General features: G+C 42.9%; 212 protein-coding genes, 15 tRNA genes, 2 rRNA genes, 2 pseudogenes and 3 riboswitches (1 of these 234 cut by a window edge). Of the genes and pseudogenes, 166 read left to right on the top strand and 65 right to left on the bottom strand.

The window, feature by feature from the left end; genetic code table 11:
• The 17 genes from DYI25_RS00005 to DYI25_RS00085 all read left to right on the top strand — a co-directional run.
• A 23S ribosomal RNA gene (locus tag DYI25_RS00005) occupies window positions 1–125 on the top strand; the annotation flags it as partial.
• Between the two features lie 146 nt (window positions 126–271).
• Window positions 272–387, top strand: a 5S ribosomal RNA gene (rrf, locus tag DYI25_RS00010).
• A 65-nt stretch (window positions 388–452) separates the two neighbouring features.
• Window positions 453–527 (top strand) — tRNA-Asn (locus DYI25_RS00015).
• A 4-nt stretch (window positions 528–531) separates the two neighbouring features.
• Window positions 532–623 (top strand) — tRNA-Ser (locus tag DYI25_RS00020).
• 16 nt (window positions 624–639) lie between these two features.
• A tRNA-Glu gene (locus DYI25_RS00025) sits at window positions 640–714 on the top strand.
• 61 nt (window positions 715–775) lie between these two features.
• Window positions 776–851 (top strand) — tRNA-Val (locus DYI25_RS00030).
• A gap of 154 nt (window positions 852–1,005) precedes the next feature.
• Window positions 1,006–1,079, top strand: a tRNA-Met gene (locus tag DYI25_RS00035).
• Between the two features lie 42 nt (window positions 1,080–1,121).
• A tRNA-Asp gene (locus tag DYI25_RS00040) sits at window positions 1,122–1,197 on the top strand.
• Between the two features lie 6 nt (window positions 1,198–1,203).
• A tRNA-Phe gene (locus tag DYI25_RS00045) sits at window positions 1,204–1,279 on the top strand.
• 69 nt (window positions 1,280–1,348) lie between these two features.
• Window positions 1,349–1,433, top strand: a tRNA-Tyr gene (locus tag DYI25_RS00050).
• Window positions 1,434–1,441: 8 nt separating this feature from the next.
• Window positions 1,442–1,515 (top strand) — tRNA-Trp (locus DYI25_RS00055).
• An 11-nt stretch (window positions 1,516–1,526) separates the two neighbouring features.
• Window positions 1,527–1,602: transfer RNA gene (locus DYI25_RS00060), tRNA-His, on the top strand.
• Window positions 1,603–1,641: 39 nt separating this feature from the next.
• Window positions 1,642–1,716: transfer RNA gene (locus tag DYI25_RS00065), tRNA-Gln, on the top strand.
• A 5-nt stretch (window positions 1,717–1,721) separates the two neighbouring features.
• Window positions 1,722–1,796, top strand: a tRNA-Gly gene (locus tag DYI25_RS00070).
• A 9-nt stretch (window positions 1,797–1,805) separates the two neighbouring features.
• Window positions 1,806–1,880, top strand: a tRNA-Cys gene (locus tag DYI25_RS00075).
• 41 nt (window positions 1,881–1,921) lie between these two features.
• Window positions 1,922–2,006, top strand: a tRNA-Leu gene (locus DYI25_RS00080).
• Between the two features lie 52 nt (window positions 2,007–2,058).
• A tRNA-Gly gene (locus DYI25_RS00085) sits at window positions 2,059–2,132 on the top strand.
• Between the two features lie 133 nt (window positions 2,133–2,265).
• Here DYI25_RS00085 and DYI25_RS00090 read toward each other — a convergent pair.
• The gene (locus DYI25_RS00090; protein WP_213365413.1) at window positions 2,266–2,934 is read right to left on the bottom strand and encodes a B3/B4 domain-containing protein; all 669 of its coding nucleotides are present in this window, start codon (window positions 2,932–2,934) and stop codon (window positions 2,266–2,268) included.
• Window positions 2,935–3,042: 108 nt separating this feature from the next.
• On the opposite strand from DYI25_RS00090, the gene queG reads away from it, so the two are divergent.
• From queG to yhbH, 7 genes are all read left to right on the top strand, one after another.
• Window positions 3,043–4,200, top strand: a complete 1,158-nt coding sequence (gene queG, locus DYI25_RS00095; RefSeq protein ID WP_213365416.1) for a tRNA epoxyqueuosine(34) reductase QueG — start codon at window positions 3,043–3,045, stop codon at window positions 4,198–4,200.
• An 89-nt stretch (window positions 4,201–4,289) separates the two neighbouring features.
• Window positions 4,290–5,183 (top strand): amidase domain-containing protein, encoded by an 894-nt coding sequence (locus DYI25_RS00100; RefSeq protein ID WP_213365419.1) that lies wholly within the window; start codon window positions 4,290–4,292, stop codon window positions 5,181–5,183.
• Window positions 5,184–5,273: 90 nt separating this feature from the next.
• Window positions 5,274–5,753 carry a tRNA (uridine(34)/cytosine(34)/5-carboxymethylaminomethyluridine(34)-2'-O)-methyltransferase TrmL gene (gene trmL / locus DYI25_RS00105; protein ID WP_213365422.1) on the top strand — a complete coding sequence of 160 codons (480 nt, stop codon included), beginning with the start codon at window positions 5,274–5,276 and terminating at the stop codon, window positions 5,751–5,753.
• Window positions 5,754–5,889: 136 nt separating this feature from the next.
• Window positions 5,890–6,639 carry an oxygen-insensitive NADPH nitroreductase gene (gene nfsA / locus DYI25_RS00110; protein WP_213365426.1) on the top strand — a complete coding sequence of 250 codons (750 nt, stop codon included), beginning with the start codon at window positions 5,890–5,892 and terminating at the stop codon, window positions 6,637–6,639.
• 337 nt (window positions 6,640–6,976) lie between these two features.
• On the top strand, window positions 6,977–8,872 hold the full coding sequence (locus DYI25_RS00115; RefSeq protein WP_213365429.1) for a PrkA family serine protein kinase: 1,896 nt from the start codon (window positions 6,977–6,979) through the stop codon (window positions 8,870–8,872).
• A gap of 86 nt (window positions 8,873–8,958) precedes the next feature.
• Window positions 8,959–9,141, top strand: coding sequence for a hypothetical protein (locus DYI25_RS00120; protein ID WP_213365433.1), 183 nt, complete (start codon window positions 8,959–8,961; stop codon window positions 9,139–9,141).
• A gap of 482 nt (window positions 9,142–9,623) precedes the next feature.
• Window positions 9,624–10,796, top strand: coding sequence for a sporulation protein YhbH (yhbH, locus tag DYI25_RS00125; RefSeq protein WP_213365436.1), 1,173 nt, complete (start codon window positions 9,624–9,626; stop codon window positions 10,794–10,796).
• Between the two features lie 66 nt (window positions 10,797–10,862).
• On the opposite strand, the gene DYI25_RS00130 is transcribed toward yhbH, so the two are convergent.
• Window positions 10,863–11,534 carry a C39 family peptidase gene (locus DYI25_RS00130; RefSeq protein ID WP_425374505.1) on the bottom strand — a complete coding sequence of 224 codons (672 nt, stop codon included), beginning with the start codon at window positions 11,532–11,534 and terminating at the stop codon, window positions 10,863–10,865.
• A 651-nt stretch (window positions 11,535–12,185) separates the two neighbouring features.
• Here DYI25_RS00130 and DYI25_RS00135 point away from each other — a divergent pair.
• From DYI25_RS00135 to DYI25_RS00150, 4 genes are all read left to right on the top strand, one after another.
• Complete coding sequence (locus DYI25_RS00135) at window positions 12,186–13,703, top strand: glycine betaine uptake BCCT transporter (protein ID WP_213365442.1); 1,518 nt, start codon at window positions 12,186–12,188, stop codon at window positions 13,701–13,703.
• A 306-nt stretch (window positions 13,704–14,009) separates the two neighbouring features.
• A complete protein-coding gene (locus DYI25_RS00140; RefSeq protein WP_213365445.1) occupies window positions 14,010–14,948 on the top strand; it encodes a sugar-binding transcriptional regulator in 939 nt (312 codons plus the stop codon).
• A 280-nt stretch (window positions 14,949–15,228) separates the two neighbouring features.
• Complete coding sequence (locus tag DYI25_RS00145) at window positions 15,229–16,443, top strand: NupC/NupG family nucleoside CNT transporter (protein WP_213365448.1); 1,215 nt, start codon at window positions 15,229–15,231, stop codon at window positions 16,441–16,443.
• Window positions 16,444–16,721: 278 nt separating this feature from the next.
• Complete coding sequence (locus tag DYI25_RS00150) at window positions 16,722–17,477, top strand: NRDE family protein (protein WP_213365451.1); 756 nt, start codon at window positions 16,722–16,724, stop codon at window positions 17,475–17,477.
• A gap of 41 nt (window positions 17,478–17,518) precedes the next feature.
• On the opposite strand, the gene DYI25_RS00155 is transcribed toward DYI25_RS00150, so the two are convergent.
• Both DYI25_RS00155 and DYI25_RS00160 read right to left on the bottom strand, forming a co-directional pair.
• Window positions 17,519–18,484 (bottom strand): NAD(P)H-dependent flavin oxidoreductase, encoded by a 966-nt coding sequence (locus tag DYI25_RS00155; protein ID WP_213365454.1) that lies wholly within the window; start codon window positions 18,482–18,484, stop codon window positions 17,519–17,521.
• Window positions 18,485–18,646: 162 nt separating this feature from the next.
• Window positions 18,647–19,477: an aldo/keto reductase gene (locus DYI25_RS00160; RefSeq protein WP_213365457.1), complete on the bottom strand. Its 831-nt coding sequence runs from the start codon at window positions 19,475–19,477 to the stop codon at window positions 18,647–18,649.
• A 729-nt stretch (window positions 19,478–20,206) separates the two neighbouring features.
• On the opposite strand from DYI25_RS00160, the gene DYI25_RS00165 reads away from it, so the two are divergent.
• A complete protein-coding gene (locus DYI25_RS00165) occupies window positions 20,207–20,434 on the top strand; it encodes a thioredoxin family protein (protein ID WP_213365460.1) in 228 nt (75 codons plus the stop codon).
• A gap of 6 nt (window positions 20,435–20,440) precedes the next feature.
• On the opposite strand, the gene DYI25_RS00170 is transcribed toward DYI25_RS00165, so the two are convergent.
• Window positions 20,441–20,917, bottom strand: coding sequence for a hypothetical protein (locus DYI25_RS00170; RefSeq protein ID WP_213365463.1), 477 nt, complete (start codon window positions 20,915–20,917; stop codon window positions 20,441–20,443).
• A gap of 14 nt (window positions 20,918–20,931) precedes the next feature.
• Window positions 20,932–21,117 carry a hypothetical protein gene (locus DYI25_RS00175; RefSeq protein ID WP_213365465.1) on the bottom strand — a complete coding sequence of 62 codons (186 nt, stop codon included), beginning with the start codon at window positions 21,115–21,117 and terminating at the stop codon, window positions 20,932–20,934.
• A gap of 203 nt (window positions 21,118–21,320) precedes the next feature.
• On the opposite strand from DYI25_RS00175, the gene DYI25_RS00180 reads away from it, so the two are divergent.
• Both DYI25_RS00180 and DYI25_RS00185 read left to right on the top strand, forming a co-directional pair.
• Window positions 21,321–22,166 (top strand): DegV family protein, encoded by an 846-nt coding sequence (locus DYI25_RS00180; RefSeq protein WP_213365468.1) that lies wholly within the window; start codon window positions 21,321–21,323, stop codon window positions 22,164–22,166.
• A 109-nt stretch (window positions 22,167–22,275) separates the two neighbouring features.
• Complete coding sequence (locus tag DYI25_RS00185) at window positions 22,276–23,184, top strand: Gfo/Idh/MocA family protein (protein ID WP_213365471.1); 909 nt, start codon at window positions 22,276–22,278, stop codon at window positions 23,182–23,184.
• Between the two features lie 43 nt (window positions 23,185–23,227).
• Here DYI25_RS00185 and DYI25_RS00190 read toward each other — a convergent pair whose 3' ends face one another.
• Window positions 23,228–24,520 carry an NCS2 family permease gene (locus DYI25_RS00190; protein WP_213365474.1) on the bottom strand — a complete coding sequence of 431 codons (1,293 nt, stop codon included), beginning with the start codon at window positions 24,518–24,520 and terminating at the stop codon, window positions 23,228–23,230.
• A 102-nt stretch (window positions 24,521–24,622) separates the two neighbouring features.
• A riboswitch (purine riboswitch) is annotated at window positions 24,623–24,724 on the bottom strand.
• Window positions 24,725–25,084: 360 nt separating this feature from the next.
• Here DYI25_RS00190 and DYI25_RS00195 point away from each other — a divergent pair.
• The 7 genes from DYI25_RS00195 to DYI25_RS00225 all read left to right on the top strand — a co-directional run bounded on the left by DYI25_RS00195 (window position 25,085) and on the right by DYI25_RS00225 (window position 29,779).
• The gene (locus DYI25_RS00195; protein ID WP_213365477.1) at window positions 25,085–25,807 is read left to right on the top strand and encodes a CBS domain-containing protein; all 723 of its coding nucleotides are present in this window, start codon (window positions 25,085–25,087) and stop codon (window positions 25,805–25,807) included.
• 176 nt (window positions 25,808–25,983) lie between these two features.
• A complete protein-coding gene (locus DYI25_RS00200; protein ID WP_213365480.1) occupies window positions 25,984–26,304 on the top strand; it encodes a hypothetical protein in 321 nt (106 codons plus the stop codon).
• Window positions 26,305–26,475: 171 nt separating this feature from the next.
• Window positions 26,476–27,153, top strand: coding sequence for a hypothetical protein (locus tag DYI25_RS00205; RefSeq protein WP_213365483.1), 678 nt, complete (start codon window positions 26,476–26,478; stop codon window positions 27,151–27,153).
• A 14-nt stretch (window positions 27,154–27,167) separates the two neighbouring features.
• Complete coding sequence (locus DYI25_RS00210; protein WP_031307999.1) at window positions 27,168–27,398, top strand: 4Fe-4S binding protein; 231 nt, start codon at window positions 27,168–27,170, stop codon at window positions 27,396–27,398.
• A gap of 16 nt (window positions 27,399–27,414) precedes the next feature.
• On the top strand, window positions 27,415–28,479 hold the full coding sequence (locus tag DYI25_RS00215) for a 3-methyl-2-oxobutanoate dehydrogenase subunit VorB (RefSeq protein ID WP_213365487.1): 1,065 nt from the start codon (window positions 27,415–27,417) through the stop codon (window positions 28,477–28,479).
• Window positions 28,476–29,234 (top strand): thiamine pyrophosphate-dependent enzyme, encoded by a 759-nt coding sequence (locus DYI25_RS00220; protein WP_249745195.1) that lies wholly within the window; start codon window positions 28,476–28,478, stop codon window positions 29,232–29,234. Before DYI25_RS00215 ends, DYI25_RS00220 begins: the two co-directional genes overlap by 4 nt.
• On the top strand, window positions 29,234–29,779 hold the full coding sequence (locus DYI25_RS00225) for a 2-oxoacid:acceptor oxidoreductase family protein (RefSeq protein ID WP_249745316.1): 546 nt from the start codon (window positions 29,234–29,236) through the stop codon (window positions 29,777–29,779). The genes DYI25_RS00220 and DYI25_RS00225 overlap by 1 nt, the downstream gene beginning before the upstream one ends.
• 156 nt (window positions 29,780–29,935) lie before the next feature.
• On the opposite strand, the gene DYI25_RS00230 is transcribed toward DYI25_RS00225, so the two are convergent.
• A complete protein-coding gene (locus tag DYI25_RS00230; protein ID WP_213365493.1) occupies window positions 29,936–30,460 on the bottom strand; it encodes a D-glycero-alpha-D-manno-heptose-1,7-bisphosphate 7-phosphatase in 525 nt (174 codons plus the stop codon).
• Window positions 30,457–31,119 carry a DNA-3-methyladenine glycosylase gene (locus tag DYI25_RS00235; RefSeq protein ID WP_213365496.1) on the bottom strand — a complete coding sequence of 221 codons (663 nt, stop codon included), beginning with the start codon at window positions 31,117–31,119 and terminating at the stop codon, window positions 30,457–30,459. The genes DYI25_RS00230 and DYI25_RS00235 overlap by 4 nt, the downstream gene beginning before the upstream one ends.
• A gap of 166 nt (window positions 31,120–31,285) precedes the next feature.
• Between DYI25_RS00235 and ytvI the strand changes: the two genes are divergently transcribed.
• Together ytvI and DYI25_RS00245 are read left to right on the top strand one after the other, a co-directional pair.
• Entirely contained in the window at window positions 31,286–32,317 is a 1,032-nt protein-coding gene (gene ytvI, locus DYI25_RS00240) for a sporulation integral membrane protein YtvI (RefSeq protein ID WP_213365498.1), read from the top strand.
• A gap of 81 nt (window positions 32,318–32,398) precedes the next feature.
• Window positions 32,399–32,578, top strand: a complete 180-nt coding sequence (locus tag DYI25_RS00245) for an H-type small acid-soluble spore protein (RefSeq protein WP_213365500.1) — start codon at window positions 32,399–32,401, stop codon at window positions 32,576–32,578.
• 14 nt (window positions 32,579–32,592) lie between these two features.
• On the opposite strand, the gene DYI25_RS00250 is transcribed toward DYI25_RS00245, so the two are convergent.
• Window positions 32,593–33,867 (bottom strand): ATP-binding protein, encoded by a 1,275-nt coding sequence (locus DYI25_RS00250; RefSeq protein WP_213365503.1) that lies wholly within the window; start codon window positions 33,865–33,867, stop codon window positions 32,593–32,595.
• A gap of 351 nt (window positions 33,868–34,218) precedes the next feature.
• On the opposite strand from DYI25_RS00250, the gene DYI25_RS00255 reads away from it, so the two are divergent.
• The 8 genes and pseudogenes from DYI25_RS00255 to DYI25_RS00290 all read left to right on the top strand — a co-directional run bounded on the left by DYI25_RS00255 (window position 34,219) and on the right by DYI25_RS00290 (window position 46,482).
• Window positions 34,219–35,835: a diguanylate cyclase gene (locus DYI25_RS00255; protein ID WP_342032459.1), complete on the top strand. Its 1,617-nt coding sequence runs from the start codon at window positions 34,219–34,221 to the stop codon at window positions 35,833–35,835.
• On the top strand, window positions 35,836–36,882 hold the full coding sequence (locus DYI25_RS00260) for a HEAT repeat domain-containing protein (RefSeq protein ID WP_213365506.1): 1,047 nt from the start codon (window positions 35,836–35,838) through the stop codon (window positions 36,880–36,882).
• The gene (locus tag DYI25_RS00265) at window positions 36,879–38,282 is read left to right on the top strand and encodes a glycosyltransferase family 2 protein (RefSeq protein ID WP_213365509.1); all 1,404 of its coding nucleotides are present in this window, start codon (window positions 36,879–36,881) and stop codon (window positions 38,280–38,282) included. The genes DYI25_RS00260 and DYI25_RS00265 overlap by 4 nt, the downstream gene beginning before the upstream one ends.
• Window positions 38,279–41,533: a hypothetical protein gene (locus DYI25_RS00270; protein ID WP_213365512.1), complete on the top strand. Its 3,255-nt coding sequence runs from the start codon at window positions 38,279–38,281 to the stop codon at window positions 41,531–41,533. Before DYI25_RS00265 ends, DYI25_RS00270 begins: the two co-directional genes overlap by 4 nt.
• The gene (locus DYI25_RS00275; protein WP_213365515.1) at window positions 41,530–41,916 is read left to right on the top strand and encodes a response regulator transcription factor; all 387 of its coding nucleotides are present in this window, start codon (window positions 41,530–41,532) and stop codon (window positions 41,914–41,916) included. Before DYI25_RS00270 ends, DYI25_RS00275 begins: the two co-directional genes overlap by 4 nt.
• Window positions 41,888–44,344, top strand: coding sequence for an ATP-binding protein (locus DYI25_RS00280; RefSeq protein ID WP_213365518.1), 2,457 nt, complete (start codon window positions 41,888–41,890; stop codon window positions 44,342–44,344). The genes DYI25_RS00275 and DYI25_RS00280 overlap by 29 nt, the downstream gene beginning before the upstream one ends.
• A 323-nt stretch (window positions 44,345–44,667) precedes the next feature.
• Window positions 44,668–44,886, top strand: a pseudogene (locus tag DYI25_RS22780) (glutaredoxin family protein); the annotation flags it as partial.
• A gap of 243 nt (window positions 44,887–45,129) precedes the next feature.
• Window positions 45,130–46,482 (top strand): L-cystine transporter, encoded by a 1,353-nt coding sequence (locus DYI25_RS00290; protein ID WP_249745319.1) that lies wholly within the window; start codon window positions 45,130–45,132, stop codon window positions 46,480–46,482.
• 374 nt (window positions 46,483–46,856) lie between these two features.
• Here DYI25_RS00290 and DYI25_RS00295 read toward each other — a convergent pair whose 3' ends face one another.
• From DYI25_RS00295 to DYI25_RS00305, 3 genes are all read right to left on the bottom strand, one after another.
• Window positions 46,857–47,435, bottom strand: a complete 579-nt coding sequence (locus DYI25_RS00295) for a YitT family protein (protein ID WP_213365524.1) — start codon at window positions 47,433–47,435, stop codon at window positions 46,857–46,859.
• Between the two features lie 101 nt (window positions 47,436–47,536).
• Complete coding sequence (locus tag DYI25_RS00300; protein ID WP_213365527.1) at window positions 47,537–48,838, bottom strand: NCS2 family permease; 1,302 nt, start codon at window positions 48,836–48,838, stop codon at window positions 47,537–47,539.
• 162 nt (window positions 48,839–49,000) lie between these two features.
• Complete coding sequence (locus DYI25_RS00305) at window positions 49,001–50,824, bottom strand: dihydroorotate dehydrogenase (protein WP_213365530.1); 1,824 nt, start codon at window positions 50,822–50,824, stop codon at window positions 49,001–49,003.
• A gap of 148 nt (window positions 50,825–50,972) precedes the next feature.
• On the opposite strand from DYI25_RS00305, the gene DYI25_RS00310 reads away from it, so the two are divergent.
• The 4 genes from DYI25_RS00310 to DYI25_RS00325 all read left to right on the top strand — a co-directional run bounded on the left by DYI25_RS00310 (window position 50,973) and on the right by DYI25_RS00325 (window position 53,492).
• On the top strand, window positions 50,973–51,155 hold the full coding sequence (locus DYI25_RS00310) for an H-type small acid-soluble spore protein (protein WP_213365533.1): 183 nt from the start codon (window positions 50,973–50,975) through the stop codon (window positions 51,153–51,155).
• Between the two features lie 168 nt (window positions 51,156–51,323).
• Window positions 51,324–51,707, top strand: a complete 384-nt coding sequence (locus DYI25_RS00315; RefSeq protein ID WP_213365536.1) for a DUF302 domain-containing protein — start codon at window positions 51,324–51,326, stop codon at window positions 51,705–51,707.
• 252 nt (window positions 51,708–51,959) lie between these two features.
• On the top strand, window positions 51,960–52,787 hold the full coding sequence (locus DYI25_RS00320) for an aldo/keto reductase (RefSeq protein ID WP_213365539.1): 828 nt from the start codon (window positions 51,960–51,962) through the stop codon (window positions 52,785–52,787).
• 450 nt (window positions 52,788–53,237) lie between these two features.
• Complete coding sequence (locus DYI25_RS00325) at window positions 53,238–53,492, top strand: GlsB/YeaQ/YmgE family stress response membrane protein (protein ID WP_213365543.1); 255 nt, start codon at window positions 53,238–53,240, stop codon at window positions 53,490–53,492.
• A gap of 60 nt (window positions 53,493–53,552) precedes the next feature.
• Here DYI25_RS00325 and DYI25_RS00330 read toward each other — a convergent pair whose 3' ends face one another.
• Window positions 53,553–54,473 (bottom strand): RluA family pseudouridine synthase, encoded by a 921-nt coding sequence (locus DYI25_RS00330; protein WP_213365547.1) that lies wholly within the window; start codon window positions 54,471–54,473, stop codon window positions 53,553–53,555.
• A gap of 206 nt (window positions 54,474–54,679) precedes the next feature.
• Between DYI25_RS00330 and DYI25_RS00335 the strand changes: the two genes are divergently transcribed.
• A complete protein-coding gene (locus DYI25_RS00335) occupies window positions 54,680–55,078 on the top strand; it encodes a YhcU family protein (RefSeq protein ID WP_213365550.1) in 399 nt (132 codons plus the stop codon).
• An 89-nt stretch (window positions 55,079–55,167) separates the two neighbouring features.
• Here the strand turns inward: DYI25_RS00335 and DYI25_RS00340 are convergent, their stop codons facing one another.
• Window positions 55,168–55,638 (bottom strand): thioredoxin family protein, encoded by a 471-nt coding sequence (locus DYI25_RS00340; RefSeq protein ID WP_213365552.1) that lies wholly within the window; start codon window positions 55,636–55,638, stop codon window positions 55,168–55,170.
• Between the two features lies 1 nt (window position 55,639).
• Window positions 55,640–56,077: a disulfide oxidoreductase gene (locus DYI25_RS00345; protein WP_213365555.1), complete on the bottom strand. Its 438-nt coding sequence runs from the start codon at window positions 56,075–56,077 to the stop codon at window positions 55,640–55,642.
• Window positions 56,078–56,356: 279 nt separating this feature from the next.
• Between DYI25_RS00345 and DYI25_RS00350 the strand changes: the two genes are divergently transcribed.
• From DYI25_RS00350 to DYI25_RS00370, 5 genes are all read left to right on the top strand, one after another.
• The gene (locus DYI25_RS00350; protein ID WP_213365559.1) at window positions 56,357–57,895 is read left to right on the top strand and encodes a bifunctional GNAT family N-acetyltransferase/carbon-nitrogen hydrolase family protein; all 1,539 of its coding nucleotides are present in this window, start codon (window positions 56,357–56,359) and stop codon (window positions 57,893–57,895) included.
• Window positions 57,896–58,284: 389 nt separating this feature from the next.
• Window positions 58,285–60,030, top strand: a complete 1,746-nt coding sequence (locus DYI25_RS00355) for a phospho-sugar mutase (protein WP_213365562.1) — start codon at window positions 58,285–58,287, stop codon at window positions 60,028–60,030.
• Window positions 60,031–60,065: 35 nt separating this feature from the next.
• A complete protein-coding gene (locus DYI25_RS00360; protein ID WP_213365566.1) occupies window positions 60,066–60,788 on the top strand; it encodes an SDR family oxidoreductase in 723 nt (240 codons plus the stop codon).
• Between the two features lie 174 nt (window positions 60,789–60,962).
• Window positions 60,963–62,081 (top strand): GAF domain-containing sensor histidine kinase, encoded by a 1,119-nt coding sequence (locus DYI25_RS00365; RefSeq protein ID WP_213365569.1) that lies wholly within the window; start codon window positions 60,963–60,965, stop codon window positions 62,079–62,081.
• Between the two features lie 20 nt (window positions 62,082–62,101).
• A complete protein-coding gene (locus DYI25_RS00370) occupies window positions 62,102–62,761 on the top strand; it encodes a response regulator (protein ID WP_213365572.1) in 660 nt (219 codons plus the stop codon).
• A 129-nt stretch (window positions 62,762–62,890) separates the two neighbouring features.
• On the opposite strand, the gene DYI25_RS00375 is transcribed toward DYI25_RS00370, so the two are convergent.
• Window positions 62,891–63,145: a YhdB family protein gene (locus tag DYI25_RS00375; RefSeq protein ID WP_213365575.1), complete on the bottom strand. Its 255-nt coding sequence runs from the start codon at window positions 63,143–63,145 to the stop codon at window positions 62,891–62,893.
• Between the two features lie 181 nt (window positions 63,146–63,326).
• Here DYI25_RS00375 and DYI25_RS00380 point away from each other — a divergent pair, with 181 nt between their 5' ends.
• The 3 genes from DYI25_RS00380 (at window position 63,327) to DYI25_RS00390 (ending at window position 66,231) form a co-directional block, all read left to right on the top strand.
• Entirely contained in the window at window positions 63,327–63,650 is a 324-nt protein-coding gene (locus DYI25_RS00380; protein WP_213365578.1) for a DUF3889 domain-containing protein, read from the top strand.
• 68 nt (window positions 63,651–63,718) lie between these two features.
• Window positions 63,719–65,131: a SpoVR family protein gene (locus DYI25_RS00385; protein WP_213365581.1), complete on the top strand. Its 1,413-nt coding sequence runs from the start codon at window positions 63,719–63,721 to the stop codon at window positions 65,129–65,131.
• A gap of 164 nt (window positions 65,132–65,295) precedes the next feature.
• Window positions 65,296–66,231 carry a cation diffusion facilitator family transporter gene (locus DYI25_RS00390; protein WP_213365584.1) on the top strand — a complete coding sequence of 312 codons (936 nt, stop codon included), beginning with the start codon at window positions 65,296–65,298 and terminating at the stop codon, window positions 66,229–66,231.
• Window positions 66,232–66,307: 76 nt separating this feature from the next.
• Here DYI25_RS00390 and DYI25_RS00395 read toward each other — a convergent pair whose 3' ends face one another.
• Window positions 66,308–66,598 carry an ArsR/SmtB family transcription factor gene (locus tag DYI25_RS00395; protein WP_213369302.1) on the bottom strand — a complete coding sequence of 97 codons (291 nt, stop codon included), beginning with the start codon at window positions 66,596–66,598 and terminating at the stop codon, window positions 66,308–66,310.
• 252 nt (window positions 66,599–66,850) lie between these two features.
• Here DYI25_RS00395 and DYI25_RS00400 point away from each other — a divergent pair, with 252 nt between their 5' ends.
• Window positions 66,851–67,219, top strand: coding sequence for a YidH family protein (locus DYI25_RS00400; protein ID WP_213365587.1), 369 nt, complete (start codon window positions 66,851–66,853; stop codon window positions 67,217–67,219).
• A 131-nt stretch (window positions 67,220–67,350) separates the two neighbouring features.
• Here DYI25_RS00400 and DYI25_RS00405 read toward each other — a convergent pair whose 3' ends face one another.
• Entirely contained in the window at window positions 67,351–67,992 is a 642-nt protein-coding gene (locus DYI25_RS00405) for a DUF3939 domain-containing protein (RefSeq protein WP_213365590.1), read from the bottom strand.
• Between the two features lie 442 nt (window positions 67,993–68,434).
• Here DYI25_RS00405 and DYI25_RS00410 point away from each other — a divergent pair, with 442 nt between their 5' ends.
• The 4 genes from DYI25_RS00410 to DYI25_RS00425 all read left to right on the top strand — a co-directional run bounded on the left by DYI25_RS00410 (window position 68,435) and on the right by DYI25_RS00425 (window position 72,391).
• Window positions 68,435–70,792: an EAL domain-containing protein gene (locus DYI25_RS00410; RefSeq protein WP_213365593.1), complete on the top strand. Its 2,358-nt coding sequence runs from the start codon at window positions 68,435–68,437 to the stop codon at window positions 70,790–70,792.
• A 45-nt stretch (window positions 70,793–70,837) separates the two neighbouring features.
• Window positions 70,838–70,934: riboswitch (guanidine-I (ykkC/yxkD leader) on the top strand.
• Window positions 70,935–70,979: 45 nt separating this feature from the next.
• Window positions 70,980–71,303 (top strand): quaternary ammonium compound efflux SMR transporter SugE, encoded by a 324-nt coding sequence (sugE, locus tag DYI25_RS00415; RefSeq protein WP_213365596.1) that lies wholly within the window; start codon window positions 70,980–70,982, stop codon window positions 71,301–71,303.
• Between the two features lie 118 nt (window positions 71,304–71,421).
• Window positions 71,422–71,769 carry a PadR family transcriptional regulator gene (locus DYI25_RS00420; RefSeq protein ID WP_213365599.1) on the top strand — a complete coding sequence of 116 codons (348 nt, stop codon included), beginning with the start codon at window positions 71,422–71,424 and terminating at the stop codon, window positions 71,767–71,769.
• On the top strand, window positions 71,750–72,391 hold the full coding sequence (locus tag DYI25_RS00425; protein ID WP_213365601.1) for a DUF1700 domain-containing protein: 642 nt from the start codon (window positions 71,750–71,752) through the stop codon (window positions 72,389–72,391). The genes DYI25_RS00420 and DYI25_RS00425 overlap by 20 nt, the downstream gene beginning before the upstream one ends.
• Window positions 72,392–72,618: 227 nt before the next feature.
• Here DYI25_RS00425 and DYI25_RS00430 read toward each other — a convergent pair whose 3' ends face one another.
• Window positions 72,619–72,756 (bottom strand): hypothetical protein, encoded by a 138-nt coding sequence (locus DYI25_RS00430; protein ID WP_213365603.1) that lies wholly within the window; start codon window positions 72,754–72,756, stop codon window positions 72,619–72,621.
• On the opposite strand from DYI25_RS00430, the gene DYI25_RS00435 reads away from it, so the two are divergent.
• From DYI25_RS00435 to DYI25_RS00450, 4 genes are all read left to right on the top strand, one after another.
• Window positions 72,722–73,954: a DUF4173 domain-containing protein gene (locus tag DYI25_RS00435; RefSeq protein ID WP_342032501.1), complete on the top strand. Its 1,233-nt coding sequence runs from the start codon at window positions 72,722–72,724 to the stop codon at window positions 73,952–73,954. The two genes, DYI25_RS00430 and DYI25_RS00435, sit on opposite strands and share 35 nt — an antisense overlap.
• A gap of 117 nt (window positions 73,955–74,071) precedes the next feature.
• Window positions 74,072–74,425 carry a hypothetical protein gene (locus DYI25_RS00440; protein WP_213365608.1) on the top strand — a complete coding sequence of 118 codons (354 nt, stop codon included), beginning with the start codon at window positions 74,072–74,074 and terminating at the stop codon, window positions 74,423–74,425.
• Window positions 74,426–74,694: 269 nt separating this feature from the next.
• Window positions 74,695–76,491: a TIGR04190 family B12-binding domain/radical SAM domain protein gene (locus tag DYI25_RS00445; RefSeq protein ID WP_213365611.1), complete on the top strand. Its 1,797-nt coding sequence runs from the start codon at window positions 74,695–74,697 to the stop codon at window positions 76,489–76,491.
• A 171-nt stretch (window positions 76,492–76,662) separates the two neighbouring features.
• Complete coding sequence (locus DYI25_RS00450; protein ID WP_213365614.1) at window positions 76,663–77,619, top strand: cation diffusion facilitator family transporter; 957 nt, start codon at window positions 76,663–76,665, stop codon at window positions 77,617–77,619.
• Between the two features lie 299 nt (window positions 77,620–77,918).
• Here DYI25_RS00450 and DYI25_RS00455 read toward each other — a convergent pair whose 3' ends face one another.
• Window positions 77,919–79,268: a hemolysin family protein gene (locus tag DYI25_RS00455; protein WP_213365618.1), complete on the bottom strand. Its 1,350-nt coding sequence runs from the start codon at window positions 79,266–79,268 to the stop codon at window positions 77,919–77,921.
• A gap of 499 nt (window positions 79,269–79,767) precedes the next feature.
• On the opposite strand from DYI25_RS00455, the gene DYI25_RS00460 reads away from it, so the two are divergent.
• Entirely contained in the window at window positions 79,768–80,835 is a 1,068-nt protein-coding gene (locus DYI25_RS00460) for an ATP-binding protein (protein ID WP_213365621.1), read from the top strand.
• An 18-nt stretch (window positions 80,836–80,853) separates the two neighbouring features.
• On the opposite strand, the gene DYI25_RS00465 is transcribed toward DYI25_RS00460, so the two are convergent.
• Window positions 80,854–81,414, bottom strand: a complete 561-nt coding sequence (locus tag DYI25_RS00465; RefSeq protein WP_213365624.1) for a GNAT family N-acetyltransferase — start codon at window positions 81,412–81,414, stop codon at window positions 80,854–80,856.
• 122 nt (window positions 81,415–81,536) lie between these two features.
• Here DYI25_RS00465 and DYI25_RS00470 point away from each other — a divergent pair, with 122 nt between their 5' ends.
• On the top strand, window positions 81,537–82,811 hold the full coding sequence (locus DYI25_RS00470; protein ID WP_213365627.1) for a dicarboxylate/amino acid:cation symporter: 1,275 nt from the start codon (window positions 81,537–81,539) through the stop codon (window positions 82,809–82,811).
• 75 nt (window positions 82,812–82,886) lie between these two features.
• On the opposite strand, the gene DYI25_RS00475 is transcribed toward DYI25_RS00470, so the two are convergent.
• Window positions 82,887–84,017, bottom strand: coding sequence for a histidine kinase N-terminal domain-containing protein (locus tag DYI25_RS00475; protein ID WP_213365630.1), 1,131 nt, complete (start codon window positions 84,015–84,017; stop codon window positions 82,887–82,889).
• Between the two features lie 258 nt (window positions 84,018–84,275).
• A riboswitch (TPP riboswitch) is annotated at window positions 84,276–84,382 on the top strand.
• 107 nt (window positions 84,383–84,489) lie between these two features.
• On the opposite strand from DYI25_RS00475, the gene thiT reads away from it, so the two are divergent.
• From thiT to DYI25_RS00500, 5 genes are all read left to right on the top strand, one after another.
• Complete coding sequence (thiT, locus tag DYI25_RS00480; protein WP_213365634.1) at window positions 84,490–85,086, top strand: energy-coupled thiamine transporter ThiT; 597 nt, start codon at window positions 84,490–84,492, stop codon at window positions 85,084–85,086.
• 279 nt (window positions 85,087–85,365) lie between these two features.
• The gene (locus DYI25_RS00485; protein WP_213365637.1) at window positions 85,366–85,590 is read left to right on the top strand and encodes a FeoA family protein; all 225 of its coding nucleotides are present in this window, start codon (window positions 85,366–85,368) and stop codon (window positions 85,588–85,590) included.
• Complete coding sequence (gene feoB, locus DYI25_RS00490) at window positions 85,590–87,599, top strand: ferrous iron transport protein B (protein ID WP_213369304.1); 2,010 nt, start codon at window positions 85,590–85,592, stop codon at window positions 87,597–87,599. The genes DYI25_RS00485 and feoB overlap by 1 nt, the downstream gene beginning before the upstream one ends.
• A gap of 21 nt (window positions 87,600–87,620) precedes the next feature.
• Window positions 87,621–87,782, top strand: coding sequence for a FeoB-associated Cys-rich membrane protein (locus tag DYI25_RS00495; protein WP_213365640.1), 162 nt, complete (start codon window positions 87,621–87,623; stop codon window positions 87,780–87,782).
• A gap of 415 nt (window positions 87,783–88,197) precedes the next feature.
• A complete protein-coding gene (locus DYI25_RS00500) occupies window positions 88,198–88,662 on the top strand; it encodes a helix-turn-helix transcriptional regulator (protein WP_213365643.1) in 465 nt (154 codons plus the stop codon).
• A gap of 170 nt (window positions 88,663–88,832) precedes the next feature.
• Here DYI25_RS00500 and DYI25_RS00505 read toward each other — a convergent pair whose 3' ends face one another.
• Entirely contained in the window at window positions 88,833–89,351 is a 519-nt protein-coding gene (locus DYI25_RS00505; RefSeq protein ID WP_213365646.1) for a universal stress protein, read from the bottom strand.
• A gap of 156 nt (window positions 89,352–89,507) precedes the next feature.
• Here DYI25_RS00505 and DYI25_RS00510 point away from each other — a divergent pair, with 156 nt between their 5' ends.
• Both DYI25_RS00510 and DYI25_RS00515 read left to right on the top strand, forming a co-directional pair.
• Window positions 89,508–89,693, top strand: a complete 186-nt coding sequence (locus DYI25_RS00510) for a hypothetical protein (protein WP_213365649.1) — start codon at window positions 89,508–89,510, stop codon at window positions 89,691–89,693.
• A gap of 512 nt (window positions 89,694–90,205) precedes the next feature.
• Window positions 90,206–92,548 (top strand): transglycosylase domain-containing protein, encoded by a 2,343-nt coding sequence (locus tag DYI25_RS00515; RefSeq protein WP_213365652.1) that lies wholly within the window; start codon window positions 90,206–90,208, stop codon window positions 92,546–92,548.
• A 797-nt stretch (window positions 92,549–93,345) separates the two neighbouring features.
• On the opposite strand, the gene DYI25_RS00520 is transcribed toward DYI25_RS00515, so the two are convergent.
• Window positions 93,346–93,669, bottom strand: a complete 324-nt coding sequence (locus tag DYI25_RS00520) for an HPr family phosphocarrier protein (RefSeq protein WP_213365655.1) — start codon at window positions 93,667–93,669, stop codon at window positions 93,346–93,348.
• 261 nt (window positions 93,670–93,930) lie between these two features.
• On the opposite strand from DYI25_RS00520, the gene DYI25_RS00525 reads away from it, so the two are divergent.
• The 7 genes from DYI25_RS00525 to fumC all read left to right on the top strand — a co-directional run bounded on the left by DYI25_RS00525 (window position 93,931) and on the right by fumC (window position 102,472).
• Complete coding sequence (locus DYI25_RS00525; RefSeq protein WP_213365658.1) at window positions 93,931–95,211, top strand: MFS transporter; 1,281 nt, start codon at window positions 93,931–93,933, stop codon at window positions 95,209–95,211.
• Between the two features lie 170 nt (window positions 95,212–95,381).
• Complete coding sequence (sigY, locus tag DYI25_RS00530) at window positions 95,382–95,933, top strand: RNA polymerase sigma factor SigY (protein WP_213369305.1); 552 nt, start codon at window positions 95,382–95,384, stop codon at window positions 95,931–95,933.
• Window positions 95,899–96,246, top strand: coding sequence for a YxlC family protein (locus DYI25_RS00535; RefSeq protein ID WP_213365661.1), 348 nt, complete (start codon window positions 95,899–95,901; stop codon window positions 96,244–96,246). The genes sigY and DYI25_RS00535 overlap by 35 nt, the downstream gene beginning before the upstream one ends.
• Complete coding sequence (locus DYI25_RS00540; RefSeq protein WP_213365664.1) at window positions 96,243–96,449, top strand: sigma-Y antisigma factor component; 207 nt, start codon at window positions 96,243–96,245, stop codon at window positions 96,447–96,449. The genes DYI25_RS00535 and DYI25_RS00540 overlap by 4 nt, the downstream gene beginning before the upstream one ends.
• A 429-nt stretch (window positions 96,450–96,878) precedes the next feature.
• Window positions 96,879–98,636, top strand: coding sequence for an ABC transporter ATP-binding protein (locus DYI25_RS00545; protein ID WP_213365667.1), 1,758 nt, complete (start codon window positions 96,879–96,881; stop codon window positions 98,634–98,636).
• Window positions 98,633–100,636 carry an ABC transporter ATP-binding protein gene (locus DYI25_RS00550; protein ID WP_213365670.1) on the top strand — a complete coding sequence of 668 codons (2,004 nt, stop codon included), beginning with the start codon at window positions 98,633–98,635 and terminating at the stop codon, window positions 100,634–100,636. Before DYI25_RS00545 ends, DYI25_RS00550 begins: the two co-directional genes overlap by 4 nt.
• A 456-nt stretch (window positions 100,637–101,092) precedes the next feature.
• Window positions 101,093–102,472 carry a class II fumarate hydratase gene (gene fumC, locus DYI25_RS00555; protein ID WP_213365673.1) on the top strand — a complete coding sequence of 460 codons (1,380 nt, stop codon included), beginning with the start codon at window positions 101,093–101,095 and terminating at the stop codon, window positions 102,470–102,472.
• Between the two features lie 161 nt (window positions 102,473–102,633).
• On the opposite strand, the gene DYI25_RS00560 is transcribed toward fumC, so the two are convergent.
• Window positions 102,634–102,837 carry an alpha/beta-type small acid-soluble spore protein gene (locus tag DYI25_RS00560; protein WP_213365676.1) on the bottom strand — a complete coding sequence of 68 codons (204 nt, stop codon included), beginning with the start codon at window positions 102,835–102,837 and terminating at the stop codon, window positions 102,634–102,636.
• A gap of 356 nt (window positions 102,838–103,193) precedes the next feature.
• On the opposite strand from DYI25_RS00560, the gene DYI25_RS00565 reads away from it, so the two are divergent.
• Window positions 103,194–103,436 carry a hypothetical protein gene (locus tag DYI25_RS00565; protein ID WP_213369306.1) on the top strand — a complete coding sequence of 81 codons (243 nt, stop codon included), beginning with the start codon at window positions 103,194–103,196 and terminating at the stop codon, window positions 103,434–103,436.
• A gap of 164 nt (window positions 103,437–103,600) precedes the next feature.
• Here DYI25_RS00565 and DYI25_RS00570 read toward each other — a convergent pair whose 3' ends face one another.
• Window positions 103,601–104,701, bottom strand: coding sequence for an ABC transporter ATP-binding protein (locus DYI25_RS00570; protein ID WP_213365679.1), 1,101 nt, complete (start codon window positions 104,699–104,701; stop codon window positions 103,601–103,603).
• 137 nt (window positions 104,702–104,838) lie between these two features.
• Entirely contained in the window at window positions 104,839–105,738 is a 900-nt protein-coding gene (locus DYI25_RS00575; protein WP_213365682.1) for a PucR family transcriptional regulator, read from the bottom strand.
• A gap of 168 nt (window positions 105,739–105,906) precedes the next feature.
• Between DYI25_RS00575 and DYI25_RS00580 the strand changes: the two genes are divergently transcribed.
• A complete protein-coding gene (locus DYI25_RS00580) occupies window positions 105,907–106,167 on the top strand; it encodes a metal-sensitive transcriptional regulator (protein ID WP_213365685.1) in 261 nt (86 codons plus the stop codon).
• A 46-nt stretch (window positions 106,168–106,213) separates the two neighbouring features.
• On the opposite strand, the gene DYI25_RS00585 is transcribed toward DYI25_RS00580, so the two are convergent.
• From DYI25_RS00585 to DYI25_RS00610, 6 genes are all read right to left on the bottom strand, one after another.
• A complete protein-coding gene (locus tag DYI25_RS00585; protein ID WP_213365688.1) occupies window positions 106,214–106,399 on the bottom strand; it encodes a hypothetical protein in 186 nt (61 codons plus the stop codon).
• A gap of 59 nt (window positions 106,400–106,458) precedes the next feature.
• Entirely contained in the window at window positions 106,459–106,671 is a 213-nt protein-coding gene (locus DYI25_RS00590) for a YheE family protein (RefSeq protein ID WP_213365691.1), read from the bottom strand.
• 202 nt (window positions 106,672–106,873) lie between these two features.
• The gene (locus DYI25_RS00595; RefSeq protein WP_213365693.1) at window positions 106,874–108,058 is read right to left on the bottom strand and encodes a YheC/YheD family protein; all 1,185 of its coding nucleotides are present in this window, start codon (window positions 108,056–108,058) and stop codon (window positions 106,874–106,876) included.
• On the bottom strand, window positions 108,055–109,422 hold the full coding sequence (locus DYI25_RS00600) for a YheC/YheD family protein (protein ID WP_213365695.1): 1,368 nt from the start codon (window positions 109,420–109,422) through the stop codon (window positions 108,055–108,057). Before DYI25_RS00600 ends, DYI25_RS00595 begins: the two co-directional genes overlap by 4 nt.
• A complete protein-coding gene (locus DYI25_RS00605) occupies window positions 109,419–110,504 on the bottom strand; it encodes a YheC/YheD family protein (protein WP_213365698.1) in 1,086 nt (361 codons plus the stop codon). The genes DYI25_RS00600 and DYI25_RS00605 overlap by 4 nt, the downstream gene beginning before the upstream one ends.
• A 20-nt stretch (window positions 110,505–110,524) precedes the next feature.
• Entirely contained in the window at window positions 110,525–111,628 is a 1,104-nt protein-coding gene (locus tag DYI25_RS00610; protein ID WP_213365701.1) for a YheC/YheD family protein, read from the bottom strand.
• A 205-nt stretch (window positions 111,629–111,833) separates the two neighbouring features.
• Here DYI25_RS00610 and DYI25_RS00615 point away from each other — a divergent pair, with 205 nt between their 5' ends.
• The 4 genes from DYI25_RS00615 to DYI25_RS00630 all read left to right on the top strand — a co-directional run bounded on the left by DYI25_RS00615 (window position 111,834) and on the right by DYI25_RS00630 (window position 116,151).
• Window positions 111,834–112,193 carry a YlbF family regulator gene (locus tag DYI25_RS00615; RefSeq protein WP_213365704.1) on the top strand — a complete coding sequence of 120 codons (360 nt, stop codon included), beginning with the start codon at window positions 111,834–111,836 and terminating at the stop codon, window positions 112,191–112,193.
• A 221-nt stretch (window positions 112,194–112,414) separates the two neighbouring features.
• Window positions 112,415–113,287 (top strand): Cof-type HAD-IIB family hydrolase, encoded by an 873-nt coding sequence (locus tag DYI25_RS00620; RefSeq protein ID WP_213365707.1) that lies wholly within the window; start codon window positions 112,415–112,417, stop codon window positions 113,285–113,287.
• A 201-nt stretch (window positions 113,288–113,488) separates the two neighbouring features.
• Window positions 113,489–114,997 carry a coproporphyrinogen III oxidase gene (locus tag DYI25_RS00625; RefSeq protein ID WP_213365710.1) on the top strand — a complete coding sequence of 503 codons (1,509 nt, stop codon included), beginning with the start codon at window positions 113,489–113,491 and terminating at the stop codon, window positions 114,995–114,997.
• 362 nt (window positions 114,998–115,359) lie between these two features.
• Window positions 115,360–116,151 (top strand): enoyl-CoA hydratase, encoded by a 792-nt coding sequence (locus DYI25_RS00630; protein WP_213369307.1) that lies wholly within the window; start codon window positions 115,360–115,362, stop codon window positions 116,149–116,151.
• 40 nt (window positions 116,152–116,191) lie between these two features.
• Here DYI25_RS00630 and DYI25_RS00635 read toward each other — a convergent pair whose 3' ends face one another.
• Complete coding sequence (locus tag DYI25_RS00635; RefSeq protein ID WP_213365713.1) at window positions 116,192–116,377, bottom strand: YhzD family protein; 186 nt, start codon at window positions 116,375–116,377, stop codon at window positions 116,192–116,194.
• A gap of 197 nt (window positions 116,378–116,574) precedes the next feature.
• Window positions 116,575–116,772: a hypothetical protein gene (locus DYI25_RS00640; RefSeq protein ID WP_213365716.1), complete on the bottom strand. Its 198-nt coding sequence runs from the start codon at window positions 116,770–116,772 to the stop codon at window positions 116,575–116,577.
• Window positions 116,773–117,066: 294 nt separating this feature from the next.
• Between DYI25_RS00640 and DYI25_RS00645 the strand changes: the two genes are divergently transcribed.
• The 7 genes from DYI25_RS00645 (at window position 117,067) to DYI25_RS00675 (ending at window position 125,842) form a co-directional block, all read left to right on the top strand.
• Complete coding sequence (locus DYI25_RS00645; RefSeq protein WP_213365718.1) at window positions 117,067–117,966, top strand: ABC transporter ATP-binding protein; 900 nt, start codon at window positions 117,067–117,069, stop codon at window positions 117,964–117,966.
• The gene (locus DYI25_RS00650; protein WP_213365722.1) at window positions 117,959–119,212 is read left to right on the top strand and encodes an ABC transporter permease; all 1,254 of its coding nucleotides are present in this window, start codon (window positions 117,959–117,961) and stop codon (window positions 119,210–119,212) included. The genes DYI25_RS00645 and DYI25_RS00650 overlap by 8 nt, the downstream gene beginning before the upstream one ends.
• Window positions 119,213–119,371: 159 nt before the next feature.
• The gene (locus DYI25_RS00655; RefSeq protein WP_213369308.1) at window positions 119,372–120,067 is read left to right on the top strand and encodes a peptidase E; all 696 of its coding nucleotides are present in this window, start codon (window positions 119,372–119,374) and stop codon (window positions 120,065–120,067) included.
• A 189-nt stretch (window positions 120,068–120,256) separates the two neighbouring features.
• Complete coding sequence (locus DYI25_RS00660) at window positions 120,257–121,480, top strand: metallophosphoesterase family protein (protein WP_213365725.1); 1,224 nt, start codon at window positions 120,257–120,259, stop codon at window positions 121,478–121,480.
• A gap of 17 nt (window positions 121,481–121,497) precedes the next feature.
• Window positions 121,498–124,494: an ATP-binding protein gene (locus DYI25_RS00665; RefSeq protein WP_213365728.1), complete on the top strand. Its 2,997-nt coding sequence runs from the start codon at window positions 121,498–121,500 to the stop codon at window positions 124,492–124,494.
• A 75-nt stretch (window positions 124,495–124,569) separates the two neighbouring features.
• On the top strand, window positions 124,570–125,514 hold the full coding sequence (gene yhaM / locus DYI25_RS00670) for a 3'-5' exoribonuclease YhaM (RefSeq protein WP_213365731.1): 945 nt from the start codon (window positions 124,570–124,572) through the stop codon (window positions 125,512–125,514).
• Window positions 125,515–125,659: 145 nt separating this feature from the next.
• Window positions 125,660–125,842: a sporulation YhaL family protein gene (locus tag DYI25_RS00675; protein ID WP_213365734.1), complete on the top strand. Its 183-nt coding sequence runs from the start codon at window positions 125,660–125,662 to the stop codon at window positions 125,840–125,842.
• Between the two features lie 44 nt (window positions 125,843–125,886).
• Here the strand turns inward: DYI25_RS00675 and DYI25_RS00680 are convergent, their stop codons facing one another.
• Window positions 125,887–126,762, bottom strand: coding sequence for a peptidylprolyl isomerase (locus DYI25_RS00680; protein ID WP_213365737.1), 876 nt, complete (start codon window positions 126,760–126,762; stop codon window positions 125,887–125,889).
• Between the two features lie 192 nt (window positions 126,763–126,954).
• On the opposite strand from DYI25_RS00680, the gene DYI25_RS00685 reads away from it, so the two are divergent.
• From DYI25_RS00685 to DYI25_RS00695, 3 genes are all read left to right on the top strand, one after another.
• Window positions 126,955–127,035: a YjcZ family sporulation protein gene (locus DYI25_RS00685; RefSeq protein WP_023615406.1), complete on the top strand. Its 81-nt coding sequence runs from the start codon at window positions 126,955–126,957 to the stop codon at window positions 127,033–127,035.
• A gap of 93 nt (window positions 127,036–127,128) precedes the next feature.
• Window positions 127,129–127,212 carry a YjcZ family sporulation protein gene (locus DYI25_RS00690; RefSeq protein WP_064503397.1) on the top strand — a complete coding sequence of 28 codons (84 nt, stop codon included), beginning with the start codon at window positions 127,129–127,131 and terminating at the stop codon, window positions 127,210–127,212.
• A 93-nt stretch (window positions 127,213–127,305) separates the two neighbouring features.
• Window positions 127,306–127,398 carry a YjcZ family sporulation protein gene (locus DYI25_RS00695; protein WP_213365740.1) on the top strand — a complete coding sequence of 31 codons (93 nt, stop codon included), beginning with the start codon at window positions 127,306–127,308 and terminating at the stop codon, window positions 127,396–127,398.
• A 257-nt stretch (window positions 127,399–127,655) separates the two neighbouring features.
• On the opposite strand, the gene DYI25_RS00700 is transcribed toward DYI25_RS00695, so the two are convergent.
• The 4 genes from DYI25_RS00700 to DYI25_RS00715 all read right to left on the bottom strand — a co-directional run bounded on the left by DYI25_RS00700 (window position 127,656) and on the right by DYI25_RS00715 (window position 129,707).
• Window positions 127,656–127,808 carry a hypothetical protein gene (locus DYI25_RS00700; protein WP_213365743.1) on the bottom strand — a complete coding sequence of 51 codons (153 nt, stop codon included), beginning with the start codon at window positions 127,806–127,808 and terminating at the stop codon, window positions 127,656–127,658.
• A 171-nt stretch (window positions 127,809–127,979) separates the two neighbouring features.
• Window positions 127,980–128,168, bottom strand: a complete 189-nt coding sequence (locus tag DYI25_RS00705; protein WP_214705013.1) for a hypothetical protein — start codon at window positions 128,166–128,168, stop codon at window positions 127,980–127,982.
• A gap of 351 nt (window positions 128,169–128,519) precedes the next feature.
• Window positions 128,520–129,095, bottom strand: coding sequence for an HTH-type transcriptional regulator Hpr (locus DYI25_RS00710; RefSeq protein ID WP_213365746.1), 576 nt, complete (start codon window positions 129,093–129,095; stop codon window positions 128,520–128,522).
• 240 nt (window positions 129,096–129,335) lie between these two features.
• Window positions 129,336–129,707: a YtxH domain-containing protein gene (locus tag DYI25_RS00715; protein ID WP_213365749.1), complete on the bottom strand. Its 372-nt coding sequence runs from the start codon at window positions 129,705–129,707 to the stop codon at window positions 129,336–129,338.
• A 174-nt stretch (window positions 129,708–129,881) separates the two neighbouring features.
• On the opposite strand from DYI25_RS00715, the gene DYI25_RS00720 reads away from it, so the two are divergent.
• On the top strand, window positions 129,882–130,073 hold the full coding sequence (locus DYI25_RS00720) for a hypothetical protein (RefSeq protein WP_213365752.1): 192 nt from the start codon (window positions 129,882–129,884) through the stop codon (window positions 130,071–130,073).
• A 44-nt stretch (window positions 130,074–130,117) separates the two neighbouring features.
• On the opposite strand, the gene DYI25_RS00725 is transcribed toward DYI25_RS00720, so the two are convergent.
• The 3 genes from DYI25_RS00725 to DYI25_RS00735 all read right to left on the bottom strand — a co-directional run bounded on the left by DYI25_RS00725 (window position 130,118) and on the right by DYI25_RS00735 (window position 132,879).
• The gene (locus DYI25_RS00725; RefSeq protein WP_213365754.1) at window positions 130,118–130,636 is read right to left on the bottom strand and encodes a tryptophan transporter; all 519 of its coding nucleotides are present in this window, start codon (window positions 130,634–130,636) and stop codon (window positions 130,118–130,120) included.
• A 124-nt stretch (window positions 130,637–130,760) separates the two neighbouring features.
• Window positions 130,761–131,843 (bottom strand): 3-phosphoserine/phosphohydroxythreonine transaminase, encoded by a 1,083-nt coding sequence (gene serC, locus DYI25_RS00730; protein WP_213365757.1) that lies wholly within the window; start codon window positions 131,841–131,843, stop codon window positions 130,761–130,763.
• A 616-nt stretch (window positions 131,844–132,459) separates the two neighbouring features.
• Window positions 132,460–132,879, bottom strand: a complete 420-nt coding sequence (locus DYI25_RS00735; protein WP_213365760.1) for an HIT family protein — start codon at window positions 132,877–132,879, stop codon at window positions 132,460–132,462.
• 617 nt (window positions 132,880–133,496) lie between these two features.
• Between DYI25_RS00735 and DYI25_RS00740 the strand changes: the two genes are divergently transcribed.
• The 3 genes from DYI25_RS00740 to DYI25_RS00750 all read left to right on the top strand — a co-directional run bounded on the left by DYI25_RS00740 (window position 133,497) and on the right by DYI25_RS00750 (window position 136,265).
• The gene (locus tag DYI25_RS00740; RefSeq protein ID WP_213365763.1) at window positions 133,497–134,237 is read left to right on the top strand and encodes an ABC transporter ATP-binding protein; all 741 of its coding nucleotides are present in this window, start codon (window positions 133,497–133,499) and stop codon (window positions 134,235–134,237) included.
• The gene (locus DYI25_RS00745; RefSeq protein ID WP_213365766.1) at window positions 134,230–135,441 is read left to right on the top strand and encodes an ABC transporter permease; all 1,212 of its coding nucleotides are present in this window, start codon (window positions 134,230–134,232) and stop codon (window positions 135,439–135,441) included. Before DYI25_RS00740 ends, DYI25_RS00745 begins: the two co-directional genes overlap by 8 nt.
• 101 nt (window positions 135,442–135,542) lie before the next feature.
• Window positions 135,543–136,265: an EcsC family protein gene (locus DYI25_RS00750; RefSeq protein WP_213365768.1), complete on the top strand. Its 723-nt coding sequence runs from the start codon at window positions 135,543–135,545 to the stop codon at window positions 136,263–136,265.
• A 65-nt stretch (window positions 136,266–136,330) separates the two neighbouring features.
• On the opposite strand, the gene DYI25_RS00755 is transcribed toward DYI25_RS00750, so the two are convergent.
• Window positions 136,331–137,539 (bottom strand): M20 family metallopeptidase, encoded by a 1,209-nt coding sequence (locus tag DYI25_RS00755; RefSeq protein WP_274609479.1) that lies wholly within the window; start codon window positions 137,537–137,539, stop codon window positions 136,331–136,333.
• A 154-nt stretch (window positions 137,540–137,693) separates the two neighbouring features.
• Window positions 137,694–139,085 (bottom strand): hypothetical protein, encoded by a 1,392-nt coding sequence (locus DYI25_RS00760; protein ID WP_213365774.1) that lies wholly within the window; start codon window positions 139,083–139,085, stop codon window positions 137,694–137,696.
• A 319-nt stretch (window positions 139,086–139,404) separates the two neighbouring features.
• Here DYI25_RS00760 and liaF point away from each other — a divergent pair, with 319 nt between their 5' ends.
• From liaF to DYI25_RS00775, 3 genes are read left to right on the top strand one after another with little or no spacing between them, the layout of a single operon-like run.
• Window positions 139,405–140,154 carry a cell wall-active antibiotics response protein LiaF gene (gene liaF, locus DYI25_RS00765; protein ID WP_249745197.1) on the top strand — a complete coding sequence of 250 codons (750 nt, stop codon included), beginning with the start codon at window positions 139,405–139,407 and terminating at the stop codon, window positions 140,152–140,154.
• Window positions 140,155–140,169: 15 nt separating this feature from the next.
• Window positions 140,170–141,204: a sensor histidine kinase gene (locus DYI25_RS00770; RefSeq protein WP_249745198.1), complete on the top strand. Its 1,035-nt coding sequence runs from the start codon at window positions 140,170–140,172 to the stop codon at window positions 141,202–141,204.
• Window positions 141,204–141,845 carry a response regulator gene (locus tag DYI25_RS00775; protein WP_213365783.1) on the top strand — a complete coding sequence of 214 codons (642 nt, stop codon included), beginning with the start codon at window positions 141,204–141,206 and terminating at the stop codon, window positions 141,843–141,845. Before DYI25_RS00770 ends, DYI25_RS00775 begins: the two co-directional genes overlap by 1 nt.
• 32 nt (window positions 141,846–141,877) lie before the next feature.
• Here DYI25_RS00775 and DYI25_RS00780 read toward each other — a convergent pair whose 3' ends face one another.
• A complete protein-coding gene (locus DYI25_RS00780; protein WP_213365786.1) occupies window positions 141,878–142,384 on the bottom strand; it encodes an antibiotic biosynthesis monooxygenase family protein in 507 nt (168 codons plus the stop codon).
• A gap of 308 nt (window positions 142,385–142,692) precedes the next feature.
• Here DYI25_RS00780 and hemE point away from each other — a divergent pair, with 308 nt between their 5' ends.
• The 5 genes from hemE to DYI25_RS00805 all read left to right on the top strand — a co-directional run bounded on the left by hemE (window position 142,693) and on the right by DYI25_RS00805 (window position 149,341).
• On the top strand, window positions 142,693–143,739 hold the full coding sequence (hemE, locus tag DYI25_RS00785) for a uroporphyrinogen decarboxylase (RefSeq protein WP_213365789.1): 1,047 nt from the start codon (window positions 142,693–142,695) through the stop codon (window positions 143,737–143,739).
• 90 nt (window positions 143,740–143,829) lie between these two features.
• Entirely contained in the window at window positions 143,830–144,768 is a 939-nt protein-coding gene (gene hemH / locus DYI25_RS00790) for a ferrochelatase (RefSeq protein WP_213365792.1), read from the top strand.
• Window positions 144,769–144,942: 174 nt separating this feature from the next.
• Entirely contained in the window at window positions 144,943–146,370 is a 1,428-nt protein-coding gene (hemY, locus tag DYI25_RS00795) for a protoporphyrinogen oxidase (RefSeq protein ID WP_213365795.1), read from the top strand.
• Between the two features lie 118 nt (window positions 146,371–146,488).
• Window positions 146,489–147,061: a TetR/AcrR family transcriptional regulator gene (locus DYI25_RS00800; protein ID WP_213365798.1), complete on the top strand. Its 573-nt coding sequence runs from the start codon at window positions 146,489–146,491 to the stop codon at window positions 147,059–147,061.
• A gap of 75 nt (window positions 147,062–147,136) precedes the next feature.
• Window positions 147,137–149,341 carry a YhgE/Pip domain-containing protein gene (locus tag DYI25_RS00805; RefSeq protein ID WP_213365801.1) on the top strand — a complete coding sequence of 735 codons (2,205 nt, stop codon included), beginning with the start codon at window positions 147,137–147,139 and terminating at the stop codon, window positions 149,339–149,341.
• A 110-nt stretch (window positions 149,342–149,451) separates the two neighbouring features.
• Here the strand turns inward: DYI25_RS00805 and yhfH are convergent, their stop codons facing one another.
• Window positions 149,452–149,586, bottom strand: a complete 135-nt coding sequence (gene yhfH / locus DYI25_RS00810) for a protein YhfH (protein ID WP_213365805.1) — start codon at window positions 149,584–149,586, stop codon at window positions 149,452–149,454.
• 172 nt (window positions 149,587–149,758) lie between these two features.
• Between yhfH and DYI25_RS00815 the strand changes: the two genes are divergently transcribed.
• From DYI25_RS00815 to DYI25_RS00860, 10 genes and pseudogenes are all read left to right on the top strand, one after another.
• Window positions 149,759–150,493 (top strand): MBL fold metallo-hydrolase, encoded by a 735-nt coding sequence (locus DYI25_RS00815; RefSeq protein WP_213365808.1) that lies wholly within the window; start codon window positions 149,759–149,761, stop codon window positions 150,491–150,493.
• Window positions 150,494–150,507: 14 nt separating this feature from the next.
• Window positions 150,508–151,496: pseudogene (locus DYI25_RS00820) on the top strand (lipoate--protein ligase).
• A 170-nt stretch (window positions 151,497–151,666) separates the two neighbouring features.
• A complete protein-coding gene (locus tag DYI25_RS00825; RefSeq protein ID WP_213365811.1) occupies window positions 151,667–153,223 on the top strand; it encodes a fatty acid--CoA ligase family protein in 1,557 nt (518 codons plus the stop codon).
• 101 nt (window positions 153,224–153,324) lie between these two features.
• The gene (locus tag DYI25_RS00830; protein WP_213365814.1) at window positions 153,325–154,101 is read left to right on the top strand and encodes an enoyl-CoA hydratase-related protein; all 777 of its coding nucleotides are present in this window, start codon (window positions 153,325–153,327) and stop codon (window positions 154,099–154,101) included.
• A 404-nt stretch (window positions 154,102–154,505) separates the two neighbouring features.
• Complete coding sequence (locus DYI25_RS00835; protein ID WP_342032460.1) at window positions 154,506–155,234, top strand: AzlC family ABC transporter permease; 729 nt, start codon at window positions 154,506–154,508, stop codon at window positions 155,232–155,234.
• On the top strand, window positions 155,227–155,532 hold the full coding sequence (locus DYI25_RS00840) for an AzlD domain-containing protein (RefSeq protein WP_213365817.1): 306 nt from the start codon (window positions 155,227–155,229) through the stop codon (window positions 155,530–155,532). The genes DYI25_RS00835 and DYI25_RS00840 overlap by 8 nt, the downstream gene beginning before the upstream one ends.
• 177 nt (window positions 155,533–155,709) lie before the next feature.
• Complete coding sequence (locus DYI25_RS00845) at window positions 155,710–156,498, top strand: ABC transporter ATP-binding protein (RefSeq protein ID WP_213365820.1); 789 nt, start codon at window positions 155,710–155,712, stop codon at window positions 156,496–156,498.
• Window positions 156,482–157,237, top strand: coding sequence for an ABC transporter permease (locus DYI25_RS00850; protein ID WP_213365823.1), 756 nt, complete (start codon window positions 156,482–156,484; stop codon window positions 157,235–157,237). The genes DYI25_RS00845 and DYI25_RS00850 overlap by 17 nt, the downstream gene beginning before the upstream one ends.
• Before the next feature lie 24 nt (window positions 157,238–157,261).
• A complete protein-coding gene (locus DYI25_RS00855; RefSeq protein WP_213365825.1) occupies window positions 157,262–158,260 on the top strand; it encodes an aliphatic sulfonate ABC transporter substrate-binding protein in 999 nt (332 codons plus the stop codon).
• A 592-nt stretch (window positions 158,261–158,852) separates the two neighbouring features.
• The gene (locus tag DYI25_RS00860; RefSeq protein WP_213365828.1) at window positions 158,853–160,139 is read left to right on the top strand and encodes a M48 family metallopeptidase; all 1,287 of its coding nucleotides are present in this window, start codon (window positions 158,853–158,855) and stop codon (window positions 160,137–160,139) included.
• A gap of 130 nt (window positions 160,140–160,269) precedes the next feature.
• On the opposite strand, the gene DYI25_RS00865 is transcribed toward DYI25_RS00860, so the two are convergent.
• Window positions 160,270–160,506, bottom strand: a complete 237-nt coding sequence (locus DYI25_RS00865; RefSeq protein WP_213365831.1) for an IDEAL domain-containing protein — start codon at window positions 160,504–160,506, stop codon at window positions 160,270–160,272.
• Between the two features lie 190 nt (window positions 160,507–160,696).
• Between DYI25_RS00865 and DYI25_RS00870 the strand changes: the two genes are divergently transcribed.
• Window positions 160,697–161,275 carry a competence protein ComK gene (locus DYI25_RS00870; RefSeq protein WP_213365834.1) on the top strand — a complete coding sequence of 193 codons (579 nt, stop codon included), beginning with the start codon at window positions 160,697–160,699 and terminating at the stop codon, window positions 161,273–161,275.
• Between the two features lie 237 nt (window positions 161,276–161,512).
• Here DYI25_RS00870 and DYI25_RS00875 read toward each other — a convergent pair whose 3' ends face one another.
• The gene (locus tag DYI25_RS00875) at window positions 161,513–161,944 is read right to left on the bottom strand and encodes a hypothetical protein (protein ID WP_213365837.1); all 432 of its coding nucleotides are present in this window, start codon (window positions 161,942–161,944) and stop codon (window positions 161,513–161,515) included.
• A 256-nt stretch (window positions 161,945–162,200) separates the two neighbouring features.
• On the opposite strand from DYI25_RS00875, the gene DYI25_RS00880 reads away from it, so the two are divergent.
• The 6 genes from DYI25_RS00880 to DYI25_RS00905 all read left to right on the top strand — a co-directional run bounded on the left by DYI25_RS00880 (window position 162,201) and on the right by DYI25_RS00905 (window position 170,518).
• On the top strand, window positions 162,201–164,183 hold the full coding sequence (locus tag DYI25_RS00880; protein ID WP_213365840.1) for a S9 family peptidase: 1,983 nt from the start codon (window positions 162,201–162,203) through the stop codon (window positions 164,181–164,183).
• Between the two features lie 278 nt (window positions 164,184–164,461).
• Complete coding sequence (locus DYI25_RS00885; protein ID WP_213365842.1) at window positions 164,462–165,400, top strand: LCP family protein; 939 nt, start codon at window positions 164,462–164,464, stop codon at window positions 165,398–165,400.
• A gap of 137 nt (window positions 165,401–165,537) precedes the next feature.
• The gene (locus tag DYI25_RS00890) at window positions 165,538–166,152 is read left to right on the top strand and encodes a TVP38/TMEM64 family protein (RefSeq protein WP_213365844.1); all 615 of its coding nucleotides are present in this window, start codon (window positions 165,538–165,540) and stop codon (window positions 166,150–166,152) included.
• A gap of 35 nt (window positions 166,153–166,187) precedes the next feature.
• Window positions 166,188–166,742: a signal peptidase I gene (gene lepB / locus DYI25_RS00895; RefSeq protein WP_213365847.1), complete on the top strand. Its 555-nt coding sequence runs from the start codon at window positions 166,188–166,190 to the stop codon at window positions 166,740–166,742.
• Window positions 166,743–166,847: 105 nt separating this feature from the next.
• On the top strand, window positions 166,848–170,084 hold the full coding sequence (locus tag DYI25_RS00900; protein ID WP_213365849.1) for a BTAD domain-containing putative transcriptional regulator: 3,237 nt from the start codon (window positions 166,848–166,850) through the stop codon (window positions 170,082–170,084).
• Between the two features lie 32 nt (window positions 170,085–170,116).
• Window positions 170,117–170,518, top strand: a complete 402-nt coding sequence (locus tag DYI25_RS00905) for a VOC family protein (RefSeq protein WP_213365851.1) — start codon at window positions 170,117–170,119, stop codon at window positions 170,516–170,518.
• Window positions 170,519–170,548: 30 nt separating this feature from the next.
• Here DYI25_RS00905 and DYI25_RS00910 read toward each other — a convergent pair whose 3' ends face one another.
• Both DYI25_RS00910 and DYI25_RS00915 read right to left on the bottom strand, forming a co-directional pair.
• On the bottom strand, window positions 170,549–170,866 hold the full coding sequence (locus DYI25_RS00910) for a hypothetical protein (protein WP_213365854.1): 318 nt from the start codon (window positions 170,864–170,866) through the stop codon (window positions 170,549–170,551).
• A 97-nt stretch (window positions 170,867–170,963) separates the two neighbouring features.
• On the bottom strand, window positions 170,964–171,221 hold the full coding sequence (locus DYI25_RS00915; protein ID WP_213365857.1) for a DUF3949 domain-containing protein: 258 nt from the start codon (window positions 171,219–171,221) through the stop codon (window positions 170,964–170,966).
• A gap of 194 nt (window positions 171,222–171,415) precedes the next feature.
• Between DYI25_RS00915 and DYI25_RS00920 the strand changes: the two genes are divergently transcribed.
• The 11 genes from DYI25_RS00920 (at window position 171,416) to DYI25_RS00970 (ending at window position 181,774) form a co-directional block, all read left to right on the top strand.
• Window positions 171,416–172,660, top strand: coding sequence for a substrate-binding domain-containing protein (locus DYI25_RS00920; protein ID WP_213365861.1), 1,245 nt, complete (start codon window positions 171,416–171,418; stop codon window positions 172,658–172,660).
• A 98-nt stretch (window positions 172,661–172,758) separates the two neighbouring features.
• Window positions 172,759–173,532: an ABC transporter ATP-binding protein gene (locus DYI25_RS00925; RefSeq protein WP_213365864.1), complete on the top strand. Its 774-nt coding sequence runs from the start codon at window positions 172,759–172,761 to the stop codon at window positions 173,530–173,532.
• Window positions 173,510–174,217 (top strand): ABC transporter ATP-binding protein, encoded by a 708-nt coding sequence (locus DYI25_RS00930; protein WP_213365867.1) that lies wholly within the window; start codon window positions 173,510–173,512, stop codon window positions 174,215–174,217. The genes DYI25_RS00925 and DYI25_RS00930 overlap by 23 nt, the downstream gene beginning before the upstream one ends.
• 17 nt (window positions 174,218–174,234) lie before the next feature.
• Window positions 174,235–175,095 carry a branched-chain amino acid ABC transporter permease gene (locus DYI25_RS00935; RefSeq protein ID WP_213365870.1) on the top strand — a complete coding sequence of 287 codons (861 nt, stop codon included), beginning with the start codon at window positions 174,235–174,237 and terminating at the stop codon, window positions 175,093–175,095.
• A 16-nt stretch (window positions 175,096–175,111) separates the two neighbouring features.
• Window positions 175,112–176,113 (top strand): branched-chain amino acid ABC transporter permease, encoded by a 1,002-nt coding sequence (locus DYI25_RS00940; RefSeq protein ID WP_213369310.1) that lies wholly within the window; start codon window positions 175,112–175,114, stop codon window positions 176,111–176,113.
• Window positions 176,113–176,292 carry a hypothetical protein gene (locus DYI25_RS00945; protein ID WP_213365873.1) on the top strand — a complete coding sequence of 60 codons (180 nt, stop codon included), beginning with the start codon at window positions 176,113–176,115 and terminating at the stop codon, window positions 176,290–176,292. Before DYI25_RS00940 ends, DYI25_RS00945 begins: the two co-directional genes overlap by 1 nt.
• Window positions 176,293–176,387: 95 nt before the next feature.
• Window positions 176,388–177,404 (top strand): 3-oxoacyl-ACP synthase, encoded by a 1,017-nt coding sequence (locus DYI25_RS00950; protein WP_213365876.1) that lies wholly within the window; start codon window positions 176,388–176,390, stop codon window positions 177,402–177,404.
• Window positions 177,404–178,306, top strand: a complete 903-nt coding sequence (locus DYI25_RS00955) for an alpha/beta fold hydrolase (RefSeq protein ID WP_213365879.1) — start codon at window positions 177,404–177,406, stop codon at window positions 178,304–178,306. Before DYI25_RS00950 ends, DYI25_RS00955 begins: the two co-directional genes overlap by 1 nt.
• Before the next feature lie 12 nt (window positions 178,307–178,318).
• On the top strand, window positions 178,319–179,059 hold the full coding sequence (gene fabG, locus DYI25_RS00960; protein ID WP_213365882.1) for a 3-oxoacyl-ACP reductase FabG: 741 nt from the start codon (window positions 178,319–178,321) through the stop codon (window positions 179,057–179,059).
• Between the two features lie 656 nt (window positions 179,060–179,715).
• Window positions 179,716–180,045, top strand: coding sequence for a hydrolase (locus tag DYI25_RS00965; RefSeq protein WP_213365885.1), 330 nt, complete (start codon window positions 179,716–179,718; stop codon window positions 180,043–180,045).
• Between the two features lie 208 nt (window positions 180,046–180,253).
• A complete protein-coding gene (locus DYI25_RS00970) occupies window positions 180,254–181,774 on the top strand; it encodes a class I adenylate-forming enzyme family protein (RefSeq protein ID WP_213365888.1) in 1,521 nt (506 codons plus the stop codon).
• 110 nt (window positions 181,775–181,884) lie between these two features.
• Here DYI25_RS00970 and DYI25_RS00975 read toward each other — a convergent pair whose 3' ends face one another.
• Complete coding sequence (locus DYI25_RS00975) at window positions 181,885–183,042, bottom strand: MFS transporter (protein ID WP_213365890.1); 1,158 nt, start codon at window positions 183,040–183,042, stop codon at window positions 181,885–181,887.
• A gap of 277 nt (window positions 183,043–183,319) precedes the next feature.
• Here DYI25_RS00975 and addB point away from each other — a divergent pair, with 277 nt between their 5' ends.
• From addB to DYI25_RS00990, 3 genes are all read left to right on the top strand, one after another.
• Window positions 183,320–186,895, top strand: coding sequence for a helicase-exonuclease AddAB subunit AddB (addB, locus tag DYI25_RS00980; protein ID WP_213365893.1), 3,576 nt, complete (start codon window positions 183,320–183,322; stop codon window positions 186,893–186,895).
• On the top strand, window positions 186,888–190,679 hold the full coding sequence (gene addA, locus DYI25_RS00985) for a helicase-exonuclease AddAB subunit AddA (RefSeq protein WP_213365897.1): 3,792 nt from the start codon (window positions 186,888–186,890) through the stop codon (window positions 190,677–190,679). The genes addB and addA overlap by 8 nt, the downstream gene beginning before the upstream one ends.
• 402 nt (window positions 190,680–191,081) lie before the next feature.
• Window positions 191,082–191,390 (top strand): HNH endonuclease, encoded by a 309-nt coding sequence (locus DYI25_RS00990; protein ID WP_213365900.1) that lies wholly within the window; start codon window positions 191,082–191,084, stop codon window positions 191,388–191,390.
• On the opposite strand, the gene DYI25_RS00995 is transcribed toward DYI25_RS00990, so the two are convergent.
• The 6 genes from DYI25_RS00995 to DYI25_RS01020 all read right to left on the bottom strand — a co-directional run bounded on the left by DYI25_RS00995 (window position 191,387) and on the right by DYI25_RS01020 (window position 193,433).
• Entirely contained in the window at window positions 191,387–191,605 is a 219-nt protein-coding gene (locus DYI25_RS00995) for a spore germination protein (RefSeq protein WP_213365903.1), read from the bottom strand. The genes DYI25_RS00990 and DYI25_RS00995 overlap by 4 nt on opposite strands.
• Before the next feature lie 102 nt (window positions 191,606–191,707).
• A complete protein-coding gene (locus DYI25_RS01000) occupies window positions 191,708–192,103 on the bottom strand; it encodes a spore germination protein GerPE (RefSeq protein ID WP_213369312.1) in 396 nt (131 codons plus the stop codon).
• Between the two features lie 5 nt (window positions 192,104–192,108).
• A complete protein-coding gene (locus DYI25_RS01005) occupies window positions 192,109–192,291 on the bottom strand; it encodes a spore germination protein GerPB (protein ID WP_213365906.1) in 183 nt (60 codons plus the stop codon).
• Window positions 192,288–192,905, bottom strand: coding sequence for a spore germination protein GerPC (gene gerPC, locus DYI25_RS01010; RefSeq protein ID WP_213365909.1), 618 nt, complete (start codon window positions 192,903–192,905; stop codon window positions 192,288–192,290). The genes DYI25_RS01005 and gerPC overlap by 4 nt, the downstream gene beginning before the upstream one ends.
• A 37-nt stretch (window positions 192,906–192,942) precedes the next feature.
• Window positions 192,943–193,197, bottom strand: coding sequence for a spore germination protein GerPB (locus DYI25_RS01015; protein ID WP_213365912.1), 255 nt, complete (start codon window positions 193,195–193,197; stop codon window positions 192,943–192,945).
• 14 nt (window positions 193,198–193,211) lie between these two features.
• Complete coding sequence (locus tag DYI25_RS01020) at window positions 193,212–193,433, bottom strand: spore germination protein (protein WP_213365915.1); 222 nt, start codon at window positions 193,431–193,433, stop codon at window positions 193,212–193,214.
• A 217-nt stretch (window positions 193,434–193,650) separates the two neighbouring features.
• Here DYI25_RS01020 and DYI25_RS01025 point away from each other — a divergent pair, with 217 nt between their 5' ends.
• The 7 genes from DYI25_RS01025 (at window position 193,651) to DYI25_RS01055 (ending at window position 203,446) form a co-directional block, all read left to right on the top strand.
• Window positions 193,651–195,243, top strand: a complete 1,593-nt coding sequence (locus tag DYI25_RS01025) for a long-chain-fatty-acid--CoA ligase (RefSeq protein WP_213365918.1) — start codon at window positions 193,651–193,653, stop codon at window positions 195,241–195,243.
• 124 nt (window positions 195,244–195,367) lie between these two features.
• Window positions 195,368–196,552, top strand: a complete 1,185-nt coding sequence (locus tag DYI25_RS01030) for a DUF418 domain-containing protein (RefSeq protein WP_213365921.1) — start codon at window positions 195,368–195,370, stop codon at window positions 196,550–196,552.
• The gene (locus tag DYI25_RS01035) at window positions 196,552–197,076 is read left to right on the top strand and encodes a DNA topology modulation protein (RefSeq protein WP_213365924.1); all 525 of its coding nucleotides are present in this window, start codon (window positions 196,552–196,554) and stop codon (window positions 197,074–197,076) included. The genes DYI25_RS01030 and DYI25_RS01035 overlap by 1 nt, the downstream gene beginning before the upstream one ends.
• Before the next feature lies 1 nt (window position 197,077).
• Window positions 197,078–197,989 carry a fumarylacetoacetate hydrolase family protein gene (locus tag DYI25_RS01040; RefSeq protein ID WP_213365928.1) on the top strand — a complete coding sequence of 304 codons (912 nt, stop codon included), beginning with the start codon at window positions 197,078–197,080 and terminating at the stop codon, window positions 197,987–197,989.
• A 190-nt stretch (window positions 197,990–198,179) separates the two neighbouring features.
• Window positions 198,180–200,804: a YhgE/Pip domain-containing protein gene (locus DYI25_RS01045; protein ID WP_213365930.1), complete on the top strand. Its 2,625-nt coding sequence runs from the start codon at window positions 198,180–198,182 to the stop codon at window positions 200,802–200,804.
• 129 nt (window positions 200,805–200,933) lie between these two features.
• Window positions 200,934–201,287, top strand: a complete 354-nt coding sequence (locus tag DYI25_RS01050; protein WP_213365935.1) for a YisL family protein — start codon at window positions 200,934–200,936, stop codon at window positions 201,285–201,287.
• Between the two features lie 128 nt (window positions 201,288–201,415).
• Complete coding sequence (locus tag DYI25_RS01055; RefSeq protein WP_213365938.1) at window positions 201,416–203,446, top strand: sensor domain-containing protein; 2,031 nt, start codon at window positions 201,416–201,418, stop codon at window positions 203,444–203,446.
• Window positions 203,447–203,524: 78 nt separating this feature from the next.
• Here the strand turns inward: DYI25_RS01055 and DYI25_RS01060 are convergent, their stop codons facing one another.
• Window positions 203,525–204,085, bottom strand: coding sequence for a DUF2777 domain-containing protein (locus DYI25_RS01060; protein ID WP_213365941.1), 561 nt, complete (start codon window positions 204,083–204,085; stop codon window positions 203,525–203,527).
• A 191-nt stretch (window positions 204,086–204,276) separates the two neighbouring features.
• Here DYI25_RS01060 and asnB point away from each other — a divergent pair, with 191 nt between their 5' ends.
• The 8 genes from asnB to DYI25_RS01100 all read left to right on the top strand — a co-directional run bounded on the left by asnB (window position 204,277) and on the right by DYI25_RS01100 (window position 215,750).
• A complete protein-coding gene (gene asnB / locus DYI25_RS01065; protein ID WP_213365944.1) occupies window positions 204,277–206,124 on the top strand; it encodes an asparagine synthase (glutamine-hydrolyzing) in 1,848 nt (615 codons plus the stop codon).
• Between the two features lie 487 nt (window positions 206,125–206,611).
• Window positions 206,612–207,718 carry an NAD(P)H-dependent flavin oxidoreductase gene (locus DYI25_RS01070; protein WP_213365947.1) on the top strand — a complete coding sequence of 369 codons (1,107 nt, stop codon included), beginning with the start codon at window positions 206,612–206,614 and terminating at the stop codon, window positions 207,716–207,718.
• 208 nt (window positions 207,719–207,926) lie between these two features.
• Complete coding sequence (locus DYI25_RS01075) at window positions 207,927–209,468, top strand: ATP-binding protein (protein WP_213365950.1); 1,542 nt, start codon at window positions 207,927–207,929, stop codon at window positions 209,466–209,468.
• Window positions 209,446–210,105 carry a response regulator gene (locus DYI25_RS01080; protein ID WP_213365953.1) on the top strand — a complete coding sequence of 220 codons (660 nt, stop codon included), beginning with the start codon at window positions 209,446–209,448 and terminating at the stop codon, window positions 210,103–210,105. The genes DYI25_RS01075 and DYI25_RS01080 overlap by 23 nt, the downstream gene beginning before the upstream one ends.
• 260 nt (window positions 210,106–210,365) lie before the next feature.
• The gene (locus DYI25_RS01085) at window positions 210,366–211,328 is read left to right on the top strand and encodes a DctP family TRAP transporter solute-binding subunit (RefSeq protein ID WP_342032461.1); all 963 of its coding nucleotides are present in this window, start codon (window positions 210,366–210,368) and stop codon (window positions 211,326–211,328) included.
• A 91-nt stretch (window positions 211,329–211,419) separates the two neighbouring features.
• Window positions 211,420–212,460: a TAXI family TRAP transporter solute-binding subunit gene (locus tag DYI25_RS01090; protein ID WP_213365956.1), complete on the top strand. Its 1,041-nt coding sequence runs from the start codon at window positions 211,420–211,422 to the stop codon at window positions 212,458–212,460.
• Window positions 212,461–212,518: 58 nt separating this feature from the next.
• Window positions 212,519–214,489: a TRAP transporter permease gene (locus tag DYI25_RS01095; protein WP_213365959.1), complete on the top strand. Its 1,971-nt coding sequence runs from the start codon at window positions 212,519–212,521 to the stop codon at window positions 214,487–214,489.
• A gap of 202 nt (window positions 214,490–214,691) precedes the next feature.
• On the top strand, window positions 214,692–215,750 hold the full coding sequence (locus DYI25_RS01100; protein WP_213365962.1) for a tartrate dehydrogenase: 1,059 nt from the start codon (window positions 214,692–214,694) through the stop codon (window positions 215,748–215,750).
• A gap of 137 nt (window positions 215,751–215,887) precedes the next feature.
• Here the strand turns inward: DYI25_RS01100 and DYI25_RS01105 are convergent, their stop codons facing one another.
• Window positions 215,888–217,249, bottom strand: a complete 1,362-nt coding sequence (locus DYI25_RS01105) for an MATE family efflux transporter (protein ID WP_213365965.1) — start codon at window positions 217,247–217,249, stop codon at window positions 215,888–215,890.
• Between the two features lie 383 nt (window positions 217,250–217,632).
• Entirely contained in the window at window positions 217,633–219,393 is a 1,761-nt protein-coding gene (locus DYI25_RS01110) for an alpha-glycosidase (RefSeq protein ID WP_213365968.1), read from the bottom strand.
• 388 nt (window positions 219,394–219,781) lie between these two features.
• On the opposite strand from DYI25_RS01110, the gene DYI25_RS01115 reads away from it, so the two are divergent.
• From DYI25_RS01115 to DYI25_RS01135, 5 genes are all read left to right on the top strand, one after another.
• On the top strand, window positions 219,782–221,059 hold the full coding sequence (locus DYI25_RS01115; protein WP_213365972.1) for a sugar ABC transporter substrate-binding protein: 1,278 nt from the start codon (window positions 219,782–219,784) through the stop codon (window positions 221,057–221,059).
• Between the two features lie 463 nt (window positions 221,060–221,522).
• Window positions 221,523–222,806: a carbohydrate ABC transporter permease gene (locus tag DYI25_RS01120; protein WP_213365976.1), complete on the top strand. Its 1,284-nt coding sequence runs from the start codon at window positions 221,523–221,525 to the stop codon at window positions 222,804–222,806.
• A 1-nt stretch (window position 222,807) separates the two neighbouring features.
• Window positions 222,808–223,650 (top strand): sugar ABC transporter permease, encoded by an 843-nt coding sequence (locus DYI25_RS01125; protein WP_213365979.1) that lies wholly within the window; start codon window positions 222,808–222,810, stop codon window positions 223,648–223,650.
• A 71-nt stretch (window positions 223,651–223,721) separates the two neighbouring features.
• On the top strand, window positions 223,722–225,254 hold the full coding sequence (locus tag DYI25_RS01130) for an alpha-amylase family glycosyl hydrolase (RefSeq protein WP_213365982.1): 1,533 nt from the start codon (window positions 223,722–223,724) through the stop codon (window positions 225,252–225,254).
• Window positions 225,255–225,381: 127 nt separating this feature from the next.
• On the top strand, window positions 225,382–226,425 hold the full coding sequence (locus DYI25_RS01135; RefSeq protein WP_213365986.1) for a LacI family DNA-binding transcriptional regulator: 1,044 nt from the start codon (window positions 225,382–225,384) through the stop codon (window positions 226,423–226,425).
• Window positions 226,426–226,460: 35 nt separating this feature from the next.
• On the opposite strand, the gene DYI25_RS01140 is transcribed toward DYI25_RS01135, so the two are convergent.
• From DYI25_RS01140 to DYI25_RS01150, 3 genes are all read right to left on the bottom strand, one after another.
• Window positions 226,461–227,327, bottom strand: coding sequence for an SDR family oxidoreductase (locus DYI25_RS01140; RefSeq protein ID WP_213365988.1), 867 nt, complete (start codon window positions 227,325–227,327; stop codon window positions 226,461–226,463).
• 271 nt (window positions 227,328–227,598) lie between these two features.
• Window positions 227,599–229,251, bottom strand: coding sequence for a CoA-disulfide reductase (locus tag DYI25_RS01145; protein ID WP_213365992.1), 1,653 nt, complete (start codon window positions 229,249–229,251; stop codon window positions 227,599–227,601).
• A 292-nt stretch (window positions 229,252–229,543) separates the two neighbouring features.
• Complete coding sequence (locus tag DYI25_RS01150) at window positions 229,544–230,035, bottom strand: YajQ family cyclic di-GMP-binding protein (protein ID WP_213365995.1); 492 nt, start codon at window positions 230,033–230,035, stop codon at window positions 229,544–229,546.
• A 168-nt stretch (window positions 230,036–230,203) separates the two neighbouring features.
• Here DYI25_RS01150 and DYI25_RS01155 point away from each other — a divergent pair, with 168 nt between their 5' ends.
• Window positions 230,204–230,686, top strand: the 5' portion of a protein-coding gene (locus DYI25_RS01155; RefSeq protein ID WP_213365999.1) for a CvfB family protein. The gene runs 381 nt beyond the window's last position; only the first 483 of its 864 coding nucleotides appear in the window; its start codon is at window positions 230,204–230,206; its stop codon lies off the right edge, out of view.

Consider the following 230,686-nt stretch of genomic DNA (forward strand, 5'->3'; position numbering starts at 1 on the left):
AAGATGAGATTTCCCATAGCGCAAGCTAGTAAGAACCCTGAAAGATGATCAGGTTGATAGGTCAGAGGTGGAAGCGCGGTGACGTGTGGAGCTGACTGATACTAATCGTTCGAGGACTTAACCAAATAGATTACTCGTTTCTCTTTTTCTTCTTACAACATTATCTAGTTTTGAGGGAATAAAGCTTTTTACGATAGTAAAAAACTTTTTAAAATTCCTCTTGCAAAATGCATAAAAGACAGTATAATAGATATTGTCTTTGAAAAAAATGTCTGGTGGCGATGGCGAGAAGGTCACACCCGTTCCCATACCGAACACGGAAGTTAAGCTTCTCAGCGCCGATGGTAGTTGGGGGTTTCCCCCTGTGAGAGTAGGACGCCGCCGGGCAGGATGCATTTCCATCCAGTTCAAAGATACGGATCGTGTATCCAAGTCGGAGAAATCATTATTATTCCGCAGTAGCTCAGTGGTAGAGCACTCGGCTGTTAACCGAGCGGTCGTAGGTTCGAATCCTACCTGCGGAGCCAATTTGGAGAGCTGTCCGAGAGGTCGAAGGAGCACGATTGGAAATCGTGTAGACGGTCAACGCTGTCTCAAGGGTTCGAATCCCTTGCTCTCCGCCATAGAAACTTTATATTTGGCCCCTTGGTCAAGCGGTTAAGACACCGCCCTTTCACGGCGGTAACACGGGTTCGAATCCCGTAGGGGTCACCAAGATTTTTTCGCGCTAGCGAAAATAATCATCCTTAACATCATCGCACTAGCGATTACAAATGGAGGATTAGCTCAGCTGGGAGAGCATCTGCCTTACAAGCAGAGGGTCGGCGGTTCGATCCCGTCATCCTCCACCATAAATATTATTGTCGCGGGGTGGAGCAACGAGCGTTACTTCACTGTATGAACTGCGAGTTGTACCGATTGAGCGGCAGCTTGAATAAGCTTTCTGAGATCGGGACAGCAATTGCTCTCTAGGAGCATATACAAAACAATATTATTTATTACCGTCGCGGGGTGGAGCAGTCCGGTAGCTCGTCGGGCTCATAACCCGAAGGTCGCAGGTTCAAATCCTGCCCCCGCAATAAATGTAAGTTATTTTCAAGTAATACACTTGAAAATACTTCGGTCCCGTGGTGTAGCGGTTAACATGCCTGCCTGTCACGCAGGAGATCGCCGGTTCGATCCCGGTCGGGACCGCCATTTTGTGGCTCAGTAGCTCAGTCGGTAGAGCAAAGGACTGAAAATCCTTGTGTCGGCGGTTCGATTCCGTCCTGAGCCACCATTTTTAACTGCCTGGTTATTCAGGAAATATATAAAATGGCTTTTTTAACACTGGAAAAAATGTTATAGTGGAGGGGTAGCGAAGTGGCTAAACGCGGCGGACTGTAAATCCGCTCCCTCAGGGTTCGGCGGTTCGAATCCGTCCCCCTCCACCACTTAATATAGGGGTATAGTTTAAAGGTAGAACGAAGGTCTCCAAAACCTTTGGTGTGGGTTCGATTCCTACTACCCCTGCCAATTTTATAATGGCGATTGTGGCGAAGTGGTTAACGCACCTGATTGTGGTTCAGGCATTCGTGGGTTCGATTCCCATCAGTCGCCCCATTATAATCACATTTTCAATACTAATGGAATACAATATATTGGGCTATAGCCAAGCGGTAAGGCAACGGACTTTGACTCCGTCATGCGTTGGTTCGAATCCAGCTAGCCCAGCCATTTTTGCGGAAGTAGTTCAGTGGTAGAATACAACCTTGCCAAGGTTGGGGTCGCGGGTTCGAATCCCGTCTTCCGCTCCAAAAATATATGGCGGCATAGCCAAGTGGTAAGGCAAAGGTCTGCAAAACCTTTATTCACCGGTTCAAATCCGGTTGCCGCCTCCACTAAAACATTAGTGGTAGCAGAAAGCAAGACATCTAAATATGCCGGTGTGGCGGAATTGGCAGACGCGCACGACTCAAAATCGTGTTCCTTCTGGAGTGTCGGTTCGACCCCGACCACCGGTACCACTTTTATTATAAACAGGATTTCCTGTTTTCTTTATTTCATAAAGATATGTATGCGGGTGTAGTTTAGTGGTAAAACCTCAGCCTTCCAAGCTGATGATGAGGGTTCGATTCCCTTCACCCGCTCCATACATACGTGACTAACGCAGTATATCGTTTCCAGAAAACGATATGCTGCGTTTTTTAATTTGTTTGGATTGTAGACAGATTAGTTAGACGATATGAAGCCAGTGTTTTCGTTAAGTAAAAGAAAAAGGATGCATCAGCATCCCAAGATTCTATATGTGCCAGATCCACCATGGATTTGGGTAAACATGTTCATTAGTGATTCGGTCATTTTTTGCATGCTTTCAAGGGAGGATGAAGGTCTTAAATAGACTATCTGCAGGGCGTTGGTAGTTTCTTCTGTCACGGCAGTTCTTTCTGAATCTACAAATGGGCTGCCGAATGGTCCTTGTTCATCTGCAGAGATAATTAGGTTGGCGAGGTTATTGGTTCTTCCATTTAAACCTGTGTACTCTTCGCTCTCTTCTCCTAATTTAATTGTTACATTGCCTATTAGCTTGTCACTGTCGTAAACTCCTATTGGAATCTGATATTCAAGCGAGAAGAAATTATTCAAATCTATCGCACTATGTATGGATTGAAGGTAATTCTGCTTTCCGATTCTGCGGTAGAGGGCTTCGGCCGAGTGTCTATAACGGTTAGGGTCCTTCCCTGTTGTTTTGAAAATTCCTCGCCACTCTTTGATGCCTTCAAGCTCGGTTACGTTTTTTTCCAGAAGGTCGAAGTAGATTGATTCCTGGAAAAGCTGCAGTCTTCCTTTTAACATTTGCGGAGACTTACCTACCTGTATGTCCTTATACTCGATAACCCCGACTTTGAATCCGGGAATTAGACCACATAACCCACTGGAAACTTGAATTTCCATTGATTCCACCTCCAAATCTGCTTTAAAATAGTTTATCATAAAAGTAATTTGCTTTTAAATTTATTGGTTTCAATATATAGATATCAAAATAGAAAGGAGGAAACCGCAATGGATATAACTAGTCTTAAAAAGGATATTATTGAATACAGCAAAACGATCGGAATCGATAAAATTGGTTTTGCCGCACCTACGACCTTTGAGGAGATGAAGCTCAGGTTGTATAGACAGCAGGAACTTCAATATCAATCAGGGTTCGAGGAAAAGGATATTGAGAAGAGAACGGAGCCTGCCTTGATTTTTGACCGTCCAAAGTCGATCATCTCGATTGCGCTCGCTTATCCTTCTAAAATGAAAACCCATGTTGTAAGCAAGAAGGGGGAACGGCGTGGAATCTTCTGCCGTGCATCATGGGGGACCGATTACCACGTGGTCCTTAGGGACAGGCTTAAAAAACTGGAGGAATACATTGCTTCGAAGGTCCCTGAAGCCAGGTTCAAGTCGATGGTCGATACGGGCGAGCTAGTAGACCGGGCAGTTGCCGAACGGGCAGGGATAGGCTGGAGCGGAAAAAACTGTTCGATTATCACACCTGAGTTTGGATCATACGTCTATTTGGGTGAAATGATTACGACTATCCCATTTGAGCCTGATACACCTATGGAGGATCGCTGTGGGAGCTGCAATAAGTGTGTGGATGTTTGTCCGACTGGTGCGCTTATTCAGGGCGGACAGCTTGATGCACAAAAATGTATTGCCTTCGTGACTCAGACTAAGGGTTTTTTGGCGGATGAATTCAGGGAGAAGCTTGGAAACCGTTTATATGGATGTGATACTTGCCAGACTGTATGTCCTGAGAATAAAGGGAAGGATTTTCATTTCCATGAAGAAATGGAGCCAGACCCTGAAATTGCAAAGCCCCTTCTGAAACCTTTACTGACCATGAGTAACCGTGATTTTAAAGAAAAATACGGACATATATCCGGGTCGTGGAGGGGAAAGAAGCCTATTCAGCGCAATGCAATCATTGCCCTTGCGCATTATAAGGATGATACAGCAATACATGAGTTGATCAAGGTGTTGAAGGATGACCCAAGACCTGTTCTCAGAGGAACAGCAGCATGGGCGCTTGGCAAAATTGGAGGACCTGATGCGTTGGACGCATTGAAACGTGCTTCTGCTGTTGAGAAGGATGAGGAAGTACTGAATGAGATCGATAAAGGAATGGAGTTTTTCAAGGACAACCCAGAGTCAAATATAACTGTGTAAGTAGGATGGATTTCGTTAAATCCATTCTTTTTTTATGCGTGAAATCATGGAACGCTTCATAAATATGAATGGTGAAGGGAGAGATGAACATGCGTGAACAACTGCAGGAACTGCTGGAACAGCGTGTCCTTCAATGTGTATCTATGCCGCGAAATCAACTGCACGAGTGTCCCAGTATAGAGCTGAAAAAGCAGAGTTTTGCCAGTAGATCTGCTGAAATTGTAAAAGCAAAGGCAAATGGCAGGATTGAGGAGAAGTTTGAAGATAAGGAGAATGCCTCAGTTTTATATGAGGTTCATTTTCAGTATTTGATTAAACAACGGGATTTATTTTACATGGAAGAGGAAGTAGAGAAGAGACAAGCGGAATTTTACAAGGGCGTCCTTGTTAAGGATGAAAAGCTGAAAGAGATCAAGGCGTCACAGGGCAGGGAGGAAAAGTTGCCTGCTATTGTACAGCAGGAGGCGGAGCAGGAGAGAAAGGGGTTTAGATATGACAGGCTCAAGGCCGTCCAGTATGCGGAAAGATGGTGGAATGACTACAACCCTGCCTATAAGAAGTTCGAGGTAGACTGTACCAACTACATCTCACAATGCCTCCATGTAGGAGGAGGGCCGATGCGAGGGTATCCGAACCGAAGCAATGGCTGGTGGATGCAGAATGATAATTGGAGCTTCAGCTGGTCGGTCGCCAATGCGATGCGTTGGTACATCCCAGGATCTAAGTTTGGGTTGAGGGGAAGAGAAGTAAATAGTGCTGAAAAGCTGAAGCTTGGAGATGTCATCTGCTATGATTTTCAGGGGGATGGCCGCTTCGACCATACCACAATTGTTACGGGACACGACGGGGATGGCATGCCGCTCGTCAATGCCCATACGTATAACAGCAGGATGCGGTATTGGGCTTATGAGGATTCGACCGCCTATACCCAGAATATTAAATACAAGTTCTTTACGATTACTGATGATTACGACGATCAGTGATGACGTTCCGACATTTGTACGGCGTCATTTCTTTTGTTGTGCAGGAGTGTAATGGTATAATAGCTGTAGTTTTTATTAGAGGTGAAAGTCATGGCATTGCATGTTGTATTATACCAGCCGCTCATTCCAGCAAACACTGGCAATATTGCGCGCACATGTGCTGGTACCGATACCGAGCTTCATTTAATCAGGCCGTTAGGATTTTCAACGGATGACAAGATGTTGAAGAGGGCGGGTTTGGATTACTGGGATCATGTGAAGATTCATTATTACGATTCTCTCGAGGACTTTTATACACAGAACGAAGGCGGAGAATTCTTTTATGTGACCAAATTTGGTAAAAAGGCGCATTCCGATTTTGATTATAGTGCAACCGAACAGGATTTTTTCTTTATTTTTGGCAGAGAAACAACAGGACTTCCTAAAGAAGTAATCGAAGCGAATATGGAAACATGCCTGAGGTTGCCTATGAATGAGAATATCCGTTCATTAAACCTGTCTAATACAGCTGCTATATTGATTTATGAGGCGCTGAGACAGCAGGACTATCGCGATTTGCGTAAATACTAGGAGGCCATTTCAGGTCTCCTTTTTGGCATGAACTTGCCTGATGGGACTTAGGAATACGAATGGGGCTATGGAGCCAATGAGAATTAAAGTGTGACTTTGTCAGGCTATGCATAATCCAGAAGGAGTTGTTAATAAAATGAACCAGGTGATTGAGACTCTATTACAACATCGTTCTATTAGGCGTTTTAAGGAGCAACGGCTGGACAGGGAGCAAATTGAAGCGATTGTGAAGAGCGCACAGGCAGCTTCTACTTTTAGCTTCATACAGGCGTATTCGATTATTGGTGTTACGGACCAGAAAAAGAAGGACAAGCTGGCTGAATTGGCTGGTAATCAGGCGTATGTAGCAGCAAATGGACACTTTTTTGTATTTTGTGCAGATCTTCATCGCCTTATGGTAGTTGGTGAAATGGAAAATGCAGATCTGAGTGAGTCGATTGAAAGCACTGAAAAATTCATGGTTGCGCTGATCGATGCAGCTTTAGCCGCCCAGAATGCAGCAATTGCTGCTGAATCATTGGGACTTGGTATTTGCTATATCGGTGGGATCCGCAATGATCTTGAGGCAGTGAAGGATGTATTGAAGACACCTGAACATGTTATTCCTCTGTTTGGCATGGCAGTGGGCTATCCTGACCAGGAAACGGACCTGAAGCCACGCCTCCCGATGGCAAATATTTATATGGAAAACGAATATCAAAAGGATCGGAGCTTGTTTGAAAAACAGATGCATGATTATAATGAAACGACTTCTGAATATTATCGCGTCAGAACGGGCGGAAAACGAGAGGATACATGGACTGGCCAAATGGTAAAAATGGTCGGAGGTAAATCGCGGATGTATATGAAGGAGTTTGTGGAAAAGCAAAATTTGAATAAAAAATAATGTTGAGAAAGTAAAAAAGCTGCCAATCGGCAGCTTTTTATTTTTTCGTGATCCCCGGCTTATCATCGTAACCTGCAGTGAAGATTGCAGATAAGAATGCAATAGTTACACCTATAATTAGAATTAATTTCATGTATGTAAGCCTCCCTTTTATTCGTCTTTGTCCATATAGAAATTATTATATCCTATTATGTCCTAACTGTGAAGGAGAGTGACATTTTTTGCTGTTATAAATAAAAAGGACAATCATGACAGCAGAACGTTTACGCATGTTCAAATTGTTTGCTGCATAGAATTTATTAATCGTCTCTTGATAACGCTAGATGGGGAGGTCCATATGGATATTTTAAAAAAGATTGAGATGTATCGCCAGGATGAAGAGAAGCTTAAGTGGGAAGGGACGTTCAGGGAGTATCTTGAAATTGTGAAGGAACAGCCATGGGTTGCTCAATCGGCACATTCGCGTGTATATAATATGGTCAAAGACGCAGGGATTGAAAACGAAAAAGGCAAGAAGCGCTATTCCTTCTTTAATTCCCAATTATTCGGCCTTGAGGAAGCATTGGAGAGGCTAGTCGAGGAGTATTTCCATCCGGCAGCGAAAAGGCTGGATGTCAGGAAACGGATCCTTCTGTTGATGGGACCTGTAAGTGGGGGTAAATCGACTCTCGTCACGATGCTGAAAAGAGGGCTGGAGGCATATTCCCATACAGACAGGGGAGCAATTTATGCGATTAAGGGCTGCCCAATGCACGAAGACCCGCTGCACATGATTCCACATCATTTACGCAAGGATTTTTATGATGAGTATGGCATTCGGATTGAAGGCAATCTGTCGCCGCTTAATATGATGAGACTTGAGCAGGAATATGGCGGCAGGATTGAGGATGTTATAGTAGAGCGGATTTTCTTCTCTGAGGATAAGCGGACGGGTATCGGAACATTCAGTCCATCCGATCCAAAATCCCAGGATATTGCGGATTTGACAGGTAGCATTGACTTCTCTACTATCGCGGAATATGGATCTGAATCCGATCCGCGTGCATACCGATTTGATGGCGAGTTGAACAAAGCGAACCGGGGAATGATGGAGTTCCAGGAAATGCTGAAATGCGATGAGAAATTCCTCTGGCATTTGCTGAGCCTGACACAGGAAGGCAATTTTAAAGCGGGAAGATTTGCATTGATCAGCGCTGATGAATTGATTGTTGCCCATACAAATGAAACGGAATATCGTTCTTTCATCTCCAATAAAAAGAACGAAGCCTTGCATTCACGTATTATCGTGATGCCGATTCCATATAACTTAAAGGTGTCCGAAGAAGAGAAAATCTATGACAAGATGATCAGGGAAAGCGACGTAAATGATGTTCATATCGCTCCGCATACTCTGAGGGTGGCTGCGATGTTCACGATTCTAACGCGCCTGAAAGATCCGAAAAAAGGCGATATTGATCTGATCAAGAAAATGAGGCTTTACGATGGAGAGAGTGTCGAAGGATATAACAGAGCTGATGTAGAGGAACTGAAGAAGGAGCATCAGGATGAAGGCATGAGCGGAATTGACCCGCGTTATGTCATCAACCGGATTTCTTCGACAATCATCAGGAAGGAAGTTAAAACGATTAATGCTTTAGATGTGCTGAGATCACTTAAGGAAGGTCTTGACCAGCACCCATCCATTACGGCCGAGACAAGAGAGCGTTACCTGAACTATATTTCTATTGCGCGTAAGGAATACGATGATATCGCAAAAAAAGAAGTTCAAAAGGCATTCGTGTATTCATACGAAGAATCAGCTAAAACTCTCATGGACAATTACCTTGATAATGTTGAGGCATATTGCAATAAGGCGAAGATGCGTGATCAGCTGACTGGTGAGGAAATCAATCCGGATGAGAAGCTGATGCGCTCCATCGAGGAGCAGATTGGCATTTCTGAAAATGCGAAGAAAGCCTTCCGCGAAGAGATATTAATCAGAATTTCTGCGTATGCGCGTAAAGGCAAGAGGTTTGATTACAATTCACATGACCGACTGCGAGAAGCGATCCAGAAGAAGCTATTCGCTGACTTGAAGGATATCGTCAAGATCACGACTTCAACAAAGACTCCTGATGAGACACAATTGAAGAAAATCAATAATGTTGTCGCAAGACTAATCGATGAGCATGGTTATAACTCTACCTCAGCCAATGAATTGTTGAGGTATGTCGGAAGTCTGTTAAATAGATAAAACGAGGGGACCTGCATGCAGATTGCAGGTCCTATTAGTTTATAAAATATTGATAGCGGGAATAGTACAGGCAAGAGGTGATTAGAATGGCTAAAAAAGAGTTGCCAAAAGACTATGTTCCTAAAAATAGTTCCATGGCTCGCAACGAAGAAGAAATTGAAAATCTTGGGAAGCAAATGGAGAACCGACGCACAGGCGAAGTCTTGAAAGAAGATTATGATAAAGTTCCGGATCCTATTCAATTTGATAAAGCCAATGAAAAGAAATAACCTTTGCTGATCATGCAGAGGTTATTTTTTTGAGGACATAACGAGACCTCGGTAATTCGGGCTGCTTCACTGGCTTGCAAGCTTTATGAGGCCCTATCCGGTTCAACTTCGGACAGGTTCAGCGGGCAAAGAGGAAAAGCTGCCTATCCGAGAAATTAAATTTGCTGATAGCAGAATAAGGTTATTGCAAGTTATCAGTGTCTGCTGCTGGGAACAGGCAATAGGGCTGCCTGTATAAAAGAACTTCCACCTGTACTTCAGCTATGAAGGACAATAATGCCCAGAAGGATTTGAAGATAAAATGGGCTTGTCCATCCATAGGAGAAATGGTTAATTGTCAAAATTATTTGTAAATTATTTTGTCTTCCTGCATAAGATAGAGTAATTACAATTCCCATAAGGTAAAGTCCATCGGGATATTGTATGAATGTATACTGTATTGTGTTACTGTCAAAATTAAAATTTCAAAGGAGGGGTTGAAAATGACCGATGAAAGCAATCACCAGTTTGTGATTTCCCAGGAAGATTGGTCCCTCCACCGCAAAGGACATGATGACCAACAGCGCCATCAGGAAAAGGTGCAGGAAGCAATAAAGAGCAATCTGCCTGATTTGATCACCGAAGAAAATATTATCATGTCCAACGGCAGGGATGTCGTAAAGATTCCGATAAGGTCACTGGATGAGTACAAAATCCGTTATAACTATGATAAGAATAAGCACGTCGGCCAGGGGAATGGCGACAGTAAAGTCGGCGATGTCGTTGCCCGTGATGGTTCCGGTCAGCAGCAAGGTCCAGGTAAAGGGCAAGGCGCAGGAGACCAGGCTGGTGAAGACTATTACGAAGCAGAAGTATCGATGATGGAAATTGAAGAAGCACTATTTAAAGAGTTGGAGCTTCCGAATCTCAAGAAGAAGGAAGATCAGGAGCATCTGGTTGAAAATATTGAATTCAACGATATCAGGAAGACTGGATTGATGGGGAATATTGATAAGAAAAGGACAATGATGTCGGCGTATAAACGGAATGCAATGACCGGGAAACCATCATTCCACCCTATTTACAAAGAAGACCTTAAATTCAAGACATGGAATGAAGTCGTGAAGCCGGACTCAAAAGCTGTAGTGCTTGCGATGATGGATACGAGCGGAAGTATGGGGCTTTGGGAAAAATACATGGCGAGGAGCTTTTTCTTCTGGATGACCCGTTTTCTACGCTCCAAATATGAAACAGTCGAAATCGAATTTATCGCCCACCATACAGAAGCAAAAGTTGTTTCCGAGGAAGACTTCTTCTCAAAAGGGGAAAGCGGAGGTACAATATGTTCATCCGCCTATCGAAAAGCATTAGAACTTATTGATGCAAAATACAACCCAAGCAAGTTCAACATCTACCCATTCCACTTTTCCGATGGTGATAACCTAACCTCCGACAATGCCCGCTGTGTGAAATTAGTAGAAGAACTGATGAAGGTCTCCAATATGTTTGGTTATGGAGAAGTCAACCAGTACAACCGCCACTCGACCCTAATGTCCGCGTATAAAAACATGAAAGACGATAACTTCCGTTACTATATCCTCAAGCAGAAGGCTGACGTATTCCACGCGATGAAGAGCTTTTTCAAAAAAGAAGAAGAAAATAAATTGTATGCTTAATCAAAAATCGGCAGGATAAAGCTCCTGCCGATTTTCTATATAAAAAACTCCTATATTAATAATCTATTATTTTTCAATTCCGATCGCCTGGCTGCCCATCTGTACCCAGGCTTTTTCGAATGGGGTCCGTGGGACGGCTTTATAACCATCACTGGCAAGAGGGTCGTTTATGTAAATGAATTCCTCATCATAGCCGACAATTAAAACACTGTGTTCTTTGTAAGTAATCTTCACATTTCCTGTATTGGTCTTCCAAACAGTAAACTCCGATTCGGGAAGCGGCGCGAAAGTAGAGTTGGTGATGATCCAAACTGGAGAGCCGTTGTCGATCAGTTCATATAAAGCATCGATTGATTGTGCGGTAATGTCCTTGATTTTCCCGGGCAGATAAGTCTCTGCAAGCTTTGCTACAGGACCGTGGTAAACGCCATATCCTGACTTGTTGAAGGTATAGATATCGCCAACGAAGCCATTATATGGATTGCCGTGAACATAATTTGTGTCGCGGAACGAAATTTTATGTATCTGCTTAGCTAAGGTCATCTTATCGGCTGTGATTCCTTCATACTGCAAAAGCATCGTTAGGCTGGTTACTTCACACCCGCGTTGTAATTCGGGAAGCTGACTGATGTGCGGGACAGCCTCAATCATTTTTTTCTCTTCAGTATTGATGAAATCCTCAAGAACTTTTTTATCAACAATATTTTTTGTTACTGAATGAGCATCTGTTCGGGTAATTTTTGGTGCAACTGCCGCTTGTGTCTGAGCAGTTGGATTTTCAATTGATCCTAAATTCTCCGCCCCAAGGTAGGTGACCAAGAAAATGGCTCCAATTGCTAATGTTCTAATAAACAGTTTTTTATCCAAAATATCTTCTCCTAACATTTCTCATTCAATTTGGTTACCTCTTACAATTTTAACCAAATTCCGACAAGGATACAATAGACTAATAGAATGATATTGGAAATCTGTTGGAAAAAATGTTGGTTTATCGTACATCTAAAAGTAAAAAAATTCGAGTTCCATGCATCCCAGTCAGAAGTCATCTTGAAAAGCCCTGATACGTATTGGCAGGGTGCTGAATATTCAGGTTTGAACAGCAACAGTCAATGCGAAAAAAACCTTTATCGAAGAAAATACATAAAAATTTAGTACAGGAAGCCAGGGAGTATTGAACTCCGACGTCCATAAAATTTGGTTTTTGGGCAAGGATATGGGGAAATGCAGTAGTTGAGACTGAAAGTGAAGCCCCCATAAAAAAGAATTTTGGACAATCATTTTTATGACTTTAATCGGTAATACTATCTCTGCTATGAGTACAATCTTTTTAAAAAAACATGAATTTGTGGTAGGGTATTATAGTGCAACATTAATGAAGGGAGTTTTTTGATGAAAAAGGATTCATCTGTTTTTTTCATATCGACAGGGATTTTGCTTTTAATGGTCCTGTTCGGTGTGTTTGTTCCAGATAAACTTGAATCAGTTACAGCTAATATACAGGCTTTCATCACTGATTCTTTGGGATGGTATTATTTAATCCTCGTTTCTGTGATTGTTATTGTTTGTCTATATTTCCTGATCAGCCCACTGGGTAAAATCAGGCTTGGCAGGCAGGATGACCGTCCGGAATTTTCTACCCTGACCTGGTATGCGATGCTTTTCAGTGCAGGTATGGGGATTGGACTGGTTTTCTGGGGCACTGCTGAACCAATCAGCCACTATATGGTATCGACACCGACTGGAGTAGAGCCGGGATCTGACGAGGCGATCCGCGATTCAATGAGGTTCACATTTTTCCATTGGGGAATCCATGCATGGGCCATCTATGGAATCGTGGCACTAGTTCTTGCTTATTTCAATTTCCGCCATGGAAAGCCAGGGTTGATCAGTTCTACGCTTGAACCAATATTAGGGGACCGCACCAATGGGGTAGCTGGAAAAGTAGTGGATGTAATTTCCGTCGTAGCGACTGTAATCGGTGTGGCAACAACTTTAGGATTTGGAGCTGTACAAATTAACGGAGGGCTATCTTACCTGTTTGGAATACCTACGGGTTTCACTGCTCAATTGTTGATTGTGCTAATCGTTACTGTATTATTCATGATTTCAGCATGGTCTGGACTAGGAAAAGGAATCAAGATTTTGAGCAATGTCAACATGGTTCTTGCTGCGATATTGCTGTTGGCCGTACTAGTTCTAGGACCTACGCAATTTATCCTGAATCTATTTACGAACACAATAGGAACCTACCTGCAAAACCTGCCTGCAATGAGCTTCCGTATAGCTCCGTTGAATGAAGGTGTCCGTTCATGGATTAACGGCTGGACCATTTTCTATTGGGCATGGTGGATTGCATGGGCACCATTTGTAGGGATTTTTATAGCTCGAGTTTCTAAAGGCCGTACCATAAGGGAATTTGTATTCGGTGTTCTTCTCGTCCCTTCCCTGATTGGCTTCCTATGGTTTTCTGCATTCGGCGGGTCAGCGATCATGCTGGAGCATGAAGGAATTGCGAATATTTCCGAGCTGGCTACAGAAGAATCACTGTTTGGAGTATTCGCCAATTATCCAATGAGTTCATTATTGTCCATCCTGGCCATGATTCTCATTGGAACATTCTTTATTACTTCAGCTGATTCAGGGACATTCGTTTTAGGCATGATGACGACGAATGGTTCACTGACACCAGGAAACAGGATCAAATTCACCTGGGGAATCATGCTCGCGGCCATTTCATTGGTGCTGCTGTATTCCGGCGGGTTACAAGCTTTGCAAAACACAATGATTGTTGCTGCGCTGCCGTTCTCCATCATCATGGCTCTAATGGCCTTCAGTTTAATCAAAGCATTAAGCAAGGAGGCAAGAGAGCTAGGAATTGGTAAAATTCCGAAGCGTAAACAACCATAACAGAGAGCAAGGGTATCTTCTCAATTGAGGAAGATACCCTTTTTTTGGGGCAGTTTGCAGAAGCTTATCTTCCAAGACTCTGATACATTTTCCATTTTTGATAACGTACCTGAAAAACCAAAAGAGAGGAAAAAAGCAAATTCGTTTAACTTTTCAATGATTTAATTGTTCGCTAATAGTTAAACATATGTAAAGATATGGTGAAAATTGAACATTTTGTTCTTTTTTAAAATGTAAATGTTTTCATGCGGTTTTTTTGTTAAAATGAATGTATTGTATTTAAGTCATTTCCAAGGGTGATCAGGGATGGAGAAAGAAAAATTATTGAAGATAATCGAGGCAGCTAAGCTGTATTATTTACTTGATTATAACCAGAATGATATTGCCAAAGAGTTGGGAGTATCGAGGCCTACAGTATCAAGGTTCCTGCAGATTGCAAAGCAGGAGGGTATCGTCGATATCAAAATCATGGACCCTACAGAGGATGTAGAGAATTTGTCAGCACAACTTGAACAAAAGTTTGGGTTGAAAAAGGCAATCGTCACCCATATTCCACAATATGAAGACAGTGTAATCAAAACATATCTCGGGGAGAAGGCTGCTGCTTTTTTGAATGAAGTGGTTGACCATGATGATATTATTGGTGTCACTTGGGGAACGACGCTTTATCATGTAGCTCTGGAACTGAAGCAGAAACCGTGCAAGAATGTTAAGGTCGTCCAGTTGAAGGGTGGGGTCAGCCACTCTGAAACGAATACGTACGCAAATGAAATCCTGTATTTATTCGGCAAGGCCTTCAACAGCGCACCCCATCATCTTCCTCTCCCGGCGATTGTTGATCATGTTGTGGTAAAACAAGCGATGGAAGCGGACAGGCATATTAAAAAAATCCTTGAAATGGGGAAGCAGTCAAACATTGCAGTCTATACCATCGGGCCAATAAAATCAGAATCGTTATTGTTCCAGCTGGGATATTTTACAGAAGAGGATCTGCAAGTCATTTATTCAAAAGCGGTCGGCGATATCTGTTCACGCTTCTTTGATAAAGACGGGAAGGTTTGTAACGAAAATCTTAATGCGAGAACATTAGGTATTGAGCTTGAAGAGTTAAAGAAGAAAAAGTATTCCATTTTAGTAGCAGGCGGAGCTCATAAAATTGATGGTATTTATGGTGCATTAAAGGGGAAGTATACAAATGTGCTCGTAACTGACCAGTTCACTGCAAAATTCTTGTTGGATAAGTAAGCCTTTTGAAGGTTTTTAAGTTGTCAATTATGAGGAGAAGGAACAAATACCCGATAGGTTTTTACGACCCTGCGGGTATTTTTGTCGAAATGGTGAAATAGGGATAAATTTCATTTTACATTTGTTCAAAAACTTATTTACAAAAGTTCTTAACTTCTGATATATTTGCTATAGAAAGTTTGAGGTAAACAAATGTAAACGTTTTATTGAAATTTTTTTCATATTATTTGTAAACGTTAACAACTTTTCATCAAATATCACAACAAGAGGTGGGTCAATAATGAATATCTTATGGGGTTTAATAGGGATTGCTGTCGTGTTGGGAATTGCTTTTATTTTCTCGAATAACAAAAAATCAATCAATTTAAGGACAATCTTAGGTGGGTTGGCAATCCAATTCATTTTTGCATTCTTAGTATTGAAATGGGAAACAGGTAAGCTCTTACTGAAACAGCTTTCACTTGGGGTCAACGAAATCGTCAACTATACCGACGCTGGTGTGCAATTCCTGTTCGGCGGATTGTTCCAGGCAGAAAATATTGGCTTTGTATTCGCTTTCCAAGTACTAACAGTTGTTATTTTCTTCTCTTCTTTAATTTCTGTGCTTTACTACCTGGGAATTATGCAGGTAGTTATCAAGATCCTGGGCGGCGCGCTTTCTAAATTGCTGGGCACAAGCAAGGCTGAATCACTTTCAGCAGCAGCTAACATTTTCGTAGGCCAGACAGAAGCACCGCTTGTTGTTAAGCCTTATATCGCGAAAATGACTCAGTCAGAATTATTTGCAATCATGGTTGGAGGACTGGCTTCTGTTGCAGGTTCCGTATTGATTGGGTACTCATTATTAGGTGTTCCGTTAGAATACTTGCTTGCAGCAAGCTTCATGGCTGCTCCGGCAGGTTTGATAATGGCTAAAATCATGATTCCCGAAACAGAAAAATCTGAGTCGTCTGATGAACTGAAGATGGAAAAAGACACGGATTCAGTCAACGTAATCGATGCTGCAGCTAAGGGTGCCAGCACAGGTCTTCAGTTGGCATTGAATATCGGTGCCATGTTGCTTGCCTTCATTGCATTGATTGCTTTGATCAATGGGCTGCTTGGATTCGTTGGTGGATTCTTCGGAGCTGGAAACATAACTCTTGAAACAATCCTTGGCTTTGTATTCGCGCCACTCGCTTTCGCTATCGGCGTACCTTGGGATGAAGCTGTAAAAGCTGGCGGATTCATTGGTCAAAAATTAATCTTGAATGAATTTGTAGCTTACTCTTCATTTGCACCGCAAATTGAACAATTATCTGCAAAAACTGTTGCAATCATCAGCTTTGCGCTTTGTGGATTCGCAAACGTATCCTCAATGGGTATCTTGCTTGGCGGACTTGGAAGCCTTGCGCCAAACCGTCGCGGGGACATCGCTAGAATGGGTGTAAGAGCTGTTGTCGCAGGTATGCTTGCATCACTTTTAAGTGCAGCAATGGCAGGTATGCTTTTATAAAAGGCTGTTTTCGTAAAGAGTATTGTTAAAATCCTAAAGCCGATTTTAACGTAATATAACGCCATTTTGTAGTTCGGTATTAAGTTTGCATGCTCTTTTCTCGTAACAAGAGTCTGCTTTGAGAAGAAAAATAGTTCAATCACTCCTATTTTGTAGTCAATAGCAACAAAGTTTGAGAAAAAAGCCTTATAAAAAGATGAAAAGAGAGGGACTTAGTCCTTCTCTTTTTTGCGTTAAGTTATAATAGAGGAAAAATGGAATGAAAGCCGTGATGAAAAATGTGTTTGATTTTATTTGCCTACAAAGCGCATCCGAAGTATAAGTTGATTGTCGCTGCAAATAGGGATGAGGCATATGCCCGCGAAACTGCGCCAGCGAATTTTTGGGAAGAAGCACCAGAGCTGCTCGCCGGCCGTGATCTTGAAAAAATGGGAACCTGGATGGGGGTGACAACTTCAGGCAAGTTTGCCGCCCTGACCAATTATCGAGACCCAAGTGAACAGACCATTGAAAAAAGAACCCGCGGGGAGCTTGTAGCAGATTTTCTGAAAGGGACAGTCAATCCCCAGGCCTATTTAATGGAGATGGCCAATCGCAGTCAGGAATATCCTGGTTATAATCTTTTAGCAGGGAATTTGGAGGAGCTATATTATTTTTCCAACCGTGGAGGACCCATGCAAAAAATTGAGCCTGGCATCTATGGTGTCAGCAACCACCTGCTTAATACGGCCTGGCCAAAAGTAGAACGAGGGAAAGAGGGCCTTGCCAGCATCATTTCTGAAGACCATTCAGATTTGGTTGACCGATTATTTGCCCATTTGGAAAATGCCGATCCCGCTCCGGACCATCTGCTGCCATCGACAGGAGTCTCTCTGGAGTGGGAACGTTTACTGTCACCGATGTTCATCAAAAGTGAGGGATACGGGACAAGAAGCTCGACCGTCATTTTAATGAATGACAGAGAAATCTATTTCAATGAACGGGTTCATATAAAAGAGAAGCGTTCAAACCAGGAATTTTCAATTACTATGTAAAGAAATACAGACAACCACAGAAGCGGTTGTCTGTATTTCAATTAAGCAAAGCTTTGAGCGGCTGCTTTAAATTCTGTTCTTAAATTTTCCATGATTGTTCGGACAGGGAGGATTTCTTTAATTTCACTTACCCTTGATCCAGCGAATACCAGGCCATTCTCTACATCGCCAGCAACGGAGGTAAGCAGAGAGTCTAGTGTACAAAATTGATAGGAGCAATTTTTCAGGCAATCACGACATTTTTTGATCCTTAGTTTATCTGAGGTGGTGATTAGCTTGGTAAAGTGATTGGCAATGGCCCGACCATGCAGACCCACTGTGGTTTTCACCAGCAATATGTCTTTTTCAGTGGCGGACACGTATTTCTCCTTGAAGCTTTGAGGAGCGTCACATTCATCGCTGGCCACAAACCTTGTGCCCATTTGAACGCCGGAAGCTCCAAGAGAAAAAGCTTTCGCGATATCAGCACCAGTCATGATTCCTCCGGCAGCGATTACCGGGATGGACACAGACTCAACAATATCAGGAAGGATATCAAAAAGAGGCTTGTCAGTACCAAGATGACCTCCTGCCTCAAATCCTTCAACTACCACAGCAGCAGCTCCCAGGCGTTCCGAGATTTTAGCTAACTTGGCAGAGGAGACAATTGATATAACCGGGATACCAGCTTGCTTTCCCCATGAATACATATCTCTTGATATCCCTGCTCCTGATATGATGAAATCAACTTTTTCATCTAGTGCGGCCTTCATTTTTTCAGCAAAATCATTCATCGCGAACAATACGTTTACACCAATGTACCCGGTACCCTGTGTAAGCTTCCTGGCTTTCCTGATATGTAGTCGCATTTCTTCAACCGTAATCCCCGTTCCGGAAATGATGCCAATTCCACCTGCGTTTGCAACCGCTGATGCCAATCCGCTGAGCGAGATTCCTACCCCCATTCCGCCTTGCATTATTGGGACTCTTGGAACCATATGGCCAATTTTAAGCTGTGGGAAATCCATGCTAAAAACCCCTTTCTAAATTTATTCCTTTGCAGTTTATCATGCATGGTTATAAAAAGATGTGATTTTTAGCACCTGATACTATATTTAGGTATAAATGTATGGTGTTAGTTTTTGTGCAGAAAAAGACGCAGAAAATAATTCTGCGCCTTCCATTTCTTATTAAAAATCGAAATTATCCGGATCCGGTCCTACACGCTCGTTCTTATTCAAACTGTTCAGGCGGTCCATATCGTCGGCAGAAAGCTCGAAATCGAAGATATTTGCATTTTCAATAATGCGATGTTCCTTGATCGATTTCGGAATCGTTACCACTTCGTTTTGTAAATCCCAGCGCAGGATCACTTGTGCAGGTGATTTCTTATGCTTTTCGGCGATTTCGGCGATTGTTGGTTCTGATAAAAGCTCACCCTGCTTCAATGGAGACCAGGCTTCCATTTGGATGCCCTCGGCTTTGCAGAATTCAAGCAGCTCAGTCTGCGCAAGATGCGGATGGTATTCAACCTGGTTGACCATTGGCTTTATTTCAGCATCAGCCATCAAATCTTTAAGATGATGAACATGGAAGTTACTCACGCCAATTGCGCGGACTTGTCCATCCTTATAAAGCTTTTCGAGTGCCTTCCAGGTTTCTTTATATTTGCCTGCAACCGGCCAGTGAATCAGGTAAAGGTCCAGATAATTAAGGCCAAGCTTTTCCATGCTCGTCTCGAATGCCTGGAGTGTTGATTCATAACCTTGGTCAGAATTCCAGACCTTCGTCGTGATAAACAACTCTTCACGAGGAACACCAGCTTCCTTAATCGCCTGTCCTACGCCTTCCTCATTCCTATAAACCGCTGCGGTGTCGATACTCTTGTAGCCATTTCTAAGCGCTGCTTTAACAGATTCTACAACTTCGGATCCTTCCTGGACCTTGAACACACCAAGGCCAAACCATGGCATCTTGACACCATTATGTAATGTTGTTGTATCTTGGAGATTTTGTGGCATATCATCCGCCTCCTTATCAATTCAATTGCTATTTTATTTTCTCATATTTTTTGAATGCTAAAAAGTAATTGGACTTCCTTGGTGGAATAGCTTTTTAAAAGATAGCTCTGTTAGAATCTTGACAGCTTTGGCCCATTGGCCTGAAAAGCTGTCAGAAAACCGGTGGAGTCATGACAGGTTTGGTCCATGCACCTGAAAAGCTGTCAAAATAACGAAGGAATCATGACAGCTTTGGTCCATTCTCCAGAAAAGCTGTCTAAATAATGATGGAATCATGACAGCTTTGACTCATTATTTTGAAAAGCTGTCTAAATAATGATGTAATCTTGACAGCTTTGACTCATTATTTTGAAAAGCTGTCTAAATAATGATGTAATCTTGACAGCTTTGGCTCATTCTCCAGAAAAGCTGTCAGAATAACGAAGGAATCATGACAGGTTTAGCTCATTCTCCAGAAAAGCTGTCAGAATAATGATGGAATCTTGACAGCTTTGGCCCATGGACCAGAAAAGCTGTCAGAATGACAACTTCGCCCCCTATAGCTCCAAACCTGTCTAAATGAGAAAGCGGTAAGCAGATATTCCAGCTCTGTCGGTAACACCAATCTGTTATAGGTAAAAAATAAAAAGCTATCAGAAAAAGGTCTTTTATTTTCAAAAAGAGGGTAAATTCAAGGTATAAAGCCTTATTAAATCAATCTGTGATTACAAGTGAAAGGAGAATGAACATATGATCATTAAAGTATTGGGTCCTGGTTGCGATAAGTGCCAAAGTCTTGAAAAGAGTATAAATGCTGCTGTAAAGGAAGCGGGTGTTGCAGCGATCGTTGAAAAGGTGGAAGATCGAAATGAAATCGAAAAGTATAAAGTGAAGAGTACACCAGCTTTGGTGATTGATGAAAAAGTTGTTTCTGCAGGAAGGCAGTTGTCGGTACAGGAAGTGAAGAGTTTATTTTAAAACAGATTAGGTCGACTCATCTTGTGGCCTGATCTGAATTCTTTCAAGAAAAGCTTTAGTTGCCCATAATGAAATTAGTAATATTAGTTCAAAGCCGTTAGTAACTGCATCACTCTCCAATGGGATCGGCAGAGCGCTTCCTATACCCATCAAAATGACACCTATGGCCATCCATTTCCATTTCAGCTTTTTCCAGAGGATAACCCCTGCAAGCAGTAATGCAACGGTAACCCCGATAATCATAATTGGAGGACCGTGTGAACCTGCAGATTCATAGCTTAATACTCCATATTTCTCCGAGTGCTCAAGCTTAATTCCGAGGGTATTTTGTATAAGCTCTGCAATTGCCATGGCCAGAGTAAAGATCACCGCTAAGTTAAGTCCTGTGCGTACATTCACCCAGCGGATTCCTGTCTCTCTGATAGCTGCCCAAGAAAATATTATCAACAATGGAGTAAAAAATGCGTGGAACCAGTAGCGCATTTCATTCAATCCTTCTAAAAGCTGCCTTTCCCAATTATGCTCCCCATCGAAAGCACGAGGTTGTCATACACTAAGCCGAATGTTACAAGCAAAAGAATATTCATCAAAGAAAAAAATCCATTTTTGATGGACAATTTTAATCCCCATAGGAATAAAAACAAGTAGGTGAGGGAATATAATGCATAGATATATTGGTCCATAAGACGCTTTCCTCCAGTCAGATTTGTTACCATTGTTCCCTTTATACGGAATGAGAAACATGTGTCTATGTTATTAACTTTTTCATTGTTTTTAACAAATAAATCGTATTCTTGAAAATTACTAATAGTCTTATAAGGCTTCTTCATATATCATGGGAAATGTAAGCATATTCATCGATATTTTTGACAGAACAGGAGAAATCATGACTACATTAAATGAGATTGCATGGGTAACCGACAGTACATCTGGACTTTCAGAAGAATTCATAAAAAATAACCATATATACGTTGTGCCTTTAAGTATTATTTTTGGTGAGGAATCATATTTGGAAGGTGTAGATATCACTGCCGAGGATTTCTATCCAAAGTTGGCAGCATCAAAGGTCCTTCCTAAAACATCGCAGCCTGCTATCGGGGAGTTTGTGGAACTATACCAGAAGCTTAAGGAGCAGTATAAGCATGCGATCGCGATCCACGCTTCGAGCGCTTTGACAGGAACTTATCAATCCTCCGTGGCAGCTTCAGGCATGGTAGATTTCAAAGTCGATGTTATTGACTCTAAAATTGGTTCCTACCCGTTAGGGCGCATGGTTGAAAAAGGTGTTGAACTTCAAAAGGCAGGAAAGTCGTATTCTGAAATTGTTTCCTATTTAAGAACGCTGCCTGACAAGGCCAATTTATATATGGCACCAGGCAGCCTAGAGCAGCTGCATAAAGGTGGCCGTTTATCTACCACTCAGGTGATTATCGGCAGCTTGATTAAATTAAAGCTGATTGTCAGGTTCGATGATGGCAAGGTAGTCCTTTTTGATAAAATCAGGACGGAAAAAAAGGTCAAGGAACGCCTGTTTCAAATTTTAGAGGAAGCTTCAGGCAATATTAAGGAAGCTAGTGTCATTCATGGAAATGTTGGTCAATTGGCAGAGGAATGGCGCGAGGAATTGCAACAAAAGTATCCGGATATCACTTTTATTACGACTATTTTCAGTCCTGTTCCTGGTACTCATACAGGGCAGGGAACAATCGGACTTGCCTGGATTAATGAATAGTCCGGAATAATAAAAATCATGAAATCAGCCTGTTCAGGGCTGATTTCTTTTTATTGTCCTCATTCCTGTGTACACTTTAAATAACTAAAATTGCAGGGGGGAAATCGACATGTTGAAGATCGGAGTCATTGGCTTAGGGGATATTGCGCAAAAAGCCTATTTGCCTGTATTTGCAGAAAAGAGTGATGTTGAGTTTCACCTATTTACGCGTGATATTGCCAAGTTAAAAAATCTTGCGGCTAAGTATAGGTTTTCCCATATCCATCTAAGTCTGGATGAGCTCATTGAAAGCGGTGTTAAGGGAGCTTTTGTACATAGTGCAACCGAATCACATCATGAAATTGTAAAACAACTGCTGCTTGCTGGTATTCATGTGTATGTCGACAAGCCCATTGCCTATGAATATGAAAAAGCGAGAGAATTGAAAGAGCTAGCTGAGGAAAAAGGCTTGATATTAATGACCGGTTTTAACCGCAGATATGCTCCAGCATATAAACAGCTGACTGAGTTGAAAGAACCTAATATGGTCATCATGCAGAAAAACAGGAAGGCATTGCCCGGAGAAATACGTCATTTCATTCTCGATGATTTCATCCATGTTGTCGATACGCTAAGATTTTTGTTTCCATACCAAATCAAGCAAGTCAATGTGACCGGAAAGAAGAGTGGTGCGTTTTTGCATCATGTGGTAATCCAGCTGCAGGCAGAAGAGGGGACCGCAATCGGAATCATGAACCGTGACAGCGGCGTTGTCGAGGAAAAGGTAGAAGTATTTCAATCAAATCAAAAAAGAACGGCAGTGAATGTTTCAGACCTGTTCGTACAGGAGAATCGGGCTGAAACGAGACATGGAGGAAGTGACTGGGAGCCAACTCTTCACAAGCGTGGGTTCGAGCAAATAATTTTTGATTTCATCCAGGCGGTCGGCAGCAATACATCACCTTTAATAACGGCGAATGATTCACTGAAAACGCATGAGATATGTGAAAAAATCGTCCTCAAATTAGAGGGAATTTAAGAAAAGATAAGCCCCGTCCTCTACATAGAGGACGGGGCTTATTTTATACATAAATAAAATAACCAACAAACAAGAAGCCAAGAACATACATAATGGGGTGAACTTCTCTGCGCTTGCCCATGCCAAGCATCATCAATGGATAAAGAATGAAGCCAAGGGCGATCCCTGTTGCGACACTGAAGGTGAGGGGCATCATGATGATTGTTACAAATGCCGGGATAATCACGGCAAGGTTGTTCCAGTTTATTTTACTGATTTCAGTGGCCATCAATGCACCAACAATAATGAGTGCTGGAGCGGTAACTTCCGGTGTGACAACTGATAGGATCGGAGAGAAGAGCATTGCCACGCTGAAGCAAGCCGCGATGATCACCGAAGTGAATCCGGTACGCCCGCCGACCGCGATGCCAGCTGATGATTCAACGAACGACGCTGTTGTGGAGGTGCCAAGTACAGCTCCAGCAACAGCCGACCCTGCGTCCGCAAGAAGTGCTCGCCCTGCATTCGGAATCTTATTGTCCTTCATCAGGCCAGCCTGGCTGGCTACCGCAATCAATGCGCCAGCAGTATCAAAGAAAGCAACAAACAAGAACGTGAAAATAACAGCAAGAACATCTGGAGTGAAGATATCTCCCAGATGGTTGAAAACGACACCGAATGTAGGTGATATGTCTGGAACAGATCCGACGATTGCTGTTGGTTTTTCGATCAAGCCTGTGAAAATGCCAACGATTGTTGCAATCACCATTCCATAAAAAATGCCGCCGCTGATTCCGCGCACCATCATGATCACACTGACGATGAAGCCGAACAAGGCAAGCAGGACAGGTCCTGATGTCAGGTTGCCGATTGAGACAAAGGTCGCTTCGCTGCCAATGATGATTCCCGCATTCTTCAAGCCGATGAAAGCGACGAAGAAGCCAATCCCCGCAGCAATTGCATGCTTAAGATCCTGGGGGATGACATTGATGATTTTTTCGCGGATCTTCAAAAGACTTAGGATGACGAACAAGACACCCGCGATGAACACACCAGTTAGCGCGACTTCCCATTTAACTCCCATGCCGATGCTGACGGTGAAAGTGAAAAATGAATTCAAGCCCATGCTTGGAGCGATTCCAATCGGGAAGTTTGCCAGCAGGCCGATCAGCAGTGAGCCAATAATCGCGGAAAGAGCTGTAGCTGTAAAAACAGCTCCTTTATCCATGCCTGCCTGGCTAAGGATTAACGGATTGACGACAAGAATGTAAGCCATCGACAAGAACGTCGTGATTCCGGCGAGTGTTTCCTGTTTATAATTTGTATTTCGTTCTGCAAACTGAAAAAAGTTTTTCATTTGTGCTGTCCTCCTGGTTGAGTTTGATAGTGATAATAAAAAAACTCCGGCAGTTCATGCTGCCGGAGTACCACAAAGGACAAATAAATGCCAAAAAGAATAGCAAATATCAAAGTCCCTTGTAGTCACGCCTTTTACGGTAGCATGGTAGAAACGTCCGAGCCATATTCTCGAACATATACAAGGAAAAGATTATAGATTTAAATAATACTAGAGATAGTATCAGCAATTTACATAGAGGTCAATTGCAATTCTTAAAGTTTATCTATTTGTTTTTTTCTGATTATTGGGGGAGCTGGAATTTGGTTGGTATATTTGTTTGGAGATTCCAAGTCGCGGAATTATGGTGTGAAATCGCGGAATACACCTGCTTTTTTGCGGAATTCAGGATGGAAGGATGGTGGTTTTCCAGATCATCAAGCCAAAATAGCGATTTTTTTGATACTATTAAGAAAATGCATCCCAATGAAAGCAATAATAGGAAAAATTCGTTAGACAAGAGGAACAAAAGTCAGAAAATATATTAAATGTTGAAAAACAATGATATAGCGAGGAGACATTCAATTGGCTGTTATTCAAAATGAAAAAAATTCTGAGAGATTTGAAGTGGCGTTCAACCAGATTCATCAGTGGCTTCAGAGAACTGCAAGGAATGAGACGACTGATAGATATTCAGAACTGCTGCGGATCAATTATCCGAGGCATTCGATCATCCGCAAATATTATCATGACTTGAAGATGTATGGGCGCCTGCGGAACTCGCTTGTGCATGACAAAATCGCGCTTGATTTTTACATAGCTGAACCGCATGAAAAAGTGGTGGAGAAGATTGAAATGATTGCAAGCCAGGTATCTGATCCGAAGAATGCGCTGGATATTGCGACAAGGCCGGTTTTCTATTTCAAGGAAGATACAAGCTTGGTCGAGGTCTTGAAAATCATCCAGAAAAGAGCCTATTCCCAGTTTCCTGTCTATGATGAAAATGGATACAGGTGGTTGTTGACTTCAAATTGTATTGCCCAGTGGCTCTCGAGTAATTTGCTAGAGGGAGGCAGGACGATCGACGATGTAAAAATCAGTGATCTGGAGTATCTTCATTCAAAGAGATTTGTAGAGTTTGCACCGAAGAACTCGGATATATTCTCAGTAGAGGATACTTTTGAAAAATACCATCTTGAAAACAGGAAGCTGGAAGCAGTCTTAATTACTGAAAATGGTAAAGCCTCAGAGCGTCCGATCGGAATTATCACTCCCTGGGATCTGGTTGAAATCGACGCGCTCGATTAAAGGATTTTCCTTATTGGTTAAATCCCTGTGCGGGTATTGGGAATCCCTTTGTTAAGGAGTTTTTGACAACTTTTTGACCGGAATATGTGAATAATAAATGAACTAAATGGCAAAACCCCCCTGTTTGGATTTTAACTTACTATAATGATAGTGTAATCCAAATGGAGGTGCCAATAATGAACGTAACAACGATTATTGAATTGGAAAACCGTGAAGTTGAGAAGATGGCTGGCGCAAAATTAGTATTTATACAGGAACAGATTGATGCAAATATCGTGGAGACGTGCGTTGATTGTTTTAAATATGAAGGTTCAGAAGATTGCCTGGACACAGATGACGCAATGCAAAAAGTTTTTAATGCCCTGAAAGCAGACGGACTTATCCCTGAAGCAGTAGAAGACTTTTCATATGAAATGCCTTCTTGCGAGAGGTTGAGAAAAGATGTTTATGAAGAACAGGACATGCCACAAAAAGTGGTTCTGAGCTTCGCTATGTAAGTCTTGAAAAGGAGTTCTTTCTTGGAACTCCTTTTTTACGTTGGTCAACCCCTAATCTTTTTTAAACAGTTTTACTAAAAACGTGACTTTTATCAAAGAGAAGCCTGCTAGAAATATATATAATGAAGTTGAGATAAAATGAAAACGCTTTCAACGAGGAGGTGGGAACCGGTGAAAGAAGGTGCGGACATCACCATCATTACCGGCCATTTTGGCAGCGGTAAAACAGAGATATCAATCAATCTAGCTCTGGAGGCAAGGAAAACGAATGCCAGGACAGCAATTGCCGACCTGGACATTGTTAATCCATATTATCGTGCGAGGGACGCCAGGGATATTTTTGAGCAAAATGGAATTGAACTTATTGCACCTGCTGAAAGGCTTGCAGCCGCTGATTTGCCGATTGTTCCTGGCGATATGAGCAGGGTAATCTACGACAATGCATATAAGCTGATTGTCGATGCTGGGGGAGACAAGGATGGTACGACGGCACTGGGGCAATTTTACAACGATTGGAAAGATATGAAGCCTGAGGTGCTGTTCATTTTGAATGCAAACCGTCCATATGTCAGTACTCTGGCGGGTGCGGTTGAGACATTGCAGAAAATCGAAATTGCCTCCAGGCTGAAGATCACAGGAATCATCAATAACGCCAATGTAGGATCTGAAACGACACTTCAAGATGTGGAAAAGGGATTGATATTAAGTAAGGAGCTCTCAGAAGAATTGGGGATTCCTTTGTTGAACACGATGGTACCGGAGCATTTATCAGCTGTAAGTGCCGGAATGGCAGCGGAGTCCCAAGTAAAAGTGATTTCGAGGTATTTAAAATTGCCATGGGAAATGTAAAGGAGGCAAAAGCGGTGGAGCAGAGAGTTGTTTTTAACGAGGAGACTTGTAAATCATGCAAGCTGTGCGTGAATGCTTGTCCGACAAATGTGATTTATCTTGCTGATTACTTGAATGAAAAAGGCTACCGGCCGGCGGTTGTGACAGACCAGGAAAATTGCATCAGCTGCGGCAAGTGCGCGCAAATGTGTCCAGATTCAGTTATCACTGTCTATAGGCCAGAAAAGGTAAGGAAATCTGTTTAGCAAAGGAGAATTGACAATGGGGAAAGTACTTATGAAGGGTAACGAGGTTATCGCGGAAGCTGCTGTCCATGCGGGCTGCAAGTATTTTTTCGGCTACCCGATCACGCCGCAGAGTGAGCTCGTTGCCTATATGGCCAGAAGGCTGCCCGAGGTTGGCGGGTTATTTTTACAGGCGGAAAGTGAAGTAGCAGCAATTAATATGGTGTATGGCGCGGCTGGAACCGGTGTGCGTGTTATGACATCATCATCGAGTCCAGGATTCAGCTTGAAGCAGGAAGGAATCTCATACCTGGTTGGGGCAGAACTGCCAGCCTTAATCGTGAATGTCGTTCGTGGAGGTCCTGGACTCGGAAATATCCAGCCGGCGCAATCGGACTATTTCCAGGTGACAAAAGGGGGAGGACATGGTGATTACCATACGCCTGTCCTTGCTCCATCGACGCTTCAGGAAATCATTGACCTGACAGAAGCGGCATTTGATATCGCTGATCAATACCGGACTCCGGTCATTTTACTTGGAGACGGCATGTTAGGACAGATGATGGAACCGGTTGAGTTCAAGGAATTGAGCGAAAGGGAGCCTGTACAAAAGGAATGGGCTACCACCGGAACAAGGGGCGATGGCAAACCAAGAATTATTTCCTCACTCGAATTGAATGCCGATGCACTTGAAAAGAAAAATGAACTTCTACAGAAAAAATTCGCTATGATTAAGCAAAATGAAGTAAGATACGAAACGTTTGAAATTGAAGATGCCGATTATATCGTAACTGCATACGGAACAGCAGCAAGGATTGCCATGAATGCAATTAATAAAGCGCGGAAAGACGGCCTGAAAATCGGGATGATTCGGCCGATTACGCTCTGGCCATTCCCCGAGCAGCCATTCATTGAAACCCGTGACAGGGTGAAGGGTTATCTATCTGTCGAAATGAGCGCGGGGCAGATGGTTGAGGACGTCAGACTGGCCGTCGAAGGCCGGGCCCCAGTTTCATTTTTTGGCCGTACCGGCGGGGTCGTCCCTACGCAGGAAGAAATTTACGATCAAATTGTCAAACTGGCAGGAGGTGTCGAGGTATGACAATGAAAACAGTGTTTGAGAAAACATCTGGATTGACTGAAAATCAGACGCACTATTGTCCCGGCTGTACGCACGGGATCATTCACAGGATGGTAGGCGAAGTGCTTGAGGAAATGGGAATCCTTGAGGATACAGTTGGAGTCGCTTCCGTCGGCTGCTCTGTGCTGTCTTATGAATATTTCAATTGTGATATGACCCAGGCAGCACATGGCAGGGCCCCGGCTGTCGCCACAGGCATCAAGCGTGTCCTGCCTGACCGATTTGTTTTTACCTACCAGGGAGATGGCGACCTTGCTTCAATAGGGATCGCCGAGGCAGTCCACGCTGCTGCTAGAGGAGAAAATATTACCGTTATTTTTGTGAATAATGCGATCTATGGAATGACTGGAGGACAAATGGCCCCGACTACATTGATTGGCCAGAAAACGGCGACGACTCCATTCGGTAGGAATGCGAGCATCCAGGGACTGCCTATCCGCGTGAGTGAGATGCTGTCAACTTTGGATGGAACAGCCTATATCGAACGAGTTTCGACACATGATGTACCAAACATCATCAAAGCGAAGAAAGCGATTCGCAAAGCATTTGAAACACAGAAGCAGGGACTTGGTTTCTCGATGGTCGAGGTTCTGTCCAGCTGCCCGACGAACTGGGGTCTTGACCCAAATGAATCACTGGATTGGATCAAGGACAATATGGTGCCTGCCTATCCTCTTGGCGTGTATAAGGAAGTACCAAAGGGGGCTGATAGGTGATGGAGGAAATCTTGATAGCGGGGTTTGGTGGCCAGGGAGTCATGTCGATGGGCCAGTTGATTGCCTATGCTGGGATGAATGAAGGGAAGTTTGTATCATGGCTGCCATCCTACGGACCAGAGCAGCGCGGCGGTACCGCAAACTGTGCAGTCGTCGTCAGTGAAGAACAGGTGGGTTCACCTCTTGTTTCAAGGCCGACGACAGCGATTGTCCTTAATAACCCGTCATATGAAAAATTTGAACCGATGGTGAGGGCAGGGGGGCTACTGATTGTCAATGCCTCATTAATCTCGAAGGCATCAGAAAGAACAGATATAAAAATTCTAAATATCAAGGCTACCGACCAGGCGAACGAGCTTGGCAACCCGAAAGTCGCAAATATGGTCCTCCTTGGTGCCTTCCTGGAGGAAACGGGAATTCTATCCGATGAGTCTATATTGGAAGCATTGAAAAAAGTACTTTCCCAGGAAAAACACTCTTTATTAGAAGTCAATCGCCGAGCACTTGAACTTGGGCGGTCACTGTCTGAAACTACGGTGCTTTAGGAGATTTTGCGCCCGAAAAAAGGGAGCCAGCCACCAAATGGGGTACAAATTTAAATCACTCTAAGAAACGCTGCCAGCGGCATCAAGGCAGCGTTTTTATTGTTTGATTTAAGGCTTTGGCTACAGCTTTTTGGCATTAGTTCCTTTGCGAACTCCTTATTCCAAGAGCTCAAGAATTAACGGAACGGCTGCCTGGAGTGAGGGAGCCTTCTGATCGGCACTTGTTTCTTCGGTCCCTATGAAGACGGTCTTGCAGCCAGCTTTTTTGCCGGCTTCTATATCGCGCTCATGATCTCCAACCATGACACTGCCTGTCAAATCGATATCGTGTCTTTCTGCAAGGTCAAGAAGCATTCCGGCATTTGGTTTGCGGCATTCGCAGCCTGCCTTCGGTTTATGCGGGCAGTAGGCAACTTCTTTAATATGGCCGCCATGTTCCCTGATCATCTTTACCATGTGGTCATGAATTTCATGCAGACGCTTTTCTTTCAGGAATCCAAGTCCGACTCCTCCCTGATTGGTGACAACAAAAATTTCATAGCCAGCCTTGCTCAATTCTGCGACTGCTTCAGCGGCTCCCTTCAGGAGATAAAGTTCTTCAGGCCGGTTAACGAATTTTACACGTTCGGATAAAACTTCATTGAGGACTCCATCCCTGTCCAAAAATATTGCTTTCTTCATTTTGTTCCTCCGTTTTTAACATCATCTTTTACAGCTATTATCTTTTCGGCATTCTGATGTCGTGATACATAGCGATTGCCGGTAATCCAAAAACGCCACGGATAATCTTTTGCCTCTCCGGAATTATCGATGCCTATTCTCTTGCCTGAGGAAATACTCTCTGGCACAAGCCCTTTTGTGATGTAAAGTGGCTTCTCTGTTAAGGGATGCCCGTAATCAGTTATATTTATGCCCATTGCTTTCGTTAGCTTTCCAGGTCCATTGGTGAGATTGACTGATTCCGGCATGCCTCTGCGCTTCACCATTAAATCGATTCCTTGAAGAGGTTCGATGGCCCTGATCAAGACAGCCTCTGGATTGTCTATCTCTCCGCTGACAACATTGAAGAGTGTATGGGTGTGCATAACATAAGTATAGGCCAAACCAGCTTCATGGAACATGATCTCAGTTCTTTTCGTCCTGCGGTTGTTATAACTGTGCGCCGCTTTATCCATAGGACCGATATAGGCTTCTGTCTCCACGATTATTCCTGCAGCTGTTCCTTCTTCAGATTCTTTCACCAAAGTGCATCCCAGCAGCGAAACGGCCAATTCAAGAGTGGGCTGCTGATAGAATTTCTTGTCTAATGCCTGGAGAATGCCCCAATCTTCCGCCACCATAAAACCTCCTAAAACCTGTTTATAACCTTTATACCCGCAGCTAAAAGAGTCATCCATCATTTTGCCCGAAATGCCTAGCGAAAAAAATAGCGGATAGACCAAAGATGGTATATAGTATTTTTAAAGCTCTGACAGTTTTAATTTCCATAAGGGGAGTAACAAATATATGTGGAAAAAATGGGTATGGATTGCAGTGGTTGCTGCAGTTATTTTTTTCCTTGTTCCTTATAGCCTTCCACTCATTTTTGCTATGTTAACAGCAGTCATGCTTGAAGGAATGGTTCAATGGATTATAAAAAAATTTTCATTTAAGCGGCTTCAGGCTGTGATTGGTGTATTTATCAGCTATGTACTCCTGCTTGGTGTGATTGGGTATAACCTCGTTTCGATAATCGCCCATCAAGCGGTTTCATTATCTGAGCGAACTCCTACATTCGTAAGGGATATATACAGGACAGCAATTCTCCCTTTGATGGGCAAATGGGAATTTTATTCAAAAAACTTCCCGGGAGAAGTCATTGACCAGATTGAGGCGACGATCGAAAAGAATATCAATACACTTGATTCGTTCCTGCAGCAATTCATTGCAGGTATAATCAATCTGCTTACGGCAATCCCAGGGTTCATGATTGAATTTCTCGTTTATCTTATTGCGTTATTCTTGTTCAGTCTTGAACTACCTAATCTTAAAAAGAAGCTGGAATCCCATTTGAAGGAGCAAACGCGCCAGAAGGTGTTCCTGGTTGGAAGCCAGCTGAACAAGGCAGGAATAGGCTTTTTAAAAGCGCAGGTTATCCTGAGCTTAGTCACCTTTATCATGGCCATGGCAGGCTTGAGCATTCTTGGGGTTAAATATACCGGACTGCTGTCATTATTGATTGTCATTGTCGATATCCTGCCGATTCTCGGAACCGGATCGGTACTGGTGCCATGGGCCGTGATTGCGATTCTGCAGGATAATCATTTTCTGGGAATTGGACTAATTATTTTGTTCCTGGTAATCACTGTTGTCCGCAGGGTGATCGAGCCAAAGATTTATTCATCAAACCTTGGCATCTCGCCGCTTGCCTCTTTGATCAGCATGTATATTGGACTCAAACTTCTCGGGCTTGCAGGTATTTTTATCGGTCCGATTTTCGTGATCATCTATGACACTTTAAGAAAGGCAAATGTAATTCGGTTGAATTTTAAGATTTAACTATTTAGACCGTTTTTTCTTGGATAGCAGAACATAATTAAGCATAAATTATGTTTGTTACCAAGAAGGAGGAAGTCAGGAATGAATATAGGCCGCGCAAAAGAAATTGTTGAGTCAGCAGATATGATTAATGTAACTTATGATGGGACGCCAATCATCATCCAGCATGTTGACGAGAAGACCAAAATGGCAAGAATTTATTCAAAATCAGAACCGGATGTCGAAAGAGACGTACCAATCTTGAATTTAATAGAGGAATAGAAAAACGGGAGAATTTACGTCTCCCGTTTTTCTATATCATTAAGCGGTAATGTGATCTTGAATTGAGTGCCTTCGTTAAGTTTGCTTTTAACTTCTACCGTACCACCCATATCGTGGATGATCTTATTAACGACCATCATACCAAGCCCGGTGCCTTTTTCAGCCTTGGTTGAAAAGTACGGCTCACCAAGTTTGGCTAGTTGCTGGGCAGACATGCCGCATCCTGTATCTTTGATAGTGATTGATGCATAATTATTTGCCATCTCCCGGCAGCTGATTATAAGATCCCCGCCATTTGGCATGGCCTCGATTCCATTTTTAATGATATTGAGAATGCATTGATGGAATTTGGAAGACTCTCCAATCACATTTAGGCCTGTCATCAAGTCTTTTTTGATTTTCACTGAAAAATGATTCGCGTAAGGAAGGACTAATTCCAGTGCTTTTTCGATTTCATTCTGCACACAGATTGTCGATGTCGTTTCCGATTGAGGCTTCGCAAAAGTCAAGTAATCTTTTATAATCGTTTCAGCCCGGTCGAGTTCATAAATTGCAGTATTCAAATAATAAAGCCTTTTTTCTTCCTCGATGGAAGGGTCTTTGAGCATTTGTAAAAATCCGCGCGTAACAGTTAGTGGATTGCGGACCTCATGGCTTACGCTTGCAGCTAGATGAGAAACCACTTCAATTTTATCTGATTTGATTACAGCATTATGTAGAAAATAATTTTGCCTTATGATTTCAAGATAATAAGTAACAATAAAGATTCCTACTGAGACGGTCAGTGCATAAATAAATATGAATGAGAGTTCCGAAGGTTCATTGAAAATCGCTGCCTTCATAAGAAAAATTAATACAGTATAGGAAATGGCGATACCAACAACAGTAAAAAGCTTTCTGGCCAGAGTGAAAAAGTTGAATTTAATGGATATGTATGAAATAAAACCAGTGATGGTAAGCATATTGAAAAAGTTCACCCACACGCCGCTTCCGCCAAACGGTATTCTGGCAATGACCACGAAGAGGAACAAACTGATGCTTACAGAAGGTCCGCCATAAATTCCTCCAACCACAACAGGGATCAAGCGGAGGTCAAAAATGAAATTTTCATTTCCAGTCACAGTAAAAGACATACAGAACAGGATTTGGATTGCGGATAAAGTAATAATTAACGGTTTTTTGTACTTTCGATATATTTTCGTATATCGGTTGACAATAAAGTATTGAAACGCAAAAGTTGTAATCAAGATGAAGATCAGATTCAATACAAGAACTGTTAAAAGGTCCATAGTCTAAATCTCCAGTCATAGTGGGGTTTCCTGCCCCTTAGAAAAAGGTAGGTTTATTAAATTAAACTAATCGCATATTTTACTATAACTTTAACATATGATTGTTCACTATTTGTGATTTTTTTACCTGAAATCTGAGTGATTTTTCATATATCAATGGGAAAATCAGGAATAAGGCGATGGATAGAATTTTCTACCAGCCTTTACTTCAATGATATATAATCAAAATAAAACAGACACGCTCTGGATGTTGACGGCCAATAACAAGGCTGTTTTTTTAGGCTGAAATCACTTAAGATCAGCCTGAATTCCAGTAACAGCGAAGCCTTGATTAATAATGGGGTGCAGAAAGTGGCATTGGAAAAATATCAACATTTATTATTCGAAAAAATAAAACAGCAAATATCCTCGTGGTTTGACGATCGGCCAGACGAGTTAGTTGACCATGCAGAGGTTTATCAATTCTTGCATTCAATAAAGGGCACTTCCGGAACTATACATCTTGGAGGGCTGCTGTTTGTTTCCTCCAAGCTTCTTGATCGGCTGGAAGCCAATGAAGGACTGAAATGGCAGAAGGATGACTTGAGGGAGTTTTTGTTCGAACTCATAAGTCTCAGCTATGAGTATGAACACTTCAAGGAATCCGACTATAAAAAAAATGAGCCTTGCTGCGGAGATGTGCCTTTAATCCAAATTATCGATGATGATGTGACCATGCTTATTCTTCTAAAGGAAGCTCTAGAGGATAAGGGGTGGATGGTCATGACAAACACAGAACCGGATAAAGCAGTATCACTATACTATGATCTTCAGCCTGATTGTTTGGTGATTGATGTAGATTTACCGTCAAAAAATGGCTTTCAATTATTGGAAAGTATTCAGCTGCATAACCATAAGCAATTCATCCCAAAGGTGGTCATAAGCTCCCAAATCGATCGAATTACGCGAATGAATGCTTATGAAATGGGGGCGGATGATTTCATTGAAAAGCCAATTGACATGGAAGAATTCTTAGTCAGGATTAACCGCCAGTTGCAGAGAAAGCAAATTTTTGACCAATCAGTCCTCATTGACGAATTGACTCAGGTATATAACAGGAGGTTCCTGTCCGACCAGATGGAGCGTTATCTGAAAGACTTCGAACGAACAGGCACTTCTTTTTCAGTTGGCATTCTTGATCTCGATTATTTTAAGAAAATCAATGATACGTATGGGCATCTTACAGGTGACAAAGTGCTTGAAGCCTTTGCCTTATTTTTGAAGGAACAGACCAGGAGCACTGATATTGTCTTCCGGTATGGCGGCGAAGAGTTTGTTGTCCTGTTTCCAAGAACCAATGATCAAGAAGCTGCAGAAGTGGCAAAGCGGATTCTCGAGGGGTTTTCGAAGGTCGAATTCAAAGAACAAGGACAATCCTTCCATGTCAGTTTTTCGGCAGGGATTTATATGGCCAACAATTCAACAGAGGGGAGCCTGGATATCTTAAAAAAGGCGGACCAGGCTTTATATGAGGCTAAAGAAAAAGGCAGGGCATGTGTGGAGAGTGCCAATGAAGCGATGCTGCCGGCGAATAAAATCCTCAATGTATCCGTCATTGATGATGATGCCATCATCAGAACCCTTCTCGTCCGGGTATTGCAAAATATTGATACGGACAAAGTGTTGTTAAATATTGAATCATATGAAAACGGCGAGAAATTCTTTGAGGCCGCTCGTCTTGAGGAGGAGGGAAAGCACTTCCTCATCCTTGATGGCGTCATGCCTGTCATGGACGGCATTGAGGTGCTTGGCAAAGTGAAAAGTGCTGAGAATGCAAGCCAAGTCAATGTACTGATGCTTACCGGAAGGAAGACAGAATACGATATTGCACGAGCCCTCAAGCTGGGAGCAGATGACTATGTAACAAAACCGTTCAGCATTACCGAGCTGCAGGCAAGGATTCAAAGGCTAATCCAAAGGATGTTTTAAATGGTGGAAAATGAACTTCAGTTTCTTGTTACACTTTTCTCGTTTTTAACAGGAATGCTTTTAATCATGCTTATCTATTTAATCATGAGAAAAGCAGCAGAAAACAGGCTGCGAAAAAGAGTGGAAGACTATAAACGCTCAATGAATGATAAACTCCTCCATTCGATTCTCACGGGTGACTTCCTTCGTTCATTGCAAGCCGACACGAAAGCAAAGAAGCTGGCAATAGAGCAGATGTTGAGCAATTATGCGGAAATACTTGAAGGTGATGAAGAGAAGAACAATCTGAAAAGCCTTGCGGAAGTGCTATTGAGTGACCATTACCGCAGCGGACTGCAAAGCAGTAACTGGAGCACAAGGATGAATGCACTTTTCTTTATCGAGGCATTCAGGATCGAAGATATTAAAGAAGATGTCATTGCCATGATGAAACGGAGACGGATAACAAAAGATGAAAAAATCAGGGCAATGACCATATTAGCTCAACTTCAGTCAAAGGAGATTTTTCAGTTAGTGACTGAAGAATATAAGGACCTTTCTCACCTAGAGTACAGGAATATCCTTTCTAGGCTTAACGAACGGGGATTTGATCAGTTTTTGCTTGGATACAACTCTTGTCAGGCTGAGCTTAAGTTCGCAATCCTTGATTTAGTTGGCTTAAAAAAAGACCTGAATTACCTTCAATTCGCCGAAACCGTTTTTTCTACAAGTCGCGGTGAGGAAAGAATCCGGTCTTTAAAAGCCCTCGTTTCCATTGGGTTCGTGCGAGACCTGGAAAATTATCTCCCCTTATTAAAATCGTTGAATTGGGAAGAGCGTATGCTGGCTGCAAGATTGGCAGGAACAATGAGGGTGGAGCATGCACTCCCTGATCTTGTTCAGCTTCTTCAAGACCCTTCATGGTGGGTTCGGTCCCAGGCAGGGCAGTCAATCATGACATTTCCAACCGGAAAGGAAATCCTTCAGGAAGTAATGGTTGAAAGCACAGATGCTTTTGCGAGAGATATGGCATGGGAATGGATTAATAAAGGAGTCTATCAAACATGAGTCTTCAGAACATCAGCATTTATTTTGCCTTGTTCATTATGATGTACATGATCATCGTTATATCCTTTTATTCGGTTGTCATGCTGATTTCGGTGATCCAGTTAAGAAAAGAATACAAGCTTGACCGAGAGAAATCTTTCAGTGACTATACGGAAGATATTTTTACAAAACCTGTATCAATCATCGTTCCTGCGTTCAATGAGGAGGCAGGGATTGTTCACAGCATCCGCTCGCTGCTTAGCATCAATTATCCTGTATTCGAGATTGTTGTTGTGAATGATGGGTCCTCGGACTGTACAATGGAAAGACTGATTGAACATTATGATATGAAAGAAATCAAAAAGGTCATTCGAAGACAGGTAGATTCTAAGCCTATTAAAAAAGTTTTTCAATCAAGGATGCTTCCTTCGCTTTTTTTGATTGATAAAGAGAATGGCGGAAAGGCTGATGCGCTAAATGCCGGGCTGAATTTTTCTCATTACCCATATGTCTGTTCCCTTGACGGCGACTCAGTTCTGGAAAGGGATGCATTTTTAAAGGTGATGAAACCGATCATTGATTCAAATGAGGAAGTAATTGCCTCCGGAGGCAGCATCAGGATTGCCAATGGTTGTGATATCAGAAATGGGGAAGTCCTGAAAATCGGGTTATCCAGCAATCCTCTGGTCATCATGCAGGTTATCGAATATCTGAGGGCCTTTTTAATGGGAAGAATCGGTCTTAGCCGGCATAATTTACTGTTGATCATTTCTGGTGCATTTGGCGTATTCTCAAAACAATGGGTCGTTAAGGCAGGTGGATACAGGACAGATACAGTCGGAGAAGATATGGAGCTGGTCGTCCGAATTCATAGACTGCTGAAGGAAACCGGAACGAAAAAAAGAATTGTCTATGTACCTGATCCAGTTTGCTGGACAGAGGTGCCCGAAACTATGAAGTATCTGAAAAGGCAAAGACGCCGCTGGCACAGAGGCCTGTTCGAAAGTCTTTGGAGTCATCGGAAGCTAACGCTGAATCCAAGGTATGGACCTATTGGTTTTATTTCCTTTCCTTATTTTTGGCTCGTCGAATTTTTTGGGCCGATTGTCGAATTGTCAGGATATATTTTTGTTTTCATTTCGTTGTTTGCAGGGGGAATCTATCTCGAGTTTGCAATTTTAATATTCTTACTATCTTGCCTCTATGGCTCTCTTTTTTCTGCTTTCGCCATACTGTTGGAGGAATGGAGTCTGCGAAAATATCCCAAAATATCTGCTTTGCTCAAGCTGTTCTTCTATTCGTTGACAGAAACACTTTGGTATCGACCGCTCACTGTCTTTTGGCGCTGCCAGGGGATCTGGCAAATGATCAAAGGTGAGAATGGCTGGGGAGAAATGAAACGAAAAGGTGTATCCCAATGAAATCATATATTGAGAATAAACCACAGCTGTTTGTCCTGCTGTTTGTCTTCGCGGTGTTGGCTATCCTTTCGAGTCCTTTTTGGCTATGGCAAATGAAGCCAGAGAAAGAACTTGATATCCTGATTGTCGACAAAACCGTTCCAGATAAAAGCTACCGGGAGCACAAGGGACTAACCTGGGTCTTAAATAATGAGAAATATAAGAAGACTGACGGAGGAAATTATTCTGCTGTAGATGATTATGTCGGCTTCCGTCATAAAGAGAATGATTCATTTATTGGAGAAAGGCTGCCAAGTCAGATTGACGATTTTCAGGTGATTTATCTAGCCGACCTGTATGGAGTGTATGAAGAAGAGTTCACTGGAAAAAATGAAGCCGGCAGGAAGTCGAAGCAATTATACGGCGGGCTTCAGCCAGAAGACGTAGACATACTGGAAAAAGAATTGTTCCAGGGGAATAAGACCTTGATTTCAGAATTCAATACATTTGGAAGTCCTACTGATGAAGCAGTCAGGAAGCGGATGACTAATCTGCTGAATATTAGATGGAGCGGATGGACAGGACGGTATTTTACAAAATTGGAAGGAAGCGAGGTACCAAGCTGGATCATCGGGCAATACGAAGCTCAGATGGGCGACTGGGATTTTAAAGGCAGGGGCTTTGTTTTCGTCAATGAAGAAGATTATATCGTTGTTCTAGGAAAAAATGACCTCGAAGGCGACGGAATTGATTTCAATCTTACAGACCAAGGCAATATGGCTTTCTCTTCTGAGCTCGATTCAAGCTACACGTATTGGTTTGATATCGTTGAGCCGCTGGATGAGGAGGAGGTTCTGGCCAGATACACGCTTCCGGTCAAGAAGGAATCCTTGGACAAAATGAAGGGTTACGGAATTCCTGTTCAATTTCCTGCGGTCATCCGCCATCAAAACAGACAATATACCTCCTACTATTTTGCCGGTGACTATGCAGATGAAGCAGAGGTACCCGGAATATATCAAACTTCCGGTTTATCAGAATGGAAAAAGGCGATTGGCGGCAGGAAATCTTTCTATTGGTCAACGTATGTTCCGATGGTCAAAGAAATCCTGGCAAAAGGGCTGCATGAACCTAAAGAAAATCCAAAACCAGAGGTTGTTTCCAATGGCAATGTTTACTTTAACAGTAATACCAGCAAAGATGCGATCCTAATCCAAAAGGATGGAAAATGGGAGAGTCTCCTGATTAAAGGTGTGAATATAGGGATGGGTAAGCCAGGGGCTTTTCCTGGGGAAGCTGCCATTACTAAAGAGGAATACTATCGCTGGTTCCAGATGATTGGCGGCATGAATGCCAATGCCATAAGGGTCTACACCCTCCATCCTCCAGAATTTTATGAAGCATTTTATGAATATAATAAGGCCGCAGACGAACCGTTGTATTTGTTCCATGGTGCCTGGGTGAACGAAGAATCAATTGTGGAGTCCCAAAATGCATTTTCGGTAAAAGTGATGGATGATTTTAAGCGGGAACTTAAGCAAATGGTTGATATTGTACATGGTAATGCAGAGTTGCCTCCAATAAAAGGCCATGCGTCAGGAATATACAACTATGATATTTCTCCTTATGTTCTAGGGTTCGTCATTGGGATAGAATGGGATCCCGCGGCTGTCTTGAATACGAATATTGCAAATAAGGGAATCGATCAGTTCTCCGGTACTTATTTTATGACCGAGGACGCTGAACCTTTTGAGATTTGGCTTGCAACAATGATGGAGTACACTGCTGCTTATGAAACGGCTAAGTACCAATGGCAGCATAGCATCAGTTTCACGAACTGGGTTACGACGGATTTACTGGAACACCCAAGTGAACCGCTTGAGACCGAGGATATGGTATCCGTGAATCCGAACCATATTAAAAAGAATAAAGAATTCCATGCCGGGATGTTTGCTTCTTATCACGTCTATCCGTACTATCCCGACTTCTTGAATTATGATCTGAGATACCAGCAATACAAGGACAAGAAAGGAAACACCAATCACTATGCAGGCTATTTGCATGATTTAATCGATGCTCATGAAATGCCAGTCCTAATTGCTGAATTCGGTGTCCCTTCCTCAAGAGGGCTGACACATCGTAATAAATCGGGCATGAACCAGGGCTTTTTGACGGAGGAACAACAAGGGGAGATGAACAGTAGTATGTTCAATGCCATTGTTGAAGAAGGCTCTGCTGGAGGAATCGTGTTCGCCTGGCAGGATGAATGGTTCAAGCGGACGTGGAACACGATGGATTATGATAATCCTCATCGCCGTCCTTTTTGGGCAAATCGACAGACGAATGAACAAAATTTTGGGCTATTGAGCTTTGAGCCAGGCAATAAAAGTACGGCAATTGTAGTGGACGGCAGAAAGGAAGACTGGATGAAGAAGGGCATCAAGCCGTTGATGACTTCAGAAACCGGAACCATCAAGCGTGTATTTACAGCTGCTGATGAAACTTATCTTTATTATCGTCTGGATTTTGCAAAACCGCTAGATTGGGAGAAACAGGGAAGCTACCTTTTTATCGATACAGTCCCTGGCCAGGGGCAGCAAAGATTCAAGGTTAATAGTGATGTTGAAGTGAATGCTGATTTTGGAGTAGATTTCATGGTCAAGCTTGAAGGACCAGACAAATCCAGAATCCTTGTTGACAGCCATTACGATGCGTTTTACTTCCAATATGGAAAAACGTTGAAAATGATTCCTGAGGAAAGCTATGCCCAGAGTAATAATAACGGAATCTTCCACACGATCCGCCTTGCACTCAATAAGGAAATGACCCTTCCAGCAGATGGACGGAAAATTCCGTTCCAATCCTATGAAACAGGAATATTAAAATATGGCACGGCTAACCCCGCTGATGAAAATTTTGATTCATTAACCGATATAAGTATAAGTACAGATAAAAAAACAGCAGAAATCCGCATACCGTGGCAGCTGTTGAATGTGAAAGACCCAAGCAACAAGGAAATCATGGGAAACCTTTATGAAAAAGGGCTTTCAGGGAGTAAACAAATAGAAGGGATTCGCTTTGTTGCTGCTGTGTTAAACGAAAGTGGAATTGATTCTATCCTGCCAGACAATCAATCTGACAAGCTGGAAAGAACAATTCTTTATGAATGGCAGGACTGGGAAAAGCCGAAGTATTATGAACGTCTAAAAAAGTCATATAGCCTAATGAAGGATACTTTTAAAAACGCAGGAAACAAGGGGGACAGTCAGTGAAAAGGATTTTGCTTGCAGAGGATGAAGAAATTTTAAGGATGCTCATCGTTGATACTCTTGAAGATGAAAACTATCAGGTAGATGAAGCAGCAGACGGGCAGGAGGCTTTGAGTTTCCTGAATGATGAAAAGTATGATTTGGTCGTGATCGACTATATGATGCCTTCATATTCTGGGCTGGAAGTCATCGAGAAGGTACGTCAGGGTGGAAAGAATATAGATGTTCCGATTTTGATGCTTTCTGCCAAAAGCCAGTTATTAGAACAAGAAAAAGCTATAGGGGCCGGGGCAGACTTCTTCATTGCCAAGCCTTTCAGCCCTTTAGAACTACTGGGAAAAGTGAGAGACATACTAAGTGAAAAAAATACAATTCAAAAAAAATAGCATTGTCCGTCGTTTCATTTACCTGATGAGCGTCTTTATCACCGCATTCTTGATTCTTGCAGCAATCCTGCTGTATTCCTTTTCCAACTTGAATCAAACCTATACAAACAAAAACAGGGAGCTTGAAAAGAAAGAACGGCTTGCAGAGGAAATTGGCGTAACCTTCAATGAAACAGTTTCGAATATTCGCGGATATATAGCATATGGAAATAATGAGTTGAAAGAAGCTGCCCTTTCCGGGGAACCGAAGATAAGGGATATGGCCAGTGAATTCAGAGAGATCGCGACGGACTCAAAGGACCAAGATTTCATTAACCAGGTTGATATATTTGCAGACTATTATTTTGTTTCCATTCTGCCAAAAGCTCTTGAGGATTATGAAAATAATGATGTCGAATCGGTCATTACGACAGCCAATACAGGAGCTACGAGCAGGATAAACTTTTTTAAACAGGAAATGAAGGGCTACCTCCAGGAAATCAATATTCAAATAGATGAAAACCTGGAGGAGCTGGCAAAGATCCAGGCGTATGTTCAAATTGGCTTTGTTTCTTTTGTCCTCATCTTCTTAATTGTACTTCTGCGGATTATCAGGCTGATGTTCAGTGAAATCGCCAAACCACTTGCAGGGTTTGCTGCTGCAGCGAATGAAATCGCCAACGGCAGGGAAGCGGTAATTGAAGTCAATGCAGACCGTAATGATGAACTCGGAGTTTTATCCGTTGCTTTCAATAGAATGATCGAGAGCATCCAGGATAATGAGCAAAACTTGCTGGCACAAAATGAAGAGCTGGTCGCCCAGCAGGATGAGCTTCAGGCTCAGCAGCTGGAGCTGGAGGAGGCTCTTGAAATTGTAAAAGACAATGAGCAGAAGCTTAACAGCCGGAATGAGCTGATAAACAAAATCGCCAATTCACTCGATAAGCAGGAAGTGCTTGAGAGTGCCGTCATGAATATGTGCCCGATTATAAACGCTGAAAAAGGCATTATTGCCTTCATCCATGATGATTCCTATGCTTCGTTTGGAATCTCACCAGATGGAGTCAAACAGTTTAGGGACAATCTGTTATTCAGTGGAATAGTCGAGCGCCTGCAAGTAGAAAGAAAGCCATTTGTCACGAAGCGGGAGGCTTCCAAGGAGGAAAAAGGCTTCCATATAACGAAACTGTTTTCGCACGATTTATACCTCCCAATCTTTTTATCTGGGAAAAAGCTGGTTGCCGTCATGGCGTTCAGCCGTTCTGACGCTCCTTTTGATTTTCGGATGATGGAAGAATACGAGGCACTGGCTAAAAACGTGGGAATCGCATTAGATAAAATCAACCTCTACCATAAGTCAGAAGAAGCCAGAAGGCTTAACCAGGATATCCTTGACACCATCCAGGAAGGAGTCCAACTCGTCAATACGAACGGTGAAATCCTTCAGGTGAACAAGAAGTTTTGCGAGTTGTTCGGCTGCTCGGATAAGCTCCAGGAAATAAGTGGAGGTTCATGGGATGAGTGGACGAGCCTGCTAAGCAGGTCGATTGCCGATCCCCAGTATTTTATCGAGTTTCTGAAGACAGAATTGTCCAGTCTTGAAAAAATCTCCCCAAAAGAGAGCCATTTTATTTATAAAAATAATGGCGGGCAGGTTTTTAAGGTTTATTGTGAAGGATTGTTCCATGAGAATATAAAGTTGGGTACCATTTTTGTCCATCGCAACATAACGAAAGAGTTTGAGGTGGACAGGATTAAATCCGAATTTGTCAGCACAGTCAGCCATGAGCTGAGGACGCCGCTAGCAAGCATTCTAGGCTTTACAGAATTGATCCTGACGAGAGAATTGAAGCCTGACCGCCAGAAAAAGTATTTATCCACGATCTACAATGAGGCTGGACGGCTAACTGCCTTAATCAATGACTTCCTTGATATCCAGCGGATGGAATCAGGAAACCAAGGTTATGAGAGACAGCAATTAGAATTACTTCCAATCATCCAGAAGGTAGTCGAGCTTCAGAAAATCCACTCAGATAAACATGATTTAATTCTTGAAGTGATTGGAGGAAGCGACAATGTGTTAGGGGACCCGGAGAAATTGGAACAGGCCCTTACCAACCTTGTCCATAACGCGATAAAATACTCACCAGAAGGCGGAGAAGTCAGGATTACCCTTTTCGAAAAAGACAGCTTTGTGACCATTCAAATACAGGATGAAGGTCTAGGCATTCCTCCTGAAGCGATTGATAAAGTGTTCGAAAAGTTTTATCGAGTCGATAACTCGGATCGAAGGTCGATAGGCGGCACGGGACTGGGCCTTGCGATTGTCAAAGAAATCGTCCATGTCCATGATGGCAGCATAAATGTAGACTCGGAATATGGAAAAGGCAGCACTTTTACCATATCGTTGCCGGTACTACCTGCACTATCTGCAGTAACCAGCAAATAGAAGAAAGGCGGCTAATGAAGCCGCCTTTTATTTTGCGTAAAGGGGAGTGTAAGAACGTCGTGCTAAAGAAATGATTGCAAATCCTAATAGAAGAGCTCAAATAACTTTTCGTAAATCATGCTGTACCGATTCAAACTTAGGCAGCAAGAGTGGGATATGAGAATCGGAGCTCGTTTGCTAATTTCTGTTGCAAGCGGATTATTGGATGGCCCTCATGGCTTGGCGATATACTATTTTTACAAAAGTACTTCAAAGGAGGCACTGGAATGGCAAAAACCTCATTAACACTTTTCACGCGACCAATGTGAACAGACTGCCAGGATGCGAAGGAGTTTCTCTCGCAGAAAAATGTACCATATGAAGAAATCAATGTTCAGGGTGAGCCTGAAAAGGATAAAAAGCTCAAAGAATTAACAGGTACTGTCATTGTCCCTGCGTTTATTTTTACAAGTACAAAGCTCTTGTTCATGAAAGATAAAAAAGTACTGATTGGATTTGAAAATAACAGAAGTGAAATTGAAAAGCTTGTTGGAAGCTTATAATCTAAATACTAAATAACAAAAAGCCATCCAAAGTGATGGCTTTTTGTCATTTTATTAATTTTTTAAGTGACATGGAACCATATTGTTGTTCATAAATTATTATATATTAATCTTGAATGGGGGAGGGGAACGGGTTTAATTCCGAGTTGACTTATAAGAATACATGAATTATATTATTTGAGAATGATAAATTAGGAGGGAAATTCAGTGACCACTGGACTTGTTATTTTAAATATTGCAGTTATGCTAGGCATCATTGCCGTTCTTTTTTACATGCAAAAGAAGCATGTATCATTTTCTAAACGAGTATTCATTGCACTGGGAATTGGAATTGTTTTCGGTTTTGCATTGCAATTCATTTATGGAGCGGGATCTGAGGTCATCACGAAAAGTGCTGACTGGTTCTCGATTGTGGGAAGCGGTTATGTAAAGTTCCTGCAAATGATCGTTATGCCGCTAGTATTTATATCCATTCTGGCTGCTTTCACGAAGCTTAAGCTGACCAATAACATCGGTAAAATCAGTACATTGATTCTCGGCCTGCTGGTAGGCACAACTGCTGTTGCCGCCGCGGTTGGAATTGCTACTGCTGTTGGTTTTGACCTTGAAGCAGTTCAGATCACACAGGGGGAAGCGGAACAAGCACGTGCTGCAAAGCTTGAGGAAACCTATGGTGGAATCGAAGGGCGTACGATGCCGCAGCAAATTCTTGATCTATTGCCTGCTAACCCATTCCTTGACTTCACGGGTGCACGCCCAACGTCTACAATTTCTGTCGTTATTTTCGCAGCATTCTTAGGAATCGCTTTTCTTGGAGTCAGAAGAAAGTCTCCTGATCAGGCAGAGCTTTTTGCCAAGATTGTTGATGCTTTCTATGCAGTCATCATGAGGGTGGTCACGCTGATCCTGCGTCTGACTCCATATGGTGTTCTTGCCATCATGACAAAGACTGTTGCCTTAAGTGATTTCGACGCAATCTTGAAACTAGGTAAATTCGTAGCTGCTTCATATGTTGCTCTTGCAATCATGTTCATCATCCACTTGTTATTATTGACGATTGCTGGCTTGAATCCAGTCACATATATTAAAAAAGCATTTCCTGTTCTCGCGTTTGCTTTCACTTCAAGAACGAGTGCTGGGGCCTTGCCTTTAAATATTAAAACGCAGCGCTCGCTTGGAGTACCGGAAGGAATTGCGAATTTTGCCGGTTCCTTCGGATTATCTATCGGACAAAACGGCTGCGCTGGCATTTATCCAGCGATGCTTGCCGTCATGATTGCGCCGACAGTAGGTGTTGACCCATTAACACCATCATTCATCGCAACATTGATAGCAATTGTAGCCATCAGTTCCTTCGGCGTAGCCGGAGTCGGAGGCGGGGCAACGTTTGCAGCGTTACTTGTGCTCTCTGCATTGAACATGCCAGTTGCCCTTGCCGGCTTGCTGATCTCAATCGAACCTCTGATTGATATGGGACGCACTGCAGTCAATGTCAGCGGTGCGATGACATCCGGCATCCTGACAAGCAGAATCACAAAAGAAATCGATTCATCAGTCTATACAGATATGAATCAAAAAATTGAAGCCGAAGCTTAATTAGAAAAGCGTAAGCGCCTTGGTCAGCCCCGAAATCGAAAAGTATAGCCGACTGCTCAGAAACGCAGAAACTGGAGACCCGACAAAGAAGCGCTTTTTGCTTCTGCCGGCGGAGTTGGAGTTTCGGAGTTTCTAGGAGGCGAAACTAGACAAATCGAAATGCGGAAGCGTCTCGAGGAGTTAGGAGCCGCAGCTAGACATGCGGCTCGAGAGGCTAGGCGCTGAAGCTAGACACTAATTTTAGTGCAAAAGTTTATTCTTAATAAAGTAATATCAAAAGCCAGCCAAAGGATATTTTGGCTGGCTTTTCTAATGCATTGGATCTGTCCAGGATATGAGGAGCAGTGACAGATGGTTCGGCTCCTTAATAAACATTAGATTATAGTACTATCTCTTTTAATCACACACAAAGATGTCATCAAACCTACACATGTTATTGTCAGCAGAGAGTACATGAATTTTTCCATTCCGATCACTTTTAACCCTGACAAAACCACAAGGCCATCTATCATGAAAATCAAGAGTCCAACATTCAAAGATGAAAATTTATGGATCAACTGGGCTAACAGGTCAGTTCCGCCAGTGCTTGTTTCATAGCGCAGCATCAAGCCGATTCCGCAGCCGACTAATAGGCCGCCTATGATCGCACTTGGCAAAATGCCTATGTGCAGCCCTTGTTCCACTGGAGCGAACAAGTCGATGAACAGGCTTGATATCAACAATCCGTGCAGACTATGAAAAAAGTATTTTCGCTCCAGTATCCAGGCCAGTAAGTATAATGGAATACTTAGAAAAATCATGGTCAAGCCAGTCGGCCAGCCATAGAAATAGTGCATGATTAAACCGATACCGATCATTCCGCCGTCGAGTAGATGGTGAGGCACAAGAAAGCCATTGACTCCAACCCCCAGTAACATACTTCCAACAAACACCGCGAGAATCTTACCTGTCATCCGATATCACCAGCCTTGTCCTTCTCCCATTATTTCTATGTAAAAAGACAAGTGTTAGAACAATCTATAAAAAAAGAACCCGCTGTAAGGCGGGTTCCGGTTTAGTGTGGCAAGAAAGCAAGCTGGTAAAAGAACAGCACTGCAAAAACGTAAAGCAGCGGGTGAACATCACGCCATTGTCCTTTCACTACTTTCAGTAAAGGATAGGAAATGAATCCAAGCGCGATGCCGGTTGCGATGCTTGATGTAAGCGGCATGCTCAAGATGATCAGGAAAGCAGGGAATGCTTCGTCAAGCTCGTCCCAGCTGATTTGTGAAATACTGCCCATCATCAAGCTTCCGACAATGATCAGTGCCGGAGCAGTAATTGCTGACAATCCGGAAACTGCACTGACAAGCGGTCCGAAGAATGCAGCGAGGATGAAAAGCCCAGCCACTGTAAGGGAAGTGAGGCCTGTACGTCCTCCTGCTGCAACACCTGATGATGATTCAATATATGCCGTCGTCGGACTTGTTCCGAACATAGCACCAGCGGCAGTTGCGATCGAGTCCGACAGCAATGCTTCTCTTGCACGCGGCATTGAATTTCCTTTCATCAAGCCTGCCTGGTGGGCTACACCGATCATTGTTCCAGTAGTATCAAAGATTGTCACCAGGATAAAAGAAAAGACAACTGCGTATAAGCTGTTTTGTACAACATCCATCAATGCTGTCCATGGATTCAGGACAATCATGCCTTCAGGAAGTGATGGCATAGACATGAAACCTTCTTTGAAGTCCAATTGGCCAGTGAAGAAGGCGATCAATGCAGTGACAACCATTCCCAGGAACAATGCTCCATTCACTTTAAGCACCATTAAGACAAGCGTGACCGCAAGACCAATCAATGCCAGCACTGCAGATGGGGAATGCAGATCCCCAAGGCCTACCAAGTTCGATGGGTGGTCGGTGATGATTCCTGTAAGACGCAAACCGATGAAAGCAATAAAAAGTCCAATACCTGCGGTGATTCCGTGCTTTAAGTTGGCTGGAATAGCTTCAATCAACTTTTCACGGAATGGAGTCAGTGACAGGATGACAAATATTAAACCCGCGATGAAAACCGCAGCGAATGCTGTCTCATATGAAATGTTCTGGTTGTTGCCAACAACAGAGTAGGCAAAGTAAGCGTTCAGCCCCATACCAGGAGCGATCGCGATTGGATAATTAGCAAATAAGGCCATCCACAGCGTACCGATTACAGCAGCGATGATTGTCGCTGTAAAAACTTGCTCAAAGGGAACGCCGGCATCAGCCAGGATGATAGGATTGACGACAACGATATAGACCATTGTGAAAAAGGTCGTTAAACCGGCAATCATTTCTGTTTTTACATTCGTGTTGTTCTCTTTTAATTTAAACATGAGTTCCTCCAAAAATACGAACGATTTTAAACACAATAAATATATTATTCGTTTTTAGCTTATATTACAAGTGCGGATTTAAAAAAAAAAGGATTTTTTTAATTAGTATCACACTAATAAAGCATTTTAAGCAATTAAAAAAGGACTCAAGTGAGTCCTGAATCATATTCTAGATTTGAAGTAATCTTTCGTAAGCCATAACCCGCCAATATATAGCGCCAATGCAAAATAGGCAGGCAGCAGGTGGATAAAATCAATGTAACCTATATAAAGGTGCGTGAAAATTCCTGCTGTAAAAGCGGGAATTCCTCCAATCAGGAAGGTTCTCCATACCCAGACAGACCCTTCATGGAATCCCCATAGCGACAGAGTTAGTACAAGTAAGCCAACACTGAAGAGTGCGCTGCCAAAGCCTGCGCGGTCATGTGCGATGACTGGGATCAGTTTTTCGTTCAGTTCATTCAATTGGTCTGGTGTCATGCAAATATATTTCAGGTCGGTATCAACAAAGACATATGTCGCCCCAATTGTCGATATTACGAACCCGCCTGCCACAAAGGAGAAACCAAGGATGACAAACAATAACTGGCCATATATGGCTCTCTTCCAGGATGAATGGTTTGTACGGTTTTTTGACGAAGGTGATTGATTTGCTGAGCGTGTTTTTATGTAGCCCATGAGGTAAAAAGGCAGCAAAATGAGCCAGAACAAACCGTGCAGCCAGTCGAAATAACCGAATCCAAGAAAAAGCATGATCCCCAGGAATCCAGTAATCGCCCCGATATTGAAAGCTCTTTTTGCCCAGTGGATTCCATAGCGGATGCCATGGCGCGCAAGCTGCATATAGATGAAGCCCCCGGAAATCATCGTCCCGGCGAGTGTCATCCTGTCATGTGACATGAATTTATAAAGATTGGGATTATAGGCCATCAATTCAAGCCGGGTAATTTGCAAGAATGCTTCATCATAGAAGAGGATGACCTTCGTGAAACTAAAGAATAAGACCAAGGCTCCTCCAAGCAGTATGAAAAGTCCGAACAGCCAATACCAGATCCAGCCAGGAAGCTCTTTCCTCTCGTATCCTAGTTCGTCAAGAAGCGCTTCATTAATTCTTTTTGGCAAACCTGGTCCTGATGCGACATAGCCCCCTGATAAAAAGACTAGTTCCGCACCTGCCTCAAAAAGGGCGAGCGCATCGGCGGGTTCAGCAACGCCTCCAGAGGTAACGACCGGTAAATTAATTTCATTTTTTATCATGTGAACAGCATGGACTATTCTATCTGTTTGTCGGAGCGGGAGGATTTGTTTGCCGTCCGTTAAAATAAATTCTTCTTTAATCATGATTCCGTCTACAAGTCGACTTGCTGATTGAAGCTTCAAGAGATTGTCAGCAACAGACGAATGCCTAATAGCTAAAAGAACAGGCTTGTTTTCAAGAACCTTTTTTATATGTATGAGATCATTAATGCTCTGGATTAAATCTAATTCGATTATGAAGGCATCGCCAACATCTTTTAAATGCTCCGCAATGATTAGCGGTTCCTCAAGTCGGATCATGACTGGCACTGTCTGTGATTTTGTTAGTTTGTTTTTCGTGGCGGAATGTCCAATTGTCTCGGCATATTCAGGCAGGATCAAGGCATCTTTTGTTTTTGAAAGACATGCTGCTGTTTCAGGCTCTCTCGGAAATTTGGTGATGGGACCAACTTCAATGGCACCAAAGCCAAGATTCGGGAAGGCGTGGATTCCCGATAATTTCGGGTCAATCTTCCCGCTTAAGCCAACCGGGCTTTTGAAAAGAATCCCAAACAGATTGCGTGACAATTTTTCCGAGGGTGACATATGTCCAAGAAACTCGATGAAGGGCCTGCCCCCTGGAAGCTGTGAAAGGATGGACATTCCACGGTGGATAAATTCACGTCCTGCATTTCCGGGCAGAATGGACAGCCATGGTTTAAATAAAGGGTGATATGACCAATCAGGCATAATGACCTCCTGAATTTATGGTTTTACTTTTATTTTAACGTAATCTTACCAATTACGTGGCAATCGGGCATATATAATTTTCAGGAGCGAATAAAAAGAAATGCTTCTAGCTAAAATAGGGGAGAAAATTGATTGCGGAGGTAAGAATATGGATTTGAATCGAGTAAAACAAATATTGTCATCGTCTGCAGAAATAGATGTTACTTATAATGGTGCATCCGTGTGGATTGATCATTTGAATGAGGATGGACGCACTGCGACTGTTCATCTGCGCGGACCGCTGGAAGAAAGGACAACTGTGGAGATTACCGAGCTGCAGGAAAGGTCTTAAGCAGCGACTAAAATAAGGTGGAGGAACCTCCTTATACGAACACACTTACCGCCGTAATGCAAAATAGTGTACGGCGGTTTTTTCCTATGGCACAATATTTATAATACCTATAGTGGTTTATCTGCCATGAATGAGAGGTATTTTTTAAAATCGAAAGGAGAGATGAACATGTTCCATCATACTATTGAAGTGGACAAGTCAATGAATGAAGCAGTATCTGCACTTGAAGCAAGCTTGAAAAATGAAAAATTTGGTGTACTTTGGTCTCTGAATATGAAGGAAACATTAGCTGGTAAAGGTGTGGAACTTGACGGTGACTATATCATCCTGGAAGTGTGCAACCCGCATGAAGCGAAAAGAGTACTTGAAAAGAATCCTATTGTAAGCTATTTTCTCCCTTGTAAAATTGTAGTATATAAAGATAATGGTATAACCAAGGTTGGCCTTCCGAAGCCAGCGGAACTGATTAAATTTGTTGAAAATGATGATTTACAAGCAATCGCCGCAGATATTGAAAAAAGGCTGATTGGTGCAATTGACGATATTAAATAATTTTAAACCACAAGTCCGGGATTCTGTCCCGGGCTTTTTTACGTTCGAAAAATAAAGATAAGCCCATTTTTAAAAAAAGTATTGTCCGGCTGTTTAGGACAAATTTTTGCCGGGAACTTATAGATTAATCAACACGGAAAATTTCGGCCGATGAGCCGTTTATATAGATTTTGCGGCTGTCGGTCTGGCAGCCGTTTTGATTTGTATTTGGCTTCCCTGAGAGCTAAAATGGATAAAAAAGGAGGGGGATTTATGGCGAGCATATTCGATACGATTAACTTACATAATGGAGTGAAAATGCCAGCTTTTGGTCTCGGTGTCTATAAAGTCGAGGCAGGTGAACAAATCGAAGAAACGATCCTAACTGCGCTTGATATTGGTTACCGGCTAATAGATACAGCTTCTTTTTACCAGAATGAAGAAGGTGTTGGTCAGGCCATCCGAAACAGCGAGATACCAAGGGAAGAATTATTTATCACAACGAAGGTCTGGAATTCGGAGCAGGGCTATGACAATACGTTGAAGGCCTTCGACGATAGCATGGAGAAATTAGGGCTGGACTATCTGGATCTCTATCTTGTCCACTGGCCAGTAAAAGGCAAATATTTAGAAACATGGCGTGCTCTTGAAGAGTTGTATCGCAAAGGAAGGGTGAGGGCGATTGGTGTCAGCAATTTTAAAATACATCATTTGAAAGACCTTCTGGCCCATGCCAGTGAAAAGCCGGTTATCAATCAGATAGAGCTTCATCCGTTGTTGTCCCAGGTTGAACTGCGTGAATTCTGTCAGCAAAATGATATTAAAGTAGAAGCATGGTCACCATTGTCCAGAGGGAGATTCTTTGATGAACCTGTGCTCGGTAAGATTGCGGAACAGTACGGAAAGACCCCTGCCCAGATCATTTTAAGGTGGCACCTGCAAAATCAAATTATCCCGATTCCTAAATCTGTCACACCTTCAAGGTTAAAAGAAAATGCCGATATTTTCGATTTCCAGCTGAGTCAAAAAGAGCTGGAAAAGATAAATGGACTTAACAAGGACCAACGATTTGGAGGAGATCCTGATCATATTGATTTTTGAAGCAGTTAAAACAGCATCCAATTATGGAGTTTTTAAAATGAAATTTTTTCACAATGATGGACTGAATTCCAATCAGTCCGTTTTTTATTTAAAGAAATGGATACATTAAAAGAAAGAGGAAACTGCGTGCTGACAATTGTTAGGGCTTAATTAAATCCAGGAAGGTTTTAAAATAATCTATGGGTGGTAATGTAGTTGTACAAGCAGAAAACAACAAGATTCAACTTCTTAGAATACTGCTTGTTAGACTGCAGAACCCCTTGGTTTAACACCATGGAATTTGAGGTAATATAAGGTTAGAGCAAGCTGTTTAGCTCCCGGGAAGCAATGAAAATCAGCATAGCTAATTTTACATCACTGCAGTTTGAACTCTTTAAAAGGGTGTAAAACCCCTTAGCACTATTACTACTTGTAAAATACATCTACATTTTAAGGAGGAAAAACATTATGATGAGTTTTCTTTGGGCATTAATTATTGGTGGTATTATTGGGTGGTTAGCAGGATTGATTATGGGCAGAGATATTCCTGGTGGCATCATCGGTAACATCATTGCTGGTTTCGTAGGTGCTTGGATTGGACAGGCAATCTTAGGAAACTGGGGACCTGTCGTTGCTGACTTTGCAATTATCCCGGCATTGATCGGTGCGATTGCATTAGTATTCATCGTCAGTCTTGTAATGAAGAGCATGAGTAAAGCTGACTAATAAGAAAAATCCTTCCGACTTCGGAAGGATTTTTTTGTGGGAAAATTTAAAGGCGTATCCTTAAATCTCATACGGATCAATATTAATAAATATCGGTGAATGGTCGATAAAAGGTGCGTGGCAGATAATTTTTTCCTGTGTAAACGGATGGGTGAATTCCATTTTTACCGCATGCAGTGCTTGTCTGTGAAATGCATCGCTTCCGCCGTAAAGGCTGTCCCCAGCGAGTGGATGGCCTATAGTGCTGAAATGCACCCGAATTTGATGAGTCCTGCCGGTATCCAGTATACATTGGACAAGGGTCAGGTTTTCCTTTTTCGTTTGATCCAATACTTTAAAATGGGTGATGGCCTGTTGGCCTGTCTCCGAAACTCTTCTTCTTGTTGGATGATGCCGGTCGCGGCCTATTGGTTTATTGATTGTTCCTTTTTTCTGTCTGATGACTCCGTCAGCCAACGCCAAATAGGTTCTTTTAATGGCACGTTCCTCAAGCATTTTATCGAGGATAGCTGTTATTAGCGGGTATTTGGCAAATAGCACAGCACCTGTTGTGTCCCGGTCAAGCCTGTGTATATGACGTGGGCGGGTAATCTCTCCATTTGACTGCATATGGAAAGCGGCCGCATTCGCCAGAGTGCCACCCTGGCCGCTCTCATTTGGGTGGGTGTCCATTCCTGCCGGTTTATTGAATACAATCAGATGGTCATCCTCATAGATGACATCAACATTCAAGTATTCAGGGCTGACAGTTACCTCTTCTTCAGCAAAAAGCTTCATGCTTAAGCGATTATTTTTTTTGAGTGGGTGTGTCCAATCGGGAATTTGTCCGTTAATCAGGACGTTCTTTTCCATCCTTAAGTGATGGACCAATTTTTTCGGGGCTTTCCAAAAATCCTTGAAAAGAGTTTCAAGAGTGTGTCTTTCCCATTCAACGGGAATGACCAGTTCAAACCATTCGGCTTTTTTGTTAGTTTGAATCATATTTGTCTCCTGACTTGTTTGTTTATTTTTATTGTTGCTTAACGAAAACAGCCTTCTAAACAACTCGTTTACAATAGAGAGGAATCTGTCAACTTTTACCGCATGCATGGGCATAATTACCACCCAGTTAAATGGAATGGATATGTTATTCTAGGTATATATATTACGAATAGATTACAAAAGGGTATAAAAAGGTGGGTCGAACATTGAAAATTGTTTTTGCGTCTACACCCGGACAAGAAGAGAAAGTAATAGAACTGGCAAGGTATTTTTACACAGATATTTTTCCATTGTACTTTTCGGATGAAGACATTCATGAATTTGAAAGGCTTGAAGTATTACATACAAGACCAGAACAGTTCGAGAGATTCAGTACACTCGGAGATGCCTTTAAGGTGATCACAAGCATGCAGACATTGATCTCTATTTTGGAGTCTGGCCATATTCCTGGAAAATATCAGTCGATGTTCCGCAAAAATGTGCAGACATTGACAGACTACGGAATTTGTTTCCCATTTAATTACAGTCAATTTTCTGACTCCAAGCATGTTCATCTAGATTATATCAGTACTTATACGAAAGCCGCCAATAGACTGTTACTATAAGTACTGCACTGTTGTCGGACAGTCGCCAATTGGAAACATTCAATATCTAACCTAAATGAAAACGCCTGCGATTCGCAGGCGTTTTGACGTTATTCTAAAGTGTTTTCATTGAACCAATTTTCAAAAGTCGCTTCTTCCTGGTAGCCAACGATCCTGTTGATTTCTTTTCCATCTTTGTATTGTACAATTGTTGGAGTCGATTCGATACCAAAATCATTCCATCCTTGTTCAAACTCCAGAAGGTTGTATTGTACGAGATCAACACCCATATCCTCTGCTAGAGGGGCAACGACTGGAGTGGTCCGGACGCAGTGAGGGCATGTAGGACTGTGGAAATAAACAGTAACATCCTCACCGTTTTCAATTTTTTCCTTTAGATTTTCAGGCAAGATGATATTTTTATAGTTCGGATCATCCAGCTGTTTGACGGTTTCTGGGTGAAGTGTATCTTTCCCATATGGATTTCCCTCTGCCTTTTCCTCATTTTGCGCTTTATTTACCAAAAATAATGCTGCGAATAATCCAATGATAATTAATAAAAAAATAATAACCTTTTTCAACTTATGCTTCCTCCTTAGATTTCTTCCAGATTATCAGGCTTAATGAAAAAATAATGATAAATGCAGTTAAAGCCAGGAATGGGATTGAAATGAAACCAAGCCAGTTGATATATTGGCCTGTACAAGGCACTCTCCCGCAAGTATCAGCATTGTCAGCCATGAAAGGCACCTTTTGCAATGAATAATGGTACAGTGAAATCAATCCGCCGACAGCTGCCATAATCATCGTATAAAAGGAAATCTTATAATCTTTTTTGACCACAGCTATACCCAGTATCAAGGCAAAAGGATACATCAGGATTCGCTGATACCAACACAGCAGACAAGGCTCATACTGCCGGATTTCTGAGAAATACAAACTGCCAAACATGGCGATGATCGATGTAGCCCAAGCCGCAAATAAAAACGACTCCCTCGGATCTTTTTTCGTCTCTTTCAAGCTAATCTCCCCTAAGCTATGTAATCTCTATTTAAACATTCTTTATAAAAGAAATATCTCTCATTACATCTTAAGGAATGTAATAAAATAATTCAATTAACATTATGTGAAATAATTTTTCCCAATATAAAGGGAGAAGCTAAATAAAGAGTTATAACCGATCCATTTAGGGTATAGGAATATGATGATGATTTTTAGTTTTATTCTTTTTTTACATAAGAAGTAACAGTAAAGGCCTTATACAAAGCGAATTTATTTATTGAAAGGATGCAGGATAATATGAGTGAATTGGATTTGTCCAAATTTGAAAAACGAATGATCATCCGCAACACGAAGCAAGAGGATATTGAAGAAATCATTAAAATGCAGAACAGCTGCTTTCCTGGGATGCAGCCATGGAAGCTTGATCAGCTGGAAAGCCATCTTGAAATCTTTCCTGAAGGCCAATTTGTCGCTGAATATGATGGGAAGGTAGTTGGCTCCTGCTCAAGTCTGATTATAAACTTTGATGAATACGATGATCGCCACAGCTGGGATGATGTCACAGATGAAGGCTATATTACGAACCATAATCCAGATGGCTATAATTTATATGGAATTGAAGTCATGACCCATCCGGAGTTCAGAAGGATGAAGGTCGGATACCGTTTGTATGAAGCAAGAAAGGATCTGGCAAGGCAGATGAACCTGAAAAGTATCATCATCGGCGGCAGGATCCCAAATTATCATCTCCATGCAGAAGAAATGTCACCTCGTGAATATGTACGCCAGGTCGCATCGCATAAAATCTATGACCCGGTACTCTCATTCCAGTTGAGAAATGACTTCACGCTGATGAGGATCAATCCTAACTATTTGCCGGATGACCTCCAGTCCAATAAATACGCGACATTGATGGAATGGAATAATGTTGACTACCAGCCAAAGTCGAAGAGGTTCTATAAAACCAGCAACCCAGTCCGAATTTGCGTTGTCCAGTATATGATGAGAAAAATCAAGTCCTTTGAAGATTTGGCACACCAGGTTGAATACTTTACGGATGTTGCTGCGGATGCTGGCTCAGATTTTGCGGTATTCCCGGAGATCTTTACGACACAGCTTATGTCATTCATGGATGAAAAATCACCTTCGCTCGCTGTCCGAAAAGTGACTGAATACACAGAGCAATATATTGAACTTTTCACGGATTTAGCAGTCCGGTACAATGTCAACATCATCGGCGGCTCGCATTTGGTAAAAGAAGATGATGATGAGATTTATAATATTTCTTACCTTTTCCGTCGGGACGGCACAATCGACAAACAATACAAGCTTCATATTACGCCAAATGAACGAAGATGGTGGGGCATCAGCCGCGGGGATGAATTGAAGGTATTCGATACAGATTGCGGCAAAATCGCAATACAGATCTGTTATGATATTGAATTCCCTGAGCTTGCGCGGATTGCCACTGATATGGGAGCAAAAATCATCTTCACGCCGTTTTGTACCGAGGATCGCCAGGGGTATCTGCGGGTCCGTTACTGCGCTCAGGCGAGAGCCGTCGAGAACCAGGTCTACACCGTCATTTCGGGTACGGTCGGAAACCTGCCGCAAACAGAAAACATGGATATCCAATATGCCCAGTCTGGAATTTTCGCGCCATCTGATTTCGAATTTGCCAGGGACGGCATTGTCGGAGAAACGAATCCGAATATTGAAATGGTCATGATTGGCGATGTGGACCTTGAAATCCTGCGCCGCCAGCGCCAGGACGGCACAGTCCGCCAACTGAAAGACCGCAGACACGATATTTACCGCATTCAGTATAAGAAGTAGAACAAGTTACAGCACCTGGGGAAAAGAGCTGAATTCCCCAGGTGTTTTTCAGTGTTATTTGAATTGGCTGAGACCGTAACTCGATAATCATTTTGACTTCCAATATGAAACCTTGAAATCCCATCAACCGGAAAAAGAGGTCACCACTAAGGGTGATTAGTGCCCTAAATTGCCAGAAACAAGAAAAAGAGGTCACCAATAAGGCGTATTGGAGCTCTGAAATTTTAGGAGCTGGAAAAAGAGGTCACCAATGAGGTGGTGTAAATCCCAAATATCACTGAAATGATACGAAAACAATTTAACAAGTTAGCACAAAAATTATCAAACATGCTCAATCTTGTTTTATAATTAGCTGTAAGATTCAAATCTTATTTACGGGAGGTCATTTGATGGATTGGAAAAAGAAAGCCGAGAAATGGCTTGGTTTTACGGGATTGGACCCGGAGCTTAAAACTGAGCTTGACTCATTTAAAGAAGACGAGAAGCATTTAGAGGAAGTTTTTTATAAAAACTTGGAATTCGGGACTGGTGGCATGCGCGGAGAGATTGGCGCTGGAACCAACCGGATGAACTTATACACTGTTCGCAAGGCATCTGCCGGACTGGCAGCATACATAGAAGAACAAGGGAATGAAGCGAAGCAGCGTGGTGTGGCGATTGCTTATGATTCCCGCCATAAATCACCTGAATTTGCTATGGAAGCCGCAAAGACATTGGCAACACGCGGCATCCAGACATATGTTTTTGAAGAATTGCGCCCTACTCCGGAGCTGTCATTCGCGGTACGGCATCTGCATGCTTATTCAGGAATCGTCATTACCGCCAGCCATAACCCGCCTGAATATAATGGCTATAAAGTATATGGTCCTGATGGCGGCCAACTGCCTCCAGATAGTGCTGATGAAGTAATCGCGAAGGTAAACGAAATTGAAAATGAATTATCAATTGAGGTAATGGACGAGCATGAGTTAAAGGAAAAAGGTTTGATCAAGATGATTGGATCTGAAGTAGACCGTGCTTATCTCGAGAAACTGATGACGATTTCCGAAAATCCAACCCTGGCAGATGAAGCCGATGTAAAAGTGGTATTCACACCATTGCATGGCACTGCCAATATGCCTGTCCGGAATATCCTGACCAACCTTAAATATCAAAATGTAACGGTAGTAAAGGAACAGGAGCTCCCTGATCCTGAGTTTTCGACTGTAAAAAGCCCGAATCCAGAAGAGCATGCAGCATTTGAGCTGGCCATCCGTGAGGGAAAGAAAATCGATGCAGATGTGTTAATCGCCACAGACCCGGATGCTGACCGTCTTGGTATTGCTGTAAAAGATCCGGCTGGGGAGTACGTTGTCCTGACTGGAAACCAGACTGGGGCACTGCTGCTGCATTATATCCTGACGCAAAAGAAAGAGAAAGAAACTCTCCCAGCGAACGGAGCCGTATTCAAAACAATCGTGACATCCGAACTTGGCCGTAAAATTGCTTCGTCTTTTGGAATCGAAACAATCGATGTCCTTACTGGTTTCAAGTTCATAGCTGAAAAAATTAAACAATACGAAGACTCAGGAGAATATAAATTCCTGTTTGGGTATGAAGAAAGCTATGGATATTTAATTGGCGACTTTGCCAGGGATAAAGATGCAGTCCAGGCTGCGATGCTTGCTGTCGAGGTTTGCGCATATTACAAAAAGAATGCCATGTCTTTGTACGAAGCGCTTCTAAGTGTATTTGAAAAATATGGTTACTACCAGGAAGGGCTTCGTTCCCTCACGTTAAAAGGAAAAGAAGGCGCAGAATTAATCCAGAAAACACTGGGAGTCTTCCGCCAGGCGCCGCTTAAGCAGCTCGGTGAATTGAAAGTCACGGCAGTGGAAGATTATTTAACAGGTGTAAGAGTGAATGAAAACAACGAGGAAGAAAAAATCCAGCTTCCTTCTTCTAACGTTATTAAATACTATCTTGAGGATGGCACTTGGGTGTGCCTTCGCCCTTCTGGAACTGAGCCAAAAATCAAGTTTTATTTTGGTGTGAACGACAAGAGCCTGTCAGAAAGTAAGCAGAAACTCCAAAAAATCGAACAGGATTTCATGGAGGTAGTTGAAAAGAAGATGGAAGCAGCAAAGAACCTCTAAGACAACTAAGATTTAGCTGAAAGGAAGTATTCACATTGTTAAAAGAACAAGTCGCAATCGTTACAGGCGCATCAAGAGGAATTGGCAAGGAAATCGCCGTGAAATTGGCTGAGCAGGGAATGAAGCTGGCGGTTGCAGGAAGTTCAGAAGAAATCAACAAGACAGCAGAAGAATTGAAACAAAAAGGTTTCTCGGACGTTATTGCAATCCAGACTGATGTCAGTGATGAGCAGCAGGTAAAAAATCTTGTAGAAAAAACAGTGGAAACATTCGGCCAGGTTGACGTACTCGTCAATAATGCGGGGATCGGCTTTTTCAAACTGGCAGAGGAAGTAACGGTTGAAGAATGGAAAAAGCTATTTGAAGTGAATGTCCAGGGTGTATTCCTTGGAGCGAAAGCCGTACTGCCACATATGAAGGAGCGTAAATCAGGAACTATCATCACGATATCTTCGGATGTTGGCAGATACACGATTCCAAACGGAAGTGCCTATACAGCTTCAAAGTATGCTGTCCAAGGATTTAGTGGGGCACTTGCACAGGAAGTTAGGGAATATGGAATCCGTGTTGGCACCATCAATCCAGGCATGGTTGATACATATTTCGCTGACTCGGAGCAAGGTCTTCCTGAGAAGCATGACTGGCTGAAGGTGGAGGATATTGCGAACGCAGTTGTCTATATGGCTTCTGCACCGAAGCATATGCTAATTGATGAAATCGTCATCCATCCGCTTGTACAAAATTATCCGATTGCATAATGACAAAATTCGAAGAGGAATTTCCTCTTCGAATTTTTTTGTTTGAAAAAAATGTAGTTGCAATAAATCGTTCTAAAGGGGGAACTACGACTTTTGGCTGAGAGAGAATTCAGACTTTTTTCAAAAGCGGAATCTTCCGATTAAAGATATAATATATGAAAATGGGGGGATTTGATGGCTGGGGATAAAGCGAATTCAGATGTCGGAATTTTAAAGGAAATCGCTGAACTATTGAACGAGGGCACAGAGATTAATCGTGTTCTGGCAGAGGTATTGAGAAGGCTGCTGCATATAACAGGACTTGAGACAGGCTGGATCTTTCTGATTGATGCGCAAGGAGAATACCAGCTGGCTGCAAAGGCTGAATTGCCTCCTGCACTATCCTTGGACAATTTTGCCCCGATGTGCGAGGGTGGCTGCTGGTGTGTCGACCGCTATAATGATGGAAGGTTGAATAAAGCGACGAATATCTTCGAATGTAAAAGGCTTGAGGATGCAATAAACAATAACAGTGGTGAAACGAATGGATTGACCCATCATGCCACTGTTCCTTTACGAGCTGGAGATGAAAAGTTCGGTGTCATGAATGTAGGCTCACCACATAAAACTCACTTTAACAAAGATGAACTTGCCTTGCTTGAGGCAATTGCGTTCCAGATTGGAACGGCAATAAAAAGGATAAGGCTTGCCCAACAGGAACAGGAACTCGCGTTAGCAGCTGAGCGGAACCGCCTGGCCAGGGATCTTCATGATTCAGTGAACCAGCTTCTTTTTTCGCTGAGTTTGACGGCAAGAGCTGGTACAGAAATGGCGGATCATCCAGAATTAAAAGAAACTTTTTCATATATTCAGGACCTGGCGCAGGAAGCTCAGGGGGAGATGAGGGCGCTGATCTGGCAATTGCGCCCACGCGGTCTCGAAAACGGCATCATTTGTGCGCTTGCTGGTTATGCGGAGTTGCTGGATTTACCACTGGAAACGAAAGTAACTGGCGTTTCAAGCCTTCCAGGAAATGTGGAAGAAGCGCTCTGGAGAATTGGCCAGGAAGCACTGGCCAATTGCAAAAAACATTCCCGGGCTGAAAAAGTACTTTTAACACTTGATACGTCCGGTGGAGTGGTACAAATGAAAATCCGGGATGATGGCGCAGGTTTTAATTTTAATCCGGAACAGGAACTTCCATCACTAGGTTTGAAAAGCATGCAAACACGGGCTTCCTCGCTTGGTGGCAAGCTTGATATCCACAGTAAACATGGCAAAGGGACAATGATTATTGTGAGGATTCCGATATGATTAAAGGGGAGGAACGGGGGATGACAATTAGAATCCTTATTGCGGATGACCACCATGTCGTAAGAAGAGGATTGGTTTTTTTCCTTAGGACACAGGAACAAATTGAAGTCATCGGGGAAGCTGGGAATGGGAAAGAAGCTGTAGAGCTTGCCCGGACACTGAATCCAGACATTATCTTAATGGATTTAATCATGCCGGTTATGAACGGGATTGAAGCGACGAAAATCATCAAGGCAGAGAACCCTGATATTAAAATAATGATGCTGACCAGCTTTTCAGACAGTGAGCATGTGATCCCAGCCATCGAAGCAGGTGCATCAGGCTACCAGCTCAAAGATATACAGCCAGATGCACTGGTGAAATCAATCATCAGAATCATTGAAGGTGAAAATCAGCTGCATCCAAAGGCAACATCGCTTGTTTTAAAGCATCTTTCCAGCCATAGACGCCATGAGAGAAAACCGCTAGATGAGCTTACAAGGCGTGAGCTGGAGGTTCTGAAAGAAATCGCCAGCGGCAAAAGCAATAAAGAAATTGCAGCATCATTGTACATTACGGAAAAAACGGTCAAAACGCATGTTTCCAATGTACTTGCAAAATTGGAATTGGCAGACCGGACTCAGGCGGCGCTATTTGCTGTCCGAAATCGCCTGGTTGACCAGGAACCGCCATCTGCATAACTGGATTCGAAATATGGTATTTCATGCGGAAGAAAAACCAATAATTAACAATGAAAATCAGAATAAAAAATAACAAACACGGCACCTTAATATAGGTGGCCGTGTTATTTTTTTGGTGGAATTCTCTTGTTAAATCGAGCCGGTTACAGCGGTTTCCAGGTAGTCATCGCCGGCGGCTTCATTTGCGTGGTCGATATATCTTAGCAGGGAATACAGACGCTTTTCAATGACAGTATAATCTTTTTCAAAGTTGTAAGCGTGGAGAAAATGTTCAATCTTCTTGGCCAGGAACTGGTCCTCTGTCCTAACCATAAGGATGAGCAAGTTATCCCATTGGGATCGGTGCGTGTAATATAAAGCACGATCGTAATCCGTTTTAGTCATATCCAATCCTCCTTATGAGGAGTTGATAATATTATATGGAGTTCCCGCCGGAACTTCCTCAGAAAATGTTGGACGACCTTGTTTACTGGGCTTTTCAAGTTTTACCTGTATAATTGGGCATTCAAATGAACTTGAAATGGCTGCATATTGAAGAAATAAAATAGCTAAAAAGGAGCGTAAAATGAAAAAGTATTTTGTCGCTATGGTGGTATTGTTGATTTTGTTACTTGGAATCCTAAAGGTAGATATCAGTGCGCAAAGGCCTGATTACGAAAAGTATGGACGAATCGCTACTGCTGTGATTAAAGAGGACTTTCCTGGCGAAGCCATCCAGGATTATAAGTATATGGGCCGGAAACAAATAGACGATCGCCAGGTACTCGATTCATTTCAGTACAAAATCAGTGTTAATGGAAAACCGGTTATTATGACAGTGCAAATCACACACGATTTGAAAAATAACAGGCTGCTGAGCCTTACAGTTACCGAACAACCAGAGCAGTAAAGTTTCTAACCTGTTCATCTTTCTCCCTTTTTTCTCATACATTGTTGTAAGAGATGAAAGGGGGAGAGATGGTGTCGGAAGATCAGAAGTCACTAGAATATGCCATTTCTGAAATTACCGAAATCGCTAAGGGTTTCGGGCTGGACTTTTATCCGATGAGGTATGAAATATGTCCTGCAGAAATCATCTATACATTTGGTGCCTATGGAATGCCAACAAGATTTTCCCATTGGAGCTTTGGGAAGCAATTTCATAAAATGAAGCTCCACTATGATTTAGGCCTCTCGAAAATCTATGAACTGGTCATCAATTCTAATCCGTGTTATGCCTTCTTGTTAGATTCCAATTCACTGATACAGAACAAATTAATTGTTGCCCATGTCCTTGCTCACTGTGATTTCTTTAAGAATAATATCCGTTTCCAGAATACGAAGCGTGATATGGTTGAAAGCATGGCAGCAACGGCGGAGAGAATTCGTAAATATGAAATCCAGCATGGAAAACAAAAGGTTGAATCATTCCTTGATGCAGTATTGGCTATTGAAGAACATATCGACCCGTCGCTGATGAGACCGAAGCTCGCTTGGTCAATGGAAGATGAGACTGAGGACGATGAGCCAATGTCTGCAGCGACGCCATATGATGATCTTTGGAATCTTGATGCAAAAAAGGAAGAACCTAAAGAGAGGAATAAGAAAAAGAAGTTTCCGCCACGCCCGGAGAAGGATCTGCTTTTGTTCATTGAAAGTTATAGCCGTGAGCTAGAGGATTGGCAGCGGGATATCCTGACGATGATGAGGGAGGAAATGCTCTATTTTTGGCCACAGCTTGAAACTAAAATAATGAACGAAGGCTGGGCTTCTTACTGGCATCAACGGATTCTCCGGGAAATGGACCTGACAAGCGGCGAATCAATCGAGTTTGCAAAATTGAATGCTGGGGTGGTGCAGCCATCAAAAACGGGGATCAATCCATATTATTTAGGAATCAAAATTTTTGAAGATATTGAGGAACGGTATAATAATCCGACTGAGGAAATGAAGCGCCGTGGAGTACTACCAGGGTCAGGTCGGGAAAAAATGTTTGAAGTCCGTGAAATTGAATCGGATATTTCATTTTTACGCAATTACTTGACTAAGGATCTGGTCATGCGTGAAGATATGTATCTTTTCCAAAAGCAGGGACGTGAATATAAAGTCGTTGATAAAGCGTGGGAACAAGTTCGCGACCAGCTTGTCAGCATGAGAGTTAATGGTGGATTTCCTTATTTGACCGTGACAAATGGCGATTATTTGCAGAATGGGGAGTTGTATATAACGCACAGCTTCGAAGGCATCGAGCTGGACATTAAATACTTGGAAAAAGTACTCCCATACATCCATCAGCTATGGGGCCGAAAATGCCACATCGGAACGATGGTCGAGGGCAGGGCAATGCTTTACACCTATGATGGAAAAGGAATCCATCGCAAATATTTATAAAGATAAAATAAACCGCTGTTTTCAGCGGTTTAATTTTTTTTGTGTAAAAACCATAATAATAAGGTATTTAAAATATAGACAAGCTATTTATTGAACCAATTTTAAAAGTAAGGCATAATTATATATATGAGCATATATTCATATATATAAAAGGAGGCGAACACATGGGTCATAATCATTCACACGGTCATAGCCATAGTCATGGGCACGGCCATAGCCATAGTCATACAAGTAATAAAAAGGCTTTATTCTGGGCTTTTCTCCTAATCGCTACTTTCATGGTTGTAGAGGTAATTGGCGGGGTACTCACAAACAGCCTTGCACTGCTTTCAGACGCAGGCCATATGCTGAGCGATGCGGCTGCGCTTGGGTTGAGCTTATTCGCGATTAAGCTTGGTGAAAGGAAGGCTACACAATCAAAGACGTATGGCTACAAACGTTTTGAAATCATCGCAGCTGCTTTAAACGGCCTAACGTTAATTATCATTTCGATTTATATATTTGTAGAAGCATACCATCGGTTTGCAGATCCTCCAGAAGTACAAAGCATGGGAATGCTGACGATTTCGGTCATTGGGTTAATTGTCAATATCATCGCAGCATGGATATTGATGAGTGGAGACAAAGATGAGAACTTGAATGTAAGAAGCGCTTTTCTTCACGTGCTGGGAGATATGCTTGGCTCGGTTGGGGCAATAACAGCTGCATTGCTGATTTACTTTTTTGACTGGGGAATTGCAGATTCCATCGCTAGCGTCGCGGTTGCTATTCTGATCATCATCAGCGGCTGGAGAGTGACGAAGGAGAGCTTCCATGTATTGATGGAAGGCACGCCTGAGCAGATTGAATTAAATGAAGTGAAAGAAGAAATAATGAAGATTCCCGAAGTGAAAGATGTGCATGATGTCCACGTTTGGTCGATCACTTCAGGGGTCTTAATGCTAAGCGGGCATATTGCCGTGGAAGGGGAAGGAGCACATGACCGAGTGCTTCACAAGGCCCAAACGCTTTTGCACGACCGCTTTGGGATTGACCACAGTACCCTTCAGGTAGAAGGGGAAGAGCACGGGTGCCCATGCGCCCATGGACCTTGCAATTGATAAATACCAGTTTCTAATCACAAGTAATTTTTAAATAGGTGAAAAAAACATGCCGGCCAATATTGATGGGCGAACATCAATGATGGCTGGCATGTTCTATGCTTTGCTTTAACAGGCCGATGACGTGTTCGTCGTCATGCGTGTAATACAGCGATGTACCCTCTCTCCTGAATTTGACAAGTCTGAGGTTCTTTAAGAAGCGCAGCTGATGTGAAACGGTTGATTGCAGTAATGAGAGCTTTTCTGCTATTTCATTGACCGAATGTTCCCCCTGAAATAGCAGATGGAGAATCCTGAGTCTGGTCGGATCTGAAAGGGCCTTGAAGGTCTGTGACACCATAAATAATGTTTCCTCATCCAATTCCATTTCAGGAGAGTTAATTTTCTTTTCTTCCAAGTTAATCAGCCTCCTGCCTCTATTATAACTTATGAAAGAGAAATCACGGCTGCAAAATCAGTCAAAGAATTTCTGCCACTACCTATTAAGGATGAATAACTTTCCCCAATGAGGAGGAAATCTAAAACCATGCAGATAGCGGATGGTAAATGAGCAAATGAAGAGGAATCCCCAAGGTCCGATGATAAACTTTAGATATGTAAGCAGGAAGTAGGTGATACGATGGACGAGAATAAAACACTTGAATCAAAATACATCCAGCAGCACCTAGCAAATGAGCGAACATATCTGGCCTGGGTCCGAACATCAATCGCAATAATCGGGATTGGTTTTTTGGCATCAAGTCTGCATTTCAATAATATTAGGTCTGTAAGCCAGGCTGCAGACACGATTGCTGTTTTTGTCAGCATCTTTTCTTTGCTTATTGGGTTGTTGATCCTATTCTTTGCAACCACACATTATTTTTCAGTACGAAAAAATATTAACAGTCAAACCTTCGAATCAGCTAGTAACCTGATAAAAGTATCTACAGGAATAATTTTTTTGATTTTTTTGTTACTCGGTTTTTATTTAATCAGCATATTATTTTGATTGGCTGTATTTGCATTTGTTTTTGAATTATCCTCCCTGATCCACATATGAATCTGAACTCTCTTTTCGGGGGAACTCTGATCCGGCAGTACCTAAAAAACTTTAGCGGAAAAGTTCTCGGATAACAAACATTAGTTTCCGGTGCTGTTCTCCTTAGGTTTTTTATGGGTTACAAGACCATCATAATTGGTGATATATAGCTCTATCTCTGGCTTGGTGGACAGACAGTGAGCCTTCATAAGCTGATAATAGTTCACCCTGTTTAGTGGATCATAAGGCAGCATGGGATATTCCTTATGCTCTTTCACATAAAGGTCTACAGCTTTCTGTACTAAATCAATCGTTACTGCGAGATTTTTTTCTTCCTCATCGAAAATATCGTAAGTTTCCTTTGACATGTAAAAGTTTCTTGATGGAATTCCTTTAAGGATTGGGGCGAGTTGCTCAACATCAATGCAGTTATCTTCCTTAACGAGAATTGTTCGATAAACGCCTTTCGGCAGCTGTTCCGAATAAATGCGTACTGCTTGTTTTATATCTTCAACGCTAGTCTCAATGATAGGCCAGGCCTTTGGTGTTTCCTGTGGTATTTTTTTCGTCCTGGCAGCTAAAAGAATGTATATGGCCATGCCTCCAACGGAACCCAAAACAGTCAAGTATGGGAATAAATCAAGCACGAAGTCAATAATATAACCGATGATTGGCCAGACTAATGCAATTGCGGCTTTCAAACCAGGTGTTCCTGGAAAAGCTCTGTCATTCTCCGTATCCATCTGAATCCCCTCCTTTCAAGGTCAAGAAGTGCCTTTATTTCACAATAGTCGGATCACTCATACGGTGATGTAGAAGTGTAGAGCTTAATAAACGTATTTGGGTTAAGATGTCTGTGGTTTTGCCGATATAAAAGTAAGAGTCTGTGCTTTTTTGAGAAGAGGCTAACATGGTGATTAAAGCAGGACCTGGGCGGGCTAAAAGAAAATGGGGTTGCTCCTACTATTATTATATAAAATTCTTTTTATGAGTGGTAATGTCTAGTGTTGAAAATTATGAAAATAAGATTCTTAACAGGTCAATTAGACAGTGAATATTGTATAATATTTAGAGAGCTTCATTCTTTTTTTCGGATATTGTTATACGAAATGTCTGGCAAACTCCGGCTTTTACAGAACCGCTAGTACATGAAAGCTAATAAACCAGACAGAAATGAGGGGCAGGATGGATATTCCCCATATGTACATATTTGACTTGAATAATATAGCCTTGACTGTCGTCTTTTCAATCATCTCTTCAATTTTGGCTGTTGAATTCAGCAGGCAAATCAAAAGAATAAGTGAAAAAAAGAAAAGTAAAATTGCTCTGTATTCTGTGGTGTTGGCATTTACATTCTGGCTGACTCATCTTTTTGTGATTATTTCAGCTGGAGTCCCATTCTCTACGAGCAATTATTATTTATACTTTTTAATCTTTTTTGGAATTTGTGCGATTGGATCATTTGCAGCACTTAGTTTAGCACAAAGGGAGATTGCGAATACTTCACAGTACATATTCACGAGCATATTAATTGCGGCAAGCATTTTGATCGCTGATTTTACGGCTTTCTACATAATCTTCAAGAATGCCATTACTATACAGCCGATTTTTGCAGCACTATCAGTTTTCATGGTTCTTGTTACCTCATTTTTGCTGCTGAGATTTTTGATGCAAATTACGAATGAGGATATTTATGAGTTTGTGAAAAAGTATAAGTACATCGGCAGCGTACTTGGCGGCATTGCACTGGCAGGTATTCCTTATATCATCCTCACATCAATGATGACAGTAGTAGAGGGTGAAGGCCCTCATTCGGCCTTGGCACCGTTCATCTTCATGGCGGCTGCAAATTTATTATTCATGCTCGTTCCAGACCTGTTTGGCGAAAAATTGATCATGAAGAATGTCCAGTCCCATCTATCCTTGTTCAGCCATAACCCTGATTCTGTGTTCAGGGTCGATTTGCAAGGTTATATTTTAAGTGTCAATAAAGAGGCAGTTGAAATGACAGGGTACATGGCTAATGAATTAGCTGGGCTCCATTTCATTGATCTGATTGGTGGAAACGAGGAAGAACAGAAAATCAGGAAATATTTCAGGAAAGTCCTTAGAGGCGAGACGAAATTGATTGAAACTACCCTCAAAAGGGCTGATTCAACATACGCGGAAGTGAGAATCACAGCCGTCAGGATCATCGTCAAAAATACAACAGTTGGTGTTTTTGGAATCGTCAGGGACATAACAGAGCAAAAAAAAGCAGACAAGATGATTGAGTATCTGGCATATCATGATGAGCTTACTAATTTGCCTAACAGACGGAATTTAGAGAAAGTGATGGCTGAGCTGTTTATTAAGGATGAAGCATTTTCCTTGATTTATCTTGATTTTGACCGCTTTAAAAGAATCAATGATACATTTGGACATTCGTTTGGTGATAAGATTTTGATGCAAATCGGCAAGAAGCTTGCAGAAGTCGTGCCGGAGGAATGTCTTGTTGCAAGAATTGGCGGAGATGAATTCGCGATTCTTGTTGCTGAAGGAAACAAGCCAGACCAGATCGCCAATAAGGTTGTGCGGGCATTCCAGTCACCGCTATTTGCCGAGGGCATGGAATTTTTGATCACGGCAAGTATTGGGATTTCCAAGTATCCAGAAGATACGGATAACCTTGAATTATTACTGAAATACGCTGATATGGCAATGTATAAGGCGAAAGAAAACGGCGCGAACCACTTTCAGTTTTTCGACCAAAGCATGGTGGATCAGAACCTGAATAAGTTTGAGCTTGAGAATGATTTGAGGAACGCTATAAATAGTGATGCTCTCACCGTTTTTTACCAGCCTAAATACAATGCAACAACAAATGAAATAACCGGGGCTGAAGCTCTGGCAAGATGGAAGCATCCTCGCCATGGAATGATTCCTCCTGGTGTATTCATCCCGATTGCCGAGGAGGCGAACTTGATCGTACCCCTCGAGAGATTAATCATTAGGCAGGTGTTCAGCCAGCTTGTCACATGGAAGGAGCAGGGATTCGATGTTCCCCGCACATCAATCAATATCTCGATCATACATTTTTACCAGGAGGATTTCGTGAAATTCATGCAGCTTGCGCTTAAAGAGTACGATCTTTATGGTGAATTGATTGAAATCGAAGTAACTGAAAGCATCATGATCAAGAAGGAAGATAGTATCAACGCACAGCTTCAGTCACTAAGGGAAATTGGAATCGAAGTCAGCATTGATGATTTTGGCACAGGATACAGTTCTTTGAGCTATTTAAGTAAACTTTCAGTCGACCGTTTGAAAATTGACCAAAGCTTCATTTCGCACTCCCAGGAAAACCGCGAAATCATATCAACGATTGTTTCTATGGCAACGAACCTGAAGTTAAAGGTCATTGCCGAGGGGGTTGAAACAGAATCGCAGATTGACCTGTTGAAATCACTGGGCTGTCAAGAAGTTCAGGGCTATTTCTACTCACCACCTTTGCCATCTAATGAATATGAAACAATGATGAACAGGAAGCTTCAGGAGACCTGACAACCGTTTTGACTGACTGCGTTGATTGTGTTACTATTCCTATTATGAAAAGTCCTCTAGGGTTCCGCAGCTTTGCTGGACTGGTCCGAGAGAGGGCGCACAGGAATGCCTGTGTACACGGAGGGACAAAAACCCGGGAGATATCTATGATATCTTCCGGGTTTTTTCATGAAAGGGGTTAAGAGGAATGGCTTGGTTATTTTTAATAATTGCTGGCATATTTGAAGTCGTGTGGGCCATTGGCCTGAAGTATACAGAAGGATTCACCAAAACGGTACCATCGTTGATCACCCTGGCAGGAATGGCGATAAGCTTTTATTTCTTGTCGATGGCAGTCAAAACCTTGCCAATTGGTACGGCATATGCAATCTGGACTGGAATTGGAGCTGCAGGAGCAGTCATTCTGGGAATTGTCCTGTTTGGAGAGCCTCGTAATCTTTTAAGGCTGATGTTCGTCGCCTTCATTCTAGTTGGAATCATCGGATTGAAGGCCACATCAGGAAGCAATTAATTATTTTCAAAGAGCAGGCTCGCAAAAAATTGCAGTCTGTTTTTTAATTTCATTTGCAAATTTAACCAGATTATATTATGATTCCGATAGTACCTTTTATTACTAGGTAGGTGATAGGATGTTTAATCGTGAACTTTTAAAAGGGAGCACTTCCCTTGTACTGCTCCAGCTGCTGAATGAACGGGATATGTATGGTTACGAGCTTGTTAAAGAACTGGATAAGCGCAGTGACCACAGTCTTCAGGTAAAAGAAGGAACCTTGTATCCAGCATTGCATAAACTTGAAAAGCAGGAATACATTGAATTTTACTGGCAGGAGCAGGAAAAAGGCCCAGCAAGGAAATATTATCGGATCACTGAGGAAGGAAAAGAAGTCCTCATAGAGAAAACAGAAGAATGGCAGCAATTCGTCAATGTTATGAACAAAGTTATCAGGAGAACGAAAAATGATCCAGTTAAAGATTGAGTTTCTCACCCAGCTTAGCAGGCACCTAGGAAAGCATCCCGACAAGGAACAGATTTTGGCTGAATATGACAGCCATATCACAGAGATGCTGGCTGAGTATAGCGGCATGCAAATAGAAGACGCGGATATCAGCACGGACATTTATTCAAGATTGGGGACTCCCGAAGAAATTGCGGATAGCTGGCGTGAAGAATTATCAACGACACCAATGAAAACTCAATGGGTTTTCATTTTGGCAAATCTTGTTTTCTTTGTTGGAGGCACTATCCTGACCCTCGTACATAATCTTTTTGATATCCCTTTCATCGACATCGCGTGGAAAAGCATCACTTCGATTCCTGCTTTGATCATCTTACTTTATCTCTTCTTTTGGGCACTGCTTGGATATGAGATAGGCAAAGGATTTGGCCATAAAGGGAGAAGATTGATGAAAAAAACGTTTATCCTGTCCATCGTGCCGAACATCATTCTTATGAACCTGACTTTGTTCAGGCTAATACCGCATGACTGGTTCCAGCCGCTGCTGAGCCCGCCATTCATTCTTATATGTATTCTTTTCACAGCACTATTGTATCCAATTTGTTGGATTGGATATAGATGGGGGAAAAAGGCTTCCATCTAATTTTTTTGGTCTAATACATAGAATATCTATGTATATAGGATTAAAAAGTATTTTTTTGACTGAATACCTAGTAATTCTAGGTGAAAGGAGAGATTGAAAGTGGAATTCAAAATGAAAAAAGGTGACTGGATTTTTTTCATGGTCTGTCTTGCTTTAGGGATTTTGGCGGAAAGGTCTTTTTTGCATGGCCAAATAGGATTGTCGTATCCTGTTTTTATTACTTGCTTTTATGGTGTTTTTTTCTGGAGGTACCGTTCATTCTCTTTTACGAATAAAAAGCTTGGATTATTATTGATTGCTTCTATATGGCTGCTCGCAACCAGCTTTTTCATGTATTCGAATACGATATTATATTTGCTAAACATCCTGGTGATCCCCCTGATGGTCCTCATCCAACTTGTGCTTGTCACCTACCCGACGGAAAACCAATGGCATAGATGGCCGTACGTCCAAAAACTCTTTTTATCAGTAGGAGCAGCGATTGCCTATGTGTTCAGGTTCATAATGTATGGACCTAAATTGGCTATCAGAGGACTTGAAGAAAAAAAGAGTGCTACGATTCGAAAAGTGTTGATTGGGGTGGCTATTTCATTACCACTATTGTTTGTCATCGTCAATTTACTGGTCTCTGCTGATCAGCAGTTCGGAAACATGCTGGGTACAATCCCAAGGTGGTTATTGGGATTGAAGATAGAGGAGGAGATCTTGCGTACAATCGCGATCACCATTTACACATTGGCGATCTTTGGTGTATTGCAGGTGTTAAGGGCTAAGCAGCCACTACCTGTTGAACAGCCTGCACAAAAAGAAAAGATGGCATGGGATAGTGTGGTCAGCCTGACAGTGCTAACTTTATTGAATATCGTTTACCTTTTATTCGTAATTGTACAATTCCAATATTTTTTCAGTGAAACATTGACAGATGGTTTTACGTATGCAGAATTTGCTCGCAGAGGATTCTTTGAACTGCTTTTTGTCACTATGTTGAATTTGTTGATCATTTCCACATTTGTTTCGTTTGTTGAAAAAGGCTCTAAAATATTAACGAGGGCTCTTCGCGGCCTGCTTTCACTACTCGTTATCTTCAGCGGAGTCATGCTGTATTCAGCTTTTATTCGGTTGTTCATGTATGAAGAGGCATATGGATTTACCTTTGCCAGGGTGTTGGCCCATTCTTTCATGATCTTCCTGCTTGTGATATTATGCTATTCCTTCATGAGGATATGGATGGAGCGGCTCTCGCTTGTACGTTTTTACATCATATCGGCTATCATCTTTTATACTTTGGTCAACACGATCCAGCTTGACCGATTTGTCGTCGAGCGTAATTTGGAGCGTTACTTAGAAACGGGAAAAATAGATATTTACTATCTGAATTCGCTGTCTTATGAAGGAGTCGAGGGATTGGTGGAGCTTTATAAGATTAATCCAGGTCACCCGGGTCTTTCGGACTTGTTGCTGCAAAGGAAGCAAGATTTGATGTATTCAGAAGAAAACTGGAATTCCATAAATATGTCCAGAAGAAGCGCTGAAAAAGCGTTAATGGACTTAGAGATGAAGTAACGATGAAATATGGCGGAAATGAAAACAAAAGTCCTCTTTGTTACCAGTTTTGTAACATATCGATGTGTTTAATGATGATAAAATTACCTTAAGCCAAATAACGGGGAGCCATGTGAAGTGGAAGGGTTATCTGAAATCATAAATCTCTTAAAAGGTATCGAGAGTTCAATTGACTCATTAAATAAAAGGACTGAAAACATCGAAAAAAGACTCGGCCGTCTTGAGAAAGTCGATAGCATAGAACATCGCGTAACCTCAAATCAAATCGATATAACAGATATTAAAGATGCACTTGAAAGAATGGAAGAAATGCAAAGCGCGAAAATCGAAAATATGTTAAAAGAATTACTGACCAAGGCAGAAATGAAAAACAATACGGAATTGAGCACGATCCACAAACGCCTTGATTCTCATTTGCTAAAATTGGGCAGAGTTGAGGAAGAAATCCTAATGGTCCAGCAGGAAAAATAGTTTTTTAGGAGATTGCGATAGAGCGCAGTCTCTTTTTTTATATCTTAAAGTCTGTAGAAAAAAAGGTATCCACAAAACTTTCATAAACTCGCAATCCCTTTATATATCAGGTTCTGGGAGATTCAAAAATTATATTTGTTCAGTTGTTCACAAAATATTTACCTTTACGGGACTGGGACGAAGTGTGCAGGAGGTATGATTAAGGTGTAATCATACATTGACTGAAATAGGCAGTTTAATAGAGTATATTTATCTTTGAGGTGAGTACTTTGAGATACGATTTAGTCCTGCTCCATGCGCCAAGTGTTTACGATTTCCGGAAAAATGCGCTGCTGGCCGGTCCGATAAGTGACGTTGTTCCGTCCTCTCCGGTATTTGAAATGTATCCAATCGGGCTGACGAGTATTGCTGAATATCTGGAACGCCAGGGCTTGCGGGTGAAAATCATCAACATCGCGAACCGTATGCTGATGGATGCAAACTTTGATGTAGAAAAGAAATTGAAAAGGATTAAAACACGGGCTTTTGGAATTGACCTTCACTGGCTGCCGCACGCTCATGGAAGTATTGAACTAGCGAAAATTGTGAAAAATCTACACCCTGAAACTCCTATGGTTTTTGGCGGTTTGTCTGCAACCTATTACCATAAAGAATTGATAGAGTATCCATTCATTGATTTTGTCATGAGGGGCGATTCTACTGAAAAATTGATGCTTCTTTTAATTAATAATATAAAAAACGGAACTCACCAGCTTGGCGGAATCCCTAACTTGACCTGGAAGGATGGAATTACTCCTGTTTACAATCCATTAAGCCATGTTCCTGACAGCCTTGATGAATTTGATATCCCTGGCTACCGATATACAATCAAGTCGGTCTTCAAGTATAAAAACTTCCTGGATCCACTGCCATATAACGGCTGGCTTCAATATCCCAATACAGCAATCCTCACGGCAAAGGGCTGTACCCAGGGATGTTTGATATGCGGCGGGTCTAAGCAGTCCTACAAGGATAACTGCAACCGGAAGGTCCTGGCTAAACGCTCGCCTGCGAAACTCGTGGAGGACATTCTCTTCATCCAGCGCTTCAGCAGGGCACCAATTTTCATTCTCCATGATATCCGCCAGGCAGGAAAGGATTATGTCGATGAATTCTTTGAGAGGCTAAGCAAGATTAACCTTAAGAATGAGCTCGTTTTTGAACTGTTCCAATATGCGAATGAGGAGTTTTTTGAAAAAATTGAGAAGGTTGTACCGAAGTACAGCATTGAATTGACCCTGGAAACCCATGATGAAAAAATTCGCCGTTACAATGGCAAATTCAATTGCACGAATGCAAAAGTGATTGAAACGCTGAGTGCTGCCTTAAGGCATAGCTGCAAGAAGATTGACATCTTTTTCATGGTTGGCATCCCGCATCAGGATTATCAAAGCGCACTTGATAACGTCGATTTTTGCGAGGAAATTCACAATGCCTGTGGAGGGGATAAGCGACTATCATACTTTGTTGCTCCGCTTGCACCATTCCTGGACCCAGCAAGCCCGGCTTTTGAAAATCCTGAAAAATATGGCTATAAGAAGTTCTGCCATACAATCGAGGACCATAGAAAGGCAATCACCCAGCCATCATGGAAGTACATGCTTAGCTTTGAAACAGATTATATGAACAGGGATGAAATTGTCAAATCTACCTATGAATCTGCCAGGAGCCTGAATGCTTTTAAGCTCAAATACGATCTTGTCGACAAGAAGACTCATGATGAAGTGAATGAGAAAATCACCAGGTCGCTTGAATATATAGAAAAAATCGATGAAATCATTGCTCTTCCCGAACAGGAAAAGAACCAGCAATTGACCATGCTTAGCAAGGAGATGGAAGAGGTCAATAAGTACAGTATTTGCGGAAAGCATGAACTGAAATGGGAAGTGAAAAAGCATTATGCTAATGTATTTTCGCTGACGGCAATCGGAATCGAGCTATTGGTAGAAGATATCTTAATAAATGTGAAACAGAAATGGAATTCCTATAATAAAAGGGTTGGAGAAACATCTAAGAGCAGGACGTAAATTTTGGAGAAGAGCCCATCAGGACATAATTCCTGATGGGCTCTTTTAGCAATCCTTACTCTAATTACTACATGCTAATCTAAATAGATGTTTAAAGAATACCTAAATGTGAAAAATGTAAAAGGACAATAAACAGGTATTGAGAAATAAAATAGCAAATCGGATGGAGGAATGTCATCAATGATAGAGTTTTTGAAAAGAGGAAATAAGTCTTCCGGAATTGCGGCGCTTGGGAATACATTCCTTGCTATAATCAAAGGGGTTGCTGCTGTAATCAGCGGAAGTGGTACGATGCTTGCGACGACACTTCATTCGGTTGCAGATGCATTGAATCAATTTTTTGTTTTCATCGGCAGTGCCATTTCAGAAAAAGAAGCAACCAAACGATTTCCAACCGGGTTTGGAAGGGTTGTCAACTTATTCGTACTTGTGGCTGTCATCATCATCTCGATTATGGCATATGAAACAGTCATCAAAGGGTGGGAGCTGATCCAGCATCCGAAATCTTCCTCCAATTTGTGGCTGAATGTCATTATCATGATAGTCGCGGTTCTTGTCGATGGAGGAATCCTGATAAAAGCAATGAAGGAAATTGCTCACGAAACGAGAAGTGAGGCAAAGGGGTTTGGAATCATTGCAAATGCGTTTAAGAATGTCAGTCTGGCAGCACCGCCGACAAGACTGGTTTTCTATGAGGATTTGATTGCGACATTTGGTGCACTTTTAGCATTGTTTTCTATTGTCATGGCTCATGTAACAGGATTTTACCTGCTTGACGGAATCGGAACATTGCTGATTGGCATCCTGCTGATTGGTATTGCTTTGAAAATTGGTTATGAGAACACCATAGGCCTCATTGGTGTTGCAGCACCTAAGGTTGTTGAGGACCGGATTGCCAAGCTGATCTTGTCAGACCCCGATGTCATTGACATCAATACATTGAGGATTGTCCAGGAGGGCAGGCAGTATCATGTTGAAAGCTACCTGGAGCTGCGCAAAGGACTGACACTGGCTGACGCTGATGATATCAAGTTCAGGGTCAGGGATAAGGTATTAACAGACCCGGACGTAGACGATGTTACAATGGGAATTATCGAAGCGGATGACGTCCAAACTTGGAAAATGTAAATGTAAAAAAACAGGCAAATTAAGTATTTGCCTGTTTTTCGTTTATACTAAAATTAAAATTTTGCACTTAGTTTAGTGTCCAGCTCCAGCGCCTAGCCAGTTTTTATCCCTGAATTTACTTCTTCGAGTATCCTGCGATAAGCGTTAGCTATGAGCAGCTCGAGTCGCTTGTATAGTGTCGGAGTTTCTGGGCAGTCGGCTATAAATTTCAATTTCGGTGCTCCCAATGAAGACAAAGAACGACTTCACCGGACGGCCCTCCAGCGCTTGTCGGTGCTGACCAAGGCGCCTCCGCTTTTCTATGAAACAACCTCAGTCTTGTTCATAAAAAAATTCTCTGCTGTCTTTTCGGTTTCAGGTTGTTTGGTTACTTCAATATATTTAATGTGGTGCTCTTCCATTTCGGTGATTTTAAAATGGTAAGATCCGAAGCTGACGACGTCGCCCTGCTTGACTTCATAATTTTCGGTAAGCATCCAGCCGCCAAGTGTATCGACATCTTCATCGCTGATATCAAGTGCAAGAAGTTCATTTACCTCACTGACAAGCATTTTAGCATCGATGATATAATGACTTTCTTTGATTTTGCGTATCATCGGCACTTCATCCATATCGAACTCATCGCGAATTTCTCCAACAATTTCTTCAAGGATGTCTTCTACTGTCACTAGTCCGGAAGTTCCGCCATATTCGTCCATCAAGATCGCCATGTGAATGCGTTCCTTTTGCATTTTTACCAGCAAGTCATGGATTGGAATGCTGTCGATGACCCGGATGATTGGGCGGATATATGAATCTATTACCTTTTTGCGGTGTCCCTGCTCATTGATTAGATCAGTCATTACTTCTTTTATATTGACTAACCCGACAATATGGTCCTTGTCTCCGTCAATGACAGGGTATCGGGTAAATTTCTCTTCCTTCACAATCTGGAGGAAGCTCTCCAGTGAATCTTCCTTTGACAACGAAATGATTTCCGTACGGGGCACCATGATTTCTTTGGCGATCCGGTTGTCAAATTCAAATATTTTATTTACATACTTAAACTCTGACTGGTTGATTTCACCACTTTTAAAGCTCTCGGATAGAATAATGCGAAGTTCTTCCTCAGAATGGGCTAAATCGTGTTCAGAGGCAGGCTTAAGGCCGACAAGGCCGGTAGCAAGGCGAGCAGATCCGTTCAACAGCCAGATGAATGGATACATGATTTTGTAGAACAAAATCAGCGGACCAGCTGTATTCAGAGAAACCCATTCTGCTTTTTGAATCGCTAAAGTCTTAGGAGCCAATTCACCAACTACGACATGTAGGAATGTGATGGTCGTAAACGCAATCCCTACTGAAAGAATATGTCCTAAGGATTCCGAAATATCCAGACTGATAAATAACGGTCTTAGCAAATCAGCAATTGCCGGCTCTCCAAGCCAGCCAATTGCAAGAGCAGTAATCGTAATCCCTAGCTGGCAAGCAGAAAGATATTCATCCAAATTCGAAATGACTCTTTTTGCGAGCACAGCTTTTTTGCTGCCTTCCTCTATTAATTGGTCAATTCTGGAACTTCTCACTTTAACAATCGCAAATTCTGAAACGACAAAAAATGCCGTTAAAGCAATTAAAATGGCTATCCAAACCAAGTTAAATATGTCCAAATAAGTTCCCTTAGCCCGCGGATTTGCGGGTAAGGAGTCACCTCCCAGTAAACTGAAAATTAAGCCTGGATTTTCAGGCTTCAATTTAAATAATTAAATTCATCAAGAAAATAAAACGGCCCGTTCCGTGCGGCTGGATCAGCCAGGGCCAACATCCTGTTATGCTGTTCCTTCCGCGTTAGCAGCTGTTAAATTCTTGATACGATAGATTGCCCCATCATACCACCTCAGCTTTATCATTTAAATTTTATTATACCATATAGAGAAGAATTGAGGGGAACATTAATACGGTTTGATATCAATGTATGAAACGGACACATAAAGTATGAAGTTTATGTTCAATTATATTGGAAAATTCTGATTTTCACAAATTAGGGCTTTTCTAAATCTACAGAAAAATTTCCCAATGGGAAAATAATCCTTAATGTGGTTTATTTAACAATTAAAATTTGAAATATATTTAAAAATTCAGTAAAATTTTACAAAAGGGAGGTTGTTTATGAGTATTCTTTTATCCAGCTTGGAAAGAAAGTTACAAAACGTCGATAAGACGATTGATACAATTTGGGTAGAACCATCCATGGATTTTATTTGTAGAAGAACTCCGGATGGGCTTATTAAATATGTGTCGCCATCTGTTCATTCCATGCTCGGTTATGAGCCATTTGAATTAGTCGGAAGGCTGTATACTTTATTTGTCCATGCAGAAGATTATAAAAGAATTTTGAGTACTTCCATGCCTGAAGCTGAGGATGTATGCTGTGTAACATATCGTATTAAGCGAAAAGATGGAGTGTACATATGGGTGAACTCACAAATCTCAGTTGTACGACATCCCGAAACAAATGAACCATTTGAACTGTTTTCAGTTACAAGTGATGTTTCTGCAAAAATAAAAGCAGAGCATTTTATCCTTGAGTATGAGAAATTGAATGTTGTTGGCCAGCTTGCCGCAGGTATTGCGCACGAAATCAAGAACCCTTTGACAAGCCTTAAAGGTTTCATCCAGCTTATGAAGACCGGCCAAGAATTGAATCACAACTATTTAGCGATCATGGAAGAGGAAATAAAACGAATGGAGTCTGTTTCCAAAGAGCTGATGCTTATGGCAAAGCCACATAAATCCGACTTTAAGTCCTTTGATATGAATGATTTGGTTGATCATGCAATCACTCTGCTGATGGCTGAGGCAGCAAAGAAGTGCGTCGAAATAACCAAGCAATCTACACTAGAAGATGGAATGTTTCTTTGCGATGGCAATAAAATCAAGCAGGTGTTGATCAATATGCTGATGAACTCGATTGATGCGATGGAATTGCCAGGTGAAATAACTGTTGCGATTTCTAAATCAGATGAGGAGTTGACGATTGCAATCGCTGATACTGGTACAGGAATTCCTTCGGAAGATTTGAACAAGATCGGTAAGCCATTTTTTACGACAAAGGCGAATGGGAACGGCCTTGGATTGATGATTTGCTATAAAATTATTGAAGAACATGATGGCAAAATCAATGTGGAATCGAGTTCAAAGGGGACGACATTCACCATCATTCTGCCGATCCATTGATTTGCTTGTTTCCAGCGATTAAGTATGAAGCGCATGTCTTCTTTGCCATTCTCTTGAAAGAAGCCCGTATACAATCAAATCATGAAATTTTCTATTTAAGTATTCTCCATCACGTAAGACACCCTCCTCGTAAAACCCAAGCTTCTTGGGAATTGCCTTGCTTTTATGATTGTCCTTGCCGCAACGGATTTCAATGCGGTTAAGTCCAAGCTTATAAAAAGCATGGTTTATTACTGCTTTCACCGTTCTGATCGTAATGCCCCTTCCTTGCAGTTTTTCCGACAGGTAGTAACCGATGCTTCCCTGGAAGTTGTTCCAGTCAATGTCATGAAGGCTAATACTGCCTGCAAGGACGCCCTTGTACCGGATACCAAAATGAATGCTGCTCCCTTCTTGAAAATTTTTCTGCCAAATTTGGATCACCGAGTAAAATTGTCCGGGAGATTGAATGCTATCAATCCAGGGCAGCCATTTCCGCAAATAGCGGCGATTGGAATCCACAAGCCAGAACAACTCCTCGGCTTCACTCGGCTCAAAGATTCGAAGTTCAAGCTCAGAATCAACTTTTAAAGTTAACATAGAAACCTCCTTAAGCTTTACTCTGATGGTACTTTTGGCCAATTAGATCATCATGGTTTAATCCGGCCGAAAGAGGGAAAAAAGTTTTACATTGTTTTTTACACTTTTTTGGGAGGAAGATTATGAAGTTAACGACTAGGATTTTGATTGGCCTTGGCCTTGGCGCAATGACCGGGCTGATTCTCAACATTTTTTCACCCGAATTATTCACTGTTTTGGATAAATTCTTATTTACGCCTCTTGGCAAGATCTTCATCAATTTAATCAGTATGCTTGTCGTACCAATTGTCCTTTTTTCGATTATTCTCGGAACCGCTGGATTAGGGGATCCAAAGAAACTCGGCAGGATAGGTTTCAAGACTGTAAGCTTCTTTTTAGCGACTACAGCCATTGCGATATCCATTGGTCTTGCTCTGGCATATTTAATCAAGCCTGGCTTGATAGGCCAGTTTGATACGAGTGGAGCAGAATTCAAGGCTGAGAAAGCTCCGCCGGTAAGTGACACCTTTTTAAATCTTATTCCGGCGAACCCGTTTGAAGCACTGACAGCTGGCAATATGCTGCAAGTTATCGTTTTAGCGTTATTCATCGGGATTGCGTTAACGGCACTTGGTGAAAAAACGAAAGGGATTTTCAACCTGATTGAACAAGGCAATGAAATCATGATGTATTTGGTAGGCCTTGTCATGAAGTTTGCACCATATGGAACGTTTGGTTTGATTGCAACTGCAATCGGCAGCCAGGGGCTTGACGCCATCAAGGCGATGGGAGTATATATGATTGTCGTTGTTCTCGCACTAGTTGTCCATGCACTCATTACTTATGGGTCAAGTGTATATTTTATTGGGAAGAAAAATCCTTTCTGGTTTTTCAAGCAATTCTCTCCAGCGATGGGCGTTGCCTTCAGTACATCGAGCAGTAATGCAACACTTCCCGTATCAATGGAGACAGCACAGAAAAACCTTCGTGTCCCTGAATCTGTCAGCAGCTTTGTGCAGCCTCTTGGAGCAACGATCAATATGGACGGAACCGCAATCATGCAGGGAGTAGCTACCCTCTTCATAGCACAGGTATACGGTGCCGATCTCACATTGGCCGAGCTTCTGACAGTTGTACTGACTGCCGTGCTTGCAAGTATTGGGACCGCAGGAGTTCCAGGCGTTGGTTTGATCATGCTGGCGATGGTACTTCAATCTGTAGGTCTGCCTGTTGAAGGGATTGGCCTGATACTCGGCATCGATCGTCTGCTGGATATGGCTCGTACCGCAGTCAATATCACCGGCGATGCAGCTTGTGCAGTCATTGTCTCTGAATCAGAAAAAAAGCATGCATTACGACCGGCTAAAAGCAAAGTGAAAAATGTGGCAGAAGAGCGCACACTTGAATATTCCGAATAAGAAGAAGAGACCCCACCGGAAACGGCGGGGTCTCTTCTTTTGAAAAAGATTGCTATAGAGAAGATTATAAGTTTGTTAAATCTCTATTCTCGTTAAAGGCAGCAGCATGATGAAAGACGTCTTGTCTGGTTCTGATGAACAGGCGAGAATTCCTTTGTGCTTTTCGATGATTTCCCGGCAGACGAATAAACCAAGTCCGGTCCCAAGTGTTTTGGTAGTGACGAATGGTTCGAAGATTGTTTTAAGTAAATGGTCAGGAATTATTGGTCCGTTATTTGAAATTTCAATTTTGATATGGGTATCATTCACGAAAAATCCTTTTATTTCAATTTGTGGATCATCACGGTACTGGCTCAATACATCAATAGCATTAAATATAATATTGATGAGGACCTGCCTGATTTCATCAGCATAGCCATACAAATCCATATCCTCCGCTACTTCCTTGATAATCCGGACATTCGTGTCCAGGATGCTTGGATATAGGAAATTTAATACTTCCTCAATCATTCTATTCAATGAGAAAAGGGTCTTTTCTTTTCCAATCAGCTCTTTTTTTGATAAAAGCAGAAATTGCGAAATCCGGAAATTCAATTGTTCGAGCTCGCTTGAGATAATATCCAGATACTTCATGTCTTGATGTTCAGATTTCAATAGCTGGATAAAGCCCTGAATGGAAGTTAATGGATTGCGGAATTCATGTATGAAGCTTGATGTCATTTGTCCAAGCAATGTCAGTCTGTCTTTATGTGTTGAATCGATGAACTGGTTCTTTTCTTCGATGACCTTGTTTTTCTGTTCATTGTAATAGGATACTGCGTAATACAAAAAGGTATCAAAACAGTAATTGATCCGGTTGATCGCCTCTTGCATTTCCTCCCATTCCATATTCATTTTGTGAAGATGCTTGTAGAGAACGGATCTTCCTGAATTGACATTATAGACAAAATCTCCAATGTTGATGTCAGCCCGAACACGTTCTTCTCCTACCAGAAAAGCAAGCTTTTGCAGGTGTTCCTCCAATTCTTCACTTGTCTTAGAAAAAACAGAGAGAATGATTACATACATATTCTCAGCGTTATTTCTTATTTTCTCTTTATATGGATCATCTTCAGAGACGATTATTTTCTCCGTCCATTCGGCGATAAGGTTTTGTTTTTCACTAGTCAGGAAGCTAAGCAATCGGTTATCCGTAATTGGCAGCATTTCATTAAGTCCCCCAGTTTTTCATTTCGGTATTAAAGATTCGAGGAAAAAAATGAAATCCCTTTGTCGAATATTAAGAACATGCGCTGAATTGCGTCGAATAGCTAAAATTGTGACAAAAGACCGATTTTTTTAGCAACAATGAGAGAGTTTTGTCTATTAAGTTATCGACATTTATTGAATAGTCCAGAGTTTGCAGAAAGGTTATACTTGTTATTGAATAAAAGAAGTAGTATATTCATAGTGTAGAAATTAAATAATAACCACAAGGGGAGCTGCGTAAAGCAGCTGAGAGTGAGCGGCCGAGTTCTTACCCTTTGAACCTGTTAGTTAATGCTAGCGAAGGAATGTGGATGCGATAGGAAAGCAATCTTGGGAATCCTATATCGATCCCTCGATTGCTTTTTTTGTTTCTGAAGCAGAAAAGGCGTATTAGAAGCGGACCTCATTCTGGAAAGAAGGAGGAACAAACATGAAACAAAAACAAACTCTCTTTTTAGTGGAAATTGCCGTATTTTCCGCACTGGCTTATTTGCTTGATTTATTTTCCGGATTTTTATTTTCAAGAATCTGGCCACAGGGCGGTTCAGTATCGATTGCGATGGTGCCTGTATTCCTGATGGCTTTCCGTTGGGGACTTAAGGGCGGAATTCTTACCGGGTTCATATTTGGTCTTTTGCAATTCATTCTTGGCATGTCACAAATTTATCATCCGGTACAAGGCGTGTTGGATTATCTCATTGCCTTCGCTGTACTTGGTATGGCAGGATTCTTTGCTGCCCAGGTGAAAGCTGCAATGCAGGGCGGGAACAGAAGGAAATGGATTGGTTATGTAGTAGCCGGTGTTTTTATTGGAAGCGTACTCCGTTTCATTGCCCATTTTCTTTCCGGCTGGATTTTCTTCGGAAGCTATGCCCCTGAAGGCCAGCCAGCATGGCTTTATTCAGTCATTTATAACGGGACCTACATGCTTCCAAGTATGATTTTAAGTGCCATTCTTGTCACTCTTGTAATTAGCTACGCACCCTCAAGAATGGTTCAATCAACACAAGTAAGCAATAAAATATGATAAGTAGGGGAGCTGAAAAGCTCTCCTATTTTTTATGTTCATTATACCTATGCAGGTATACAATAGGATTGAAGGGATTACTGATAAAAATATTGTCAATTATATGGAGCTTGCATTAAATGTTGTTTTAAAGCGGAGTCTTAGTGACTTATATCACAGTGGAAGTCACTCTGAACTGGTTAAATAAAGATAATCATTCTCATTTAGAAAAATCAAAAATGTAAAGAATTTTATGTAAGATTCTCATGAAAACTAACAAACTTGAAAAAGGTGAGGGCTATGCTGGGAAAATTAAAGACTGGTGAAAAAGGCCGGATCATGAATATTTCGAGTGCTGACAAATTTGTCAGAAGAAGATTGCTTGATTTGGGAATAGCGGAAGGCTCTGAAGTGTGCGTGAAATGCATCCTGCCTTTTGGAGGCCCAGTCATGGTTGAATCATGCGGGCAATGCATAGGCATTCGCCGCAAAGAAGCACTAAGGATTGAAGTGGAGCGAGTATGATGAATATTGCGCTCATTGGCAACCCGAATACAGGAAAAACATCATTGTTTAATAACTTAACAGGCTCCTATGAATATGTCGGTAACTGGAGCGGGGTGACAGTCGAGAAGAAAGTGGGTCTTTTTAAAAACGGAAAGAATCAGCTTATCGACCTGCCTGGGGTTTATACTCTCAATCCGCTCTCGAAGGATGAAGGTGTCGTTACGAATTTCTTCCTGAATGAACCGTTTGAAAAACTTCTGAATATCCTGGATGCTTCCCAGTTAAGAAGAAATCTTCACCTGACTATGCAGCTTTTGGAATACGGTGCGCCGGTCATTATCGGCTTAAACATGCTGGATGTGGCGAAAAACAGGGGCATTCAAATCGATATTCATAAACTGTCTGAATCACTGGGAGTGACAGTAGCTCCTGTGGTTGCAAGGACGGGCAAAGGATGTAATGAACTTGCGGAGCTGGTGACTGGTGGAGCTATCGGCACAGGGAAGAACAATCTCGTTTATTATGGAAAAGCGATTGAAGCTGGAATCCTCGAACTTGAGAACAAACTGGCTGGGAAGGTACAACATCCCGTTCGCTGGCTTGCTCTTCAGCTGTTTGAAGGCAACCCCTATGTAAAAAGCTATCTAGCATCAATTTTGCCTATGGCTGAATTAGAAACATTGATCAAGTCTGTTACTGTATCCCAACAACAAAGTGCAGGCAGCAAACAAGCACTTGACCAGGCAATCCACCGGAAGCGAAGTGAAGTGATCGATAAAATCGTATCTGCTGCCACCACGAAGCAGGATAATAAAAAGGTCCCGCATACTGAGAAGGTTGACATGGTTGTAACGAATAAATTTCTCGGAATTCCGATTTTTCTATTCCTTATGTATATCATGTTCATGCTTACCTTCGACTGGCTTGGCTTCCCGCTGTCGGACGCATTGGATTCATTTCTGTCCGGGCCATTAACATCAGGAATTACAGCAGCACTGACTGCAGCGGGTGCTTCATCATTCATCAAAGACCTTGTTCTTGATGGAATTGTTGCCGGGGTAGGGGGAGTCCTTGTCTTCGTGCCACAAATCTTCATTTTATTCTTTTTCATATCCTTACTTGAGGATTCGGGTTATATGGCCCGTGTCGCGCTAGTTATGGACCGCTTAATGGAATCAGTCGGTTTGAACGGGAAGGCGTTCATTCCGATGATGATCGGATTTGGCTGTAACGTACCAGGCATTATGGCAGCAAGGACCATTGAGACACCGAAGGAAAGGCTGATGACCATCCTGTTGACGCCACTTATGTCATGTTCAGCCCGATTGCCTGTATACGCCTTGTTTGTCGGAGCATTTTTTGTAGAACATAAGGCAGCTATCGTATTGAGTTTATATGTTTTAGGAGTAGTGATTGCACTTATTCTGGCCAAGGTATTCTCGGAGACTCTTTTAAAAGGTGAAACTTCAGTATTCGTCATTGAACTTCCGCCATACAGGCTGCCGCAGGGAAGAGCGCTTTGGAGAAGCACATGGGATAAGGGAAAGGGATTCATAAGGAAGGCTGGAACATTCATCTTTGCCGGCTCCGTCCTGATATGGCTGCTTGCCTACGCTGGTCCGGAAGGCATGAATGTCAGCATGGATGATAGCTATTTAGCGCTTCTTGGAGGGATTTTCGCACCGTTGTTTGCCCCTATTGGTTTCGGCACATGGCAGGCCAGTGCATCCCTTTTCACAGGCTTCCTTGCAAAAGAATCCATTATATCAACGATGAATATCATTTATTTTGTACCAGATGAAGCAAGTTTGCAGGGATTGCTTGCTGCTCATTACACACCATTGGCTGCATACAGCTTCATGGTCTTTATCCTGTTATACATTCCTTGTCTTGCAACTACTGCAACCATTTACAAGGAGACCGGGTCGACACGCTGGACCGCTTTTTCAATCGCTTATGCGCTAATTATCGCATATCTATTGTCGCTGGCTATTTATCAAGGTGGCATGCTGTTTGGATTAAGCTAAGCAGAAAAGGAGGAAGGATTCATGATCGCAAATATCTTAATCGGCGGAGCCGTATTCGGATACGCCGGATGGGCCTTCTACCGATTCATCAAGAAATCAAAGGAAGGAAAATGCGCTTCCTGTTCCATCCAAAGCTCTTGTTCAAGCAATTGCAGCATCAGCCAGGAAAAACACATAAAATAATTAAAAGGAATGCAGATAATTGCATTCCTTTTTCAATGGCTGGCGTTAAAGGCTAATGCTGATTATAAGCCCCGTTGATTGAAGTGGAAAGCGAAGAACCTGGAAAAAAAAACAGTCAAATTTAACGCTGTCTTTGTAATAGGCTGTTTTCGTAAAGATTGTTGTTAAAATCCTAAAGCCGATTTTAACGTAATAGAACGCCATTTTGTAGTTCGGTAATAAGTTTGCATGCTCTTTTCTCATAACAAGAGGCTACTTTGGGAAGAAAAATAGTTCATTCACTCCTATTTTGTAATCAATAGCAACAAAGTTTGAGAAAAGAGCCTTGTAATAAAAAATAAAAGTAAAAAAGTATTTTGAATTCAGATTAATTTAGTGTAAAATTACACTAAAAGAACTTAAAGGAATGAAGCGGATGACCAGGGATGAAATCATTAGCAGGGTTTCGGAAAAAGTAAGGGTGCTGCGGGCAGAAGTCGGTTACACACAGGATAAAATGGCTGATATCATTGGAATTTCCAAAAAGACGCTTGTCCAGATTGAAAAGGGCAGGGCTCAAGCCGGCTGGTCTACAGTCGTGGCAATTTCCGCCTTGTTCAGGGAAACCGAGACAATCCAATTTTTGTTCGGAAATGAACCATTAGAGGTTCTTGAAACCATCGCCCATGAAGGTTCAGATTATCGCAAAGAGAAAACATTGGGCGGTAAAGTTTGGTGGAGGGAAGTAGCTAGGATTGGCGGATTTGTCATGCAGCAAAACATTCTTAGCCAACATTACAGGATTCTGGATCAAGATGATTTTCGGATATTCAGCAGCTTTGAAGAAAACGAAACAAAAGAGCGGTTAGAGGAGATTGCTGACGAAGCGATGAAAGGGTAAAGTAATCTAACTGCTCAACCGGAAACGCAGTAAACAGGGAAAATTAAAACAGCCGGGTAGTATTTACCCGGCTGTTTTTTGCTTTTATTTATAAAAGTATAAAATTTAGTACTCAGATTAGTATCCAGCTCCAGCGCTTGTCGGGGCTGACCAGTGCGCTTGTACTTTTCTTATTTAGCAATGAGTACATGGCAATGTGCGTTATTGGCTACCTTTTGACTAACGCCACCGAGAATCTTTCGTTTGATACCTTCATCTCCCGACTGGCCAATGATGATTAAATCAGCATCTACATCCTTGGCAAATTCTATAATACTCTCAGATGGACTTCCCTCGAGGATGGAGTATTCAGTGTCTATCTTGAGAGCATCCAGCACGGCCTTTGCGTTATTAAACGCTTGTTCAGAACTGTGGGTAATGATCGAGTGCTCTGATTTATCGAGTGCACCTTGTTCCATAGCCAGTGGAGGCACCTGAACACCATCTGCCGGAAAGTTGTTGATAGGCAGAGGCTCAATAGGGCGCTCATTCGTTTCAACCAATTCGCTTTTAATTTTTTCTTCATATACATGGCCAACATACAACTTTACGCCTACTTTATTACTAGTGATCTCCTTTGCCAATTGCAGGGCTTTCTTGCTGCCTTCAGAATCATCGTAAGCGAGAACCACATTTTTTATTCCAGCCATATAAATCAACCTCCAGGATTAGACTTTTTACTGTTCAATACCCATTTTTAAAACAAAACTAACCGACCTAATAATTTCCATAAACCCTCAAAAATACTTAAAGCTTGGCGAACCTTGTTGTAAAGCTTTTCAAATTCAGGATAGGGAGTGGCCGGTATGGGATTTCATTCTCAAAAGCCGATTCATCCGACCATACGGAAATGCATGCAGCACCTTGATGTTATTCAAGCGGATGATAAGACCAAGCAAATAGTCTATATGTATATGGAAACACTGATACGTGAAAGTAATATCGTAGCTGCCAGCGAACAGGAACCGGCAGAGTCACAGATTCATAATTAGTATGAGCAGTTGATGATTATTTCAAGAAACTACCGCAGATTTGGACAATCTTGCGGTGGTTTTTTTGTTGTTTTATCTGAAGTAGTGCTGTGTTCGGACAAAATGAGGACTCATGCTTGAAGTTTTGTCTGAAGTGTTGCCAGGTTCGGACAAAATCTCGTCTATGCCCAGTGTTTTTGTCCGAAATGAAGCCGTGTTCGGACGAAATTTAAACTTGGGTTAGCTTTTTTGTCTGAAGTAATTGTGGGGAGGTTACCCAAATAACCAATAAGTTCATAGTAGTTTAGAAATCATATACCGCAACACATAAAAGGGCCAATCGAGAATTATCGATTGACCTTTTGCTTGCTTGTATGTCTTTTTTCCTCGTAATTAGCCAAATTGTGTTAATACCTTTGAAAAATGGGTAAAAGAAAGTGTCATATTTCTAAACTATTTTTAAAAGGTTGGGGTGCTCAGTGAGCAAAAATTCAATAGCAACAAGTTTTCTAAGAGGCTGGAAAAGGCTACATATGAATCAGGTGCTGGTTTTGTCTGTTTCAACAGCGATTTTGACATTCTTGAGTTTTTTCCATGTTTATTCTGAGGGGGCTGACATCAGCGCATTGAATGATGACATGGCACAGTCAACCGTCATCTATGATGCGAATGGTGAGGTCGCCAGTAAGATTTCGGCTCTGAAAAATGAAGGGATAAAGATTGAAGATGTTCCGGATCATGTCAAAAACGCTGTAATTGCCATCGAGGACCACCGTTTTTATGAACACGATGGTGTGGACCTTGTAGGAATTTCGCGGGCTTTTGTCCAGAACGTCAAGGCAGGAAGTATTGTTGAAGGTGGAAGTACGATTACACAGCAGTTAACGAAGAATGCTTTACTTTCGAGTGAAAAGACATATAAAAGAAAGCTAGAAGAATTTTTCATGGCAAGGGAAATAGAAAAGCAATATTCCAAAGATGAAATCATGCAAATGTATTTGAATCGGATTTATTTCGGGAATGGTTCCTGGGGAATCAAACGGGCAGCGATGGGGTACTTTGGCAAGGAAGTCAAAGACCTTTCCGTAAGCGAAGCGGCAATGATCGCAGGCTTGATCAAGGCGCCATCTGCATTGGATCCTAATAAAAATTATGAAGAAGCAATGGACAGAAGAAATCTTGTCCTCCAAATGATGAAAACCCATGGTTTTATTAAGGAAGAAGAGTATAAACAGGCAGTGGCCGAAGAGTTAGTACTTAATGAAAAAGGCGGAGATCCGTTGCGCGGCCGATACCCATACTATGTTGATCATGTCATCGATGAGGCTATAAAGAAATACGGTCTGACCCAGGAACAAATATTGACTGGTGGGTTGCAAATCCATACGGAGCTTGATGTGACAATGCAATCGGCTGTAGAAGGGACTTACGCAAAAGATGACCTGTTTCCAAAAGGCACAGATAAGCAAATCGTCCAAAGCGGCGCTGTGCTGGTTGATCCTAAAAGCGGAGGAATCCGTGCGCTTGTAGGCGGCCGCGGTGAGCATGTATTCCGAGGTTACAATCGTGCTACACAGTTAAAAGCACAGCCTGGTTCTACAATGAAGCCACTAGCAGTGTTTGCGCCAGCGCTCGAAGAAGGCATGGGTGTTACGGACATGCTGAAGGATGAGGAAATGGAATTCAAGGATTACAAGCCTCAAAACTACAATGATAAATATAAAGGCGAAGTCCCTATGTATGAAGCATTGAGAGATTCATTGAATGTGCCGGCAGTATGGCTCCTGGATGAAATAGGCATTGTCAAAGGAATGGAATCGGTAAAGAACTATGGCATTCAGCTGGATCCTAAGAAAGATCGTAATCTTGGCCTGGCACTTGGAGGATTATCCACTGGGGTATCTCCGGTAACAATGGCAGAGGCATATTCGGCATTTGCCAATAATGGTGAGCGCCATGAAACACATGCAATCACCAAAATTGTTGATAAAGAAGGCAATATAATTGTTGAATATAAAGGGAAGAAGAGCAAGGCTGTTTCAAAAGAAACTGCAGAAAAAATGACGACCATGCTCCTTGGGGTCGTACAAGATGGCACAGGGAAAGGTGCGCAAATTTCTGGTCGGGAGTTAGCTGGAAAAACAGGCTCTACCCAAGTGCCGATTAAAGGCATCGAAGGGACGAAAGATCAGTGGTTTGTCGGGTATACTCCACAGCTTGTCGGCGCTGTGTGGGTTGGTTATGACAAGACAGACAAGGATCATTATTTAACCACTACAAGCAGCGAAGGAGCCGCGCTGATTTTTAAGGACTTTATGTCTGAAGCATTGAAAAATACAAAAGCAGAATCCTTTAATGTCCCGCCGCTTTCAAAATATATAGAAGAGCACAAAAGGAAACAGCGTGCCAAGTCTGTAAAAGAACTAGAGAAAAGAGTTAAGAGGGAAGCAGAAAAACTAAAGAAGCAATGGGAAGAGGCAAAAAAGAAGCTGAAAGAGAAGAAAGAAAAGCCAAAAGAAGAACCAAAAAAGAAAGAGAAAAAGGAATCAAATACTGAAGCTGCTGCAACGTCAACGAATACTGACAGCAGCAATGACACCAGTGACTCCGGTACTACAAATGAAACCGGAGGTGAAGGTGATACAGGTAGTGAAGGAGATACCGGAGGCGAAGGAGATACCGGTGGTGAAGGAGATACCAGAGGTGAAGGAGATACCGGTGGTGAAGGAGATACCGGAGGCGAAGGAGATACCGGTGGTGAAGGAGATACCGGTGGTGAAGGAGATACCGGAGGCGAAGGAGATACCAGTGACACCGGTGCATCTGACGAAGATGGGTCTGTTGATGAAGAAAAAAAAGATGATGGCACTAACTGATGCTAAACAGCACGGGGGATAAGTCCCCTGTGCTGTTTTTATTTGTGTAGTTTGGGTAGGCTATAATTGTTTTAACTTAATTCGAGTATCTCGCAGAAACCAGCGGGTGCCCCTAACAAGTTTTCCGGAGTGAATATAAAAAAGAGACTGACATAAAACGTAGAATAAATTCAGTTGGCATATGCATAAAGAATGACTTTTAACATCATTTGAGGATGGGAGGCCGGCCGGCCCCTCCAGGATAAAGAGATAGAAAGATATGAGGGTTCATCTGGTTGACCGCAAAATCAGCCAATCGGACAAGATGCTGTTGAGGTATCAAAACTTGAAGGTCCGTCGGAAAGGTCAAATGATTTGTTTTATAATTTTCTTGTTTTTATTTTGTGCAAAAAAATGAATATAGAAACTTGAGTTGATTGGAGTGGAAGGCGCGAAGACTCCTCGAAAATGCTAACGCATTTCCATCGTGCGTAGGCTTATTCGAAGATGCTAATCAAAGTCCTGCGGGATCTGCTGGACGGGTCAGATCCCGCAAACGCCAACGGCGGTGAGGAGGCTCAGCGCCGGCCCCGCGGAAAGCGAAGCGTCTGGAACGGAAATCAACGGACCATTTTTACAAGCCGTCCTAAAAAGAAAGAGGGTGCCCAAAAGTTAATACCTTTTGGGACACCCTCTTTACGAAACACTAATTATATTAAGCTTAAAAGGAATCCGATCACTACGACAGCGCCGATAATCATAAGAATTGTTCTTACCATAAAACTTCACCTCAGTCATTATTTTATCTATTATTGGGACTATATTTGGAATGATTCGGAAGACTCGATAAGTCGCTTGCGTTTAACGCGAAGGACAGAAGCTTCATTTGTAAGAAGCCTGGTCAGCTGGTTTAATTTCGGTTCTACATCTGTGCCTTCCATAATAATTTTTAAAGTTGTATTTGGTTCCACTGTCAGCAGGAAAGAAACAAGCTTAGACAATGAAGTTGCCTCAACTGCCTTCTGGCGGCTGTATAAGTAAGTAGTACCGTCCAATTTTTTAGCAGCCTGATAGATTTCAAGCATTTTTTTCATAGTGAATCTTTTCTGAACCATAACATTAGATGACATAATTTCTTTCATTTATATACTACTCCTTTAATGAATCAAATTTTATTAGGTTAGTAGAATATTACCCCGTTAACTTGATTCGAAAACCTGTAGAGGTCAAATTGGGCGATGTTGGCAGGCTAACAAGTGAAAAAGCATCTGAAGCCAAGGTAGTTCTTCAGCGGATAGTCACTCCGTCTCAGGATGGAGAGAAAAACAGTCAGGAGAAGTTTATTGTCGCCTTAAAATTAAGCTAATATGAAGATATTAAAAGAGATGCGAGGAGTAGACATTATGAAAAAACTTACGGAGATTTTCAGGAACAGGAGTTTCACGAAGTTATTTTTGGCAAACTTTACTTCCCAAATGGGCAGTACGATCGGCTTGACAGCCTTCATGTTTTTCCTGCTGGACCGTTTCAGCTCCCAGCCCGCCTATGCGACGATAACGGAGCTGATGTATTCTCTGCCTATGCTTGCGGTGTTTTTCCTGATTGGAGTATTCGCTGACAGGATGGACCGGCAGAAAATAGCGGTTTACTGTGATTGGATAAGTGCGTTTTTATCTATCGCATTAATTGCAGCTATCTATGTTGGATGGATGCCGCTTGTCTTTGCTGTCCTGTTTTTGAGAAGCGCGATTCAAAAGTTCTTCTTCCCGGCTGAACATGGGATGGTACAGGGAATATTGAAAAAAGACGACTACACGACAGCGGCTGGGTTGAATCAGCTCGTGATGAGCCTGTTCATGCTGTTCGGCAATGGTCTCGGAGTACTCGCTTACTGGTCGATTGGCATTTATGGCGCGATTTTAGTTGACACTCTGTCGTTCATCATCAGCGCGCTGCTTATCCAGAAAACTGCTATTTCAATTGAAGCGCGGCTGCCAAATGGCTCTCATACACTTAAGGATTTGAATCTCAAGATGGTATTCAAGGATTTTAAACATGGGTTTAAGTATGTCATGAGCAGCAAATTGTTGTTTGCTCTAATCATCGGGTTTTTCATCTTTGGAATCGTAAATGGCGGCTTCTCCGTCATGCCGATTTTCATTCTGAAATATAAGCTGGCCCCTGATACTTATGAGCAATATTCGATTGTCATCGGCTTCGTGTTTGGGATCGGCGTATTAATCGGCAGCTTTGTTGCATCATTGCTTTCTCAGAAAGTGAAGCTCTATCATATGATTTCAGTAGGTTTGATGATTGCTGGCAGCTTTACCGCTCTTGCTTCTTTGCCGAATAATATCTATCTGTTCCTTGGCATTCTGTTTATCTCTGCACTGGCACTGCCGCTCATAAACGTTGGGATTGGCGGCTGGCTTCCAAGCATTATTGATCCGAAAATGATGGGCAGGGTCCAGGGGCTGATCAGTCCGCTTAATATGCTGTCGCATTCATTGACTCTTGCATTCATTGCGTACAGCTTTCCTTCTTTGCTTACCATTGAAATGCTATATTGGATTGTCGGCGGATGCCTCGCCATCGTAGGTGTGTTTTACATGATTGTACTGCCTAAGCTTGCGCAAGAAAGCGAGTCCGTTTTTAAAGAAACTTCAGTCGAGCAGGGGGTATAGTGGAAAGTCCTTATGGGGCTTTCTTTTTTTTTCGTAGATGGTCAGCAGACCCTCTATTCATTAACTTTTTAAAATTATTTTTGAACGATTCTTTACTTCATGCGTCTTATTAATAAATAATCAATTAAGAGATAATTTTTTTGGTGGCGGGGAAAGTGAGGCATGCTTTGATGGATGAGAAAGAGTTAATCAATAGCGCTAAAAAAGGCGACCACCGATCGTTTGCTGTGCTGTTCAGGAATCATTATCCCCTGCTGGTAAAATACCTGATGAAAATAACGATGAATCCTGATATCGCAGAGGAAATTGCACAAGCAACGATGGCTAAATGTGTGGAGAAAATTCATTTATTCAATGGGAAATCCAAATTCTCGTCATGGCTGATCAGCATAGCCACGAATATGTATATTGATCAGCACCGCAAGAAGAAGCGCGAACGGGAATGGAACGAAGGAGAAGCAACGTCACGAAAACTACAGTGGCATATGGAATCGAAGAATGAGGAATGGACAGATGCGCTCGCAGCATTATCCAGGCTGACAGATGAAATGCGTATACCTCTTATCCTTAAGCATTATTATGGGTATTCGTACGATGAGATTGGTGAAATCCTCAATATCGCCGCTGGTACTGCAAAGTCTAGAGTCCACCATGGACTTTTAGCTGTTAGAAGGGAGCTGAAAGTAGATGACAAACCAAAAGGGAAGCTCGTCAAGCGATGAACAAATGGATAAAGAACTTTTTGACACCATCAGCGCTATCAATAATGGACTGGACAAACTCGATTCCATGGACACTTATGTCCCGGATGATAAATGGTTTGAGCAAATGGTGCTGAATCAGCAGGAGGTTCAAAAGAAGAAATATCGCCGGGAATTAGCGTGGTTCATTTTGAGTGCTATGCTGATTTTGAGCGGGGTGATCTTCACTATGCTGGAGCTCCCGATGCTCTTCTTTATGCTACAGGCTGCAACGGTCGCGATTACAGCAATCTATAGTTATAAAGGAGTCCAAAAGCAGGTGGGCAGCCGATGAACGAAGAACTGTCACCTGTTATGCTGGCCGTAGTTGTTTTGATTCTATTGGTGCAGAGCATTTTTCTTTTTACTGATGCCCGGAAGCATGGCCATAACTATTGGCTTTGGGGAATCCTTGGATTGATTCAGGCACCGATGCCGCTGCTATTTTATCTGCTTTTTGTACGAAAGATATGGCGCGGCAAGTCAGCTGAAAAGTAAAATGATGAAAAATATCGAAAAGTTAGAATTGACATTGTGACTGGTAAGGTGATAACCTTACAAAGGAATGGAAAATATAACTAAAAGGAGGGTTACGGACATGAACATTGTTAAAAACGCACAATACGCTCAACTAAATAAACGTAACCCATCCTTCTGCTATAATTGATTTTTTAATCAAGTTGCTCTGTGACTGAAAAGGCATGGGTTGCGCATCTGCGTGACGTATGCCTTTTTCTGTCTTTATCGATTGATTCAAGACATATCGCATGCCGCGGTATGTCTTTTTTCATGCACAGGGAACGTCCATTCCAAAATAAATGAGGAGGAATCAAGATGGTCAAATCAAAAGTGGAGAAACTGGTAACAAAGGAATATCTCGAAAGCGGATAGTCAGATTTTTACACAGAGAAGGGAGAGTGATTGTTAATGTTATCGGTGTTATCGAAGTTAAGCTGGTTTTTTAAAGAAAACTGGAAGAGATACAGTGTCGCGATTACATTGCTGATTTTTGTCGGCATTCTTGATGTACTGCCGCCGAAAATCGTCGGTATGGCAATCGATTCAATCCAAATTGGTTCCATGAACCAATCGTTAATCCTAAAGTACATTGGCGGCCTCTTGCTGATTACGGTGGTCTCTTATTTCATCACTTATATTTGGATGTATCAATTATTCGGCGGAGCGTTCCTGATTGAACGGAAGCTCAGGACCCGTTTTATGAAGCATTTGCTGAAAATGACACCGACGTTCTTCGAGAAGAACCGAACTGGTGACTTGATGGCAAGGGCGACGAATGACTTAAAGGCAATATCTATCACGGCAGGTTTCGGAGTACTGACACTTGTCGATTCAAGCATCTTCATGCTGACAATCCTGTTCACGATGGGCTTTTTCATCAGCTGGGAGCTGACACTGGTTTCGATCATCCCGCTGCCAATCATGGCGTTTCTAATTAACATATACGGCAAAAGGATTCATTCAAAATTCACCTCTGCCCAGGATGCATTCGGCGAGCTGAATGACCGGGTGCTTGAGTCTGTATCAGGAGTGCGTGTCATCCGCGCTTATGTACAGGAGAGAGCAGATGAATCAAGGTTTCATGACTTGACTGAAGATGTTTACCGTAAAAATGTCGAAGTCGCAAAAATCGATTCTCTGTTTGAACCAACGATTAAAATCCTTGTTGGTATGAGCTATTTAATTGGTCTAGGATATGGAGCATTTCTTGTTTTCCAGCAAAAGCTGACGCTGGGAGAGCTGGTCAGCTTTAATGTATACCTGGGAATGCTGATCTGGCCGATGTTCGCAATCGGTGAATTGATCAATGTCATGCAGCGAGGCAATGCGTCTCTGGACCGCCTGAATGAAACATTATCCTATAATGAGGATGTTGCCGATCCAGTTAAACCCGTGGAAGGCAATGAACCGGAATATTTACAAATGTCTGAGTTCACATTCAAATATCCTTCATCCAATGTAATGAACCTTGATAATATTAAGCTGCATTTGAACCGCGGCGAAACGTTGGGAATAGTGGGCAAAACGGGAAGCGGAAAGACGACATTGATCAAACAGCTGCTAAGGGAATATCCTGAAGGCAGTGGTAACCTGCTTGTATCAGGAGTGCCTATCCAGGAGCACAGCTTGAGGGAGACTCGGGGCTGGATGGGATATGTTCCGCAGGAAAACATCCTTTTCTCCCGTTCGGTCAAGGAAAATATTCTGTTCGGTAACCCTATGGCTTCCGAAAAAGACTTGCAGGATATCATCGACTTGGCGGCTTTCCGAAAGGACCTGGAGATGCTGCCGGAAGGTCTGGAAACACTTGTCGGTGAAAAAGGGGTCGCGCTTTCAGGCGGACAGAAGCAGCGTATTTCGATTGCGCGCGCATTGATCAAGGATCCGGAAATCCTTATTCTTGATGATTCGCTTTCGGCAGTCGATGCAAAAACAGAGAAAAAAATCATTGATAATATCCGCAGAGAGCGGAATGCGAAAACAACCATCATTACAACTCACAGAATGTCTGCGGTAGAGCATGCTGACCATATCGTCGTGCTGCAGGATGGAAAAATTATCGAGGAAGGCACGCACGAACAATTGATGGCTGCTCAAGGTTGGTATTACGATCAATTTACCAAGCAGCAGGCTTTAGCAGTCGAAGAGGAGGTGCACTCCATATGAGTACAGGAAAAAGGCTGTTTAGATATGCGTTAAATTATAAGAAAATAATCCTGATTGCCCTAGCAATGCTGACTGTCGCTGTTGTCGCAGACCTGGCAGGACCATTCATCGCCAAGCGGATGATTGACAACCACATTTTAGGAATTGAGTCGGTCTGGCACAAGACAGAAGCTGGCGATGGTGCAGTTGAATATAATGGCAGCTTTTACACAAAGGATGGCGACGCGGGAACCGCAGATTCTGTCCGGATTTTACAGGTCGGAAGGAATTTTGTGTTTGTAGATGCAGATGTCGAATTCGACGGGAACCGCAGCTATGAGGAAGGGATTTTAACAATCAGCAAAGGGTCAAAAGCTGCGCAATATGAAGCTGAAGTATTGTCCGGCGATGATTTGATGAATTTTTACAAACCAGAAATCCCGAATATTATTAAGCTGCTTTCCTTTTATTTCGGCTTGCTCGTCATTGCGTCCATCTTTCAATATGGGCAGAGGTTTTATTTGCAAAAGTCTGCGAACCGGATTATCCAGAAGCTGCGGGAGGATGTCTTCAGGCAAATCCAGCGGCTGCCGATCCAGTATTTTGACAATCTTCCTGCAGGAAAGGTCGTTGCCAGGATCACGAATGACACAGAGGCGATCCGCGAATTGTATGTCACCGTCCTCTCAACGTTCTTTACAAGTTTCATCTATATTACCGGTATCTATATTGCCTTGTTCATCCTGAATGCAAAGCTTGCGGCGATTTGTTTGCTGCTATTGCCAATCCTGTTCGTTTGGGCAAAGCTTTATCGCAAGTACGCATCAAAATACAATCATGTCATCCGATCCCGCGTAAGTGATATTAATGGCATGATCAATGAATCCATCCAAGGCATGAGCATCATACAGGCCTTCAGCAGGGAAAAAGAAACACAGCAGGAATTCGAGACGCTTAATAAAGAGCATTTTACTTATCAAAATAAATTGTTGAGTTTGAATTCCTCTACATCCCATAATCTTGTGGGGGTGTTAAGAAATATCGTCTTTGTGGCTTTCATCTGGTATTTTGGCGGAGAGGCCCTTCAGCCATCTTCCGCCATTTCACTCGGAATGCTCTACGCGTTTGTCGATTATATTAATCGACTGTTCAATCCTGTCCAGGGAATCGTCAACCAGCTGGCTAACCTTGAGCAGGCGCTGGTTGCCGGAGAGCGGGTGTTCAGTCTTATGGATGAGGAAGGAATCGACGTAAGTGAGAAGGAGATTCATCGTTACAAAGGGAATGTTATTTTCGACCATGTATCATTTGGCTATAAAGAAGGCGAATATGTGCTGAAGGATCTTTGCTTTGAAGCAAATCAGGGTGAAACCATCGCGCTTGTCGGCCATACGGGATCAGGAAAAAGCTCAATCATGAACTTGCTGTTCAGGTTCTATGATCCCCAGGAAGGGAAAATTCTGATTGACGGCATGGATATTACCGAAATGCCGAGACAGACCTTGCGCAAGCATATGGGAATCGTCCTCCAGGATCCGTTCCTCTTTACCGGGACAATAGCCTCCAACGTTAGCCTTGATCACCCTGACATTACTAGGGAAACGGTAGAGAAAGCGCTGGCGAGCGTAGGGGCAGACCGCGTTTTGAAAAATCTTGAAAAAGGTTATGATGAGCCGGTGATTGAAAAGGGCAGTACGCTCTCAAGCGGGCAGAGACAGTTAGTTTCTTTTGCTAGAGCATTGGCCTTCGATCCGGCCATCCTGATACTTGATGAAGCGACATCGAGCATTGATACCGAAACAGAAGCAATAATCCAGGAAGCTATGGATGTCCTTAAGGAAGGCAGGACGACCTTCATCATCGCCCACAGGTTATCGACCATCCGAAATGCTGACCAGATCCTTGTGCTGGACCGCGGGCGGATTGTTGAAAAAGGAAACCATGATCAGCTGATGGAGCTTAAAGGTAAATACTTTCAAATGTACCAGCTGCAGCTTGGCAACAAAGTGAAGGCAGGGTAAACAAGAAAATCCATACCCATTCTTATTGGGTATGGATTTTTTGTTTAGATGATGACGCGATTATTGCTTTTACGGAATATGAGAAACGTCACTTCAAATCATCTTTTTGTCACAAAATATTACGAAACCCTCCCGTTGCCTTTAGGCCTGCTGTGGTAATTTAATAATAAACAGATAAAAATTCAGGAGGTTGTTAAGATGGCGGAGTACGCAGTAACCTTAAGCATCGCAAGCATCATGATCCTGGGCTATTATATAGGCTATGCAATTTATAAGGCATAACCTGGACCGAAAATAGACATAATGAAAAGCGGAAGCAGCATTCATGACTGCTTCCGCTTTTTGTTCTCGCCTAAATGCACTTTTCTGTAATTTATTCTTTAGAACAGGTATCCTATAGGCGAAAATGTTTTAAATCTTTTGATAAGTTAATAATTAGATTGAGGAGGGATCGTGTTGTCAGATTATCGGGTTGAAAGAGATACAATAGGTGAAATCAATGTGCCATCAGATAAATACTGGGGGGCGCAAACACAGCGGAGCAAACAGAATTTCAAGATAGGCACAGAAAAAATGCCAATTGATGTGATTTATGCTTTTGCGGAAGTTAAGAAAGCTGCAGCTAGTGTGAATGCCGCTTCTGGGAAATTGCCGGAAGCAAAAGCGAAGGCGATCAAGGCGGCTTGCGATGAAATCCTTGCCGGGGAATTCGATACACATTTTCCGTTAGTTGTATGGCAGACGGGAAGCGGAACTCAATCGAATATGAACGTGAATGAAGTGGTAGCAAGAAGGGCGAATGAACTTCTTGAAAATGAAGGGTCAAATGAAAAAGTTCACCCAAATGATGATGTGAATATGTCACAGAGCTCAAACGATACATTCCCGACAGCGATGCATATTGCTGCTGTCAAAAAAGTGACAGGAGAAGTATTGCCTGCACTAGAGCTTTTTAAAGAAACATTGAAGCAAAAAGAGCATGAATTCAATGACATCATTAAAATTGGCAGGACACACCTCCAGGATGCGACTCCATTGACACTGGGACAGGAAATCAGCGGCTGGAGAACCATGCTTGAGAAAAATGAACAGATGATTAAGGATGGATTGAAATATGTCCGTGATTTAGCAATTGGCGGAACGGCTGTAGGCACAGGAATAAATGCAGCGAAGGACTTTGGTGACCAGGTAGCGCAGCAGCTTGTTGAACAAACGGGAGAGACCTTTCATTCCGCTCCTAACAAATTCCATGCACTGACTTCACATGATGAAATTGTTTTCCTTCATGGAGCATTGAAAGGGCTCGCAGCAGACTTGATGAAAATTGCCAATGATGTTCGCTGGCTGGCCAGCGGCCCAAGAAGCGGGATTGGTGAACTTTCCATACCGGCAAATGAACCTGGCAGTTCAATCATGCCTGGAAAGGTTAATCCAACCCAAAGCGAAGCACTGACAATGGTGGCGACACAGGTGTTTGGAAATGACGCGACAATCGGATTTGCCGCAAGCCAGGGGAATTTTGAGCTGAATGTTTTTAAGCCCGTGATCATTTTTAACTTCTTGCAAAGCGCGAGGCTTTTGGCTGACGGAATGCGTTCGTTCAATGATAACTGTGCAGAAGGTATTGAGGCGAACCTTGATGTGATTGCAGGCCATGTTGAGCGGTCATTAATGCTTGTTACAGCTTTGAATCCTCACATTGGTTATGAAAAAGCAGCAGAAATCGCCAAGATCGCCTTCAAAGAAAATACAACCTTGAAGGAAGCGGCGATTAAAACAGGCTATCTAACATCAGAGCAATATGACGAGTGGGTTAAGCCTGAAAAGATGATTTAACTGACTGGAAAGAGCATGTAACCCGAAAGAATCTCTTTTATTAGGGGCAAATGCAAAAGGACAAAGTTGGTGCCTGAAAAGCATTCTTGATGACAAATTATAAGGCCCCCTTTGAGAAGGGGGCCTAAGCCATTCTATTTAATTTTATTGTTAATTACAATTTAGCGTGCAGAACCGCCAAGTTGTTGCTCAGCCATTTGTACAAGACGCTTAGTGATTTCTCCACCAACTGAACCGTTTGCACGAGAAGTTGTTTCTCCACCAAGCTGTACGCCAAATTCTGTTGCGATTTCGTACTTCATTTGATCAAGAGCTTGTTGAACACCAGGAACTAATAATTGATTAGTGTTGTTGTTACTAGCCATTAATATTTCCTCCTTTGTGTTTTTCAAAGTTGTATTTGGGTTAGCATTGGAATTGAACCAATCATGACTTTTGCCATGCCACCTGGTTTAACCCGCGATAAGGATTTTGGCTGGGCTAGCCGGATTTGCACCGGCTCGCGTAATAGCTGCCTTCTAAGGCTTAACCCAATGATTTGTCGCGCTCGGTGTTGCTGCGCTGTTTTCTGTTGCTGTTTTATTAATAACTAGTATGTTTTGTTTTGAGAAGTTTATGCGCTATCAGATTAAGGTAATTAATTCCAAAATAATCGCCCTACATAACCATTTCTAATCAACACAAACTATCAATAGCAGAAAAGCAGAAAGGATTGAAGAGAATGGGTATGTGCCCGATTTGCAATGGCTTCAGAACCATGACTCCAGCATGTCCAAACTGCAACGGCAGCATGGAGAACAATGGACGAGAAGCAGACTTTTATGATGATTACAGCCCTTATATGCCAATCGATCAAATGAAGCTTGAAGATGGGTATCCAACCGATTTTTCCAAAGAGGAATGCCCCCATTTGTTCAAATGTCCAAATTGCGGGTCAAGCCAGGTTTTCTTAATTAATGAATGAGGCGTTTAATGACCTCTGGTAATTGAAAAAAGCAACCGCAGGCATCAGCGGTTGCTTTTTTAAAATTTAATGAGGATAGTATTCACTTCGGGAATTGTCCAGCTCCAGCGCCTAGCCCCTCGAGTCGCTTGTCGGGGCTGACCAAGGCGCTTGCGCTTTTCTGATTAAGGACGAATTCTCACTTCTGTATCAGCATCAAAGAAGTGGACTTTATTCATATCGAATGCCAATTCAATTACTTGGCCTGGAGTTACATCTGTACGTGAATCAACACGCGCAACAAAGTCCTGGCCTTCGAATTGAGAGTAGATCATTGTTTCAGCACCGGTTAATTCAGATACTTCAACAGTTGCCTTGATAGTAGCGCCTTGGGAAGCATCGATGAATACTGGCTCGTCGTGAAGATCTTCTGGTCTTACGCCAAGGATGATTTCTTTGCCTACATATCCTTGAGCACGAAGCACTTTCATTTTTCCTTCTGGAATAGCTATTGAAGAGTTGTTGACAGTGAATTTGCCTTCTTCAATTTTACCAGTAAAGAAATTCATCGAAGGTGATCCGATAAATCCGCCAACAAAGACGTTTTCAGGACTTTCATAAACTTCTTTCGGAGCTCCAACCTGCTGGATTACGCCATCCTTCATAACAACAAGGCGAGTGGCCATTGTCATCGCTTCCGTCTGGTCGTGCGTTACGTAAATAGTCGTAGTGTTCAGGCGGCGGTGAAGCTTGGCGATTTCAGCACGCATCTGTACACGAAGTTTTGCATCAAGGTTTGATAAAGGTTCGTCCATCAAGAATACCTTAGCGTCACGGACGATCGCACGTCCCAAAGCAACACGCTGGCGTTGACCACCAGAAAGTGCTTTTGGCTTACGGTCTAAGTAAGGCTCAAGACCAAGGATTTTTGCTGCTTCTTTAACGCGGCGGTCAATTTCATCCTTAGCAAATTTGCGAAGCTTCAGTCCAAATGCCATGTTATCGTAAACAGTCATATGCGGATATAGTGCATAGTTCTGGAAGACCATTGCGATGTCACGATCCTTAGGAGGAACATCGTTGACGCGCTTTCCATCGATGTAAAAATCACCTTTTGATATTTCTTCTAGACCAGCGATCATACGAAGAGTCGTAGATTTACCGCAGCCAGATGGGCCAACGAATACGATGAATTCTTTATCCTGGATGTGAAGGTTGAAATCTTCAACAGCTGTTACTTTGTTATCATAAATTTTATAAATATTGTCTAATTTTAACTCGGCCATTTTTTTAAGCCTCCCTGAATGTTTGTCTACAAAAACAGTTTAGCGGAAATGACCTGAAATAATCATCGGCAGGGTGCACAAAAATAATGTAAGCCCTTTTATGCAATTTGTTTAATGTTAATGAAAAGTGGATCGAATCAGCGCATTTCCTCATAAAGACTGGATAGGTAAACCACAACGGCTGCATCAAAATCCTTTAAGTTGACGCTAGTCTTTTCCATGAACTTGTCCAATCTGTACTGGAGAGTATTTCGGTGGACATAAAGTTTTTTGGCCGAAAGGGAAGCGTTTGAATTACTTTCAAGGAAGACCTTAATCGTTGCCATCAACTCTTTATCCTCTCCAAATGCCTCAAGAAAAGTAACGTCAAGAATACCCTTAAGGTAATCAGGCAAATGTGTCGCTAACAGCATCGGAAAAGCTTTTTCAAACGTGTACACAACGTCACGAGTAGTATGACGGGTTAATTCCTCGAATACTTGCTTTTCTCTATCGAAAAAGTGAGGGAGCTGTGTAGAAACCTTCTGGAATTTGCCGATATAAAAGGAGATTTTTACATAGAAGTCACTCTCGAATGTTGAGGAAATGGAATAAAGTTCTTCAGCATTTTCCGACACTTTCTTTTTTTCTTCAATAATGATTCCGTAAAATTCCTTAACCCAAATAATAGTATGGTCAGGAAAAAATCCATTTAAAGCTTCATGGATTTCCTCGGTTCCCATATCACTTGACTGTAGCTGGAACTGGATGAAACGCACTTCCTCGCTCTCGGCGACAGGTAGTGAGCCATCATGGAAGAGAAATTCGTTCCAGGAATGTGCTGCTCCTGTTAGAGGTGTATTATTTTCCAGTTCGAGAAAATGAAACAGATTCTTCATTAATTCGAGCTGGCTTTCAGAAATATTTTGTTTTGGTATACTTATCCACAATGGCTTGTCCTCGGTTTCCGTAAACCAATAATAAGCAGGTGATGGATTGGATGGAATACTTTCATGCGTGACAGAATCAGGGAAATAAGCTAATATTTTATTAATCATATAAGTATCCTCAGATTTAATTTGATAAAAGCTGACATATCTTTTATTATAACAGGTGTAGCTTTTAAATGTTAATTCACTGCAAAAGCCATCAGCTGGTAGAAAAAAGGGAAAAATGTTGGTATAATAGATACAATACGGGGTACCGTAAAAGAGAGGTGCAGGGAAATGGAATACTCAACAGAAATGAAAAATCGCTTGAAGCGATTAGAGGGTCAAGTACGCGGAGTCATTCGCATGATGGAAGAAGAAAACCACTGTAAGGACGTTGTAACTCAATTATCAGCTGTCCGTTCTGCAGTAGACCGCGCGATTGGTTTCATCGTCGCTAAAAACCTTGAATCTTGCATTACTGAAGCAGCACAGGAAGGCAAAGATGCCGACGAAGCGATCAAAGAAGCAGTAAATATGATTGTAAAAAGCAGATAAGACACCAGCATCCTTTTAGGATGTGGTGTCTTTTTTTTCTGCTACTTCATTCATTTGGAGGGTCTTCAGGGTATAAATCATGGCTTTCTTCAATATTTGGTGAACTGTCCAATCTATGTACAGTGCCACCGGCCATTCCCTCATTGATCATCCGGTCAACATCGACATAAACTTTGTCCCGTCCCTCATATTGCAAATCCTCTGCAAACTTCTTGCCGTGTTTTTCTTGCATGTTATCCTCCTCCAGTGTTTTAAGCTTAGAGTTCCGGAAAAGGAGCAGAAACATACACATTACTTCTCATATACATGGAAGAGCATTAGCTCGTGGATTTGCTCCTTCAGCTGTTCGATATGCTCATCGGAGGGGTGTTCAGAGTTCCACTGAATTTCTCCATTTTGGTGATAGATTCCCGTAAACTTTTGCTTTTTAAAATAAAATGAAAAATGCCAGCCAGGCATTTCTTTATTTTCAAATAACGATTTGAATTGGAAATGAGTAATCAATCTGATTCCCCCTGTAAAAAATGTCTTTATCATTATTATATAATATTCAAGCACTATAAAGGGAGGATGCAGGTGATTACTCCTGAAAAACTGTTTGCAAATGACAAAGAGCGCATGTTTAGTGGTTTGAGGGGATGGATAAACGAAAAAAAGCCGCCATTAAAAATGCGGCCCATAATAAACTGTATCCAGGAAACCTCTATCAAAATCCTGTTTTTCTGAAAAATATATCCACAAGAGCAGAGATCCTTTTTTCCTCAATCTGGGGTTCGTCGAAGCTCATTGGTTTTGAGTTGACTTCATAAATGACATAATGGCCTTTTTCGGTGATTCCTGCATCAAGGGAGAATTCTCCGAAGTAGCCTAATTCTTCAGTAAGGAGCTGTCCGATTTCTTTTACAGCCCAGTCGAAGAATTGGTCATGTCTGTCATTCTTGACCTTAATATAGGGGAGCATGATTCCTCCGTTCGGCAGGTGGGTGGTCAGATCCTGCTCTCGGGATTGGCGGATCCCGATTCCAGTTACTTCATACCCATCCGGTCCGTCATGGGCATGGACGCGAAAGTCAAATCGTTTTCCATCGATGGCTGTCGGCATGACTTCTTTTTGGGCAATGTACTCGTATCTTATCAGCTGCCTGGATTTGACCTTCCAAAATTCCTTTATGCCAGGATACAGCTGGCGATGTGAATGGCTCTCGAATTCGATTTGCCCGTTCTTTTGCCGCAGACGGAAAATCCCGATACCCTTAGAAGATGAAGCAGGCTTCAGATAGATTCCCTCATGCTTATCAAGGAAAGCGGCTAACTGGATCATTGATTTCACTGCAATGCTTTCTGGCATTAGCTTTCTTAACTGTGGATGTCTGGTGAAAAGGGAGTACAGCTTGTTTTTGTTGATAAAGCCAGGGTTGAAAAATGGTATTCCGAGCGCGGACAGGTAGTTTGCGGCATCTTTGAAAGCTGGCTGCTGCTCAGCTTTCCGGAAGGGAACACGATTAAAAACAAGATGAGGAAGAGGTGTTTTCACAGGGATCCATTTTTGGGCTGCTGGTAAAAATACGACTCCGGTGAGTCCATCTTTGACGATTGTTTCTGGAGGGAAGACGACAATTAACCCTTTTCGCTTCAGAATCTCGTCCTGAAGCGCCTGGAATAATGAACCATTTCCAGATAGGGACATATTCTTGCTCATAGAGGTCATGATTCCAACCAGCGGCCCGATATTTCCCTGCTTGTTTTTCAATAAGAACTGTTGGCTGTTTTCCGGAAGTGTCCCTGATGAAGCGGCAGGGATGCTGATTTTATTAAAGCCAAAGCTGAATATATCGCCAGCTTTGGCTTCATGAGTCCATGTCTTCGTTTCAGCATTGTAGCGGAGAATCATTTGAAAATATCCTCAGGTGCCGTAATGGCTTTTTCCGCTAAAAAAATGCCGAAGGATAGTGATAGCTTCCTGGTGAGTAAATCGAAATTTCTCAGCTTTGGATGCTTGAAAATCGACCGTCCTGGCTTTGAGTTGGCTTCAAACAGCCATACTTTTCCTGATTTATCGATTCCTAAGTCAAAACCAATTTCGCCTATGATCCCTTCCATATTTTTTTCCAATATAGAACTAAGGAGCAGGGACGCTTCAGAAAGCTTCTTTTCACAGAGCTCTTGCTCGGTCCGGTCTTCAAACAATTCATCAAGGGATTTTACGACTCCACCGTTGTTCACATGGGTTGTCACACTGCCCTGGCCGGCAATTTTTGCGGCAATTGCCGCTACCTGCCACTGTCCGTATTCATCTTTATTTGTATGGACCCTGAAATCAATGAGCCTTTTCTCGGATCTCAGGAGGCTGATACCCTGCTGAACAATCATCTGGGAAAGATTCCGCTTGTGAAAAATCTTCTTCATCAACTTTTCAAGTGTTTCAAACCTCGTTAACTTATTGATGCCCTCCTGGTCGCGGTAACGACAATAATAATAGCCATTATGTTTATCAAACAGAATTTGGTGAATTCCCAGGCCAAGACTTCCATTAGCTGGTTTGACATACACATTTCCATAGTTTGAAAGCATCCTTTCAATTACAGAAAACGAAGAAAATTGATGCGTTTCAGGCAAGTACTCTGATGCACGTTCATCCTGCTGCAGGCGCTCAAATACATCCAGCTTGCTGAAAAAGCCCGGATTATACCATGGAATCAAGTAATCGGTCTGCATCCTGGATTTCAGGCTGCGAAGCTCAAACTTTCTTTCAGTGCGCCTGTTGGGAAGACGGTCGTAAACAACATTGGGGAAGGGCACCTTTATTTTCGTCCAGCTTCCGTCAATAAAGAAATAACCTTGTATTAGTCCTTGATCCCAGTCGATATGCTCCTCGCCAAAGACGAAGGGAAGGGCGCCGACTGATTTATTGACCGAAAGCAGCTTTGCAAAAAACATGGACCTCTCGCCAATCGGTCTCAGAGGGTAAGGTGTGAATCCAGACGTCAGAATGCCAATCAGAGGCCCGATAAACAATGTATGCTGATCGATAAAAATATGCAATGAGGTCGATAGTTCAGGCATCGAGAGCTCTTTCTTCACATCATCACTCAGGACAATCACGTTTCTTCCTTTAGGGTGAGGAGCACACGCAACATCAACCACCTTGTTTCCAAACGCGATTTTATTGATTTCCCTGGTATGTGTCAGATCAGCAGGGACAAAGACTAGTTGTTTGGAATGGGTGATGATTTCAATAGGATATTTTTTTCTCATAAGTGCTGTTCCTCTCTTTCTGGCAGAATTTCCGAAAGCACTCTGGCATATTCAAGCGGTGCCTTATATAGCACTTCTTTCTGATCCGGATTTGTGGAAGTGATGACTTTTCTGCCGGGCTTTGAATTCGTATCAAGCACCCATAGGGCATGGTCTTTGGAGACACCGATATCTACCCCCAGCTCAAAAAGTCGTGGGAATGATGCTTCAAGAATACCGGGCAGCTTTGAGAGAATTTCCTCCAATTCATGCAAAATGAATCTTTTTGTACGGATATTAAGTGAATTTGCATACTCTTCAAATGGCAAGATTTCTCCACCGGTACTCAAGTTCGAAAGGATGCCATCCTTGCTGCCGCGGCGGATTCCCTTGCCTCGCACAATCCACTTTTCTTCATTATCCTTTTGCAGCAACACTCTTATGTCAAAAGGATAATGTTGCGAATCGGACAGCTGGATGTAAGGCTGCATTAAATACTCTTTTTTGCTGAACAAGTTGTCGAGCCAATCCACTGTCTCACTAGTAGAATGGAAGGTTTTTGTGGACAGCCTGCCGCCAAGGTCAGCTGAGATTTCAAACTCCCTACCTGATTTTTCAATTTTATAAATCCCTGCACCGCCAGAACCGAATATCGGCTTCAAGACCGCATTTTTCATCTCTTCTAGCTGGGCAATAACATCTTTTCCACTACCGGCAAGAATCGTTTTCGGGATGTATGGGGACAGTGAAGATTTCGACAAAACCTCGTATATGGCCCATTTATTTGGCAAGCCGTTTCCAAGGAAGGTAATATCCCCTTTATTCTTGAGCCATTTCACAATCGCCATCGCCTGCTTCGAGGCAGGATCATTTGTATAAAAACAACGGTCATAAACGATCGTGGGAATCTTAAACTCGGCCTTTAACCAGCAGTCCTTCATGTGGTCGAATTTCTCACCCGAAACCAATTGTGTTACTGGATGGATTGTAGCCGGTGAAAAGCGAAAGCAGGTGAACTCGTTTGGATTCGCACGCCTGGCAATCTCGGTAAAATATGTTAGTTCACTTTTTAATGAAAGTGACATCATTCCGAATGAAATCATTTGCATTACTCCTTTTGTACTTATAGCTGGCAAAGTCCATAGCAATGGTCAATGATGGCTTTTGTCGATGGCCTGATTTTCGAGCCGCGCTCTTCAAAGTTCTTGGAAGGCTTGGAGTTGGCTTCAATCAGCCACAAGTTACCTTTAATATCAATCCCAATATCAATTCCCAGCTCGGCTGTGAGTCCTTCTGCATTTCTGCTGATGACTTCTGCGATTTCCAGGGCAAGCTCTTTCATCAGTGCCAATTGATGCCTCGCTTGTTCCTTTCCGAAAATCAATGCGAGTGTATGCCCCGGTTTCATGACCTCGCCGCCGCGGGCTATATTAGATACGAAAAATTGTTCTGCGGAAACTCTGGCGACGATGGAAGTAACCTTCCAGAATTGCTGGGCATTTTTATGACAGAGGACCCTGAAGTCCATCCTCCTGCCATTAAACTCCGATAGCTGTATACCCTGCTGAATGATGCATAGCCGTTTTCCAACCATGGGATTGATGGCACGAGCCAGTTCTGATACATGCTTAAATTCTTGCAGGTCTCTTGCCGGCATCGAGGAAATTGATGCATGAATCGTCCCATCATTTTTGGCCACCTGGATAATATTGCGTCCCTGGCTGCCATGTACAGGTTTGATGTATAGCTCATCATGCTTTTCGAGCATGGTTTCAAGCTGGGTCCCGGAATATAGATGTGTTTCGGGTATGAACGAATGCAAATGCTCTTCTTTCAATAAAGATTCATGGATTTCCCACTTTGAAAGAAATCGGTGATTAAATATCTTTATTCCCAGAGCATCCAGTTTATTTAAAAATCCCGCAAATCCTTTGCTAATTTCGGTCCTTCGGGATGAAACCCGATTGTAGATGACAGCGGGAAAGGGGAAAAGTCCTTTTCTCCATCCATCTTCATTGTCATCGTAAGAAAAGCCCTCGACTCCATCGTCAGAAAAGCCTTTAAGTGAAAAAACATAAAAGCTTCCGCCTAGTTCTGAAATTCCCTGGTGAAGCTCTTCGCAAAAGGAGTGGACTTTTCCGAAGTCAGGACCTTGATCTTCTTTAATTTCGGTCAGCAAAGCGATGACGGGATTGTTGGGTAAGCTTTTCGATTTTGCTGGCGTCATAGCTTCTCCTCATTTTCTTTTAGGCTGTTTAAGGCAACACCCTATTGTAAAATAGGCAAACACACATATTGCATCCTATGAATAGTAGTTATTATTGGTGATTTTCAATATAGGGGTCGAATTCCGCCTAACCCGAACTTTTGGCAATCAGCCACATAGTTTGTTATAGTGTAGTGGAGTGTTTAACGTAGAAGGAGTGATTTAAATGGCAGTCAATCTTTACGATTCAGCCTACGAGTTAGAAAAAGTGATCAGGAACAGTTCGGAATACACAGAATTAAAAAACCTTTACGATGCTGTGAATAGCGATGAATCAGCAAAAAGAATGTTTGAAAGCTTCCGCAATATCCAGTTACAGCTTCAGGAAAAGCAAATGACTGGGCAGGAAATTACCCAGGAAGAAGTAGAGCAGGCGCAAAAGACAGTCGCACTTGTTCAGCAGCATGAGTTAATCTCAAAGCTGATGGAAGCAGAGCAAAGAATGAGCATGGTTATTGCCGAGCTTAACCAGATCATCATGAAGCCTCTTGAAGAGCTTTACGGAAATCCGAACCAGCAGCAATAATAGAATGACAGACTCCCGCCAATGTGCTGGGAGTTTTTTTGAGTTATTTTTGACCCTAATGGAGCAAGGCTCTTCCTTTATGGTGCCACACAAACTTCCCTGGTGTTTAATTTACGTCCTACGATGATGACAAATCAAAATCCTGCCCCTGTTCTATTCTCTCGGGTTCTATCATACAAGTTAAATAAGGACAAAAACACCGAAGAAATGGGGGCATAACTATGATTTACCGTCTTCTTGCGCTTAACGTGGATGGAACGATTCTCCAATCAAATGGAAGGCTCCATAAATCCACAAGGGATGCGATTGAGTACGTTCAGCAAAAAGGAGTTTATGTGACTCTAGTAACTTCAAGAAGCTTTCCATCTGCCAAAAAAGTGGCTAAAGCGCTGAAAATAAATTCATTGCTGGTGACTCACCTCGGATCCTATATATCTAATGACCTTCGCAGTGACCCGGTCTTTGAAAAAAGGATTCCGGAGGATGTTACCTTCCAGCTTGTCAGATTCCTGGAAAGCTTCCCATGCCAAATCCGGCTTGTGCACGAGAAGTTTTCTCTGGCAAACAAGTATAAATTAAACCACAACCTGCTGGCGAAAACCGTGTTCACATCAGGTGATCCAATTTTTTACTCTCAACAATTCACGGATTCTATCAGTGAAGCCCTGGTCAATGAGCCAGTCTCTCCACCTAAAATCGAAGTCTATTTCGAGTACGAAGAAGATTTGAAGGATGCGCAGCAGGCGATAAATGGGATGTTCTCGGAAGTTTCCCTGTCCAAGCTGAATGATTACAGACTTGATATCATGCCCGAGGGTGTCTCGAAACTGAACGGTCTGATCCAGCTAGGTGAACACCTTGGCATTCCATTAAAGGAAATGGTCGCAATTGGAGATGGCATTGATGACATCGAAATGATCGAAGCATGCGGACTTGGCGTCGCAATGGGGAATGCTTCTGTAGAAGTAAAAAAGGCTTCGGATTGGGTAACCCGGTCCAATAACCAGCACGGTGTCAGTTACATGGTCAAGGAACATTTCCGTAAACAGCAGCCAATAGAATTCCTGCGAAAAATGAATATCATAAAAATGTAAAAAAAAGCATGCCTGGAATGATCGCAGGCATGCTTTTGCATTGTTTGGGAATATATAGGTTTTTTAAAGAAAATAAATCGAACGTCTATAATACTAAGTCCGACTTACAACGGAAACTGGTAGCTTTTGCACTGTCTTGACCTTTGAATCATACTTCTATTACACTAATTGAAGCATGTTTAATTGAAAAAGGTGAATCTCATGATAATTAATATAAATGGAATACAAGATGACAGATTACAGCGTCCATTAGGATTAATCGCAAATTTATTCTTTGAAGAATCAGAAGTCGTATTAGGCGAGACGGATCAGGAAGTTGATGCGGTAATTGAATTCGATGTTCAAAATGCCGACGGGGAGTTTTTTGTAAAAGCAGCTTTGGCGGCAGATGGGAAGACTTATTCAGCAGAAGCCAACAAAAAAATTTCAGCTGGCTTAAGCGAGAAGGAAGAATTCAAAGTGCTCAAAACAGTCATTTCAAGGGCTTATTTAAAAGTGCTTCAGGACTGGACAGGAATGATCCAGAAGTGGGGCATCCTAACCGGAGTTCGTCCTACCAAGCTATTGCATAAAAAACTCCGTGAAGGAATAGATCAGCATGCTGCTCATAGAGAGCTGAAGGAACAGTACTTGATATCCGATGAAAAAATACAGCTCATGCAGCAAATAGTTGACCGTCAGCTTGCTGTTCTGCCTGACTTGTACGATTTGAAAAATGGTGTCAGCATTTATATTGGCATTCCATTTTGTCCGACTAAGTGTGCTTACTGCACTTTCCCGGCTTATGCTATAAACGGCCGACAGGGGTCCGTGGATTCCTTCCTTGGCGGGCTTCATTACGAAATTCGCAGAATTGGGGATTGGCTTAGGAAAAATGATATCAAGATTACAACGGTTTACTATGGAGGCGGTACACCGACTTCGATTACTGCTGAAGAAATGGATATGCTGTATGAAGAGGTCCAACAGTCCTTCCCGGATGTTGAGAATATCAGGGAAGTCACGGTAGAAGCAGGCCGACCGGATACGATTACACCTGAAAAACTAGAAGTACTGAAAAAGTGGAATATCGACCGGATCAGCATTAATCCACAGTCATACATCCAGGAAACCCTGAAGGCAATCGGCCGCCACCATACAGTGGAAGAGACGATTGGAAAATTTCATCTGGCCCGCCAAATGGGCATGAATAACATAAACATGGACTTGATCATAGGTCTTCCGGGTGAAGGGACGAAGGAATTTGCCCACACCCTTGCAGAAACGGAAAAGCTAATGCCTGAATCCTTGACGGTTCATACTCTTTCCTTTAAAAGGGCGTCAGAAATGACAAGGAATAAACAGAAATATAGAGTAGCTGGCCGCGATGAAATAGAACAAATGATGAATATGGCTGAATCATGGACGACGGAACATAACTATGTGCCATACTATCTATACAGGCAGAAGAACATCCTTGGAAACCTGGAGAATGTAGGCTACGCTTTCCCAGAACAGGAGAGCCTGTACAATATCATCATCATGGAAGAACAGCAAACCATCATAGGCCTTGGCTGCGGCGCATCGAGCAAATTCATCGATCCCGAAACTGGTGTCATCACACAATTCTCGAATCCAAAGGATCCAAAGTCATATAATGACAGCTTTGAAGAGTACGCAAATAAAAAGATCGAGATTCTTGACACTTTGTTTAATAAGGCAACAATCTAAGCCTGAAAAGCCCCCGAAGATGAATTTCGGGGGTTTTTTATCGTTGAGGGAAAGATTCAATCATTTTTAAATGATTTCCGTAAAAAAGCCAGCAATTTCCTGCAAAAAACATGTGTTTTCGTGAAGAAGACCGACAGTTTTCTCTTAAAACTTGTGATTCCGCTAAGAAGGCCCGCATTTCCGCGATAACAACCTCTGATTCCGCGAAAAACCACCTTAATTCCGCAAAATGGAAAAAACATACACTTATTCAGCTTGAAACCGTCCATTCTTTAAAAAATCTAAATAGTGAGAAAAAAGGTTTTTAAATATAACTTCTCCCTATATAATAAAAATATAAGGAAAAATGGAGGGGATGAATGGTGGCGATTGAATTTTCAACGGACACTGTAAAGTTAGACATTAATGGACGTGTTGCAGTCCTTGAGTTAAACAGACCTGAAGCACTGAATGCCCTTGATGTGGAAATGATTAAGGGGATCACGATGAATCTGAAAGAAATCTGCAAGTCTGATGAGATTGATATTGTGGTGATTAAAGGAGCCGGGCGTGCCTTTTCTGCTGGCGGTGATATCAAAACGATGCTTTCCAATACAAATGAAAGCGATTTCTACCATGTGATGGACGATATTCACGATATGATCGTGACTCTGTACAGCATGCCAAAGGTAACAATCAGTGCAGTAACTGGTGCCGCAGCTGGACTGGGCTTCAGCCTTGCGCTTGCGACAGATTACATAATCGCTGAGCCATCAAGCAAGATTGCGATGAATTTTATTGGTATTGGCTTGATACCGGATGGTGGAGGCCACTTCTTCATGGAGGAACGCCTTGGGGAAACGAAGGCGAAGCAACTGATCTGGGAAGGAAAGACGCTTTCTGCCACTGAAGCATTTACACTAGGACTTGTTGACAGTGTGCCAACAGGTGATTTTACAGAATCAATCGAAGGAAAACTTCAGGAATGGCTGAACAAACCGGTTCAGGCTATGATTAAAACGAAGAAAATCTTAGCAGAGAAAAACAGGCCTGCACTATTGAAGATTCTTGAATTGGAGAAATACGGCCAATTTAAAATGCGCCAGACCGAGGACCATCAGGAGGGTATCAAGGCTTTCCTTGAAAAGAGGAAGCCTCAGTACAAAGGTAAATAAACAAAAGAGGCAAAGAGGATAGATCCTCTTTGCCTTGTTTTTATGGATGGAAAAGGATCAATTTTCCTCTTGGTGATGTACAGCGGTGTGTCTTTTCGCTGAGGTTTTTTTCTTCAAGCATTTTTGCACCGATTTCCTTTGCTTCATTATCATTGCCGGCCTGGAATGATTCGTCGATCAGTTTTTCCCCATTTGGTTCAAAGGCTGTCAGTTTGTAAGTTTCCATCACAATTTCCCCTTTTTAAAAGATTAGTAAGTATAAAATTAACTTCGAGAACTGTCCAGCTCCAGCGCCTAGCCAGTTTTCATCTCTGCCTGTGCTTCTTCGAGTATCTTGCGAGAAGCGTTAGCTTTGAGCAGCTCGAGTCGCTTGTCAAGCTGCGGTTCCTAACTCCCCGAGACGCTTCGGTCCTGCCAATGAAGTCAAAGAACGACTTCACCGTCAGGCCCTCCAGCGCTTGTCGGAGTTGGGCAGTCGCCTCCTAGAAACTCCGAAACTTCAACTCCGCCGGCAGAAGCAAAAAGCGCTTCTTTGTCGGAGTCTCCAGTTTCTGCGTTTCTGGACAGTCGGCTATACATCTCGATTTCGGTCCGCGCAATGAAATCAAAGAGCGATTTCACCGGTCGGCCCTCCGAGGCACAGGACGTGCTAGACCCGACAGCCACAGGATAAGGAAAGCTTCGAAGCGATTCATCGCACGATAGAAATCGGTAGCTTTTGGGAGGACGTGGCGTTCTGGTCGGGCAACGATTGTCGGGGCTGACCAAGGCGCTTTCGCTTTTATTGTAAAATTCAGATGATTACTATTATTTTTGCATAACTTTTTTAAATATGCAAAACAAAAAAATATTTAAATATGAAACTATTTCCATATAAAATTCGTAGTAATTTATTGGAAAAGGAGGAAGATGAATATGGTATTGCAGCTTGAACAAGTTACTAAGCGATTTGGCAAATTCACAGCGGTGAATCAGCTTTCACTTAATATTCCAGAAAAAGAAATGTTCGGATTCCTTGGTGCAAATGGTGCCGGGAAAACGACGACTTTCCGTATGATCCTCGGTCTACTGGATGTCTCGGAAGGATGGATTACCTGGGATGGCAAGCCGATTAATTATCAAACGAGCAGTATCATCGGTTACCTGCCGGAGGAAAGGGGACTTTATCCAAAGCTTAAGGTCCGCGACCAGATCGTCTATCTAGCGAGGTTAAGAGGGATGCAAAAACAAGCCGCCCTTAAAGAGCTTGATTACTGGCTTAATCGTTTCAAGGTGCCAGAATATGCGGATAAAAAGGTTGAAGAGCTTTCAAAAGGTAACCAGCAAAAAATCCAATTCATTGCCGCTGTCATCCATAAGCCAAGGCTGTTGATTCTTGATGAGCCGTTCAGCGGACTAGACCCGGTAAATGTTGAACAATTAAAAGAAGCAGTCCTCGAACTGAAAAACACGGGCACGACGATTGTATTTGCGAGCCACCGTATGGAGCATGTAGAAGAAATGTGTGAGCATATTTGCATCATGCATAAAGGAAGCCCTGTCGTTCATGGGTCCCTAAGAGAGATCAAAAGGTCTTTCGGAAAAAAGAATTTGGTCATCCATGCGGATTTCGATACTTCATTCCTAAAGGAGTATGCTGGGGTGGCAAAAGCAAAAATGACGGCAGAGGGAATCCACCTGCAAATCTCAGGTGAGCAGGTTGCCGGAGATATTTTAAAAGATATTGTTGACAAAGGGTTTATCCGTAAGTTTGTCCTTGAAGAACCAAGCCTCAATGATATTTTCATCGAAAAGGTGGGTGATTCATATGAATAATTTTTTCATTATCCTAATCCATACATACATGAGTAAGTTGAAAACCAAATCCTTTTTAGTTACAACCATCCTGACCGTAGGGATTATGCTTGCACTCACAAATATGTCAAACATCATCGATTTTTTCAATAAAGGTGATGAGGCAGATAAGATCGTTGTCATTGACGAGACTGGCCAGCTTTTTAAGCCGCTGAATGAGCAAATGAAGATGGTCAACGAAGAGCTTGTCCTGGAAAAGTATGATGGAAATGAAGAAAGTGCCAGAAAAGCAGTCGAGGAAGGAGAATATAAAGGCTTCCTTACATTGAGCTTGAACAATGAAGAGCTTCCGGCAGCTTCCTACAAAGCGATGAGCATTGCGGATTCTGCTATTCCTGGAGACCTGCAGGCAGCATTACAGCAGATTAAGACGGCGATGGCTTCCACACAGATCAATATCGCTCCAGATCAATTGGAAAAACTGTATGCTCCAGTTGAATTCGAAAAAACTGCTCTTGAAGAAGATGCCAAGACGGAAGAGGAACTGAATCAGGCAAGAGGATTAGTCTATGTTCTTCTATTCATCATTTATTTTGCAGTTATCATGTATGCCAATATGATCGCTATGGAAGTCGCGACTGAGAAATCATCAAGAGTAATGGAAATCATGATATCCAGTGTATCCCCTATCAAGCAAATGTTTGCGAAGATTCTCGGAATCGGGCTGTTAAGCTTGACTCAGCTCGCCGTTCTCTTGCTTGTAGGGTATTTCTCAATCAAACAGAACCTCGAGAACATGGAAGGTGGATTCTTCGAGTTTTTCGGTTTTGGAAACGTTGCAGCCAGCACAATCGTATATGCCGTAATCTTCTTCATATTAGGGTACTTTCTGTATGCGACTATGGCTGCATTCCTGGGATCGCTCGTCAGCAGGATTGAAGATGTCCAGCAAATGATTACTCCGATGACATTGCTTGTTGTCGCTGGTTTCATGATGGCGATGTTTGGGCTTAGTCAGCCAGAAGCACCGTTTGTAAAATACACATCCTTCATCCCGTTTTTCTCGCCGATGTTAATGTTCCTGAGAGTGGGAATGCTGAACATTCCTTTCTGGGAAATTGCCTTGTCAATCGGAATCCTGGTTGCCACAATAGCCTTCCTGGCTGTTTTCGGTGCCAGAGTCTACCGCGGGGGAGTGCTGATGTACGGAAAATCAAACTCATTCAAGGACATCAAAAAAGCATTGCAGTTAACGAAAAACGAATAATGTTAAAAGCCGCAATCCTGGGATTGCGGCTTTTTTTACAGGGAATTAGACTTGCTTAGTAGAATATTTATTAAGGATAAAGATGTATGAGCCCGAAGTGGAGAGGAAACCGAAAGTACGGTCACAAGATTATAGATTTATAGAAGGAGAGTGTTCATGTTGCGGCAGATTATAGCGATGGGCGGTGGAGGTTTTTCAATGGAGCCGGAGAATCCACTGTTGGATTTGTACATTTTGGGGCAGGCGCAAAAACAGAGGCCGAAGGTTTGCTTTGTGCCGACTGCCAGTGGGGATGCTGACAATTATATTACGAGATTCTATCAAGCTTTTGAAAGCCATGAATGCAAACCTTCACATCTGTCGTTATTCAGTCCGCCGACTAGAGACTTAGAAGCCTATGTTATGGATAAAGATATTATTTATGTTGGGGGAGGAAATACAAAGAACCTGCTAGCTCTTTGGAAGGAATGGGGACTGGATCTCATCCTGAGGAAAGCCTGGCATCAGGGCAAAATAATGGCTGGAGTAAGCGCAGGCTCAATTTGCTGGTTTGAGGAAGGTGTAACAGATTCTTTTGGGAGCGGACTTGAGCCACTTAAAACACTAGGGTTTCTAAAAGGGAGCAACTGCCCGCATTATGATGGCGAAGAGGAACGCCGGCCTGCTTATAAGAGATTTATAGGTTCGGGCAGAGTTTCAGGGGGATATGCCGCAGATGACGGAGCAGCATTGCACTACATTGATGAAGAACTAGTTAAGGCGGTAAGTTCAAGGCCTGAAGCAAAAGCGTATCATGTTTGGGAGACAGATGGAAAAGTGCAAGAAGATGTAGTGAAAACCCTATATCTCGGATAAAGCGGGACTGCAGTTCAAATGAGAGCTGCAGTTTTTTCTCTATAAAGTATAAACTTTTTGCAATAAGACTGGTGTCTAGCTCCAGCGCTTGTCTGGCGATGCTTGCGCTTTTTTTTTTTGATAGAACGTGCATTCGTATTTTTTGAGTGTTAAAATAAAGGAAAATAGGACGGGAAAGGAATAAGCCCAATGAAACAGGTAAAGTTTTTACATACTGCCGACTTGCATCTTGACAGTCCGATGGTCGGGCTGCGGCATCTGCCGAAAGCCATCTTTCACAGACTCCAGGAGAGCACATTTACGGCTTTGAAAAATATCACGGATGCTGCCATCAAACATGAAGTGGATTTCGTCGTCATTGCAGGGGATCTATTCGATGGTGAGGACCGGAGCATCCGTGCTCAGGCTGTTCTCCGCAATGAAATGGGGAGGCTAGCTGACAAAGGGATAAAGGTATATGCAATCCATGGGAACCATGACCATCTTGGCGCAAAATCTGTAACTATAGATTTTCCTGATAATGTCCACTTTTTCTCGGACCAGGTGGAGAAAGCTGACTTCAGGAAGAATGATGGCACTCTTGTCCATCTATACGGCTTCAGCTACCCTGAGCGGCATGTAATGGAGCGATGGATTGAGAGATATAAGAAGGTTGATGGCGCGGATTTTCACGTTGGTTTGCTTCATGGACATTTTGAGGGAGTGAGTGAGCATGGAAAGTATGCTCCTTTCAGGTTAACGGATCTTATCGACAAAGATTTTGATTATTGGGCACTGGGCCATATACATAAAAAAGCGGTTTTATCACAGCTTCCTTATGTTGTCTATCCTGGAAATCCTCAAGGACGGAACAGGAAGGAACTGGGGGAAAAAGGGGCCTATATTGTTAATTTGTCAGAAACGGGGCCTGAAGTTTCTTTTTTTGACACTGCTGATGTGATTTGGGATGAGGCCATCATTGATGGGCAAGATTTGTTAAGTTTCAATGCACTGTATGAAAAATGCCTGGATGCCATCGATGGGAAAAGAAGAGAAGGAAATGGGGTACTGTTGGACATCCGGATTGAAGGCGTGAATTCGGGTCTGTCGGATGTGATTGGAAAAATAGCCAGTGGCGAACTTCTTGAGCTTCTGCAGGATACTGAAAAGGATGAGGATTCTTTTGTCTGGGTACACAGGCTAAAGTTTACCGAAGATATTGCTGTCGACCGCGCTGGATTGATTAAGCAAAGCGATTTTTATGAGGAGTTATTCAGCACGATTGAGCAATATGATGACTTGTGGAATTCACTGTCTCCGCTATTCCAGCACAGTCAGGCAAGAAGACATTTAGGTATGTTGTCGGAACAGGAAAAAGAAGAATTGGTTGAGGATGCTGAGAGGATCCTTCTCCAAATGCTGCTGAAAAATTGAAGAAAGGAGGCAGCGTGATGAGAATCATTGAACTGCATATATACGGCTATGGCAAGCTCGAGGATTATGTGATTAAATCATTAGATCAAATGCAGATTTTTTACGGTGAGAATGAAGCGGGAAAATCGACTATCATGTCATTCATCCACAGCATCCTGTTCGGATTTTCTGCAAAGCAAAGTGCTGAAAACCGCTATGAGCCAAAAAATACCCCAAAGTATGGCGGCAAGATAAAAGCTCTTTTTCCAGACAGGGGAATGGCTGTCATTGAGAGAGTGAAAGGCAAGGCTACAGGTGATGTGACTGTTTCTCTTGAAGACGGGACGATTGGCGGTGAAGAATTACTTAAAGACCTTTTGAAACGAATGGATAAGAGTATATACCAGGCCATTTTTTCATTCAATATCCATGGGCTTCAAAATATCCAAGCAATGAAGGGGGATGAGCTTGGCAGGTATTTATTTTCCGCTGGGACGCTTGGCACAGACAAACTTTTCAACACCGAGGGTTTGCTACTAAAGGAAATGGAACTGCGTTTCAAGCCCAGTGGCAAAAGGCCTTTGCTGAATGAGAAATTGAAAGATTTAAAGGACATCCAAACTTCATTGAAGAACGCTGAGCAGCAGAATGAAAAATATTCAGAGCTTGTGAGTATGAAGGATGAATTGATGGATAAAATTGCCCAGCTTAAGAACGAAATTTTCATGCTGGAGCAAACTGGAATTAAGCTTCGTGAATATAAGCGCAATGAAAAGCTTGTCATTGAAGCCGCAGCATTGGATGGAAAAATTAAAATGCATGATCCGTCTTTTTTTCCAGAAGATGGCCTGAACCGGCTTGAGAAGTTGGACGAGCAGCTTAAATCAAACCAGGCTAGAATTTTAAGGGTAAAAGAAAAGAGAGAGCAATTACTGAAAGATCTGGAGAGGCACAAGCCAAACTCCGATTTACTTGGTATGGAAACGGAAATCGAAGCTAGAATCGAAAATCTGCCTTTATATGATCAATTGAAGCAGGAAAAAAGACTGCTTGAATCCAAACTAGAGGAAATAACAGAAGAAATAGATCAGCTAAATGACAAGCTTCATACAGATTTCAATGAGGTAAATATCCATGAAATCAATACAAGTATCTTCATAAAGGAACAGGCCGAAAACATAGAGCAGACAGAGCAAAGGTTAAAGACTAAAAAGCTTGAGCTGGAGTCTGCTTTTGAAGAAGAAAAAAAGACATTGGCAGAACTTGAAGCAAGGGCAGAAGCCGCAAAAGAAGAACTCCTTGATGAAGCTGAACGAACAAAATTGGTGAAAGACCTGGATCTGCTAGGGAATAAGGAGCGGATCCATTCCGAATTGAACTACGTCATGGACCAGATTGAATCGGCCAAAATCAAGGAAGAGACTGAAAAGGATAGACGAAGGCAGCAACAGAAGAAAGACTTTAATCAATTGCTTCTTCTCGGAAGCATTCTTCTGATTGTTTTTCTTTGGGGAATTACAAATGGCTCCTGGTTCTTAGCCGGAATCGGGATTGCAGGCCTGTTCCTTTTGCTGACTGCGCGATTTAAGTTCGCTGACAAAAAGCCAATGGAGGACAAGGTCCTATCCAGGTTGCTGGAGCGTGAAAAAGCGCTTAAAGCAAACTTGAGCAGTCAGCCTGAAGGCAATGCAATTTTTATCAAGAGCTTATTGGCTAAAGATGAGGAGACAAGACTGCGCCATCGGGAGCTGTACATCAAAATTGATCAGCAGCATGATCGGTTTGAAAAAGTAGTTCAGCAATTCGAATCATGGGAAGCAGATGAAACACAATTAAAACAGAGAAGGACAGAATTACTAAGACAATTTGGATTGACGGATACTTCCGCACCTATTAAAGTAATGGATGCCTATCATTTAATAGAAAAACAAAAGCAGTATTTCCGCGAAAGAAAGAGAATAAAAGAAAGTTTAAAGACTGTGGCTGAATCTTTGATGGAAATGGAAAGCAGCCTGAAGCAGCTTGCACAACGATTCCTTCAAAATAGCGATCTTGCTCCGGTCGAGGCAGCAGGACTGTTGAAGCGGACATTGCGCGAAGCAATCGACCAGAAGTCGAGATACCGTGAACTGAGCGCGAAACTGGAGGAAATGGAAGAAGAACTTTCATCACTTCAGAAGGAAGAGATGGTATTCAGTCAAGAAAAGGAAGGATTGCTTGCACAGGCCGGGGCTGAAGGTGAGGATGGATTCAGGCAGAAAGCGGAAAATTCCTCATTGGTAAAACGCTGGAAGGCAAGACTGGAGGATATCGATCATCAGCTGCTTGCATCGGGTATCAGTGATGAGGACCGTGAAAAGATTCTAACAGGAATTCCGCTTGAGGAACAGATTGAGGATAACGATTCCGAGCTAGTAGAAAGAAAGCGGGAGTTATCCGCAAAGTTTGATCTAATAGCCGATGTTAAGCATAAAATGAAGGTGCTTGAAGAAGGCGGCATATACAGTGAATTGCTCCATAAATATAAGCAGCTTCAGCATGAGTTCACGGAAGATGCAAAGGAATGGGCAAGGTATGCGGTGGCCAGGGATTTACTTTCGAAGACAATTGACCGTTATAAAAATGAGCGTATGCCGAGAATGCTGGCCAGAGCCGAAAGTTTCCTATCGATATTGACTGATGGAGGCTATGTGAAGATCATTCCTCAGGTTTCCGGCAGCGGATTCCTAATTGAAAGAAATGATCATGTGTTATTTGAGGCGAATGAGCTAAGCCAGGCAACGGCTGAACAAGTGTATGTATCCATCAGGCTTGCACTTGCTGCCGACCATTATGATCGTTATCCATTTCCGATTATCATCGATGACAGCTTTGTTAATTTTGATCATAACAGGACTGCCCGGATCATTAAGCTGCTGAAGGAAATGAGCAATAACAACCAGATTCTCATTTTTACATGCCATCGCCATTTGCTGGACTATTTTACGGAAAATGAAATCATCAATCTGCAAGAAAAAAGTGCAAATATAGTTTAAAAATGCCATGGTTTGAGAATCAGAGACAATAGACTCTGTATGTTATACTGTTGCAGAGAGGAGAGGGCGGTAATTATGAATAATGGAATTTTGAATCACGAAACAGGGGACCAGGTAGAATTGTTTTTATTGATCAAGCATTCGTCAAAAGGGATTGCCAGCAATGGAAAGCCATTTTTGACACTCATCCTCCAGGACCAGAGCGGAGAAATCGAAGCAAAGCTTTGGGATGTATCCGAGGAAGATGAAAGTACTTACTGTGCTGAAAGCATCGTAAAAGTTCAGGGAGATATCCAGAATTACCGAGGGCGAAACCAGTTGAAAATCAGGCAAATCAGGCCTGCTTCCACAGCTGACTCTGTCAAACTCTCTGATTTTCTTGAGACAGCCCCTGTCAGCCAGGATGAAATGAGCAGCAAGCTTACCCAATATATTTTCGAAATGAAAAACCCTAACATCCAAAGGGTTACCAGACATCTATTGAAAAAGCATATGAATGAATTCATGGAATATCCTGCAGCGACTAAAAATCATCATGAATTTGTTTCAGGACTTGCGTATCATGTCATTTCTATGCTTGATCTGGCGAAGTCAATCGCATCGCTGTATCCAAGCCTTGATAAGGATCTTTTGTATGCGGGAGTAATCCTCCATGATTTAGGCAAAGTAATTGAGCTATCCGGTCCGATTTCAACAACTTACACAGTGGAAGGGAATTTGCTCGGACACATATCGATCATGGTCAATGAGATTGGCAAGGCAGCCGATGAGTTAGGCATTAGTGGAGAGGAAGTAGTCATACTTCAGCATATGGTATTGTCCCATCACGGCAAAGCAGAGTGGGGCAGTCCTAAACCGCCAATGATCAAGGAGGCAGAAATTCTGCATTATATCGATAATCTGGATGCGAAAATGAATATGCTGGACCGCGCGCTTGCAAGGGTTAAACCTGGTGAGTTCTCCGAAAGAGTATTCGCGCTTGATAACCGGTCCTTTTACAAGCCTGTATTCCATAAGTAAAAAGCAAACGGCCCCTTTCCTATCTATGGAGGGGTCTTTTTGCCTTTAATTCTTTTTGACCTCCTAAGGCATATTTGAGAATAAACCTCATATTAATACTGTAAGAGTTCAATTTGGACAACCTTTTAAATGGAGGGTATAAAAAATGTCAATTCCAATCTGGGTAATAGCAGTCGCAGCAGGAATCGTATTCAGTGCCTTCATGGCAGTGAAAACAGGGAAAGAAGAACGGGAAGAAGAAATGGAAAGCATTGAACGAGAGGGCGAGCTTTACATGAAGCGGCTTGAAAGAGAAAAAGAACAGCGTGAAAATTCGGCGGAAGCATAAAAAAACACTGGTCTCCAGAAATGGAGCCAGTGTTTTTTTACATATTATTGTGGTGTTTGCGCTTCTGGGAATTCAGCAGCGCCTTTTAGGTCTTTATCCTTGATTTTAACGTCAGCAGCTTCTAGTTCACTCTTTAGGACCTCTTGGATCTTGTTAGAGTCTAGCTGAGCAAGCTTCAACTCATACTCAAGCTTGTCCTTCATTTCTTCGTAAGATTCTTTTTCTTTCTTCTCAGTTACCTTGATGATGTGGAAGCCGTGCTGTGATTGGACTGGCTCGCTGATTTCATTTACATCAAGGGCATAAGCAGCTTCTTCGAATTCAGGAACCATTTTGCCAGGTCCGAAGAATCCAAGGTCTCCACCATTTGCAGCAGAACCAGGATCTGTTGAATATTCCTTCGCCAAGTCTTCGAACTTAGCTCCGTCTTCAAGCTTTTTCTTTACTTCCTGTGCAGTTTTTTCATCTTCTACAAGGATGTGGCTTGCCTTTATTTCAGGCTTGTACTCTTCGTAGCGCTTTTTAACTTCTTCTTCGCTGACCTTTACATCTTTAAGTGCAGCTTTTTCCATAAGAAGCTGGTCTTTTAGGACCTCTTTTAATTCTTCCTCGTCTTTAAGCTGGTTTTGCTGAAGAACTAGCTCGAAGTTCTCTCCAAGCTCTTCCTTAAGCTCGGCCACTTTTTCCTCAACCTCTTTATCTGTCACTTTATAATTTTCCGCAAGAACTTTCTGGTAAAGCAATTCTTGAAGTGCTTGCTCTCCATACTTTTCCTTCATTGATTGATAAAGCTCTTCCTTGGTAATGTTACCTGCTTTCGACTCAACGATTACTTCTGAAGAATCGGCATTATCGTTGCTGCATGCGCCTAATCCCATAACTCCGGCTGCAACCGTAAGGGAAATTATCATTTTTTTCATGGTGAACATCTCCTAAACAGAAAATTCTAGTGGCCGTTTTAATCCACAAACTCTACTATAACATAATTTCAATTTTCCACAAAAAATTAATGATGGGGTTTTTTGGTTATTAGTTGAGATGGGCGGATATCTATACCGTTTGTTCAATGGTGCATAGGATGTAGAGAAGAGAAAAAAAGGAGGTAGTTGATAATGGGCCACTATAATTCAGGCTTTGCGTTAATCGTTGTCCTGTTCATCTTGCTGATCGTTGTAGGTGCTGCTTACCTGTAATAAACAAAATGCAAGTAATGCAGGATAGTTGCCTATGCGGAAAAGACATTACTTGAATAAGATATCATAACCACTTTGGAAGGAGGTGTTAATATGGGTGCAGGATACGGCGGCGGCTTTGCGTTAATTGTCGTGTTATTCATTCTGTTAATCATCGTGGGTGCAGCTTGGCTTTAATCTCTGAGTAAAGAGTAAGGGGGACATTTTGGCCCCCTTACTTCTAAGCAATGATGTTAAGGCAAGTTCTTAAAGCAGAAAGGAGGAACCTCAATGTCTGGAGGAGGCTGTGGATACGGCGGCGGCTTTGCGTTAATTGTCGTGTTATTCATTCTGTTAATCATCATCGGTGCATCTTGGCTGTAAGCAGCGATGGGGCAATGCTTTCTGCATGCCTTAATCATTAATACTGAGTCTGATAATAAAAAGCGGTGAGGAAGTCCTCACCGCTTAATTTATGTAAACAGTTTTTTATTATTTCAACTCCGAGAAATGTCCAGCTCCAGCGCCTAGCCAGTTTTCATCCCTTAGAGAACTTCCTTGAGTATCTTGCGATAAGCGTTAGCTTTGAGCAGCTCGAGTCGCTTGTCTAGCTGCGGCTCCTAACTCCTCGAGACGCTTGTCTAGTTGTCGCCTCCTAGAAACTCGGAAACTTCAACTCCGTCGGCAGAAGCAAAAAGCGCTTCTTTGTCGGAGTCTCCAGTTTCTGCGTTTCTGGACAGTCGGCTATACTTTTCGGTTTCGGTCCTGCTAATGAAGTCAAAGAACGACTTCATTAGCAGGACCTCCGAGGCACACGATGTGCTAGACCCGCCGGCTACAGAAGAAGGAAAGCTTCGAAGCGATTCATCGCACGACCGAAAGCTGTAGCTTTTGGGAGGACGTGGCAGTTTTCGACGGGCAGCGTTTGTCGGGGCTGACCGAGTCGCTTGCGCTTTTCTATGTAGTCACGTATACAAAATTTCAACGAATGATGAAATTAGCAATATTGTAACTAAAATATTGATCGTCCTGAAAATTTTCGCATGTTTGTCTTCAGGTATTTCCTTCTGGATGCAGAGGGAATCTGTAAGCTTATTTATATAGAAAAGAATGAAGGCAGCAAAAAGGACAAACACGAACAAAATGGAGATCATCGAAGAATCCCTCCTTAGCAATCTTTTTATCTTAAATACAATAACAAATATTTAAAGAAAAAGATAGTTATTTGATAAAGGTATATAGCTAGTTATTATGTAGCAGGAGGGTTATAAAAGGAAGATAACTGAAATCCAGATTTGCCATACTGTAAGGTTACTTTTAATGTGAGGGAATGAGCAAACCATTGGAAGAACAAAAAGCGGAATGGTTTATGTTCATTCATCCGCTTTATAAGATGATTTCAGCTGGACTCCAGCCAAAAACTACAGCCAGAGGAAGTGGACAAAGCTAGTGTTTCCGAGGGGTTATCCTTCCTCTAATGACGGAGTGGCCTCATACATAAAGTATCAAACATACTCCTTTTCGGCTGGATCTATCTTTTTGAGCGTACCGTCTTGGTCAGAAAACTTGCTGTCGATATTCGAAAAAGATTTCTCGAATATTTCCATAAAATCATCACCATAAATATTGCGGACAATTGCCATGATTTCAATAATGTCCGGAAACTTACCATATAGTTCCTTCAATGGCATGGCTCCTGAAAAAACAGCATTATTATCTGGTTCATAGCTTTCCATCAAAGCGAGCAATATGCCCTCGCCTTCTTCCGTAAGCTGGATATACGTATTTCTCTTGTCGCTTTCCTTTTTGGAAAACTTTAAATAACCGCGTTCCTCAAGCTTTTTGGAGAAGTTGAAAGCAGTGGAAACATGCATTACACCAAACTTAGCCACATCTGAAATCGAAGCTCCATTCAAATGATAAGCAATCCATAAAATATGATGCTCATTGATATTCAGGTCGAATGGTTTGATCCATTGCTGCCAGTCCTTCTCGACAGACTTCCAAAGGGCCTTACTCAACTGGGCAATTCTCTGGCTAAACATCATTGCTTCTTTCATAGAATAATTTTTATCTCCCATTCTCATAATCACCTACTTTATTGTTTCTATTTTCATTATGCCAATAAAACAAAAATTAATAAAGATATAAATTTACAAAATTTTTAGAATTTGTTTAATTCCATCTAAAGTCGGGGTGTTTTTATGTAATTATTTAATTGTCATAACAAAAACGCCATTTGCATAATATATCTTTCTTGATAAAAAAAGAAAATCCTTCCCACCGGAAAAAATTTACTTAAGGGGAAGGATCATTCCAGATTATTTTTCTTTAGAATTAGCAGCAGCCAATTCAGATTCCAAGTCTTTAATTGAATCTTCAAGCTCTTTGACATCTTCCTGAAGACCTTTCTTGTTTTCTTCGGTTAGAAGCTTCCATTCAAAGATAGCTGTCTTTACATCGGTAATAAATGTTTGGATAGATGTTTTGCCTTCTTTGGAAGCCGTTGCCACGGTATTTTTCAATTCAACAGCAGAATCTTTAATATCCTTGATGGATTCCATGTATTCATTCTTATTAGCTATAAGTGTTCTTCTTGTTTCATATCCTGATTTTGGAGTTGCAAGCAGCGTTGCAATCCCTGCTACCACACCGCCTATAACAATTCCCGTAAAAACATTTTTTGCTTTCATGCTTCGACCACCTCATCAATTTTTCTGTATATGTTCTCTAAAAGAATCGCGATTCCTCTTTTCTTCTATATTTAATTTCCTATTCTCGCACAAATAAACGTTATTAGCTTCATAGCCTTAAATTAACAGGCATAAAAATATAATAAGGTTCTGTTCAGGAAGGGGAGGAGGGGAGTGGAGATTTTTACAAGTGTGGTGTTATTCATCAGCGTTGCTTTCTTTGTGGGGGCCGTCCATCATCTCCTTGCGTTAAAGAAGCCGGGTATGTATCCTCCGAAGGCGCTTCTTCGGAAGAGAGCAGGGACGCTGGCAGGGGGAGGAGCAATTTTTCTATTGATCGGGATTATCTTTTACACATTCCAATAGAGCAAAACAAAGCCCCTGTCCGTTATAGACAGGGGCTGGCATTTTTAATTGATTTCTGCAAGCTTTGCTCTTTTAAATATATTCGTTGCCACAGGATAAAGGATACCCATGAAAACGGCGTTGAATGCTGCTGCTGGAAGGACAACCGCTGCGAATAATGCAATGAATGGTCCCGGCAGGCCGACAAGGAAATATGCAGAACCGAGGAAAACGATTCCTGACACAATGGTTCCAATCGCTGTAAGGCCAGCTGCAGTATAAATCGAAAACTTGAAATTTTTCAGGGCAAGCAGTATTCCAAAGAAGACAAACGCAGTAACAGGCTTGTCGATGACGTTCGGAACGAGGCCCCCTGGGAAAGTCGTAGTCAATCCGGATATCAGTCCAGTTACGGCTCCAACCAATAGTACACTCTTTTTGTCAGGAAACAGGATGATCCCAAGGAACATCATCGTCAGCATCATATCAGGCTTCATTCCAAGGAAAAAACCCGGTACGACCGTGTGCAAGACTGCTCCCATCCCCACTAAAAGTGACAATGCTACAAGATTCTTCGTATTCATTTCTCATCTCTCCTCTGCTATTCTAGCTAACTAGTACTCCTCCTGCAGTGCTCTCTGTGCCTGCAGCGAAAAGGTTTCTCCAATTATAACATAAATTTTAATGGAGTAAAGGGTTAATATTCTGTTAATTTCTGCTCCTAAAATGGTTCATGAAGTCAGCAAGTTTTTCAACGTTTTCAAGAGGGACGGCGTTATAAATCGAGGCTCTGCAGCCGCCGACAGATCTGTGGCCGGCAAGTCCAATAAAGCCGGATTCTTCCGCCTCATGCAGAAAGGCTGAAGTCAGATCATCCTGATCGAGTGTAAAGGTGATATTCATCAGCGAGCGGCTCTTTTCTTCAGCATGCCCTGTGTAGAACCCATCACTCCTGTCTATTGCATCATAAAGCAATGCCGCTTTCTGCTTATTCAGCAGTTCAAGCTGCTTTACCCCGCCCAGCGCTTCTGCCCATTCGAGCACAAGCATCAGGAAATAAATCGATAATGTAGGGGGAGTGTTATAAAGCGACCTTGAAGCAGCATGAACCTCATAATTAAGCATGGAAGGCAGCCCTGGTTTAGAGCGCTTGAGCAAATCCTTATGGATGATGACGACTGTGACACCGGATGGGCCCAGGTTTTTCTGCGCACCGGCATAAATGAGTCCATATGATGATAGATTTAATGGCCGGCTGAGAATGTCACTGGACATGTCAGCAACAAGCGGAATGGGCAGGCCTTCAGGGAAGGAATGCCACTGAGTTCCGTAAATGGTATTGTTTGTCGTGATGTGGAGATAAGAAGATTCAGCTGGTATATCGATTTCAGAAGTACTGGGGATAAATCTATAGTTGGCAGTTTTGGAAGATGCGGCTATCGCGGCATTACCCATTTTCTGAGCTTCCTTCAGCGCTTTCTCTGACCATGTTCCGGTCAAGACATAGCTTGCAGTCGATCCTTTCTCAAGCAGGTTCATCGGTACCATTGAAAACTGCAGACTTGCACCGCCCTGGAGAAATAGTACCTCATATTCATCAGGAATAGTGAGCAGACCCCGAAGCAGATTTTCTGTACGTTCATTTATTTCTTCGAATTCCTTGCTGCGATGGCTAAGCTCCATCACACCCATGCCGCTGCCCTGGTAATTCATCATTTCTTTTTCTGCTTTCGCTAATACTGCCTCAGGCAATGCCGCTGGACCAGCATTAAAATTGAGAGCTCGTTTCAATTGGATCCCCCCGAAATTAAAATACAGTCATTCGTTAATGTACTAAAGTTAGTTCTATGCTAACAGAAAAAGAAGCGAAATTCTAATGTTTTCAGAAAATTTAAAGTGATTTGTAGTTATTCTCTGAATGAGCGCGGAAAAAATGGCTTTAAGGACCACATTAGAAGAATTTTTTTAAGAGAAAGATGTCCATTAGATTTTTTTATAGACATTTTACAGAGAAGGGGGGAGGCAAAATGTTCAATAATATAAATTTAATCTTTAATATACATTTCGAGCTAGAGGAGCATCCAAAATGTCTAAAAAGATGGCTTTAATGGACATTTCGAGCTAGAGGAGCATTCAAAATGTCTAAAAAGATGGCTTTAATGGACATTTCGAGCTACAGGAGCGTTCAAAATGTCTAAAAAGATGGCTTTAATGGACATTTCGAGCTAGTGGAGCATCCAAAATGTCTAAGAAGATGGCTTTAATGGACATTTCGAGCTACAGGAGCACCAAAAATGTCTAAAAAGATGGCTTTAATGGACATTTCGAGCAGCAGGAGCATCTAAAATGTCTAATAAAGCTTCGCGTTTTTTTTGCGTCAACAAAAAAACTCCCGCAATGCGGAAGTTTAAAGCTTGCTATTAATTTCTGAAGCGATTTTTTGGTAATCCTCAGATGTGTATTGATCTTGATGGGTTTTCCAAACTGCTCCGAAACCATCACCATTTCCATAGCGCGGAATCAAATGCATATGGAAGTGGAAGACTGATTGCCCAGCTGCTTCGCCGTTGTTTTGAAGCACGTTCAGGCCGATAGGGTCATATGCAGCCTTGATCGCGTTAGCGACTTTTGGGACTGCCTTGAAAACATTCGCGGCAATCTCGTCATTAAGTTCATAGACATTTTCTTTATGTACCTTTGGGATGACAAGTGTATGTCCTTTCGTTACCTGGCTGATATCGAGAAATGCAAGGACGTTCTCATCCTCATAAACCTTTGCTGATGGGATATCGCCATTAATGATTTTGCAAAAAATGCAATCACTCATTTCTTTCACCCTTTCCATTATGAATTTCGCTTCTTGTCCCATGCAACACCAGGACTCTGCGCTTTTTTATGGTATTTTATCACATTTTACCAATAAACATAAAGAAAGAAAGGACAGGATCCGGTTGGAATCCTGTCCCTGAAGGAGAAACTAATTACTGTTCATTGACGTTCTCAGCAGGTTTACCTTTGATAAACACCTCATTTTCAATTCATTTGAATTATAAAAATGATGGGTTATTCAGTACCTGGTTCAATCGGACCATCCCCTTATCAGCTTTAATAGGTTTCACAACTTATAAAGCGGGAAGTGATCTGCGACACACACCTCATTTCAAAATGTGGAGTGATGTTACTGAACGGCTGGGTTAACATTTACGTAGCGCAATGCAACCATCCCCTTATTTGAACGTTGAAATCAGTGTGCTTATAAAACGAAGAATATGTCTTTAACAGACACCTCATTTCGAATTATTGCTTGTTTCCCCTTCAAAAATTATGATGCCCCGATTGACAGCTTATATGCGAAAAAGTTTCGAAATAAGTTGAAGCTTTTCCTAATGGATATGGATTTGTTAAAATAACGGTACACGAATACGAACTGGAAGGGCGTTGTACATGTCTTTATTGGAAATTAACCAGGTGACCGGTGGATATACAAGGAATCCGGTTTTGAAAAATGTGAGTTTTACCGTCAATAAAAATGAAATTGTTGGATTGATTGGTCTGAATGGTGCCGGCAAAAGTACGACAATCAAGCATGTGATCGGTTTGATGGAACCGCATAAGGGTGACATTAAAATGAATGGCAGGACCTTTTTGGAAGGCAAGGAGGAATATAGGAAGCAGTTCACCTTTGTACCTGAAACGCCTATTCTTTACGATGAATTAACCTTGGAAGAGCATCTGCGGCTGACAGCAATGGCTTATGGACTTGAGGAAAAAGAATATGAGCAGCGAATTGATGCTTTATTGAAGGAATTCAGGATGAGTAAAAGGCTGAAATGGTTCCCTGCCCATTTTTCAAAAGGGATGAAGCAGAAGGTTATGATTATGTGCGCATTTTTGGTACAACCTTCACTTTATATTGTCGATGAGCCATTTGTCGGACTTGACCCACTTGGGATTCAATCCCTGCTGGATCTGATGGACAAGATGAAGGAAAACGGGGCTGGCATATTGATGTCGACGCATATCCTCGCAACGGCAGAACGATATTGCGATCGTTTTGTCATTCTCCATAATGGAGAGGTAAGAGCTCAGGGGACGCTTGAAGAGTTGAGGGAGCAGTTCAAGATGCCTGGCGCAACACTGGATGATTTGTATATCCAACTGACAAAGGAAGAAGACTATGTTTAATCCGCAGCACCTATGGAAGGAGCGTTTCGGTACTTTTGCAAAGGAGACCGGAAGCTACCTGCGATACATTTTTAATGGCCATTTAGTGATTGTCGTCATGTTTTTATTGGGAACAGCAGCTTTTTACTATCAAGAGTGGATTGAAGCGCTGCATCCGGATTTCCCGGCAGCGTGGATCATCGCATTAATTCTTGCTGCCGTACTTACATACAGTCCAATCCAGACATTTTTAACCGAGGCAGATAAAATATTTCTGTTGCCGCTCGAAACCAGATTGGATGATTATTTTAGAAAGTCGATCACATTCAGCCTGAGCCTGCAGTCTTATTTATTACTGCTTGTACTCGCTGTTCTGATGCCGCTCCATGTAAAAATACATGGTGCAGATTTCAAGTCGTTTTTCATCCTTTTAATCGCACTCATTCTGATAAAGTGGATTAACATATTGATACGCTGGAATGTACAGTTTTTCATCGAGAAAAATGTAAAGTTGACGGACAGCATTATTCGTTTCTTTATCAATGTTGTTCTTCTTTATTTTATCTTTTCAGGAGCCCAGGTGATATTTGCTGCCGTTCCAGCACTTGTCTTAATCCTACTGTATTTCTACTATAAAAAACAGGCGAAGGACAAAGGCTTGAAGTGGGAACAGTTGATCGAGGACGAAGAAAGACGGATGAACGCCTTTTACCGTGTGGCCAATATGTTTACGGATGTACCTAAGCTGCGAGACCGCACCAAAAGAAGAAAATGGCTTGACTGGCTGGTAATTGTAATTCCATACAAGCAGGATCTGGCCTTCAGTCATCTTTACTTAAGGACTTTCGCGCGCTCAGGGGATTATTTCGGCTTGCTCGTCCGCCTTACACTGATAGGAGGAGCAGCGCTTTATTTCCTGACATATGGTCCAGGACAAATTCTGCTTGCTTTACTTTTCATGTATTTGACAGGGTTCCAGCTACTGCCGCTTTGGAACCATCACCAAAACAAACTTTGGGTCAGTCTGTATCCTGTACCAGAGAATGCAAGAAAGAAATCCTTTACGAGCTTGCTGCTGGGAATAATGATTTTCCAGGCAACTGTATTCGCGGCGGCTGTGCTGATAAAAGGAGAATTGATATTAGGAGCGATCGTATTGGCTTCCGGTATCGCATTTTCGCTGTTTTTTGTTTATTTTTACAGTCAGAGCAAGCTTAAATCCTAATTTAGAATCCTTTTTGTAATCGCTTTGGCTTTTATGAAAAGGATTTTTTTTGAATCGTTTTTGCGTTTGATACGTATTAGTAACAACAAGGGGTGAAGGCTTTGAATGAATATGAATTGAAGGCTTATGAAGAGGTTCTTGCCTGGAAGCGGCAGCTGAATAAACGTTCCAGTCTTTTGGCGCGTGCATCAAAGAAAGCGCAGACGAAAGTGAATCAGCTGATTCCAGGCAGAGTCCATCAATTCTTGACGGAAAGTATTAAAAACATGGTCAAGGCGACTCTGGCGGGATCGAATTACACGACGAAAAAGCAACAGGGAACAGGGCTGACTCTATTCGAAAAAGACCAGCAGCTATTGAAAAAGCTGTCAGGGTACAAGAGGACAGCGGCTGTTGAAGGGGCTGGAACTGGAGCCGGGGGAATACTGCTTGGGATGGCGGACTTTCCATTGCTTTTATCGATAAAAATGAAGTTTCTTTTTGATGCTTCATCTGTATATGGGTTTGACCCTTCAAGATATGAAGAAAGGCTATTTATCCTTTATGTATTCCAGCTGGCTTTTTCTAGCGATGACCATAGGAAGCAGACACTGGACTTAATTGAAAACTGGGAAGCAAGAAAAGCTGAATTGACGGAGCTGGATTGGCAGCAATTTCAGCAGGAATACAGGGACTATATCGATTTTGCCAAAATGCTGCAGCTGATGCCTGGGATTGGGGCGGTTGTAGGAGCTTACGCGAATTACAATCTGCTCGACCAGCTGGGTGAAACCGCGATGAATGCATATAGAATGAGGATTCTGCAGACACCTCCGCAACTCTGAGTTGCGGAGGTGTTTTGTTTGAAGAATTAGAAATGCCCGTAAGATACCTTACGGACATTAAGTTCTTATGCTAATGTTTCTCGTTTTTCTTTATTCGGTTGTTCCTTTGTTTGAAAGTTGAGTGCGGCTGCGCAAAGAGTTTTCGCCGCTATGACCATCGCTTTTTCGTCAAAATCGAATCTTGGGTGATGGTGCGGATACGACCCGTCTGTTTCTGGTTTCGCACCGATAAAAAAGAAGGTCCCTTTTACATGCTGGAGATAGTAGGCAAAGTCCTCGCCGCCCATTTGAAGCTCACTTTCTTCAATCTTTGTCACTTCTGGAACCTTTGTGGCACAGTCGATCAGGAATTCAGTTTCTGCTGCATGATTGACGACGGCTGGATAGCCTTTTTCATACTGATAATCACAAGTACAGTCTGTTGCCAGGCAGGTGCCATGGACTACTTTTTCAATTTCCGATGCGATGAAATCCCGGGTTGATTCGTTGAATGTCCTAACTGTGCCAATCAGCTTTGCTTTATCGGCAATTACATTAAAGGCATTTTCTGCTACGAATGATCCTACGGTCACAACTGCGGAATCAACAGGGTTGACACGTCTGCTGACAATTTGCTGTAAGGTCGAAACCAGCTGGGCTCCAGCGACGATGGCGTCCTTTGTTTTATGCGGCTGGGCGCCGTGCCCGCCTTTTCCCTGGATCGCTATTTCAAACCGGTCAGCTGCAGCCATGATTGGTCCGATTCGATATTGGATGGTTCCTGTCGGTTCAGTGGCCCATAAATGGGTACCAAAAATCACATCTACACCTTCAAGGCAGCCGTCTTCAATCATCGAAATCGCCCCGCCAGGAGCGTACTCCTCAGCATGCTGGTGGATCATTACGTATGTTCCTTGAAGATTCTTCCTTGCTTCATAGAGTACCTTAGCAAGTACCAATAAAGTCGCAGTGTGTCCATCATGGCCGCAGGCATGCATTACGCCAGGAACTAATGATTTGTATGGAACATCTTTCTCATCCTGAATTGGAAGAGCATCAAAATCAGCTCTTAGGGCGACCGTTTTTCCTGGCTTTGCACCATGAATCTTTGCGACCACTCCGTTGCCGCCTACATTGGCGCTTACTTCAATTCCAAGTTCTTCATAATAAGCCTGGATATAATTTGCTGTATTTACTTCCTGGAAAGACAATTCAGGATGTTGGTGCATATAGCGGCGGATTTCCACCATTTCGGGAAAAAGGTTTTCTATCTTTTTAAAAAGCTGATCCTGCAATTGATTCATCTCCTTATGTAAAATAGTTTGATAATTTAAATAATTATAGCACATAAATAGATTAAAAACATTTTAGCTTCATAGCAAAAGAAGCTCCCATGAAGGAAGCTTCGTATATAAATGGAGCCATTTAGTGGCATCCAGTGTTTTATAGCTATATCAGGAACATTGCCACAATAGTGGTGACAATAAGGCCGATTGTGACCGGAAGCAGATTCCTTCTTGCTAATTCGAACGGATCCACACCGCAAATTGCGGCCGCGGGAATCAATGCCCATGGAACAAGGGTGCCACCCCCGACCCATATGGCAGCAATCTGACCAAGGGCAGTCAGAGTAGCGGCTCCTGCGCCTATGGCAGCCGAGAAAATACCTGCGACTGACCCGGCAAGTGAAATTCCTGAAAAGCCAGATCCATCAAGACCAGTAATTGCTCCAACAGCAGTGAGGGTTACTGCTCCAACTTCAGCGCTGAGTGGCACGATCGAAGCCAGCGCCACTCCGAGGTCGTTTACAATGCCCTGTGAAGTTTCTGGCAGGAATTCGCCGATTATTTTTGTGAATCCTGAATCGCCTAGGTAGAAGAATGCTGCAATTGGGATGACGGCACCGAAAACCTTGAAGCCAAACTGGAATCCTTCAATAAGGTAACTGGTCGTTTTTTCAAGGCCTTTGTTCTTGTGTGCTGCGAGTGAAATGAGAAGAAGAATGAAAACTGAGGTCCCTCCAACGAGCGCAGTTGCATCGCCACCCTGCAAGTCAAGAATGGACATTGCGGCGACATCTGCGGCGAATAATACTGGAATCAGGAGGGCGAAAAATTTCCTGGCACTATCTGATAGCAAGCTGGGGTCACTTGTATGATCCAATTCAACTTCAAGCGCGCCGCCACCTTTTAGTGTGCCGTTTTTCATGTCTCGTTTTAATAGATAGAAAGCAGTGACCGTTGTGACTGCACCCATCACAATGACTAGCGGGATACTAGCCTGGACTACTGAGCTGACAGGAATGCCAGCTGCATCAGCCGTAAGTTTTGGAGCAGCCTGGATGACAAAGTCTCCAGAAAGGGCGATTCCGTGCCCAAAGAGGTTCATTGCGACCGCTACCCCAAGCGCAGGCAGCCCAACTCTAACAGCAACGGGTAAAAGAACTGCCCCCATCAAGGCTACGGCTGGGGATGGCCAGAAGAACCAGGATATGACCATCATGACAATACCTATCGTCCAATAAGCCAGCGCTGGCGTTTTGATCAGCTTGGCGAACGGGGATATCATCGCATCGTTGATTCCGGTCACCGTAAGTGTCCTGCTCATCGCCACGATAATCGAAATAACAAGAATAGTAGGCAATAGCTCGGTAATCGCATATATAAAACTATTGAATATGCTGCTGACCGATCCACTCAACGATCCCGTTGCGACAATGGCCAACAAAAAGATACCTGTAATCGAAATAAGGGTGGTGTCCCTTTTCATGACCATGAAACCGATAATCAGGAAAATGAATAAAACATATATCCAATGAAGTGCCGTTAATTCTATAACCATAGAGTAATTCTCCTTTCTAAATGACATGCTGTTTACTTTTTGCGTAATATAGGCAAATTTCCTAATTGAGTACTACAGGATATGATGGCTGCAGAAAGGTGTGAGCAGTTTTGGAGAATTTTTTATCGGTCTCAGGGCGGAGGGGAAAAGCTTCTTCAGAGGGGCGAACACTTGGGCTTCATCTTATAACATAATACTTAAGATAGTAGAGAAACAATTTAACAGGAATGAAACATGAAAAAAAGGAATTTTCATGGGTGGAAAAGAATAAGAGATTAGGATAGGAAGAAAGAAGGGGAAATTGTTGGGTACTCGATCTATGAATCAGATAGCTTTGGCTGTCATACTATCAGGCTTAGGGGTTATTCTGCTGCTAGTCAATTTAGGTGTCATTTCCTTGGAAATAAAAGAGCTTTTTGTCGTAACCTATCCTTTTGTAATGTTTTTATATGGATTGGTGGCATTATTCCGACGGCAGTTTGGTTGGGGGGCCTTCTTATTGATTTTTTCTTCATTGTTGGCCATGGACCGGTTTGATTTGTTTGTTTTTCATTTTCTTGACGTGTGGAAGCTTTGGCCGTTGTTTTTAATTTACTTTGGGTTGGCCATGATCTTCAGAAAAAATAGAATTAAAGTCGTTTTTGATACTGATGCTTCTAGTACCAAACAAGAAACAACTGCAGATGGAGATAATTCAGTGAAACGGATAAGAGGTGTTTCTGTTGGGAAGGTGACCTTCAAGAAACAAAACTGGGCAGTGGAACCGATGGATTTATACAATATGGTAGGCGATTACTTTATCGATTTCAGTAAAGGTTACATTTCCGAAAGGGAGACCCCGGTTAAGGTAAGAGGATGGGTCGGAGATGTGAAAATGCTCATTCCTGAGGATATCCCAGTGAAAGTCAGTGCAGTTGTTGGGGTTGGGGAAGTAAAGGTTTTCGATTATGCACCTGAGCAAATAAAGCATGTGATTGAATATAAATCAGTAGACTATGATGATGCTGTCAGGAAATTGAATATTTCTATCGAATTAAAAATAGGCTCTGTCAGAATTGATCGAGTATAGGAGGGGGTGAAGCAAATGACAAGTATCCGTTTCTGGTTTATACAGACGTTTATGATTTTGGCATTCATTGCTTCTCTTATTCTCTTTATTGGTCTTCAAATTTACTTGTATCTTTTTCCGGACAGTGGCCTGACAACAACGATGACTTTCTGGCTTTGGCTATATTGTTTTGTGATTTTCACCGCATCAGGTTTCTATTTTAGTTTAAGAGGGAGCTACTTAATCAAAGGCCGTCTTACAGACATTTTATTGTTCATCACTACAATGAGAAGAGGCAAGTTCACAGATAGAATGCCCACAAACGAAAAAGACGAAATTGGACTGATTTCAGAGGAACTCAATCATTTATCTGAATACCTGCAGGAACAGGTACAATCACTGCAACGGCTTGCCGAAGAAAAGACAGAGCTTTCAAAGACCGCAAAATCGGCCGCAATCATGGAGGAAAGACAAAGGCTTGCCAGAGATCTACACGATGTAGTCAGCCAGCAGCTTTTCGCACTTAGTATGATGTCTTCGGCTTCACTGAGATGGTTTGATCAAGAGCCGGAAAAGGCCCGGAAGCAGCTAGAACAAATTTCAGAGATAGCTGGTAAAGCACAGGAGGAGATGAGAGCTCTCCTTCTTCACCTGAGGCCTGTCCAACTAAGTGGAGAGAGCCTGTGCGAAGGAATCGTAAAGTTGATTCAAGAATTAAAGCATAAAACCACACTTACATTCGAGGCGAGTGTTGATGAAATTGACCATCTCTCGAAAGCTGCAGAAGAACATATTTTCCGAATTGTCCAGGAAGCACTGTCAAATATCCTGCGCCATGCTGATGCTACCAGGGTGAAACTATTCCTTTCAGAGGAGAATGGCTATATTCATCTTTACATCGGCGACAACGGGAAGGGATTTGATATCCATGAAGAAAGGATGACGTCCTACGGCCTCAAGACAATGAGAGAACGGTGCGAACAGATTGGGGGCACTTATAATATCAGGTCAAAAGAAAACGAGGGTACATATATTGAAATACGGATACCGGCCATGAGGAGGGAAACGTAGTGGGGAAAATTAGAGTAGCTGTAGTAGATGATCACGAAATGGTTCGAAAAGGGATCATTTCCTATTTGGAGACAGAAGAGGGAATCGAGATTGTCGGGGAAACGGATAGTGGAAAAAAAGCTGTTTCGCTTGTAAGAGATACGAAACCAGATGTTGTCCTGATGGACCTGTTAATGGAGAATGGAACGGGTATTGATGCAACCAGGGAGATTCTAAGCTTTTATCCAGAATGCAAAATCATCATCATCACTAGCTTTTATGACGACGAACAGGTATTTCCAGCTATCGAGGCAGGGGCATTCAGCTACATGCTTAAAACAGCGACCGCGTCGGAAGTCATTAAGGCAATTGAAAAAGCGTCAAGAGGGGAAACTGTCATTGAACCAAAAGTGGCCAACAGGATGATGAAAAGGCTAAGACCACAGGAGCGTAAGCCACATGATGACCTGACAGAACGGGAGCTTGATGTCCTAAAATGTATTGGTGAAGGAATGACAAACCAGCAAATCAGCGAGGAGTTATTCATCGGAGTGAAAACGGTCAAAACCCATGTTTCGAACATTCTGGGAAAACTCGGTTTATCAGACAGGACGCAGGCAGCTGTTTATGCAAACAGAAATGGTTTGATTAAAATGACATAAAAATGGGAGGGTGCCTTATGCCCTCCCATTTTCTATTTATCTACATAGTATTTCGAAACATAAGATGCGCTCTCAAAAATGTTTGGTCGAGCACCGTCTATACCTTCTTCCGTACCGCGTTTTTTGTGCGCATTTTCATAAGCCTTCGATTTTTGCCAGTTTTCGAATGCACCTTCATTTTCCCAGATTGTCATAATGATATATGTGTTCGAACTCAATGGACGAAGAACACGGATCGCGACAAAACCAGGTTCATTCTCAATCAATCTCGGCCTGTTCAAAAACCGGTCTTCAAATAGAGGCCGCCCTTCATCTGTTACGGGAATATTGTTGAGAACAGCGAATCCTTCATGGTCAAGTGAACCAGAGGAGTCAATCACTTCATACATCCTTGGTGAGCTGAACACTGTTTTTTTGCCAGTTTCATGGACAAGGAGTGATGATTCATTATTGTTCATCAATATCATGTTCTCTCCCTGGTGTTTTTCCTTTAATTTTAGTAAAAAATCTGGAGTTCCCGATGTAATATATAGATTCATTTTCTCACCTCATCTTATAAATATGGTTTACTTCTATTATACTAATTGTATGCTGATATCACCAAGCTATCATCTGTTTTCCCTTTTATAGAAGACGTTAAAGCAAAATTCGTCAAATTTTCAACAATTTAAAGCGTTTTCTATGAAATTGGGTAATAAAAAGGATATAGTGTATATAGTTTGTTTAGTTTTTGTTATAAATCATGCTAATCTACCCCATTTTCGATTCACAAAAATAGTTGTTTTTTATTTTAATCCTTTTATATTACAATGGAATACAGACATTATTGAAAGGTGGATTTCCCTTAATGAGTAAGATGATTAACGATACATTTTTAAAAGCAGCCAGAGGTGAAAAAACAGATTACGTTCCTGTCTGGTATATGAGACAAGCTGGAAGGTCCCAGCCTGAATATAGAGCAATCAAGGAAAAGTATTCACTATTTGAAATTACGCATCAGCCAGAGCTATGCGCATACGTCACAAGACTTCCTGTAGAACAATATGGAGTGGATGCTGCGATTCTTTATAAAGACATCATGACACCACTTCCAGCTATGGGTGTAGATGTCGAAATTAAAACAGGCATCGGACCTGTCATTTCTAATCCCGTAAAAACATTGGCAGATGTTGAAAAGCTGGGCGCCATCAACCCTGAATCAGATATACCTTACGTACTCGATACAATCAAGCTTCTTACACAAGAACAGCTGTCTGTACCATTGATTGGCTTCTCAGGAGCTCCGTTCACGCTTGCAAGCTATATGATCGAGGGCGGTCCTTCAAAGAATTATAACAAGACAAAGGCATTCATGTACGCACAGCCAGAAGCCTGGTTCGCGCTGATGGACAAGCTTGGCGATATGGTGATTACATATGTGAAATCACAAATCAAGGCTGGAGTGAAAGCAATCCAGATTTTTGATTCATGGGTCGGAGCACTGAATGTCCAGGATTACCGTACTTTCATCAAGCCAGTAATGAACAGGATTTTTTCTGAACTGAAGAAAGAAAATGTTCCATTGATCATGTTCGGAGTTGGAGCAAGCCACCTTGCCATGGAGTGGCATGAACTTCCGCTTGATGTAGTGGGACTGGATTGGCGCCTGCAAATCAGTGAGGCTCGCGAGCTTGGAATCCAGAAAACCGTCATGGGAAATCTTGACCCAGCCATCTTGCTTGCCCCTTGGGAAGTAATTGAAGAAAAGGCAAAGGCCATCCTTGACCAGGGCATGGCACAGCCAGGCTACATCTTCAACCTTGGGCATGGGGTATTCCCATCAGTGAACCCGGAAACATTGAAAAAACTGACTGCTTTTATTCATGAGTACTCTGCCTCAAAACTAGGTAAATAGTCTCTATTCTGCTTCAGAGCATTACATTTGGTAAAATGGTCTGGTTTTTGGCAGAATAGAAGCTTAGAGACTCGAAAAAGAGGTGCAATCATGACGAAGAAAAAGATGGGATTGCTTGTGATGGCATACGGCACACCCTACAAAGAAGAAGATATTGAACGATATTATACACATATCCGCCACGGACGTACTCCGTCACCGGAAATGCTTGAGGATTTAAAACAGCGTTATGAAGCAATTGGTGGTATTTCTCCACTGGCGAAAATCACCGTTGCTCAGGGCGAGAAGCTCGAACAGCATCTAAACAGTATCCAGGATGAAATTGAATTCAAAATGTATCTTGGGTTGAAGCATATTGAGCCGTTTATCGAGGATGCCGTGAAGCAAATGCATGATGATGGCATTGAAGAGGCGGTCAGCATCGTGCTCGCACCCCACTTTTCGACCTTCAGCGTGAAATCGTATAATGGACGCGCAAAGGAAGAAGCGGCAAAATTGGGTGGACCTGAAATTGTATCGGTTGAACAATGGTATGATGAGCCGAAATTCATCAAGTACTGGTCAGACAGAGTCAGTAAAACTTTTGCTGAAATGCCTGCCGATCAGCGCGAGAATGCAGTATTGATTGTTTCTGCCCACAGCCTTCCGGAGAAAATTCTCCAAATGGGCGATCCGTATCCTGAACAATTAAAAGAAACTGCTGATATGATCGCTAATCAGGCAAACGTGAAAAATTACGAGGTTGGCTGGCAAAGTGCAGGCAACACACCTGAGCCTTGGCTTGGGCCTGATGTCCAGGACTTGACGAGAGACCTATTCAAGGCAAATGGCTATAAAGCCTTTGTTTATGTACCAGCTGGATTTGTATCAGATCACCTGGAAGTATTGTATGACAATGATTATGAATGCAAGAACGTGACAGATGATATCGGGGCCAGCTATTACAGGCCGCCAATGCCAAATACAGAGCCTGAATTTATTGATGCATTGGCAGATATTATTTTAAAAAAGCTGTCAACTTCACGCTAGGCTGTATTCGCATTGATTGTGGCTTTTCGTACATGTTCTAAAAACCGCATTAATAATGGTATCGTTGCTCTTTTCGAGGAGACTTCTGAATTAAGATGCATTCATACAGGTTGAGATAGCAACAAAATTTACGAAAAGAGCCTGGCTAAAACTACTTAAAGAAGGCGATTTACCGTGACAGAAAAGAAGCAAGTTGTAATTGTAGGGGGCGGCATAACTGGTTTGGCGGCTGCATACTATTTGCAAAAGCATGCCAGGGAGAACCAGCTTCCGCTTGATGTGAAACTGGTTGAAGCCTCCCATCGTGTTGGCGGGAAAATGCAAACGCATGTTAAAGATGGCTTTGTAATTGAAAGAGGACCTGATTCCTTCCTGGAAAGAAAAGAAAGTGCAGGCCGACTCGCCAGGGAAGTAGGTTTAGGAGATAAATTAGTCAATAACAGTACTGGGAAATCGTATGTATTAGTGAAGGACAAGCTCCACCCAATGCCTGGCGGATCTGTGATGGGAATCCCTACTCAGATCGGTCCCTTCGTTACAACCGGCCTATTTTCGTGGCCAGGTAAGTTCCGGGCTGCAGGAGACTTCTTTATGCCACCTTCTAAGGTAAAAGGAGACCAGTCACTTGGTGAATTTTTCCGCCGCAGGCTCGGCGATGAGGTTGTCGAAAATCTGATTGAGCCTCTGCTCTCCGGTATCTATGCCGGAGATATTGATAACATGAGTCTATTATCCACTTTCCCGCAATTCTATCAAGTGGAGCAGAAATACGGGAGCCTGATTCTTGGCACAAAAAAATCGACTACTCCCTCGAAAATCAAGCCTGCTGATACCGGGCAGACCAAGAAAAAGGGAATGTTCCTAACCGTGACGTCAGGTTTGCAATCTTTTGTCGATGCAATTGAGTCGAAGCTTGATCCGGGTTCGGTCATAAAAGGGATTCGGGTCGATAAAGTGAGCAAGCAGGAAAGCGGCTACCGGATGAGGCTGAGCAGCGGGGAAACGCTGGACGCAGATAGTATTCTTGTATCTGCACCACATGAAGCTGCTTTGCATATGTTCTCAGAACATGAACATATTTTTGATCCGTTCCGCAGCATGCCTTCAACATCCGTGGCTACAGTTGCGATGGCATTCCCGGAAAGTGTCATAAAAGAAGATATTGACGGTACTGGATTCGTTGTATCGCGGAATAGTGATTATACAATTACTGCTTGCACCTGGACACATAAAAAATGGCCGCATACTACACCTGAGGGAAAAGTATTGCTCCGGCTCTATGTCGGCAGGCCAGGTGACGAGGCTATTGTCGAGCTTTCGGACGATGAAATCATCAAGATCGCTCTCGAGGATTTAAATAAAACGATGGATATCCAGGCACAGCCTGATTTTTCAGTAGTTTCCCGCTGGAAAGAGGCAATGCCGCAGTACACAGTAGGGCACAAGGAAAGGGTAGCGAACCTGAAGAATAATCTCTCAAATGAGCTTCCAGGCGTATTTGTAGGGGGAAGCTCCTATGAAGGAGTGGGCCTTCCAGATTGTATCGACCAGGGAGAAGCAGCGGTCGAAAAGATTCTTGGATATTTGCAGCTTAACCAATAAAAAACCCTTTTTTAAGGGTTTTTTATTTTACATACTTGCCACAGTGTAAAAGATGTGATAATTTATTATTTGACGAAATGACCGTTTTTCTCAAATAGTCATTTTTGGAGGTGTTAACATGGCAATCGACCGGAGACAGCAGATTATTGATGCGGCCAACAACTCTTTTTCACTCTACGGATATAAGGCAACGACAATCGATCAGGTCGCAAAGCTGGCGAATGTAGGGAAAGGTACTATTTATACTTTTTTCAAAAATAAAGAACAGCTTTTCGATGAAATTATTAATGACCTGATCAAAGAAATGGGAGAGGTCGCAAATGAGGCTGTGAATCAAGAAGATTCTTTTTACGAAAATGTCCATAGAGCATTATATCGACTGCTGGAGTTTCGTAAAAAACATCAATTAACGATCAAGCTTTCCCAGGAAGCGCGGGATATCGGAACACCAGCTGTTTTGGAAGTTATGGATAAGCTGGAAGCTGCCATCCTTGGCTTTATTAAACAAAGGGTCATCCAGGCAGTCCAAAAGGGCGAAATAAAGGAATGTGACCCTGAAATCACGTCATTCATCATGATGAAATTATATATATCACTGATTTTTGACTGGGAAAAGAAAAACAAGCCGCTCGAAAAAGCACAAATATCAGAGCTGTTTGAGTTCTATATTTTCAAAGGATTGTCTCGTTAGGAGGGGATCCTTATTTTTAACAGAAAAATGACCAAATGAACAAAATGGTCATTTATTTTACCAAGGAGGATAATAATGAAAAATAAACTATTCACCCAAGAATTACTTGCCATTTTTCGAAACAAAAAGCTTCTGATTCCCATCATTGCCGTCTTGTTCATTCCGGTTTTGTACAGTGGAATGTTCTTATGGGCATTTTGGGATCCGTATGAACATCTTTCCGATCTTCCCGTAGCTGTTGCCAACAGTGATGCCGGGTCAACGATTGACGGAAAGAAACTTGAACTAGGCAATGACCTGGTGGAAAAGCTGAAAGAAAGCCAGGATTTTGGTTTTGAATTTGTATCAGAAGAAGAAGGGGCAAAAGGACTGGAGCAGCAAAAATATTATATGCTCATTAAAATCCCGGAAGATTTCTCTGAAAATGCAACAACTTTGTTGGAGGAACACCCTGAAAAACTCGAACTTGTTTATATGCCGAATGAAAGCTTCAACTTCTTATCTGCTCAGATTGGCGGAACAGCAGCAGAAAAAATCAAAGCTTCTGTGTCCGAGAAGGTTTCTGAAACCTACGCGGAAACGATGTTTGATAAAATCGGCGGACTGGCCGATGGACTTGATCAAGCGAGTGACGGAGCTTTCGAACTGAACGACGGTGCAGTCAGGCTTAAATATGGAAGCCAGGAGCTTTTTGATAATCTATCCGTGTTGGCAAGCAAGTCGGTTGAGTTCAACGAGGGGTTGAACTCGGCTAATTCCGGTACAAAAGAGCTGGCCAATGGAGCAGTAGAGCTATCTGGCGGACTTGGTCAATTGGAGGAAGGGGAAACGAAGCTGGCGGATGCTTCGGGTCAACTTCTGGCAGGCCAGAAAGACCTACAGGCAGGAGCTTCAGAAGTAAAAGCGGGTTTAGATCAAGCAAACAGTAAGATCCCAGCAATGATTGAAGCTACACAACAAATTGAACAAGGGTCCGAAAATCTCAGTCAGAGCCTAACAGCTTGGAGAAATGGGGCTGACAATGCGGCTGGCGGAGCAGCGGAGGTTCATGCTGGTATTCAAGAGCTCCAGACACAAATGGAGGCGATGGCGCCTTTATTAAGTGCATATCCTGAAAAACAAAAAGAGCTTGCCGAAGCGCTTAGCAAACTGGAAGCTGGCAGTGCAGGTCTTGAGCAAGGGACAGCGAAACTTTCAGACTCAGCAGGTAAGCTGGCTGCCGGTTCCGAGAAATTATCAGCGGGCTTGAAGGAAGTCATTGCCGGCCAGGGGCAGCTGCAAGCGGGAATGTCCAAACTGGCAGCGGGCAGCGGACAACTTGAAACAGGTGCTGCAAAGCTGGCAGCCGGCCATGAAGAGTTTCATTCGGGTCTCCAGGTGTTCGGTGACAAGTTGAGTGAAGCGAAAGCTGGTTCTGTGGAGTTGGCGAATGGGAGTTCCAAACTTGTGGGAGGAATGGATGAGCTGGCAGCTGGTTCTGCAGCCATGACGGACGGAACGGACAAACTGGCAACTGGTGCCGGAGAATTGTTTGAAGGCAATTCAAAGGTAGTGGATGGTACGTCCGAGCTTGCTGAAAAGCTTAAGGATGGAGCAGAAGAAGCAAAGGTGAATCCAGACGAGGAAACCTACAATATGCTGGCTGCACCAGTAAAGCTGGCGAATGAAACATTAAAGTCAGTTCCGAACTATGGAACAGGATTTGCACCATATTTCTTATCTCTTGGCTTATTTGTTGGTGCATTGTTGCTTTCCATCGTATTCCCATTAAGGGAGCCAGCTGGAGTTCCTTCAAGCGGTGCAAGCTGGTTCTTCAGTAAATTCGGTATTCTGGCAGGAATCGGAGTCTTGCAGGCGCTTGCAGCTGATGCCATTCTTCTTTTAGGGCTGGGCCTGGATGTTGAGAGTATTCCATTATTCCTGATCTTCTCCGTGATCACAAGCCTGACTTTTATTGCTTTGATCCAGTTCCTTGTGACACTCTTAGGAGATCCAGGTCGTTTTGTTGCAATCGTCATCCTGATTTTACAGCTTACGACAAGTGCAGGAACTTTCCCATTGGAATTAATCCCGGGATTCCTGCAGAAGTTTAACGCATATTTGCCAATGACTTATTCAGTTCAAGGGTTCAAAGCTGTCATCTCTAGCGGGGATTTCAGTTTCATGTGGCAAAATGCAGGGATTTTGGCCGGGTATATTTTAGTCCTGGCAGCAGGCACGGCCGTCTATTTCCATTGGATGTACAAAAGGAGATTCACGATATTAGCAGAAAAATATTAAAAAGAAGCCAGCCGTTCACTGAACGAGCTGGCTTTTCATTTGCAGTCTTGAGCTGCAGGAAAGGGATTGTATTACACCCGGAAAACCGGGGAAGGAAAACGATTTATTGTTTATAGTTTGCCAGGATCCATGCATCCATCACATTTGTTACCGTAGCATTCATGCTGTTCGTTAATTGCTTCTCCACACTCAATACACTGTTTTTTTGGTAAATTACGAAAGAATTCTACGACATTTTCAATCATGCTGTTCCCTCCAATTAAGTGAGTTGTTTTGATACAGTTTCGCTATTAATTATATTGTATTATAACAGAACAACGTGCGTCAATCATAATTTTCTGAAAAAACCGTTGGAGTGAAAAAATGGGCAAAATGAAGTATAGTGAAAGAAAAAGTGTGATAATAGGAGGGGAATCATTGAAGCTGACAATAGTAGGATTCTGGGGCGGATACCCGAAGGTGAATGAAGCCAGCACCGGATATTTGCTTGAGCATGATGGATTTAAGCTAATGATAGACTTTGGCAGCGGAGTACTGGCGAAACTTCAAAATTTCGTTCAGCCAGATGAGCTGGATGCTTTGGTGCTGTCACATTACCATCCCGATCATATCGCCGATATCGGTGTATTACAGCATGCCAGGCTCATCCAGGGCTTTCTGGGCAAGAAGTCTCCCCAGCTTCCGATTTACGGACATACACAGGACAAGCAGGAGTTTGCGAAGCTTACATACAAAAACATTACAAAAGGGATTGCCTATGATCCTTCTAAAAAGCTTAACGTAGGACCTTTCACGATTTCATTCATTTCGGCTGTCCATCCAGCACCATGCTATGCGATGCGGATCGAAGCAGGCGGCAAGTCTTTAGTGTATACAGCAGATACTTCCTTCAAGGAAGAGTTCATTTCTTTTGCTTCAGGAGTTGACTTATTGCTTTCAGAATGCAACTTTTATGGTAACCAGGATGGAAAAGGTGCAGGCCATATGAATAGCTACGATAACGGAAGGCTGGCTGAGGGCGCGGGTGTAAAACAGCTAGTCTTGACCCATTTGCCACATTACGGTGAAATTGAACAGCTTGTTTCGGAGGCTTCCACAATATTCAAAGGCCCGATTACCCTTGCGAGGGAAGGGCTCGAAATCACTCTATAAAAGGAGAATGAACGATGTTATTTATTGATAATAAGGGAATCACAGACCCAAGAATTAATCTTGCAATTGAAGAATATGCCTTGAAGAATCTTGATATCAATGAAACCTACTTATTGTTTTATATAAACGAACCATCCATCATCATAGGCAAAAACCAGAACACAATTGAAGAAATCAATACTGAATATGTTGAGAAGAATGGAATCCATGTCGTCCGTCGATTATCAGGGGGCGGTGCAGTGTATCATGACCTTGGGAACTTGAATTTTAGTTTCATCACAAAGGACGACGGAGAAAGCTTCCACAATTTCAGGAAGTTTACCGAGCCAGTGGTGAACGCATTAAGGAAACTGGGAGTAAACGCGGAATTAAGCGGTAGGAATGACCTGTTGGCAGAAGGAAGAAAGATATCCGGAAACGCACAATTTTCGACAAGAGGGCGGATGTTTAGCCATGGCACCTTATTGTTTGATTCAGAAATCGAAAGCGTCGTTTCAGCGCTTAACGTTAAAAAAGATAAAATAGAATCAAAAGGAATCAAATCAATCCGCAGTCGGGTCGCCAATATCTCCGAGTTCCTCTCAGATAAAGTGACAATTGAAGAATTCCGTTCCCTTCTGTTAAAAAATATCTTCGAAGGACTGGATGATATTCCCGAGTATGTCTTAACCGAAGAAGACTGGGGAAAAATCCATGAACTTTCAAAAGAAAGATATCAGAATTGGGATTGGAACTATGGAAAGTCGCCTAAATTCAACTTGCAGCATTCGCATCGGTTCCCGGTGGGGCAGATCGATGTCCGTTTTGAAGTCAATAAGGGAATCATTGAAAATTGCAAAATCTATAAGATTTCTTCGGTGTAGGCGATGTCACCGAAATCGAGGACAAGCTGACAGGCATAAAATATGAGAAGTCCAAAATTGCCAGTGCGTTAGAAGATGTGGACATTAAACATTATTTCGGAAATATTTCTAAAGAAGATTTTATTAATTTATTATATTAACATTAGGAACGCGGTGATGATGACACCGCGTTTTTAATTTACTGAATGTAAAATTGTTAGAAATTCGACATGTTTTTCTTGAATCCATAATTTTCTTTCAATATAATATATTTAGAAAACTTTTTACAAAGTTTGGTGACTCTTGTCACCGCAAAGGGGGAAGGGAGTTAATGAATCTTTCATCACAGCTTCATCACACTGCCTCAATGCTGGGGAATAAGCCGGCATATTTTTTCATGGACAAAGCAAGCACATATGCAGAGCTTGATGCTTCTGTAACAAAGTTTGCTTCTGGACTTGAGAAACTAGGGGTAAAAAAAGGCGATCATATCGCATTGTTGCTAGGAAACTCTCCACATTTTGTCATCAGTTTGTACGGAGCGCTAAGGCTCGGTGCAACAGTCATTCCCATCAATCCAATTTACACTGCTGATGAAATCGGCTATATCCTGAACAATGGGGATGTAAAAGTAGTTGTCGGGCTCGACCTGATGCTGCCGCTCGCCGAAAAAATGCATCAGCACCTGCCAAAGGTCGAACACTTTGTCATTGCTGAGACTGGTCAGAGCCAGATATCTGAAGAGGAAATGTCCAAGCTTTCTTTAGGTTCAAAATTGAAACCGTTTACACATGTAGTTGGTTCCGGAGACCTTGAGTTTAAGGGTCCTGAACTGAACGAAGATGATGTCGCGATCATCCTTTATACGTCTGGGACAACAGGAAAGCCTAAAGGCGCCATGCTTACACATAAAAATCTTTATAGCAATGCTAAAGATGTAAGCGATTACCTTAGGATGAGTGAAGATGACAAGGTGATCACCGCCTTGCCGATGTTCCATGTCTTCTGTTTGACAGTTGCCCTTAATGCGCCATTGATGAATGGTGGAACACTGTTGATTGTTCCTAAATTCAGCCCGGCGGAAGTGTTCCGGATTGCCAGGGATTACGAGGCTACTGTATTTGCTGGTGTGCCGACAATGTACAATTTCCTTTTCCAGTATCCAGAAGGAAATCCGGATGATCTTAAATCGCTTCGCGTTTGCATTTCTGGCGGTGCATCGCTTCCAGTTGCGCTTCTTCAGAATTTCGAGCGCAAGTTCAATGTAATGGTTTCAGAAGGTTATGGTTTGTCGGAGGCTTCACCGGTTACATGCTTCAACCCACTTGACCGCCCGCGCAAAGCAGGATCTATCGGAACCTCAATCGTGAATGTTGTAAACAAGGTCGTCAATGAAATGGGAGATGAAGTGGCTCCTGGAGAAGTTGGCGAATTGATCGTCCACGGCCCGAACGTTATGGCAGGCTATTATAAGATGCCAGAAGAAACAGCCGCCACAATCAAGGATGGCTGGTTATATACAGGAGACCTCGCCCGCATGGACGAAGAAGGATATTTTTACATTGTTGACCGCAAGAAAGATATGATCATTGTGGGAGGATATAATGTATATCCACGTGAAGTAGAGGAAGTTTTATATAACCATTCTGATATTGTCGAGGTAGCAGTTCTTGGAGTTCCTGACCCAAATCTCGGCGAAGCAGTAAGATGCTATGTTGTCAGCAAAAATCCAAAACTGACAGAAGAGCAGCTGCTCGAATATTGCCGCGAACACCTGGCGAAATATAAGGTGCCAAGCGGGATCGAGTTCCTCGAAGAACTTCCGAAAAACACAACCGGAAAGATTTTAAGAAGAGCCCTGAAAAATCAGGTATTACAAGGACAATAATCTTATTGATGAGAGGCAGGCGCCCGTGCCTGCCTCTTTTTCGCATCGGGAAGGAATTTTGTCTTTTTTTGTAGAAGTCATTGAAGAAGGAGTTGATTTGTATGGGAAACATTGATTTACAATTAGAGGGACATACGGCAATTGTCACGCTGAATCGGCCGGACGCATTAAATGCTTTTAATTATGAAACGCTGGGAGAATTACAGCAAGTCATTGAAAAACTAAGGTCAAACCGTGAAGCGAGGGTCGTCATTTTTACTGGAGCTGGTGAAAAAGCCTTCAGTGTCGGAGCTGATTTAAAGGAGCGCCGGACTTTGTCTGACGAGGACGTAAAGAGGAATATTTATAAAATCGGCGAGGTGTTCACGATGGTTGACCAGCTTCCACAGCCGACGATCGCAGCCATCAATGGGTTTGCATTCGGTGGCGGAATGGAGCTTGCCCTTGCCTGCGATTTTCGTGTTGCCGCTGCAGGAACACAGATGGGATTGACAGAAACAAGCCTGGCGATTATCCCGGGAGCAGGTGGCACACAGCGGCTGCCAAGATTGATCGGACAAGCAAAAGCACTTGAGTTGATTTTGACCGCGCGCCGGCTGAAAGCAGAGGAAGCACTAGAATATGGCCTTGTCACAGCTGTCGTCAAAAAAGAAAGCTTGCTTGATGAATGCATGAAGTTTGCTGAAATGATGCTGGCAAACGGTCCGGTGGCCCTTCAGCAGGCAAAGTACGCCGTCAAGCAAGGAATGAACGCAGACTTGCAGACAGGACTGCAAATTGAGCGCAAAGCCTACGAAGTCACAATCCCGACGGAAGACCGCCTCGAAGCGCTGGCAGCCTTCAGTGAAAAACGGAAGCCAAATTTTAAAGGGATGTAACAAAACACGGCCGCGGCCGTGTTTTTTGATGATTACACTCTTATTTTCGCAAAGAGTGAAGTTGAAGAATCGCAAATATAGGAATATTTGTTGTTATCTATCACTTTTGCTGTGGAATCCACGGCTTTATTAATAATTCGACTACTTTTCTTTATAATTCAACCACATTAATATATAATTCGACCACATTTCCAAATAATTCGATCACATTTCCAAATAATTCGACCACTTTTCCGAATATATCGACCAACTCCATTATTAGCAGCCTGCCAACCACGAAATTATTCATGACAAATTATTTCGATAAAAGAAACACTTTTCCAAGGTGCTGGAAGTATGTATAATATATTTTAATTGAATAAAGGATTTTTATTTTTACATAGTGATAGAAGGGCGGGAAGCGAGTGGAAAGTACATTGGTTGTTAAGCATGCAACAGATTTTAAAAGAGGGATTCAATCAGGCATCAGCATTGCGATAGGATATATGCCGATTGCACTTACCTTTGGCTTGATCGCCAAGACAACTGGGCTTGCACTAGGGGAAACGGTCATGATGAGCATGCTGGTGTTCGCCGGGGCCGCTCAATATATTTCGTTAAGCCTCCTTGCCCAGGGAATCGGAGTCTTTGAAGTCATCCTCACTACCTTTATCGTGAATATCCGCCACTTTCTTATGTCTGCATCCCTGAATGAAAAGGCGGAAGAGGATACCGTGTGGGCGAGAATGGGCTATTCATTCGGGATCACGGATGAGACATTTTCAGTCGCCGCGACACGTGAAGGTACCGTCAATGCCCGGTATATGTTTGGCTTGAACCTTACTGCTTACTCAAGCTGGGTCGTTTTCTCCGGATTAGGCTTCCTCATTGGGGCAGGATTGCCGCAGACCCTTCAGGAAAGCATGTCAGTCGCTTTGTATGCGATGTTTGTCGGCTTGTTGGTTCCATCGATGAAAAGCAATGTAAAGGTTGTATTCCTTGCCGCACTGGCGGCTGCGTTCAACTCCATTTTCACGATGGCTGAACTCATGTCCACGGGCTGGGCAATCGTGCTGGCAACGCTGCTATCGGCGATTCTTGTAGAGGCAGTAGAAACATTCAAGAAGGGCAGGGGGTCAGAAACAGATGAGTAAAGAAATCATCATCATGATCATTGGAATGGCCATCGTGACATACATACCGAGGATGCTGCCGTTTGTGATGTTCCGTGGAAAAGAACTGCCGCCATTCCTGCAGGGTGTCCTGAAAAATGTTCCTTATGCCACTCTCGGCGCGCTGATTTTCCCGGCAATACTGTTTATCCAGGAAGATATCTGGTATGGAATTATTGGTGCCGCCGCCGCTTTCATTGCCGCTTTCTTAGGAGCCAATGTCATAATTGTCGTAATTGGTTCAATATCGGTTTTAACTTTATATTCCTATTTTTTCTAGATCTGCTGACAAGCGGGTCTATTTTTTTTTGAATGAGCTATATAACAGGTCCTAACTACAAACAAGCAGCCAGTTTTTAAAAATGAATGAAATATTGACAAGCTGAAAGAATACATTATAATTAACTTTATTAATTCCGACTAAAACAATAAGTTTTATTTGAATAGGGTGGTTAAATTGTTTATTGAAATCAGCAATGTACACAAACAATACGCAGACAAAAATAATCACCAGGTTGATATCTTAAAAGATATTAATCTAGAAGTGAATAAAGGTGAATTTGTATCGATCCTTGGTCCATCTGGCTGCGGTAAATCAACGCTTCTTTCGATTGTGGCGGGACTGACTCCAGCAACGAGCGGTGAAATCATCGTCTCTGGCAAAAAGATAGATAAACCTGGAAAGGACAGGGGGATGGTTTTCCAGCAGGCAGCGTTGTTTCCATGGCTGAACGTTCTAGAGAATGTTCTATTTCCACTCAAACAGGAAATGCCGAAGAAACAGGCTGAATCGGAGGCAAAGAAACAATTGCAAAAGGTTCAGCTTAGCAAATATCTTTCCCACTATCCTCACGAGCTATCAGGAGGAATGCAGCAGCGGGTGGCGATTGCAAGGGCGCTTGCGATGAATCCGGAAATCCTTTTGATGGATGAACCATTCGGCGCTTTGGACGAACAAACGCGTTCACGACTTCATGAGCAACTGGAGACGATTTGGGCTGAAACCCAGAAAACGATCTTATTCGTCACTCACAGCATCTCTGAATCCATTAAACTATCAGACCGGATCATTGTGATGGGAACGAAGCCAGGGGTGATCCTTAAGGATATTAAAGTAGAGATTCCAAGGCCGCGCCATGAGCATAAAAAAGAGATGGTGGAACTGGAAGAATATATTATGAGTTATCTGAAGAAGGAGATCGACAAAGTCATCAGGGAGGAGCTTGCAGATGAATCCACACATTAAGAGAATCCTTTTTTTCGCAGCTGTCATCGCATTCTGGTACGCAGGAAGCAAGCTTGAATGGTGGATGCCCATCATCCTTCCATCCCCTGAAAAGGTCCTTGAGGCACTTATAACAGGCTTCCAGGATAAAACGTTGATCTACGATCTGATTGCCAGCTTCAAACGGCTTGCGATTGGTCTGGGTCTTTCCCTGGTTATCGGAACTGGACTTGGGGTCCTGCTCGCTAAATCAAAAACGGCGGATGAAACACTTGGAACTGTCGTCCTCGCGTTTCAAAGTGTACCAAGCATTGTTTGGCTCCCGCTTGCGATCATGTGGTTCGGTATGAACGAGAAAGCTGTTATTTTCGTGGTGGTTCTTGGAGGGACATTTGTAATGACACTTAATATTAGAGTGGGCATTAAAAATGTTTCACCTTTATTCATAAAGGCGGCAAAAACGATGGGAGTAACCGGCTGGAACTTATACAAAAGGGTTATTTTTCCGGCGGCGATCCCTTATGTTGTCACTGGCTCAAGACTGGCATGGGCATTTGCCTGGAGGGCCCTGATGGCAGGGGAACTTTTAAGCACAGGACCTGGACTCGGATATACGCTTCGTTACGCCTCGGATTTCGGCAACATGGGTCTTGTAATTGGTGTCATGATCATTATTGGTGTCATTGGAACAATCGTTGATCAGCTTATCTTCCAGCGCATCGAAAAATCGGTGCTGAATCGCTGGGGACTTGATTCTTAAAATAAAAATAAGGAGGAAAAATTAATGAAAAAAGCTATTTTAATTTTAACATTCTTGTTTACAGCCGCGATGGTACTTGCTGGATGCGGTTCAGGCGGTTCATCCACGACCACAGCAGGCAAGGAAAAAATCGTCATCGGCTACTTCCCGAACATCAACCACGTTCCTGCGATGGTGGCAAAAGATAAGGGGTTCTTCGAGCAGCAGCTTGGTGATGGAACAACTATCGAGTATAAGACATTCGCTGAAGGCGGGTCATTCATGACTGCACTGAAAACGGGTGAAATCGATGCAGGTCTTGTTGGACCTGGCCCGGCGATGAACAATTTCTCAACAGGCGCAGACGTTAAAATTATTGCAGGTGCATCAACCGGCGGTACAGTGGTTTTGGCAAGAAAAGGTGTAGAGATTAACTCAGTCGAAGACTTCGCTGGCAAAACATTTATCACGCCAGGAGTTGGCTGCACTCACGACGTCCAATATGAAACGTACCTTGAAGAACAGGGAATCACATCACAGCGCATCGGCGGAACAATGAAACACCTAACTGGTCAGCCGGCACAGTACGCGGCGATGCTAAAGTCTGGCAAAGTGGATATAGCAGTTGCACCAGAACCGTGGGCAGCTGTAATTGAAAAAGAAACTGGCGCAGAAGTCGTCATTGGCTGGGATGAAGTGTCCTTCGGAGAAACGCTTCCTGCATCCGTAATGGTCACGTCCGGAAAAATGATTGAGGAAAACCCGGAAACAGTTCAAAAAATTATTAATGCTCATAAAGAGGCTGTGAAATTCATCAATGATAATCCAGCTGAAGCACAGGAAATTACGATTAAAGACATTAAAGAAACAACAGGACAGGAGCTTGAAAAAGATGTAGTCGAACTGGCATGGGAAAGAATTGGTTTTACCCATGAAGTCGATTCACAGGCAATCCAGGACTTCTCAGATTCATCTTACGCATTGAAGTTCTTGAAGGATAAACCAGACTTCAAAACCTTGATTGACCGAAGCTTCCTTAATTAAACCAGAGGGTACCAGGGGTTTTCCTGGTACCTTTTTGTTGTTAAAAGCAAATTTCTAAATAAATGGAGAAAGGTAGAATTGATGAATCACGACAACAAGATTGCAGCCAACGGTGTTTTAGTTCATAAAATGAGGGACAAGTACCCGAAAAGCCGGTAATCTGAAGGTTTCGGTAACAAGTTGGAGGAACATGTGCCCGAAAAGCGGAGGATTTGAAGGTTTCAGTAACAAGTTGGAGGAACATGTGCCCGAAAAGCGGGGGATCTGAAGGTTTCGGTAACAAGTTGGAGGAACATGTGCCCGAAAAGCGGGGGATCTGAAGGTTTCGGTAACAAGTTGGAGGAACATGTGCCCGAAAAGCGGGGGATTTGAAGGTTTCAGTAACAAGTTGGAGGAACATGTGCCCGAAAAGCCGGTGATCTGAAGGTTTCGGTAACAAGTTGGAGGAACATGTGCCCGAAAAGCCGGTGATCTGAAGGTTTCGGTAACATGTTAGAGAAGCATTTTCCCCTGCCAGCAATAACTTGTTCTATTTTTGGGACAAAGGATTAAAATAGTTATAGACATGGTTGTACGTAAAGGGGGAGAAGCTATGGCGAGAAAGATGGGTTTTTATGGTGTGATCGCCTATGTGCTCTATGGTTTCGCGGTTTACTGGTATTTATTTTACTTTGCAGATACGAGTCTTCCATTTGAGTTCGAAGGTTCGAGGGCGGACCCGGCGACGTTTTTGAACGGAAGGGAATTAATGCTGAGCGAGGAATACTCAAAAGTTAGGAATTTATTATTTTTCCTGTCGACACCTTTTGAATGGCTGTTTTATTTTCTGATTTTGCTCATGGGGCTTTCAAAAGCTTTCAAGAAATGGGGAGAAGAGACCGCGAAGAATAAGTATGGCCAAACAGCGATCTATTTGATTTGGCTTTCATTTTTTGCTTACATTGCGACTTTCCCTCTAAGTTACATCAGTTATACGCTGTCTAAGACTTATAATATATCGACACAGTCATTCGCCTCTTGGATGAAGGATGAGTTGATTGATTTCTGGATCAATTATGCGATGATGTTCGTCATTGTCGTTGTCCTTTACTGGCTGATGAACAAGTTCAAAAGGTTCTGGTGGCTGTTTGCGTGGCTGCTTTCCGTTCCGTTCACATTGTTTATCATGTTCTTGCAGCCTGTCGTGATCGACCCGCTGTACAATGATTTTTCCCCGCTGAAAAATAAGGAGCTGGAGTCAAAAATCCTTGATATTGCCGGTCAGGCTAATATCCCGGCTGAGCATGTATTTGAAGTGGATATGGCTGAAAAGACAAATGCCCTTAATGCATATGTTACGGGAATTGGCTCAAATTCAAGGATTGTCCTCTGGGATACGACCTTGAACAGGTTGAACGATGACCAGATCCTGTTCATAATGGCCCATGAAATGGCCCATTATGTGGAGAAGCATTTATATATTGGGATTGCGGGCTACTTGGTACTTTCCCTGTTCGGTCTGTACTTTGTTTCAAGACTGATGAACTGGGCGATCAAACGGTGGGGCAAGGAATTCAAGCTACAGCACCCTGGTGACTTAAGATCGCTGCCGTTGTTCCTGATGTTCCTCTCGATGATTATGTTTGCGGCAAGCCCGGTTTCCAATCTTGTGTCACGATACCAGGAAACAAGGGCTGACCGATACGCCATCGAAATGACTGAAAATACCGATGCGGCGATTTCTGCTTTCCAGGAATTAACGAAGGCTGGCCTCAGCCAGGTAAATCCACCATGGCTGGTGAAAATTTTCCGTTACGGACATCCGACAATGCTGGAACGGATTTCACGACTTGAGGATTTTGAAGTTGAAAAGAGGAATGAACAGGAAGATGGATATTAAGCAAGAAAGCCCTCGAACATTGAGGGCTTTCTTTTTTAAAAACTAAGGGCTTTCCGGGAAAGAGCTTCTGTTTGAACTTAGCCTTATTTCAAGATAATAAAATATCCCCTATATAGGGGATATCACTCATCTAAGTGCCGAATTGTTTGTTGAGATCTTTCAATTCCTCCGTCAAAGATAAAAACAGAATTTTATCGCGGTCGTCGATGGCCTTATCAATTTTCAACATCAATCTTTCTTTTTTAGTATTCAGTTGAATTTCGGAAATAAGCATGTCAACATACAGGTCCAGAACAAAAGATTCCTTGGCTTTAATGCGTTTCATCACACTGGCCTTCATGATTTCAGAATACGATTTTTCTTTCACTGACCTCACCTCTTAGACCTTTTTTATATTATATGGATTATCGAATAGATAATCAACTAAATTTTTATAATTTTTAGAAAATTTATATCAGGACAAAAATTGTGGCTAAAAATAGAACTTTTTCTGTAAGTAAAGAAAATTTAAACTCTTATGGTAAAATAGGGTATGAGGTATTTTAGGAGGTGAAGGAATGACAGGAAATACAAAGAACTTAGTTGAAGAGTACGAAATAAATCCTTTTACCATGATAATTATTCCTGAAGAATACGGCAGCAGGATTTACTCCAGGGTGATCGAGCTGGAGGAGGAGTATTTATCCCCATTCAGACCAATGGATATCGTCAAGAAAAGCTGCAAGTATTTTGGAAGCAGCTACGAGGGCAGGAAAGAGGGAACAAAACAGCTTACCGGGATCACCCATAAAACCCCCATCATCATCGACCCTATAAGCTCCATTTATTTCATGCCTACGAGCTCGCCTACAAAACCGGATTGCATATGGGTTTCTCATGAGCACATATTATTCCATAAGAAGGTGGACGCCCACAGTACAAAGGTTACCTTCAGGAATAAGAAATCCATGATTCTGCCAGTATCCCATCATTCATTTGAGAACCAGCTGCTGCGGACATCCCTGCTGCGAACCAAATTCATGCAGCGGATGAAAGAAACCGAACGAAAAGCGTTATATCTTATCCATGGTCCAAAGTTCAGCGATTCGCAAGGGTATCCTCATGCTAAACTTGTCAGTGAGGTATATAAAGACTAGATTAAAGAATCCGGTTTTTCAGCCGGATTCTTTTTCAATTGTAATTTAAGCAATTATAAAATATTTTTGTAATGCTAAAGTATATTTGGTTTTCTTAATCCAGCTCCAGCGCCTAGCCCCTCGAGACGCTTCGGTCCTGCCAATGAAGTTAAAGAACGACTTCGGTGTTAGGCCCTCCAGCGCTTGTCGGAGTTGGGCAGTCGCCTACGCTTTTCGATTTCGGTTCTGTCAATGAAGTCAAAAAGCGACTTCAGTGTCAGGCCCCCCAGCGCTTGTCGGGGCTGAACGAGGCGCTTGCTCTTTTTGTTCTGTTTTGAACCGCTTGAAAAGGTAGTGAAGCATCAATTCCTGGACTTTATTGCGGATGCGGGGATTGAAGTAGTTATGCTGTTCTTCGTAGCCTTTGTAGATGAAGAGGAACATGGTAAAGGCGTCATCCCGTTTTACTTCTTCAACCTTAAGGTTATTCTTTTTGAGGTAGTTTTTCACAATGGCGAGCTCTTTCTGGACTGCTTTCATTGTTTCTTCAATTAGCTCCAAATAAGGCTTCTTTAGTTTAAATGGACTATTTTCAACGACAGAAAGATCCCGATTGAGCACGACCAGAACCATCGGCAAATAGATGGCCTGCTCCATAATATCGCGGTCTTTTTCAGGAATCCTTGTCATTTTGCTCTGTCCCTTCAAAATAAAATAAGAACATCTGTTCGTTATTATCGTACTGGATTTTGAGGAGTATTTCAAGAGGGTAAAAAAATTTACTCCTCACTATCATTTTCTCCAATATAAAAGGAAACTTGCAGTAGTTGTGAATCGTTGGTTTTTTTCGGAAAAAGATTGAGGTAAAAGCAGGAGATTTATTTCTGTTATCGAAATAATAATATAATAAAGTGAACAATTTAACTTTGGAAGGATGGCTCCCGAGATGGAAAAGAGATTTATTAAAGCAGAGGATTTATTTGAATTAAAGTCCGTTACTGACCCTCAGTTTTCACCTGATGGAAAGAAGTGTGTGTTTATCCAGACAGAGATGCTGGAGAAAAAGAATGATTATGCCTCTAATTTATACATAATTGACATTGAAGAAGGCGGAGAGCCAAGGCAATGGACTTACGGGGAATATCGCAACCATTCCCCGAGATGGTCACCGGATGGCACGAAGCTGGCTTTCGTATCGAACCGCAGCGGCAAGAACCAGATCTTTGTTCTAGATGCTGCTGGCGGGGAAGCCAGGCAGGCTACTGACTTCCGAAATGGTGCAAATGGTCCCATTTGGTCTCCGGATGGAGAAAGAATCGCGTGCTCCGTATCCTTGAAGCCTGACGAAGATTTGCTTGAAAAGGCAGAAGAAAAGAAGGATGACAAGAAGCCGGAACCGTTCGTAGCTGAGGAAATGAAATATAAATCAGACGGAGCTGGTTTCTGGGATGGCAAGTATCGACAGACTGTCATTGTGAATATCGCAGATGGAAAGGCAGAATTAGTGGCGAAAGGCGAAGTGGACTACCACTTGCAGTGCTGGTCTCCTGACGGAAAAAGCCTTGTATTGTCAGCTGATGAGTCACCTGAACGTGATTTCTCGTTCAAAAGTGATTTATGGCTGATGGACATTGAGACAGGGAATAAAACGAAACTAACATATGGTAAGGGCTACTTCGGAAATGCCATATTCTCTCCTGACGGAAAATACCTTGGCTACACGGGGCATGAGAGAGAATTTGAAAATGCAACGTTAACTCAAGTTTGGATTCAGGAGCTCGAGACGGGTAACATCCAATGCGTCACAGAAAACATGGATATTCTTGTGGGAGACGCTGTTGCCGCAGACTTCCAGCAGGGGGCGCATAGTCCAGGGTTGATCTGGGGCGAAGATGGCAGGAGCTTTTATTTCCTTGCAAGCGACCAGGGAAACACTGTGATATATTTTGCGAACCTAGATGGCGAAGTGTATCCGGCACTTCTTGACCAGCAGCATGTGTATGGGTACACACTTGACCGCAAAAACCAGAGGGTTATTGCAGCCATCAGCAATCCGGTGCTTCCGGGGGAACTGTTCCAGCTTGAAGTAACCACTGGTGAAATGAAACAGCTGACGGCCGTGAATGAAAAGGTACTGGAATCTGTTACTCTATCGCAGCCTGAGCAGATTTCTTTCGAGGCCAGCGATGGTACACCGCTGCATGGCTGGATCATGAAGCCTGCGGGATATGAAGAGGGCAAGAAATATCCGTTGATTCTTGAGATACATGGGGGACCGCATGCAATGTATGCCAACTCATATTTCAATGAATTTCAGGTTCTCGCGGCTGAAGGCTACGCGGTATTATATATTAATCCGCGCGGCAGCCATGGATACGGGCAGCAATTCGTCAATGCCGTCCGCGGGGATTATGGCGGCGGAGACTATCAGGATGTGATGGACGCTGTCGATTACGCCCTGGAAAAACACGATTTCATCGACAAGGATCGATTGGGAGTGACCGGCGGCAGCTATGGCGGTTTCATGACAAACTGGATTGTCGGACATACGGACAGATTCAAGGCAGCCGTCACACAGCGTTCGATTTCAAACTGGATCAGTTTTTATGGTGTCTCAGACATCGGCTACTATTTTACAGAGTGGCAAATCCAGGCTGATCTCAGCGATTTAGAAACAATGTGGAAGCATTCTCCTATCGCCTATGTGGAAAAAATCAATACACCTTTATTGATTCTCCACAGCGAAAAGGACTACCGCTGTCCAATTGAACAGGCTGAACAGCTATTCATTGCCTTGAAGAGACAGGGCAAGGAAACGAAATTCATCCGCTTCCCTGAGTCCAACCATGAGCTTTCAAGAAGCGGAAAGCCTAATCTCCGTCTAAGCCGGTTGTCATCGATTGTCGACTGGTTTAATAAGTACTTGTAAAAATCCTAGATGGTTTTCACCCGCGGCAAACGTTCATGCCGCGGGTTTATTTTTTGAAAAATTCTCCAGAGAAGTTTAATGTTATAGGTAAAAAAGGAAAATAGTAATAAGGTACTTCGCTTGACTGTTGCAACAATCGAATCAATATTGTTTTCTGGTTGCCGCAATCAATCCAAAAATGGTCATGAATCAAAACAGTGTAAAAGCAACAAGTTAACAAAAAGGGCTTAATAATATTCATGTTAGATCAATATTTATAAATCGGAAGGGTTTTTCGAATGAGATATGAAAGACACCAACATAAGAAGAGAAGAAAAAGAATCAGATGGTCCAGCATTTTTCTGCTGCTATTCCTTCTGGTCGGAGCCGTTGCACTGTATTCCTATATGCAGTACCGTTCTGGGGTGAATGATTCGGAAAAAGCGGCGGAGGAAAACAAGCAGGAATATCATTTTAATGGCGAGAGTGACCAAAATGGCCTCACGAATATCCTGCTGATTGGCAGTGACGCGAGAGGGAAGGAAACTTCGCGGTCAGATACGATCATGATTGCCAGTTATAATCCAGATACAGAGTCTTATAAATTGACCTCGATTATGAGGGATACGTATGTGGAGATTCCGGGACATGGAAAAAATAAAATCAATGCTGCGTTTGCCTTTGGTGGACCGGAGCTACTGAGGCAGACTATAAAGGAGAACTTTGATGTCAGTCTCCAATATTATTCAATCGTTGATTTTGAAGGGTTTGTGCGTCTAATTGATGAAGCATTTCCCGAAGGTGTTGAAGTCAATGTTGAAAAGAGAATGTCAGAGGGAATTGGTGTCACTCTGGAGCCAGGTGTTCAAAGACTGGACGGGAAACATCTGCTTGGATATGTCCGGTTCCGCCAGGATGCAGTCGGGGATTTTGGCCGTGTAGAACGCCAGCAAAATGTCATAAAGGAAGTCGGCAAGCAGTTTGCCAGCATCCAGACACTGCCGAAGCTCCCTAAATTGGTTGGAGTCGTTACTCCGTTTATCAATACCAATATGGATACGGGCGATATCTTATTTATGGGAAAAGGGCTGATTTCAAAGGATAATCGGAATATCGAAACAATGAGGATACCGGTTGAGGGATCATTCGAGAACCAGAGGGTAAGCGGTGCAGGTGCCGTATTGGCGATAAACTTTGAAGAAAACAGGACCGCGCTACAGAATTTTTTAACTAAATAGACAGCTTGTAAAAATTCCTCAATTAAGATTTAGAGGTGTACAATTATCTCTAAGAGGTAAATAGGTTATGGGTGATCAGAACTCTGTGAAGATTTCAGAAACCTGATTTGCTGAGTTGTTTGGACAAGGAGATCTCAATGGATGTTGAATTAATGAAAGAATGGTTTACAATTGAAAATATTATGGATTTGCTCAACCAATACCGCTCATTTGGGCCGATTCCGGGAATTCTGCTGCCAATGTTGGAAGCGTTCTTGCCTTTCCTGCCATTGTTTTTATTTGTGATGGCAAATGCCAATGCCTTTGGGCTATGGCTTGGGTTTCTCTTTTCCTGGATAGGTGCAGTTCTGGGGGCATTGATTGTCTTTTTGATTTTCCGTCGGTACGGACAGGGACGGATCCTGGGGTTTTTGCAGCGCCACCCAAAAGTCCAGAAGGGGATGAACTGGATTGAACGGCATGGATTTGGCCCAATCTTCCTGATGCTGTGCTTCCCTTTTACTCCATCTGCTCTCGTCAATATTGTTGCCGGGCTTTCAAAAATCAGCATGGCTCAGTATATGCTTGCAGTGATAACAGGGAAAATGGTGATGATTTTTACAATAAGCTTTGTAGGATATGATATTCGTTCATTAATCACTAATCCTGCGCGAACTGCCATCGTTTTGGCAGTAATCGCCATCCTGTGGTATATCGGCAAAAGAATTGAAGTAAAAATGAATATGAGTGTTGGAAAAGACGATAATGACTGATAGCAGGGACAGAAAACAGGTGGTGAAGGTAGTACATGAAAGAAATCGTAAAAAGGGAAGGGATCGAGTGGGTCAAAGCTTTTGCCCTCGGAATGATCATTTTTGTTTTTATCAGGATTTTCTTTTTTTCCAATTATGTCGTTGAAGGGGAATCGATGCTTCCTACACTGGAAGATGGGAATAAAGTCGTTGTCAATAAGTTGGGATATGAATCGAAAGACCTCGAGAGGTTTGACGTGATTGTATTTCACGCAAATAAAGAAGAAGACTTTGTGAAGCGGGTCATCGGCCTGCCAGGCGATAAAGTTGAATATCGAGAAGACATGTTATTCATCAATGGCAAAAAAGTGAAGGAACCTTTCTTGAAGCAGTATCGCGAACAATCACCAGGTGGCTATTTGACCGGCGATTTTACCCTTGGGGATTTAACCGGGGTTGAAAGAGTGCCTGAAGGAAAATTGTTCGTCCTTGGCGATAACCGCCTTGGCAGCTGGGACAGCAGGCAGTTTGGGTTCATTTCGGAAGAGCAAGTCGTCGGCAAGGTCAATCTGAGATACTGGCCGCTCGGGGAAATGGATGTATCATTCTAACAATAGCTTATAGAGAAGTGAAAAGACTCGTCAATTTTCGAGTCTTTTTTTATTTTGATTATGTTAGACTGGCATCATTATTATGAAAAACAGGGCGGAGATTCTATGCAGGGAACATTGCCATTAATCAAAACGAAATTAATTGTTCCAGGCTTACAGGAACAATGGATTAGGCGAGCCAAATTATCGCGAAAAATGAAAGCGATTACCGAAAAGCCGCTCACCATCATCCAGGCGGGAGCCGGTTATGGAAAGAGCACGGCTCTGGCATTGCATGTCAAGGATCAGAAACAATCTTGCTGCTGGTATACAATCACTTCTTCCGATGACGATATTCTTCCGTTTCTATCCTATTTGACAGCCTCGATTCAAACCTTGTTCCCGGATTTTGGCCATGAGTTAATATCATACATGAAAAAAATGGACCGTTATATAAGAGAAGAGGAACTTAGCATGCTCTCTTCGCTCTTCATCAATGAGACACTCCAAATACCTGAAGAAATCATTGTCATCCTCGATGATTTCCACGCAATAGAGCATTCCTATCACATCAATGTCTGGATGGAAAAACTACTGAAGCATATGCCGGGCCATCTCCATCTTGTCATTTCGACCAGGACAAATCCTGGATGGAAAGTCCTTGCTAAGATGAGGGCTAAGAATGAATTGAATGAGATTTCGAAGTCAGATTTGATTTTTGGCAAAGAGGAAATCGAGCTGCTCCTTTCTGATTATCATCAGATTTCGATAAGTGACGAACAGATAGACCAGCTATATAACATTACGGAAGGTTGGGTCATTGCAATTGGGATGATCGCTCAGCAGCTGCCACATCTTCAGAGTCTTGATGAGCTTTTGGCAGAGCCTGCAAAGTCGCTTGAGGATCTTTTTCAATACTTGGTTTATGAAGTGTTTTCGAAACAGCCTCCAATGGTCCAGCAATTCCTTGAACAGACAAGCATCTTTGAAGAAATAACTACGGATGTATGCGACCACATCCTCGGTATGAATGGTTCCATCCAGATGCTGCAGCAGCTGACTTCAAAAAACCTGTTCATCCAGCAGGTTGGCAGCAGCCAGTTCAGGTATCATGCGCTTTTCCGAGAATTCCTCGAGAACCGGCTGATCACAAGCCAGCCTGAACAATACAGAGTTTTAATGATGAATAGTGCACATTATTTTGAAAAAAAAGGGCAGTGGGAAGAGGCTTTATTCTGCTATGAAAAAATTGGCCAATATCGTGCTGCTGCGGCGATTATGGACGAACAGGGGATGGAGCTTCTCGAAATGGGGAAGCTCGAGAATCTGCAGGAGCGGCTTGCGAAAATCCCGATCGAAGATAAAAAGCGCTATTGTTCACTATTGTTTCTTGAAGCTGAGGTATATCGCTACCGTTCATTATATAAGCAATCGGAAGCATGTTATGAACAGGCAATTCAAACAGCTGACAGGATAGGAAATGCGGAATGGAAAAGCAAGGCTCTTGAAGGCAAAGCGAAAATTTATCTTGATACGATCCAGCCGTTTAAAGCTGAACGTATTCTAGCTCAAGCTATAGAGCTTCGGGAAGCGGCGATGCTTGATGGTGCTGCTGAGGAAACGGGAAGGCTCTATCGACTGCTTGCTGAAAACCTCATCAATTCCGGACAGGCATTGAAGGCCGAAAAATGGATTGAACGGGCAAGGTCGATGGGTGTTCATATCGAGGATGGGAACCTGGAAGCCCGGCTAACTTTAAGGACCGGCCGATTTGAAGAAACGAGAAGAATTTTAAGTGATGTTAAAACAAATGGCCATCTGGATGAAAAGCAGCATTTGCCTCAATCGCATAGGGAAACGGATTTGCTGCTGGCATTGATTGAAGCTTTTACAGGCAATGGCATTCAGGCGAAGGCATTGTCCCAATCAGGGATCCAGCATGGTATCGAAATCCAGGCTCCGTTTGTGGAGGCTTGCGGATGGATCAGGATGGGGCATGCAGTCCAGCTGATTGACCAATACGATTTGGATCTGGCAGAAAAATGCTATGAAACGGCACTTGATATCATGGGACGGCTAAGTATCGAAAGAGGGAAGGCTGAACCGCTGATGGGCCTATGCATTCTATATGGATCAAGACGTGAGTATGAGCGGGCTGCTGAGGCTGGAAGAAAGGCGCTGCTTGAAACAGAACAGGTGAAGGATGTTTGGCTCTCCGCACTCATTACGCTTTGCCTTGCCATCGCGTCAATTTACAACGACAGGCACAAGGAGGCAAGCGAAAACCTTCGAAAAGCAGAGGGGCTAATCAGTCAGTGTGGCGATGAATATGGCAGAATGCTGCTTGCGTTTTGGAACTCCTTTTATTATTTCTCATTAAATGATGGGCATGGGTTCAAAACAGCATTTTCTAGCTTTTTAAAACTGATGAAGTCAGGTGGATATGAATTTTTTATGAAAAAACGGACGACATTTGGCCCGCGAGACTTGCAGGTTTTCGCACCGATGCTAATCGCAGCAGTAAAGGAGTCAATTGCGCCTGGCTATGCAGAGAAGCTGATGGAGGATTTGAAGATTCCCGGTTTGAATGCCCATCCTGGCTATACGCTAAGGGTTCAAACGCTTGGCCAATTCAGGCTTTGGCTTGGAGACAGGGAAGTGGAGGACAGGGATTGGCAGAGGGGGAAGGCGAAAGAGCTTTTCCAGCTTTTCTTGACAAAAAGGAGCCAGTTCCTGATGAAGGAGGACATTTTCCAGATTCTTTGGCCAGTCCATGAGGAAAAGAATGCAGACAGAGATTTTAAAGTTGCCTTGAATGCTTTGAATAATGTACTGGAGCCTTCTCGTAAAGCGAGATCCGCCCCATTTTTTATTATCAGGGAGGGAGCAGGATACGGAATTAACCCCCACGCAGCAATTGAGCTGGATTCACGTATCTTTGAAGAATGGGCAGAGGCTGGCCTTGAAGAGAAGAACACGGAAAAATCAATGGAGGAACTAGAGCGTGCCTTGAATTTATACAACGGGGATTATCTTCCGGAAAGAAGGTATGAGGACTGGTGCCTTAATGAGCGAGAACGGCTGCTTGTTTACTTTTTGCGCAGTACGGAAAAGCTTGCCCAGCTGAATGTAAGGCGAGAAAACTATGATTCTGCCATTCATTGGTGCCAAAAAATCCTCCATAAGGACAGAACTTGGGAGGAAGCTTACCGATTGCTCATGTTTTGCTATTATCGGAAAAACAATCGTCCGCAGGCAATCCGATGGTATAAAAAATGCATTGAGGTGTTAGAGGAGGAGCTGGGAGTCCCGCCGCTAGAACCTACAAGACATATGTATGAGATGATCATTGAAGGGAATTAATCAATTTAGGTCAATCAAAAGGAGAATTTGGGTTGGAAAAGAAAAGACAGATTCATAGCTCATTAAAAGTATTGCTAGTGTCCGATATTGAGAAAGCAAAGAAGTTTTATTCTGAAATACTAGGCTGCGAGGTGACCGATTGGTGGGTGGTCCGTGATGGATTTACCGGGCTGGCCATAAAATTGCTCGAAGCCAGCGATCCGAAAGAAGTGAGACCTAATCCGCCGGCAGCAGGCGATAAGCACGGGTTCGACCTTTATTGCTACGTAGAAAACTGGAATTCGCTTGATGAGTTATACCATGAATTCAATGAAAAAGGGGCGCAAATTGCAATCCAGCCATGGGTTGATGAAAATAATGGACCCTGGAAGGAGTTTGCTGTCAAGGACCTTGATGGCTACTGCATCGCATTTGGCGGGACAGACGGTACTTGATCTGTGGCTGATTTAAGCTGTCAGTTACGTTTAGACCACTGTGAGGATTGAGTCAAAATAACTTTTCAGGATCAGCCACCTCGCAGGATAGGTTGCTGCAAAGTCTGCTATTGACTCATTTGAATACATCAGAAGGCAATCAATCTGTTTTTGATGAATCTTTAAATCATAGAGCAGGGCATGAGGAATTGTATAATGCTCGTTCAGTTGATAAGGATTTAATTTTATAGGCTCCACACTTTCTTTATTAATAAAATAAAGTAGGGCTTTTTGCTGGATGTCAACACTTTCATCCCGGGAGAGCCCGTTTATATGAATCTGTTCATTGATCAAGTAGATTCCCTGCATAGAAATCCCCTCCATGTTTTAGGCAATTTAGTAAAGTTATTGCCATAAAAATAGGAGGGGATACTAATTATTTAAAATTTGGATATGGAAGTCCATTTTACCGATGGCAGAATTTATAAATCATCCCTGCAATGATATTTGCCGGGATGAACAACGGATTCGATTGCAGGTTCATGTGAAGTATTTCTTCCTGGACAGGCATTTCCTCATACATTCTTCCCTGTGTTTGCTTTCGTGCTTTCTTTAACTCTTCCATTTTTGTTATGTATCTGTACTGGATCGGCGTCATGATGACAGTAGTAATGATGAATGGCAGAGTGAAAAGGATGATAATAAACAAAAATACGGAATCCATCGAAGTTGACCCCATTCTAGTATCTCTCTATACGGACTAAGCCTCTTTTTAGTTTCATATTAAGCTATTTTTTCAACCCTCAACCCTTTTACTGATTGTCTTCAATCTGATGTAACTCTTTTGTAACTAGAGTTTTTTAAGATGATGTCAAAGCTCGTGGGCTTTGGAATCAACATTTTAAAGGGGGAAAGGAAATGAAAGCTGGTCAACGGAATTTTGTTTTAACTTTTATGCTCATTTTGGTCCTGATGTTTACAAGTGCCTGCGGTGGATCGGGAACTGAGAAGTCAGGCGGTACTGAAGGAAAAGAAGGAAATGATGAACCGAAAAACACAGAACCGATCAAGATTGGCGTGCTGGCTTCGCAAACAGGCGGACTTGAGGCTTATGGGAAGCAGACACTTCGCGGGTTCGAGCTGGGACTTGAATACGCTACTGACGGAACAAATGAAGTAGCGGGCCGTAAAATTGAATTCATTATTGAAGATACGGAGACTAAACCTGAAGTAGCTGTCCAGAAAGCGACGAAGCTGCTTGAGGAGGATGAAGTAGACTTCCTGGTCGGTTCTTCTAGTTCAGGTGACACGCTGGCAGTTCTGCCACTGGCTGAGGAATATGAAAAAATCATGATCGTTGAGCCTGCTGTAGCAGACAGCATCACAGGTTCTGAATTCAATAAATATATTTTCCGCACGGCGCGTAACTCTTCCCAGGATGCTGTTGCGGGTGCCGCTGCAATTGCGAAGGATGGCGTAAAAATCGCGACTCTTGCTCCGGATTATTCATTTGGCCGAGATGGCGTCGCAGCGTTTAAAGAAGCAGCGGAAAAGCTTGGCGCTGAAGTTGTCCATGAAGAATATGCAGACCCGGCTGCAACTGATTTCACCTCCAATATCCAGAAAATCATCGACCAGAAGCCTGATTACTTGTTTGTCGTCTGGGCTGGGGCGAACTCACCATGGAACCAGATTGCAGACATGAAGGTCCAGGAAAAAGGAATCAAAATCTCTACTGGTGCTCCTGATATCGCTGCGCTGGCAACGATGGAGCCGCTTGTCGGAATGGAAGGCTTCACGGTTTATTATCATGACCTTCCGCAAAATGACATCAATAAATGGCTTGTTGATGAACATAAAAAGCGCTTTAACGGGGAGCTTCCAGATTTATTTACGCCAGGAGGCATGACAGCCGCGATGGCGATTGTGGAAGCTTTGAAGAAAACGGAAGGTGACACCGATTCGCAAAAATTGATCAAGACAATGGAAGGGATGAGCTTTGATACTCCGAAAGGGCAAATGACCTTCCGGGAAGAAGACCATCAGGCACTTCAGTCACTATACGCAATCAAGCTGGAGAAAAAGGACGGAGTTGACTATCCAGTTCCTGTGCTGATCCGTGAGCTCTCTCCAGAAGAAACAGCTCCTCCGATCCGCAATTAATCATATTCATAATGAACTTCGGTAATCTAGCCGGAGTTCATTATGCTTTTACTTAATCGATACTTAAGCTTAATACGATTATGGGTGGTGAGAAGTATATGACGGCAATTATAGAGACGAAAGATCTTAGCATTACATTTGGCGGTCATACCGCGGTAGATTCTGTCAGCATCTCAGTCCCGCACAATCATTTCAAATCAATCATCGGTCCGAACGGTGCCGGAAAAACGACTTTCTTCAACTTGTTGAGCGGGCAGCTCATGCCAACGAATGGACAGGTCATGTATAAAGGCAGCGAAATAACCAAGCTCTCTCCTACAAAAAGAACGAGGGCAGGAATCGGACGGTCCTTCCAGATCACTAATGTATTCCCAAACCTGACGGTGATGGAAAATGTCCGTCTTGCGGTCCAGTCACATGAAGGAGTCCGTTTTCAGATGCTCAGGCATTTTCGTTCTTTTAATAAGTTCGAGGAGAAGGCAGAAGAGTGGCTGAAGCTTGTCCTGCTCGATGACAAGAAGGATGCACTGGCAAGGAATCTTGCCCACGGTGAAAAAAGAAAGCTGGAAATCGCGATGCTGCTTGCTTTGAACACTGAGGTGCTGCTGCTCGATGAACCGACAGCAGGCATGTCACTCGAAGAGGTTCCGGCAATCCTGGAGGTAATCAGGAAAATCAAACAACGCGGCGACCGGACGATCATTTTGATCGAACACAAGATGGATATGATCATGGATCTTTCTGATTCCATCATGGTCTTGTTCAATGGTGCCCTGCTCGCCGATGGAACGCCTAAAGATATTATGAAAAATGAAATGGTCCAGTCTGCATATTTGGGAGGTTTGCATAGTGAGCACGCTGCTGAAGCTTGACCAGGTTGAGACATTCATCGGCCAGTATCATATCCTTCAAGGTATCTCATTTGAAGTGCCAAAGGGGGAGGTTACTGTATTACTTGGCCGGAATGGAGCCGGGAAAACAACAACGCTCCGAACGATCATGGGGCTGAATCCGGCCGCTAAAGGTTCAGTTTTATTTAAAGGAGAAGAAATTAAGAGTCTGCCAACTTTTACGATTGCAAATAAAGGGATCGGTTATGTTCCCGAAGACCAGGGGATTTTTGCTGGGCTTACTGTCGAAGAGAATATTAAAGTGGCGGTCAAAAAAGAAAATGAAGAAACCCTGCAGCGGCTTGAGTGGATTCTTGATCTTTTTCCTGACTTGAAAAAATTCTGGAAAAAACCGGGCGGACTATTGAGCGGCGGGCAGAAGCAGATGCTTTCCATCGCAAGAGCATATGTCAATGATAATGAATTGCTCTTGATCGATGAACCAAGCAAAGGCCTCGCTCCCATCGTTGTCGAGAAGGTAATGGAATCCATCCAGCAAATGAAGGATAAAACAACAATCATTCTTGTTGAACAAAACTTCATGATGGCCAGCACGATTGGCGACAGCTTTTACATTATCGATGATGGCAGGACGGTATCGAACGGCTCGATGAACCTCCTCCGTGAGGACGAAGAAATGAGACGGAAATATCTCGGTATTGCTTAGGATAGGGGGGAGCAAAAGTGGATGTATTAATAAACTTGAGCCTTAATGGCCTAGCCACGGGAATGCTGATCTTCCTCCTGGCAGCCGGCCTTACTTTGATTTTTGGCCTGATGGATGTGCTTAATTTTGCCCATGGGGGATTGTTTGCCTGGGGAGCGTACAGCGGCATTTGGATTTATACCTCGACAGGAAGCTTTTTTATTGGGATCATCGGCGCCATCCTTACTGGTATGATCCTCGGAATTGTAACCGAACGCTGGATCATTAAACCTGTTTACGGCAACCATGTTCAGCAAATATTAATCACGCTCGGCTTGATGCTTGTTTTATCGGAGATGTTAAAAGTCGTATGGGGACCTAACCAGATATCAGCGGTAACCCCTGATTACCTTTCAGGCAGCTGGGAGTTTGGCGGGATCATCATCATCAAATACCGTGTTTTCATCATTGCCGTAGGATTTGCGGTATTCCTTGCTGTACAATACCTGCTTAAAAAGACAAAGATTGGCCTGGTCGTTCGCGCTGGGGTCATGAACAAGGAAATGGTCCAATCGCTAGGAGTCAACATACAGAGAGTATTCATGTTCGTATTCATGATTGGAGCCGGCATGGCTGCTCTTGGCGGGATGCTCCTGGGGCCATATTCTGGCGTGATTTATGCGGATATGGGGATGGAGTTCGCGATCCTTGCGTTCATCGTAGTGGTCATCGGGGGAATGGGAAGCTTTACCGGCTCGGTGATGGCTGCGATTTTGGTGGGACTGTCAGGCTCTTTCATGGCCTATTATGTGCCGGACCTTGCGCTGGCAGCTAATATGCTGCTGATGGCAGTCGTATTGATCTTCAGGCCACAGGGCTTATTCGGGACAAAGGGGTGAGGGGATAATGACTAGAATGTTTTCAAATCGAATGAACATCTTATATTTGATTGTCGCTGGATTCCTGGCAGTACTTCCTTTTGTCTACGATTCAAGAAGCATGCTCATCCTTCTCTCCCAAGTGTTCATTTTTGCCGTATTGGCGATGAGCTATGACATACTGCTCGGATACACAGGCATCGTCTCGTTCGGCCATGCGATGTTCTTCGGAATCGGGGCTTACACGGTAGGTGTCTTCATGAAAAGGTTCGAGCCCGAAACAAGCTACTTTCTGCTGGCTGTACTGGTCACGATTCTGCTGACTGCTGTGGTAAGTTATTTCGTCGGGCTGCTGACACTGCGCCTGAAAAGTCATTTTTACGCGATGTTGACGATGGCATTCGCTGGATTGTTTTTAGTGCTCGCTGAAAAATGGCGCACTGTTACTTATGGAAATGATGGCTTCACTTTCAGGGTGCCGGATTTCCTGAAGGACCGGACTGACTTTTACCTGATTTGCCTAGGTTCCATGGTCATTGTATTCATTTTATTAAAAAGGTTCACCAACTCACCACTCGGAAGAGTCCTTCAGGCAATCAGGGAAAATGAACAGCGGACAGAATCGCTTGGATATAGCGTTTTACACTATAAAGTCATTGCTAGTGTCGTATCCGGAGTCATCGCTGGGATTGCAGGGATTTTATATGCTGTTTCTTTACGGTTCGTGAACACTAGTGTATTCACGATGGATATCACGCTTGATGCGTTGCTGATGACAATCATTGGCGGAGTCGGGACACTTGTCGGGGCGATTATCGGCGCGGGAATCATCGAGTTTTCACATCACTGGCTCACAGAGCTGGCGAAGGTTCACTGGATATTCGAAAGATGGATTATCTTTTTCGGCATCATTTATATCCTCGCAGTCATGTTCTTCCCGATGGGAATCGTCGGTTCCTTGCAGAAGCTGAAATTCAGAAAGAAAAAGAAAACATCGATTCCGGTTGAATCAGAGGCTGTAAGTCAGGGAGATTCGTGATGGAAACGAAGCAAGTTACTTCATTCGTACTTCGTTTCCAGCTCGCGGACATTGAAATGGACAGCGGCAGAAAATACTGGAGGGTCAAGGTAACCCATGTGCAGGAAGAAAAAGAAGCAGTGTTTGATTCCGTAGAATCGGCAATGGAATTTATTAAAGAAATTGTTGGAGAATCATAGATGCGGTATTTACTTTAAAAGAAAAGTATAAACTTTTTGCACTAAGATTAGGGTCTAGCTCCAGCGCTTGTACTTTTCTTATAGGAGGGAAGAAGATGCAGATTGGCATTGTCAGTACGGGAATCTACCTTCCTGAAACCTATGTCACAGGAGCGGAAATTGCCCGGTTGGCAGGAATTCCTGAACAAGTTGTGGAAGAAAAAATGGGAATAAAGAAAAAGCCGGTGCCCGGTCCGGGTGACCATACATGTGAGATGGGAATCAAGGCTGCGAGAATTGCATTGGCAAAAACAAACATAGAACCAATGGATATCGACCTCGTCATCTATATAGGCGAGGAATACAAGGAGTATCCATTATGGACAGCCGGAATCAAGCTGCAGGAGGAAATCGGTGCAAGGAATGCTTGGGCCTTCGATACGTCATTAAGATGCGGAACGACCGTTATGGCCCTGAAGCTGGCTAAAGGAATGATGCTCTCTGATTCGGCGATCAATACTGTCCTCCTCGCCGGTGGCTATCGTAATGGTGATTTCATAGATTACCAGAATCCGAGAACTCGGTTCATGTACAATCTTGGGGCCGGCGGAGGTGCGATTTTATTGCAAAAGGGCCATCAGGAGAACGTGCTGCTAGAAACAGAAATGATTACCGATGGATCTTTTTCCGAGGATGTCGTGGTGGTTGCTGGCGGGACGAAAAATCCGATTTCAGTGGAGAATCTAGAAGGGGGACTGTACCAGCTTGATGTTCTGGATCCCCGGGGAATGAAAGAACGGCTTGAGCAAAAATCGATGGCCAATTTCCTGAAGGTCATCCGTAGGTCCGTCGAGAAAAGCGGATTTTCCGAAAAGGACATCGCCTACGTTGGGATGCTTCACATGAAGCGGTCGGCACATGATTTTGTCTTGAGCGAGCTAGGACTATCACAAGAAAATTCCATCTACCTCGAAGACTATGGGCACATTGGTCAGATTGACCAGATCCTGTCGCTGGAACTGGCAGAAAAGGCAGGGAAAATAAAGGATGGGGATGTTGCCGTTCTTGTCAGTGCTGGGATCGGCTATGCCTGGGGGGCAACAACTATTCGCTGGGGAAAGGGCGTGTTGTAATGGAAAAAACGGCAGTAGAATTGAAGAAAGTTAATTTGAGGAATGGAGAAACGATCGCTTATAGGGAACGAGATGGCGGAACTAAAAATGTTTTGTTGATACACGGTAATATGACATCCTCCAAACACTGGGACTTGCTGATTGATCAGATAAATCCTGAATATAAAATTTTTGCGATTGATATGCGGGGATTTGGTGAGTCCAGCTACCGTAAGCCAATCATGTCCATTAAGGATTTTTCTGATGATGTCAAGATGTTTGTAGATGAAATTGGGTTGAAGGATTTTGCCATTGTTGGCTGGTCGACGGGAGGAGCGGTAGGAATGCAGTTCGCCGCTGATTACCCTGATTATTGTGAAAAACTTGTGCTGCTCGCATCTGCATCAACGAGAGGATATCCGTTCTTCGGCACGAGTGAGGAAGGTCTGCCGGATATTAACAACCGGCTGGTTACTTATGAGGATGTAAAGACGGATGCTGGTAAAACGATTGCCGTCCAGACGGCCTATGACCAGCAAAATAGAGGATTTTTAAAGGCAATGTGGAATATGTTGATTTATACCGAACGTCAGCCGGAAGAACGGCATTATGACGAATATGTTGATGATATGCTGACACAGCGAAATTTGGCTGAAGTCTACCATTCTCTTAATACATTCAATATCAGTGGTGTGAACAACGGTTTGGGAGATGGTACTGATCAGGTGAAGGACATCCAGATTCCTGTACTTGTGCTTCGAGGCGACCGGGATCTCGTTGTTACTCAGAGGATGGCAGATGAAATTGTCGAGGATTTTGCAGGCCGGGCAAAGTTTATGGAACTGAAGGATTGCGGACACTCGCCATTAGTGGATGATCTGGATCAGCTATTGCAGCATATTGAAGGATTTTTAGCAGAGTAGGAAGGTGTTTTTATGAGATTGAAAGATAAAGTAGCGATTATTACAGGTGGAGCGAACGGGATAGGGCTTGCTGCGGCTAAGACTTTTGCCAGTGAAGGCGCAAGGGTTGCAATGGCGGATTTTGATGAAGAAACAGGATCCAAACGTGCAGCCGAACTATCAGCTGAGGGCTATGAAGTCGCTTTTTTTCAGGTTAACGTTGCCGACAGAGCCAGTGTTGACTCGATGGTCCAAAACGTCCTTAGCCACTTTGGCAAGATTGATATTTTAATAAATAATGCAGGCATCACCAGGGATGGGATGCTTCACAAGTTGGCGGTTGAAGACTTTCAGAAGGTCGTTGATGTCAACCTGACCGGCGTGTTCAATTGCGCCCAGGCGGTTGTCCCAGCGTTGGTCCAGCAAGGTTCAGGGAGAATCATCAATACATCTTCAGTTTCCGGCATATACGGCAATGTGGGACAGACAAACTACGCAGCAACAAAAGCCGGAGTCGTCGGGATGACGAAAACATGGGCAAAGGAACTTGGCCGAAAAGGCATCAACGTCAATGCAGTCGCACCAGGATTCATTGAAACGGGTATGACTGCCGCAGTGCCGGACAAAGTGATCGAACAAATGAAAATGCTTGTACCGCTTGGCAGGCTCGGTTTGCCAGAGGACATTGCCAACGCTTATTTGTTCCTTGCCTCGGACGAATCGAAATATATAAACGGCACCACCCTTCATGTAGATGGCGGGATTATGATGTAAGAACAAAAAGCGGATGCGCCTCGTTCAGCCCCGACAAGCGCTGGAGGGCCGACCGGTGAAGTCGTTCTTTGACTTCATTGGGCGGACCGAAGCGACTCGAGGGGCTAGGCGCTGGAGCTGGATTAGGACCACTATATGTAGTTATCCAAAACTAAATAACTTTATTAACCGTAAAAGCGCACTTGATGCGCTTTTTATTTTTGGGTAAGGAGGGGTGGGAAACTGTTGTAACTGGGAATAAAGCTTCACCAACGGGAATTAAAATTGTCGCAACGGGGATAAAAACTCCGCCAGCGGGATTAAAATGGCTTCAACGGGGATAAAAACTCCGTCAACGAGGATTAAATTTTCCCAACGGTTAAAACTTCGAGTCCGCAGAAAAAATTTGCTCAACCGTAAATATATTCGAGCTAACCGTAAATAAAATGATCTCAACCGTAAATAAAACTTATACAACCGTAAATAAACTTGTTTTAACCGTAAATAAATCCCCCCAACCGGTATTAAAAATAATTGTTCCCACTGCAATTGGCCAGAAGGTGCTCTAAAATACCAAACATGCATTGCATCCAACCTTTTGTTTCCGCTGTAATCACTTTAGGGTTAACTACCCTCCAAAAGTGGTAAATGTATAAAAAAAGAATGAGGTGCTAGACATGGAAGAGCAAAAACAAAAATACTACTTTAATATAGAAAGCGGAGAGGTGCTGGATAGGCCTGCTGAACCTGAGGGGCATTTTACCTTGATCGCGACGGGCGAAGAAATAAAGGATTTGCGTGAATATCTGGATGAAAATTATAATGCGGACTGGGCGACATACGGAAATTCCCATCTGCATCCTTTTAAGGATCCAGACCGTGAACATGCCGAATATGACCATGCGCTGAAGGAAATATACGCAATGGTTTACAGGTTTGGCGATGCCGAAGCGAAGAATCATGTAAGAAACATGGGGATTTTGACAGAAGAAGAGTTGCATAGATAGAGAAAACAGAACACCACAGCAAAACATGCTGTGGTGTTTATTTATTCTTTAAAAGAAAGAAGAAACTTTTAGCACAATGATAAGTGTGTAGCTCCAGCACTTATCGGGGCTGACCAAGGCGCTTCCGCTTTTCTTATCGATATGTAACTATCCTGTAACTCCCATTTCCTAAAATAAACCCATCATGACGAGAGAGGGAGAGATTGCGGTGAGGTGGGAGCTCGATTGGCTTGAAGCAAGAGCAAGTTTGACCCCTAAGGCCGCTGCGATTGTCGATGCAGAGACAGATCAGGGCTGGTCTTACAGCGAAGTCAATGATCGGGCTAAAGCAATCGCGGCGTGGTTAAAAACAAATGGGGTTAAAAAGGGAGACAGAATAGCCTTGCTCGCGCCAAATGGAATAAGTTATTTTGATATGCTGTTTGCCTGTGGAAAGATTGGCGCCATTTTCGTCCCCTTGAACTGGAGGCTATCTGTGGATGAATTAGCCTTTATTATAAAAGATTGTGAACCCACGATCCTTGCGTTCCATTCAAATTTTACAAAAGAGGTGACGATGATCTGGGGTGAGGAAGACCGCTGTATTCAAATCAATGGTACGCGGATGTCGCGGCTGATTGAGGAATCTGCTGGCCAGCGTGAAATGCGTGAAATGGATTTAGATGAGGAAGACCCTTTGGCGATGATTTATACAGGCGGTACTACCGGGAAGCCAAAAGGAGCGGTTCTGTCACATCGGGCAATCATCTGGAACAGTATTTCCACGATCGCCAGCTGGAATCTGACGAATGAGGACACGACAGTGACATATTTACCTTTGTTCCATACCGGCGGTTTGAATGCTCTTTCTGTTCCTATCCTAATGGCAGGAGGAAAGGTCGTGCTGGCAAATGATTTTACCCCAGAAAAGGCGATCGGGAATCTAATAAGGTATAAATGCAGTATTGTCCTTTTTGTGCCAACGATGCACCACATGCTTGTAAAATCGGAACAGTTCAATGAAGCGGAATTTCTGGATATGAAATTATTTTTATCTGGAGGTGCGCCGTGCCCGCACGAAATTTATGAAGCATACAAACAGAAGGGTATCGCCTTCAAGGAAGGGTATGGACTGACAGAAGCTGGCCCGAATAATTTTTACATAGACCCTTCAGAGGCGGATGTGAAAAGAGGATCAGTCGGCAAACCGATGCTGTTCAATTCCATCAAAATCATGAGCGAAGACGGAAGCGAAGTTCTTGCCGGTGAGGTGGGGGAACTTGCTATCAAGGGCAAGCATGCGTTCTCCTATTATTGGAAAAATGAAACTGCGACCGATAGTACTTGGAAGGATGGCTGGCTTCACACAGGCGACCTTGCAAGAAAGGATGAAGACGGCTACTACTACATTGTCGGCCGGAAAAAAGAAATGATCATCACAGGCGGTGAAAATGTATACCCCCTCGAAATAGAACATTGGCTTTTCTCACATCCATCCATCCAGGAAGCTGCGGTTGTTGGGGTGGCAGATGATAAATGGGGTGAAGCAGTAACGGCCTTTGTTGTAATTGAAGAAGGAGCGGCGTTGTCGGAAGTTGAAGTTAAGAAATATTGCAGACAAAAGCTAGGGAGCTATAAAGTTCCTAAAAATATTCATTTTGTCAGTCAGATGCCGAAAACACATGTCGGGAAAATCGATAAGAAACTGTTAAAGGAAATGGCAAGAAAAAATCAGAAGCCAGTAAGTTGAAAAAGGGATACAGGAATATAACGAGATTTTAAGGAATAAAGCCGAAGTTCAGGGCGAAAGCTCAACATAACCAGACCCAATCAACAGCCTGAAACATGAAAAAGGGCATTTCAGTCAGCATTTGCAGACTGGAATGCCTTTTCATCTTTTATAAAAAAGCACAGCCAAATATTAAACAGGAAAAGTGACGATAACAGCAGCATGACGCCTTTGAATGGCAAAACTGCGGCGACTGGAGGAGCCAGGCTTGCTCCGATCAGCAGGATGAACGAATATAGTGAGAGTGCTTTTGCCCGCTGGCTGCTGCCGTAAAAACCAATCAACGTAATAACTGTAGGGATGACGAGTGATATAGAAGAAACAAAAGAGATTGAAAATAGGATTAATGCTTCAGTCATTTGTAAGAATAGCAGCATGAACGCACTGACAGACCCAATAGCCAGACCGAACATCAGTGTACGCAACTCCCCCCACCAATCCATCAATTTTCCTGTAAAAAGGGATAGGGCAGCTCCAATCAAGCCAACAAGCCGAATCATCAGCAGGTCTGCTGCATGTCCGGCGAAAAAACGGCCAATCGCATCATAGAAGGCGATGATCGCAAACAGGAGTGAAAAGGTGATTACATAACACTTCACAAGCCGCTGGTCTTTAAACAATTGATAGAAAATGCTCATCAAAGGTTTTTGTTCGACAGGCTTTGCTGGTGGTTCTATCAGCAGGAAAAAGGCTGCTGCGAACAGAATAAAATAGATGGCAGCAAAGAAAATGTAGACTGCGTTCCAGGAGAATGCGTCGGCAAGGAAAGCGCTGGCAACTTGGCCAAAGATGCCTGCAATCAAAAAGCCAGTGTTGATTAATACAACCAAAATGGTCCTTTGCCGGAAAGTGAAAAGGTCGTAAGAGTAGGCAAACGCGACTGAAGCGAACGTAGCCAATGTCATTCCCTGCAGTGAACGGGTGATCCACAAACTGAGGGAACCCGACGAAAACCCGACAGCCAACGTTGTCATGGCAGATGCCAGTAATCCAAACACAAGGATTTTCCTCCGGCCTGTGGAATCGGATACCGGGCCGAATGACAGCAGTCCACAGGCATAGAAAAATGTGAACAATCCTCCAGCCAGCACGACATGTGACTCAGCGATTTCCAGGTTATCCGCGAGCACGGAATAAATGGGAATCAACGTATAAATATTGCTTGCAACCATGATGGCGCAAGTCGTAAGTAGAATGGATGCCTTTTGAAAAAAGATCAAAGACTTCATGAGTATCACCTGCCATCAACAATATATGCAGTTGCCCAGGCTTTTGCAGGTTGTTTTCGGAAGGGCTTTTCTGTAAAAAAAAAATTAGCTGGCATTTCCACAATCTTTGGGAAAAATTAACGGGCTGTTCGCTTCCAAAATCGGTGTAGAAAAAGGTATAATGAATGCTATATAGAACAATCGTTTGGTATGTAGAAGGCGCATGAATCTGAAGCGCCTTTTTCAGTTTTAATAGTGATACAGAGATAGATATTTTAAGAGAGAAAGGGGAAGTCAGATGTCTGTACGTTTAGTACTGGGGCGCTCGGGAAGCGGTAAGACCGAGATGATCATAAAGGAAATCAAGGACAGGCTCATTTCGGACCCTCAGGGGGACCCGGTTGTTTATCTTGTCCCTGAACAAATGTCATTTCTTTCCGAATACAGATTGTCCACTGACCCCGAGCTTGGGGGGATGATCAGGGCGCAGGTTTTCAGCTTTCCGCGACTTGCCTGGAGAATCCTGCAGGAAACAGGCGGATATACTCGCCAGCATTTGGACAGCGTCGGGATCAGCATGATGATCCGCAAAATCATTGAGGATAAAAAGGACGATCTGAAAATCTTTCAAAAGGCAGCGGATAAAAATGGCTTTGTCCAGCAGATGGAGCAGATGCTGATTGAGTTCAAACGCTATGCGATCAACCCGGATGAGCTCGCTGGAAAAATGGAGGAAAGCTCTGCAGGCAATAAAGCGCTGAAGGATAAAATCCATGATCTTGAGCTAGTCTATCGTCAATTCGAAGATGAATTATTCGGCAAATATATAGATTCAGAGGATTACTTCAAACTGCTAGCCGAAAAAATCCCTGCCTCACAATATTTAAAAAATGCAGAAGTATACATCGATGGTTTTTACAGTTTCACGCCACTTGAATTGATGATCATTGACCAGCTGATCGGCGCTTGTAAAAGGGTGACAATCGCGCTGCCCGTCGACAAGAGTTTTAAAGAAGAGCAGCCTGACGAACTGCATTTATTCAGGGTAACTGGAGAAACCTGCTCCACGCTGTATGACATGATTAGAACAAAAGACTATGAATTGGAAGAAGACATTGTGCTGACAGAGCAGAGACGCTGGCAGGGTGAATCCCTCCAGCATCTTGAAAGAGAATTCGATTCCAGGCCTGCAGTCAAATATAACGGAGAGGCCGAGATCCATATCGCCCAGGCTGCCAACAGAAGGGCGGAACTTGAGGGGGTTGCCCGCAAGATTCTCGGACTTGCAAGGGATAATGGTTACCGCTACCGTGATATTGCGGTTTTGATGAGAGGCAGCGAATACCGCGAAGTGCTTGAAACGATTTTTGATGATTATGGACTTCCTTACTTTATCGACCAGAAGCGGAATATGCTTCATCACCCATTGATTGAACTAGTCCGCTCCAGCCTTGAAACAGTATTGGGAAACTGGCGATATGAACCGATTTTCCGTGCAGTAAAAACTGACTTATTGTTCCCGGATGGCGTTAATCTGAACAAGATGCGCGAACAAATGGATGTGCTGGAGAATTATGTACTGGCATTTGGCATCCAGGGAGATAAATGGACGAAAAAAGAACGATGGAAATATCGAAGGATCCGCGGCCTGGAGTATGACGGTGTGGCCCAGACGGATGCAGAAAAACAGACTGAACAGGAACTGAATGACCTTCGTCTGTTGATTACTTCTCCGCTGCTGCGTATGGCCCGCCGCCTGAAGCGCGCTGACACAGGAAGGAAGCTTTCGGAAGCAGTCTATCTATTCATGGAAGAGCTTGATATTCCAGCTAAGCTTGAGGCATGGAGAATGGCGGCTGAACAGGAAGGAAGGCTTGTAGAGGCGAGGGAGCATGAGCAAGCCTGGAATGCGGTGATCAACCTTCTTGACCAATTCGTCGAGATGCTCGGTGACACGAAAGTTGCACCAAAACAGTTTGTTTCCATTCTTGATGCTGGTTTTGAATCACTCAGATTCTCCCTGATTCCGCCGGCAATTGACCAAATATTGGTTGCCGACCTTGAAAAGACAAGGCTTGCCGATGTTAAAGTCGCATTTGTCATCGGCGTCAATGAAGGTGTTCTTCCAGCGAAGATGACGGAGGAAGGAATTTTTGCAGATGATGACCGGGAGCTTTTGCAGTCAAAAGGCATTAAGCTTGCTCCGAGCAGCCGAACGAAGCTGCTGGACGAAAACTTTATTGCTTACAAGGCATTTGTGACACCGTCGGAACAACTGTATATCAGTTACCCGATCGCCAATGAAGAAGGGAAGGCTTTGATGCCGTCTTCCTTCATTAAGAGGATCTCTGACCTCTTCCCTGAACATCAAACGCATTTCTACCTGCCGGATCCATCGGAATTGCCGGAAGAGGAGCAAATAGAGTACGCTGCTGGTGAGAATGTTGCCTTGTCCTATCTGACCTCCCAGCTTCAATTGATGAAGCGCAATTATCCTGTCTATGATTTTTGGTGGGATGTGTACGATTATTATTTAAAGAATGTTCAATGGGCTGATACTGCACGCAAGGTTCTTTCAAGCTTATTTTACGAAAACAGAACGAAGCAGTTGTCTGAAGAAGTCACGAGGGAGCTTTACGGTGATGAAATCCAGGCGAGTGTCTCAAGGATGGAACTGTTCAACAGCTGCCCGTTCTCGCATTATGTCCAGCATGGATTGAAGCTGCGTGACCGCCAGATTTTCCGTCTTGAAGCTCCTGATATCGGGGATCTCTTTCATGCTGCGTTGAAGGAGATTGCTGAGACAGTCATGCAGCAAAATCTCAGCTGGGCTCAGCTAACTAGAGCACAGGCTGAAGAACTGGCAAGGGATGCAGTCCAAAAGCTGGCTCCAAAACTGCAGAATGAGATTTTGCTAAGTTCGAACAGGCACCATTATATCAGGCAGAAGCTGCAGAATATCATCAGCCGCGCGTCGCTTGTTTTAAGTGAGCATGCCAAGGTCAGCGGATTTTCACCAGTAGGCTTGGAGCTCGGCTTTGGCCGCCAGGGAAAACTGCCGCCGCTTGCTTTTTCGCTTAAAAATGGTACCAAGATGGAGCTCATGGGCCGGATTGACCGCGTCGATAAAGCAGAGGACGACCAGGGAGTGTATCTGCGGGTCGTCGATTATAAATCCAGCGTGAAGGATGTCAATTTGACGGAAGTATATCATGGTGTCGCCCTTCAGATGCTCACCTACCTGGACATCATAATCACTCATTCACCATTGCTGGTCGGCAAGGCTGCTGACCCGGCGGGGGTCCTGTATTTCCATGTCCATAACCCTATTGTCAACGCATCGAAAATGTTGACACTTGATGAAATTGAAGAGGAAATCCTCAAACGCTTTAAAATGAATGGATTGCTGCTCAGCGATGAAAATGTGATCAGGCTGATGGATAAAGGTTTGGATACAGGGAGCTCGCAGATTATTTCCGCAGGTTTTAAAAAGGATGGAAGCTTGCTTAAAAGCTCAAAGGTAGCCAGTAAGGAAGACTTTGACCATATGCGGCAATTTGTCCGCCATAAGTACGTGGAGACTGGTAACAGGATCGTCAGCGGAATCGTAGATGTTGCGCCGTATAAGCTTAAGGACAGGGCACCATGTACATTCTGTTCCTTCAAGCCGGTCTGCCAGTTTGACCAGACGGTGGAATCTAATGATTTCAGGAAGCTTCCTGTCATTAAGAAGGAAGATTTGCTAGAGTCGCTCCGGCAAGATCCAGGCATTAAGGCAAACGGTGGCTTGTCTGTAGAAAATGATAAATTAGAAGAAATCAAGAAACTGGATATTCTAGCATCAATCGGAGAGGAGGAAGAGGATCTTGGCTAAAAGGAATATACCGCCAGTACCGGAAGGGGCAACCTGGACGGAGGATCAGTGGAAGGCGATCATGGCCTCAGGGCAGAATATCCTTGTAGCAGCGGCAGCGGGGTCGGGGAAAACTGCGGTGCTTGTTGAGAGAATCATCAAGAAAATCACTTCGGAAAGCAATCCGATTGATGTTGATGAACTGCTCGTCGTGACATTCACCAATGCCTCTGCGGCTGAAATGCGCCACAGGATAGGAGAAGCGCTGGAAAAAGCGATCGACAGCAACCCGGCCTCAACCCATTTGAAAAAGCAGCTTAGCCTGCTGAACAGAGCGTCTATTTCAACACTCCATTCCTTCTGCCTTGAAGTGATCAGAAAATATTATTACTTGATCGATGTAGACCCTGGTTTTAGGATCGCTGATGAAACCGAAGGGCAGCTGCTTCGGGACGAAGTAATTGAGGATTTATTCGAAGAAGAATACGGAAAGGCAGATAACCAGCCATTTTTCAACCTGGTGGATGCGTTCACGAATGACCGCAGCGATGAAGGCTTGAAAGATATCATTGTCGACCTTTTTGATTTTGCCAGATCCAATCCTTCACCTGATGCATACCTGGATTCAATCGTTTCCATGTATGATGCAGCAGGCAGCGCGGCAATTGAGAACCTGCCCTTCATGAAAGTGCTCATTACGGATATTGAGCTCCAGCTCCAGGGAGCGAAACAGCTTCTTGAAAAAGGAATGGAGATTGCCAGAATGCCAGGGGGACCTGCGCCAAGGGCAGTTAATTTTACCGAAGACCTCCATGTGATTGATACTTTGCTTGCTGCAAAAGACAGTTCATGGGCAGATCTATATGAGGCGATTCAGCTGGCCAACTTTGGCAGGGCAAAAACATGCCGCAGTGATGATTTCAACAAGGATCTTGTAGATAAGGCGGCCAAACTTCGAGACCGGGCAAAGAAAATCGTTCAGGACTTAAAAGGGGAACTATTTTCAAGAAAACCTGAAAGTTTCCTGAAGGATATGCAGGAAATGAAGCCGTTGGTCTCTGTCTTGATCGATCTTGTAAAAGAATTCTCGAACCGGTTTGGAGAAGTGAAGCAGGAGCGTGGCCTTGTTGACTTCTCGGATCTTGAGCATTACACCCTGGATATTTTAACTTCGGAACCAGATGCGGAAAATGGTCTGCCTGTATTTCCTTCTGAAGCTGCAATAGCCTATCGCGACAAATTCAAGGAAGTCCTTGTGGACGAATACCAGGATACGAACATGGTACAGGAAGCGATCCTCCAGCTTGTGACAGCTGAAGGGGAAGCAGAAGGCAACCTGTTCATGGTTGGTGATGTCAAGCAATCGATCTACAAGTTCCGTCTTGCTGAGCCTAATTTGTTTTTAGGAAAGTACAACAGATTTACTTCCGATGGAGAAGGAACTGGATTAAAAATTGATCTGGCTAAAAACTTCCGGAGCCGCAGAGAGGTGCTTGACGGTACGAATTATTTATTCAAGCAAATCATGGGCATCAAGGTTGGCGAGATCCATTACGATGAGAATGCCGAGCTGAAAAAAGGAGCGCCGTATCCAGAGGATGACGAGTTCCCTGTTGAATTGCTCTTGATTGATAAAAGCGAGGGTGCATCAGCAGAAACAGATCATGATGAAGATAGTGAAACATTCGCAACTGAATTCGATGCGGACGATCTGGAACAGTCTCAGCTCGAAGCAAGACTGATGGCCAAGCATATTAAGGATATGGTTGAAGAGCGCCGTGGTGTCTATAATCCAAAGACAAAGACTTCCAAGCCCGTCAACTACCGTGATATCGTCATTCTTCTTCGCTCCATGACATGGGCGCCGCAAATCATGGAGGAATTCAAGCAGCAGGGCATCCCGATTTACGCGAACCTGTCCACTGGTTACTTCCAGGCGACAGAGGTAGCGGTCATGATTTCCTTGTTGAAAGTAATCGACAACCCTTATCAGGACATCCCTCTCGCTGCTGTCCTGAGATCCCCTGTTGTCGGACTGGATGAAGAAGAGCTTGCCATCATCAGGGTCAGCCAGAAGCGCGGTAATTTCTATGAAGCATTGACAGCATTCTGCCTTCAAAAGCCGTTGCCGGAAAATGAAGGATTGCATGAGAAGACAAGTCGCTTCTTCGAAAGTTTAAAGAGCTGGAGGACTTCAGCAAGGCAGGGGGCCGTATCAGATTTGATCTGGCAATTATACAGGGAAACCCGTTTCTTCGATTTTGCCGGCGGAATGTCAGGTGGCAAGCAGCGCCAGGCAAACCTGCGAGCACTATATGATCGTGCGAGGCAATATGAAGCCACGAGTTTCCGAGGCCTGTTCCGATTTTTGCGTTTCATTGAGCGGATGAGGGAGCGCGGAGATGACCTCGGGGCCGCCAGAGCTCTTGGAGAACAGGAAGATGTGGTCAGGATCATGACGATCCACAGCAGTAAAGGTCTTGAGTTCCCGGTAGTATTCGTGGCCGGTCTTGCACGGAATTTCAATACGATGGACCTGAAGAAATTTTACATGCTCGATAAAGAATTTGGCTTTGCAGCAAAATATATAAATCCTGAGAAGCGGATTTCCTTCCCATCCTTGCCGCAGTTAGCCTTCAAGCGCAAGCATAAGATGGAAATGTTAGCAGAAGAAATGCGAGTATTATACGTTGCCTTAACGCGTGCCAAGGAAAAGCTTTACTTGATAGGATCGGTTAAGGATGCCGAAAAAACGATCAGCAAGTGGCAGGACGACGCAAGCCATCCTGAGTGGCTGCTAGATGAATATTTAAGAGCGTCGGCTTCAGGCTATATCGATTGGATCGGTCCTGCAGTGATCCGCCATCAAGATTGTGACTCGATAAGGGGAAGTGAAGGTATCCTTCATCCAGGACTGGATGAGGAGATTACTAGACATCCTTCCAGCTGGAAAATCGAAAGCATTAAAGCAGAGGAAATCGCTTCATTTGCAGACGAAAAAACCGAAGAGCACGAAAGCTTGATGGACCTTGTTGGAGCAGGAAAGCCTGTAAATAAAGAATCAGAATTGGCAGAAACAGTGAGCAGGCAGCTTTCGTGGAATTATCACTTCAAGGAAGCGGCAAACCACCGTTCCAAACAGTCAGTTACAGAGCTGAAGCGCAATCACGAAACCAGGGATGAAGAAAGCGGAACACAGATAGTACGTCGGTTTACGAAGCCAATCCTTAACCGGCCAAGATTCATGCAGGAGAAAAAGCTTACACCTGCAGAACGTGGAACAGCGATGCATATGGTCATGCAGCATATTGATCTTAACCAGCCAGTTACCGAAATCTCGCTCGAGTTGCAGCTGGAGAAGATGGTGGAGAAGGAGTTGCTATTCCCTGAGCAGCGCGATGCTGTAGATAAAAAATGGATACTTGCCTTTTTTGAAACTGACATTGGCAAGCGGCTGTTAACTGCTGAAAAAGTTAGCCGGGAGGTTCCGTTTTATCTGTCATTGCCGTCAAAGGAAGTATATCCTGATTGGCAAGGTGAAGACGAGCCGATTTTTATCCAGGGGGTAGTCGACTGTATTTTTGAAGATGAAAAAGGTACAGTCCTGCTCGACTTTAAGACAGATGGAATTCATGACCGCTACAAAGGCGGGTTCGAGCAGGCAAAGCCGATTTTGGAGGAACGTTACCGAATCCAAATCAGCCTGTATGCCAGAGCAATCGAACAAGTGTGGAAGCAGCCGGTTGATGAAAAGTACCTTTATTTCTTTGATGGCGGCCATCTTCTTGAATTGGAGAATCTATAAAACAATGTTAAAAACCGGTGGGATGTGAATAATAATCCTGCCGGTTTTTTTCGGTTTGATATCCATTTTGACAGCGATATGCTTCACCGGAACAGAATTAGCCGATACATTTAAAAGACTCAAAACCTTTAGGCTTATATATTGGATCTATCTGCAGCAGTGGCACCCTGAAAAGCAGAACGCCGTATTTCGATCGCAGCTCATCGGGTTCTCCGCCCGAAAAAGGCAGAAAGCCGTATTTGGATCGTAGCTCATCGGGTTCTCCGCCCGAAAAAGGCGAACGTCGTAATTTCGGTCGCAGCTCATCGGGTTTTCCGCCCGAAAAAAGCAGATCGCAGTAGCTTCGGTCGCAGATCAAGGGTAGGGGAAAGAGACTTCATCTTGCAGAGGAGGGATCATCCAGTGGCAAAGAGAAAACAGTCCGGCACATGTGAATTATGCGGCAGGGAAGAGGTTGAGGTGACCATTCACCATCTGGTTCCTAAAGAAATGGGTGGCACTTTCATGCCTACTGCCAATCTATGTATCCCGTGCCATAAACAGATTCATGCTCTGTTCACGAATGAAGAGCTTGCATCGGGTTTGAACACGATTGACCGGCTCGGCTCCCATCCTGAATTGCAGAAGTTTTTGAAATGGATAAAAAAACAGCCTTCTACAAGGCTGCCGAAAATTACAAAGTCTAATGAGCGAAAAAGAAATAAACGCTAGTTATTTCCTACTGTCGGCTGGTCAATCAAATTGGCATCAAGGACATTGTTGGCGCTTAATCCATTATTCGTGACTATGAATCCGCCAGTATTGAACCCACCCTGCCCAGCGACTGTTTTAGAATTGCTTTTTGGCGAGATGAACAGCGTGTCGCCAAACTGCACCGTCCCGCCGCCTACATTCAATATTTGCACAGGACCTATTATTGCTGGCATTGAAAACATCCTTTTCTGCTTTTGTTTAGGCTTTTTTACCCATTGTTGCTGTCTTAAACTGATTGATAATCAGTGATAAAGACTAGAAGTTCCTTAATAAATCTATATGCCTTCCCCACTCGACTTGTTATTACGGGGCAAAAGCTGACGTATATGCTTTACCCTGGCTTCCATGGAAATATTGCGGCTGTTTCCAAGGTGCACAACAGACGAGGAAGAGGCTCCCATGATATCAATATTCCTCACTTTCAGTACAGGGTTAAGATTCTGGGTTGAGGTAACAATGCACTCATCTGTTGGTTGAAATGGGATCCCTTCCGAAAAAACAGGATACACATCGAAATTACCTTCTTTATCAAAAAATATCTCTGCCTCTCTTTGTACAGCCAGCGCTCTGGAAAACGCCTGTATTTGCTCAGAATCACCGATCTGGAAAATCGAGGAGAAGGATACAGAGTCGATTTTAATATGGTCAACACATGTTATTCTCTGAAGCATAGCGATCACGATATATCCGGCGACAGCGGGACAAATGGGCCAACAATCAACGATTCTGCCGGTGTATCAAAGGTTGCAGCCAGCTGAATTGTTTCAGCGTCCCCTACCATCAGCAGTGATGAACTCGAAACACCTATGACCCTAATGTCGCCGACACTAATATCCCGGTTATAGACTTGGAAATTCATTTTGAACGTCCTTCCTTTACATTATCCGGCAGGTTTTTCAGGAACAGGAATACTCCATTCTGGATTTCCTGCTTAAGCAAATCAATCACATTTTCATTTAACTGAGGACTTAATTCAGTACCTCTTTCACTCGATGATTGTTCTTTTAAATGTTGAGCCACTCTGACGGATAACTGTTTTTTGATATCATTTTTTATAAACTCGAAATATGAATCATCTACACTGATTCCCAGTTCCGTTTGGGCACTTCGGTAAATGTTCTCCAAATCAGATTCAAGATATTGGTTCAGTGCTGTTTCAATCTCGATTGTCCTTTTAAATAACTGCTTTGGCGGAATCGGGACATTCACAGCCTTCTGATCAACGGTGAAATCATCAATCCCATCCAGTTCTGTTGGATTCAAGCCGATATTTAATGTTCCTTCAAGTGTTTCCACCTTCAACTGGTCGAATTTATACTCGATATTTCCGATTTGAACCGGCGGCCGCTCCTTTAGTGCAGCAATTTCCTGCTGAAGCTCGGAAACCAACTTCTCCAACCTGGCAGTCTTTCTGCTCTGGTGCTCCACATATAAATGCAGCTTCTGTAAATATTGATAAAATTCCGCATCCAAAATGAATCACCTCGAATCGACCAAATTTTAAAATCCTTTAATTCCTTTGAACCGGAGCCTGCAAAGGGACGGCAGGAGCTTCCAGTGTGCCGCCTGGCATATCCTCTAAGCCAGTTGTGACTTCTGTAGGGTGGACCGCCTCTGGAGCAGGTGCTGTAAATCCACCGGTGTTATATAGGTAGGAGACTGGCTTAATCATTCCTGCACTGCCAATTTGCAGAACAGAAGAGTTTGAGATTCCATCAATCCTCAAAAGGTTGATAGTGATTGATTGTTGTATATAAAAATTCATTCGATTCACCCGCATTATACATTCAGATAATTGCCTTGATCAACGGCATCTGTATCATAGGTATTTGTTGAGCTTTGGTTATTGTACACGGTCAATCCATCTCCGGTATTGAATGAGCCAGCTCCAGAAAATGTTTTTGCGTTGGAAACCGGGCTAATTCTGTATACGTCACCAATGTGGAAGACAGCGCTGTTTCCGAGTGAAATGACCTGTGCAACTCCTACAATTGCTGGCATTAAGCAACACCCTTTTTTTAGATTTCTTTATTATCGTATGTGCCCAAATGCAGAATGTGATTAAAATGCCCATTTGTTTCAATATGGTAAGCTTTTCGTCCTATAGATGTTTTAATATTTGTTGTATAACAGTTATTTTTTTTGTATAACAGCGACGGTAATATGTTAATATATTTATATATTTAGAATTATAAAATTATTCTACAGGAGGCAGATTATGAACGTACCATTGCTGTTAAAACAGTTTCTAGACCGGGCAGTGTCGCTTTATGGAGATAAGAAGGCGATTTTTTCTGAGGACAGGGCGCTTACATATAAGGAATTGAATGACAGAGTGAACCGGCTTTCAGGTGGATTAAGAAAGATAGGAGTATGCAAGGGTGACCGGATTGCCTACCTTGCCCCGAACTCGATCGAAATGCTCGAAGGTTTCTATGGTGTATTCCAGGTAGGCGGAGTTATGGTCCCATTGAACATTCGCCTGAAGCCGGATGATTATTTGTTCATTCTTAACCACAGTGAATCGAAAGTTTTGTTCGTGGACCAGGATTTATATCATTTGATCCAGCCAATCAAGGATCAGCTTGAAAGTGTTCAGCATATTATTGTCCACTACAAGGAAGATAGCCTGGATGAGATCAGTTATGACGAATGGCTTTTACAGCAATCTGCCGAAAGTTTTAATCGAGAAGAGCTTGATGAGAATGATGTCTGCAGTCTGCTGTATACAAGTGGGACGACTGGTAATCCAAAGGGTGTCATGCTTACTCACCGGAATAATTACCTCCACGCGTTGAGCACGATGCATCATTTACGCGTCAGCGATGAGGATGTCCTGCTCCATGTCCTGCCGATGTTCCATGTTAACGGATGGGGATCGCCATTTTATTATACGGCGAACGGCGCTTCGCAGGTATGTCTGCGAAAGACGACGCCCGAAACGATTTTTAACGCGTTGGAAAAACATAAAGTCAGCGTCATGCACATGGCTCCAACTGTGTTGAATGCATTGCTTCAGTTTTATGAAAAAAATGTCCCGAGCATTGAACAGCAGGTACGGGTGGTCATTGCCGGTTCTGCACCGCCTCCAGCATTCGTAACCCGAGTAGAAAAAGAACTTGGCTGGGAATTCATCCAGGTGTACGGCATGACAGAATCCTCCCCTTTAAGCACGATTTCAACTATCAGGTCGCATTTGAAGCAGCTTCCTTTGAATCAACAATACCGAATGAAAGCAAAAGCAGGAATATCCATGATTGGCAGCCAGGTAAAGGTCGTGAATGATCATGGAGATGAGGTTGCCCATGATAGTAAGGAAATAGGGGAAGTCATAACCCGAAGCAATGGAGTCATGAAAGGCTACTGGAAAAATGAAGAGGCAACGATGGAAACGATCCGTAATGGATGGCTCCATACCGGAGACATGGCAACAGTTGATGAATACGGCAACATTGATATTGTCGACCGCAAGAAAGACGTCATCATCAGCGGCGGCGAGAATATTTCCTCCATCGAAGTCGAGGGAGTATTGTATGACCATCCTGCAATCCTGGAAGCAGCAGTCATTGCGGTCCCACACGAAAAATGGGGCGAGACTCCGCATGCATATATTGTGCTTCGTGAAAATGAGCAGGTCACAGAACAGGAGCTTATTGCTTTTTCAAGAGAAAAACTGGCCCATTTCAAAGCAATTACAGGGGTTACATTTGTAAACGAACTGCCTAAAACAGCTTCCGGCAAAATCCAAAAGGTCCATTTACGGAATGAATACTGGGAAAACAATGGTAAGACGGGCAGATTTGTAAATTAATAGCCTAAGGGGACTGCCTTGCTAGTGGCGTCCCTTTTTCTTTCGATTCCTGCTAACCTTTGGCATGTTGGTATATTGTGTGATATACATAGATTGTTAACTATTGGATGGAATGAGGGGGAAGATGAAGATTAACGGACAGGTATCCGGAAATAGAATTAATTCAATTGACCGGATGCGAGGCTTTTCATTATTGGGGATCTTTTTTGTAAACATGATTTCATTCCATTCGCCTTATTTTTATATTGATCCTGAGACTTGGTGGGATGGAAGCGTAAATTTATTTACATACCGGTTCATTGATTTATTTGTCCAGGCCAGCTTTTATCCGCTGTTTGCGATGCTGTTCGGGTATGGGCTTGTTATTTTAAGAGAACGCACGCTTGAAAAAGGACTCAGGTTCAATCCGCTTGCTTTGAGGAGGCTGTCCATCCTGTTATTGATTGGTGTCATACATGCTTTCCTCATATGGGAAGGAGATATCCTCATAACATACGCGGTTTGCGGTTTTGCATTCCTTCTATTTATTGGCTGGAGTGCAAAAAGGCTTTTCATTACGGGATTGAGCTTATACATAGTCCCTAATGTCCTTCTGTTATTGATGCTCGGTGCAGCATCTGTGGCTGATGGAGGAGCGGAATTTTCGATGTACGACGGACAAGCGGCGGAACAGTCGATAGCAATCTATCAAACGGGCAGCTTTGCTGAAGTGACTGAGCATAGAATATCTGAATGGTATAAAAACAATAACCTGATGGGATTGTTCTTTTATTTGATCACGATTCTTCCTTTGTTCATGATTGGAGCAGGAGCGGCAAAGCTAAGACTTTTTGAGAATGTTCAGGAGAAGAGGAGAAGGATTGCAATCGCTGCAGCTGTACTCGCAACCCTTGGATTGTTGATAAAAGCAGTTCCCTACCTGTATGGCAAAACTTTGATGACAGATTATGCGCAGGATGTTTTTGGCGGCGCAATGGTTGCGATGGCTTATGCGCTGATTATTGCACTCGCTTCGGAGCTTGAACAATTGAACAGTTTGCTCTACCCGCTGGAAGCTGCCGGCAGGCTTTCAATCAGCAACTACCTATTCCAGTCGGTCGTATCGACTATGATTTTTTATAGTTATGGACTTGGATATTATGGGGAATTGTCCATTTTTTCAGGAACCATGCTTGCGCTTGGAATTTACGTGATTCAATTGGCATTCAGCAGCTGGTGGGTCAAAAGATTTTACTATGGGCCTGTCGAATGGCTGTGGCGAAGTGGCACGTATTTGAAAAAGCAGCGTTTTAAAAAGGGTGAAGCCTGATGGAGAAGGTCATCATTATCGGCTGCGGAGGCGCAGGAAAATCGACACTGGCCCGAAAGCTCGGAAAAATACTTAACTTAAAGGTGTATCACCTTGATGCAATGTACTGGAAACCGGGTTGGAAAATGACTGCAAAAGATGAGTGGAAAAGGCTAATCAAGCAAGTGATAGAACAAGATACATGGATCATGGACGGAAACTATGGCAGCACGATGGATATGAGGGCACAAGCAGCTGATACCATCATCTTCCTTGATTATTCTACTCCGAGGTGCCTGTACGGAGTTTTCAAAAGGAGAATCATGTACCATGGCAGGACAAGGCCAGATATGAATGAAGGCTGCCCGGAGAGGCTGGATTGGGATTTTATCAAATGGGTGGCGCAGTACAGAAGTAAAAAAGCTCCGGGCATTATTGCGAAATTAGAAGAGTTCAGGCTTCAGGGAAAAGGGATTTACCATTTTACAAATCCTCGTGAAACAGAGAAATTTATAGAAGAGCAGTCAATTAAAGGAGGACGTTAACATGAAGTTCGTTATGTATAAAAATGAATCTGGCCAGTTTATTGGAATTGTCAATCCAGAAGGGACTCATGTCCTGCCACTAGTTGATACCTATGAAAAAATGGGCGGTAAAAAAGCAATACCTGCTGATCTGCTTCAAGCCATTTCATTGGGGGAAGTATTTCATCAGGAAGCGGAGAAAACATTTCAATGGGTGAACGATAACAAACTGGACAGCGAGCTATTTATCCCGCTTGAGACAGTTGAATTGTTAGCGCCCATTCCACGGCCAGCCAAGAATATCTTCTGTGTCGGTAAAAATTACGCGGAGCATGCGATTGAAATGGGTAGCAAGGATGATATTCCTGAGCATATCATGGTATTCACAAAGGCACCTACCACTGTCATTGCCCATGATCAGAATATCCTCGCGCATAGCGAATTGACAGAGCAATTGGACTATGAAGGTGAGCTTGCAGTAGTCATTGGCAAGAAAGGAAAAGCGATCAAAAGGGAAGATGCTTTGGATTACGTGTTTGGTTACACAATCGTAAATGATGTGACGGCTAGAGACCTTCAGGCAAAGCATAAGCAGTTTTTCATTGGTAAAAGCCTTGACACCACTTGCCCGATGGGACCATGGATTGTCCATAAAACCACAATCGAAAATCCAAACAATCTGGATATAAAGACAACAGTAAATGGAGAAGTGAGACAGGATTCCAATACAGGAAACTTCATTTTCCCAGTAGAAGAGGTCATTTCAGTGCTCTCACAGGGGATGACACTCGAGCCTGGTGACATCATTGCTACAGGAACCCCCGCAGGAGTAGGAAAAGGCTTTAAACCGCCAAGGTTCTTAAGCTCTGGAGATACCATTGAAATAACTGTCGAAGGGATTGGGACTTTAAGGAATAGAGTAACAAAACAGTAAATGGCAATGATTCTCCTTATAGAATAAAGGAGAATTTTTTTTATTATATTATTGTAATATTAAAAATATTTTTTATCTTCAGTATTTTATGCAGGAGTTTTTACCTACACATGAGAATACTATTTGTTGCAGTGATTGAATACTCATTCAGTCGCTTTAACATATATATAATTCTCATGGGGGAGTACGAATGAATTGGTTTAGCTTGTTTTTGGCTCAAATGTCACAGATTGCATCGAGCAAAGGGGTACTCTATTCTGTTATTGCAGCTTTGTTGGTGCCAATTGTATATGGCGGAATCCTGCTGTCTCCAGATTGGGGACCGTATGATAATCTCTCCAATCTGCCTGTTGCAGTTGTCAACAAAGACAAAGGTGCCATGTCCGGGGAAGAGCCCCTTAATGTTGGGGAGGATCTTGTGGCAGACCTGAAGAAAAGCAATGACTTAGGCTGGAAATTTGTAGATGCAGAGAAAGCAGAAAAAGGACTGCAAAGCAATAAATATTACATGGTCATTGAGATTCCAGAAGACTTCTCTGAAAGAGTGACAACGGTTCTGGAGCCAGATCCGAAAAAATTGGAACTCAATTATATCCAAAATGAGGGCCTTAATTTTATGGCCGCACAGGTGACAAGAAGTGCAACTGAAAAACTGAGAGAGAAGCTTGCCAACAAGATTACTGAAAAGTATGCGAGCAATATTTTTGCAAATCTTGGAGACGTATCGAATGGGTTCAAAACTGCAGCGGATGGTTCTGAGAAACTGTATGACGGAACAGCTGAACTTCATGATGGTACTGGACTGCTTTTGACTACCCTTAACGAGAAGTCAGCAGATATTTCGAAGCTTGCGGCTGGAACTCTTGAACTGAAAAGTGGTACTGGTCAACTGGCGGGTTCTTTAGCCGGAAAACAAGGAGATATATCCAAGCTGGCAAATGGGTCAAAGGAACTTGCAGCAGGTACTGCTCAATTAGCAGGAAGTTTGAAATCCAAACAAAGTGATATTACAAAACTTGCAAACGGTTCAAAAGATCTGAAAGATGGGACCGGTCTGCTATTAAGCTCTCTTAATGAAAAATCCTCAGACATAACCAAGCTGGCGGACGGATCTGCAGATGTAAATGCAGGAACGGGATTGCTCCTGCAAAAGCTTAAAGGCGGACAGCCAGGCATCACTCAACTGGCTGCGGGAGGTAAGCGGTTAGAAGAAAAAATGCCAGAACTCAAGGCTGGTACAGCATCAGTGTTAGCTGGATTGCAAGGGGCACAACAAGCAGTAACTAACCAGATTGGCCCGGGAACTACAGCAGTAGCAGGCGGAATTAGCGAAGTGATAACAAATTCACAAAACCTGGGGAACAATCTTCAGGGCCTGACCACACTGTTGGAAGCATATCTCGCAAAGAACCCAGGATTAAGCACAGATCAAGATTTTTTAACTATTCTAGGAACAAGTAAAGGTATCAGGGATGCGGCCACTAATCCTGAAAATGCAGCGAAGCTTCAAGCACTGCAGGATGGAGCGAATCAGATTGCCGCAGCATTCAATGAAAATATTCCTGCAGAAAAAGGGTCACTTGCATCTGGAATTAATCAATTGGCAGAGGGCCAGAAATTGATCGACCAGGGTGTGGGCGACTTAGCAGCAAGTGCCCCTGTCCTGGCAGCTGGAACAGCAAGTGTAGCAGCAGGCTGGGATGAAATGATCACTAAGGTCGGATTGCTTCATGATGGAACAACTCAAATAGCTGCAGGAAATAAGTCCGTCAATGCTGGATGGGGAACCATCACAGCAGGGGTCAAAGAACTTGATGGCGGAGCAGCTTTAATATCAGCAGGGAATCAAACGGTAGATAAGGGCTGGAAGGAGCTTGCTGCAGGTGCAGCAAAAATCCATTCAGGGGCAGCTCAGGTCAGCGACGGAAATGCTACCGTAGATAAGGGATGGCGTGATCTGACAGCAGGTGCTTCCAAGATTCATTCAGGTGTTGTCCAAGTCAGCGACGGAAATGTCAGCGTGGAAAAAGGCTGGGGAGATCTGACTGATGGAGTAACAAAATTGAATGAAGGAGCAGGGAAACTTTATGATGGAAGCGGTCAATTGGCTGCCGGGTTAAAGGATGGTGCTGAGGAAACCGGTAAGATTAAAGCTAACGAAAAAAATATTGGCATGTTCGCTTCACCAGTTGAACTAATTAGCGACAAAGTCAACGGATATTCTCTTTACAGAGATTCTACTGCGCCATATGTGATGACACTTGCATTATTCGTGGGGATATTAATCATGTCAATGTTCATCAATTTCAACAAGCCTCAGGAATTAAATGTATCTAAGGTGAGCTGGTTCGCTGCAAAATTTATGAATCTTGCTTCCTTAGCTGTGGTTCAGGCAATTCTGCTATCCATTGTGGTCCTTGCATTCTTAGAATTAGAGGTTTCAAACCCAGCAGGGTTCATAGTGTTCGCTATAGTGGTTAGTATTGTATTTACGGCAATTGTCATGTTCTTTGCTTCGTTTGGGAATATCGGCCGTTTTATTCTTTTAGCATTGGTAGTCATGCAGCTTTCGACAACTGGAGCAAACCTACCAATTGATATGCTGCCTGAGTATCTCCGCAGTATAAGTGCATACTTGCCATTTACGTATTCGATTGCAGGATTTAAAGCTCTTATTTCATTAAATGGTTCTTCAATGGCGATGATTAACCTGGGTGTTCTTCTTGGCTTCCTTGTACTCTTTGCTTTGATGACTATGACAGTCTATTTATTCAAGACAAAAGAAGAACCACAACAAACCGATTTGGCTATGTAATGGCTGGGGACACCCTGAATAGGGTGTCTCTTTTAAATTGAACAGTTCATTATACTACCATATATTTATGAAATTCCTTTTTGAATATGGTATGATATTTTAGAATTTACTATTTAGGAGGACGGGTACATGATACATGCCCATATGACCACTTGGTTTTTGGCTCTTGTTTTATTCTTCGTTGCACTTGGACTACATAAAAGCGGTAAGGAAAAGGGCGCTAAAATTGTCCAGATGGTCCTTAGATTGTTTTACGTGCTCATTCTATTGACTGGCTTCTGGCTTCTTTTCAGCATCAATATCAACATTATGTATGTGCTGAAAGCGGCAGTAGGCTTGTGGGTAATCGCAATGCTGGAAATGATTTTAATTCGTACAAAAAAGAACGAAAAAGCGTCTATATTGTGGATTCAATTCATTGTCGCAGTTCTTCTTGTACTGTATTTAGGTTTTTCACTTCCACTTGGAACTGACATGTTCTAATATCGGTTTGTCGAAAAAAAGCTGTCCATTTGGGCAGTTTTTTCTTTTTTTGACATATTTTTACCCGGGGAATTATGATAACTTAAGAGGTAAGGGATATTGGAGAAATATAAAAATTGGAGACTGCAATGGCTACGACAAAAAGCTGCTTTTACGAAAATGATCGAAAACTTAATAGCTTTATAGAGGGCAATTCATTCAAAGACCATCGCAATCTATTGGTGCAAATCTTTTTCAGTCATAAAGAAAAACGAAAGCTTCAGCACCTTGAGCAGCTGCTTAAAAAGCAGCTTCCCGTATCTGCTGTGTTGAGCTGTGAAGCAGGCGGCTGCTTCCCTTTAGACACACAATGTGTCGTCTCATTTACTGTGTTCGATGAACAAGAACTCAATCCTACTCTTCAAGATCAATACACCATCAACACATTGAACAGCCTTGTGGAGACCTCACAACAAGACATCCTTCACCTTAACGAAAGCCTCAAAGTTTCCGAGCAATACTATCGTTCGTTGTTTGACAACAATGGAGATTTTGTCTATTCAACAGATTTAATAGGGAATTTCACAAGTGTCAACCAGGCATTCATGAAAACCTTTGGATATACCGAAAGCGAACTTATTGGCAAGTCAGCGCTCGATTTTATCAACAAGGAAGATGTGAACCGTGCCAAAATGCATTTTATTCAGGCACTAAAGGGGAAAAATCAGACCTATACAATCGAGATTACAATCAAGAGCGGCGAAACCCAGATTTTTCAGATCAAAAATATTCCAATTACGATAAATGGTGCATGTGTAGGAACGTATGGTATTGGCCGAAATATCACCACCCAGAAAAAAACAGAGGAAAAGATCATCCAGCTTGCCTATTATGACCAGGATACGGGATTGCCGAACAGGATGAGGTTCACTGAACAGCTCGAAGAAATGATTCACCGTGCCAAGCATAAGAAAGAACTACTTGCCGTACTTGTCATAGATATTGACCGCTTCAAAATCATCAATGACAGTCTTGGGCATTATGCTGGTGATATTGTATTGAAGGAGCTGGCACAAAGAATCCAGAATCGCCTTCCAGAAGGCGCTTATCTTGGAAGGTTCAGCGGCGATAAATTCACCATGATGCTGACAGAGAATGTTAGCATCGATCAGACGACAAGAACAGCCAGAGAATTGCAGAACCTTATATCAATGCCCTTGTTTTATCAGAATCAGGAGTTCATCGTCACGGCCAGCATTGGAATCAGCTCCTTCCCGGGGGATGGTCTTGATGAGCATGCACTGCTGAAAAATGCGGATATTGCGATGAACCGCTCGAAAAATCAAGGCGGTAATAAGATTACTTACTTCTCAACCGGAATGAACGATCAGGCATTGGTACGGCTTGAGCTTGAAAGTTATTTAAGAAAAGCGCTGCAAAAGGATGAGTTCCATCTTTGCTACCAGCCGCTTATGGACTTGAAATCTGGGGAGATTATCTGTACAGAAGCCCTCATCCGCTGGCAGCATCCGCATCTTGGACTGGTTTCGCCAGCACAGTTCATTCCTCTTGCAGAGGAAACAGGATTGATTGAGGAAATCGGTGCATGGGTTCTGACAACCGCATGTGTGCAGACAAAAGCCTGGCAGCAGAATGGATTCCCCAATCTCGGTATCTCGGTTAATGTATCAGCCTATCAGTTCCAGCAGCATGCTTTTATTGGACAGGTGGTCGAAGCCCTGGAGACGTCACAGCTTGACCCAGGTTACCTCTCCTTGGAACTGACAGAGAGCGCAATGCTGAAAGATATTGTCTATAGCATTTCGGTTATGAAATCGTTGCAGGAACTCGGGGTAAAGGTTTCGATTGATGACTTCGGAACAGGGTACTCGTCATTAAGTTATTTGCGTAATTTGCCAATCGATACGCTTAAAATCGACCAATCATTCATCAATAACCTTCATGACGACCCATCCGATATTGCAATCGTCAAGGCAATCATCACCATGGGCCAGGGTCTTTCGGTCAAAATTGTTGCCGAGGGTGTAGAAACATATGAACAGCTGAATCTTTTAAGAGATTTGGATTGCCATTATGCCCAGGGGTACTACATCCAGAAGCCGCTTGATATAGCTGCTTTCGAAAAAGGCTTCAGTACTATGGAAAATATTGTGTATTAAGTGAAATAAATACAAAGCCTGCACATTGAGTGCAGGCTCTTTTTTTTGTCGGTGCTGACCAAGGCGCTTACCTTTTCTTCAGGAAATTCTCTCGATAACGGTCCGTTTCCCGTTGTTCAAGGTTAATTCGAACCTGTCATTTTGTGTTTCAAAATAATCAAAGTGGTGCTGCACACTGCAGATGTATTCTTCATTATCAAGAATCAAAAAGTTGACTCCTGAAACCCCTTTTTCGTGATCGAGAAAGGTCAGATGGTTATAACAATAGATGCAATCATAGATCGAAAAATTGAGCGAATTCAATGTATTGATAAATTGGACAAACGCTTCATTATTCAGTTCATCGAGCAAACGCTCGAATGAATAGATCAGCTGCTTCCTGATCCTGATCATTTCCTGATCCTGCAAGATGATTTTTTCATTGCCGGTTTGAACATAGCCGTTATCCAGCAAAAACCCCTTGCACCATTTATTGTTTCGCTGCACTTCAATCTCTTGATGGATGAATTCATCGACAAGTGCGGCCTCTTCTGTTTCTTCATCAAAGAAAACCCATTGTGAATTAATATATTCTACTGTCCCGGTGTTGAATGCCCGGGGCTGGAATTCAATTAGATTGCTTCGTTGTTGTCGATTCATTTGGATCCTCCGTTAATTATCGCTCACCTTCTTTGTAGACATATTCTGGCGAATTTATAACATGATTTATAAGATAGGCAATTAACCAGTTGGGATGTTTATGCATAAGATGAGTAATGCTTAAGCAATTGTTAGTTTCTGAAAGTGCTTATTGACAACAAAAAAGTTCCGCTGAAAGGAATGATCAAAAAATGTGTGGAATAACTGGCTGGATAGACTATCGTAAAAATTTGGATCATGAACGGGAGACCATGGAAAAAATGGCGGAAACTTTAAGTAAAAGAGGTCCTGACGATACCAATGTATGGACTTCCGGGCATGCTGCACTGGGGCATAAAAGGCTAGTGGTTGTCGATCCCGAGGGCGGCAAACAGCCAATGACCAGAACACAAGGAGATAACCGTTATACCATTTGTTATAACGGAGAACTTTATAATACGGAAGACCTCAGAAAAGCACTGCTATTAAAAGGATATTCTTTTAACGGCCATTCTGATACAGAGGTTTTGCTTACTTCTTTCATGGAATGGAAAGAAAACTGCCTGGAGCATTTGAATGGGATCTTCGCCTTTGCTGTCTGGGATCACAAGCAGGAACAACTGTTCATCGGCCGCGACCGTCTTGGCGTGAAGCCGCTGTTTTTCCTTGAAACATCATCGGGTCTTATGTTTGCTTCTGAACAAAAGGCACTGCTGGCGAATCCAGAGGTGAAGGCTGAAGTAGACAGGGAAGGGCTTTGTGAGGTGTTTGGGCTTGGACCATCCCGTTCTCCCGGTGCAGGTATCTTTAAAAATATGAAGGAACTTCGGCCGGGCCACGGGCTGACTTTTTCAAAAAATGGTTTGAAAATATGGAGATATTGGAACGTAAAAAGCGAGAAACACACTGATACTCTTGATGAAACAGCTGACAAAGTGCGGGAATTGTTCACAGATGCTGTCACCAGACAGCTGGTTTCAGATGTTCCACTATGTACCTTCCTCTCCGGCGGACTCGATTCAAGCGCAATCACCGCAATTGCTGCGGATCATTACAAGTCGGAGGGCATGGGCAGCCTGCATACTTACTCAATCGATTACGAAGGCAATGACAAGTATTTCAAGAAAAATGAATTCCAGCCAAACGCTGATGCCTTTTGGATCAATAAGATGACGGAAACATTTGGTACCGTTCACCATAACAGCATCATATCCCAGCAGGATCTGGCAGGCTACTTAACTGAAGCTGTCCATGTCAGGGACCTGCCAGGAATGGCAGACATCGATTCATCACTGCTCTGGTTCTGCCGGGAAATCAAACAGGATTTCACCGTAGGACTTTCAGGTGAATGTGCTGACGAGATCTTTGGGGGCTATCCATGGTTTCATAGGGAGGAAGATCTGAATAGAACGGGATTCCCGTGGATGCGGTCGATTAATGAGCGTCAAAACATGCTGAGGGACCATTGGCGGAAAAAATTGAATCTTGAAGACTATATGATGGATAAGTTCAATGATACGATCGGAGAGGTTCCGGTACTGGATGGTGAAAGTCAAGTAGATGCTAAGCGGAGGCAATTATTCTATCTAAATATTATCTGGTTCATGACAACACTTTTAGATCGGAAGGACCGGATGAGCATGGGTGCCAGCCTTGAAGTGAGGGTTCCGTTCGCCGACCACCGGCTTGTAGAATATGTCTGGAACATCCCATGGGAAATGAAGATGCATGGAAACAGGGAAAAAGGAATCCTGCGCAAAGCATTGGAAGGCGTATTGCCAGATGAAGTATTATATCGTAAAAAAAGTCCGTATCCTAAGACTCATCATCCAGCCTATACCCAGGCAGTGCAAGGAATGCTGTCAGATTTCATGGGCGATTCAAACAGTGCACTACATGAATTCTTCGACAGGACCACCCTTCAGAAAATGATTGAAACCGAAGGCCAATCCTTCAACGTACCGTGGTTCGGCCAGTTGATGACAGGACCGCAGCTATTGGCACAGCTAGCGCAAATCCATATCTGGTTCAGGGATTACAATATCAATATAGCAGACTAAAAAAGCAAGCCCGTGATGGGCTTGCTTCAATTTTAAATATTTTAAGAGCTCTGGCTACTGGCGCTTCACCTTTTCGAATAAGAGGTTTTTTCTACATGAAAAGATGATCTATTTATAAAATTCGACTTTTATGTATCGAAAAATTCTGTAAAATAAACAATGAGGGAATTTTGAGAGATAGCAACAGAAGATCTAAGCCGGATGAATCTACGGGATTTGTTTCTGGGGTGCACACTGAAAGTGAAAATGTTTTGGAATTTGAAAACATAGATGAAGGCTGTTTTCGCATTAACTGTTGCTCTTCGATGATATACTCGTATCCGCATTATTAAAGGTATCGGAGCTCTTTTCGAGGAGATTTCTAAAGGGAATTTCCGATTATACGCATGAAAACCCAGGTGCCGGTCTTACTCTTGTTGAGAAAGTAACAAAATTTACGAAAAGAGCTGAGATGAAAGAAAAATGAGTAAAGGGAGGGGGCTATAACATGTGGGATAACAGGGTAAATGAGTTATTGAATATTGAATATCCAATTATACAAGCGCCAATGGCAGGAGGGGTGACAACCCCGGAACTGGTAGCATCGGTATCAAACGCAGGCGGCCTGGGTATGGTCGGTGCAGGATATATGGAACCAGGCCAGTTGAGAAGTCAAATAAGGGAAATCAAGATGCTAACGAGCAGGTCGTATGGAGTAAATTTTTTCATTCCGGCCGATTTTCGAATTTCAAAGCTTGATTTCGACTTGGCCTTCAACAGACTCCAGTCTGTTCGTGATGAGTTGAATATAAAGGAAGAGGTCCTGGTCCTCCCGGATCCGAAAGAGGATCAGGTTAAATTTGCCGAGTTGCTGGACGTCATCATCGAAGAAAAAGTCCCTGTCTGCTCATTTACCTTTGGCATTCCTTCGGAAGAAGTCATCTCAAAGTTGAAAAGGAAGGGTGTCATCCTCGTTGGAACTGCTACAAGTGTAAATGAAGCAGTGATGAATGAAAATGCAGGTATGGATATCGTTGTTGGCCAGGGAAGTGAAGCGGGCGGGCATCGCGGGTCTTTTTCGGAAAATGGTGGAGATCATTTGATTGGATTAATGTCGCTGATTCCCCAGATAACAGATAGGGTATCAATACCAGTTATTGCTGCCGGAGGGATCATGAATGGAAAAGGGTTCATAGCTGCGCTCTGTTTGGGGGCAAAGGGAGTGCAAATGGGGACTGCTTTCCTGACCTGCAAAGAAAGCGGTGCCCACAAAGTATACAAAGAAGCTGTTCTCCAGGCAACCGATTCAGATACTGTCTTGACCCGGGCATTTTCAGGGAAATGGGCCAGAGGTATCAAGAATCAATTCATAATAGAACTTGAAGAAAGTATGGTTCCTATTCCTGATTATCCAATTCAAAATAAACTGACCAGTAAAATAAGAAAGGCAGCAGCCACAGAGAATGACAGTCGGTTCATGTCGCTTTGGTCGGGACAAAGTCCAGGGCTGGCAAAGGATCAAACCGTTAAGGACTTAATCAGAAATATTGTTTCCGAAGCTGAGGAAATAAGGGCATCAATTGGAGGAACAGGTATCGCACCCGGGTCAATTTAAGTATGGAATATTCGAAGATTAATATGCTAGAGTTATCAGCTAAAGTAATGGACAAGAGGCCATAAAAGCGCATCTTCGTCCATGGTAACAGCCACTATGAATTCAGTTCAACTAAAGGATGCTTTTTATGAGAATGGGTTTAAGGACTAAAATGTTAATTATGTCTTTTTTTGTTGTTTCAATCTCTATTTTTACTAGTGGACTAATCATGGTTTACAGTATTTCGAATGCTTTTGAAAAAGAGCTGGGTGAGCGGGCTACAGCCATAGCCAGAACAGTTGCCCAAATGTCCAGTATCCGAAATAATGTCGGAAAGCCGGGAGGAGAAACTATTATCCAGCCTTTTGCGGAACGGACCAGACTTGCTACCAATGTGGATTATATTGTGATCATAGATATGAATCGTATCCGATACTCACATCCATCAGAAAGCCTTATTGGCAAGGAGTTTGTCGGTGGGGATGAGAAGGCATCATTGTCAGAACATGAGTATGTGTCAAAAGCGAAAGGGACATTGGGCAATTCGGTCAGGGCTTTTGTGCCGATTATGAATGAAGAAGGAGTGGTTCAGGTCGGGGTAGCCGTTGTCGGGATTCTTACTCCAACTTTCCATTCTCTTGTAGCACAGTATCAGAATGATATCTTTCTTTCTCTTATATGGGGCTTGTTGATTGGGCTGTTCGGTTCTTTAGTCCTGGCAAATAATATCAAAAAACAAACATTTAACCTGGAGCCTTATGAAATTGCCAGGCTGGCCGAAGAACGTTCAGCAGTAATGCAGGCAATGGATATGGGGATCATTGCTGCTGATGAAAACGGGAAAATCACTTTTATGAATCGGCTGGCTAAAGAATACGTGTTTAATGACTCAGAAAAAGAAATAACAAGGGACAATAGCTTGACAGAGATTCTTCCTAATTTAAATGATAGTATATCAAAAGCCCTCTATAACACTCATTCCCTGCAAATTACAAATCGGAGTATGAATATATTTGATAAAATTTATCTGGTATCTCTCTATCCGATTTACGTTAAGGGTGATTCGGCTGGCTCATTTATTACAATGGTTGATAAGACTGAAGCAAACCGTCTGGCTGAAGAGCTTACAGGGGTAAAAACGCTGGTGGATGCCTTAAGGGCGCAAAATCACGAATATATGAATAAACTACATAGCATTGCAGGTTTAATACAATTGGAAAGAACCGAAGAAGCCCTTGATATTATAATTGATGAAACAACCGATGAAGAGAATATCATTCAATTTCTGAAGGATTCGATATCGGACTATTCTATTTCGGGCTTGCTTTTAGGAAAAAGAGCAAGGGCCCGGGAGCTTGGAATCCAGTTTCATTTTGACAGGCGCAGTTATCTGCATCACCTTTTGGATGGCTTCAGTCCAGGTGATATTATCACAGTCCTTGGAAATTTGATTGAAAATGCCTTTGAGGCATATTTACCTCAAGAAAGAAATAAAATCGTCGTATGCTTTCTGCAGGGTGATGAAAATCATTTGATGATTATGGTACGGGACAAAGGGAAAGGAATCAGGGCTGAAGATCGGAACAATATTTTCACATACGGTTTCAGCACTAAGGCAAAGGAAGGTAGAGGGATTGGACTGGCCCTTGTCAAGCAGATTGTCGAGTCCCAGGGAGGAAAGGTCGAAATACATTCCGAAATCAACAAAGGGACAGAAATAACCATTGAAGTTGAAAGAAGGGGAGAGAATGATAAAAGTTTTTATAGTTGAAGACGATCCGATGGTTCTTGACGTAAATATTGGATTCCTGAAAAGGCTTCCCTTATTCCAATTGTGCGGTTCAACTACCCTGGGAGCAGAAGCTGTCAAGGAGATTCAAGAGCTGAAGCCAGATTTGATACTCCTTGATATGTTTTTGCCGGATTTATCCGGCATGGAAGTAATGAAGTTGATACGAGAAAGGAATATCCCTACGGATGTCATTATGATTACTGCAGCGAGAGATGCCCAGACCATCCATGATTTTTTCCGGTTAGGTGCGGTTGATTATTTGGTGAAGCCCTTCCGTTTTGACCGATTTAAATCAGCGCTCGAGACATACGAGAAAATGTGGAATAAATTAAATGCAGCTCCAAACCTGCAGCAGGAAGACATCGATGAATTCAAACAAATACAAGGACAGGCAGAATATTTACCAAAAGGCCTAAGTGAAAAAACGCTTAAGCAGATTTTTTTTGCATTGATGGAACAGGAAGAACCTGTTACGTCCGAAAGCCTTGCATCTGTATTGGGGATGGCAAGGGTGACGGTAAGGAGATATTTGGAGTATCTTGTACAAACTAAAAAAATCAGGGTGCATATCCAATATGGAAGTGTCGGACGGCCAAGTCATTATTATTTTATTTGATTAAAAATATTAAAAGACCAAAAAGACCAAAAAGACCATTATGGTCTTTTTCTTGTTGATGTTATGAAAGCGCTTTATAATTCGAATTATCAAAATATAGACAAAAAGTTTTCATTGAATTGTCGATATTTTGCCATGAATGCAGGAAGGGGCATGTTGAACCAGTGATCCATTACCTTTTCCGGACAAAGCCAAGAATGATTTTAATTATGATATTCCCACTGTTTTTTTTATCTTTGACTTCATGTCAGACGCAGAAAGTGGCAGAAGATAACGAGCAGCTTAGCAGGGAAGAAAGAATTGTCATCCGGTTTTCCCATATCGTCGGGGAAAAAACTCCAAAGGGAATGGCTGCTAGAAAGTTTGCCAGCCTAGTCAAAGAGAAATCGAACGGGTTTGTCGAGGTCCAGGTATTCCCGAATGGTTATCTTTATAAGGATGGAGAGGAAATCGATGCACTGCTAAGGGGTGACATCCAAATGATTGCCCCTGCCACAGCCAAAATCAGCTCATATGTGCCTGAATGGCAAGCCATTGACTTGCCTTTTGCTTTCCAGGATACCGATGAAGTCCATGAGTATCTTGAAGGGAATGTCGGAAACAAATTATTAAACGAGCTAGAGAGGAAAGGTTTTTATCCATTGGGCATGTGGGAAAATGGATTCAAGCAAATGACCAATACTTCAAAGCCGCTTGTCAAGCCCGAAGATTTCCGCGGATTAAGGTTCCGGATCATGCCAAGCGAGATAATCAGGCAGCAATTTCTGGAACTGAAAGCAGAATTGCAAACCAATTCTTTCAATGAGGTCTATCAGTTACTGGAGAAAAACAAGATTGATGGCCAGGAAAATACATATTCCAACATCGTCAGCAAAGGAATCCATTCTCAGCAGAAATATATGACTGTCAGCAATCATGGTTATCTCGGTTATGTCGTATTGCTGAAAAAAGAATTCTGGGACAAGTTGCCTGAAGATATCCAGCAAATTCTCCAGGAATCCATTGAAGAGGTTACTGCATGGGAAAAGACGATGGCCAGGAAGTTGAATGATGAGAGTTTACAAGAGTTGAAGAATTGTGGCTGTGTTGAAATCCACTATTTATCAGAAGAAGAAAAACAGTTATGGGAAGAAGCTCTCAAGCCGATTTACCAGAGATTCACCAATCGGTTTGGAGCAGAATATATAAAACAGCTTCCGAGGAACAAAGAGGCAGAACACTAATGCGAGGCTCTGTTATAGGTTAGGTTAATGCTGATTTACCAGCCAAATGTCTTGAGAGCCAATTAGTCAAAAAATTTAAGGGGGAAATACAATGAATATCAATTGGAAAAAGAAAGCGATTGCAGCAGTTGCTGGATTGTCACTGGTTTTGACATCGGCCTGCGGAAATGGGGGAAGTAGCGAGACGAGCGGTGAAGCAGCTGAAATCAAATATCAGGATTATCCAAAGACCGTTAAAATTGGAACTGCTTCACAGGGAGGCACTTATTTCATTGTTGGTGGAGGATTAGCCTCATTATTAGAACAAAAGCTGGATATTACAGCTAATGTTGAAGTAACAGGGGGACCTGTCCATAATATGCAATTAACCCAGGCGGGCGAACAGGATATCGGAATGGTAACACTTGGTCCTGCATATGAAGGATATACCGGAAGCGGGGAATGGACAGGTGGAAACAAGATGGAGGATGTCCGGATTGTTTTTCCTATGTATACCACACCGATTCATTGGTGGGCGCTGGAAAAATCAGGGGTTAAGAAAATTGAAGATATAAAAGGGCAACGTGTTGGTGTTGGACCGGCAGGTGGAACTTCCGGAACCTACGTCCCATTAATCCATGAAGTTTTGGGATTGGATACTGATAATGTCCAGGCTGGCGCAAGTGACATGGCTTCCCAACAGATGGATGGCCAGCTTGACATCATCGGGTATGCAGCAGGTATTCCTATTTCTGCCGTATCAGAAATTGAAGTGCAAAGGAAAATCAATTTCTTTGGGATTGAAGGCGAAATGAGGGACAAGGTCATCGAAAAGTTCCCATACTTCTTCCCGTTCACGATTCCTGCCGACACATACACGACCTTGGATAAAGACATCGAAACGATTGCCATGTTCAACTTTGGAATTGTGCGTAAAGATGCCAATCAGGACTTTGTTTATGACCTGGTGAAAGCTTACCATGAAAATCATGACATGCTTGTAAAAACCCATGTTTCAATGGAAGAAGCTGTAGAAAAAGCAATCTTGATCAATAAAGATGTTCCGCTTCATCCAGGGGCAATTAAGTATTACGAAGAAAAAGGCATTGAATTGCCTGAGTCAGTCTATCCGCCAGAAATGAATAAAAAGTAGAATACTTGCCTATCCCCTTGATGGGGGATAGGTATATTTAAGAAGGTAGGTATAAAAAATGAGCAAGGAAAAAACAGAGCAAATCGAAATGATCAATAAGCCGGTCCTTGAGATGCTTGAAGAAGCTGAAGAGGAGGAACAGGTCGAAAGTGCCACCGAGGCACGAAGGTTCACAGGCTGGACTAAGATCCTTTTTACCTCGATTGCTGTAATCGGAGCGCTGTTCCATTTATATATTTTAAACTTTCACCCGATTGATCCATGGCTATTCCGAAGCGCCCATTTACTGTTTGGATCGGTTCTGGGCTTCATGCTTTTCCCGGGGTGGAAAAAAGCGAATCTACGGATTCATATTGTCGATTGGGTACTTATCCTGGCAAGCATCGGTATCTTTATCTATATATATATGAATTTAAAACAATTGCTTTTCCGGTTTGGTGTCCTGCCGACAACAATGGACTTTATCGTAGCATTGGCAGGAATATTGCTGGTCCTTGAACTTACAAGGAGGACAAGTGGGTGGACGCTCCCAATCCTTGCAGGCATATTCATTCTCTATGCCTTCATCGGTCCGTACCTTCCAAGCATCCTTAACCATAGCGGCTACAGTATTGAACGCTTTACTACCTATATTTATGGTCTTGACGGTGTATTCGGAGTCACGCTCGATGTTTCGTCCAAATATATTTTGCTTTTTATTATTTTTGGTGCGTTTTTGCAAATGTCGGGTGTAGGACGCTACTTTATTGACTTTTCTTTTACCCTTGCAGGAGGAATGCGCGGAGGCCCTGCTAAAGTAGCCGTCATTTCCAGCGGATTGATGGGAATGATGAATGGTACATCAGCAGGAAATGCGGTTGCAACCGGTTCGTTGACGATTCCTTTGATGAAGCGAGTAGGCTATAATGGCCGATTTGCTGCAGCAACAGAGGCAACTGCCTCGGCTGGGGGCCAGATCATGATCCCAATCATGGGCGCGGGGGCTTTCCTGATGGCCGAAATTACCGGAATCCGCTATAGCGAAATTGTTATTGCAGCGACCATTCCGGCGATATTATACTTTCTGTCTGTATATTTCATGGTGGATTTTGAAGCAATCAAAAAGGGCATGAAGGGAATATCAAGAAAAGATCTGCCAAGTCTGAAAAGCATTTTGAAAAAGGCCTACTTGTTTGTGCCAATCATCCTGTTAATCGGAATGCTGCTAAAAGGATATTCTGTCATCATGTCGGGAACATACAGCATTCTGGCATGTCTCGCTATCAGCTGGGTTGGCAAGGAAACGAGAATGGGATTAAAGAAGGTCCTGGAAGCTTTAGAACTTGGGATGAAAAACACAATTCAACTATTAGCAGTTTGTGCCACCGCCGGCATTATCGTGGGGGTAATCGCATTAACAGGTGTTGGCCTTAGATTCAGCTCCATGCTCTTTTCAGTGGCGGGAAACAGTGAATTCCTTGCTCTCTTGTTCGCTATGTTCATTGCGATTTTCCTCGGAATGGGTATGCCGACAACAGCAGCCTATGCCGTGGGTGCTTCCGTTGTTGCACCTGGATTGGTTAACCTGGGAATTGAACCACTGTTTGCGCATATGTTCGTCTTCTACTATGCTGTCATGTCAGCCATCACACCGCCAGTCGCTCTGGCAGCCTATGCGGCAGCTGGAATTGCAGGCACTGACCCGATGAAAACGGGAGTGGAAGCATTCAGACTTGGAATTGCAGCCTTCATCGTGCCTTTCATGTTTATCTACAGCCCGCAATTATTGATGGTAGGAAGCTTTATGGAGATCTCCATTGCTGTAACCACAGCAGCCATCGGTATTTATCTGCTGTCAGCCAGTGTCCAAGGCTGGTTCGCAGGACGGCGCGCCATTTGGGTCACGAGGGTTTTGCTAATCATTGCTGCTCTTCTTTCAATTGATTCTGGCTTAAAGACAGATTTAATCGCGCTTGTGATCATTGCTTCGGCTGTTGCTGTCCAGCTAATCATTGTGAAAAAAGAGGCAGATCAAACACTGGCAGTCTAAGTCCAAGTGTTATAGCAAATTAGGAATGGAGGAATTAGGGAGTCCAGATTACTGGTGGGATTCCCTGATCCTTTTTTTCTTTCTATTCATATTTCGAGCGGATAGCGAGGATTCTGAAGCGAAAACAAACTGCTACACTGCTCTTGTGGCATTAAGGGAAAATAACAGTTACATAAATTAATAATAGCAGGGAGAGATATAAGTGGACCAACTAGATATATCCGTAATACCAGGTGATGGAATCGGCAAGGAAATAGTTCCTGCGACACTGCAAGTCTTAGACACTCTCGCCGACCTTCATGGCGGGGTGAAGTTCCGTTATCAAACACATCCGTGGAGCTGTGAGTATTATCTTGAACATGGCCGGATGATGTCCGAAGACGGAATTGAACAACTTAAGCAAACAAATGCTATTTTTCTTGGGGCGGTCGGTAATCCCCAGATTGTTCCAGACCATATTTCTTTATGGGGCCTGCTGATCAAAATCCGCCGCGAATGCGAGCAGGTGATCAATATCCGGCCTGCAAAATTTATAGAGGGAATCAAATCCCCTCTTGCAGAACCGAATCATTTTGACTTTATTGTAGTCCGTGAAAATAGTGAAGGAGAGTACAGTGAATCAGGAGGGAGAATCCATAGCGGTAAAGATGAAATCGCGGTCCAAAATGCGATCTTTACCCGTAAAGCAACGGAAAGGACAATACGCTATGCCTTTAAGCTGGCGCAGACCAGAAAGGGCAGAGTTACGAGTGCGACCAAATCAAATGGAATTGTCCACAGCATGCCATTCTGGGATGGGGTATTCAACGAACTCAGCGCTGAGTTCCCGGGGATTGAAACAGAAAGCAATCATATTGATGCTTTATGTGCCTTTTTAGTTTCGAAGGCCCACCATTTTGATGTCATTGTTGCCAGCAACCTGTTTGGCGATATCCTGACCGATCTTGGAGCGGCGATCATGGGAAGCATTGGCATCGCACCGGCGGCGAATATTAATCTGACTGGACAATATCCTTCCATGTTTGAGCCTGTGCATGGGTCAGCGCCGGATATTGTAGGCCGCGGAATAGCCAACCCGATCGGGCAACTCTGGACAGGAAAAATGATGCTCGATCACCTCGGGTTGAATGAACTTGGCACTTTATTGCTCCGTGCAATTGAAGATTCGATTGCGGAAGGAGTAAAAACACGAGATATCGGCGGTTCTTCAAATACTCAGGAAGTCATCACCCATATTAATTCAAAGATTCTATCCTATTAAAAGGGTACCCTGGTTCGTCAAGCAAATTGGAAAATTTAAAACTCCCGGCTGGAATTCAACATTCCGGCCGGGAGTTTTAAATGCAACCATGTAAGTGAAATAATAGTACCCTTATGCGGCAGTTCGCCTCCCATAACTTATTCCACTTGGACAGGTTGTGCTTCAGCTACAAAAGACTTCTTGACCCATACTCTCGACCTCCAGCGCCAAAGCATGAACAGTCCGCGCAGCCATTCGTCGGCGATGAAGGCGATCCATATTCCGACCAGCCCCATACCGAGATAGATACCCAGGAAATAAGACAAAGTCACACTGACTCCCCACATTGACAGGATTCCCATATAAACAGGGAACTTCACATCCCCGGCCGCCCTGAGTGAACTGATCAGTACCAGGTTAAAGGATCTGCCTGGTTCAAGTATAATCGTGAGCAAAATCAATGTGCTGCCGAGTTCGATGATGCTTATATTATCAGTGAAAATTCCTAGCAAGTCTTTTGAAAAGAAAGAGACAAGGGCAGCAGTAACGATAGAAATGATAATAGCCAGCTTCAAGCTTTTTAGTGCCCGCTTATATGCATTCTCAATTTCCTTTGCGCCTACCATGTGGCCAATCAAAATCTGTGTCCCCTGGCTGATGGCGATACTGAAAAGGAAGATGAACATCATGATGTTTTGTGTATAAACCTTAGCCGTCAATGCCTGGGTTCCAAGGGTAGCGATAAAATACGTGATTACCATCTGGGACCCATTGTAGCTCAAATGCTCACCCGCAGAAGGAATCCCAATATTAAGCAGGTTTTTCAAATGTTTTTTTGGAAAACTGAAAAGCATCGAGATTGGCAATGATCCAGGAACCCGCTTCGTCATCACATAAATGGCAGCCAACAATCCGAGGATCCGGCTGACAGTGGTGGAAATCGCCACACCTTCTACACCAAGGACCGGGAAGCCGAATGGGCCGAAGATGAACAAATAGTTGCCGATGACATTCAGCACATTCATCCCGATCGTGACATACATGATATCCCGGGTAAAGCCATAGCTGCGGATAATACTGCTCACCGTCATGATCAACGATTGAATAAACGAAAATCCGCCGACAATTTTTAGATAGGAATTGGCTTCTTCAAACAGCTCAGGCGGCAGGTCCATTAATTTGAGCAATTGCTCACTAAAAAGGAACACGGCTGCGCTAAGCAGCAATCCAAATACAAGGTTTGCACCGATTGAGACCGCGGAAACTTCCCGGGCATCGTCATCCATTTTCGCGCCTAGGTTCTGAGCAACCAGGATTGCAGTACCTGTCGCAATGAAACCGAACATAACGATGACCATGGAAAGGATCTGGTTTGAGACCCCAACTGCAGCCACGGAATTATCCGAATACTGGGAAAGCATCAGTGTATCCGCATTCCCCATCAGCATATAAAGCAGAATCTCAATAAAAAGAGGCCATGTAATGGCAAAAAGTGATAGTTTAGCAGAATTATTCTTCATGTTCTACATCTCCAAGTTGTAATTCCTTAATTATACAGACTATGGGAGGAATTTGAGTGAAAAAGATTCGTTTCCCGAAAAAATAATTGGAAAAGAGATTGTATGGCAAAACTTGTTCCAAAAAAAGTTGAGTTTTAGTAATTTTTTTCGCAAACTGGATGAAATCAAACGGATTATTACCAGTATCACTCCATTATAAAACAACGCAATTGCTTATTCCGCGATATCACCCAATGATTTAGCGAAAAACATCCATAATTCCGCGAAATGACTAATAACTCATTAATAGTGTAAAAGTTCATCGACAGTGCAATGAGCAACCCGCTTTCCCGAACAGTAAAAAGAGCAAACCCCTTTCCCAAATAGGAAAGGGGTGTACAAAGTTAAAATTGGAACAATGCGAATCCATTTGCAGCAATCTTGGCTGTTAAATCATCGCTTTCGGCAGCATATTCTTCGCCAGTATAGATATTGGTGATTTTCCTGCCTTTTAAGTTAAATGGCAGAGGATAGCTTGCTTCTTCTTTGCTCATGTTCACGACAACCAAAATGGTTGTTTCACCGTTGGACTTCGTATAAGCAAAGCAGCTTTCATGGTAGTCGGATGGAATGAAGTGAAGTTCACCTTCATTTGCCAGAAGCGGATAATCTTTGCGAAGCTGGATCATCTTTTGGACGTGTCCGAACATATCCTTGTTTTGATCTTCTTCATTCCACTTCATGCATTCACGACATCCCGGATCTTGTGGGCCGCTCATGCCGATTTCATCACCATAATAGATACACGGTGTACCAATGTAAGAAAGCAATACAGTGAAAATTTGTTTTACTTTATCCTCGTCATTGCCGCACTCGGTCAAAATTCTTGGTGTATCATGGCTGCCAATCAAATTGAAGGCAACTTCGTTGACATTTTTCGGATACATATGATTGACTGTCGTCATGTTCTCAATAAATTCTTTTACAGAGATTTTTCCGCGAGCAAACAAGTTTAGGATGTTTGACGTAAAAGGATAGTTCATGACAGCATCGAACTGGTCGCCGCGCAGCCATGGCATTGAATCATGCCAGATTTCACCGAGAATATAGAGGTCAGGCTTAATTGCTTTCACTTCAGAACGGAATTTCCTCCAGAAAGAGTGATCAACTTCATTGGCGACATCGAGCCTCCAGCCATCAATATCGAACTCCCGCACCCAATAGCGCCCGACTTCCAGCAAATATTCAATGACTTCAGGATTTTCCGTATTAAGCTTCGGCATCGATTTTTCAAAAGCAAAGGTATCATAATTCGGCCTTGGCTCCATTACCAGCGGGAATTCATTAGTGTGGAACCAGTCTTTATAGGGAGATTCTTCACCTTTTTCAAGTACATCCTGAAACTGATGGAAGTAGAATCCACTATGGTTGAAGACAGCATCCAGCATGACCTTGATGCCATGCTCGTGGCATACCTGAACTAGTTTCTTCAATGTGTCTTTATCCCCGAATTGCGGATCGATTTCCATATAGTCAATCGTATCGTATTTATGATTGGAATAGGCTTTGAATATAGGTGTAAAATAAATACCGGTGATGCCAAGCTTAGCTAGATAATCGATATTTTTGATTACTCCTTCGAGATCACCGCCAAAAAAGTTGTCCCTTTCAGGTGGTGCGCTGTCCCATGGCAAAGCACCTTCTGGATCATTCGATGGATCTCCATTGCCAAAGCGCTCCGGGAAAATCTGATACCAAACTGTATCTTTTACCCATGATGGAGCACGGAATACATCGATATTATTAAGGTAAGGGAAGGCAAAAAAGTAGCCTGTGTCGTCCAAAGGGGGTTCATCGTAAATGCCCTTTTCAGTAAAACAAGCTGTTTCGTTGCCATCATGTAAAATAAATCCGTAACGCATCCTGCGGAAAGGAGGCTTAATAGAGACAAACCAATAATCGAATAATTGGTCTGATCCGCTTTTAATCATCGGAACGGTATTGGTGTTCCAGTTTCCATCTTGCCAGTCATATGGATCGCCATTTAATAGAGATACTTCTTGCATATCATCTTTTTTTGTGCGAATGCGAATATGTAATTCTTCATTTGTGCAAGCGTATGCATAATTGTCTTTAGGACGGTGGTAAATCGCTTCTTTTAACAAGTGGGAACCATTCCTTTCATTTTAAACTGCTGATGATTCTAACTTTCCTAATGAGCACAGAGTTACGTTTATAATAGTTGTTTTCGCTCTATTTGGTAAAATTTCAGCGGAAAAAGCTACAATATAATACCAAGATTAAAACAAGGGTAGACCAGCCATTTTGAAATGTCAATTATTAAAAAGTGGTTTCACAAAAAATTAACGAATTTTTCACTCTGGTAAAAAAAAATAAAAAAACCAGTTGTCAAAAAGATTTAAGTCTTTATAATAAAAGGTAGGTTGTGCAATCGTTTTCATAGTGTTGCAAACAATATTACAAACGTTTGCACAAACAAAGAACGTTCCGCACAATTAAAAGTTATATCACATTTTTAGGAGGGGTATACACATGAAAAAGGCATTGTCGATTTTCATGATGCTGATCTTGATGATTGGCGCTCTTGCAGCTTGTGGACCTAAAGAAGAAGAAAACACAGGTTCAGAAGGAAACGGAGAAAAAACAGAAGATGCTTCAAAACCAGAAAAGCTAGTAGTTTGGGAAGATAAAGATAAGTCTGGCTGGCTTGAAAAAGTAGCTGCAGATTTTGAAAAAGAACACGGTGTTAAAATCGAGTTCAAAGAAGTAGAAATGGCTACAAAAATGAAAGAACAATTACGTCTTGACGGTCCTGCGGGAACTGGCCCAGACATCATCACTCTTCCACACGATCAAATTGGTGAGCTTGCAGTTCAAGGACACATTGCTGAACTTAATGTAAGCGACGATGTTAAGAGCACTTTCTCTGAGTCTTCAATCAATGCACAAAGTTTTGATGGTAAATTATACGGACTTCCTAAGTCTGCTGAAACTCCAGTATTCATCTACAACAAAGCTCTTATGACTGAAGTTCCTGCTACAATGGAAGATCTTTACGAATTCGCAAAAGCTAACACTAAAGACGGCAAATACGGTTTCCTTGCACTTTGGGATAACTTCTACTTCGCTCACGCACCAATCGGTGGTAACGGCGGTTATGTATTCGGGGAAAAAGACGGAGCTCTTAACCCACAAGACCTTGGCTTGAACAACGAAGGTGCTGTTAAAGGTACTGAGTACATCCAGAAGTGGTATGCTGAAAAGCTATTCCCTAACGGAATCATCGGCGAAAACGGCGGTTCTGCTATGGACGGACTATTCAACGAAGGTAATGTTGCTTCTGTTATGAATGGACCATGGGCATTCGGCGGCATGAAAGATGCAGGCATCGATTTTGGTGTTGCTCCATTCCCTAAATTTGCGGATGGCACTCCAATGAAGACATTCATGGGTGTTAAAGGATGGCACGTTTCTTCTTACTCTAAGAACCAGGAATGGGCTGTTAAATTCCTTGAGTACATCACAAACGACGAAAACGCGAAATACCGTTTCGAACAAACTTCTGAAGTTCCAACAAATGTAGCGCTTGTTGACGATCCAGCTATTGCTGAGAACGAAGGCGCTAAAGCTGTTGCTCTTCAAACTCAAGACGCAGTTCCAATGCCAAACATCCCAGAAATGGGCGAAGTTTGGGCACCAATGGCCAGCGCATTGCAAACAGTTGTAACTGGCAAAGCTCAGCCACAGGAAGCTCTTGATTCTGCTGTAAAGCAAATCGAACAAAACATCCAGCAAAACCACGCAAAATAATAGTAACAAGGTATAACAGTACCTCCCTTGGGGGTACTGTTATATTTTAAAGTATAGTTTTCTTGCTTCTGACCCTTCGTATAAGGTATGTGAAAAGTCACAAAGTTTACGAAAACTGCTGTAAAAAAGTCTTTCATTGAGCAAACGGTTGCGCTAAAATGAACTTATACCTAATCAGGTGCTTCATGAGAGTGAAAACAGATAAATTCGATACAATAATTAGTGTTGCATCGAGCAAGTATTCCAGTATTGAAAACAATGTATTCGTTCTCATAAAGCATCTGATGCTTTTACCTAGGTCTCTTCGAAAGGATCGAGCTTTCAGCCATTACTTCATCCATTCTTTATCTTAGTCTCTTTGCAAAGATGCTGATAGATCAGGAATGGCCCAAAGTAATTATGAGAAGCAGGTTTAAACGATTAGGAGCCTTACAAAACATAGACAGAGAAAGGGGAATATAGGATGAAAGAGAAGTCCTATCAAACCAACCACCGAAGAATAGCAACAGCCCTTTCGATTATTCCAGGGCTAGGGCAGCTATACAACAAACAATATTTGAAAGGAATCGCTTTTCTCATTTTGACGGGTGCATTCTTTGGAGTATTCTCAGACCTGCTCAACATGGGATTATGGGGACTTTTCACATTAGGGGAAAAAATACCTCGTGACCATTCCATCTTCCTGATGGTTGAAGGCATCCTGGCACTCATCGTCCTGCTCTTTGGAATAGGTTTTTATTTATTCAATTTAAATGATGCCTATAAGACCGGCCTAAAAAGAGACATGGGTGAGAGGCTAAGCAGTGTTAAGGAGCAATATAACAACTTGATCGATAATGGGTTCCCATATTTGATCATGTCACCTGGATTCCTGCTATTGATTTTTGTTGTTGTATTCCCAATTCTTTTCGTAGTCTTACTAGCATTTACAAACTATGATCTATACCATTCTCCACCTGCGAAATTAGTTGACTGGGTTGGACTTAAAAATTTCTTTGATTTGTTCCAACTAGAGTCTTGGCGTCAGACATTCTTCTCCGTACTTTCATGGACAATCATTTGGACTTTCGTTGCGACAACTTTCCAAGTTGCATTGGGTATGTTCCTGGCGATTCTCGTAAACCAAAAGGATGTAAAAGGAAAGGCAATCATCCGTACAGTATTCATTCTTCCTTGGGCAGTGCCAGCATTCGTTTCCATCCTTGTATTTGCTGGTATGTTCAACGAATCATTTGGTGCCATCAACCGTGATATCCTTGGATTCTTTGGAATCGATCCAATTCCATGGATGACAGAAGCGATGTATACGAAAATCGCATTGATCATGATTCAAACATGGCTTGGGTTCCCGTTCATTTTCGCAATGGTTACAGGTGTCCTTCAATCCATTCCTGAAGAATTATATGAAGCAGCGACAGTGGACGGAGCGACGAACTTCCAGAAATTCAAGAACATTACATTGCCGCTCGTGCTATTCGCTACAGCGCCAATCCTGATTACGCAATACACATTTAACTTCAATAACTTTAATATAATTTATCTCTTTAATGGCGGCGGACCTGCAGTTCCAGGCGCCAATGCAGGAGGAACAGATATCCTGATTTCGTGGATTTACAGCCTCACGATGACATCTGCACAATATTCAAAAGCAGCAGCCATTACAATGCTTCTTTCATTGATTGTTATTGGAGTAGCTTTATGGCAGTTCAAGAGAACGAAATCATTCCAAGAAGAGGATATGATGTAATATGAGTATCAAACGACAGAAATATCTCAGACTGACATTAACGTATCTTGTGATTTTGGCTATGTTTGCGATCATTATCTACCCGCTCCTTTGGATTGTCGGCTCATCCTTCAATCCGGGGCAGAGCTTATCCGGTTCAAACATCATTCCGAAAAATGCTACGCTTGCTCACTATAAAGAGCTTTTCGATACTAACCAAAGCGCGTACTTGTACTGGTACTGGAATTCACTGAAAGTAAGCGTGCTGACAATGGTATTCACAGTCATCCTTGTAAGCCTGACTGCGTATTCCTTCTCGCGTTACCGCTTCATCGGACGTAAAAACAGCTTGATGACATTCCTGATCCTGCAGATGATTCCAAACTTTGCAGCATTGATCGCGATTTTCATTCTTGCTTTATTGACTGGCTTACTTGACACTCATTTAGGCTTGATCCTTGTATATGTTGGGGGCGCAATCCCGATGAATACTTGGTTGATGAAAGGATATCTTGATACAATTCCGAAAGAACTTGATGAATCAGCTAAAATGGACGGTGCCGGCCACTTGAGGATTTTCTTCCAAATCGTCATGCCGCTTGCGACACCAATTATCGCGGTTGTAGCATTGTTCGCGTTCATCGCTCCTTTCGGGGATTTCATCCTTGCCAGGATTCTTTTAAGAACAGAAGAAAAGTACACACTTGCTGTTGGTCTATATGATATGGTAGCCAAACAGTTCGGTGCGGAATTTACGACATTCGCAGCAGGTGCTGTATTAATTGCGGTACCAATTGCGATCCTGTTTCTGTCATTCCAAAAATACTTTGTTTCTGGTTTGACGGCTGGTGGAACAAAAGGATAATCTATTAGGGCAGACAATTTTTAAGCAAAGGCCATATATGGTCTTTGCTTAAATTATGAGGAGGACCGGAGATGAAAAAAATTCTCATCTTCATCTTGATTCCGTTTCTTCTTTTTAACGCCCTCCCTGTAGGCGCGGTTGAAAATGAAGGACGCAAATGGCAGGATGAAACAATTTACTTTTTAATGGTTGACCGTTTTAACAACGGTGACAATAGCAATGATTTCGAGGTTGATGCAAATGACCCGAAAGCCTATCATGGAGGCGACTTCCAGGGTGTCATCGACCAGCTGGATTATATTAAGGATATGGGGTTTACCGCAATATGGCTGACGCCCGTATTCGATAATGTAGATAAAGGGTACCATGGTTATTGGATCAAGGACTTCTATAATACGGAAGAGCATTTTGGAAGCGTTGACAAATTTAAAGAGCTGGTAAAGGAGGCACATGATCGTGACATCAAGATCATACTTGACTTTGTTGTCAACCATGTCGCTCCAGAACACGAATGGGTAAATGATCCAGCCAAGAAGGACTGGTTCCATGAAAAACAGGATATTTTTGACTGGAATGACCAGAAACAGCTGGAGAATAACTGGCTTTTTGGACTGCCAGATTTAGCTCAGGAAAACCCCGAGACAAGGGAATATTTATTGGATGCCGCTAAATGGTGGATTGAAGAAACGAATATCGATGGCTACAGGCTGGATACTGTCCGCCACGTACCGGTGGAGTTCTGGGAAGATTTTTCAAAAGAACTGAAAAGTGTCAAAGATGATTTTTACCTGATTGGTGAGGTTTGGTCTGAGGATCCAAATTATATCGCTGAATATGATAAGGCGGGAATCGATGGCTTTGTCGATTTTCCATTGAATGAGCAGCTGCGTACAGCATTCGAAAAACCTGATCAGACTTTGGACTGGCTGTTAACAACAGCTAAAAGAAATAAAGCGATATACGAAAACCCGGAATTGATGGGTAATTTTATCGATAACCATGATATGGTCAGGTTCACAAGGAAGGCGGTCCAGAATAGGCACCATCCAGGAACGAGATGGAAAATGGCGCTGACTTATATGTACACTGCCCCAGGAATCCCGATTGTATATTATGGAAGCGAGATTGCCCTTGATGGCGGAGAAGATCCAGATAACCGCAGGCAAATGAGCTTCAGGGCTGATAAAGAATTAATCGATTATATCACGAAGATTGGTGAGCTGCGCAATGACCTTCCTTCTTTAAGAAGAGGGGATTTGGAAGTCCTTTATGAAAAGAAAGGCATGGCTGTTTTCAAAAGGACGTATAAGAACGAAACTTCTGTCATTGCCATCAATAACACGTCAAATACTCAGAATGTCACCTTGACAGCGGATCAGCTGGAAGATGATAAAGAGCTGAGAGGCTTGCTTGCAGACGATCTTGTCAGAAGCAAGGATGGAGAGTATAACCTGGCATTAGAACGGGAAAAAGCAGAAATTTATGTGCTGGCTGACAAAACCGGCTTGAATATTCCTTATTTATTGGCAATGGGTGCCGTATATGCTGCTTTCTTCGGCTTCATTTTCCTCCTTTTCAAAAGAAGGAAGCGAAGCAAGGAATAAGGAGAGTTAGACCAAAACTTGCCACCATTGTTGTGTTTATGGTGACATGAAAAAATAAGTAAAAAAACTGGACAATTCATTTATAATAGAGATAAGGATTTTTTCTGGCAAAAGGGAGGGGAACTTTATGGCTGTCACAATAAAAGATGTTGCGAAGGTAGCAAATGTCGCGCCTTCAACTGTCTCGCGTGTAATCGCCAATAGTCCGAGAATCAGCGAAAAAACGAAAGAAAGAGTCAGGGAGGTTATGGACCAGCTTGGGTATCACCCAAACTTCATCGCCAGAAGCCTAGCTAGCCAATCTACTCGGGCAATCGGTCTGGTAATGCCGAGCTCTACCGATGTCGTATTCCAAAACCCGTTCTTTCCAACTGTCTTGACAGGATTGAGCGAAGGAGCGCATTCAAAGCAGTACGCCCTTCATATGACTACCGGGAAAACAGAGGATGAAATTTTCGATGGTGTTGTCGCGATGGTTCAGGGCGGCAGAGTGGATGGTGTTGTTCTTTTATATTCGAAGGTGGAAGACAGGGTCATTGCTTATTTGAAGGAAAGAAATTTTCCGTTTGTTGTAATCGGCAAGCCATTTAAAGATGATGAAAATACCAGTTATGTGGATAATGATAATTTTAAAGCTGGCAAAGAAGTGACCGAGCATTTAATCCAGCTTGGTCATGACCTGATTGGTTTCATCGGTGGTAATTTGGATTTAGTCGTGACGGTTGAACGCCTGCTGGGTTATGAAAAAGCTTTGAGAAACTCCGGGATTCATCTGGAAGACAAGTATATTGTCAATGATGAATTCCTTCGTGAAAGCGGCCAGGATGCTGTTGAGGTTTTGCTTTCGTTAGACCAGCCGCCTACCGCAATAGTAGTTACCGATGACTTGATGGCACTTGGTGTGTTGAATAAGCTGGATGAAATGGGTATTGCGGTACCTCAAGATGTTTCCATTGTCAGTTTTAACAATGTGCTGATTGCTGAAATGGCAAGACCACCATTAACTTCTGTAGATATTAACATTTTCGATCTGGGATACCAGGCTGCGAAAAGTTTGATTCAAAAGATAGAAAATCCTAATGAGCCAATCAAACGGATTATCGTTCCATTCAAGATTGTTACACGATATTCTTGCGGTCATCCTAAGGATTATAAAGAAGTACTGATATAAAACAAAAAAGCAAAGCTAGCGCTTTGCTTTTTTGTTTAGCCATTTACAATAGTGCCCCCATTTACATGAATTGTCTGCCCGCTTACATAAGTAGAGTCATCACTTGCTAGATACACGTATGCGGGTGCCAGTTCGTATGGCTGGCCAGCTCGTCCCATTGGCGAATTCGTGCCGAACTTCGCGACTTCTTCAGCAGAGAAGGTTGACGGGATGAGAGGCGTCCAGATTGGACCAGGTGCAACGCTGTTTACACGTATGCCCTGTGAAGCAAGGGACATAGCAAGAGAGCGCGTAAACGTAACAATAGCACCTTTAGTCGAAGAGTAGTCGAGCAGCTTCTCATTACCTTTATATGCGGTTATAGAGGAGGTATTAATGATTGTGCTGCCATTCTTCAAGTGCGGTAGAACTGCCTTTGTCAGGTGGAAGATTGAGAATACATTCGTGCGGAACGTCTTCTCCAACTGGTCCGCAGAGATATCGAGAAGGCTCTTTTGCGGATGCTGTTCTGCTGCGTTATTGACGAGGATATCAATTTTCCCGAACTCATCAAGAGTTTTCTTCGTCGCTTCCTCACAGAAAAGCTCACTTCCGACATCACCAGCAAGCAGCAGGCATTTCCGGCCTTCAGCTTCAATCAGTTCTTTTGTGGTTTGGGCGTCATTGCTTTCCTCCAGATAGACAATCGCTACATCTGCACCTTCTTTTGCAAAATAAATCGCAACAGATTTGCCAATTCCGCTATCGCCACCCGTAATCAGGGCAACTTTACCAGCTAGTTTTCCAGATCCATTATAATTTTCATCGACAGATTTAGGTTCAGGGTTCATTTCCGGCTCAGTGCCAGGCTGATGATCTTGATGCTGAGGCGGAAAGCCCTGTTTTTTATTTTCATTAGACATAGAACAATTCACTCCTTTAATATGAATCACCATTTATTAAATTCCTTTAAAATCCAGATTAAAAACATGGAAATTACTTCATTTTAGGAGAAATGCAAGTAGAATATCTGATCCGGCTTGGATTAGCTTGTTAAAAGCCGAAAATGGATAGAGTAGGGGACCTGCATTGCCCGAAATAGTGAAATGATACGAAAAAGGGTAAAAAGCAGAAGATTTGCATACGCAACAAACAAAAAAAGCAGCCCCCTTAAAAGGGAGCCGCTCCATTTTACTATTGAAGTTTATTTTTAAAGATTGAATAAGTTTTATATCCGCCAGTCAGGTTCTTGACCTTAAATCCATTTTGCTGAAGGATACGGGAAGCTAGGTAACCCCTCAGGCCAACCTGGCAAGTGATCAGGATTGTTTCATCCTTTGGAAGCTCATCAAGACGATTGCGCAAGTCATCAAGCGGAATATTCTTTGAGCCTTCAATTTTGCCTTGCGCATATTCTTTTTCAGTTCGTACGTCGACCATCAACGCGCCGTCCTTGATTAAATCGTCAGCTTCATAATGCTGGACAGTTTCAATTGTGCCGTCAACAATATTGGATGCTACATAACCAGCCATGTTCACTGGGTCTTTTGCAGAAGAGAATGGTGGTGCGTATGCAAGCTCAAGCTCTTGAAGGTCGTAGACGCTCAATCCGCCCTTGATAGCAGTTGCGATGACATCAATCCGCTTGTCAACACCATCTTTACCCACTGCCTGTGCACCGAAGATCTTGCCAGTATCTCTGTCAAAAATCACTTTAAGTGAGATTTGCTCTGCGCCAGGATAGTAACCAGCGTGAGATAGTGGGTGGATATGAACTGCTTCATATGGGATTCCCAGTCTGCGCAGTAGTTTTTCACTGTTACCAGTAGTAGCTGCCGTCAATTCGAATACTTTAACGATTGAAGTGCCAAGTGTACCAGGATAGGCAATATTTCGGCCATTGATATGATGTCCGACAATATGCGCCTGGCGGTTTGCCGGCCATGCCAGCGGAATCATTGTTGGCTGACCATTGATATAGTCAGTAACCTCGATCGCATCTCCCATTGCATAGATTGATTCATCAGATGTTTGCAGGTATTCATTAACTTTGATGCCGCCGCGTTCGCCAACTTCAAGTCCAGCATTCACTGCAAGTTGGTTCTCAGGACGCACTCCGATTGACAGGATGATTAATTCTGACTCAAGGACCTTGCCGCTTTCAAGGACAACTTTTGTGCCATTTTCTTGAACGTCAGTGATTCCGTCTTCCAAGATTAGCTCAACGCCATTCTTTCTTAGTTCATCCTCAACGATTGCAGCCATTTCTGGGTCAACTGGACCCATAACCTGTGGCAGTTTCTCAACGAGAGTAACATTGACACCAGCATGGACAAGGTTTTCAGCCATTTCCAGACCAATGAAGCCTCCGCCAATTACAACTGCATTATTCGGTTTATTGTCTTCAAGGTATGCCTTGATTTTATCCATATCCGGAATATTTCTAAGCGTAAATACATTTGCGCTCTTCAAGCCTTCAATAGGAGGAACGATTGGTTTCGCTCCAGGTGATAAAACTAGTACGTCAAAGCTTTCCTTGTATTCTTCACCAGTTTGAACATGTTTGATAGATACAGTTTTCTCTTCACGATTGATTGCAGTGACTTCAGAAAAATTACGGATATCAAGGTTGTAGCGTGCATTCATGCCTTCAACAGTTTGAAGAAGCAACTTTTTGCGGTCTTCAATGACCCCACTGATATGATAAGGCAGTCCGCAGTTTGCGAAAGAAATGAATTCTCCTCTTTCAAAAAGAACAATCTCAGCCTGTTCATCTAGTCTTCTAAGTTTAGTTGCTGTAGTTGCTCCACCTGCTACACCGCCAACGATTACGATTTTTTTACCCATTGTATTGTCATCCTTTCGGTTAAAAAATTTATGTGTTTTATACCCCTACTGGTATATTAACGTGAAAATAGGGGGAATCCAATAGTACTTTGTGAAGGATTTGTGAATGTTTTATCAAGTTAAGTATTCCTTACAGACAAAAGTCACATCTGAATTAATACATTAATTTTAACGTGTTAATAGGACAATACCGTAGGCGGTTTGTGAACCATTCATGACTTTTTATAAAGCAAAAGCGGACCATGCTCCCATAGTCCGCTTTTGATCCAACATTATTAGTTTTAGCACTTTTTTAACGATAATTCACAAATTGCACATCTACTGTAAGATCTGCTTCTTTGACAGCTGCAATGATTTTTTGAAGATCATCACGGTTTTTACCTGTAACGCGGACCTGGTCATCCTGAACCTGGCTCTTGACCTTCAAGCCACTGTTCTTAATGGTTGTGTTGATCTTTTTGGCATTTTCCTTGTCAATCCCCTGGACCAGCTTAGCTCTCTGACGCACCGTACCACCTGAAGCGCGCTCGACTTTACCGTAGTCCAGATTCTTTATAGGAATGCCGCGTTTAATCATCTTGCTGAATAGAACATCCTTCAACTGGTCAAGCTTAAACTCATCATCAGAAATTAGGACAAGTTCTTCTTTATCAAGTGAAATATCACTTTTGCTACCTTTAAAATCGTAGCGATTCTGGATTTCTTTCATTGCGATGCTGATAGCATTGGTGACTTCAGACATTTCAACTTTGGATACAATATCAAATGAGCTCTCTTTAGACATGTTTACCTCCGGAATAAGGGAATTTTGCGGCACCCGAGACAAAGTACGATCTAAGGCGCTTTCGCTTTTGCTTACATTATAGTAAAATATAGCAGTTCAAACAACTTTACGTAATTTAGAGCCTTAGCGCTTTGGGTAAAATGTTAATAACAAGGCAGGAGGGATTTTATGTCCTTGAACGAATATACAGGTCAGACTTTGGAGCTGACCGTAGCAAGAATTGTTGATTTCGGCTACTTTTTAACGGACGGAGAAGAGGATGTGCTGCTCCATTCCAATGATACAGACCGGACATTTGAAGAAGGGGACAAGGTAGAGGTATTTCTTTTTGTGGAATCAAGAGGGAGGCTCGCAGCAACAACGACCATACCGAAAGTGCAGGTAGGCCACTATGAGTGGGTATCTGTCGTTGATGTTAAGGAAGGGATCGGCATATTCCTGGATATCGGCATCAGTAAAGATGTTTTGCTCGGTGAGGAAGACTTGCCGGTTGTAAAATCAGTTTGGCCGAAAGAAGGGGACTTGCTTTATATCACGCTTCGAGTAAATCGCAACAATATGATTTATGCGCGAATGGCAACCGACCCTGTCATTCAGGAAATCTCCGTCAAGGCCACGAGAAGTGACTTTAACAAGAATGTCCATGGCTAT

This window comes from Mesobacillus boroniphilus (assembly GCF_018424685.1).
Lineage (GTDB): Bacteria > Bacillota > Bacilli > Bacillales > Cytobacillaceae > Mesobacillus > Mesobacillus boroniphilus_A.

Excerpts from the sequence above, each read along its gene's own strand:
- DYI25_RS00090 (WP_213365413.1), bottom strand. The coding sequence starts at position 2,934 with ATGGAAATTCAAGTTTCCAGTGGGTTATGTGGTCTAATTCCCGGATTC.
- queG (WP_213365416.1), top strand. The coding sequence starts at position 3,043 with ATGGATATAACTAGTCTTAAAAAGGATATTATTGAATACAGCAAAACG.
- DYI25_RS00100 (WP_213365419.1), top strand. The coding sequence starts at position 4,290 with ATGCGTGAACAACTGCAGGAACTGCTGGAACAGCGTGTCCTTCAATGT.
- trmL (WP_213365422.1), top strand. The coding sequence starts at position 5,274 with ATGGCATTGCATGTTGTATTATACCAGCCGCTCATTCCAGCAAACACT.
- nfsA (WP_213365426.1), top strand. The coding sequence starts at position 5,890 with ATGAACCAGGTGATTGAGACTCTATTACAACATCGTTCTATTAGGCGT.
- DYI25_RS00115 (WP_213365429.1), top strand. The coding sequence starts at position 6,977 with ATGGATATTTTAAAAAAGATTGAGATGTATCGCCAGGATGAAGAGAAG.
- DYI25_RS00120 (WP_213365433.1), top strand. The coding sequence starts at position 8,959 with ATGGCTAAAAAAGAGTTGCCAAAAGACTATGTTCCTAAAAATAGTTCC.
- yhbH (WP_213365436.1), top strand. The coding sequence starts at position 9,624 with ATGACCGATGAAAGCAATCACCAGTTTGTGATTTCCCAGGAAGATTGG.
- DYI25_RS00135 (WP_213365442.1), top strand. The coding sequence starts at position 12,186 with ATGAAAAAGGATTCATCTGTTTTTTTCATATCGACAGGGATTTTGCTT.
- DYI25_RS00140 (WP_213365445.1), top strand. The coding sequence starts at position 14,010 with ATGGAGAAAGAAAAATTATTGAAGATAATCGAGGCAGCTAAGCTGTAT.
- DYI25_RS00145 (WP_213365448.1), top strand. The coding sequence starts at position 15,229 with ATGAATATCTTATGGGGTTTAATAGGGATTGCTGTCGTGTTGGGAATT.
- DYI25_RS00150 (WP_213365451.1), top strand. The coding sequence starts at position 16,722 with ATGTGTTTGATTTTATTTGCCTACAAAGCGCATCCGAAGTATAAGTTG.
- DYI25_RS00155 (WP_213365454.1), bottom strand. The coding sequence starts at position 18,484 with ATGGATTTCCCACAGCTTAAAATTGGCCATATGGTTCCAAGAGTCCCA.
- DYI25_RS00160 (WP_213365457.1), bottom strand. The coding sequence starts at position 19,477 with ATGCCACAAAATCTCCAAGATACAACAACATTACATAATGGTGTCAAG.
- DYI25_RS00165 (WP_213365460.1), top strand. The coding sequence starts at position 20,207 with ATGATCATTAAAGTATTGGGTCCTGGTTGCGATAAGTGCCAAAGTCTT.
- DYI25_RS00170 (WP_213365463.1), bottom strand. The coding sequence starts at position 20,917 with ATGCGCTACTGGTTCCACGCATTTTTTACTCCATTGTTGATAATATTT.
- DYI25_RS00175 (WP_213365465.1), bottom strand. The coding sequence starts at position 21,117 with ATGGACCAATATATCTATGCATTATATTCCCTCACCTACTTGTTTTTA.
- DYI25_RS00180 (WP_213365468.1), top strand. The coding sequence starts at position 21,321 with ATGACTACATTAAATGAGATTGCATGGGTAACCGACAGTACATCTGGA.
- DYI25_RS00185 (WP_213365471.1), top strand. The coding sequence starts at position 22,276 with ATGTTGAAGATCGGAGTCATTGGCTTAGGGGATATTGCGCAAAAAGCC.
- DYI25_RS00190 (WP_213365474.1), bottom strand. The coding sequence starts at position 24,520 with ATGAAAAACTTTTTTCAGTTTGCAGAACGAAATACAAATTATAAACAG.
- DYI25_RS00200 (WP_213365480.1), top strand. The coding sequence starts at position 25,984 with ATGAACGTAACAACGATTATTGAATTGGAAAACCGTGAAGTTGAGAAG.
- DYI25_RS00215 (WP_213365487.1), top strand. The coding sequence starts at position 27,415 with ATGGGGAAAGTACTTATGAAGGGTAACGAGGTTATCGCGGAAGCTGCT.
- DYI25_RS00220 (WP_249745195.1), top strand. The coding sequence starts at position 28,476 with ATGACAATGAAAACAGTGTTTGAGAAAACATCTGGATTGACTGAAAAT.
- DYI25_RS00225 (WP_249745316.1), top strand. The coding sequence starts at position 29,234 with ATGGAGGAAATCTTGATAGCGGGGTTTGGTGGCCAGGGAGTCATGTCG.
- DYI25_RS00230 (WP_213365493.1), bottom strand. The coding sequence starts at position 30,460 with ATGAAGAAAGCAATATTTTTGGACAGGGATGGAGTCCTCAATGAAGTT.
- DYI25_RS00235 (WP_213365496.1), bottom strand. The coding sequence starts at position 31,119 with ATGGTGGCGGAAGATTGGGGCATTCTCCAGGCATTAGACAAGAAATTC.
- ytvI (WP_213365498.1), top strand. The coding sequence starts at position 31,286 with ATGTGGAAAAAATGGGTATGGATTGCAGTGGTTGCTGCAGTTATTTTT.
- DYI25_RS00245 (WP_213365500.1), top strand. The coding sequence starts at position 32,399 with ATGAATATAGGCCGCGCAAAAGAAATTGTTGAGTCAGCAGATATGATT.
- DYI25_RS00250 (WP_213365503.1), bottom strand. The coding sequence starts at position 33,867 with ATGGACCTTTTAACAGTTCTTGTATTGAATCTGATCTTCATCTTGATT.
- DYI25_RS00260 (WP_213365506.1), top strand. The coding sequence starts at position 35,836 with ATGGTGGAAAATGAACTTCAGTTTCTTGTTACACTTTTCTCGTTTTTA.
- DYI25_RS00265 (WP_213365509.1), top strand. The coding sequence starts at position 36,879 with ATGAGTCTTCAGAACATCAGCATTTATTTTGCCTTGTTCATTATGATG.
- DYI25_RS00270 (WP_213365512.1), top strand. The coding sequence starts at position 38,279 with ATGAAATCATATATTGAGAATAAACCACAGCTGTTTGTCCTGCTGTTT.
- DYI25_RS00290 (WP_249745319.1), top strand. The coding sequence starts at position 45,130 with ATGCTAGGCATCATTGCCGTTCTTTTTTACATGCAAAAGAAGCATGTA.
- DYI25_RS00295 (WP_213365524.1), bottom strand. The coding sequence starts at position 47,435 with ATGACAGGTAAGATTCTCGCGGTGTTTGTTGGAAGTATGTTACTGGGG.
- DYI25_RS00300 (WP_213365527.1), bottom strand. The coding sequence starts at position 48,838 with ATGTTTAAATTAAAAGAGAACAACACGAATGTAAAAACAGAAATGATT.
- DYI25_RS00305 (WP_213365530.1), bottom strand. The coding sequence starts at position 50,824 with ATGCCTGATTGGTCATATCACCCTTTATTTAAACCATGGCTGTCCATT.
- DYI25_RS00310 (WP_213365533.1), top strand. The coding sequence starts at position 50,973 with ATGGATTTGAATCGAGTAAAACAAATATTGTCATCGTCTGCAGAAATA.
- DYI25_RS00315 (WP_213365536.1), top strand. The coding sequence starts at position 51,324 with ATGTTCCATCATACTATTGAAGTGGACAAGTCAATGAATGAAGCAGTA.
- DYI25_RS00320 (WP_213365539.1), top strand. The coding sequence starts at position 51,960 with ATGGCGAGCATATTCGATACGATTAACTTACATAATGGAGTGAAAATG.
- DYI25_RS00325 (WP_213365543.1), top strand. The coding sequence starts at position 53,238 with ATGAGTTTTCTTTGGGCATTAATTATTGGTGGTATTATTGGGTGGTTA.
- DYI25_RS00330 (WP_213365547.1), bottom strand. The coding sequence starts at position 54,473 with ATGATTCAAACTAACAAAAAAGCCGAATGGTTTGAACTGGTCATTCCC.
- DYI25_RS00350 (WP_213365559.1), top strand. The coding sequence starts at position 56,357 with ATGAGTGAATTGGATTTGTCCAAATTTGAAAAACGAATGATCATCCGC.
- DYI25_RS00355 (WP_213365562.1), top strand. The coding sequence starts at position 58,285 with ATGGATTGGAAAAAGAAAGCCGAGAAATGGCTTGGTTTTACGGGATTG.
- DYI25_RS00365 (WP_213365569.1), top strand. The coding sequence starts at position 60,963 with ATGGCTGGGGATAAAGCGAATTCAGATGTCGGAATTTTAAAGGAAATC.
- DYI25_RS00370 (WP_213365572.1), top strand. The coding sequence starts at position 62,102 with ATGACAATTAGAATCCTTATTGCGGATGACCACCATGTCGTAAGAAGA.
- DYI25_RS00375 (WP_213365575.1), bottom strand. The coding sequence starts at position 63,145 with ATGACTAAAACGGATTACGATCGTGCTTTATATTACACGCACCGATCC.
- DYI25_RS00380 (WP_213365578.1), top strand. The coding sequence starts at position 63,327 with ATGAAAAAGTATTTTGTCGCTATGGTGGTATTGTTGATTTTGTTACTT.
- DYI25_RS00385 (WP_213365581.1), top strand. The coding sequence starts at position 63,719 with ATGGTGTCGGAAGATCAGAAGTCACTAGAATATGCCATTTCTGAAATT.
- DYI25_RS00390 (WP_213365584.1), top strand. The coding sequence starts at position 65,296 with ATGGGTCATAATCATTCACACGGTCATAGCCATAGTCATGGGCACGGC.
- DYI25_RS00395 (WP_213369302.1), bottom strand. The coding sequence starts at position 66,598 with ATGGAATTGGATGAGGAAACATTATTTATGGTGTCACAGACCTTCAAG.
- DYI25_RS00400 (WP_213365587.1), top strand. The coding sequence starts at position 66,851 with ATGGACGAGAATAAAACACTTGAATCAAAATACATCCAGCAGCACCTA.
- DYI25_RS00405 (WP_213365590.1), bottom strand. The coding sequence starts at position 67,992 with ATGGATACGGAGAATGACAGAGCTTTTCCAGGAACACCTGGTTTGAAA.
- DYI25_RS00410 (WP_213365593.1), top strand. The coding sequence starts at position 68,435 with ATGGATATTCCCCATATGTACATATTTGACTTGAATAATATAGCCTTG.
- sugE (WP_213365596.1), top strand. The coding sequence starts at position 70,980 with ATGGCTTGGTTATTTTTAATAATTGCTGGCATATTTGAAGTCGTGTGG.
- DYI25_RS00420 (WP_213365599.1), top strand. The coding sequence starts at position 71,422 with ATGTTTAATCGTGAACTTTTAAAAGGGAGCACTTCCCTTGTACTGCTC.
- DYI25_RS00425 (WP_213365601.1), top strand. The coding sequence starts at position 71,750 with ATGATCCAGTTAAAGATTGAGTTTCTCACCCAGCTTAGCAGGCACCTA.
- DYI25_RS00435 (WP_342032501.1), top strand. The coding sequence starts at position 72,722 with ATGTATTCGAATACGATATTATATTTGCTAAACATCCTGGTGATCCCC.
- DYI25_RS00430 (WP_213365603.1), bottom strand. The coding sequence starts at position 72,756 with ATGTTTAGCAAATATAATATCGTATTCGAATACATGAAAAAGCTGGTT.
- DYI25_RS00450 (WP_213365614.1), top strand. The coding sequence starts at position 76,663 with ATGTCATCAATGATAGAGTTTTTGAAAAGAGGAAATAAGTCTTCCGGA.
- DYI25_RS00460 (WP_213365621.1), top strand. The coding sequence starts at position 79,768 with ATGAGTATTCTTTTATCCAGCTTGGAAAGAAAGTTACAAAACGTCGAT.
- DYI25_RS00465 (WP_213365624.1), bottom strand. The coding sequence starts at position 81,414 with ATGTTAACTTTAAAAGTTGATTCTGAGCTTGAACTTCGAATCTTTGAG.
- DYI25_RS00470 (WP_213365627.1), top strand. The coding sequence starts at position 81,537 with ATGAAGTTAACGACTAGGATTTTGATTGGCCTTGGCCTTGGCGCAATG.
- DYI25_RS00475 (WP_213365630.1), bottom strand. The coding sequence starts at position 84,017 with ATGCTGCCAATTACGGATAACCGATTGCTTAGCTTCCTGACTAGTGAA.
- thiT (WP_213365634.1), top strand. The coding sequence starts at position 84,490 with ATGAAACAAAAACAAACTCTCTTTTTAGTGGAAATTGCCGTATTTTCC.
- DYI25_RS00485 (WP_213365637.1), top strand. The coding sequence starts at position 85,366 with ATGCTGGGAAAATTAAAGACTGGTGAAAAAGGCCGGATCATGAATATT.
- feoB (WP_213369304.1), top strand. The coding sequence starts at position 85,590 with ATGAATATTGCGCTCATTGGCAACCCGAATACAGGAAAAACATCATTG.
- DYI25_RS00495 (WP_213365640.1), top strand. The coding sequence starts at position 87,621 with ATGATCGCAAATATCTTAATCGGCGGAGCCGTATTCGGATACGCCGGA.
- DYI25_RS00500 (WP_213365643.1), top strand. The coding sequence starts at position 88,198 with ATGACCAGGGATGAAATCATTAGCAGGGTTTCGGAAAAAGTAAGGGTG.
- DYI25_RS00505 (WP_213365646.1), bottom strand. The coding sequence starts at position 89,351 with ATGGCTGGAATAAAAAATGTGGTTCTCGCTTACGATGATTCTGAAGGC.
- DYI25_RS00510 (WP_213365649.1), top strand. The coding sequence starts at position 89,508 with ATGGGATTTCATTCTCAAAAGCCGATTCATCCGACCATACGGAAATGC.
- DYI25_RS00515 (WP_213365652.1), top strand. The coding sequence starts at position 90,206 with ATGAATCAGGTGCTGGTTTTGTCTGTTTCAACAGCGATTTTGACATTC.
- DYI25_RS00520 (WP_213365655.1), bottom strand. The coding sequence starts at position 93,669 with ATGAAAGAAATTATGTCATCTAATGTTATGGTTCAGAAAAGATTCACT.
- DYI25_RS00525 (WP_213365658.1), top strand. The coding sequence starts at position 93,931 with ATGAAAAAACTTACGGAGATTTTCAGGAACAGGAGTTTCACGAAGTTA.
- sigY (WP_213369305.1), top strand. The coding sequence starts at position 95,382 with ATGGATGAGAAAGAGTTAATCAATAGCGCTAAAAAAGGCGACCACCGA.
- DYI25_RS00535 (WP_213365661.1), top strand. The coding sequence starts at position 95,899 with ATGACAAACCAAAAGGGAAGCTCGTCAAGCGATGAACAAATGGATAAA.
- DYI25_RS00540 (WP_213365664.1), top strand. The coding sequence starts at position 96,243 with ATGAACGAAGAACTGTCACCTGTTATGCTGGCCGTAGTTGTTTTGATT.
- DYI25_RS00545 (WP_213365667.1), top strand. The coding sequence starts at position 96,879 with ATGTTATCGGTGTTATCGAAGTTAAGCTGGTTTTTTAAAGAAAACTGG.
- DYI25_RS00550 (WP_213365670.1), top strand. The coding sequence starts at position 98,633 with ATGAGTACAGGAAAAAGGCTGTTTAGATATGCGTTAAATTATAAGAAA.
- DYI25_RS00560 (WP_213365676.1), bottom strand. The coding sequence starts at position 102,837 with ATGGCTAGTAACAACAACACTAATCAATTATTAGTTCCTGGTGTTCAA.
- DYI25_RS00565 (WP_213369306.1), top strand. The coding sequence starts at position 103,194 with ATGGGTATGTGCCCGATTTGCAATGGCTTCAGAACCATGACTCCAGCA.
- DYI25_RS00570 (WP_213365679.1), bottom strand. The coding sequence starts at position 104,701 with ATGGCCGAGTTAAAATTAGACAATATTTATAAAATTTATGATAACAAA.
- DYI25_RS00575 (WP_213365682.1), bottom strand. The coding sequence starts at position 105,738 with ATGATTAATAAAATATTAGCTTATTTCCCTGATTCTGTCACGCATGAA.
- DYI25_RS00580 (WP_213365685.1), top strand. The coding sequence starts at position 105,907 with ATGGAATACTCAACAGAAATGAAAAATCGCTTGAAGCGATTAGAGGGT.
- DYI25_RS00585 (WP_213365688.1), bottom strand. The coding sequence starts at position 106,399 with ATGCAAGAAAAACACGGCAAGAAGTTTGCAGAGGATTTGCAATATGAG.
- DYI25_RS00595 (WP_213365693.1), bottom strand. The coding sequence starts at position 108,058 with ATGATTCTCCGCTACAATGCTGAAACGAAGACATGGACTCATGAAGCC.
- DYI25_RS00600 (WP_213365695.1), bottom strand. The coding sequence starts at position 109,422 with ATGAGAAAAAAATATCCTATTGAAATCATCACCCATTCCAAACAACTA.
- DYI25_RS00605 (WP_213365698.1), bottom strand. The coding sequence starts at position 110,504 with ATGATTTCATTCGGAATGATGTCACTTTCATTAAAAAGTGAACTAACA.
- DYI25_RS00610 (WP_213365701.1), bottom strand. The coding sequence starts at position 111,628 with ATGACGCCAGCAAAATCGAAAAGCTTACCCAACAATCCCGTCATCGCT.
- DYI25_RS00615 (WP_213365704.1), top strand. The coding sequence starts at position 111,834 with ATGGCAGTCAATCTTTACGATTCAGCCTACGAGTTAGAAAAAGTGATC.
- DYI25_RS00620 (WP_213365707.1), top strand. The coding sequence starts at position 112,415 with ATGATTTACCGTCTTCTTGCGCTTAACGTGGATGGAACGATTCTCCAA.
- DYI25_RS00625 (WP_213365710.1), top strand. The coding sequence starts at position 113,489 with ATGATAATTAATATAAATGGAATACAAGATGACAGATTACAGCGTCCA.
- DYI25_RS00635 (WP_213365713.1), bottom strand. The coding sequence starts at position 116,377 with ATGGAAACTTACAAACTGACAGCCTTTGAACCAAATGGGGAAAAACTG.
- DYI25_RS00645 (WP_213365718.1), top strand. The coding sequence starts at position 117,067 with ATGGTATTGCAGCTTGAACAAGTTACTAAGCGATTTGGCAAATTCACA.
- DYI25_RS00650 (WP_213365722.1), top strand. The coding sequence starts at position 117,959 with ATGAATAATTTTTTCATTATCCTAATCCATACATACATGAGTAAGTTG.
- DYI25_RS00660 (WP_213365725.1), top strand. The coding sequence starts at position 120,257 with ATGAAACAGGTAAAGTTTTTACATACTGCCGACTTGCATCTTGACAGT.
- DYI25_RS00665 (WP_213365728.1), top strand. The coding sequence starts at position 121,498 with ATGAGAATCATTGAACTGCATATATACGGCTATGGCAAGCTCGAGGAT.
- yhaM (WP_213365731.1), top strand. The coding sequence starts at position 124,570 with ATGAATAATGGAATTTTGAATCACGAAACAGGGGACCAGGTAGAATTG.
- DYI25_RS00675 (WP_213365734.1), top strand. The coding sequence starts at position 125,660 with ATGTCAATTCCAATCTGGGTAATAGCAGTCGCAGCAGGAATCGTATTC.
- DYI25_RS00680 (WP_213365737.1), bottom strand. The coding sequence starts at position 126,762 with ATGAAAAAAATGATAATTTCCCTTACGGTTGCAGCCGGAGTTATGGGA.
- DYI25_RS00685 (WP_023615406.1), top strand. The coding sequence starts at position 126,955 with ATGGGCCACTATAATTCAGGCTTTGCGTTAATCGTTGTCCTGTTCATC.
- DYI25_RS00690 (WP_064503397.1), top strand. The coding sequence starts at position 127,129 with ATGGGTGCAGGATACGGCGGCGGCTTTGCGTTAATTGTCGTGTTATTC.
- DYI25_RS00695 (WP_213365740.1), top strand. The coding sequence starts at position 127,306 with ATGTCTGGAGGAGGCTGTGGATACGGCGGCGGCTTTGCGTTAATTGTC.
- DYI25_RS00700 (WP_213365743.1), bottom strand. The coding sequence starts at position 127,808 with ATGAAGTCGTTCTTTGACTTCATTAGCAGGACCGAAACCGAAAAGTAT.
- DYI25_RS00705 (WP_214705013.1), bottom strand. The coding sequence starts at position 128,168 with ATGATCTCCATTTTGTTCGTGTTTGTCCTTTTTGCTGCCTTCATTCTT.
- DYI25_RS00710 (WP_213365746.1), bottom strand. The coding sequence starts at position 129,095 with ATGGGAGATAAAAATTATTCTATGAAAGAAGCAATGATGTTTAGCCAG.
- DYI25_RS00715 (WP_213365749.1), bottom strand. The coding sequence starts at position 129,707 with ATGAAAGCAAAAAATGTTTTTACGGGAATTGTTATAGGCGGTGTGGTA.
- DYI25_RS00725 (WP_213365754.1), bottom strand. The coding sequence starts at position 130,636 with ATGAATACGAAGAATCTTGTAGCATTGTCACTTTTAGTGGGGATGGGA.
- DYI25_RS00735 (WP_213365760.1), bottom strand. The coding sequence starts at position 132,879 with ATGAGTGATTGCATTTTTTGCAAAATCATTAATGGCGATATCCCATCA.
- DYI25_RS00740 (WP_213365763.1), top strand. The coding sequence starts at position 133,497 with ATGTCTTTATTGGAAATTAACCAGGTGACCGGTGGATATACAAGGAAT.
- DYI25_RS00745 (WP_213365766.1), top strand. The coding sequence starts at position 134,230 with ATGTTTAATCCGCAGCACCTATGGAAGGAGCGTTTCGGTACTTTTGCA.
- DYI25_RS00760 (WP_213365774.1), bottom strand. The coding sequence starts at position 139,085 with ATGGTTATAGAATTAACGGCACTTCATTGGATATATGTTTTATTCATT.
- liaF (WP_249745197.1), top strand. The coding sequence starts at position 139,405 with ATGAATCAGATAGCTTTGGCTGTCATACTATCAGGCTTAGGGGTTATT.
- DYI25_RS00770 (WP_249745198.1), top strand. The coding sequence starts at position 140,170 with ATGACAAGTATCCGTTTCTGGTTTATACAGACGTTTATGATTTTGGCA.
- DYI25_RS00780 (WP_213365786.1), bottom strand. The coding sequence starts at position 142,384 with ATGAATCTATATATTACATCGGGAACTCCAGATTTTTTACTAAAATTA.
- hemE (WP_213365789.1), top strand. The coding sequence starts at position 142,693 with ATGAGTAAGATGATTAACGATACATTTTTAAAAGCAGCCAGAGGTGAA.
- hemH (WP_213365792.1), top strand. The coding sequence starts at position 143,830 with ATGACGAAGAAAAAGATGGGATTGCTTGTGATGGCATACGGCACACCC.
- DYI25_RS00800 (WP_213365798.1), top strand. The coding sequence starts at position 146,489 with ATGGCAATCGACCGGAGACAGCAGATTATTGATGCGGCCAACAACTCT.
- DYI25_RS00805 (WP_213365801.1), top strand. The coding sequence starts at position 147,137 with ATGAAAAATAAACTATTCACCCAAGAATTACTTGCCATTTTTCGAAAC.
- yhfH (WP_213365805.1), bottom strand. The coding sequence starts at position 149,586 with ATGATTGAAAATGTCGTAGAATTCTTTCGTAATTTACCAAAAAAACAG.
- DYI25_RS00825 (WP_213365811.1), top strand. The coding sequence starts at position 151,667 with ATGAATCTTTCATCACAGCTTCATCACACTGCCTCAATGCTGGGGAAT.
- DYI25_RS00830 (WP_213365814.1), top strand. The coding sequence starts at position 153,325 with ATGGGAAACATTGATTTACAATTAGAGGGACATACGGCAATTGTCACG.
- DYI25_RS00840 (WP_213365817.1), top strand. The coding sequence starts at position 155,227 with ATGAGTAAAGAAATCATCATCATGATCATTGGAATGGCCATCGTGACA.
- DYI25_RS00850 (WP_213365823.1), top strand. The coding sequence starts at position 156,482 with ATGAATCCACACATTAAGAGAATCCTTTTTTTCGCAGCTGTCATCGCA.
- DYI25_RS00855 (WP_213365825.1), top strand. The coding sequence starts at position 157,262 with ATGAAAAAAGCTATTTTAATTTTAACATTCTTGTTTACAGCCGCGATG.
- DYI25_RS00860 (WP_213365828.1), top strand. The coding sequence starts at position 158,853 with ATGGCGAGAAAGATGGGTTTTTATGGTGTGATCGCCTATGTGCTCTAT.
- DYI25_RS00870 (WP_213365834.1), top strand. The coding sequence starts at position 160,697 with ATGACAGGAAATACAAAGAACTTAGTTGAAGAGTACGAAATAAATCCT.
- DYI25_RS00875 (WP_213365837.1), bottom strand. The coding sequence starts at position 161,944 with ATGACAAGGATTCCTGAAAAAGACCGCGATATTATGGAGCAGGCCATC.
- DYI25_RS00880 (WP_213365840.1), top strand. The coding sequence starts at position 162,201 with ATGGAAAAGAGATTTATTAAAGCAGAGGATTTATTTGAATTAAAGTCC.
- DYI25_RS00885 (WP_213365842.1), top strand. The coding sequence starts at position 164,462 with ATGAGATATGAAAGACACCAACATAAGAAGAGAAGAAAAAGAATCAGA.
- DYI25_RS00890 (WP_213365844.1), top strand. The coding sequence starts at position 165,538 with ATGGATGTTGAATTAATGAAAGAATGGTTTACAATTGAAAATATTATG.
- lepB (WP_213365847.1), top strand. The coding sequence starts at position 166,188 with ATGAAAGAAATCGTAAAAAGGGAAGGGATCGAGTGGGTCAAAGCTTTT.
- DYI25_RS00900 (WP_213365849.1), top strand. The coding sequence starts at position 166,848 with ATGCAGGGAACATTGCCATTAATCAAAACGAAATTAATTGTTCCAGGC.
- DYI25_RS00910 (WP_213365854.1), bottom strand. The coding sequence starts at position 170,866 with ATGCAGGGAATCTACTTGATCAATGAACAGATTCATATAAACGGGCTC.
- DYI25_RS00915 (WP_213365857.1), bottom strand. The coding sequence starts at position 171,221 with ATGGATTCCGTATTTTTGTTTATTATCATCCTTTTCACTCTGCCATTC.
- DYI25_RS00920 (WP_213365861.1), top strand. The coding sequence starts at position 171,416 with ATGAAAGCTGGTCAACGGAATTTTGTTTTAACTTTTATGCTCATTTTG.
- DYI25_RS00925 (WP_213365864.1), top strand. The coding sequence starts at position 172,759 with ATGACGGCAATTATAGAGACGAAAGATCTTAGCATTACATTTGGCGGT.
- DYI25_RS00940 (WP_213369310.1), top strand. The coding sequence starts at position 175,112 with ATGTTTTCAAATCGAATGAACATCTTATATTTGATTGTCGCTGGATTC.
- DYI25_RS00945 (WP_213365873.1), top strand. The coding sequence starts at position 176,113 with ATGGAAACGAAGCAAGTTACTTCATTCGTACTTCGTTTCCAGCTCGCG.
- DYI25_RS00950 (WP_213365876.1), top strand. The coding sequence starts at position 176,388 with ATGCAGATTGGCATTGTCAGTACGGGAATCTACCTTCCTGAAACCTAT.
- DYI25_RS00955 (WP_213365879.1), top strand. The coding sequence starts at position 177,404 with ATGGAAAAAACGGCAGTAGAATTGAAGAAAGTTAATTTGAGGAATGGA.
- fabG (WP_213365882.1), top strand. The coding sequence starts at position 178,319 with ATGAGATTGAAAGATAAAGTAGCGATTATTACAGGTGGAGCGAACGGG.
- DYI25_RS00965 (WP_213365885.1), top strand. The coding sequence starts at position 179,716 with ATGGAAGAGCAAAAACAAAAATACTACTTTAATATAGAAAGCGGAGAG.
- DYI25_RS00975 (WP_213365890.1), bottom strand. The coding sequence starts at position 183,042 with ATGAAGTCTTTGATCTTTTTTCAAAAGGCATCCATTCTACTTACGACT.
- addB (WP_213365893.1), top strand. The coding sequence starts at position 183,320 with ATGTCTGTACGTTTAGTACTGGGGCGCTCGGGAAGCGGTAAGACCGAG.
- DYI25_RS00995 (WP_213365903.1), bottom strand. The coding sequence starts at position 191,605 with ATGCCAGCAATAATAGGTCCTGTGCAAATATTGAATGTAGGCGGCGGG.
- DYI25_RS01000 (WP_213369312.1), bottom strand. The coding sequence starts at position 192,103 with ATGCTTCAGAGAATAACATGTGTTGACCATATTAAAATCGACTCTGTA.
- DYI25_RS01005 (WP_213365906.1), bottom strand. The coding sequence starts at position 192,291 with ATGAATTTCCAAGTCTATAACCGGGATATTAGTGTCGGCGACATTAGG.
- DYI25_RS01015 (WP_213365912.1), bottom strand. The coding sequence starts at position 193,197 with ATGAATTTTTATATACAACAATCAATCACTATCAACCTTTTGAGGATT.
- DYI25_RS01020 (WP_213365915.1), bottom strand. The coding sequence starts at position 193,433 with ATGCCAGCAATTGTAGGAGTTGCACAGGTCATTTCACTCGGAAACAGC.
- DYI25_RS01025 (WP_213365918.1), top strand. The coding sequence starts at position 193,651 with ATGAACGTACCATTGCTGTTAAAACAGTTTCTAGACCGGGCAGTGTCG.
- DYI25_RS01030 (WP_213365921.1), top strand. The coding sequence starts at position 195,368 with ATGAAGATTAACGGACAGGTATCCGGAAATAGAATTAATTCAATTGAC.
- DYI25_RS01035 (WP_213365924.1), top strand. The coding sequence starts at position 196,552 with ATGGAGAAGGTCATCATTATCGGCTGCGGAGGCGCAGGAAAATCGACA.
- DYI25_RS01040 (WP_213365928.1), top strand. The coding sequence starts at position 197,078 with ATGAAGTTCGTTATGTATAAAAATGAATCTGGCCAGTTTATTGGAATT.
- DYI25_RS01045 (WP_213365930.1), top strand. The coding sequence starts at position 198,180 with ATGAATTGGTTTAGCTTGTTTTTGGCTCAAATGTCACAGATTGCATCG.
- DYI25_RS01050 (WP_213365935.1), top strand. The coding sequence starts at position 200,934 with ATGATACATGCCCATATGACCACTTGGTTTTTGGCTCTTGTTTTATTC.
- DYI25_RS01055 (WP_213365938.1), top strand. The coding sequence starts at position 201,416 with ATGGCTACGACAAAAAGCTGCTTTTACGAAAATGATCGAAAACTTAAT.
- DYI25_RS01060 (WP_213365941.1), bottom strand. The coding sequence starts at position 204,085 with ATGAATCGACAACAACGAAGCAATCTAATTGAATTCCAGCCCCGGGCA.
- asnB (WP_213365944.1), top strand. The coding sequence starts at position 204,277 with ATGTGTGGAATAACTGGCTGGATAGACTATCGTAAAAATTTGGATCAT.
- DYI25_RS01070 (WP_213365947.1), top strand. The coding sequence starts at position 206,612 with ATGTGGGATAACAGGGTAAATGAGTTATTGAATATTGAATATCCAATT.
- DYI25_RS01075 (WP_213365950.1), top strand. The coding sequence starts at position 207,927 with ATGGTTTACAGTATTTCGAATGCTTTTGAAAAAGAGCTGGGTGAGCGG.
- DYI25_RS01080 (WP_213365953.1), top strand. The coding sequence starts at position 209,446 with ATGATAAAAGTTTTTATAGTTGAAGACGATCCGATGGTTCTTGACGTA.
- DYI25_RS01090 (WP_213365956.1), top strand. The coding sequence starts at position 211,420 with ATGAATATCAATTGGAAAAAGAAAGCGATTGCAGCAGTTGCTGGATTG.
- DYI25_RS01095 (WP_213365959.1), top strand. The coding sequence starts at position 212,519 with ATGAGCAAGGAAAAAACAGAGCAAATCGAAATGATCAATAAGCCGGTC.
- DYI25_RS01105 (WP_213365965.1), bottom strand. The coding sequence starts at position 217,249 with ATGAAGAATAATTCTGCTAAACTATCACTTTTTGCCATTACATGGCCT.
- DYI25_RS01115 (WP_213365972.1), top strand. The coding sequence starts at position 219,782 with ATGAAAAAGGCATTGTCGATTTTCATGATGCTGATCTTGATGATTGGC.
- DYI25_RS01120 (WP_213365976.1), top strand. The coding sequence starts at position 221,523 with ATGAAAGAGAAGTCCTATCAAACCAACCACCGAAGAATAGCAACAGCC.
- DYI25_RS01125 (WP_213365979.1), top strand. The coding sequence starts at position 222,808 with ATGAGTATCAAACGACAGAAATATCTCAGACTGACATTAACGTATCTT.
- DYI25_RS01130 (WP_213365982.1), top strand. The coding sequence starts at position 223,722 with ATGAAAAAAATTCTCATCTTCATCTTGATTCCGTTTCTTCTTTTTAAC.
- DYI25_RS01135 (WP_213365986.1), top strand. The coding sequence starts at position 225,382 with ATGGCTGTCACAATAAAAGATGTTGCGAAGGTAGCAAATGTCGCGCCT.
- DYI25_RS01140 (WP_213365988.1), bottom strand. The coding sequence starts at position 227,327 with ATGTCTAATGAAAATAAAAAACAGGGCTTTCCGCCTCAGCATCAAGAT.
- DYI25_RS01145 (WP_213365992.1), bottom strand. The coding sequence starts at position 229,251 with ATGGGTAAAAAAATCGTAATCGTTGGCGGTGTAGCAGGTGGAGCAACT.
- DYI25_RS01150 (WP_213365995.1), bottom strand. The coding sequence starts at position 230,035 with ATGTCTAAAGAGAGCTCATTTGATATTGTATCCAAAGTTGAAATGTCT.